Raw genomic sequence first — 230,686 nt, 5'->3', positions numbered from 1 at the left:
TCGGTCATCAACTTCAAATCGCCGTTGAGGTCGTATGAAAAAATGCTTGAGTTGGAAGAAGCATCGGTCTGCGACTGAAGCTGTCCGAGCTTATTGTAGACGCGCGTCAGAGTTTTCTTAATAATTCCCGATGAATCTATTACAACTTCTTTGATCCGATTTCCCGCCGAATCCAGAGTATAATGCAGGTTACTACCGGCACTGTCGGTTATGTCAGTAAGTCGGTGAGCTGTGTCATAACCATACTTGACCAGGTCACCGTCAGGACTGGTTACCTTGGTAATATTACCTGTTTCATCGTATTCGAATGCTGTCACACGATCCTGGGCAAAAGAACTGTTGCCCACTGCAGATCTGGTGACCTGCGACGTCACCCATCCGCGAGGTGAGTAACTAAAATCAGTCGCGACGCCGTTCAAATCGATAACTCGCGCTGGCCGACCATTGCTGTCATAAGACGCGTAAGTGGTGTTCTGTCCTAAGGCATTTGTGATTTGCAGCAGATCTCCAACTCGGTGGCACTCACCACCCACTGTGGCACATCCAGACTCATCATTTGAGATGTAATAGCGATATGATTTCATATCACTCACATCCGTCCGGGGACCATCAATAGACAAAACCAAACCCACTTGCGGGCAGCTAAAAGTGTCAACTTTCTCGCAATAGCTAGTGCGCCACTGTCTAACACCTGTAGGCGCATTTGTCGCGCTCCCACACACATAGGCGATAGCTGCAGTCACTGCAGTGTCGATCTCGCATCTGGCAGTCTGCAGACCGACATTATTGTAGGCCCACGTCGACTTCCCTTTAACCACATTGCTCGCATCAAGAACAGTACGTTCAAGCGGCTCACGGATCGAGGTATCCCAAACGATATTCGTAGTTCGTTGCTGAGGTGAGCCTACTCCATCAATTTGCTGTTGAAGCAAACCATTTATATCGAATGTGGTTTGGGTTTTGTTGCCCTGGAAATCCGTTACTGAAGCCACATAACCGTTCATATCATACGTGATCGCCTTATACGGCTGGTTACACTGCGTACCGCATGCTACGCCAGAACTGGCGAAACGTATCGCACCGGATGCCGCATCAACAAACTTCAGATAAGAACTCACACCTAAGGGGCCAGTCACAGTAGAATTTACTATGCCATTTGTCGAATAAGCATCGTAATTAATCTTAGTCGTGTCAACTGATCCCGCAAAAGAAGCTGAAGTTGCTTTTCTTAATGACTGATAAGTGATCGTTTCAAACCTAGAGCCCTTCTCGTCGATCACCCCAGTCAAAACCCCAGGAAGCTTATTTCCTCCAGTATAAGAACTCTCATTATAAAGATAACCTACCGTTTTTCCATCAGGGTAAGTGGCTGATGCGAGATATCCATCTGCGTCGTAGGCGTAAACTACCCTACCTTTATCAGGGAGTGTCATCCCAATCAATCTTGATGCACTATCGTAATCGAATGAAATTTTGCGGCCACTTTTGTCAGACACACTTGAAAGAATTCCGCCGCCTAGGCCCACCGCATCGGGAAGAGTGTAGACCAAGAGATAAATTCGCTGGCCTGACTTATCATAGATCTCCTGCAATAAACCCTTGGCATCATAAATCTCTAGCTGTTGTGTCGCTGAAATCGCTAAGGCGAAGCCTGCGCCATCTGGCCTTTCAACTAACGTCTCCGAGTAATCAGGGCTGGCCTTCCAAAGCCCATCACTCAGCTGGAAGGTTATAGAGCTTCCATCTGGCCGAAACGCATTGATAGACTGCGTGTCCGTAGTCGCGCTCGTAGAGCGCTGAACCTCAAGGCTCCGATCAAAGAAATGACGCCATTGCGGCCCCAAAGAAGTTGATGTTACAGCTTGAGAGCTATTGTAAAAACGACGGAAAACTAGCCCGCTTGCACCATCGTAGTCCGTGTCCTGACGATAGAAATTTCCAGTTGCGGTGTTGATCGGATCACCTTCGAAAACTGATCCAGGCTTGTTCGTAGCAGCCGCACTATCTCGGCTACCGCGCGGGCCGGTTCCATCTCGGCTAGCGCCGATGCCACCGCTACATGACATATTGCAGCTACCGAGATTCTTCTTCGGCGAGCCGACTGAATACTTTGTCGCCTCGACAAAATAACCTAGCCCTGTTGGATCATTTGGCCACATCACGAAAGCGCCTGTGGTGGTCGAGCTATATTTAATAACTGGCCAAGACGAGCAACCGGCTGGTTTCGAGATGCATCCCTTCGTCATCTGGCCAACGAGCCACTCTGCGCCTGCGCTAGCAGACCCAAATGATCGGCTGCCATAAATCGAGTTTACGTAATAGGGTGCGCCATAGTAAGAAGCCGCACTTACATTAAATGAGGCCACTAACAACAGCCCTATTGAGGAAAAAAGCCTCAGAAGCTCAATAACTTTGGAATTAGTCTTCCCCACATCACTCTCCCTGTGAAAAATTTTAAGATGGCTTGCGTTTTTTATATTTCTTGAGTCAGAAATTTGACACCGCGATTCGCGAAGACTAGCTGTAACGCAACTCCACGTCAACACTCAATTAGAAAATTCTTATCTATTTCACTTCATCTCCATAAACTTGGTTAGCACGTCAATGTTGCTGCTTTTTGTCATTGGATAGATCTTCTTGAAAGTACTTTCAGATGTAGAGGTACCAGCATTTAGAGCAGTTAACAGAACCGCTGCGCAACCGTTCGGCGTGCGCAGGCGCCGCTCGGAATCCTCATGTACCGCACGCCCCGCAGACCTCGCTGGGCTGGTTCGACGGCCGCGCCGTGCTGGACCGCCGCTCGCACACCCTGCCGCTGATCGACCTGCGCCGCTGGCTGGGCGTGCCTGCCGAACAGCCGCCGCTACTGACGGTGGTGTTGCTGCAGGCCGGCGAAACCCGCTTCGGCCTGGTGGTGGACCAGGTGCGCGGCCGCGAGGAAGTGGTGATCAAGCCCCTGCCCCGCGCCCTGCGCGGCCTGCCCGGCTACGCCGGCGCCACCTTGATCGGCGACGGCCGCATGGCGCTGATCCTGGATGTGGATGGGCTGCGCTCCAGCGATCATTGATTCTCGGGAATCGAGAATCGTCAAGACGATCCTGGATGCCTGATCTAACGACAACGGCCGCGTACTGCGGCCGTTGTCGTTTCACTACCAGCCTCGCTGCCGATCTACGCCGCTACGCGCGCAGGCATGGGCGCGATGGTCTGGCTGCCGTAGAACTGAACCTGGAACCGTTATTTATGAAGCGTCCGTTGTGCGCTGGTGTGGCTGGGGCGCTAGTGGCATCCGGCACCGAGGTCAATCGCAAGGCGTCTGGCAGACGCAGCATCATCGCCGCACGCTGCGCGCCTTGGCCGGCACCTCCACCGGCGGTAACACCTCCATCAGCAGCTGCCCTTCGCTGGCGGTGATGCGCAGCTTGGTGCCGATGACAAAGCCCAGTTGTTCCAGCCATAGGCCGCTGAGGCGGACGTGGGGCACGTGCTGGTCGCCGGCGTGGTCGTGGGCGCCGGGGTAGTGGGTGTAGCTGACGGTGCATTGGCGCGGGCGGCGGGCTCGGCGGGGTGCGCGCAGCGTGCCGGGGCCTTGCGGGGAGGCGTCCGGGTCGGGTGGGAGCACCGGTGGCAGCTTGGTGCGGTCGGGTTCCACAACGACCCACTGCACCCGCTTGGGCGGCGTGGGGCGCGCACGCGTGCGGGTGGGCCGCGTGCTGGCAGATGTGGTGGGTGGGCGGTGGCGTGTCATGGCGCCTCCGATTGGCGGCGGGTAGCGCTGGGTGCAGCGACGCACTGCTGCAACGCCACGTCGATGCGTGCAGAAAGGCTATGCAAGGCCTGCGACAACACGCCGGGCTGGTTGAGCAACTGCTGCGCAAGATCGTCGCTGGCCTGCTCAACGGCCGCGCGTGCGGCCAGCCGGCGCAGCACTTCGCCTACCTCGCTCAGCAAGCTGTGGGCGGAAGCTGGCAACAGATAACCCGGCACCGAAGCCGGCATGGATGGTGCGGTAGACATGGCAACGCCCTCCTGGAACAACCCAAGAACCGCCGCCAACGGCGACGGGATGTCGGGAGGTTCGAAACCGCTAGTAGCCGGCGGGCGTATTCCCCTTGCGGGTGTTGTATTAGCCGCCCTCCCGACGCAGGCATTGCGTCGGCTTGTACCTGCAGGATGCAGGCACAAAAAACCCACCGGTTTGACGGAGGTGGGTACCGCTACTAGAGGAGTTTCGACGCTCCTTGGGATTAGATTGCAAGTGCACGGTCTGGTGTGTCAATACACGCTGGCTGGTCTCGCGCGGCTGTGTGCGCCGCTGGCGCAGTTCCATAAGGGCCACGCAAGCCGAGCGCCGTCGCCTGATAAGTGCACCTGACCCTCAGGTATCGCATTGCTCGAACCGGGACGAGTGATCTACCGGGATGCATACGAGCAATTGAGATCACTTAACATAATGGTCTCGATGATGTCTTTGGTATCCAAGCAAGGAACCCAGTAGATTCACTCAGGTGACATGAAGCTGCGCGTTTTTAATCGATCCAGCGAAAGAGTGGTTTGATCGAACCTTAGAAATTAGACTCATAGGACCCTTGACTTCCCCGGTACTAAAATTCCATGTCCAAAAGAAATCTGATCACCGAGATTCAGCAAAAGAATGCAAGGGCTTCCGGCCGCTATCTCCACGGGAATCTGGAACTCTACGAGCTGGAATCGAGCTTTCGCCGACTCGTAGAATCTGATTCAGCGTTGATAGCCCTACATGTGATGGGCATCGCCTCTTGCATTGAAGTTGGTGTCCGGGAAGCGATTAAGCGCTTGGTGGATTCGGGCAGTCCTTTTCTTGACCGCTCGGAGATTTTCAAGGATCACATACGTTTCGATTTCGCGCTGACGAGGGCACTAAGTGCTACTCAAATCACCTTCGGAGATCTAGTTTCTCATTCGCTGCCCGTTAGCAATCTGAATCATATCGCGTCGCACTTTGCCACATTGTTTTCCAATGGTAACGATAGGATTGAGTTCAGCAGGATTCTTTCGGAGGTTCGCGAGTACGTCGAGCCTAGCGAGGAAGAAGTTTTTGGGGATGGCGAGGTGGGGATGGCGCAAAGATTCGCACCGTTCCTATTGAAAGACACGGAACGGCTGCTGAGTGATATCTCATCCATATTCGAGACTCGCCACTTAGTCGCCCATGAGGCGAATTTCCAGGCTGTTTCACATACTGATCTGCAAAAGTACATGACAAGTGCTCGAAGCTTCCTAAACGCACTTTATGAACTCGTGGAGCAGACCTTGAATCTTGGCATGTCGAGAAGCGGAATGGCCGGGTCAGTTCAGCAATTGGCGAAAGCTGGAAGAGTTGTGCAAGAAGCGGAGACGATACAACAGCATGTTTTTGAGAAGATTGCTTCATTAAAATCAGATGGGAATTATCTTCCGGAGTTGTTCAATGAAGCGATTAAAGCGTTTCAGGCACATCACGAGGCCGAGTCCAATCTGCGGCTTGCGCTGCACGCGCCGTTTACTGGCAATGCAATGCGCAATATAGAAGCTGACGTCACCTTGCAACTCTGGAAACACCGAGCGGCCTATTTGGTTAATCTTGAGGATCAAGTCAAATTCTATGTTGACGTTCAGTCTGATTGAAGAAAATTAAGGTCTTTTAGATGGAACAAATAACAGTTCCAGGTTCACTTCTTTACCATCGCGCCCATACCGCCACGCGGCAGGCATGGGCGCGACACGCTGGGACCTAGAACTTGTAGGTCAGCCCCAGGTACGCCAGCCGGCCGGCGTATCCGCCGGTGTAGAAGCGGGCGCGGGTGTCGTCGCCCAGGTGCGAGCGGGACTCCTGCTTGGTCAGGTTCAGCACCGAGGCGGTGAGGCTGAGCGCCGGGGTGATGTTGTACGCCGCGTTCAGATCGATCTGGTAGTACGGCTCCTCAAAGACGTTCAACCCGTTGACCAGGCCTTGCACCAGCTCGCCGCGACGGTTGTACGAGGCGCGCAGCAGCAGGCTGTCGGTCTCGTAGAACACGGTGAGGTTGGTCTGGTTTCTGGCGCTGCCCGGCATGGAGGTCTTGCCGACCTCGGTGCCGTCCTCCAGCCGCACCGCCGCCTTGCTGGCATCGTTGTAGGTGTAATTGAACTGCACACCGAGACCGAATGGCAGCGTGTGCTGCGCGTAGAGCTCCACACCCTGCGAGACCGCATCCTGGCCGCCGGCCTGGGTGCTGTAGTTCTGCACGGTGACCGGTTGCCCGTCGACCATCATGTTGACGTCGCTGATGACGTCGACCGCGAAGTTCTCCACGTTCTTGCGGAACAGCCCCACACCCGCCACCGAACCCGGGTGGAAATACCATTCCAGCCCCAGGTCGAACTGGTTGGCCTTGTACGGCTCCAGGTTCTTGTTGCTGCCCGAGCCGTACCAGCCCTGCTCGCTGGCACCGCCGGTCAGGCGCCGGTCGGCCACGTACTCGGGACTGTAAAACTCCAGGCTGCCGGGCGCAGCGATGTCGTTGTAGCTGGGACGTGCGATCACCTTCGCGGCTGCCGCGCGCAGCAGCAGGTTCTCGGTCAGGTCGTAGGCCAGGTTGAAACTCGGCAGCACGTCGGTGTAGTTGCGGTCCAGCCCGCTGACCACGAACGACTCGGTGCGTTGCACGCTGTCGGACAAACGCCAGTAGCCTTCGGTCCCGCAATAGGTGTCGGCCGGGGCGCCGCTGGGCATGGCGGCGCCCTGCTGGCAGGCCAGCGGATTGCCGTCGGCGCCATCGAAGAAGTAGTCGTTGTAGGCGGTCACCTTGTCGGTGGAATCGGCACGCTGGCCGGTGCGCGCCACCCGCACGCCGACGTTGCCACGCAGCCGCTCGGTGTGGAAGTTGAGTTGCAGGTAGGTGGAATAGATTTCCTCGTCGACGTTGTAGACGAAGTTGTCTTCGCTGCGGGTCTGCATCGCGCCGTAGGTTTGATTCAAGTAGCCGATGTAGCCCGGGAAGTTGATCGCCGGGAACGCGCTGGCGTTGACGCCACCGGCCAGGTTGTCCTGCGCGAACAGCAGGCCCGGCGAGAACTGGGTGGCGATGGCATTGCAGCGCCCGTTCCAGTAGCGGTTGTCGTAGTCGCTTGGATCGGTGCCCGGGCACACCCAGTAGTTGTTGCCGGTACTGCGGTGGATGCCGCCGTCGCGCCGCTTGAGGCCGAACTGCAGCGAGTCGACGACCTCGCCATCGAAATGCCAGGTGGTATCGATCTGCGCGTACTGCTGCTGATTGGTGTTGCGGGTCCAGGACGAACCGGTCGAGCCCAGGTCGACCTGCAGGATGCCGTCGCGCAGGTTCTGCATCAGCTGCGGCGAGAACGTCATGCTCGGCGTGCCGGTCAGGTCCCAGGCGCTGGCAAAGTTGGCGTTGGTCCAGCTGCCGTCGGCGTTCTGCAGGCGCGGCTTGATCGGCAGCGAGAACTGCAGCTCCGGCCCGCCCTTGGCCCAGGTGCGGCCGACCTTGAACGCCACGTCCACCTGCTCGCCACGCCATTCGCCGCCCAGGTCCACCGTCTGCGACTGCGATTTCTCGATGTTGTAGCTGCCGGTGATCTGCGGCGTCGGCACGGTGCAATCGTCCGAGCCCCAGCCGCCCGGCGGCAGGCCGGCCGCGGCGGCCTGCGCCTCGCTGCAATAATAGGTCTTGCCCGGACGCAGGCTGTAGGCGGCGCCAGTGACGATGGTGCCGCTGGGATCGAACTGCAGCCCATCGAGCAGACGGCCGCCGCGCCAGTTGCCGTCGCCGTTATAGCGGGCAATGTTCCACTCGGGAATCTTGATGGTATTGGTCTGCGAGTCCTGCGACAGGTCGAAGCGGAAGTAGTTCGCGGTCAGCGTCAGGTCGTCTGTCGGCTTGAACTGCAAGGTCAGTTGCGCGCCCTTGCGCTCGCGCTCCTCGCGTTTGGCGCCCAGGCTGACCGCGGTCGGCATCATGAAACCGGTGGAGTAATTGCCGTCCTGGTTCCAGAAACCGGTACCTCCCCACCAGTTGGCATTGAAGTCCGAGGGATTTCCGTTCACGTCGACCGCCGGGCCCACTTCGTCGCGCCCATACCACTGCCAGCTCTCGGTACTGGCATCGAGCGTGCGTGCGGTGCGCTTCTGCTGCGTGTAGCCAACAAAGACACCGAAGCGGTTGTCCTTGTCGTGCCACGAGTACGAACCGGAGAACTGGCCGTCGGTCTTCTTGCTGGTATCCGACCAGGTGCCCTCGGCGGAGACGAAGCCGGAGTTTGGCTCCAGTTCCAGCGGGCGCCGCGTCTGCAGGATCACCGTGCCGCCGATGCCGCCTTCGTCGATGCGCGCCTCCGGGGTCTTGTACAACTCCGCGCTGCCCAGCAGGTTCGACGGCAGCAGCGTGTAGTTGAACGAGCGCGTCGGGTCGCCGTTGGACTCGGCGGTGGCGATGTAGTTGCCGTTCAATTCGGTCAGCACCAACTCCGAGGACAGGCCGCGCACACTGACGTTCTTGCCCTCGCCACCGTCGCGGCTGATGACAACGCCGGGCACGCGCTGCAGCGCATCGGCCACGTTCTTGTCGGGGAACTTGCCCACGTCCTCGGCGGTGATCACATCGACCACGGCGTTGGCGTTGCGCTTCTGCTCCAGGCTTTTTTCGATCGCGTAGCGGTAGCCGGTCACCGTCACCGCGTCCAGGTCCGTGGCCTGCAGCGCGGCCTGGCCCGTGGGCGCCGGCGTGCCGTCGGCCTGCTGGGCGGAGACGCTGGTGGAGGCAGCGCTCGCGAACAAGGCGATGGCGATACCGGCGTACAGCGTGCTGTGGTTGCGTGCGAATGGCATGCAGTTCATTTCGATCGTGCTCTCCCAAAGGTGATTGGCTTCGGCGGATGTCTGTCGATCCAACGATCGGCCAGGAACGCTGCGCGAAGTGGCACAAAAAATATCCGGCGTCGTTGCGGCAACCCGCCCCCTCCTCTTGCGTCCGCTTCCGCATGCAGATGCAATTAGATCGTTCTAATGGCGTGGAAAGCTAAGTAGCACAGCCCATGCGGCAGCGCATTCTGCCGCGCAACAGACCAGCGGCGTTGCAAGCCGTCCACGATGGGCGGCCGGCCGGCCACGCTTGCACACGGCACGGTAGGGCCTGCTGCGTCGCCGGCTGCAGCAGCGTGATCGCTGCAAGCAACACACCCTCGCCCGCAACCGGACGCAAGCGGTTAACCGAAGCGCCAGCACACACCTCATTTGAAACCGGGCTCAGCAAGAGACTGGATCGACGTGAGGGCATCGCCCACCACACGCCGCTTGGCGGCCATCGCCAACGCGATCGCCACACCGAACATGCGCGCGCTTGTTGCCTGCGTGCACGCGCAAGGGCGGCGGGGCCTGCTGCGGGCTTGATGACACGCCCTGGTCGGAAGCGCATGCGCCGATGACCTGGAAACCCTGCATCGATGCCGAGTGGAAGCGGCCCATGCCGCAAAACGAAAACTTTCTGGCGCTCTCAACCATCTGGCTCTATCAAGTCCGCCGCGCCTGGGCCGATACCGCTTGCATAGACAGATTGAGCATCATCGGACTGGTGCTGGCGATCGTGGCGATCGAAGGCGACTACGTCAGCATCGAAATTCAGGACGACGGCGCCGGCATCGACCCCGAGCGCCTGCGCGAAATCGCCCGCAACAAGGGCCTGATCGACGCCGAAGCTGCTGCCCGCCTGAGCACCGACGAGTGCCTGCATCTGATCTTCATGCCGGGCTTCTCCACCAAGGCCGAGGTCACCGACATCTCCGGCCGTGGGGTGGGCATGGACGTGGTGCAATCGCGCATCCGCGAACTCAGCGGGCAGATCCAGATCCAGTCCGAACTCGGCCGCGGCAGCCGCTTCATGATCCGCGTGCCGCTGACCCTGGCGATCCTGCCGACCCTGCTGGTGCAGGCCGGCGAAGCGGTCTATGCCTTGCCGCTGGCCCGCGTGGTAGAAGTGCTGCATGCACCACAGACCTCGCTGGGCTGGTTCGACGGCCGCGCCGTGCTGGACCGCCGCTCGCACACCTTGCCGCTGATCGACCTGCGTCGCTGGCTGGGCGTCCCGGCCGAACAACCGCCGCTGTTGACCGTGGTGCTGCTGCAGGCCGGCGAAACCCGCTTCGGCCTAGTGGTGGACCAGGTCCGCGGCCGCGAGGAAGTGGTGATCAAACCGCTACCGCGCGCCCTGCGCGGCCTGCCCGGCTACGCCGGCGCCACCCTGATCGGCGATGGCCGCATGGCGCTGATCCTGGATGTGGATGGATTGCGCTCCAGTGATCATTGAGTTTGGGGATTCGGGATTCGGGATTGGGAAAGTCGGGAATCGGGAATCGGGAATCGGGAATCGGCATTACGATCCTGGTCGCATGATGTTGATGACAACGGCTGCGTATTGCGGCCTTTGTCGTTTCCACGCGTCGCCTCACCGAGAACCTAGGCCGCCACACGCGGCTGCACGTTGCGCTCGATCTCGCTGCGGTTGGGCAAGGTCTTGAGTTCATACGTGGCCTGCAGCGCGAGCCAGGACGCCGCATCGCCACCGAAGTGGCGTGCAAGCCGCGCTGCGGTATCGGCGCTGATGGCACGCTCGCCATGCACGATGCTGTGGATGCGCGTTGCCGGTACATCCAGCGCCCGCGCCAGGCCGTTGATGGTCAGCCCCAGCGGCAGCATGAAATCTTCCCGCAGGATTTCGCCAGGATGGATGGCGCGCAGTTTGTTGGTGAGTCGCATGGCAACACCTCAGTGGTAATCAACAATCTCAACGTGCTCGGGGCCGGCGTCAGTCCAGACAAAGCACACACGCCATTGGTCATTGATGCTGATGCTGATGCTGTGCTGACCTGCACGCGTACCCGCCAACAGCTCAAGCCGATTGCCCGGCGGGCTGCGCAAGAACTCCAGCGTCTGCGCCGAATCCAGCAATTGCAGCTTCCGTTCGGCCGCTGCCTGCATGGACCGGAATTGCCGCGGGCTAGCGCCTTCGAACAAGGCGCGTGTGTGCTTGCATCGAAACGACTGGATCATCCTGATCACCCTCATTACGTCAGACGGAACATATTACGCATCGCGTAATAGCGCAAGGGTGATTCATACCCTCACCCCAATCCTCGCGCCCCGGCCCGCGCTTACGGCGCGGTCGCTTCGAGGCACGCGCGCCAATGGAGCGCAAATCGTGCCTTCTCGCCCCGACGGGAGATGGGCTTCAAGCAACTTCTTCATCACCGCATTCATGCCTTCTCGAAGTCACAGCAACAAAGTACCGAGGCGGTAGCGTGGCCGGGGATTGGCGGAGAGCGGCACACGGATGTGCCGCGCGGCGAGTCAGACAGGATGTCCGACCGAGCCGAGAAGCCAGTCCCCGGCCGCGCTACCGCCGCTTACCGAAGCCGGCGACTGACAGGTGGCGCTCAGCACCGGATGAGGTACGGCTGCAGCAATAACATTGGTCAACCGTACCCTCACCCCAACCCCCGCTCCGCGCCCCGGCCCGCGCTTGCGGCGCGGGCGCTCCAAGGCACGCGCGCCCATGCCGCGCAAGCTGTGCCTTCTCGCCCCGGCGGGAGAGGGGCTTTAAGCCAGCAGGAAATGGACCTTCAGCCCCAAACGACAACTTTCTGGCGCATCAACCGAGCACGTCTATCAAGTCCGCCGCGCTCGCGCCGATACCGCATGCATGGACAGACTTAGCATTATCGGACTGCTGCTCGCGATCGTGGCGATCGTGGGCGGTAGCGTGTTGAAAGGCGCCGGTATTTCGTCGCTGTGGTCGCCGGCTGCCTTCCTGATCGTGATCGTCGGTACCGTGGCGGCGATTTTGCTGCACACCTCCCCGGCAGTTTTCCGGCGCGCCTTCAAGATCCTGCGCTGGGTGATCCAGCCGCCGGCCAGCGACCGCCCGCAGCTGCTGGCGCGCATCGTCGAATGGAGCAACATCGCGCGCCGCCAGGGCCTGCTGGGCCTGGAAGACCAACTCCCGCGCCAGGACGACGCGTTCCTGCGCAAGGGCCTGCAGATGCTGGTCGATGGCGTGGAGCCCGAATCCATGCGGCATATGCTCGAGATCGAAGTGGACAACCAGGAGCGTCAGGATCTTGCCGCCGCCAAGGTGTTCGAAGGCATGGGCATCTACGCGCCCACGCTGGGCATCATCGGCGCGGTGCTGGGCCTGATGGCGGTGATGAAGAATCTGGCCGACCCGGCCATGCTCGGGCACGGCATCGCGGCTGCGTTCACCGCCACCATCTATGGCATCGCCTCGGCCAACCTGCTGTTTCTCCCGGTCGCCGCCAAGCTCAAGAGCGTCATCCATTGCAGCACCAACGAGCGCGAAATGGCGATCGAAGGCTTGATTGCGATCGCCCAGGGCGAGAACCCGCGCAACATCGAATCGAAATTGGCCGGATACTTGCATTAAGCTCGTCATGGCCCGCCGTCGCAAACATCACGAAGAACATGGCAACCACGAAGCGTGGGCGATTCCGTATGCCGATCTGATGACGCTGCTGCTGGCGTTCTTCGTGGTGATGTACGCCATCTCCTCGCTCAACGAGGGCAAGTACAAGGTCATGGCGCAGGCGTTGACCACCGCGTTCGGTGGCTCGTCCAATGCGGCCAGCCCGGTGCAGATCGGCAAGACCCAGACCTTGGGGGCGGACTACGACCGCCCGTCCGTGATCAAGGCCGGCGCACCGATGGCCGCCTCCAACGGCCCCACCGACCCTACCCTGCTGCCATCGATGGCAGCGCAGATGCGCATGCCGGTGTCGCTGCGCAACCAGGCGCAGCTGGCGCGTGCGCAGCGGCAGATGGATGCGGTGGCCGCGCAGCTGAGCAAGACGCTGGCGCCGCTGATCGACAAGAAACTCATCACCATCCGCCGCAACGATCTGTGGATCGAAGTGGAGATCAACAGCGACATTCTGTTCGGCACCGGCTCGGCGGCATTGGCCGGCACCGCCCGCGACACCCTGTCCACCCTCGCCTCGGTGCTGCGCGATGCGCCCAACGGCGTGCGCGTGGAGGGCTATACCGATAACCAGCCGATCGCCACCGCACAGTTCCCCTCCAACTGGGAACTGTCGGCCGCGCGTGCCGCCAGCGTGGTGCACCTGTTCGCCGACGACGGTGTCGCCCCGCAGCGATTGGCGATGGTGGGCTATGGAGAATTCCGCGCACGTGCCGATAACAGCACTGAGGCGGGACGGAATGCGAACCGGCGCGTGGTGTTGATCATCCTCGCTGATTCGGCTGGCTCACTCGCACCCGATCCGCCATCGCAGATGCATGCGACCGCCGCCGGGGCGCCGAAGCTTCCCAAGTCTGACGGCGGCCAAACGGCCGTCACCACCGAAAGCGGCACAAGTTCCGTCCCCGCCGTAATTCAAGGAGTGCAGTGAGATGCGTATCTGGGCAATCGCCAACCAAAAGGGCGGCGTGGGCAAGACCACCACGACGCTGGCACTGGGTCGCGGCCTGGCCGCGCTCGGCCACCGGGTGCTGTTGGTCGACCTCGATCCGCACTCCTCGCTGACCCGCGCGTTCGGCGTGGCGGTGGACCCGCCGCCGCGCGGGGTACTGGACCTGTTCGGCACCCCGCCAAGCGATCTGGCCAGCCTGTTGCACGAAAGCAGCATCCCCGGCCTGTCCTATGTGTGCGCGCAAGCGGCACTGGCCACACTGGAACGTCGCAGCGCCAATCAGCCCGGTCTGGGCCTGGCCCTGCAGAACGCGATGACCCGCCACGCCGGCCAGCACGACTACATCCTGCTGGACTGCCCGCCGACCCTTGGCCTGCTGATGATCAATGCCCTGGCCGCCTGCGACCGCGTGGTGGTGCCGACCCAGGCCGAACCGCTCGCATTGCATGGCCTGGCCAGCATGGTGCGCACTGCCGACATGGTGCAGCGCTCGCGTCGCCGCCCGTTGCCGGTGTCGATCTTGCCGACGTTGTTCGACCGCCGCACCCGCGCCGGCACCGACACCCTCAAGGAAATGCAGGCCACCTATGGCGCAGTGGTCTGGGAAGACGCGGTGCCGGTGGATACCCGTATCTGTAACGCCGCTGCGCTGACCGTTCCCGCCACCGGCGGCGACTATCAGGGCCGTGGCCTGTCTGCTTATCGCCGCGCGCTGGAATGGGTGCTGGCCGATGACGCGATGCCCATGGAGCAAGCCGCATGAGCAACCACACCGCCAACGGTGAGCTCGACGATTATCTGGAAGGCCTGCTGCACGATGCCGGCGTGGAGATCCCCGCTGCCGTGACTGCCGCTGCTGTCACCGCTGCGGTGGCGACTGCCGACATCGCCGCGGCACCGGCGCTTGCCGACACCGACGCAGACGTCGCGCTGGCAGAGCCACCCGTGCAGGCCGTCGCTGTGCCGGAAGCGATCACCCCCGTGCTCAGCGCCGAAGCGATCGCTGCCGATTTCCTCGCCGAAATGGATGCCGACCCCGCCTTCGGCCCACCGGTCGTTGCCGCGCCGAGCGCTGCAGACATCGCTGCCGATTTCCTGGCTGAAATGGATGCCGACCCGGCCTTCGGCCCGCCAGTCGTCGCCGCGCCGAGTGCCGCAGACATCGCCGCCGATTTCCTCGCCGAGATGGATGCCGACCCGGCCTTCGGACCGCCGGTCATTGCCGCGCCGAGCGCTGCAGACATCGCCGCCGATTTCCTGGCTGAAATGGATGCCGATCCCGCCTTCGCCAGCGCCGCGCCCAGCCCGTTCATGAGCACGGCCGACCTGATGGCCGAAATGGACGCAGACCCTGCCTTCGGCACCGCCGCATCCAGTGCCGATCTGCTGGCTGCAGATCTGTTGTCGGAGATGGATGCGGACCCGGCCTTCGGTCTTGCCGCACCGGCTGCGCCGGCACCTGCGCGCCCGGCGCAGGCGCCGATCGCACCGCACCGCGCGCCACCGCCATCGATCTATCCGCAAGGCCTTGAAGCGCTGCTGGCGCCCGGCCAGGCCGAACGCATCCATGCCGAACGCCGCGCGGCCGAACGCAGTACGCGTTGGCTGCGCCTGCGCTGCGGCGAACAGACGTATGCACTCGAATTGCTCAAGGTGCAGGAAGTGGTCTTGCCGGTGCCGCTGCTGCCATTGCGCGGCACCCCCAGCGCGATGCTCGGCATCATGAATCTGCGTGGCCAGGTGGTGCCGGTGATGGATCTGGGTATCCATCTCGGTGCATCGGCAGTGGACATGGATCTGCACACCCGCGTGGTGGTGCTGGAAGAAAACGGCGAGACCATGGGTCTGCGCGTGTCGGCGGTGGAAGACGTCACCAGCCTCACCGATCAGCAGATCGAGCCGCCGGACAACGCACGCCTGTGCCGCATCTCGAACAACCTGTTCCGCGGCGTCGCGCGCCTGGGTCATCAGCCGATGATCCTGCTTGATGCCAGCCATCTGCTGCATTGATGCGCCGCATAGCTGACGCGCGCATGCACGCGCAGCGATTCAACGTTAAAGCTTTCCCGCCCCCCGCCGTTAGTACGCATAGAACCGTCCGTTCGGAGCAACGATGAGCACAGTGACATTGGGTGAGGATCTCGGCATCGAGACCAGCACCGACCTCAAGCAAAAGCTAGCCGCAGTCCTCGCGGAGGATGGCGATCTGGTGCTTGACGCCGGTGAAGTCCGCCGCATCCACACCGCCAGCGTGCAGTTGCTCTGCGCCTTCGTGCAGGCCCGCCGCCAGGCCGGGTTGAACACCGAGTTCGATGGCTGCAACGACACTTTTAGAGATGCGGCCCGTCTGCTCGGCGTCACCGACGCGCTCGGACTTTCCGCATCCAATGACAACCTGAAATCTGTGGAGAACGCCGCATGAGCGCACGTATCTTGGTGGTGGACGATTCGGCGTCAATGCGCCAGATGGTCTCTTTCGCCCTCACCTCTGCCGGCTTTGCCGTCGAAGAAGCCGAAGACGGCGCCGTTGCGCTGGGCCGCGCGAAGGGCCAGCGCTTCAATGCGGTGGTGACCGACGTGAACATGCCCAACATGGACGGCATTTCGCTGATTCGCGAACTGCGCCAGCTACCGGATTACAAGTTCACCCCGATGCTGATGCTCACCACCGAATCGGCGGCCGACAAGAAATCCGAAGGCAAAGCTGCCGGTGCCACCGGCTGGCTGGTCAAGCCGTTCAATCCAGAACAGCTGATCGCCACCGTCCAGAAAGTTCTGGGTTAATTCTCTCTCGCTTCACCATCGGATTTCGCACCCATGAGCATGGACCTGCAACGTTTCCACGCCACCTTTTTCGAGGAAAGCCGTGAAGGGCTCGATGCGATGGAGGCCGGGCTGCTGTCCCTTGAAGAGGGCAACCGCGACCCGGAAATCATCAACTCGGTGTTCCGCGCTGCGCACTCGATCAAGGGTGGCGCTGCCACTTTCGGTTTCGAGGCCGTCGCCGGCCTGACCCACGTGCTGGAGACGCTGCTGGACGAACTGCGCTCCAACAAGCGCCAGCTCGCACCCAACGCGGTCGATGCCATGCTCGGCTCGGTCGACGTGCTGCGCGCCCTGCTGCGCGAAGCCGAACACGGCACCCCGGCCGACCCGGCTGCGGTCAAGGCCGTGCACACCCGCTTGAACGCGGTGCTGGCTGGCGAAGCACCTGTAGCTGCAGTCGTTGCCAAGCCGAAGGAAGAAGAACCCGAAGCCTGGCACATCGGCTTTACCCCGGCGCCGTCGCTGTTCATGAGCGGCAACGACCCGCTGCGCATCATCCGCGAGCTCGAGCACCTGGGCCCGCTGCAGATTGCCGCCCGTCTGGAGCGCATGCCGGGCTTTGAAAACATCGACCCGCTGGAAGCCTACCTGGCCTGGGATCTGGGCCTGATCGGCAAGATTCCGCGCAGTAAGATCGAAGACACCTTTGCCTGGGTGGTGGACGATTGCGAGCTGGATATCCGTCCGATGGCCGTGCCCGGCCCGCCGCCGAGCCTGGCGGTCGACGCGGCTGACACTGCCGCCGTCGCGGTTGCAGCAACCGCCGCTGCAGAACCTGCGGCCGCCGTTGCCACGCCTGCCAAGGCCGCCGCTGCCGAAGCCGAAAGCTCCATCCGCGTCAGCGTCGACAAGGTCGATGCCCTGATCAACCTGGTCGGCGAACTGGTCATTACACAGGCCATGCTCAAGCAGGTCTCCACCGGCCTGGACCCGGCGCATGCCGAACAGTTGTTTGCCGGCCTGGATCTGCTCGAACGCAACACCCGCGATCTGCAGGAAGCGGTCATCGGCGTGCGCATGCTGCCCGTCGATGCGGTATTCCGCCGCTTCCCGCGTCTGGTGCGCGACCTCTCCAGCCGCCTCGGCAAGCAGGTGCGTCTGCGCACGATTGGCGAAAGCACGGAACTGGACAAGGGCTTGATCGAAAAGATTGCCGATCCGTTGGTGCATCTGGTGCGCAACTCGATCGACCATGGTCTGGAAATGCCCGATGCGCGCCGCGCCTCCGGCAAGGACGAGACCGGCACCATCACCCTGGCGGCATCGCACCAGGGCGGTCACATCGTGATCGAAGTCAGCGACGACGGCCGTGGCCTCAATCGCGCCAAGATCCTGGAAAAAGCGGCCGAACGCGGCATTGCCGTGCCGGACAACCCGACCGATGCGCAGGTGTGGGATCTGATCTTCGCACCGGGCTTCTCCACCGCCGATGCAGTGACCGATCTCTCCGGTCGTGGCGTGGGCATGGACGTGGTCCGCCGCAACATCCAGGGCCTGGGTGGCGAAGTGCAGCTGGAAAGCAGCGCCGGCAGCGGTACCCGCGTGCTGATCCGTCTGCCGCTGACCCTGGCCATCCTGGACGGCATGACCGTGTCGGTTGCCGGCGAAACCCTGATCCTGCCGCTGTCCTACGTGCTCGAAGCGCTGCAGCCGGCGCCGGAAGATGTCCGCTCGATGGCCGGCGACGGCCGGGTGCTGCGGGTGCGTGGCGAATATCTGCCGATCCTGTCGCTCACCAATTACTACGGTTTCGGCGGGCAACAGTCCTCCAAGGAATCGCTGGTGGTGGTGGTCGAAGGCGACGGCCAGAAGATCGCGCTGGAAGTGGACGAATTGCTTGGCCAGCAGCAGGTCGTGGTCAAGAACATCGAAAACAACTATCGCCGTATCCCGGGCGTCTCCGGCGCCACCATCCTCGGCGATGGACGGGTCTCGCTGATCGTGGACATCGGTGGCCTGGTGCGTTCGTTGAAAGTGCCGCAGGCGGCGTAAGACGCAAAGCCGCAGAAGAAGGCACTAAGAGCGGCTAACAAAACCTAGCGAGCGCCTGTCAGTGACTGCATTGGTTTTGTCGGCCGTCTCTTGGTGGATGCAGTCAGACGTCCAGATCAAACACTGAGTGGGTCGAATGCGCGGTGCCCTCACCGCACCAGAGAGTCTGCTGGTTGCTTTGTTTAAAACCATGCATACCGACCATCTCGACTGGTCCTTGCCTGCCCCCCGTCGCGGGACCTTACGCGGCATGGATGCCGCGTAAGAGCCTTATCTGTTCGGAATCTGGCAGTTTAGGTGTCGAGAGCCGGCGTGGGCCACCGTGAGAGCCTGGATCTCAGCGATCGCCGTGTAGCTTGGTACCCACGCCGGATTCTCCCTTGATTCGCCCGAACAGTTGCCCGAGGTGACACTCGAAACGATAAGACTGGGCAGGCGAGGGAGCTCTCGACATTTCTAGCCTAGCGGAGATTTCCCATGAGCGGAATCGGGATCGATGTGTGCAAACACTCTCTTGACGTTGCGGTTTTTCGAGGCCAGACCCGTCAGTTCACCAACACCGCAGGCGGTCATCGGAAGCTTGTCGATTGGCTGAATACGCTGTCGGTGCGGCAGGTGGTGCTGGAGGCGACCGGGGGCTACGAGCTGGCAGCGCTGGATGCCTTGCATCACGCCGCATTGCCGGTGGCGCGCGTCAATGCGCAACGGGCACGCAACTTGGCCAACGGTTTGGGACTGGCCAAGACCGACCGGCTGGACGCCGCCATGTTGGCCTGCATGGCCGAGAAGATGGAGCTCCATCAGTATGTTCCACTGGAACCATGGCAGCGCGATCTGGGCGAGCATGTGCGTGCCCGTCGGCAACTGGTGGATCTGTTGAAAACAGCAAGGCAGCAGCTGCTGCAGGTTGCGGAAAAAGCGCTGCGCAAGCTGCTGCAGGGCAACGTGAACCAGCTTGTGCGCAGTGTGGCGCGGTTAGACAAACTGATCGCCGGGCAGCTGAAGACGCTACTCACCGAGCAACCGCACCTGGCTGCGTTGAAGACGCTCAAAGGGGTCGGTCCGGTGCTGCTGGCCGTGCTGGCGTGCCGGTTACCAGAGCTTGGGACGCTCAGCGGAAAGCAGATATCCCGATTGGTTGGCGTTGCCCCGCTCTCGCGCGACAGCGGCGCGATGCGAGGTAAACGGGGGATTGGCGGAGGCCGAGCCGACATCCGACAGGCGCTGTATATGGCGGCCATGTCCTCAGCTCGGCACGAGCCACGTCTGCGCGATTTTTACAGAGCGCTGCGGGCACGCGGCAAGGAGGGCAAGGTCGCCCTTGTGGCGGTGATGCGCAAGATGCTGGTCATCCTCAATGCGCGCGTGCGCGATGAAAGAGCCGCCATGCAGCCCGCCTGAGCGCATTTGACGGCCATGCGCAAACGCAAAAAAGCGTGCCGGCCAGCGGCCGGCACCTACCGATGAACGCGCCTGAAGGAAACCGCTCAAAGGTCGCGGGTTGAGGTCCTGATCAACACAGTTGCTACACGGACGTACTTGCGGCGTGTCCTGCGATGGGGGGCGGGCAAGGGCCCTGCAGCCAGACATCAGATCAACCGGCCTGCAGTAGGCTGACGTGACGTAGTTTTGTTAGCCGCTCTAAACCGCGAAGGCCGCCGATGTTGTGCGGTAACGACAAAGCCCTGGCAGCGATGCCGGGGCTTTGTCGTTACCACGCACCCACTCGCCACACGCTGGCAATGCCGCCGTTGCCGCCCGTGCCTGTCCCCATTGCACGACGCAACGCAACGCTTCATACGCAGCGCACACGCCGCAGCGACGATGAACGCAGACGCATCGACGAACGCGCATCAGCTCAAGAAAACCCGCCAGCGAACGCTACCGCTGTACCTCTTTTCCTCCCTCCTCCCCGAGAACACCATGAAATTTCTGCATTCGCTCAATGTCGGGCGACGCCTGGCGTTGGCCTTCACCTTGTTGATCGTTTTATTGGCCGGCTCCACCAGCCTGGCGTTATACGAATTCAAGACGGTCAAGAACCAGGTCTCCATCATTATCGAGATCAATAACCGCAAGGCGCAGCTGCTCAACCAGATGCGCGAGAGCAATATGCTGGGCGAGCGTTATATCCGCGACTTCATGCTGGCCACGCCGCAGCAACAGCCCACGATCGATGCGCAGCTCAAGGCCAATCGCGCGCACTACGCCCAGTTGTGGACTGCGCTGAAACGCCTGCCGACCACTGCAGATGGCATGCGTGCACGCCAGACCATCGAAGACAGCCTCACCGCCGCCCGTGCCACCAACAACCGCCTGCTCGGCATGATCCGCGACGGCAATCTGGACGGCGCCAAGCAGCTGTTGAGCGGTGAAGCACAGCCGCTGCTGGAGCGACGCTCCAACGCGATTGCCGCCGCAGTGGAATTGCAAAACCAGCAGAACGCCGCCGGTGCAGCCGCCATCCTGGGCAGTGTTGCACTGGCCAACCGTGCCTTGATCGCCTTCGGCCTGCTGTCGGCGTTTCTGGCCGCTGCACTGGCGTGGCTGATTTCGCGCAGCCTGGTGCGTCCATTGACCCAAGCCACGCAAGTGGCCGAAGCGATCGCGCATGGCAAGCTGGACAACCCGATCGGCCCGCAGCCCGGCGACGAACCCGGCCAGTTGTTGACCAGCATGCGTGGCATGCAGGAACAGCTCAAAGCCGTCTCCGCGGCGCAGCAGGACATGGCCCGCCGCCACGACAGCGGGCAGATCAGCTTCCGCATGGACGAAGCGGCGTTTCCCGGCGAATACGGCAGCATGGTGCGCGACACCAATGCACTGGTCGAATCGCATATTGCGGTGAAGATGAAGCTTGCACGGATTATGTCGCGCTATGCGATCGGCGATATGAGCCAGGACATGGACCGCCTGCCTGGCGAGAAGGCCGTGCTCAGCGACACCATGGACGCGGTCAAGCGCAATCTCTTGGCAATGAACAGCGAAATCAAATTGCTGGCGCAGGCCGCCGCCAATGGCGACTTCAGCGTGCGCGGCGATACGCAGCGCTTCCAGTACGATTTCCTTGCGATGGTGGAGAGCCTCAACCAGCTGATGGCCACTGCCGACGGCAATCTGGGCGCACTGTCCAAAGTGCTGCAGGCGATTGCCGCCGGCGATCTGACCGAGCGGATGCACGGCCAGTTCCACGGTGTGTTCGCACAGATGCGCGACGATGCCAACGCCACCACCGAGCAGTTGTCCGGCATCGTCGGGCGCATCCAGCACGCCACCACGTCGATCAATGCCGCTGCCAGCGACATTGCCGCCGGCAACAACGACCTGTCGCAACGCACCGAGCAACAAGCGGCCAACCTGGAAGAAACCGCCGCGTCGATGGAAGAACTCACCTCCACCGTCAGGCAGAACGCCGAAGGCGCCCGCCAGGCCAACCAGTTGGCGATCGGCGCGGCCAGCGTCGCCTCGCAAGGGGGCGAAGTGGTGGGCAAGGTGGTCGCCACGATGGCCGACATCGAGGCATCGTCGAAGAAGATTGCCGACATCATCAGCGTGATCGACGGCATCGCCTTCCAGACCAACATCCTGGCCTTGAACGCCGCCGTGGAAGCGGCGCGTGCGGGCGATCAGGGCCGCGGTTTTGCAGTGGTTGCCTCAGAAGTGCGAACACTGGCCCAGCGCTCGGCTGGTGCGGCCAAGGAGATCAAGCAGCTGATCGACGATTCGGTCGGCAAGGTCGCCGAAGGCTCGCTATTGGTGAATCAGGCCGGTACCACCATGACCGAAGTCGTTGCCAGCGTGCAGCGCGTGACCGACATCATGGGCGAGATCTCCGCCGCCTCGCAGGAGCAATCCGCCGGTATCGAACAGGTCAACCTCACCGTGACGCAGATGGACGAAGCCACCCAGCAGAACGCCGCATTGGTGGAAGAAGCCAGCGCCGCCGCGCGTGCGATGGAAGAACAGGCCGGTGAGCTGTCCGATGCGGTGGCGATCTTCAAGATCCAGCCGAACGCTGCGCTGCCTTCGGTAAGTAGCGCCCCTGCACCTCGGCGTCTGGTGGTGGTTTAAGCGTCTGACGGTGCTTTGGCATCTGACGTGGGTCTAGGCATATGACGTTGGTTTAGGCATCAGACAGTGCTTTAAGCGCACGAGGCTTTAAGCACACTAGGCTTCGCCCGTACCCTCATCCGGCGCTGCGCGCCACCTTCTCCCGCAGGGAGAAGGGTTCATAGCCCCTCTCCCGCCGGGAGAGGGGGTGGGGTGAGGGTACGGCGCCGCGGCCAATCGCCAACCGCCAATCACGCGCAATGCTGTCACAGCACTCCACCTTCGCTCACGTTGTCATTGCCCCTCAAAACGCCCCGCTCCTGTCGGGGCGTTTTGCTATCTGGCAAAAAACCGGCAGACATACCCCACGTCGTAACACCCCGGCCACATCGCAACACCCCTGAGATTCCCCCAACACTGCCGTTGGTCGAAAGGTGATCAAGCGCAAGCTTCCGCGGCCGATACACAGAGCAATGAGGGCAGTCTTGCCCGCGCTACGTCGAAGGAACTCCGCATGCACACCGCCAATTCCACACGCTCTGCCCGCCACATGCTGGGCTCCATGCTCGTTGTCGCGCTGCTGGCTGCCGGTGTGTCGTTGCCCCCCTCTTTCGCCGCGCCGGCAGCGCCGGTCTCGGTGCTTCTGGACAACGTCCCGGTGAGCGCGCTGCAGTCGCTTGCCATCGATCTGGTGCAATTGCGCGACGACCAGCGTGCGCAGCTTGCCGCCTCGCATGACCTCGCACGCATCGATGCCTACGACGAGCGTCTGGGCAATCTGCGTCAACGTATCGCGCGGCATGCCGGTTACTTCCAGGCCACTGCACCGCAAGGCGAACAGGCACGGCAGTTTGCGCTGGTGCAGCAGCAGTTGGGCCAGTATCTGGCGCAACACCGTCAGGCCAATCGCGCCCTGCACGATGGCGATCTGCAAACCGCACAAGCCTTGTCGCTCGGCCACGACGGCGATACCCGCCACCAGTTGTGGAGCGAATTGCAGAACCTGCAGCAGTCCGTGGCAAGCGTCAGCAGCACGCAGCGCAACTAAGAGCGGCTAACAAAACTACTGCGCATCCGCCGAACGCCTACCCCGCCACTCCTCGGTCGTGGCGGCACCGCAAGCCCATTCCAGCCAGCCCCCACGCTGCGCCGATCCACGCGACCTGACGTCCAGGTCGGCGTGCGGCGTGCGCTGCGCGGCCTGACGGTGCGCGTAACCCGCCGCAGACTTGCCAGGTCCTGCGCCGGCGCGGGACCAGGAAAGTCTTCAAAAAAGCACTGCAAATCACCCACACACCAGCCGTCGGGCAACGCTCAACATTTCTGCAATCGGGTCGCTATCCGACATATCCCGGTCACACATCCTTTCACTGGATACCTGCCATGACGTTTAAGACCACGATCGCAAACACGCTGGCCAACGTGCCGCTCAAGCGCAAGTTCCTGTTCCAGACTGCGTTGGTGGCGCTGGGCATCATCGCGCTGGCGGTCATCGCCGCGCGCATGCAGTACGTGGATCTCACCGATACGCGCCGCGATGGGCTCAAGAGCCAGATCGAAATGGCGATCGCGGTGGTCAATGGTTACGCCGAGCGAGCCGAAAAGGGCGAGATGGATGTGGCGACCGCAAAGAGCAGAGCGCTGGCCACCTTGTCGACGATGCGCGCACGCGGCGGTGTGGATTACATCTACGTCACCGACCAGGCACCGGTGATGCTGATGCACCCCACCCGCCCGGATCTCAACGGCAAACCGCTCAACGATGTGCTGAGCCCGGACGGCAAGCGCATCTTTCCGGCATTCGTCACTGCCGCGCAGGCTGGCGGCGGCTACGTCGATTACGCCTGGGCCAAGCCCGGCGAAAAAGAGCCGGTGCAGAAGACCTCCTACGCGGCGCTGTACAAGCCGTGGGGCTGGGTGATCGGCACCGGCGTGTATCTGGACGACACCCAGGCGCAGGCGCTGGCCTTCACCGGCATTGTCGCCGTGGCCGGCGGCGTGCTGGTACTGATCAATCTGCTGGTGGGCTGGCTGATCGGCAACTCGATTCTGGAGCCGGTGTCGCGTGCGCTTGCCGCCATCAAGGGTGTGGCGCGTGGCGATCTGAGCGTGCGCACCGCCCAGCACGGCAGCGATGAAATCGGCCAGATGCTCAAGGCCACCGACGAGATGGTGCACACGCTGGAGCGCTTCTCCGCGCAGACCAAGGTGATGATGCACATGCACGCCGGCGAAGACGTCAGCCACCGCATGCCGACCGATTTCCCCGGTGTCTACGGCGAGCTGGCGGGCGGCATCAACACCATGATCTTCGAACACCTGGACGCCATCATCGATGCGATCGGGGTACTCAACGAATACGCGCAGGGCGACCTGTCGCGCGACGCCGCACGCCTGCCCGGCACGCGTGCCGTGCTGCACGAAGCGATGGATGCGGCCAAAGCCAGCCTGCTGGCGATCAACACCGAGATCAAGCGCCTGGCCCAGGCTGCGGCCAATGGCGACTTCAGCCAGCGCGGCGATGCCACACGCTTCAAGCACGATTCGGCACGCATGATCAACGACCTCAACGCGATGATGGAGGTCAGCGACCGCAACCTGGGCAAGCTGTCCGAGCTGCTAGCCGCGCTGGCCGAGGGCGACCTCACTGCGCGCATGGACGGCCAGTTCCACGGCGTGTTTGCACGCATGCGTGATGACGCCAACACCACTGCCACGCAGTTGGCCGGGATCGTCGGACGCATCCAGCAAGCGGCCAGTTCCATCACCGGATCGGCCAGCGAAATCGCCGCCGGCAACAACGACCTGTCGCAGCGCACCGAACAACAAGCGGCCAATCTGGAAGAAACCGCCGCCTCGATGGAGGAACTCACCTCCACCGTCAAGCAAAACGCCGAGAGCGCACGTCAGGCCAATCAACTGGCGATCGGTGCGGCATCGGTGGCATCACAAGGCGGGCACGTGGTCAGCCAGGTGGTGGACACCATGTCCGGTATCCAGACCTCGTCCAAGAAGATCGCCGAAATCATCAGCGTCATCGACGGCATCGCGTTCCAGACCAATATCCTCGCCTTGAACGCGGCAGTGGAAGCGGCGCGTGCCGGCGAACAGGGCCGCGGGTTTGCGGTGGTCGCCAGCGAAGTACGCACGCTGGCGCAACGTTCCGCCGGCGCGGCGAAAGAGATCAAGCATCTGATCGACGACTCGGTCGGCAAGGTGGCACAGGGCTCGGCGCTGGTGGATCAGGCCGGCAAGACCATGGCCGAGATCGTCTCCTCGGTGCAGCGCGTGACCGACATCATGAGCGAGATCTCCGCTGCCTCCCAGGAACAATCGGCCGGTATCGAGCAGGTCAATCTCACCGTCACCCAGATGGACGAGAGCACCCAGCAGAACGCCGCGCTGGTGGAAGAAGCCACCGCCGCCGCCAACGCCATGCAGCAGCAGGCGCAGCAGCTCGACGAAGCGGTGTCCAGCTTCCGGGTGAGCGCAGCGGTTCCGGCACAGCGCAGCCACAGCCGCGTTGGCGCACGCGCAGGAGCCCTGCTCGCCACCGGCTGAGCAAACATCCACACCGTCGCCTTCAGCAGTCAACCCCTTCTTTCGCAGCGACTCCCATGACCGTGTCTTCCACGCAATCTCGCTCCGGCGGCAGTCTGGCGTACCGCCTGATGCTGGGCACCGCGGTGGCTGCCTTGCTGTGTTTCGGTCTGACTGCGGCGATCAGCTACTGGCAAAGCAGTCGCGCGCTGATCGCCTCGGCACAGACCACGATGCAGAACGCGGCACGCTATCAAGCCGAGCAGATCGGCAACGAGCTGGGGCAAGCGTTCACCACCGGCCAGTCGGTCGCCAGCGCCTTGCTGGCGCAGCGTGCCCATGGTGGGGTGAGCCGCGATGCGGCGGCGGCGATCGTGCACGACCAGTTGCAGAACCATCCCGAATGGGTGGGCATGGGGACGTTGTGGGAACCGCAGGCCTTCGATGGCAAGGACGGCGACTATGTCGATGCCAAGGGCCACGACAACACTGGTCGTTTCATGACCTACTGGGCCTATAACGGGCAGTCGCTGATCCGCGAACCGTTGGTCGGTTACGAAAAACCCGGCGACGGCGACTGGAACCTCAAACCCCGTCAGCTGGGCCGGCAGATCGTGGCTGGTCCCTACGATTACCAGATCGGCGGCAAGCCGGTGCTGATGACCACCTTGTCCACGCCCATCATGGATCAGGGCAAGTATGTGGGCGTGGTCTCGGTGGATTTCGCCCTGGCCGCTCTGCAGAAACGCCTGAGTGCGCTACGTCCGATGGACGACGGCTATGTCGAGCTGATCTCGCCTGCCGGGGTGATTCTGGCCTCGCGTGACGCTGCGCGGATCGGCAAGCCGGCCGACGGCGCCGACTATCGCGCGATGCTGGAGGCGACCAGGGCCGGCAAGGACTATCTGGATTTCACGCCGGATGCAGCCGGCACGGTCAGCGCCTATGTGCCGTTGCAGATCGGCCAGGCGCAAGAGCGCTTTGCGTTGGGTGTGGTGGTGCCGTATGCGGCGATCATGCAGCAGGCGCATCGCCTGTTGTGGACCATTCTGGCGGTCGGCCTGGGCTCGGCGCTGGTGCTCAGCATTGCGCTGTTTGCACTGTTGCGCCGTCAGGTAGTGGGGCCGCTGGATGCTGCCGCAAAGGTGGCAGGTGCCATTGCCGCCGGCAAGCTGGACAACCAGATTGCCGCGCAGCGCCAGGATGAGGTGGGCCGCCTGATGGGCGCCATGCAGCGCATGCAGACCGACCTGCGCCAGCGCATCGAGCGCGAAGCGCAGATCGCCAACGAAAACCTGCGCATCCGCACCGCGCTGGAACATTCGGAGATGGAAGTGCTGCTCGCCGACGAACAGCACAACGCGGTGTTCATCACCGAAGCGCTGCATACCTCGTTGAAATGCGGCGAAGCGGCGTTTCATGCCAAGGGCCAGCAGGGCTTCAGCGCCGATGCGGTGGTCGGCAAACCGCTGGACTATGTGTTCGGCACCGACGCCGACGGCAAGGCGCGTTTGCAGCGCCTGCAGCAGTTGCAGTCCACCACGCTGGAGCGCTACACCTTCGGTCCGGTGACGCTGGACCTGACCATGACCCCGCTGTATGCCGCCGACGGCCATCGCAGCGGCAGCATGTTGCTGTGGCGCAATGTCAGCGCCGAGGTCAGCACGCAACAAGAAGTCGCTGCAGTGGTGCAGTCCGCCTTGATGGGCGACTTCGGGCAGCGCCTGGCACTGGACGACAAGCACGGCTTCTATCTGGAGTTCGGCCGCCAGCTCAACGGTTTGCTGGACACCCGACGTCCCCCCGCCCTGAGTAGCGGCTTGGTTTAGAGTCCGGGGGTAATGATATCGGTGTTTGCCAGATGTTGGGCATAAGCAGCCGGGGTCATGCCGCCGATTGCATTCTTGGGTCGCTCTTCGTTGTACGCGCGTCGCCAGCGTTCGATTTCGGTGCGCGCGTGCAGCAGTGTCGGGAACCAGTGCTCGTTGAGGCATTCGTCGCGTAGTCGGCCGTTGAACGATTCGACGTAGGCGTTCTGGTTCGGTTTGCCGGGTTGGATCAGCCGCAACTGCACACCACGGGCATGTGCCCAGGCGACCATCGCCCTGCCGCAAAACTCCTTGCCGTTGTCAGTGCGGATCACCTTCGGCAAACCGCGACTGTGTGCCAACCGATCCAGCACGCGCGCAACGCCATGTCCCGAGATCGCGCGCTCCACGTCGATGGCGACCGCTTCGTGGGTTGCATCGTCCACGATCACCAGACACTTGACCACCCGACCGTCGGCAGTGCGGTCGAACACGAAGTCCATCGACCACACCTGATTGGCCTGCGCTGGCCGCAGCAGCGGCTGACGCTCGCTTATTGGCACCTTTTTGCGTTTGCGCCGTCGGACCTGTAGCTGCTGCTCGCGGTACAACCGCTCCACCCGTTTGTAGTTCACGATGCGCCCTTCCTGTCGCAGTTTGAGATAGATCATTCCCACGCCATAGCGGCGATGGCGATGCGCCAACGCAACGATGCGCTCGCGCAGTTCGCCATTGCGGTCTTCGCGTGGGCAATAGCGCAGCGCACTGGCGCTCATGCCGATCGCTGCCAAGGCGCGACGCTCGCTGGCGCCACGCCCGATCCACTCGCGCACCAGCGTACGACGCGCCGGTGCGCTTACCACTTTTTTCGCAGCGCATCCTTGATCAGGTCGTTCTCGAACAATTGCTCGGCCAGCAACTTCTTCAGCCGCGCGTTCTCGGACTCGAGGTCCTTGAGCCGCTTGGCATCAGGCACGCTCATCCCGCCGAATTTGCTGCGCCACAGGTAGTACGAGGCCTCGCTGAAGCCATGGCGCCGGCACAGGTCCTTGATCGCCACGCCGCTTTCGGCTTCGCGCAGAAAGCCGATGACCTGCTCGTCAGTAAAACGTTTCTTCACGTCCAATCTCCTCGGGGTAGGGAATTGGACTCCAAACTGAGGCGCTACTCAAAATCGGGGGGACGTCGCACCACCTCGCATGGACTGGAGCGTATTTCTACGCTGCTCAGCGCGCTGGCCGAAGGCGACCTCACGGTGCGCATGGATGGCGACTTCCAGGGCGTGTTTGCGCGCATGCGCGACGACGCCAATGCCACCGTGGCGCAGTTGACCGAGATAGTGTCCGGCATCCAGACCTCGGCCACGCAGATCAATGCGGCGGCCAGCGAAATTGCCGCCGGCAACAACGATCTGTCGCAACGCACCGAACAACAAGCGGCCAATCTGGAAGAAACCGCCGCCTCGATGGAAGAACTCACCTCCACCGTCAAACAGAATGCCGAGAGCGCACGCCAGGCCAATCAGCTGGCGATCGGCGCTGCCGATGTCGCCTCGCATGGCGGCGCAGTGGTGGCGCAGGTGGTCACCACCATGTCCGGTATCCAGACCTCGTCCAAGAAGATCGCCGAGATCATCAGCGTCATCGACGGCATCGCCTTCCAGACCAATATCCTGGCCTTGAACGCGGCAGTGGAAGCGGCGCGCGCTGGCGAACAGGGCCGTGGTTTTGCGGTGGTCGCCTCCGAGGTACGCACGCTTGCACAGCGTTCGGCCGGCGCTGCAAAAGAAATCAAGCAGCTGATCGACGACTCGGTGAGCAAGGTTGCGCAGGGCGCGTCGCTGGTGCACCAGGCCGGCACCACCATGAGTGAAATCGTGGCCAGCGTGCAGCGCGTCACCGACATCATGGGCGAGATTTCGGCCGCTTCGCAGGAGCAATCCAGCGGGATCGAACAGGTCAACCTCACCGTCACCCAGATGGACGAAGCCACCCAACAGAACGCAGCGCTGGTGGAAGAAGCCACCGCTGCGGCACGTGCAATGGAAGAACAGGCCGGCCAGCTGACCGACGCGGTGGCGGTGTTCAAGCTCACGCAGGCAGCCGGGCCCAAGCCTGCTGCATCCACCGCCAAATCGGTCGGCACGTCGAGCGCCAAATCGAGCGTCAAACCGGCCGTCAGCACCGCGCCAGCGCCCAAACGTGCGCCAACAACCCGCAAGCACATGGCAGCGCCGCAGCCTCACGCGGCAGGCAAGACGTCCAGCAACGCGGGCAACGACAGTCAGTGGCACGAGTTCTGAGACAGGCGTTCGGTGCATGCGCACACGCGTGTGCGTAGCGGCATCCGGTTGCACTCGTCAACCGGATGCATGCCGCAGCATTGCTTGATCCAGGCAGCGCGCACGCTACACGGCCGGCACGTGGCAGACGCCCTCCCCGACTACAGCTCCGTCCATCGGCCACGCATCAAGATTCATCCGCCGTTGCCGCTAGCGAGGAGGACATCGACTGCCTGCGCCCCACCGCAACAGCCGCTCTAGCACCGCATGCGCGCTGTTGTCAGACAGTGCAAGCAGACGCATGCGTTCCGGATGTTCGCGCGTTTCAGGGGTCGCCATGAAGCCACGTATTCTTGCCAGCTGCCTCATCCTGTTCGGCGTCGTCGGCCATGCCCGCGCCGAAGATCCGATCGCCACCGACCGCCCCGATTTCGTCGAGTCCAGCCTGACCGTCGGCGACCGCCGGCTGCAGGTGGAAACCAGCGTCGCGTGGGAACGCGATGACGCGGTCGATGGCTACGCCACGCCCACCTTGTTCCGCTACGGCCTGGGTCAGACCTGGGAATTGCGGCTGGAAACCGATGGCTGGCAGCGCATCGACGCACCCGGCGAAGACACGCTCAGCGGCATGTCCGATGTCGCGCTCGGCATCAAACACCACCTGGCCAGTTCCGACAGCGGCAAGACCTCGCTGGCCTGGCTGCTGCATGTGGATCTGCCCAGCGGCGCACGTGCGCTACGCGGGCATGGCGCGCGGCCATCGTTCCGGCTGGTGGCCGAGTGGGATCTCAGCGACAGCATCTCGGCCGGCATGATGCCCGGCGTGATCCGGGACGACGACGGGCAAGGCCATGGCTATACCGCCGGCATCTTCGGCGCGGTGCTCGGCAAGGCCTGGAATGACCGCGTGCGCTCCTTCGTCGAAGTGGCATTGCCGCAAATCGCCAGCAGCGAGAACGGCGGCACCGTGGCACTGCTCGACGTCGGCTCGGCCTGGCTGCTGAGCAACGATGTGCAATTGGACGCGGTGTACAGCCGCGGGCTCAACCAGCGCTCACCGGATCACGCACTCGGCGTGGGTCTGTCTTTCCGCTTCTGAAACAGGCCGCACAATGAAAATCATGCACATGTTGGGCATTCTGGTACTGGTGGCTGCGCTGGCGCTGCTCGCCCTGGGTGGCGTCGGCTACAACGGCCAACGCGGCTTGCTTGCGGCAATCGCCGCGCAGGTGATCTCTTCCGATGCACTGCGCAACCACATGCAGGCGGACATGATGCATGACGCCTTGCGCGGCGATGTCACTGCCGCCCTGCTTGCCGCATCCAGGCAGGACGATGCCGCCATTGCCGCCGCACGCACCTCGCTGGGCGAACACGCCACAGAATTTCGCCAGTCGCTGGAGGCCAACCGCACGTTGCCGCTCGATCCGGCATTGCGCAGCGAGCTGGAAGCGGTGACACCGACCTTGCAGGCCTACATCGCCGCGGCCGACCAGGTGATGACACTGGCCGAAACGCATGCCGACAGCGGCACGGCCTACGCCGATTTCAACGACAAATTCGGCCAGCTCGAAACCCGCATGGGCGCGATCAGCGAGCGCATCCTGGCCTTGAACGCGGCCAACCGCAGCCAGGCCGAGCACTACAGCCAGCGGGTGATGTGGCAACAAGGCGGCGCGGTGGTGCTCGCGTTCGTGTGTCTGGCGCTGGCGGCTGGCTGGATTCTGCGCTCGGTGTTCGGCCTGCTCGGCGGCGAACCGCAGCTGGCCATGGCTGCCGCACAACATATCGCCGAGGGCCGCCTGGATCAGCCGATTCCGGTCGCCGCCAAACACGCACGCAGTCTGATGGCGGCATTGGCACGCATGCAGCGCGATCTGCGCGAACGATTGGAGCGCGAGCGCAGCATCGCCGCCGAAAACCTGCGCATCCGCACCGCGCTCGACAACGCCTCCACCGGCATGTACATCGCCGATCCGGATCTGACCATCATCTACACCAACAACGCGCTGAAGACCTTGCTGCACACCTACGCCGACGATATCCACGCCTGCGCGCCCGCCTTCGACCGCGCTGCACCATTGATCGGCCAACCGGTGTCGCAGCTGGAAGTGGGCAACGCGCAGGACGCGGAAATCTATCAACGCCTGGATCGCCAGGGCTCGGCGCAGCGCGAAGTGCAGTATCGCGCCGCCTGCATCGTGCAGGATGTCTCGGCGATCCGCGACGCGGCCAGCGCACACCTGGGGTTTGTCTGCGAATGGCGCGACCGCAGCGCCGAAGCGCAGGTCGAAATCGCCGTGGCCGACGTGGTACGCAGCGCGGCCGCAGGCGACTTGTCCAAGCGCATCGACAGCGTCGGCAAGCAGGGCTTCTTCCTGCAGTTGGCGCAGCAACTCAATGCCTTGCTCGATGCCAATGCAGGCAGCATCGCCGAGGTCTCGCGCCTGCTCAGCGCGCTGGCCGAGGGCGATTTGAGTGCACGCATGCACGGCGATTTTCAGGGCGTGTTCGCCAGCATGCGCGACGATGCCAACAGCACCGCCGAGCAACTGGCGCAGGTGATCGGACACATCCAGCAGGCCGCCGGCAGCATCCATACCGCATCCAGCGAAATTGCCGCCGGCAACAACGATCTGTCGCAGCGCACCGAGCAGCAAGCGGCCAACCTGGAAGAAACTGCCGCCTCGATGGAAGAGCTCACCTCCACCGTCAAGCAGAATGCCGAAAGCGCACGCCAGGCCAATCAGCTGGCCATTGGCGCAGCCGGTGTCGCCTCGCAAGGTGGTGCGGTGGTGGCTAACGTGGTGACCACCATGTCCGCAATCGCGGTGTCATCCAAGAAGATCGCCGAGATCATCAGCGTCATCGACGGTATCGCCTTCCAGACCAATATCCTGGCCTTGAATGCCGCCGTGGAAGCGGCGCGCGCCGGCGAACAGGGCCGCGGATTCGCGGTCGTCGCCAGCGAAGTGCGCACGCTCGCGCAGCGTTCGGCCGGCGCGGCAAAAGAGATCAAACACCTCATCGACGACTCGGTCGGCAAGGTGACCGAAGGCTCGCTGCTGGTGCACCAGGCCGGCACCACCATGTCCGATATCGTGGCCAGCGTGCAGCGCGTGACCGACATCATGGGCGAGATTGCAGCGGCTTCGCAGGAACAGTCGTCCGGCATCGAACAGGTCAACCGCACCATCACCCAGATGGACGAAGCCACCCAGCAGAATGCCGCGCTTGTGGAAGAAGCCACCGCCGCCGCACGCACGATGGAAGAACAGGCCGGGCAACTGGCACTGACAGTGGCGCGCTTCACCCTGGAGACGACGCCCGGCATTGCCGTTGTCGCGCCCACGAAAAAATCGGCCAGCGCCGCAGCCAAGCGTGCAACCGCTACCGCGACGCGTGCACCGGCCTCACCACGTCGATCGAGCAGTACGCCTGCGGCAACTGCCGGCAACGACAGCCAGTGGCAGGACTTCTGAATCCTGTATCGGTCGCGTGCGCAGCGCTGCGCGCGCGACCGTAACGCATGCCCTTCCCTATCGAAACGGCGTATTGCAACAGCCTGGACTATGGAAAAAACGCGTGCCGCATGACCGATTCTTCTTCATGAATAAAGAATCTTCCGGTCGTGCCGCTAGCGTGCTGGACAACGTCTCTGCGTAACTCCGAGGTAAATAATGAACAAGTTCAACGACTGGCCGATCCGCCGCAAACTGATGTTTGCCTTCTGCCTGAGCGCCGTGCTGACTGCCCTGCTGGGTGGACTCGGCTTTTCACGCATGAAGCAGATGCAGCAGGAAACCGACCTGATCAATCAGGACGTGGTGCCGGTGCTGAGCCGCCTGTCCGAGTTGCGTGGTTTCGCTGGCGAATTCCGCGTCTATGAAGTGGGCCAGTTCGTCAATCTCGACGATCCGGAACGCTATGCGATGTTCTTCAAGCGCATGGACGAGATCCAGGCCAAATACATCGAAACGCAAAAGGTCCTGGATACCAAGATCGGCGCCGCCTCGCCGTTGAAGGCCGAGTACGCCAGGCTGACCGATGCCAGCACGCGCTACTTCGCGGCCAACCAGCAACTGCGCAAGCTCTATACAGACCCAGACCGCGCCGCGGCGATGGAATTTTCGCGCAAGCAGTCCGGCGAGATCCGCAAGGAACTATTCGCCTCGGTCGACAAGCTCTATGCGCAGCAGTCCAAAGCACTGAGCGATATGGTGACCGCCAGCGCTGCCTCGTTCAAACTCACCAGCGCAGTGCTGCTGCTCGGCACGCTGCTGATGGCGGCGTTGTCGGTCACCTTCGGCTGGTTGATCGCACGCAGCATCACCACTCCACTATCCAAGGCACTGGGCGCGATCAAGGCGGTCTCGCGTGGCGATCTGAGCGTGCAGGTCAGCAAGACCAGCAACGATGAAATCGGCCAGATGCTGGAGGCCACCGGTGGCATGACGCAGATGCTGCGCCGCTTCAGCGACGAAACCGCGCGCATGTCGCACCTGCATGCGGCCGAAGACATCACCCACCGCATGCCGGAAGATTTCCCAGGCGTGTATGGCAACCTGGCCGGCGGCATCAACACGATGATCTTCGAGCATCTGGATGCCATCACCGATTCGGTGCGCATCCTCAATCAATACGCGCAAGGCGACCTGACCCAGGACGCACGCCGTCTGCCGGCCAGCCGCGCGATCCTGCATGAAGCGATGGATGCGGCCAAGGCCAGCCTGTTGTCGATCAACACCGAGATCAAGCAGCTGGCACAGGCCGCCGCCGCCGGCGATTTCAGCGCACGTGGCGACGCAGCACGCTTCAAGTACGACTTCGCGGTGATGGTGTCGGATCTGAACTCGATGATGGAAGTCAGCGACCGCAATCTGGGCAAGCTGTCGCAGTTGCTCGGCGCCGTTGCCGAGGGTGATCTCACCGCGCGCATGGATGGCGAGTTCCACGGCGTGTTCGCGCGCCTGCGCGACGATGCCAATGCCACCACCCAGCGCCTGACCGACATCGTCGGCCGCATCAAGCACTCCACCTTGGCCATCAACACAGCCGCAGGCGAAATCGCCGCCGGCAACCAGGACCTGTCGCAGCGCACCGAGCAGCAGGCGGCCAATCTGGAAGAAACCGCCGCCTCGATGGAAGAGCTCACCTCCACCGTCAAGCAGAACGCCGAACACGCGCGCCAGGCGAATCAATTGGCGATCGGCGCAGCCGGTGTTGCCTCGCATGGCGGCAGCGTGGTCGGCCAGGTGGTCACCACCATGTCCGGCATCGAGACCTCATCCAAGAAGATCGCCGAGATCATCAGCGTCATCGATGGCATCGCCTTCCAGACCAATATCCTGGCCTTGAACGCGGCAGTGGAAGCGGCACGTGCCGGTGAGCAGGGCCGTGGATTTGCGGTAGTCGCCTCCGAGGTGCGCACGCTGGCACAGCGTTCGGCCGGCGCAGCCAAGGAGATCAAGAGCCTGATCGACGACTCGGTGAGCAAGGTGGCCGAAGGCTCGGCGCTGGTGAATCAGGCCGGCAGCACCATGAGCGAGATCGTCTCTTCGGTGCAGCGCGTGACCGACATCATGAGCGAGATCTCCGCCGCCTCCCAGGAGCAGTCGGTCGGCATCGAGCAGGTCAACCAGACCGTCACCCACATGGATGAGGCCACCCAGCAGAACGCCGCGCTGGTGGAAGAGGCCACCGCCGCCGCACGCTCGATGGAAGAGCAGGCGCAGCAGCTCACCGAAGCGGTCGCGCTTTTCCGGCTGTCGGCCGAGCTGGAAGCAGTGACACGTGCCACCCCGGTGGTGCGTCGGCAAGCCGCAGCGGCACGCCCTGCCGCCGTGGCCGCCGCCGTTGCCAAGCCGAGCAAGCCGGTGGTGCGTGCCGCGCCCAAGGCGGCGGTCGCCTCGAACGAGTCGGATTGGGCGGAGTTCTAAGCAGCTCCGCAACGACCTCGAACGGCTGAAAAGATCGCGCCGCGTTTCCTAGAGAAACGCGGCTTTTCTTTTGCCTGATGGAGGCGTGGATCTTGCAAGGGACGCGATGAAGCGGCTTGTCCACTCAAGCGGGCGCTGTCTTTTCTCAGAGTCATCGCCGACCGGGCTCATCGCGCCCAGGCATGCTGTGATGCAAGACGACTGTAATCTTCTACATCGTGTGCGTCGCCGAGCATCATTGCACGGCGATGCGCCGCTACACATGGCAGTCGCAAATTTCTGCGCACGCACTCGCCCGAAGCGAACCCATCCATCCGAGACCATCGGCGCATCGTATTGCGCGATTTTCCGCGCATCGCGGTGCAGGCGACGGCACGCCGCAACACCTGACGACTGCAGCCGTCCTTGACGTCGCACTGCCTAGATCGTTATCTAGAACCCCTTCACTTTTGGCCGAAGCCGACCATGGCGCGCTTTCGTATTCATTGCATCGCCTGGTTGTTGCTGTTCGGCATTCCCGCATGGGCACAGACATCCGCCCCCTCGCCCGCAGCGGCCCCGGCGTCGGCGGGTGTGGCCACGCGCGCCATCGAGACCGAGATCCTGATCGCGCGCGCAGATACCGATGAACGTCTCGCGATGTCGGCCATCGCGCGCGCTGGCGCGCCCGACCCGACCCTGCCCTTAGCAGCATCACTGGAATTGATCGCACGCTCGGTGGACGCACGCCTACATCAGTTCTCGCCCACGCAGTTGCGCCTGCTTCCGATCATGCGGCTGGAAAGTCTGGACCGTCATTGGCATTTCGACGCGCGGCGCTACGCGCGTTGGCGCGAAGCGATGACTCTGGCTACCGCGCCCTACGCGGCCGACGTGGCCGAGCTGGCGCGCCGGCGGACAGCCTGGCAACTCACGCGTAGCCAATCCCCCGGGTTGCCTGACGTGCTGTTGTCACGCATCGATACCCTGATCGCCCTGCTGACACGTGCCGAACAAGCGTTGGCGGTGCCGCTGGAGACTCAGGTGGTACTGGGTACGCGGGCCAATGCACTGGAAAGCCGCCTGCGGAGTGGGCAAGCAGCCGTTGGCGACGCCATTGCCTATATCGACCGGCGCCTGCTGGTGGTCGAGGCGCCACCGCTCTGGCAGCTGTCCCCCGGGCTGGCTGCCACGCCGGCTGCCAGTGGCAACGCTATCTCTACCGGCCTGCGTATCGAAACGGACTTTGCTGCGGCCTACAACCATGCGCACTTCAGCAATCAGGTCGCCACGCGTGCATTGCAGTACATGAGCCTCCCCCTGCTGCTTTTGCTGTGGTATCGCTCGCGCAAGGCGGCACCCGGCATGCTCGATGCCGGCGCTGCACGCGTGCTCGGCCGGCCCTGGTCGACGTGGCTGCTGCTGTGCATGTTGGTGAGCCTGGCCTTCGAGCCTGACGCTCCAGTGCTCACCCGCCAATTTGCGATGTTGATCGCCTTGGTGCCGGTGCTGCGCCTGTTGCCACCGCAGAGCAGGCGACTGCTCGATATCTGGCCCTATGCCGCCACAGCGCTGTTTGTGCTGTCCGGCATTGGAGTGATTTTCTTGGGCAACAGCCTGGCTTACCGCCTCTATATGCTGGTGCTCGGCACGGTGGCACTGGCGACCACCGCATGGATGCTCTGGCGTGCGCAGACGCGTGGCCATCGCGCCCGGACCGGCCGCCTGGGCCGTGTTCTACGTGGCGCAGCGTGGCTGGCTGCGTTGTTGTTTGCTACCGCGGTGGTGAGCAATGCCATAGGCAATGTCTCGCTCGGCGAAATGCTCACCGACGCCGTGATCGACAGCGCCTACCTGGGACTGCTGTTGTTCGTTGGCATCAGCGTGGTACTCACGCTGTTGCATCAGGCACTCGGTCGCCCCGGCGTGCAGCGCTTCACCCTGGCGCATACCCAATCACCGTCCATCTTGCACCTGCTCACACGCTTGGCGATCGGCGCAGCCGGGATCGGCTGGGTGCTCTATGCCATGGACAGCTTTCGCGTCCTGCGGCCGATCTACCGGGTGCTGCACACCGTGCTCTCGCATGAGTTCGGCATTGGCGATTTCAGCTTGTCGCTGGGGCATGTGTTGGTATTCGTGGTAGCGATCGTGGTTGCCAGCTGGGCCTCGCGCATCACCCGTTTGATCTTGCAGCACATATTGGAATCACGTGCGCTGTTTGCTCGCGGCATTGGTAACAGCATCGCTTCGCTGGCGTCGTATGCAGTCCTGCTACTGGGCATTGTGGTGGCCCTTTCCGCAGCCGGACTCAAGGGTTCGCAATTGGCCTTGCTGTTCGGGGCGCTGGGTGTGGGTATTGGCTTCGGCCTGCAGAACGTGGTCAACAACTTCGTGTCTGGCCTGATCCTGATGTTCGAACGCCCCATCCAGCCCGGCGATGTGGTGGAGATCGGCACCACCCAAGGCAGCGTGCGCGACATCGGCATGCGTGCCACGCGCATCCGCACCTTCGATGGTGCCGACGTGGTGGTACCCAACGGCACACTCCTCTCCGAACGCCTGACCAACTGGACGCTGCTGGACCGCAGCCGGCGCATCGAGATCAAAGTCGGTGTTGCCTATGGCAGCGATCCGAAGCAACTGATCGCCCTGCTCACCCGCTGCGCAGAGCAGACCACCGGTATTGTCGACACACCGCCGCCGGCCGCTTTCTTCGAGGGCTTCGGCAGCAGTACGCTGGATTTCAGCGTACGTGCCTGGACCCAGGACTACGACCATTGGCTGGTCATTCGCAGCACCCTGGCCACCTACATCCACGACGCGTTGAACGCAGCGCACATCGTCATCCCGTTCCCACAGCAGGACGTGCATGTGCGCAGCTGGCCGGACGCCGACGAGGATGCAATAGCGTTGCGCACGCAGCGGCATCAAGGCGACGTTTAGACCGAGCTTCAGTTGTCTTCGAGAGGATGACATCGTGCTGCGCGCTGCTTGAAGTGGCTGGGATGCAGCCGTTGAACAGCGGACATTTGCATGCAGCTGTAGGCCGCGCCTCATGCAGCACGCGACACGCGTCAACTCCATATATCGCATCGCGGCTGCGACGATCTACTCGCCCAATGGTCTCGCTCGGTTGGTAACGGTTACTGATGCATTACGGTTCTTTTGAGTCGTTGTTCGTTTCAGTTGGGCAGACAGTCACCCAGATGGACGAAGCCACCCAGCAAGACGCCGCATTGGTGGAGAAGCCACCGCCGCTGCGGCACTCCGGTGGTGCGCCACATCGCCGCCAAGCGCCCGGCAGGCCCTGCCGCCGTGGCACTGGCACGTCTAATGAGTCCGATTGGGCCGAGTTCTAACTGCGGCGACAACACGACTGCGCTCACCGCCAGGCGGGCGCGGCCGCGGCCCGGCGCGACACACGTACGCCGCAGGTCCTCCGCGTCGTCCACGCCCAGCTGCCGACAGTTGGTTACATTTTTTGCAGTCGCTTTGAACAACCTGCACGGCCCTGAAGTGACCGCTGTCGTCGAAGCCGCGCTCTCCGGAGCGCGGCTTTTTTATTGCATTGCCAAACTAAATAAACCCATCAGTACATTTAAAATGGATTATCTGGATACAGTTTAGACCTGAATTAGATAACCAATTGCAGAGCCCGCATTATCCAGCAAAAAAACAAAAGAATCTAAATCCAATGAAATACCACTTTATTTCACAAGCCTGACTTGATTTATATATTTTTTGATATCGAGGTATTCAGCAAATCCATGCAGGCGCCGCTATTGGGCATAGCGAGACGTCTTGCCATAACCGGCCGGCGTTACCTCATCGCCCCCCTTCACCGCGCAACGCCTGCCAGGAATCGACCATGAATGCACTACTGCAACGCTACAACGTTGGCCGGCGACTCGCCGCTGCCTTTGCTGTCTTGATCTTGCTGTCAGCAGCCATCGCCTTGATCGGTTATCGGGGCCTGAGCTCCGCGCGGACACTGGTGGATGCGATCGTCCATCAAAACATGGTCAAGATCCGTCTTTCCAACGATATGATCAATGCCAACTATTCCATTGCCGTACTGATCCGCAACATCGTACTGCCCACCACCAACGAGGAGAACCAGCAGTTTGCGGCAGGGTTCAAGCAGGCACGCGCCGACTACACCAAGGCGCGCGATGCCTTGTATGCAATGCCCACCACCCCACAGGGCCAGGCCATCCGCGACGAGATCGATGGCCTCCGCGCCGAGGTCAAGGGGTTCAACGACAAGGTGGTCGAACTCGGAATGGCTAACAAGCAGGACGAAGCCCTCGCCCTATTACAAACCAAAGCGGCACCGGCGTTGCAGCGTTGGCAGGACAAGATCACTGAGAACATCGTTTTGCAGGACAAGGCGGCCGCCGATGCCTCCGCAGTTGCGTTGGAGTCGATGGACGATTCGCGCAAGCTGCTGATCGCCGGCACGTTACTGGTGCTGTTGCTGAGCGCAGCGCTGGGCGTGCTGATCACCCGTAGCCTGACCCAGCCGCTGAGCCGCGCCACCCGTGCGGCAGAGTCGATTGCCGGTGGCAAGCTCGATAACGATGTCGACACCCAGGCCAACGACGAGACCGGCCGTCTGCTCAAGGCGATGAGCAAGATGCAGCTACAGCTGCGCAACCTGATCGCCGCGCAGGCCGACATGGCCAAGCGCCACGACGATGGCCAAATCAGCTTCCGCATCGACGCGGCCACCTTCCCGGGCGACTACGGCCGCATGGCCAACGACACTAACCTGCTGGTGGCCTCGCATGTGGCCGTGCAGACCGATCTGGCACGCATCATGGGTCGTTACGCGATCGGGGATCTCAGCGACGACATGGACAAGCTGCCCGGCGAAAAAGCCGTGTTCACCGACGCCATGGAGCAGGTCAAACGCAACCTCGGTGCGATGAACGGCGAGATCAAGCAGCTGGCGCAGTCAGCCGCCGACGGCGACTTCAGCGCCCGCGGCGATGCCGAGCGCTTCCAGTACGACTTCCGTGTGATGGTGGAAAGCCTCAATAACCTGATGTCCACCGCCGACGGCAACCTGCAGGCGTTGTCCGGCCTGTTGCAGTCGATCGCTGCCGGCGACCTCACCGCACGCATGAGCGGCGATTTCCGCGGCGTGTTCGCGCAGATGCGTGACGATGCCAATGCCACGGCCACGCAGCTGGCCGAGATCGTCAGCGGCATCAAGGCCTCGGCGATTTCGATCAAGGGCGCCGCCAGCGAGATCGCCGCCGGCAACCAGGATCTGTCGCAGCGCACCGAACAACAGGCCGCCAACCTGGAAGAAACCGCCGCCTCGATGGAAGAGCTCACCTCCACCGTCAAGCAGAATGCCGAAGGCGCGCGCCAGGCCAACCAGCTCGCCATCGGCGCGGCCAGCGTGGCCTCGCAAGGCGGCGACGTGGTCGGCAAGGTGGTGCAGACCATGAGTGGCATCGAAGCCTCGTCCAAGAAGATCGCCGACATCATCTCCGTCATCGACGGCATCGCCTTCCAGACCAATATCCTGGCGTTGAACGCGGCGGTGGAAGCGGCACGTGCCGGCGAACAGGGCCGCGGGTTTGCGGTGGTGGCCTCGGAAGTCCGCACGCTGGCCCAGCGTTCGTCTGCTGCGGCCAAGGAGATCAAGGGCCTGATCGACGATTCGGTCGAACGTGTCGCCGAAGGCTCGGCACTGGTGCACACCGCCGGCAAGACCATGGGCGAAGTGGTGGCCAGCGTGCAGCGCGTCACCGACATCATGGGCGAGATTTCCGCCGCCTCGCAGGAACAGTCGGCCGGGATCGAACAGGTCAACCAGACCATCACCCAGATGGACGAAACCACCCAGCAGAACGCCGCGTTGGTGGAAGAAGCCACTGCCGCCGCACGTGCGCTGGAAGACCAGGCCACCCAGCTCACCGACGCAGTGGCGGTGTTCAAGACCGATACCGCCTATGCCCAGGCGCCGGTACGCGCTGCGGTGCTGCGCCCGGCAGTGACCACGGCCGTCAAGGCAAAGGTCGCCGCAGCCGGTCGCAGCGCCGCGTCCAAGCCGCGTGCCGTGGTCACCGCACCCAGCAACGACAGCAGCTGGCAGGAGTTTTGACTGAATGGAGCCGGCCGGCCATCGTGCCGGCCGGCTCAAGGCATAGCAGCTATTGGCCGATAGGTTGCGTACGCCTACGAGAAGCATCAATGACCACTTCGCCCGCGCTGTCGACTCAAACTGCCCACCCCTCCCCGCGCCGCTGGAGCAGCCGCTGGGACGATCTGGCAATCGCAAGAAAGCTCGGCGCGATCGGTGTGCTCGCCTTGGCAGGCATGGTCATCCCGGTGCTGCTCTATCGCGGCAAGCTCAATGAAAGTGTGGCCATCAGCAGCAACGAACTGCGCAGCTATGCCCCGCTCGGGCAGATGCTGGGTTTGATCACCGACCTGCACGCCGCACATGTGGGCAGCGGCAGCGCCGCCAGTAGAGCCGCGCAACGCGCCAATCGCGATCTGCAACAGCTGCTCGCCACCACCGCGCGCATGCCCGGTTTCGAACGCAGCCAGAAAGAATTGCTTGCCTTGCAAAAACGCCATGTCGCTGGCGTTGCCGCGGACGGCTATGCCGCAGTGAGCGAGCAGGCGTTTGCCGCACTCGACGCGCTGCGCGACGACAGCCAACTGGTCTACACCCCGTATATCGAGAGCTACCACCTGGTGGTCTCCACGCTGATCTACAGCCCCGATGCCACCGAGTCGCTGACCCGGCTGGACGCCGCCAACGACCCCTCGCAGGCAGCCGACAGCCGCGCCATGCTGCGCGAACAACTGAGCCAGCTCGCACGCAACCACCTGCGCTTTCGCCATGAGCTAGACAAGGCGATGGGCTTGCTGGAACACCCCGACCCCGCCCTGGCGACTGCCGCCAAGACCGAAGCGGCGCGTGCAGACGCAGCATTGGCTGCACTGCGCAGCGCGCTGGAAGGCAGCGATGCACAGGCCGATACGCGCTGGAATGCCGCGCTCGACGATCTCGGCCAGGCCATGCAGGACTTGAGCGGCGTGTCGTTGCAGGCCTTGCAGCGCCAGTCCGAGCGGCACCTGGTCGAAGCCCGCACTGCGATGTGGCAAGCGATCGCCGGCCTGTCGGTGCTGGCCGTGCTGATTGCAGCGCTGGGCTGGTACACCTTGTCCAAGCTCACCCGCAATGTGCGCCGCGCCGCCGCGGTAGCCGCCAACATCGCGCAAGGCCGGCTGGACGAGCGCATCGTCGCGCCCAGCCGGGACGAAACCGGCCAGTTGCTCGACAACATGCGCCAGATGCAGGAACAGCTGCAGGCCGTGCTGGCCGCGCAGAGCGAGATGGCGCAGCGCCACGACGCCGGCCAGATCGGCTATCGCATGCAGTCCGAAACCTTCCCCGGTGCCTACGCCACCATGGTGCGCGAGACCAACACGTTGGTCGGCTCGCACATCGCGGTGATGATGCAGTTGGCGCAGATCATGTCGCGCTACGCCATCGGCGATCTGAGCCAGGACATGGATCGCCTGCCCGGCGAAAAGGCCGTGCTCAGCGACACCATGGACACGGTCAAGGGCAATCTGGCGGCGATGAACAGCGAGATCAAATTGCTTGCGCAGGCCGCCGCCAACGGCGATTTCAGCGTGCGTGGCGATGCGCAGCGTTTTCAATACGACTTCCGCGCGATGGTGGACAGCCTCAATCAACTGATGGCCACCGCCGACGCTAATCTGACCTCGCTCTCCAGCGTGCTGCAGGCGATCGCCGCCGGCGATCTCACCACCCGCATGCATGGCGACTTCCACGGCGTGTTCGCACGCATGCGCGACGATGCCAATGCCACCGTCATGCAGTTGGCCGATATCATCGGGCGCATCCAGCATTCAACCGACGCGATCAACGATGCCGCCAGCGAAATCGCCTCCGGCAACCAGGATCTGTCGCAGCGCACCGAGCAACAAGCGGCCAATCTGGAAGAAACCGCCGCCTCGATGGAAGAACTCACCTCCACCGTGCGCAACAACGCCGAGCATGCACGCCGCGCCAATCAGCTGGTGGTTGGCGCAGCAACGGTGGCCTCGCAAGGTGGCGAGGTAGTCGGGCAAGTGGTCGGCACCATGGCCGGCATCCAGGCCGCCTCCAAGAAGATCGCCGACATCATCGGCGTCATCGACGGTATCGCGTTCCAGACCAACATCCTGGCCTTGAATGCGGCGGTAGAAGCGGCGCGTGCCGGCGAACAGGGGCGCGGTTTTGCGGTGGTCGCCTCCGAGGTGCGCACGCTGGCACAACGTTCGGCCGGTGCTGCAAAAGAGATCAAGCAGCTGATCGACGATTCGGTGAGCAGGGTCGAACACGGCAACCAGCTGGTCGGCCAGGCCGGCCGCACCATGCAGGACATCGTCAACTCGGTGCGCAGCGTCACCGAGATCATGCACGAGATCAGCGAGGCCTCGCAGCAGCAGTCGCAAGGCATCGAGCAGGTGAGCCAGACCATCGCACAGATGGACCAGGCCACCCAGCAGAATGCCGCGCTGGTGGAAGAAGCCACCGCCGCCGCGCGTTCGATGGAAGAACAAGCGCAGCAGTTGCGCGATGCTGTCTCGGTGTTTCAGTTACAGGCAGCCGCCACACCCGCCCGGCTTGGTCGCGCCGCGTGACGGCGTGACGGCGTGAGTCCATTGCACGCGGCCTTGCATCCATCGGTCTGATGCCGCACGCCAGTACGCCGAAACAGCTAGCGTGCATCCACGCTCAATCGGTGCTTTTACCCAGCGTTTTGCAATGCGGCACCTTCGCAGTGCTTTTCGAAGCGTGATCACGAAGTGAATCCGCTGCCATCGGCGCGTGTCTGGGTATCGCGCCCCACTGGGCTTTCCGGGCAGGTTGTGCACATCCACGTCACTTCAATGACGGCCACCCATACGTGATGGGACTTGCGAATCAAGCGGCAAGCAAGCCGGCCGTTACAGATCCCAAGCATGCATACCTACCCTGCACTCGGTCGCGTCGTGACGACGTATCACATGCACCGATGATCGGCTCGCTCCATGCCCAGCCTCGCGTTACCTCACCTATTGCCCAACGCGTCCGCGCCGACGCGTCTTGTCCTTCTTGCCACTGCCTCGAGACCCCACAATGATCGCTCTTCTTCAACGGTATAACGTCGGCAAGCGCCTGACTTTCGCTTTCGGCACGCTGATCCTGTTGTCATGCGGGCTGGTCGCCGCAGGCCTCTACACGCTGGCGCAGGCGCGCGACCGCATGGACACCGTGGTCAATCGCAACATCACGATCATGCAGCACGCGCAGGACATGACCAATGCCACCTCGGTCATCGCCGTGCAGTTGCGCAATATCGTGTTGCCGACCACGCAGGAAGACAATCTGCGCTTCTACGCCATCATCAAGAAGCAGCTCGAGAGCTATCAGCACACGCACGACAAACTGTACGAATTTTCCGCCTCGCCGCAGGCCACCGAGATCCGCAACCGGATCGACCTGGCTAGCGCAGAAGCCGCCAAGGCCAACGAGCAGGTCGCGCAGCTGGGTCTGACCGGCAAGCCCGATGAAGCACTGACGCTGCTGCTGGCAAAGGCCGCACCGGCCACAGAGCAGTGGCAGAACGCGTTGGCAGACTATTCGGCGCTGCAGCGTCAACGCACCCTGGAGGCCTACGTCGCAACCACTGCCGAGATGGCGCGCGGCCGTGCCCTGCTGATCGGTGGCGGCCTGGCGGTGGTGCTGTTCAGCGTGTTGCTGGGCTTTTTGATCACCCGCAGCCTGGTGCGCCCGCTCACCCAGGCCACCCGCGCCGCTGAAGCGATTGCCAACGGCAACCTCGATAACGATGTGCGTACGCAATCCAACGACGAAACCGGGCGCCTGTTGCAGGCCATGGATCGCATGCAGGGCCAGGTACGCAATCTGATCAGCGCACAGCTGGACATGGCCAAGCGCCACGACGAAGGCCAGATCAGCTTCCGTATGGATGCCGGCGCGTTCCCCGGCGACTACGGCCGCATGGCCACCGACACCAACGAATTGGTCGCCGCGCACATCAAGGTCAAGATGCAGACCATCCACCTGGTGGAGCGTTACGCGATCGGTGATCTGAGCGAAGACATGCCGCAGTTGCCTGGCGAAAAGGCGGCGATTACCACGGCGATGAATCAGGTCAAGTTGAACCTGTCGACGATGAATGCGGAGATCAAGCAGCTGGCGCAGGCCGCCGCCAATGGCGACTTCAGCGCACGCGGCAACGCCGAGCAGTTCCAGTTCGATTTCCGCATCATGGTGGAAAGCCTCAACCACCTGATGGCCACCGCCGACGGCAATCTGCAGTCGCTCTCTGGCCTGTTGCAGTCGATCGCTGCCGGCGATCTCACCGCCCGCATGACCGGCCAGTATCAGGGCGTGTTCGCACAGATGCGCGACGACGCCAACGCCACCGCCGAACAACTGGCCGGCATCGTGGGCCGCATCCAGCTGGCCGCCAATGCGATTGGGTCGGCCTCGGGCGAAATCGCCTCCGGTAACCAGGATCTGTCGCAGCGTACCGAGCAACAGGCCGCCAATCTGGAAGAAACCGCCGCCTCGATGGAAGAACTCACTTCCACCGTCAAGCAGAACGCCGAACACGCAAGTCAAGCTAATCAGCTCGCCATCGGCGCCGCTGCCGTGGCCTCGCAAGGCGGCGATGTGGTGGCCAAGGTGGTCACCACCATGGCCGACATCCAGGGCTCGTCGAAGAAGATTGCCGAGATCATCAGCGTTATCGACGGCATCGCCTTCCAGACCAACATCCTGGCCTTGAATGCCGCAGTGGAAGCGGCGCGCGCCGGCGAACAGGGCCGCGGGTTTGCGGTGGTGGCTTCCGAAGTGCGCACCCTGGCCCAGCGTTCGGCCGGTGCGGCGAAGGAGATCAAGCACCTGATCGACGACTCGGTCAGCAAGGTCACCCAAGGCGCCACCCTGGTCGACCAGGCCGGCACCACCATGGCCGAAATCGTCGCCAGCGTGCAGCGCGTGACCAACATCATGAGCGAGATCTCATCGGCATCGCAGGAGCAGTACGCCGGCATCGAACAGGTCAACCAGACCGTGACCCAGATGGACGAAACCACCCAGCAGAACGCCGCACTGGTGGAAGAAGCCACTGCCGCCGCACGGGCGATGGAAGAACAGGCCCAGCAGCTCACCGAAGCGGTTGCAGTGTTCAAGGTTGCCGAGCACACCGCGGTGGCGCGTCAGCTCTCTGCCATTGCCAAGGCACCGGCCAATGCCCGCTTCGCTGCGCGTCCGGCCGCACGTGCCGGCAGCATCGCTCCGCCGCGTCGCAGCGTGACTGGCGCCTCGGCAGCAGCGGCCGACCCTAGCGATTGGCAGGAGTTCTGAGCCACGCCCCACCGCTGTCGGCAATGTGGTTTTAAGCGCGCCTCAGTGCCTCCACATCGCGCTTGAGATGGTTGCGCCTTGCGCAACTTCTCAAGTACGCGATCACGCAAATCTGCATCTGCATCTGCATCTGCAAGATGTTCACCACGGCACCGCTCTTGCGGTGCCGTTTTGCGTTGTGCGCGACATCGCTGCCTGCACGCAACCCGCAGGCACTGCGGCAAGCGTGAAATCGCACTTCACATCGTGCACGTGACCCCGCGCCAAGCTGGGGTCAAAACCGCCATTTATGGCTGCTTTTTCAGGATATTCCCGACACCTCCCCACCAATTCCCTACCCGTTCTACACATGGCGATCACGTGGCTGAGACCGGGCTTTACCAGCCAGTTCTGCTTGCCTCAATGCAGCGCGCCTAACGCCGTTATCTGACCGATGCATCACACAAGGCATGACGCCTGACGCAATGCTCCAGCGCTGCGTTGTACGTCATGCCACCCCAACGGCACATCCGCTCAGGTCCCTCAATGAACTCCTTCCTGCACCGCTTCAACGTCGGCAAGCGCCTCTCGCTGGCCTTTGGCGTTTTGATCCTTCTCTCGTGCGCGCTGGTGGCCGCCGGCCTGTATACGCTCAGCCAGGCGCGCGAGCGCCTGGACACCATCGTCAACCGCAACATGGCGATGATCCAGTACGCCACCGACATGCTGGACGCCAATGCCACCATCTCGTTGAATCTGCGCAACATCGTGCTGCCCACCACCGACGAGCAAAACCGGCAGTTCGCCGAAGTGATCGATGCCCAGCGCATCCGCTACAAGGAACTGCGCGAAAAGCTCTACGCGTTTCCTGCCGATGCGCACGACCAGCAACTGCGCAACGCGCTGGATCTGACGCGCGAGCAGGCGCTGTCGCACAACCAGCAGGTCCGCGAGCTGGGGATGGCCGGCAAGGTCGACCAGGCCATGCCGATCCTGCTCGAACGTGCAGCGCCCGCCACCCAGCGTTGGCAGGATGCGATCCGCACCTACTCCAACGCGCAGCGCAAGAGCAGCCAGTTGGCCTATGACCAGGCCAGCGCCTCGATGGCGCGTGGCCGCAGCATGCTGATCGGCGGCGGCGTTGCCGTGGTGCTGCTGAGCGCCCTGCTGGCCTGGATGATCACCCGCAGCCTCACCGGCCCCTTGAACCGCGCCACCCGCGCTGCCGAGGCGATTGCCGAGGGCAAGCTCGACAACGCAGTGCACAGCGAGGCCAGCGACGAAACCGGCCGCCTGCTGCAGGCGATGGACAAGATGCAATCGCAGGTACGCAACCTGATCACCGGCCAGCTGGACATGGCCAAGCGCCACGACAGCGGCCAGATCAGCTTCCGCATGGATGCCGGCGCATTCCCGGGCGACTACGGCCGTATGGCCGGCGACACCAACGCGCTGGTCGACAGCCACATCCAGCTCACACAGCGCCTGGCGCAGATCATGGGCCGCTATGCGATCGGCGACCTCAGCCAGGACATGGACGCGCTTCCCGGCGAAAAAGCCATGCTGACCGACACCATGGCGCAGGTGAAAACCAACCTGGCGTCGATGAATCAGCAGATCAAGCAGCTGGCGCAGTCCGCCGCCAACGGCGATTTCAGCGCACGCGGCGATGCGGCGCAGTTCCAGTTCGATTTCCGCGTGATGGTCGAGAGCCTCAATCAGTTGATGGCCACCGCCGATGGCAGCCTGCAGTCGCTGTCGGGCATCTTGCGGTCCATCGCCGCAGGCGATCTGACCGCGCGCATGGACGGCGATTTCAAGGGCGTGTTCGCACAGATGCGTGACGACGCCAACGCCACCTCCACCCAGCTGGCCGGCATCGTCGGGCACATCCAGCACTCGGCGACCTCGATCAATGCCGCCGCCAGCGAGATCGCGGCCGGCAACCAGGATCTGTCGCAGCGTACCGAACAGCAGGCCGCCAACCTGGAAGAAACCGCCGCCTCGATGGAAGAGCTCACCTCCACCGTCAAGCAGAACGCCGAAAGCGCACGCCAGGCCAATCAGCTCGCCATCGGCGCCGCAAGCGTCGCCTCACAGGGCGGCGCCGTGGTCAGCAAGGTGGTCGACACCATGAGCGGCATCGAAGCCTCGTCCAAGCGCATCGCCGACATCATCAGCGTCATCGACGGTATCTCGTTCCAGACCAATATCCTGGCCTTGAACGCGGCGGTGGAAGCGGCGCGTGCCGGCGACCAGGGCCGTGGCTTTGCGGTGGTCGCCTCCGAGGTGCGTACGCTGGCACAGCGTTCGTCCGCCGCGGCCAAGGAGATCAAGAGCTTGATCGACGACTCGGTGCAGCGTGTGGCCGACGGCTCGCAGCTGGTGGACCAGGCCGGCAAGACCATGGCCGAGATCGTCGCCAGCGTGCAGCGCGTCACCAACATCATGGGCGAGATTTCCGCCGCCTCGCAGGAGCAGTCGGCCGGTATCGAGCAGGTCAACCAGACCGTTACCCATATGGACGAAGCCACCCAGCAGAACGCCGCATTGGTGGAAGAAGCCACCGCCGCCGCCCGCGCGATGGAAGAACAGGCCCAGCAGCTCACTGAAGCGGTGGCCGTGTTCAAGATCGTCGAGCAAGGCCCGGTGGCACGTCAGCCATCGTCGATGGTGGCTGCGCCGGTCAATGCACGCTTCGCTGCGCGCCCGGCCGTCGGTGCCGCCAGCATCGCCCCGCCACGTCGCAGCGTCATCGGCACGGCGACCGCGGCGGCCGGGCCGAACGACTGGCAGGAGTTCTAAGACACACACCGCAACCCGCAACACACGCCGCATCCAAGAACACCATTCGAGAGTAGTTTGATTCGTGGTCAACGAATCTTGAGGGTCGCTTCCTTGCGAGGGAGGCGGCCCTTTTTTTGTGCCGAGATGTTTCTTCACATCAGCGCCTGACCATGCTGGATGCGGACGCTGCCTTGCCGTAAAAACTCACCCTTCCTTAACAAATGGCAATCTTGCGCCCCTGCTCTGGAACCAAGCGAACGCGACAATTTGTGCCTAATTCAACATAAAACATCAATTTTGAGCATAGACGGCCGCTATCGACTTCACGCATCCGTAACGCCCTCCCCCGGGCAAGGTCGATTCCTCATGCATTCCTTCAACCGGCTTTCCGTTGGCACCCGGCTCTCCGCGCTGCTGACCCTGGTCATCGCCATTTCGCTGGGCCTGCTGGCCCTGACCATCTACCGCCAGTCCGCTGGCGATATCGAATCCCAGGTCAAGGCCGAACTGCGCTCCAGCACCCGGCTGATGCAGCAGTCGGTGGCGATGTACGACGTCACCCTGACCGAAAGCACCCAGCGCCTGGGCAGCGTGTTCGACGACATGCTCCCCAGCGGCGCACGCACGCTCGATACCGCCAGCACCGTCACCATCGGCGAGCAGGCCACCCCATCCCTGCGCGCAGGCAAGCAGGCGCTCAACCTCAATGTCAACGCGGTGGACCGCTTTGCGCAAGCCACCGGCGGTGTCGCCACGATCTTCGCGCGCACCGGCGAGGACTTCGTGCGTATCACCACCTCGCTGCGTAACAAGCAGAACGAGCGTGTGATCGGCACCCTGCTCGACCGCAAGGGCAAGGCCTACGCCGCGTTGTCGCAAGGCAAGCCTTTCACCGGCCAGGCACAGCTGTTCGGCGAGCAATACATGACCCACTACCAGCCGCTGCGCGATGCCGCCGGCGAGGTAATCGGCGCGCTTTTCGTCGGTCGCAACTACACCCAGGGCCTGGCCGCGCTCAAGGCGCAGGTCGGCACCACCAAGCTCGGCCAGGACGGCTACTTCGTCATCGTCGACATGGCACCGGGCGAGCATCAGGGCCAGGTCATCGCCGCCCCGCCGGGCACCCCGGCCACCCTGGCGGCACTGGTACCGGCCGAGCAGCAGGCGCTGTTGCAATCGGTACTGGATGGCAAGCAGCCCAGCGCCAACCTGCAGTTGCGCGATGCCAAGGGCACTGCACAGGCATTCGAAGTCACCGCCCAGCGCTATGCGCCGTGGCAGTGGGCGGTGATCGGCACCCAGCCGCGCAGCGCCATCGACGGCCCGCTGGACGAGCTGATGGGCAGCATGCTGCTGTTCTCGCTGGTGGTGCTGGCGCTGTGCATCGCGGTGGTCTTTGTGGCGGCACGCAAGATGGTCACCCGCCCGTTGCTGGCGGTGGAGCGCGTGCTCGGCGATGTCGCGGCCGGCCGCCTGGACAACCCGATCGAGATCGACCGGCACGACGAACTCGGCCGCCTGCTGCTCAGCGCCCGCACCATGCGCGACGACCTGCGCGCACGTCTGGAACGCGACCACCTGATTGCCAGCGAAGCGCTACGCGTGCGCACCGCACTGGACGACGTCAGCACCAACGTGATGATCGCCGACGCCGATCGCCGCATCATCTACGTCAATCGCCCGCTGCAGCGCATGCTCAAGAGCGTGCAGGACGAACTGCGCCGCGACCTGCCCCACTTCGATGCCGATGCGTTGATCAATGCCAGCATCGACCAGTTCCATCGCAAGCCCGAGCATCAGGCACGCATGCTCGATCAACTCACCGGCACCCACACCGCGCAGATCCATGTCGGCGGCCGCACCATGCGGCTGGTGGTCAACCCGGTGCTGGGCGCGGCCGGCGAGCGCATGGGCTTTGTAGTCGAGTGGGCCGACCGCACCCAGGAAGTGCAGGTCGAAGAAGAGGTCGCGCGTATCGTGCGGGCCGCCGCCGCTGGCGACCTGAGCGAGCGCGTCGGCACCGAGGGCAAGCAGGGCTTCCTGCTGCTGCTTGCAGAACAACTCAACGTGCTGCTGGACAACAATGCAGATGGCCTGTCGCGCGTGTCCGCTCTGCTGTCGTCGCTGTCGCAAGGCGATCTGACCGCACGCATGGATGGCGACCTGCAAGGCGTGTTCGCCACCATCCGCGACGATGCCAATGCCACCGCCGACCAGTTGGCCGGCATCGTGCGCCGGATCAAGGACTCCTCGCTGGCGATCAACTCGGCCGCCAGCGAAATCGCCACCGGCAATAGCGACCTGTCGCGTCGCACCGAGCAACAAGCCGCTGCGCTGGAAGAAACCGCCGCCTCGATGGAAGAGCTCACCGCCACCGTCAAGCAGAACGCCGACAACGCCGATCAGGCCAATCGCCTGGTGCTGGACGCAGCCGGCGTGGCGGCCAAGGGCGGCGATGTGGTCGGCCGCGTTGTCACCACCATGGCCGACATCGACACCTCGTCCAAGAAGATCGCCGAGATCATCTCCGTCATCGACGGCATCGCCTTCCAGACCAACATCCTGGCCTTGAACGCCGCAGTGGAAGCCGCACGTGCCGGCGAACAAGGCCGCGGCTTCGCCGTGGTCGCCTCCGAGGTGCGCAGCCTCGCCCAGCGCTCGGCCGGCGCCGCCAAGGAGATCAAGCACCTGATCGAAGACTCGGTCACCCGCATCGGTAGCGGCGCCGCGCTCGCCTCCGAGGCAGGCAACACCATGCAGCAGGTGGTGGGCTCGGTGCAGCGCGTCACCGACATCATGGGCGAGATCACCAGCGCCTCGCGCGAGCAGGCCGCCGGCATCACCCAGGTCAACCAGACCGTCACCCAGATGGACGAAACCACCCAGCAGAACGCCGCATTGGTGGAAGAAGCCACTGCCGCAGCGCGCTCGATGGAAGACCAGGCCGCGCAGTTGGTGGACGCAGTGGCGGTGTTCCGTCTGGAACAACAAGACCAACTGAGCACCCTGCTGGCCAACGCACGCCACGCCTACCACTGATGTAAGTCAAACGCTCGATGAGTCGAGGGCGCGGTGCCCTCGCCGATCAGCACGACCTGTCTGCACAGTCCAATCACTTAGCGAGACAACCAAAATTTCGAGTTATGGCGGCGTTTAAATGCACCAAAGCCTAGTCAGTCGAGGGCGCGGTGCCCTCGCCGCTCGCGGGACACGCCGCAAGTACGTCCATGTAGGCTCGGTGGCGGCATCCATGCCGCCACACGGTCCCGCAATCGGCGAGGACACCGCACCAGTAAAATTAGTCGGTGGTCGCGCAAAAAACTGTTTGTCGCGCTATGTGCATCGGACGTTGAGCCGACGCTACATCATCGAACAACGCGGATCACGCACTGCTCTTAATCATGGGCACCGACCATCTCGACTGGCCCTTGCCCGCCCACCGTCGCGGGACCTTACGCGGCATGGATGCCGCGTAAGAGCCTACACGGACGTACTTGCGGCGTGTCCCGCGATGGTGGGCGGGCAAGGGCCCTGCAGCAAACCCCCAGCGTTGAGAGCGCGGTCCCCTCATCGCACAGGACAGTTTGCTGGCAGTTTTATTCAAAGCCATGCACACCGACCATTTCGACTGGTCCTTGCCCGCCCACCGTCGCGGGACCTTATGCGGCATGGATGCCACAGAAGAGCTTACAGGGACGTACTTGCAGCGTGTCCCGCGACGGTGGGCGGGCAAGGGCCCTGCAGCCAAGCCTAAGTCGTTTTATGAGCCGCTCTTAAAGATTTGGTTTTGCCGCCGATATCAAGGCGACGCCGGGACAACCGTCCGGGCGCATTCCCGCATCCACTGTGCTGGTGCTCATGTCCCAAGGCGATACCTCAGAGCTGAACCACGACGCCGATCACCTTGCCGAAGGCGACGAGCGCTATCTGCTGCGCAACAAACGGCAGATCCGTGGCTTGTTGCGCCAGCTGCTCGACCAACGCGCCGTGGTGACCATGCATGTGGCCGGCCGCGACATGGCCGTGCCCACCGCCGTGCTCGAAGTGGACGAAGACGACGACTGCGTGATTCTGGACGGCAGCCATAATGAAGCTTCCAACCGCGCCATCGAAGATGCCAAGTATCTGCTGTGCTACGCGCAACTGGAACGGGTCAATATTCGTTTCCGGCTGGAGACGCCCGACCGGCTGGAACGCGACATCCACGTCGCCTTCCGCGCTGCATTGCCCGACACCATGTATCACATGCAGCGCCGCGAATCGTACCGGCTGGAAACGCCGATCACCGATTCGCCCATCTGCACCATTCGTCAGGACGACGCACAGGGCGGCACTCTCAACTTGCAGCTGCGCGTGATCGACATCAGCAGCGGCGGCCTGGCGGTAGCGATCACGGACGGCATGCCGCTGCTCGAACCGCAACGCACCTACCGCAATTGCACGCTGCAATTGCCCGACACCGCGCCGATCACGCTACCGCTTACCGTCTGCAGCCAATATAAGCAGTCACTGCCCAACGGCAGCGAGGGCTTCCGTGTCGGCATGCAGTTCAGCGATCTGCCGCGTGGCGCCGACGAAACCATTCAACGCTATATTTTTCGCGTCGACCGCCAGCGCAACGCGCGCAAGAGCGGCGTGTTCTGAACCCGCCCGTACCGTGCACAGCGCACCGCTAAAGTTGCCGTGCGCTGCGCCGATGTTGCTAGGGCAACCTCTTCCACACTCTTTTTCGCACGCTTCTGCCGCATTTCTTCAGCAATCTGACACTCAGCCGCAACGCCCGGAGTTTCCATGAACGACAAAAGCACTGCCACCGGCACCGGTGGTGAATTCCTCAGCTTCGCCTTGGGCGAAGAACACTACGGCGTGGACATCCTGAAAGTGCAGGAAATCCGCGGCTACGATTCGGTCACCCGTCTGCCCGACGCTCCCGATTACATCAAGGGTGTGATCAACCTGCGCGGCACCATCGTGCCGGTGATCGACCTACGCCTGAAGCTGCGGCTGAAAGAAGCGCGCTACGACGCCTTCACCGTGATGATCGTGCTCAACGTCGAAGACCGCGTGGTCGGCATCGTGGTGGACAGCGTCTCCGACGTGATCCCGCTCAACGACGACCAGATCCGCCCGACGCCGGAATTTGGCGCCGCCGTCGACACCCGTTTCATCTCGGGCATCGGTACCCAGGACGATCGCATGCTGATCCTGCTGGATATCGAAACCTTGCTGGACAGCGCCGAACTCGGTCAGCAGCAATTGGCCGAAGAAGCCGCCTGACCTATAGCCACTCGGGCACGTCCCAAGCGGTCGTTATGCAGGTATAGGCAGTGCACAAAAGCCGCCGTGTAGAGCAATGCACGACGACTTCAGGCACCGAGAGAATCTGCATGACGGCCGCATGGGTGCCGGCAGTCCCTGTTACGACCATCTGGTGTCGGGAGCATCCCGACACGAGACGTGCGCCTAGAGTGAAGTGAGATAGGAATCACATTTTTTAGATTCAAGTTGAACGGCAGCTAGCCGATAGCTGAATAGAAGCCCGCGCACTTAAACGGGTCACCGTTCGACTTTTGATTCTGGAGAATCCCAATGAAGTTCCTGCTCTCGCTCCTCCCCGTCGCTGCTCTCGTCATCGTTGCTCCCACGCTTTCGGCTCAGTCGCAGGAAATGATTCCGCCGGAAATGGCCACCCGCTTCGTCGGCAAGGACGGCATGGTGTGCGGCAAGGTCGAAAAGGCCAAGTACGCGCAGAGCTCGGAAGGCGAACCCACCTTCCTCTACATGGGTGGCATGTTCCCGCGCCACACCTTCTCGGCCCGCATCGACGGCGCCAACCGCGGCAAGTTCAGCTTTGCTCCCGAATCCCTGGAAGGCAAGGACGTCTGTGTGCTCGGCAAGATCCAGCGCGACAGCTCGCGTGCCGAAATCGAAGTCAGCTCGCCGGCCAGCCTGAAGCTCGCCACCATCAAGTAATCGCCTCGCACATCGCCACGCCCTCGCGCGTGGCGATCTGCTGTTTGCGCTTATGCGGACTGACTTCTACGGGGAATCGTGTCAATGCAATGGATCAACAATCTGAAATTGATGCCCAAGCTGATGCTGGCATTCGGCATCGTGCTGCTGATCTTGCTGGTGCAGGGGATCATCGCTTATTCGGGTCTGGCCTCGCTCAACAACGTCACCAGTGACCTGGCCGGCAACACCATGTCCAGCGTGCGCGAAGCAGGCGACCTGCGCGGCATGCTCGGCGAATACCGTAATGCTTCTTATCAAAGTTTGGTGCGCGCAAGCGACGCGGTGAAGCAGGAAGCCAAGCTCCGCGCCAAGCGGCTCGATGGCGAAATCGAAGCGACGATCAAGGGCTATCCCCGCCTGATCGAAAGCCCGGAGCAGAAGAAGCTGTTTGCGAGCTTCGTGGCAGACTGGAAGAAGGCCTCGGCTTCCTACGCCAGCGTCAACGAAATGCTCGAACTCAATCTGCCCGACGATGCCGTCGACACCTTCGTCGGCGAAACCCGCACCCTGCACAACAAGGCCAAGGATTCGCTGGCCGCGTTGATCGTCGAAGACAACCGCCTGGCACAGGCGGCCAAGAGCAAGGCCGAGAAGGTCCACGCCACCTCGGTCACCTTGAGCATGGTGGTGTTGCTGCTCGGCATCGCCGGCGGCCTGGGCCTTGCGTTTCTGTTCGCCCGTTCCATCGTCAAGAGCATGCGCGGCGCCGTCTCGACCGCCACCGAAATCGCCGGCGGCAAACTCGATGGCCAGATCAACGTGCAGGGCCAGGACGAAGTGGGCGAACTGATGCGCTCCATGCAGCGCATGCAGCGCGATCTGAAGGAACGCATCGAACGCGATCAGAAGATTGCCGACGAAAACCTGCGCATTCGCACCGCGCTGGACAAGTCCTCCACCGCCACCTTCATCACCGATACCGATCGCATCATCATCTACGCCAACGAAGCGTTCATGAAGCTCGTCGCGCATTACGAAGGCAGCATCCGTCTGGCATCGTCGGATTTTGAAGCCAGCAAGATTATCGGTCAGCACATCAGTTATCTCGGCCTGCCCGAGACGACCGTGCGCAAGGCCATCGCCGCACTGGAACGCGACGGCATCACCAGCTTCGAAGAACGCTACGGCGAGTTCGTGATGATGCAGACCGTCACCGTGATCAAGAACGAGCAGGACGAAAGCACCGGCGATGTCTGCGAATGGCGCGACCGCACCATCGAAGTCCAGGTCGAAGAAGAAGTCGCCCGTATCGTGCGCGCCGCTGCCAGCGGCGACATGAGCGGCCGGGTGGAAACCGAGGGCAAGCAGGGTTTCTTCCTGCAGCTGGCGCAGCAGCTCAACGGCTTGCTGGATGCCAACGCTGCCAGCCTGGAGCAGATTTCCTCGCTGCTGTCGGCGCTGTCGCGTGGCGATCTGACCGTGCGCATGCACGGCGAATTCAGCGGCGTGTTCGCGCAGATGCGTGACGATGCCAATGCCACCGCCGAGCAGCTGGCCGACATTGTCGGGCGCATCAAGGTCTCCTCCACCGCCATCAACTCGGCGGCCGGCGAAATCGCCTCGGGCAACAGCGACCTGTCGCATCGCACCGAGCAGCAGGCAGCCAACCTGGAAGAAACTGCGGCGTCGATGGAAGAGCTCACCTCCACCGTCAAGCAGAACGCCGAAAGCGCCCGTCAGGCCAACCAGCTTGCCATCGGCGCCACCGGTGTGGCCTCGCAAGGCGGTGAAGTGGTCTCGCAGGTGGTCGCCACCATGTCCGGCATCGAAGCCTCGTCCAAGAAGATCGCCGACATCATCTCCGTCATCGACGGCATCGCCTTCCAGACCAATATCCTCGCGTTGAACGCGGCGGTAGAAGCGGCACGTGCCGGCGAACAGGGCCGCGGCTTTGCGGTGGTGGCCTCGGAAGTGCGCACGCTGGCGCAGCGTTCGGCCGGTGCAGCCAAGGAGATCAAGGGACTGATCGACGACTCCGTGCACAAGGTCGCCGAAGGCTCGGCACTGGTGCGCAAGGCCGGTGCGACCATGGCCGATATCGTGGCCAGCGTGCAGCGCGTCACCGACATCATGGGCGAGATCTCTGCCGCTTCGCAGGAACAGTCGGCCGGGATCGAACAGGTCAACCAGACCATCACCCAGATGGACGAAACCACCCAGCAGAACGCCGCGCTGGTGGAAGAAGCCACTGCCGCCGCACGCTCGATGGAAGAGCAGGCCGGTCACCTGGCCGAAGCAGTCTCGGTGTTCAAGCTGGACGAGCCTGCCGCGCCGGTCGCACGCGCGCGCCCGGTGGCCGTGGCCTCACGTCCGCTCGCAGCCAAGACCGCTGCCAAACCGGCTGCGCGTGCAACGGCCGCGCCTTCGCGCCAGGCCAAGCCGCAGGCCGCACTGGCCGACGGTAACTGGCAAGAGTTCTGATTCACCGCCGTCACCCACACCGCCCCGGCCAAGCCGGGGCGGTGTGTTTCTACGGTGTATTTCTGCCTCTGTTGCGACACGCATCTGCGCCGCCATCCCCTGCTGCCGGCGCCATGCCGTAGCGCCATGCTCGACAAATCCTCGGCAACCGGCCCCAACCGCCCGCGACGGCGCAGATTGGTGCTTCAGTTGCATGACCATATGGCCGATATCCAGTACTAGCTAACGACGCGTACGGATATGACGACCACCTCGACTTCCGCTTCAGACACACGCGAATTTGATTTTGGCGACCGCGATTTCAAACGCGTTTGCGATCTGATCTATCAGCGTGTCGGCATCGCCCTGGCTCCGGCCAAGCGCGACATGGTGTATGGCCGGCTGTCGCGTCGTCTGCGCGTGCTCGGTCTGCGCTCTTTCCGCGACTACATCGACCAACTCGAAGCAGGCAACGACGAGGAAGAATGGCAGGCGTTCACCAACGCGCTGACCACCAACCTGACCTCGTTCTTCCGCGAGCCGCATCACTTCGACAAGCTGCGCGAAGAACTGCAAAAGCGTGCCTCGCAGGCACCGCTGAAGATCTGGTCGTGTGCGGCCTCCACCGGTGAGGAACCCTACTCCATCGCCATCACCGCCTGCGAAGCCTTCGGCTCGCTGACGCCACCGGTGAGCATCATCGCCACCGACGTCGATACCCAGGTGCTGGAAACCGCCTCGCGCGGCGTCTACGCCATCGACCGCGTCGCCTCGCTGGATGCATCGATCAAGCGCAAGTATTTCCAGCGCGGCAGCGGCCCCAACGAAGGCAAGTGCCGGGTCATTCCCGCGCTGCGCCAACTCATCGAATACAAGCAGTTGAATCTGCTGTCGCCGCGCTACGACGTCGGCGGCCCGTATGCGGCGCTGTTCTGCCGCAACGTGATGATCTATTTCGACAAGCCCACCCAGCGCGGCATCCTGTCGCGTCTGGTCAGCCACATGGGCGATGACGGCCTGCTCTATACCGGGCACTCGGAGAACTACCTGCACGCGGCCGACCTGATCCAGCCGTGCGGGCGCACGCTGTATCGGCGCGCTCCGCGCGCGGGAGCCGCTACATGAGTACCGCTGTGCAGGTCGACGATGTCATGCGCTACCGCGATTCGCGGTTCCAGACCATCACCGCCAAGCTGCTGCCCACCCAATACCTGGTGGTGGACGACGACACCGCGTTGACGACCACCTTGGGATCGTGCGTTGCGGCCTGTCTTCGCGACCCGGTGTTGAAGATCGGCGGCATGAACCATTTCCTGCTGCCGGAAGGCCAGGTTGGCGATGGCGCACCCGCGCGCTACGGCAGTTATGCGATGGAGTTGCTGATCAACGACATGCTCAAGCGCGGCGCGCATCGCAAGCGGATCGAAGCCAAGGTCTTCGGTGGCGCCAACGTGCTCAAGGGCTTCACCAGCAACCCGGTGGGCACCCGCAACGCCGAGTTCGTGCGCCAGTATCTGCTGGCCGAGCACATCCCCATCATTGCCGAAGATCTGTGCGGCATCCATCCGCGCAAGGTCTGGTTCTTCCCGACGACCGGACGCGTTGTCGTGCAGCGGTTGCCGCACGCACACGAAGCCGAAGTCGCCGCTACCGAATCTGCCGTGCGCGCCCGTCTGTCCAAAGCACCGGTCACCGGTGGAGTGGAGTTGTTCGAATGACGCTGGAAACCCCTGTTCGCGTATTGATCGTCGACGACTCGGCGGTGGTGCGTCAGATGCTGACCGAGATCCTGTCGCGCGATGCCGGCATCGAAGTGATCGGCTCGGCCGCCGACCCGATCCTGGCGCGCGAAAAGATCAAACGCCTCAATCCGGACGTGATCACGCTGGATGTGGAAATGCCGCGCATGGACGGCCTGGTGTTCCTGGAAAACCTCATGCGCCTGCGCCCCACCCCGGTGGTGATGATTTCATCGCTGACCGAGCGTGGCGCCGACACCACCTTGCAGGCCTTGTCGCTGGGCGCGGTGGATTTCATCTCCAAGCCCAAGATCGATGTCGCACGCGGGCTGGAAGGCTACGCCGAAGAAATCGTCAGCAAAGTCAAGATGGCCTCCAAGGCCAAGGTCAGCGCGCTCAATCGCCCCAGCGCGCCCAAGGTCACCCTGGACATGCAGGCCGCGCCGGTGGCTGGCAGCGCCCTGCGCTTCCGTACCACCGACCGCCTGATCGCCATCGGCGCCTCGGCCGGCGGCACTGAAGCCCTGCGCGTGGTGCTCGAACACATGCCCGCCGATGCACCGGCGGTGGTCATGACCCAGCACTTGCCGGCCAGCTTCAGCACCGCCTTTGCCGAGCGCCTCAATCGTCATTCGGCCATGTCGGTGCGCGAAGCCAGCGATGGCGAAGCGATCCTGCCCGGCCACGCCTATCTGCCGCCCGGCGGCCAGCATCTGCGCATCATCCGCGACGGTGCCCGCTGGCGCTGCCGCATCGACGACGGCCCGCCGGTCAATCGCCACAAGCCGGCGGTGGACGTGCTGTTCCGCTCGGTCGCCGCCAACGCCGGCCCGAACGCGGTCGGCGCCATCCTCACCGGCATGGGCGACGACGGCGCACGCGGCCTGCTGGAAATGCTGCAGGCCGGCGCGCCCACGCTGGTGCAGGACGAAGCCAGCAGCGTGGTATGGGGCATGCCCGGTGCCGCCTACAAGCTCGGCGCCGCGCAGGAAGTGGTGCCGCTGGACCGCGTTGCCGAGCGCTTGATCGCGCTGTCGGCGCAGGCACGTTGATCCGGCATGAGCGCCCTGCCCCCGTCTCCGACCGACCAGGCGGAGGTTCCCGGCGCACCGGGAACCACGTCGGTCGCTGCTGCGGATTCAACGGTAGATAGCGCGACAGCACTTGGCGCACTCGACACACCGTCGATCAAGGCCGGCCCGGTCACTGCCGGCATGGTCAAACCCGACGAACGCCCCGATGCCACGCGCTCGCGCCTGTTGGCCGAAGCGCTGGATGGCAGCAGCAGTGCGATCCTGATCTGCGATCTGCAATCGCACCTGCTCTATGCCAACGACGGCTTCCAGCGCATGTTCGGCTATACCGAGGCCGAACTGGTCGGCAAGCGTCCCTCGGACGTGCTCACCCGCGCGCAAAGCGATCAGAGCGAGGTGGCGCGCATCCGCGATCGCGCCGACGCCTTGCAGCAGACCCAAGCCGACCTGCTGGTCTATCGCAAGGACGGCACGCCGCTGTGGATCTCGCTCAACTTCAATCCGATCTACGACGCCAGGCACAACCCATCGCATTACGTGGCGGTGCTGACCGACATCACCGACACCAAGATGCACGAGGTATTGCAGCACCGCGTGCTTGAGGCGCTGGTGCAGGAGCGTCCGCTGATCGACGTGATGACCTTGATCTGCACCGAGGTCGAACGCATCGCACCGGACGTGCTGGCCACGGTGATGAGCGCGGACAACCAGGGCTGCCTGCATTCGCTGGCCGCTCCCAGCCTGCCGCCCGAATACGCCGATGCGGTCAACGGGTTGAAGATCGCGCCCGGTGCAGGCGCCTGCGGCACCGCGGCCTGGCGTGGGCGCGCGGTCATGGTGGAAGACATCGCCACCGACCCGCTGTTCGCACCGTACCGCGACCTGCTGCTGCCGATGGGCTTGCGCGCCTGCTGGAGCACGCCGATCCGCTCCAACAGCTCGCGCGTGCTCGGCACCTTCGCGCTGTATTACCGCAAGGCGCAACGTGCCGATGCCTGGCATGTGCGGCTCACCGATCTGTGCCAACAGTTGTGCACGCTGGCGCTGGAACGCGAACAGATCCGCCAACGCGTGCATCAGCTCGCGTTCTACGATGCGCTGACCGGCCTGCCCAACCGCATCATGTTCAGCGCACGCGCCGAGCAGGCGTTGACGCAGGCCGAATACGCCAGCGAACCGGCCGCGTTGATGTTCATCAACATCGACCGCTTCAAGCTGATCAATGACAGCCAGGGCCATGCCGCAGGCGATGGCCTGTTGCGCGACATCGCATTACGCATCGGCGAACAACTCACCGCCACCGCCATGCTGGCGCGCCTGGCCGGCGACGAATTCGCGCTCGCCCTGCCGCAATGCAGTGCCGAACAGGCCAGCGCCGCCGCGGAGCGTCTGCTCTGCACCATCGCCGTGCCATTGCCGGTCGGCCACATGACCGTGCATCCGTCTGCCAGCGTGGGCGTGGCGATGTTTCCCGAGGACGGTCGCGACATCAACATCCTGTTGCGGCATGCCGATCTGGCGATGAATCGCGCCAAGCAGGAAGGCGGCGGACGCTTCCGCTTCTTCAGCGCCGACATGAATCGCATGGCGCAGGAGCGCGTTGCGCTGGAAGCGGAGCTGCGCCAGGCCATCGGCCGCAATCAGTTGCAACTGCACTATCAACCGCAGCTGCACAGCGCCGCACCGCACGCGCTATATGGCGTGGAAGCACTGCTGCGCTGGAACCACCCGCAACTCGGCGCGGTGTCGCCGGCACGGTTTCTGCCCGTGGCCGAAGAACAAGGCATGATGCCGCAGCTAAACGATTGGGTATTGCGCCGCGCCTGCCAGCAGGTTGCCGACTGGCGCCAACGCGGCGTGCCGGTGGCCCGTGTATCGGTGAATCTGTCGGCCAGCAGTTTCGAAAGTCCGCGCATGCTCAGCGACCTGCTCAGACTCATCGCCGACATGGGCGTGCTGCCCTCCGATCTCACATTGGAAATGACCGAAAGCGTGATGCTCTCGGGGCAACCCGGGGTGCTGGAAAACCTGCATGCCATCCGCGAAGCAGGCATCTCGTTGTCGCTGGACGACTTCGGCACCGGCTATTCCAGCCTGAGCCATCTGCACCGCCTGCCGATCGACGAACTCAAGCTGGACATGAGCTTCGTGCGCGACATCGAACACAGCGAAGACGCTCGCGCGCTCACCACCTCTGTGCTGCGCATCGGCGAGCATATGCGCAAGCATGTGGTTGCAGAAGGCGTGGAAAACGAGGCGCAGCGCTTGTTCCTCGCCGACCTGGGCTGCGAAGTGCTGCAGGGCTATCTGTTCTCGCGACCGCTGCCGGCTGCGGCATTGGAAGCCTGGTTGGGCGCGCAGCCTTAGCGCGGCTGACACTGTACTTCGTGGCCATCGGACGGGCGCCGCTGTCGCTCGATGCGGCGTGTACCACGCTTACATGCCAGTTCTGAGTGCGCCGTCCACGCCAACGTGCTCCGTGCTCACGACGTTTTGTCAGCCACTGCAAGGCTGTGAGATCTCGATTATCTTCGGAAGCTTGGATGCTATGCATGCGTAGGCTGCAGAGCGGTTGATCTGTGGCTTGGCCGCAGGGCTCTTACCCGCAGGCTCGTTGGCTGCAGGGCCCTTGCCCGCCCACCATCGCGGGACACGCCGCAAGTACGTCCGTGTAGGCTCTTACGCGGCATCCATGCCGCGTAAGGTCCCGCGATGGTGGGCGGGCAAGGACCAATCGAGATGGTCGGTGTGCGTGGTGCAAGCGATGCATGACGTGCGGTGTTCGGATAACGCCGCGGCCGATCAGCTTCGCAACGCAAAACACAACGCGACTACAGGCAGGCTTTCATCCAACCACCGACCAACTTTCTGGTGCGGTGTCCTCGCCGATTGCGGGACCGTGTGGCGGCATGGATGCCGCCACCGAGCCTACATGGACGTACTTGCGGCGTGTCCCGCGAGCGGTGAGGACACCGCGCGCCCGACCTACGTCGCTTGGGACCATCCTTCCGAGCGCGGCCTTCAAGCGTACATCGCGGCATTCATGCCAACACCTTGCCCCACTGTCCGCTTCAACCAACCCAACAACTGCGCAGTGACGAACGCAGGATTCTCCAGCGACGCGATATGTCCGGCATCGGGCACCAACTCGTAATCGCAGCCGATCACTTCGGCCATCAGCCATAGCTCTTCCGGCGGGCGCGGAATATCGTATTCGCCACCCAGCAAGAACGTGTTTGCGGGGTTCAGCACCGACAACACCTCCAACCGATCGGCACGCCCGAAGATCAACCGGCCCAACGGCACCACCGATGCACGTAGCTGCTCGGCCGACATCGCCGCCAATCGTTGCGCAAACGCAGCCGGCAGCGCGGAACTCAGATCGATACCAGGACGGAAAAAGATCGGCACGATTGCCTCGATCAATGCAGGCGTCACCTGCCCCGCCGCTTCGATCGCATCCAGCAGGCCGAAGTAGCGCGTCTGCGTCGCCTGCGGCTCTGCACCCAGAAACGTATCCATCAGCACAAGGCTGCGCACGCGCTCCGGCGCAAGCAACGCGAGCTCCGCGCCCCACATGCCACCGACCGACAAACCGACCACCGCGCATTGCGGCAGTTCCAGCGCATCCAGCAATAGCAGCATCTGCTCGGCAAGATCGCCAACCGTCTGCGTGCCGGCCGGCAGCGCAGCCGATTGCCCATGTCCCCACAGCTCGGGAACGATGACCTGATAGTGCTGCGAGAGCGCCTGGATCTGCGGCTCCCACATGGCCGCATCCCAGAGGTAGCTGTGGCCAAGCAGAACCGGAAACCCTTGACCGTATTGTGCGTAGTGCAGCGTTTGACCAGCGATCGTGCAAATAGGCATTGGAAATCATGAGAGCCATGGGAGCGGCGCCACTCTAGTCCCCTGCACTTCAGATTTTTGTTGCAACGCGACAGGCGAGTTAACTGCTATTGGCTTTAACTTCCGGCATCGTGCAGGCAAAGCGAAGTGACCGCCCGAATAACGAAAAACGCCCGGCATTGCCGGGCGTTTTCGAACACAAGATCAAGCAGCTGGATCAGGCAGCGACAGTATCCGCCACATCCTGATATTCCTGGATCTGATCGAAGTTCATGTAGCGGTAGATCTGATCGCCACTGGTCTTGATCACGCCCACATCGGCCATGTACTCGTCCTTGGTCGGGATGCGACCCAGACGCGAGCAGATCGCGGCCAACTCTGCCGAACCCAGATACACGTTGGTGTTGCGACCAAGGCGATTCGGAAAGTTACGCGTGGAGGTAGAGAACACCGTGGCGCCCTCGCGTGCCTGCGCCTGGTTGCCCATGCACAACGAGCAGCCGGGCATTTCCATGCGCGCGCCGGCTGCGCCGAAGGTGCCGTAATGGCCTTCCTTGGTCAGCTCGGAGGCGTCCATCTTGGTCGGCGGCGCAACCCACAAGCGGGTCGGGATATCGCGCTTGCCTTCGAGCAACTTGGCAGCGGCACGGAAGTGACCGATGTTGGTCATGCACGAACCAATGAACACCTCGTCGATCGCCGCACCGGCAACCTCGGACAGCGTCTTGACGTCGTCCGGGTCGTTCGGGCAGGCCACGATCGGCTCGTGGATGTCGGCCAGGTCGATCTCGATGACGGCGGCGTATTCGGCATCGGCATCGGGCTGCAGGAGTTGCGGATCGGCCAGCCACTCCTCCATCTTTTTGATGCGGCGGCCCAGCGTGCGCGCATCGGCATAGCCTTCGGCAATCATCCAGCGCAGCAAGGTGATGTTGCTGGTCAGGTATTCAATGATCGGCGCCTTGTCCAGGTGCACAGTGCAACCTGCGGCCGAACGTTCGGCCGAAGCATCGGACAGCTCGAACGCCTGCTCCACTTTCAGATTCGGCAAGCCTTCGATTTCCAGGATGCGGCCGGAGAAGATGTTCTTCTTGCCCTGCTTGGCCACGGTCAGCAGACCGTCCTTGATCGCATACAGCGGGATCGCGTTGACCAGGTCACGCAGGGTCACGCCCGGCTGCATCTCACCCTTGAAGCGCACCAGCACGCTCTCGGGCATGTCCAGCGGCATCACACCGGTGGCGGCGGCAAAGGCCACCAGACCGGAGCCGGCCGGGAACGAAATACCGATCGGGAAACGGGTGTGCGAATCGCCACCGGTGCCGACGGTGTCTGGCAGCAGCATGCGGTTGAGCCAGCTGTGAATCACGCCGTCGCCCGGACGCAGCGAGACGCCGCCACGGGTGGAGATGAACTCCGGCAAGGTGTGGTGGGTCTTGACGTCCACCGGCTTCGGATAAGCGGCGGTGTGGCAGAACGACTGCATCACCAGGTCGGCCGAGAAGCCCAGGCAGGCCAGGTCCTTGAGCTCGTCGCGGGTCATCGGGCCGGTGGTGTCCTGCGAGCCCACCGAGGTCATCTTCGGTTCGCAATAGGTGCCCGGGCGCATGCCCTCGCCTTCCGGCAAGCCACAGGCGCGGCCAACCATCTTCTGCGCCAGCGAGAAGCCCTTGCCGGTATCCGGCGGCACCATCGGCAGACGGAACAGGTCCGACGCCGGCAGGCCCAGGAATTCGCGCGCCTTGGCAGTGAGGCCGCGGCCCACGATCAGCGGAATGCGGCCACCGGCGCGCACTTCATCGAACAGCACGTCCGACTTCATCGCGAACTCAGCGATCACCTGGCCATTCTTCAGCGCCTTGCCGTCGTAAGGACGCAGCTCGACCACATCGCCGTGCTCCATCTGCGACACGTCCAGCTCGATCGGCAATGCACCCGCATCTTCCATCGTGTTGTAGAAGATCGGCGCGATCTTCGCGCCCAGGCACACGCCGCCGAAGCGCTTGTTCGGAATGAACGGAATGTCCTCGCCGGTCCACCACAACACCGAGTTGGTCGCCGACTTACGCGAGGAACCGGTACCGACCACATCGCCCACATAGGCGACCAGATGGCCCTTGTCCTTGAGATCGGCAATGGCCTGGATCGGGCCGCGCTTGCCGTCTTCTTCCGGCACAAAGGCCGCGCCGTCGCGGGCGTTCTTCAGCATCGCCAGCGCATGCAGCGGGATGTCCGGGCGCGTGGTCGCATCCGGGGCCGGCGACAGGTCGTCGGTATTGGTTTCGCCCGGCACCTTGAACACGGTGACAGTCAGGCTCTGCGGCACTTCCGGCTTGCTGGTGAACCACTCGCCCTCAGCCCAGCTCTGCAGCACGGCCTTGGCGTGCGCATTACCGGCCTCGGCCTTTTCCTGCACGTCGTGGAAGGCATCGAACACCAGCAAGGTGTGCTTGAGCGCTTCGGCGGCGGTGGCGCCCAGCTCGGCGTTGTCGAGCAGATCGATCAGCGGCTGGATGTTGTAGCCGCCCAGCATGGTGCCGAGCAGCTCGGTCGCACGCGTGGGGTTGATCAGCGCGGTGGTCTCGGTGCCGAACGCCAGCGCGGCCAGGTACGAGGCCTTGACCTTGGCAGCGTCGTCGACGCCGGCCGGCACGCGCTGGCTGAGCAGCTCGACCAGGAACTCCGCTTCACCCGCAGGCGGAGCCTTGAGCAGCTCGATGACCTCGGCGGTCTGCTGCGCGGTGAGCGGCAGCGGCGGGATACCGAGCGCGGCGCGCTCTGCAACGTGGTGGCGATAGGCTTCCAACATGCGGATTCTCCGAAAAGACAACGTGTGAATGTGTAAAACGTGAATGTGTAAATGCGAAACGTGGATGCGTGCGGATCAGCTTGCGGGTTTGGGAACAACGATCTTCAAACCCTTGAAGTAGTCGCGAAAAAAGCCCTCGTCGCGGGTGATCAGCCCGTCGCACTGGAGCATCGCGTGAGCGCCGATCAGAAAATCGGCCACCACCCGCTCGCGCTTGCCGCCGCGCGCGCGGAAGCGCTTGTTCATATGCCCGGCGCGTACCGCCGCCGCTTCCTGGGTGGCTTCGTAGCGCACGCCGATCGAGGCCAGCGTTTCCATCAGGTCGACCTGGGTATCGAGCATGGCCAGCACCTCGGCCACCACCGCATCGCAGACCACCACCTCGTCGCGCGCCAGCGCATCGCCGATGCAGATCTCCGACACCTCGCCGTAGACCGCATCGCCGATCAGGATGTCCAGCAGCACCGAAGAATCCAGGGCGATCATGGGTCGAACGGATCCCCGGGCGCGCGGCCACGGATGGCGCGCATGGCTTCGTCGGTGTTGGTCAGGCCGTCGACCAGCTTGAACTTGCCGCGCACCTTGCGCAGCGCCTCGCTGACGTCCTTGCGCAAGATGATGCGGCCGCCGTCGAGCTCGATCTTGAGCGTGGTGCCCTTGGTCAGGCCCAGGGCATCGCGTACGGCTTTGGGCAGCGTGATCTGCCCGCGTTCGGCAACTGTGGCTTCCATGAAGGTGGCCCCGGCATAAAGTATGCAGCGATTCTACATACTTGACTTGTCGTACTCAAGGCCACATACCCAGTCCTGCAACCGAACGTACACACTGAATTAGTCACACTGTTCAGAAGAAACCTACAGCCTGCTGCCATAGGAGTGATGCATGAGCGATTCCTTTTCCACCCGCACCTCGCTTGAGGTCCACGGCAAGCGCTACGCGTACTACAGCCTGCCAAAGCTGGGCGAGCGCTTCGATATCGGCCACCTGCCCTATTCCATGAAGATCCTGCTGGAGAACCTGCTCCGGCATGAAGACGGCGGTGTCACCGTCGGCAAGGATCACGTCGAGGCGGTCGCCAAATGGGACCCCAAGGCCGAGCCCGATATCGAGATCGCCTTCATGCCGGCCCGCGTGGTGCTGCAGGACTTCACCGGCGTGCCGTGCGTGGTCGACCTGGCCGCGATGCGCGATGCCGTGGTCAAGCTCGGCGGCAACGCCGACCAGATCAATCCGCAAATTCCTTCCGAACTGGTCATTGACCACTCGGTGCAGGTAGATGTGTTCGGCTCGGCCGATGCGCTCGACCTCAACGGCAAGATCGAATTCCAGCGCAATCAGGAACGTTACGGCTTCCTGCGTTGGGGCCAGAAGGCGTTCGAAAACTTCAAAGTGGTGCCGCCCAACACCGGCATCGTCCACCAGGTGAACCTGGAAAACCTGGCGCGCGTAGTGATGAGCGCGGACAAGGACGGCACCCAGATTGCGTATCCGGACACCGTGTTCGGCACCGACAGCCACACCACCATGATCAACGGCATCGGCGTGTTGGGCTGGGGCGTGGGCGGCATCGAGGCCGAGGCGGCGATGCTGGGGCAGCCGTCCTCCATGCTGATTCCGCAGGTGGTCGGCTTCAAGCTCAGCGGCAAGATGCCTGAAGGCGCCACCGCCACCGACCTGGTACTCACCGTCACCCAGATGCTGCGCAAGGCCGGCGTGGTCGGCAAGTTCGTCGAGTTCTATGGCGAAGGCTTGCAGCATCTGCCGCTGGCCGACCGCGCCACCATCGGCAACATGGCACCGGAATACGGCGCCACCTGCGGCATCTTCCCGGTCGACGAAGAATCGCTGACCTATCTGCGCCTGTCCGGCCGCAGCGAGGAACAGATTGCGCTGGTCGAGGCCTACGCAAAGGCGCAGGGTTTGTGGCACGACGTGAACACCCCGCAGGCGCAGTACAGCGCCACGCTGGAGCTGGACATGGGCGAGGTCAAGCCGTCGTTGGCCGGCCCCAAACGGCCGCAGGATCGGGTGCTGCTGGAAGACATGCAGACCAACTTCCGTGAGAGCCTCAAGCCGTTCGTCGATGCGCGCAGCAAGCGCCTGACCGACATCAAGCAGGAAGACCGCCTGAAGAACGAAGGCGGCGGCGGCACGGCAGTCGGCGCCAAGGCCTCGCAAGCCGAAGCCTCCAACGACAGCGGCGCCGGCTGGCAGCTGCGCGATGGCTCGGTGGTGATCGCGGCGATTACCTCGTGCACCAACACCTCCAACCCGGCGGTGATGCTCGGTGCCGGCCTGCTGGCGCGTAACGCGGCAGCCAAGGGCCTGAAGGCACAGCCGTGGGTGAAGACCTCGCTCGGGCCGGGCTCGCGCGTGGTCACCGATTATCTGAGCAAGGCCGGCGTGCTGGCCGATCTGGAAACGCTGGGCTTCTACGTGGTCGGCTATGGCTGCACCACCTGCATCGGCAACTCCGGCCCGCTGCCGGACGACGTGTCGGCGGCGATCGCCAAGGACGATCTGGTGGTGTCCTCGGTGTTGTCGGGCAACCGCAACTTCGAAGGCCGCGTGCATCCCGAAGTGAAGATGAACTACCTCGCCTCGCCGCCGCTGGTGGTGGCGTATGCGATCGCCGGCACCACCGACATCAACCTCACTACCGACCCGCTGGGTACCGGTAGCGACGGGCAGCCGGTCTATCTGCGCGACATCTGGCCGAGCAACAAGGAAATCGGCGACACCATTGCCGCCACCGTCGGCCCGGAGATGTTCAAGCAGAACTACGCTGACGTGTTCAAGGGCGACAGCCGCTGGAACACCATTGCCTCGCCGGATGGCGCGCTGTACGAATGGGACGCGGCTTCGACCTACATCAAGAACCCGCCCTACTTCGACGGCATGACCATGCAGGTCGGCCACGTCGAGGACGTGCACGGTGCGCGCATCATGGGCCTGTTCGGCGATTCGATCACCACCGACCACATCTCGCCGGCCGGCAACATCAAGAAGGATTCGCCGGCGGGTCGCTTCCTGCAGGAGCGCGGCGTGCAGCCGGCCGACTTCAACAGCTACGGCAGCCGCCGGGGCAACGATGACGTGATGGTGCGCGGCACCTTCGCCAACATCCGCATCAAGAACCTGATGTTCGGCGGCGAAGAAGGCGGCAACACGCTTTATTACCCGGCCGACGGTGGCCAGCCGGAAAAACTGGCGATCTACGATGCGGCAGTGAAGTACAAGGCCGATGGCGTGCCGTTGGTGGTGCTGGCCGGCAAGGAATACGGCACCGGCTCGTCGCGCGACTGGGCCGCCAAGGGCACCAACCTGCTCGGCGTCAAGGCGGTGATCGCCGAGAGCTTCGAGCGCATCCATCGCTCCAACCTGGTCGGCATGGGCGTGCTGCCGCTGCAGTTCCTCGAAAACGAAAATGCGCAGACCCTGGGCCTGGACGGCTCGGAAGTGCTGGACATTACCGGCCTGCAAGATGGCGCCAGCCGTCGCGCTACCGTCGATGCCAAGAAGTCCGACGGCAGCGTCAAGCAGTTCCAGGTCAAGGTACTGCTGCTCACGCCCAAGGAAGTGGAGTACTTCAAGCACGGTGGTTTGTTGCAGTACGTGCTACGCCAATTGGCTGCACGCAAAGCGGCCTGATCGCACAGCGCATTGCGCTTTACACGTTCAACGACACTCCCGCCGCTTGGCGGGAGTGTCGTTTCAGGCGAGCGCTCAACGCCCGGTCGGCTCCCACTGCGCGTGATACAGCTGCCAGTCGCCGCCCTGCAATCGCCAGCCGGTGGTGACCTGATACGTCTGCGCCTGCTCGGGTAGCCAGCGCCCGCTGCCACCGGTCAGCAATGCAGTGAAACGCACGCTTGCGGTGTCACCGCGCAGTTGCACATCCACCGGCCCCAGGGTCACGCCGATCTTTTGATTGCCCAGCATCTGCAGCTGCATCAATCGCCGCAGACCGGCTACGTCCAATCCTTGTTCGCCGATAAAATCCTCGGCCACCGGCGCCACCGCATCACCGATATCGCGTGCTTCGATCGCCTGATGCAGTTGCTCCAGCGTCGAACGCAAACGTTGTTCCGGCGCAGGCCGCGCGCAACCGATCAGCGCAAGCATGCACAGTACGGCGAGCCAATATCGCCATCGCAGTTGAATAATGCCCTGCATCACACTTCGCCTTTTACATGCATGACGGTATGCTGCCACTTGCAGTCGTGCCGTGGAACACACCGCGTCACGCACCGAACACCCTGGAGGGGGGCAGATGAATCAGGCACGTCCTTGGTTACAGAGTTATCCGGCCGGCGTCGCCGCCGAGATCGATCTTGATCAGTTCCGCACCGTTGCGGAAGTGTTCGCCACGTCGGTCGCGCGCTTCGCCGATCGCCCCGCGTATCACAGCTTCGGCAAGACCATCACTTACCGCGAAGCCGATCAGCTGGTCGAGCAATTTGCCGCCTATCTGCTTGGCGAATTGCAGTTGAAAAAAGGCGATCGCGTCGCTTTGATGATGCCCAACTGCCTGCAGTACCCGGTCGCCACGTTCGGCATCCTGCGTGCCGGCCTGACCGTGGTCAATGTCAATCCGCTGTACACCCCGCGCGAGCTGAAGCATCAGCTGATCGACTCCGGTGCCAGCGTGCTGGTGGTCATCGATAACTTCGGCACCACCGTGCAGCAGGTCATCGCCGATACCCCGGTCAAGCAGGTGATCACCACCGGCCTGGGCGACATGCTCGGCTTCCCGAAAGCGGCGGTGGTCAACTTCGTCGTCAAGTACGTCAAGAAGCTGGTGCCGGAGTATCGCCTCAAGGGCGCGATCCGTTTCCGCGACGCGCTCGCGCTGGGCCGCAAACACAAAGTTCCGACGCTGCAGATCGAGTCCGACGACATCGCCTTCCTGCAATACACCGGCGGCACCACCGGCGTGGCCAAGGGCGCGATGCTCACCCACCGCAACCTGGTCGCCAATATGCAGCAGGCCCACCAGTGGCTTGCCAGTACCGGAAAGCTGGAAGAAGGCCACGAGGTGGTGATCACCGCACTGCCGCTGTATCACATCTTCGCACTGACGGCGAACGGGCTGGTCTTCATGAAGATCGGCGGCTGCAACCACCTGATCAGCAACCCGCGCGACATGCCCGGCTTCGTCAAGGAATTGAAGAAGACCCGCTTCACTGCCTTCACCGGCGTCAACACGCTGTTCAACGGCCTGCTCAATACGCCCGGTTTCGATCAGGTCGATTTCTCCTCGCTCAAGATGTCCCTCGGCGGCGGCATGGCGGTGCAACGCTCGGTCGCCGAACGCTGGAAGAAGGTCACCGGCCTGACCCTGGTCGAGGCCTACGGCCTGACCGAGACCTCGCCGGCCGCCTGCATCAACCCCATGGATCTGAAGGACTACAACGGCTCGATCGGCCTGCCGATACCGTCCACCGATGCCTGCATCAAGGACGACGCCGGCGCGGTGCTGCCGCAGGGCGAGATCGGCGAGCTGTGCATCAAGGGCCCGCAGGTGATGAAGGGCTATTGGAAGAAACCCGAAGAAACCGCCAAGGTCATGGACGCCGAGGGCTGGCTGCACACCGGCGACATCGCCCGCATGGACGAACAAGGCTTCGTCTACATCGTCGATCGCAAGAAAGACATGATTCTGGTCTCCGGTTTCAACGTGTATCCGAACGAGATCGAAGACGTGATCGCCGAGATGCCAGGCGTACTGGAAGTGGCCGCCGTGGGCGTGCCGGACGAGAAGTCCGGCGAGATCGTCAAGGCCGTCATCGTCAAGAAGGACCCTGCCCTGACTGCCGACGCCGTGAAGGCGCATTGCCGCGCCAACCTGACCGGCTACAAGCAGCCGCGCGTGATCGAATTCCGCAAGGAATTGCCGAAAACCAACGTCGGCAAGATCCTGCGCCGCGAATTGCGGGATGCGCCCAAGCAGTAATCCACCTGCGCCAGCGCAGATCGACGGCCATCCGGCCGTCACTCGACGCCCGCAATGCCGCAAGGCCTTGCGGGCGTCTACGTTTGGCGTCCGGCATTAGGGAACCTCTGAACAACGCACCACAGATACGCGACACTACCCGCCTGATGTTGAGGAGTGATCCATGCAACTGACGTTCGGTGACGCTGAGGGCCTGGGCAAGCGCAAGCAGACCCGGCGCGAGATCTTTCTGGCCGAGATGGAGCAGGTGGTTCCGTGGCAGCAACTGCTCGGTCTGATCGCGCCGCACTATCCGGTATCGGGCCGGCCAGGTCGGCAGCCGTACGCACTGGCGACGATGTTGCGGATTCATCTGCTGCAGCAGTGGTATGCGCTGAGCGATCCGGCGATGGAAGAAGCACTGCACGAGATCCCGACCTTGCGGCGGTTTGCCCAGCTCGGTGGCTTGGACAACGTTCCGGACGAGACCACGATTCTCAACTTTCGGCGCCTGCTGGAGACCCATGGCCTTGCCGCGCGGATGCTGGAAGCGGTCAACGCGCATCTGGCGCGCAAGGGCCAGAGCCTGCGGTCGGGCACGATCGTCGATGCGACGCTGATCGCGGCGCCCAGTTCGACCAAGAATGCCGACAACGCGCGCGACCCTGAGATGCATCAGACCAAGAAGGGCAATCAGTGGTATTTCGGGATGAAGGCGCACATCGGCGTGGATGAATTTTCCGGGTTGGTGCACCACGTCCATTGCACAGCCGCCAACGTCGCCGATGTCACGGTGATGCACACGTTGCTGCATGGCAAAGAAGACAGCGTGTTCGGCGATAGCGGCTACACCGGTGCGGACAAACGCGAAGAACTGCAGGCCTGCAAGGCTGCATTCTTCATCGCCGCCAGGCCCTCGACGATGCAAGCCCTCGGCAACAAACGCGAGCGTGCTCGGGAAAGACGTTGGGAACACTTCAAGGCCAGCGTGCGCGCGAAGGTGGAGCATCCATTCCGGGTGATCAAGCGCCAGTTCGGCTACACCAAGGTCCGCTATCGCGGCCTGGCCAAGAACACCGCGCAGGTGCTGACCTTGTTTGCGCTATCGAACCTGTGGATGAAGCGAAAGCAGTTACTGCCGACGATGGGGAACGTGCGCCTGTAACCCGGGCAACACCCTGCAAACGCGCCGGAAACGGCAAAAAAATCGAGGATCTGAGCGCCGTCAGCCTGGTCGATGTGGTTAGGCTCATCCTCCGATGCCGTTGATCAGACCATCCTTAGACAAAGTCGAATACGTCCTCTGCCTCCTTTGCTTCACTCAATGGCTCATGCTAAATAACCGCAGAAGGACGCGAGACATCACGCCCTATGACCGGAGCGGAAAAATCCTGATGACAGTTCAAAACACGCCGAAGAAGAGCAACTTCTATTTTCTGATGCCTGACCTTGAGTCTGGTCCTCAGCCCGGGGTCGTGTTCGAAAATGTAAAACAGCTGCTCACGCCTCCAAGGCTGATCTTGAGGCCAAATGACGGAGGATTTCCGCCTCTGACGGAAGTTCCGCGCTTGGTTTTTGATCCAAAAAAGGGCGTCATGCCCAGGGATCTGGAGGCAGGATTTAGTGGTTATTGGCTGATATCCGAGCGGCTGCACCAAGTGTTCTCCACGGTTGATCCAGAGGGCTTTGCCTTTGTTGAGTGCGATTTCCGGATGGAGGATGGCAGCAAGGGACCTCGCTATTTTCTGTGCGATGTCGTGCGAGTTCTGGATGCACTTGACGAAGAGCGATCAGAAGTTGAAATCGAGGTTAGCGACGAGTTCGTAGAAGGAAAATTTTATGACTTCACTGGCGGCGCAAGATTGGCGTTCAGAAATGATGCCGTGAAGGAAGCACATGTATTCAGTCTTAAATATTCGGGTGACTGCGTATTTCTTGACGAAACCATGAAGGATGCCGTGAGGAAAGCAGGAATAGGAATGAATGGAAATTCCGACGGACTTTGGCTTAGAGATTCTTCGAATTGGAAAGATGCTTGACTGCGTAGAGACCTCTCGCCATGCCTGCACGCACAATTTTTCAAGAACACCATATTGCTGAAAGGCAAACGCTACGAAACAGCAGACTACTTGGCGTTCTTCAGGAGGCTGATGCCTTCAATATCGATGCGCAACGCAACCTGATTTATATGCCAAGTGATCCAGCGCTTGCACAAGCGCTTGGGATATCCCCTCATAGCGGTGGACCGATAAGAGATTACCAAGACGGTTCCATAGCTCGATTGAGACGTCTATCGCAGACCGTAGACGGCCAATTAGCTGTAGCAGGCGATCCGGATGCCATCACGAGAATTACCCCGAAGGTTGATCGCCTGATCGATACGATGAGGGTTGGCTTAGTTAATGCGGACCTCTACACCAATGCGCCAATCGGCCAGGTTGCAGACGACATGCGGCCTGGCATCAATGCGTTTTTCAAGGGCGTGCTGAGCTATGACGAGAGGCTTGCATCTCAGATCGATGCAGTTCCAACGTTGCAAAGACCCGAGCTTGGCTGGTCATCAATCGTCCACTCCGAGCAGCGCGTCATCTCTACGCTTCAATACGTAGGGCAATCGAGCAACAACCTCACTAAAGGTGGTGACCCAGAGATTGGAAGAAATTCGCTTTCTCAAGCTATCGCCCAAGCCCATGCAAACGGTCGCCTAACGCTCTCCGACCAAAGCATCCTGCAGGTCGAAAACGTACTCGGAGAAGAAGCAGTACGACCACTCCGCATTCCCTTCGGCCAACGCGGCTTCGCCACTGCGGAGTTGCTGGCAGGCGACCTATCGGCTGGCCAGACACTGCGCGGCGCAGGCTTGCTCTCCACGGCAGTCGATACGGCCATCACAGGTCAACGCGCCACGCAGTTCCTCGGCCAGGACAATCCGCTCGCCGCGCAGTCGGAGCTGGTGCATTTCGCAGGCCGCAATGTCGGTGGCTGGGCCGGCGGTACCACCGCTGCCTACGCGCTGGGAAGTTCAGGCGCCGGGCCGATGGTGCTGATCGCGGCCGATGCGTATTTCATGAGCAAGGCCGGTGAGAAGGCCGCCGAGTTACTCGACAACCGGGCCATTTATCAGCAGACCGATCGCACCGGCGTGCAGTGGTCGTTCAACGGCACGGCCTGGACGCGCGACGGGATGGCCGACACCACGCGCGACGGCGTGAATAACCCCACCGCCACGCCAATCGTCGCCAGCTACGACAAAGCCCGCGAGTTGAACTACCAGGCCACCAATGCCGCTGCCGCGCTGGCACTCAAAGATGCGCACTCGCCTGCTGATCCCTATCGCCAGCCAGCCAACGCCACAGATCGCCCTAGCCTGAGCAGCGCCGACTGGACACGCGATGCGGCAAACGGCCAATGGCATCGCCAGGTCAAGACCGACATCACTGGGGCCAACGATCGCGGCAGCTACGTGCAAGAAACTGCCTTGCCGCCACGCGCGGCGGAACTGGATGCGCAGGCGCACGCCGTCATCGCCCGCAACATCGCCAACAGCCCAGGCGCGATCGCTGCGCGTTATGAGCTGGCCTATCACCGCAGCGGCTGGGCGGCCGATGGGCTGCCGATGTCGCCAGCGGTGCAGCAGATGTTGCCCGATCCGGATGCGTTGACTGCCTCCAACGGCCAGCGCTACTACCGCAATATCGATGGTCAGTGGACCACCAACGGCGCCCCGCCCGATGGCAACCGCGTGCTGGAACTGGAGACGACGCGCGCGATGCTGCAGCCCGCGCTTGCGGAGCAAGCCCAGGCGATTGCCGCCATTCAGCAATCGCCTCCGTCGCCGCAGGAGTTGCAGCGCGAGCAGACGCTCTACCGCTATCGCATCGTCGGCACGGAGTTGCAACCGCAGTGGCGCGAAGCGATCGAGCTCGCGACGCAGCGCACGCGTGAGTCAGAGGGACTCGTTGGCGATGGCGCAATGCAGCTGCAGCGCGGGCCGGGCGGCCAGTTCGGCGCCGATAGCCCCATTGCGCATCTGCAGCGCGGTCACGATGGTGTGGAGCGTGTTGCAGCACTCACCAGCACAGAGGAAATCCGCCAGGCGCTGCAGGAGGTGCAAGCACGGCAGCAACCAGCCGCATCCGCAAAACAGCTAGCCTCTACGTCGCGCCCATCCGATGGATCGGCAGATAGCGGCACATCTGGCTCCAACGCATCGTCCAGCCCGCAACTGGTTATGGATATGCAGGTGCGAATGCAGGCAGCCAGTGCAGTACAGGCGCGTCAGGAGCGTGACCAGCAGGAACGCCAGACGCAAGACCAGCAACTTGCGCAGACGCGCGCGCATGCGCTGCAGGAGCAGACCTCACACGAGGATCGAGCGCGAGCCACCCAGGCGCTGCAGGCGCATGCAGTGCAGGAACTTCAGCAGCAAGAATCGCAGCAGTTAGAACAGCGAGAGCATCAGACACAGGAGGTACAGCAACGCGAGCAAATCCAGCGTCAGGCACACGACAACCAACGGCACGAACAAGCACAGCAGCACACTCAGGAAACGCAGCAGCGGGAACAGGAGACAAGCCTGGCCCAGGATGCCCAGCAAAACCAAGAGGAGCACCACCAAGCGCAGGATGCTCAACATCCCGAGCAACAGCCGCTACACGCCCAAGCGGCTCTACAACTCGAACAGGAACGCAAGGAGGGCACATTATCGCGCGATCCTTACTCGCTCCATGCTCAGGACACGCAGCAGCGTGAAATGGAACAGCGTTCTAATCAGAACGACGGCGCGCAACTCTCTCAGGAGCAGCAGGCAGAACGTGGGCAGGCGCATGTAACAGACTTAGCGCAGCAGCAGGCGCAAGGCCAACACCCGCAAGAAGAGCGCTCGCACGAAGCCCATCAACAGACAGCGCAGCGCGCTGCGATCGCGCGCACATCGCCGACAGATCTGCAGCAGGTTGCGGACCCGCGCAGCGGCCCACAGCCGCCCAATGTGCAAGCCTCGGACGCTCATCACGATGCATCTGCACAACAGCGTGAGGAGCCAATGCAAGCGGACTTGGCCCAACTGGCCAACCCACACTCCGAGCCATCGCTCGCCACAACAGTCCCCTCAGAACGCACCGACGATCAACTAGGGCCTGTTAACACTAATGGCCCGAGCGATTAAACTATTGAGCATGGAGATCACGCCAGCACAATTTTCTCTGATCGAACACTGCCTGCCGGCGCAGCGCGGCAATGTCAGCATGACCAACCTGCAAGTGGTCAACGCCATCCTTTACGTTGCCGAGCATGGCTGCAAATGGCGCGGCCTACCCAAGCGCTTTGGCAACTGGCATACGGTCTACACACGCATGAACCGTTGGGCCAAGGCGGGTGTGCTGGACCGGATGTTCGCCCAATTGCAGAAGTCCCAGATCGTGCGCATCAAAATCGAAGCAGTCTCGCTGGACTCCACCAGCGTCAAGGTCCATCCCGATGGCACGGGTGCATTAAAAAAAACGGCCCGCAGGCCGTCGGCAAGTCCCGCGGTGGATGGAACACCAAGATTCATATGGTTGCCGCAGATGCTCGAACAGCCATCACCTTTGGATTGACGCCTGGCAACGTGCATGACGCACCTGCAGGCCGCGCGTTGCTTGAACACCTCGGGCCAGTGGAGCGGCCGATTCATTTGTTGATGGACCGTGCTTATGAAGGCAACGAAACCCGCCAGTTGGCGCTCGATCTTGGCTTCGTTCCGGTGGTTCCACCGAAATCCAATCGGGTCGAGCCTTGGGAATACAACCGGGAGATGTACAAGCGGCGCAACGAAGTAGAGAGACTGTTCCGTCGCTTGAAAGGCTACCGCCGGATTTTCTCGCGCTTCGAGAAGCTAGATGTCATGTTCCTTGGATTCCTCAGCTTCGTCCTAGTCGTTGATGGGCTTCGGATGTGTTAACAGGCCCTAACTCGGACACCACAGGCCCCAGCACTGGAAGCACCGGATACCCCCACAGCGTTGCTGTTGTCCGCACACCCTGTGCAAGCGACAGGGCTATCGCTAGAAATGCCTACCGCTGGCGGCTCCGTCGACATCCGCGAAGACGCAGCGGATGAGCGCCAGCCACCTTCTGTGTCCCAGGCAAATGAGCAGGATCCTCCTGCCACTGCTGTGCCCGCAGATCCGGACTCCTGGGCGGAAATAACGCGCTCCATGCGTGAGCTGCGCATCCAACTCGAACAGGATCTGGAAACAGAAACTCGCGTCGCAGAAGCGCGGCAAGTACGTGTGGAGCGTGGTGAGCAGCCGTTTACCGAGTTGGAACTTCGCGACGGGTATGATCCGGATGGCCCCTCTGCGTTGAGACAACCGGCGCTCGCACCGACACGCGTTGCGCCGCAAGGTAATGCCGGTACCGCTGTTGGGCAAGCGGCTGGCGAGCAGGACGATCGGCCACCGACTACGCGCAAGAACATCACCGGCGACCCCGATGTGGATGATCTGCTGTACGCCCTCGATTCCAAGAACGATCTTGCGATCGAACAGGCATTGAGCCGGGTTGCCAACAGCGCGCATAGCAATGCCCTCGCACAGCAGGGCCGCGAGCATCTGGAAGCCAAGGCGCAGCAAGAAGCGCAGGAAGAGGTGACCACACGCCAAGCGCTGGGCATGGACGTTTCGACAGAGGTACAGACCAGCCGTGGCCCGGTGATGGTGATGACGCTGCCGCAGTTTGCCAACAATCCCGCGATGCAAAGCGGGCCACAGGGTGACGGCGGTGGTGGCGGAGACGGCGGTGGCGGTGGCGGTGGAGGTGGAGGCGGTGGTGGATAGCCGGAACACGTGCAGCGACTTGAATCATCAAGAGAACACTATGGACATGCAGAACACCTCAGAGCTGCCCGATGCCAACGGCTCGGAACGCGCAATGAAAGAATCGATCCAGGCGATGGCAGCGGTGATCGGGGCGCTGCAGCGGCGAGAGCACGCACTGGAAGATCTAGTCCGGGAGCAGCTGCAGCTGCTTCAGATCGCGGTCAAAAACGCCGATCAGCGCGTCAATCGGGTGGTGGAGAATGCGCTTCCCCGGCTGACGCAATTGAGCAATCAGGCGCTGACGCAGACGCTGGAGCCGGTGGCCGAGCGATTCAACAAGAAGATGGCAAATGCGGAGCAGACGCTTCAGCAGGCCACCCAGCGCTATGCGCAGGCGCAGCAATCCCTGGAAACAACAGCCGCGCGACGCATGTGGATCGGCTTCATTACGGTGATCGTTGGAACCGTCATGTGCGTGGGTGCTGTGGGCTATACGGTCAAAGGCGCCCTGCCGGTTTTTGCCGAAGCCAAACAGCGTCGTGCGGAGATCGCCTATTTGGATCGCGTTGTACGCGCCGATCTGATTGCGTGCGGCAAAGACCGGCTCTGCGCCACTTTCGAGAAAAAAGCCACCCGCTACGGTGATAGTGGCCAGTATCGGGTGATTTCACTGCGCAAGCCAAACCCACAGTAACGGCTTACCAGGACAGGTCGATCTGCGGATGATTGCGCGCAAGGTGACAGTCCCTGTTCTGTCCGGACCAACCAGACGAAAAACCCTGGGAGATCGTAAGGTAGTCATCGTGAAGAAAGGCACGGCAGACCGCTGCCGACTTCAAGACGCATGCATGCGCTACCTGAGCGGCTATAAGCAGCCGCGAGCGATCGAATTCCGCTAGAAACTGCCGAAAGCCAACGTTGGCAAGATCCTGCGTCGCGGATTGCGGGATGCGCCCAAGCAGTAATCACAGACATGACTTGGCGCAGAAGCCAAGAACCTGCTGAAGATTCATACCGGAAGGCTCTCCCAACAATGGGAAAGCCCTTTGCGTTCAGACAGATAGCGCCGGTGTAGGATCCGTTTGTGGAGCCCGCACCGCCCGCTGCGCCACATAATCCGCCGGCGACCTCCTCGAGAAAAGCTCATGAGCATGATCGAAAAACTACAGCTTCAAACCGATCACTCCACGATTCGCACGCAGTCCAGTCACGCGGATAAAGGCCATTGGCTATTTATGCATGCCGATGCATCAACCGGTGTAAGGCCATGCTTCCGTCCGCAGTTGATGACGGAAATGCACGCCTACCTGGACGCGCTTTCTCATCCGTCAAAGCGTGAGCCTGGCTGCTTGCAAAGCCTCGTCCTCGCCTCTGACGCAAATGCATTCAACCTCGGTGGAGACCTGGATTTATTCGGCCACATGATTCGCGCACGTGACCGACAGGGTCTAATGCGATATGCGCAGAGTTGCGTACGTGGTGTCTTCCAGTTTCATCAGGGCTTGGCAGGCGACTTCAGAACTATTGCGCTTCTGCAGGGAGATGCACTGGGCGGTGGTCTGGAGATGGCATTGTCTTGCCACATGATTGTTGCAGAGGAAGGCATAGGCATGGGATTGCCCGAAATATTGTTCGGATTGTTTCCGGGCATGGGCGCGTACTCGTTCCTATCTAGACGCGTATCGCCCCAATTGGCAGAACGGATCATTCTCGACGGACGCGTCTACAGCAGCGAAGAAATGCACGCCATGGGCGTCGTGGATATGCTAGTCCCGCGCGGACAAGGTATCCAGGCAACCCATGAATTACTTACAAGGCAGCAGCGCGCGCCTCAGTCGTATTTGGCAATGAATCGCGCAAGGCGGCTATGCAATCCGGTCACGCATGAAGAGCTGTTGGCAGTGACGCAGGTATGGGTGGAGGCCGCACTGGAATTGGGAGAAAAATCCCTCAAGACGATGGATCGACTGGTGAAAGCGCAGACGCGCCGAGCTGCAAAGGGAATTGCCTGATTAGCATGACAGCATGCCGCAAGGGGAATCAGGCCCGGCTTACTGCCGGGCTTCTGGTCAGGACGCGTCTTCGTCCGAGTCCTTCTCGAACCGCTCTTTTGCGCGTGACTCAAGTGCAGCACGGCCCAACTGCAAATTGTGCTGTAGCTGATTGACGTGCATCTGCCATTCCGACTTGATCTGCGCATCGGACATACCCATCAGCTCACCACCCTGCTCTGCCAACACCACCAGTCCAAGATTGCTGGCGACCCCTTTCGTCGCATGGGCATGCTCACGCAGTCGCTCCCAGTCCGAGGCTTGGGCATCACCTGACATTGCGACGATGCACGATTCTGCATCAATCAAGCACTGACGGATGAACTCCTTCTCGAAGTTCTTGCCCATTCCAAGAGAGGCCAACTCATCGAGCACAGTGCCATCAAGAACACCATCCGGCGCCGATCCGATGCGTAGAGGTGCAAAGCTGACCCGCGTAAATTTGTCTTGTGTTGCAATTTCGGCGAGCGTGTCCAACAACTTCACCGCGACAATTGGCTTGGCAAGGAATGCATAGGCACCTGCCTGCTCACAACTGCGAATCGCTTCAGGCGTCACATCCGCACTCAATACGACAACCGGCGTTCTGGGTTGGTTTCCTGCCTGCATCACACGCAAGTGTTTTAACAAATCCAGACCACTGACACCCGGCATATGCAAGTCGACGATGGCTGCGTCGAAATCGGCCTCGGCAAGCGTATCCAGGACATGCTCGCCTCCATTGACGCATGTCACCTTATGGCCAGCCTTCTGTAGAAGGCGTTGCAAGACCATGCGGTTGGCAGCGTGATCGTCTGCCACCAGAATCTGCATCGAGCGCACGCGTGCCCGGTGACGCAGAAACGGGTCAGCGAAGGCAATAACGTTTCCGGCATCGCCATTCTCGAGCGTCGTACTACCTTGCTTCTTTGCGAGCGCATTGGATTCAACCACATATTCGAAAGGCAATTCAAACCAGAAATGGCTGCCGCCGCTTGGGTTCTCTTCAAAGCCGATCTCGCCACCCATCGATTCGACCAGGCCTTTGGCAATAGTAGTACCAAGGCCACTGCCCTCGAAACGTCGCGCTAGCCCATTGTCTGCTTGCTCGAATGCCTCGAACAAACGCGGCTGCATATCGACCGGCACGCCGATTCCACTATCGATCAGGTCAACACGCAGGCGCACCTTATTTGCAGCAGGACGCGCGACTACCCCGATGTTCACATCGACATGGCCTCGGTCAGTGAATTTGACCGCATTGCCCGCCAAATTAAGCAATATCTGTCGAAGATGTCCTGCATCGCCCTTGAGCAAATCAGGCACATCCGGTGCAATGACCACGGCGTATTCGATCCCTTTGGCCTTAGCTTGTGGCTGCAGGATCAGATCGATAGTGCCGAACAAACCCCGGAGCGCGAATTCGCGATGTTCGACCCGAACTTTACCTGCTTCAATTGCAGAGATATCAAGGACTTCCTCAACCAACGAAAGCAAGCTACGAGCGGATGCTTGAATGGTACTCAGGCACTCCCGCTGTTCTGCATCCAAACGGGTAGTTGCCAAGACTTCCGTCATGCCGGAAAGGCCGTTGAGCGGAGTACGGAATTCATGACTCATGTTGGCCAGGAAGCGACTTTTGGCTTCACTGGCGCGACGCGCTTCCGCCATAGCTCGGGTGAGCTTGTTGAGCAGGCCGGATAGATACAACGGAATCGCCGCAAGACCGAGCCAAAGACCGACCCCCAGACCAAAATTGCGTCCCCAGTAGTCATTGGTCAATAACGTGATGCCGAAACTCACCATCGCCATGGCAACAGCTAGATACAGATACTTGCTACCGAAGCGCAGGCCGTTACCGATAGTCACCCACATCACGACGACGTAGATGCAAGCCATCGGTTCGCCGATCGCACTCATTGCCATCGACATCAGACCGTAGTCAGCCAACATGCCGATGACCCGACGCGGATGTGAGCGCTGTGGCTTCCAGATAATCCAACTAAAGATCATCAATGCCAGCGCCTGGCTGAGGAGCGTCAGGCCGACTACGTAGAACAGCTGCGTTGCCGGCAATGCCCAGCGACCGGCGAAGAGCACCTCGTAGACAAGAATCAAAGCAACCATGGCAATACGGATCATTGCCTGACCATGTTCGCTGTCAGGACGATTCGTCAGCCGCTGCCGGATCCTTCCGAACGGATTCATCACCTATACCCCGGGTCGTGCCGATGCGGTCGAGAACTCCCCGCAGATCTGATCCAGCTGCGCGCGGCCGCGTAGCAGCGCATCCACGCAACGCGGGTCGAACAGGCGGCCGCGTTGGGCGTACAGATACGCAAGCGCAGCGTCCATGGTCCAGGCCTCCTTGTACGGGCGCGGCGACAGCAGGGCGTCGAAGACGTCGGCCACCGCCACGATGCGCGCTTCCAGCGGAATCGCCTCGCCCACCAGTCCGTCCGGGTAGCCGGTGCCGTCGTAGCGTTCGTGGTGACGTAGCGCGATCAGGGCGCCGACCTGGATGAAGCGGTTCTGGCTGCCGCTGAGCAGCTCGTAGCCGATGCGCGGATGCCGCTTCATGATGCTCATCTCGTCGTCGGTGAGCTTGCCCGGCTTGAGCAGCACCGAATCGGGAATGGCGATCTTGCCCATGTCGTGCAGCGGTGCGGCCATCTCGATGATGCGCACCTCTTCTTCCGACAGGCCGAGTTGCTCGGCGATCAGGCCGGCCACATGCGACATGCGCTCCAGGAACGCGCTGGTCCCCGAATCGCGGTACTCGATGGCGCGCGCCAGCCGCGACAAGGTTTCGCGTTCGCGCTCTTCGACCTCGTTCATGCTGGCCAGCAGGCGCTGTTCCAGCGACAGCGCGCGTTGCTTGACGCTTTCGCTCTGCTGACGCAGCTGCAGCAAATTGGCGCAGCGCGCGCGCAGTTCGCGCGGGCGGATCGGCTTGACCAGGAAGTCGATCACGCCGGCTTCCAGTGCGGCCTGACGAATCGGTTCGTCACCGACGATGGTGATCAGGATGATCGGAATATCGCGATGGCTTGGCAGCCGCCGTAGCCGGCGTGCGAACTCCAGGCCGTCCATGCCCGGCATGCGATAGTCGAGCAGCAGCAGATCCACGCGTCCGGCTTCGCACCAGGCGAGCGCGTCGAGCGGGTCACCGAAGTCATAGACCTTCAACTCCGGTGCGATGTCTTCGATGACGTGACGCAGCATCGTCCGCGCAGACATCTGGTCATCGACAATAACGATGTTCAATCCCAGATCCGCCTTTTCCGACCAGCTTCCCCATGTATCCGTCGACGATACACCGACCGGATTCCCTAAAACATCCTGCATAGCCGTTGCTCCTCTGTCTCGAGAACGGGAAAGCGATAACGCCGACGGTACTGCCGACTCCCCCGACGATACGCCATTCGGGGCTCCGCTCAAGCATATGCAGTATCTGTGCCGTCGGCGACCCGACGGCGCAGCGCATCAGGCTTCCGGACGCATATACGGGAACAGCAGCACATCGCGGATCGAGGTGCTGCCGGTCAGCAGCATCACCAGCCGGTCGATGCCGATGCCCAGACCTCCGGTCGGCGCCATGCCGTACTCCAACGCACGGATGTAATCGGCGTCGTAATGCATCGCTTCGTCGTCGCCACCATCCTTGGCCTGCACCTGCGCCTGGAAGCGCGCGGCCTGGTCTTCGGGGTCATTGAGCTCGGAGAAGCCGTTGGCCAGTTCCTTGCCGTTGATGAAAAGCTCGAAGCGATCGGTGTACCCCGGCTCGGTGTCGCTGGAACGCGCCAGCGGCGATACTTCGACCGGATGGTCGGTAATGAAGGTCGGCTGCACCAAGGTGTGCTCCACGGTGGCTTCGAAGATTTCCAGCAGCAGCTTGCCCCAGCCGTACGACGGCTTGACCTTGATCTTCAGGCGCTCGCAATGGCGCAGCAGCGCATCGCGATCGGTGCAATCGGCCGCGCTGATGTCCGGATTGTGATGGCGAACGGCCTCATCCATGCGCCAGCGCCGGAAAGCCGGCGCCAGGTCGATGTCGGCGCCATCCCAGTTCACCTGGGTGGTGCCCAGTACCGACTGCGCGGTATCGCGGATCACCTGCTCGGTCAGGTCCATGATCTCGTGGTACGTGGCATAGGCCTCGTAGAGTTCGAGCATGGTGAACTCGGGGTTGTGCCGGGTCGACACGCCTTCGTTGCGGAAATTGCGGTTAATCTCGTAGACGCGCTCCAGCCCACCGACCACCAGCCGCTTGAGATACAGCTCCGGCGCCACGCGCAGGTACAGATCCAGATCCAGCGCGTTGTGGTGGGTGGTGAACGGCTTGGCGGTGGCGCCACCGGGGATGTAATGCATCATCGGCGTTTCCACTTCCAGGAAACGCCGCGCGTCCAGCCAGGCGCGCATGGCGCGGATGATCTTGGAGCGCTTGATGAAGACCTCGCGCGCTTCCGGGGTCACGATCAGATCGACATAGCGCTGCCGGTAGCGCTGCTCCACGTCCGACAGGCCGTGCCACTTGTCCGGCAGCGGGCGCAGCGACTTGGTCAGCAGGCGCAACGCAGTGGCCTTGACCGACAGCTCGCCGGTCTTGGTGCGGGTCAACCCGCCCTCCACCGCCACGATGTCGCCAACGTCCCAGCCCTTGAACGCGGTGTAGGCATCGCCGAGCACATTGCCCTGCAGAAACAGCTGCACGCGCCCGGATTCGTCCTGGATCTGCGCAAAACTCGCCTTGCCCATCACCCGCTTGGCCATCAGGCGGCCGGCCATCTTGACCGTGCGGCCGCTCGCTTCAAGCGCCTCGGGGGTCCAGGTCTCGGCATCGGCGAATTCGGCCTGCAGGTCGCCGGCGAACTGTTCGCGCACGAAATCGTTGGGATAGGCGATGCCCTGGCTGCGCAACGCGCCCAGTTTCGCGCGACGCTCGGCGATGAGGCTGTTCTCGTCGGCGGGGATCTGCGGCGCGGGGGTCTGCTCGGTCATGGCGGGAATCGATCTGCTATGGGTCGGGCGCGTGCCCGGTGGGGAGTGAGGAACCGGACTTGCTGGTTCCTGCTTTGTTTTACGGTGGGACTGTGACGACTGCGCGGTGCAGCAGTGTCGACTGTTGGGCAATCTGCAGCCGCTGCACGATCAGGACGCATTGCGGCCGCAGGTAGCGCGAGGTCGATATGCGCGCAGGCACATCGACCTCGCACAGCGATCAGGCATCCAGGCGTTTGGAGCCTGCCGCCAGACCGGCCTTCAGGCTGGCCTCGACGAATTCGTCCAGGTCGCCGTCGAGCACCTTCTGCGTATCGCTGCGTTCGATGCCGGTGCGCAGATCCTTGATGCGGCTCTGGTCGAGCACGTAATTGCGGATCTGGCTGCCCCATCCGATGTCGGACTTGGTGGCTTCCAGCGCGTCGCGTTCGACGTTGCGCTTCTGCACTTCCAGCTCGTACAACTTGGCGGCCAGCATCTTCATCGCGTTGTCGCGGTTCTGGTGCTGGCTGCGACCGGTCTGGCAGGCCACCACGGTGTTGGTCGGAATATGCGTGATACGCACCGCCGATTCGGTCTTGTTGACGTGCTGACCACCGGCGCCGGAGGAGCGATACACGTCGGTGCGCAGATCGGCCGGGTTGATGTCGATCTCGATGTTGTCGTCCACTTCCGGCGACACGAATACCGAGGTGAAACTGGTATGTCGGCGATTGTCCGAATCGAACGGCGACTTGCGCACCAGCCGGTGCACGCCGATTTCGGTCTTCAACCAGCCATAGACGAACTCGCCTTCGATGCGGATGGTGGCCGATTTGATGCCCGCGACTTCGCCGCCGGACACTTCCATCAGCTCGGTCTTCCAGCCGCGCGACTCGGCCCAGCGCAGATACATGCGCAACAGGATTTCGGCCCAGTCCTGCGCCTCGGTGCCACCGGCGCCGGCCTGGATGTCGACGAACGCGTTGGCGCCGTCCATCTGGCCGGAGAACATGCGCTGGAATTCCAGCTTCTCGACGTGCACCTGATACTTGTCCAGGTCGGCAAGCACCGCCACAGCGGTGTCTTCGTCCTGCTCGCTTTCGGCAAGCTCCAGCAGGTCGGCGGCGTCGGCCAGCCCGGCCAGCACGTCGGCAATGCCGATGACGGTCTTTTCCAGCATCGAACGCTCCCGGCCCAGCGCCTGCGCGCGCTCGGAGTCGTTCCACACATCGGGGTTTTCAAGCTCCCGGGTGACTTCCTCTAAACGCTCTTTCTTGACGTCGTAGTCAAAGATACCCCCTGAGCGAGAGCACGCGATCGTTGAGATCGGTGATGCGCTGGCGGATCGGATTGGTTTCGATCATGACGGACTTCCGGCAAACAAGCCCGGTAGTTTAGCAAGCGGGCGGCGGCGGCGGAACGCGGCGGTGGCCATGCCGGGTCGCAGCGTTCTGCGGGCACAGCAAGCATCGATAAGCGCCGGCCGCTGCAGTCGGCAGCCGGGCCGGCGCACAGGTCAGGTGCCGGGGCGCTGACTGACCCAGGCCGGACAAAGGCGGCATTGCATACGATCGGCGCCGCTCCACTCAGCCAGCCGGTGCAGCCTCGACACGTTGCGCGACGGGCGCCTGCCCGGCCACTGTCCGCAACGCAGCCAGATAGCGGCGGCTGCATGGCAGTACCGTTGCATCGGTCAGGTGCACGCGGGCATCGCCGGATTCCAGCGGTTCGATCGCCTGCACACGTGCCAGCTTCACCAGGTAGCTGCGGTGGATGCGCACGAACACCGCCGGATCGAGTTTGGCCTCGATCGCGGCCATGGTGCTGCGTAACGGGTAGTCGTGGCTGCGCACGTGCAGATTGACGTAGTTGCCCGAGGCCTGGACCCATTCGATGTCGGCGGTGGCGACCAGGAAGTCGCGTCCCAGCTTGCGCACCAGAAAGCGTTGCGGGCGATCCAGCGGCTCCACCGGCGCGCCTTCGTCCGGCGCGGCCAGCAGATGCGCCTCGCCCTGCCGACGCCGCCCATACCAGGCCAGCGTGTGTTGCAGCGCCACCAGCAAGGCGAAGGTGCGCAGATCCTTGGAGAGTTCGTACACCCACTGCAAGCGCCAGCCACCGAAGTCGTAGTGCGCCCCCACCGCGAGATAGACCAGCTTGCGCAGCAGCACCATGCCGCTGACGTGCAGCAACCACCAGACCAGCCCGGCCGCCATATAAAGCGGAATGCGCCGCTGCCAGACATCGGCATGCAACGGCCAGCGCCGGCATAGCCAGAGCAACAGCGGCAGGAGCAGTAACGAGGCGGTTGCGCTACTCAGCTCCCAGGTCAGCACCTGCCATAGCAGCAACGGCTGACCATCGCGACGCGCCGCCAGCCATGCGGTCGCGGTGTTGCCGAGCGCACTGCCATAGAAAACCAGCAGCCAGATCAACGCCACCCAGCGCTTGCCCGCGCTGGCGTTGCTGCCGGTATCAGGTGGAATGGCCCCGGATGCTGGTGAATTCATCCGCGCATTCTAGGCAAACCGTCTGCCTGCCGTCCTCGGTTCGTCCCTGCAGTACCGCAACTGGTCACTCAGGGACAGCGTTGCCACCCTTGGTGCATCTGCATGGGCCGGATGTGCCGAGGATGCAGGCATGCCTTCTATCGACACGACCATGACCGAGCGCCGCCACGATATCGATGCCTTGCGCGTCTTCGCCTTTGCACTGCTGATCCTCTATCACGTGGGCATGGCCTATGTGGCCGACTGGGATTTCCACCTCAAGAGCGTGCACACGGCGCAGTGGTTGCAGTGGCCGATGATCGTGCTCAATCGGTGGCGGATGCCGTTGCTGTTCATGATCTCCGGCATCGCGATCGGGCTGGCGCGGCCGCAGGCGAAGCCATGGCGCTTCGCCTTGCAGCGCTGCGGGCGGTTGCTGCCGCCATTGCTGTTCGGCATGTTCGTGGTGGTTGCGGTGCAGGCGTATTGCCAGGGCGTGAGCAACGGCAAGGTCAGCCCGGGCTTGGGCAGCTTCCTGCTGCGCTACTGGCAGGTGCGGCCATGGCCAGCCGGCAGTTTCGATGGCTGGCAGCACGGCATCACCTGGAATCATCTGTGGTATCTGGCCTATCTGCTGCCCTACACCGTCGCGTTGATGGCGTTGGTGTCGCTGACAACGCGGCTGCGGTTGGCCGCGTTGCCTCGCTTGCCCGCTGCGCTGGCGGTACCGGCACTGCTGCTGTTGCCGATCCTGTGGGAAGCGTTCTGCGTCCTGTGGGTGATGCCGCGCCACCCGCCGACCCACGCGCTGGTCGGCGACTGGTTCGTGCATGCCGAATCGTTCCCGTTGTTCGTGCTGGGGTATCTGCTGGCACGTCGCGAGCGCTTCTGGGCATGGGCGGTGCAGCTGCGCTGGATCACCCTGGGCGCTGCGGTGTTGGCGATCGGCACCGAACTGGGCATTCGCTATGTCGGTATCCATGGGCAACCTACGCACCTGGGTGCAACGCTGACTGCGTTGCCGTGGGAGACGATCGAACACAGCGCACGTGCCGCCTACACCTGGCTGGCGCTGCTGACGATCCTTGGCTGGGCCAGGCACCGTTTGAACCGTCCGTTCCGCTGGCTGCCTTACTGCACCGAAGCCGTGTTTCCCTGGTACATCCTGCATCAGAGCCTGATCATCGTGGTGCTCTACTGGCTGATGCCGTTGCACTTGAATGCCTGGCTGGAACCGGCGCTGGTGATTGCCGCCACCGTGATCGGCTGTCTGGCACTGCATGAATGTGCGATTCGCCGCGTGCGCTGGCTGCGTCCGTTGTTCGGATTACGTGGACGCACGCAGCGTTCGACGAGGCAGCTCGACGTCATGCAAATGCCGTCATGAACACATTGCGCACCGATGGCGCTGTTTGGCGCGCGATGGACTGGACGGCCTATCCGCAGCAACGCAAGATGCGCGCCGGACACGCTCTTTCGAAGAACACCATGCGCCCCACCCTGCTTGCCGCCGCCTTGTTGCTCACGCCCGTCGCCGCCCTTGCCGAGGCCCCGGTCGGCATCGCCTTCGACCATGAAGACTGGACCATCGCCTGCGACAACACCCGCACCTGCCGCGCTGCCGGTTACCAGCCGGACGAAGGCGACAGCACGCCGGTGTCGGTGCTGTTGACGCGCAAGGCAGGCGCGGGGCAAGCGGTGACCGCTGAGCTGATGCTGGGCCAGTACGACGAGGTCAAGATGCCGGCGTCGCTCACATTGCGCATCGACCAGCGCGATCTGGGCAAGCTGGCGCTCAATCGCGACAGCGGCACCGCGCCGCTGACCAACGCACAGGTCACCGCACTGCTGGCCGCGCTGACCCGCAGCAGCACGATCGTGGCGGTGGGCAACGATGGTCGCCGCTGGCAGCTGTCCGATCGCGGCGCGGCGGCGGTGCTGCTGAAGATGGACGAATTCCAGGGCCGGCTGGGCACGCGCGGCGCACTGGTGCGCAAGGGCGATCGCGACGAAACCGCCGTGCTGCCGGCCGTGCCGGTACCGCAGATACATGAAGCCAAACTCGCCGCCCCGCAAGCGGCCGATGCGCGCCTGGGCAAACTGCCGGCGCTCTATCAGGCGCTGCGTGCCAGCTTGCCGGCCAACGACGAATGCAAGGGGCTGGACGCAAGCACTGCGCCGGAACCGCTGACGATCACCCGGCTCAGCAGCGACAAATTATTGGTGTCGACCGACTGCTGGATGGGCGCCTACAACGTCGGCACAGGCTACTGGGTCATCAATGCGCGCGCGCCGTTCGCGCCCACCTTGATCACCACCCAGGCCAGCGATCTGGATGAGGCGACCATCCTCGCATCGCACAAGGGGCGCGGTCTGGGCGATTGTTATAGCCAGGCCAGCTGGACCTGGGACGGCCGCCGGTTTGTGCCGACCTCCAAATCCACCTCCGGCCTGTGCCGGCTGGTGGCCGCGGGCGGCGCGTGGGAATTGCCGACGCTGGTGACCGAGGTCAAAAAGTCACCTTGATCGAGGCGAGGACAGTGCGAGTGAGTGCTAGCGCCAGTGCGCGCTTGCACTGTCTTGCAAGACGCTTTGAGCGGCGAATGAAGCTACTTTGCGGCCATCAGGCGTGCGGCCGCTAGGGCATGTACCACCGCGCAAATGCCGCTTGTGAGTGCGCCGTCAAGTGCAGAGCGGCTGATCCGCGACTTGGCTGCAGGGCCCTTGCCCGCCCACCATCGCGGGACACGCCGCAAGTACGTCCATGTAGGCTCTTACGCGGCATCCATGCCGCGTAAGGTCCCGCGACGGTGGGCGGGCAAGGACCATCGAAGATGGTCGATGTGCGTGGTTGCAAGCAGAGCATGACGTGTGTTTCTCGGATCACGGCGCCTCCGATCAGCTTCCCAGTACATGCCGAACAACACAGGCCTTAGAGAAAGCACCTACAGACTTGTCATCGCGAATCGCGTGGGTCACTGGAAAACAAGATGACCAATCGGCTTGCCTTGACCAGGTCATGGAGACGACAAGCCGAGGCGGCAGCGTGGCCGAGGATTGGCGGAGAGCGGCACTCAGGATGTGCCGCGGCGAAGAGTCAGACAGGATGTCTGACCGAGCCGAGGAGCCGATCCCCGGCCGCGCTGCCGCCCCTACCGAAGCCAGCGACTGACAGCCGCGCGCTTAGAACCGTACCCTCAGCGCCCTACACGGACGGATTCACGGCGTGTCCCGCGAGCGGTGCGGTGAGGACACCGCGCCCTCGACCAACGCGGCTTGGAAACATCCAGATGAGGCCAGGTGCAGCCAACAAAACGTAGAACGAACGCTGGGCCCGCAGATCAGCCAGTGACGGTTGCCGGCTCGCAATGCTCGACGATCAATTGCACGGCCGTGCCGCCGCGATAATCGTCGCTGACCAGGCGATAGGCCAGCCGCACCATGCGGCCCGGCTCACTGCCGCGCCAGCCGTTGAAGTGGATCGCATTGAGCGGCTCGGCGCGCCCGGGGCAACGCAGCGTCAACTTGAGATGGCGCTCCTTGAGCACGCGGCACTGCAGCACCTCGAACCGACCATCGAACAGCGGTTCGGGAAAGCCCTGCCCCCACGGCCCGGCCACGCGCAGCGCTTCGGCGTGCAGGTGATCGAGTTCGTGCGCGGCCAGTTCGCCATCGCTTTGGAGTTCGGCGTGCAGTAGCGAGGCATCCACCATCGATTGCACTTGCGACCGGAATGCCTGTTCAAACGTGGCCAGCGCGGCGTGATCCATGCTCAACCCGGCCGCCATCGCATGCCCGCCGAACTTCTGGATCAGGCCAGGGTGGCGCGCATCCACCGCCGCCAGCACATCGCGGATATGCAGGCCGGGAATCGACCGTGCCGAGCCGCGCAACAGGCTGCTGCCCGGCTCGGCCGGCGCCAGCGCGATCACCGGGCGATGCAGGCGGTCCTTGAGTTTGGAAGCGACCAATCCAATGACGCCGGGATGCCACTCGGCATCGAACAGGCAGGCCGCGATCGGCAACGCGCCATCGGCATCCAGCACCACCTTGGTGACGGCTTGCTCGGCGTCGTCGGTCATCAACTGCTGCACCGCGCGGCGCTCTGCGTTGATCTCCTCCAGGGTGCCGGCGATCTCGCGTGCGCGGCTCCAGTCTTCGCTGAGCAATAGCTCGATGCCCAAGGCCATGTCTTCGAGCCGGCCCGCGGCATTGAGGCGTGGGGCGAGCGCGAATCCGATGTCGCTGGCGCTCAGGCGCGCCACATCGCGACCGCTGGCATCGATCAGGGCGCGCAGTCCGATACAGCCCCTGCCCTCGCGCAAGCGGCGCAAGCCGGCCGAGACCAGCGCACGGTTGTTGGTATCCAGCGGCACCAGATCGGCGACGGTGCCGACCGCGACCAGATCCAGCAACACCGACAGATCCGGTTCCGTACGGTCGGCAAATGCGCCGCGCGCGCGCAGCACACTGCGCAGCGCAAGCAGCACATAGAAGATCACCCCGACGCCGGCCAACGACTTGCTCGGGAAGGCGTCGTTGGCCAAATTCGGATCCACGATCGCATCGGCAGGCGGCAACACCTCGCCGGGCAAATGGTGGTCGGTGACCAGCACGGTCCAACCGCGCGCCTTGGCTGCGGCCACACCGGCGTGACAGGCGATGCCGTGATCGACGGTGACCAGCAGATCCGGCTGCAACGCGGCCAGTTCGTCCACCAGCGCAGGCGACAGGCCATAGCCGTGCACCATGCGATTGGGCACTGCATGATGCACATCCAGCGCGCCGAGCATGCGCAAGCCGCGCACGCCAACCGCGCACGCGGTGGCGCCATCGCAATCGAAATCGCCCACCACCAGGATGCGGCGCTGGTGTGCGATCGCATCGGCCAGCAGCTCGGCGGCAGCGTCGCTGTTGTGCAGCAACTCCGGCGAAAGCAGTTGCCCCAACCGCGGATGCGCACCGTGCGTATCGGTGACGCCACGCGCGCCATAGATGCGGCGCAACAGCGGCAACATGGAATCGGGCCAACTGCCGGCCTGCCCGGGCGGGCGCCGGACGATCTGCGGAGTGGACGTCATTGCGCCAGCTGTAAGCGCGGCTTGCGCCAGAAACGCCAGCGTTGCGCGTGCGTCAGCGAGACGGTTTGCCCGTCCTGAAAATCCAGTACCAGCCGATCCAGCTCGCCACGTGCCATGGCCGCCAACAACGGCGCCACCGCATCGTCGCTGAATTGCTGCAGCGAGCGCAGATGACGCAGATCCACCAAGGCATCCACACGCTGCTCGCCCTGCGCATCCGCGCCGGCCGCCAGGGCCAACGCACGCAGCAGCGACTCGCGGCTGCGCACTTGCCGATGCGGCGAGCTCACCGCATGCGGCAGCACGCCGCCGCCCCAGAACCACAGCGAATTGATCGCCGGTTTGCCACTGGCCACGCGGCCTTCGTTCCAGGGATGTTGATGCAGCAGCACCTGCGCTTCGGTCAACAACGCGCGCCAGCGTCGGCCGACATCGCCAGCGGGAAGATGCTCGAACAAGTCGTCGCCGATCGCCAGATCAGGCGGCGCGAATTCCGGCAGTTTGGCATCCGGCGACAAGCGCAGATACCAGCGCGAGGGGGTTGGCGCATCCAGCAGAAACCCGGCATCGCCGAACATCGGCTTGAGGATCGGCAACAACACCTCCAGATCTTCTGCCGTGGGACCAAGCGCCTCGCCATACCCCATCAATCGCGCGCCCTGCATGTCCGGCACCACATAGGCCGGATCGGCACGTACCCAGGTCGCACCGGCGGCGTCGCCGGCATCGAGCTGACGGGTCAGCGCGGCCACCGGCCACTGCGCAGGCGTCAAGCTGAAGTGGCGTTGCAACTGCGCCACTTCGCCGGGCGCGGTGCTTTGCTGATCGGCACGCGCAAGCGCACGCGCCACCGGCGTGTCGCCCAACTCGCCGGGTAGACGGCGTGTTTCCGGCAGCAGCAGCGTTGCGGTCGTCATCGGTCGGTGGCGTCGATCAATGGCAGTCGATCAGTCCAGGCAATCAATCTAGATAGGCAACGCTGACGACTTCGTACTCGCGCTGGCCGGCCGGCGCGTCGATGGTGACCGAATCGCCTTCCAGCTTGCCGATCAACGCACGTGCCAATGGCGAGGAGATCGCGATCATGCCCAGCTTGATGTCCGCTTCCAGATCACCAACAATCTGGTAGCGCTTCTCTTCGTCGGTCTCGGTGTCGGCCAGCGTCACGGTGGCGCCGAACACGATCTTGTTGCCGGCCGACAACTTGGTGATGTCGATGATCTCGGCATGCGAGAGCTCGCCTTCCAGCTGCTTGATGCGGCCTTCGATAAAGCTCTGCTGCTCGCGCGCGGCGTGGTATTCGGCATTTTCTTTCAGATCGCCGTGCGCACGCGCTTCGGCGATCGCACTGATCACCGCCGGGCGCTTGAGCGACTTCAGCTGATCGAGTTCTTCGCGCAGACGCTGGGCGCCCTTCGCGGTCATGGGTGCTCTCATGCTTGCAGCTCCTTGTGCAGTTCCTGCAGCGACCACACAGGGCCAGTGCCGCGGAATTCCAGCGAATGCACCAGCGCCTTGGCGCCGGCGACAGTGGTCGAATAGGTCACGCGATGCTGCAGCGCTTCACGCCGGATCGAGAACGAATCGGAGATGGCGGCGCGCCCTTCGGTGGTGTTGACGATGTACACGATCTCGCCGTTCTTGATCGAATCGACGATATGCGGGCGCCCTTCGGCGACCTTGTTGACGATTTCGCAGCTCAACCCGTTTTCCTGCAGCCAGGCGCCGGTGCCACGTGTGGCGACCAACGTATAGCCACGCTCCACCAGCGCCTGCGCCACCGGCAGCACGCGCTTCTTGTCCGGGTCGCGCACCGACACGAACGCCTTGCCTACCGGCGGCGCCTTGATGCCGCCGGCTTCCTGCGCGCGCGCGAACGCGGCGCTGAAGCTGCGGCCCACGCCCATCACCTCACCGGTGGAGCGCATCTCCGGCCCGAGGATCGGGTCCACACCCTGGAACTTGGCGAACGGGAAGATCGCCTCCTTCACCGAGTAATAATCCGGCACGATTTCTTTGGTGGCGCCCTGCTCGGCCAGCGTCTTGCCGGCCATGCAGCGCGCGGCGATCTTGGCCAGCGGCATGCCGGTGGCCTTGGACACGAACGGCACCGTGCGCGAGGCACGCGGGTTCACTTCCAGCAGGAACACCACATCGTCGCCGGCCTCATCGACCTGCACCGCGAACTGCGTGTTCATCAGCCCGACCACGTTCAAGCCTTCGGCCAGCATGACGACCTGACGGCGCAGCTCGGCCTGGGTCTTGGGCGAGAGCGAATACGGCGGCAGCGAGCACGACGAATCGCCCGAGTGCACGCCGGCTTCTTCGATGTGTTCCATCAGCCCGCCGATCAGCACGTTGCCGTCCTTGTCGGCAATGATGTCCACGTCCACTTCCACTGCGTTATCCAGGAAGCGGTCCAGCAGCACCGGCGAATCGTTGGAGACCTTGACCGCATCGCGCACGTAGCGCGCCAGGTCGGACTCGCCGTAAACAATCTCCATCGCGCGACCGCCCAGCACATAGCTCGGGCGCACCACCAGCGGGTAGCCGATCTCGCGTGCCAGCACCAAGGCTTCTTCTGAATTGCGCGCGATGCGGTTCGGCGGCTGCTTCAGGCCCAGCTTGTCGACCAATTGCTGGAAACGCTCGCGGTCTTCGGCCAGATCGATCGAATCCGGCGAGGTGCCGATCACCGGCACGCCATTGGCTTCCAGCGCACGCGCCAGCTTCAGCGGAGTCTGGCCGCCGTACTGCACGATCACGCCCTTGGGTTTTTCCAGCTCGACGATTTCCAGCACGTCTTCCAGCGTCAACGGCTCGAAATACAGACGGTCGGAGGTGTCGTAATCGGTGGACACGGTTTCCGGGTTGCAGTTGACCATGATGGTCTCGTAACCGTCATCGCGCAGCGCCAGCGCCGCATGCACGCAGCAGTAGTCGAACTCGATGCCCTGGCCGATGCGGTTGGGGCCACCGCCCAGGATCATGATCTTGTCGCGATCGGTCGGCAGCGCTTCGCATTCGTCCTCGTAGGTCGAATACAGATACGCGGTGCTGGTGGCGAATTCGGCCGCGCACGAATCCACGCGCTTGTAGACCGGGCGAACTTTCAGCGCGCGACGCAGCGTGCGCACCGATTCTTCGTTGGTGCCGGTCAACTCGGCCAACCGCGCATCGGAGAAACCGGCGCGCTTGAGCGTGCGCAGGCGCGCGGCATCCAGCGAGGCCATACCGTCGTCGGCGAGCTGCTGTTCGTGGCTGATCAGTTCTTCGATCTGATCCAGGAACCATGGGTCGATGAACGACAGCGCGTAGATATCGGCCACACTCATACCGGCGCGGAACGCATCGGCGACGTAGAACAGGCGCTCCGGGCCCGGCGCCTTGAGCTCGCGCTTGAGCGCGGCGATATCGTCTTCGCTGCTCAGATCCAGGCCGGTCGGGTCCAGCCCGATCTTGCCGGTTTCCAGGCCACGCAGCGCTTTCTGCAGCGATTCCTGGAAGGTGCGGCCCATCGCCATCACCTCACCCACCGACTTCATCTGCGTGGTCAAACGCGCATCAGCCTGCGGGAATTTCTCGAAGGCAAAGCGCGGAATCTTGGTGACCACGTAGTCGATCGACGGCTCGAACGAGGCCGGGGTCAAACCGCCGGTGATCTCGTTCTTCAACTCGTCCAATGTGTAGCCCACCGCCAGCTTGGCGGCGACCTTGGCGATCGGGAAGCCGGTGGCCTTGGAGGCCAGCGCCGACGAACGCGACACGCGCGGATTCATTTCGATCACCACCACCCGGCCGTTGGTCGGGCTGATGCCGAACTGCACGTTGGAGCCGCCGGTATCCACACCGATCTTGCGCAGCACCGCGATCGAGGCATCGCGCAGGCGCTGATATTCCTTGTCGGTGAGCGTTTGCGCCGGCGCCACGGTGATCGAGTCGCCGGTGTGCACGCCCATCGGATCGAGGTTTTCGATCGCGCAGACGATGATGCAGTTGTCCGCGGTGTCGCGCACAACTTCCATCTCGAATTCCTTCCAGCCCAGCACCGATTCTTCCACCAGCACTTCGGTGGTCGGCGACAGCTCCAGGCCACGGCCGACGATCTCGATCAGCTCTTCGCGGTTGTAGGCGATGCCGCCACCGCTGCCGCCCAGGGTGAAGCTGGGGCGGATGATGGTCGGGTAGCCGACGCGGGTCTGGATATCCAGCGCTTCTTCCAGCGTGTGCGCCACCTCGGCCCTGGGGCAATCCAGGCCGATCTCGCCCATCGCCACGCGGAACAGCTCGCGATCCTCGGCCATGCGGATCGCTTCGCGCTTGGCGCCGATCAGCTCGACGTTGTACTTCTCCAGCACGCCGTGGTCAGCCAGATCCAGCGCGCAATTCAGCGCGGTCTGCCCGCCCATGGTCGGCAGCAGGGCGTCGGGCTTTTCCTTGGCGATGATCTTCTCGACCGTCTGCCAGTTGATCGGCTCGATGTAGACCGCATCGGCCATGTCCGGGTCGGTCATGATCGTGGCCGGATTGCTGTTGACCAGCACCACGCGATAGCCCTCGTCGCGCAGCGCCTTGCACGCCTGCGCGCCGGAGTAATCAAACTCGCAGGCCTGGCCGATGACGATCGGGCCGGCGCCGATGATCAGGATGGTTTTTAGGTCGGTGCGCTTTGGCATTTCTTTACTCGATTAAGGACTTGCGGCGAGCCGCAAGTGCGGAAGAGTGGCCGCGGCGATCGAATCGCGACGCAGCGTGATAGTGCATCGACTCAGCAGAGCCGAAAGCCGGTTCATCCGGCAGATCCATAGCCGAGGCCGTGCAGGGTGTGCTGAAGCCATTGATACAGCCCGAAGGACGCGGCAAGGCTGCCCAGGATCAGCAGCCAGCCGATCGCGGAGGTCTTGCCCCAACGGCGCACCTTGTCCGGGTCGGTGTTCTGCATGCGATGGTGAAAGGATTCCCCGCCAGTCACATAGCCGACACCGAAAACGAAGCACATCGGCACCATCAAGGCCAGCTTCATGCCGCCGTGCAGCGTGATCGACTCGGCGCCAGCGCGTGCCTGCTCCAGCGGCATCCACACGCCCCAGTAAGTCAAGGCAATGCCCACCAGCACGATCAGCACACCCATCAACCGAGCGCTCATGCGCGCTTGGCATCCTTGGCCATCAATGCCACAAACCGATCGAACAACGGCCCCACATCGCGCGGGCCGGGCGAGGCTTCCGGGTGGCCCTGGAACGAGAACGCCGGGGCGTCGGTCAGTGCGATGCCCTGGTTGGTGCCATCGAACAGCGACCGATGGGTCACCCGCACATTGGCCGGCAACGTGCTTTCGTCAACCGCGAAACCATGGTTCTGCGAGGTGATCATCACTCGCCCGCCATCCAGATCCTGCACCGGGTGATTGGCGCCATGGTGGCCGGTGGCCATCTTGACCGTGCTGGCACCGGCGGCCAGCGCCAGCAGCTGATGGCCCAGGCAGATGCCGAAGGTTGGCACCTTCTTGGCAATCAATTCCTGGATCGCGCTGATGGCGTAATCGCACGGCTCCGGATCGCCCGGGCCGTTGGACAGGAACACGCCGTCCGGATTCATCGCCAGCACCTCGGCCACCGGCGTGCGTGCCGGCACCACGGTGACGTCGCAACCACGATCGGCCAGCATGCGCAGGATGTTGAGCTTGACGCCGTAGTCGTACGCGACAACCTTGTGCCTCAGCTCGGCCCGCACGAAGGTGTCGGAGTTCAGATCCAGCGAGCCTTCCTGCCAGTTGTAGCGGGACTCGGTGGAAACCACCTTGGCCAGGTCCATGCCCTTCAGACCGGGGAAGCTGCGCGCCGCTTCCAGCGCCTTTTCCACGTCGATCTCGCCGGCCATCAGCGCGCCGTTCTGGGCGCCCTTCTGCCGCAGCAAGCGGGTCAGCTTGCGGGTGTCGATGCCGGAAATGGCCACCACACCACGGGCCTGCAGCCATTCCGGCAAAGCCACTTCGCTACGCCAGCTGCTGGGACGACGCGGCACATCGCGCACAATCAGGCCGGCGGCCCAGATCTTTGTGGCCTCGTCGTCCTGATCGGTGAAACCGGTATTGCCGATATGCGGATAGGTCAGCGTGACCATCTGGCGGGCATAGGACGGATCGGTCAGGACTTCCTGATAACCGGTCATGGCGGTATTGAACACCACTTCGCCGACGGAAAGCCCGTTGGCGCCTACGGATTCGCCCTCGAACACGGTGCCGTCTTCGAGGACAAGGATTGCGGGTTGGGTCACGTGGGGTCTCGCTCTGGCTGCCTGGGACTCCGATGCGCTTCCGGCCAAATTCCGGTTGCAGCAAAGCGCGGACGCGGTGCTGAGGACCGGTCCGACGCTGGTTCGGGCAAGCGAGAATTGTAAAGGCAAGTGCCACGGCATGCCAGCCTGAAGAGCGCCCGATGCCGCAGTGACATCGCAACAGCGAGGTGAATGCGCTGCTGGAGCAGCTCGCCATTCATGCGCGGTTGCGCGCCGGGTTACAGCACCAGGTCACGCACCCGATAGCTGCCGGCCGGCTTGCCGATCAGACGTTTGGCCGCATGCAGCGCACCACGCGCGAAGATGTCGCGGTTGCTGGCGCGGTGAATCAGTTCCACCCGTTCGCCCAGCCCGGTGAACTGCACCGTGTGCTCGCCGACGATATCGCCGGCACGCAGGCTGGCAAAGCGCGGCTGCGCGCCACTACCGGTGGCGGCTTCACCCAGCGTCAGTGCGGTGCCGGATGGCGCGTCCTGCTTGTGCACGTGATGCGCCTCGACGATGTCGCAATCCCAACCCGGCAGGCTGCCGGCGGCACGCTCCACCAGCTCGGTGAGCACCGCGACACCGAGACTGAAGTTGGACGCCCACACCAACGGGATCTTGCTTGCGGCGTCGAGCAACGCAGCGCGCTGCACATCGTCCAGCCCGGTGGTGCCGGACACCAGCGGTTTGCCGCGTTGCGCACACAAGGCCAGGATCGGCGCGAAGCCTTGCGGCAGGCTGAAGTCGATCGCCACATCGAAGGCCGGCGCACCGCCGAGTTCGCTGGCTGCGAAATACGGCACGCCGTCCACCACGCGTTGCGACGGCGAACGCCCCACCACCGCGCCGACGACGTGCAAGCCCTCGTCTTCAGCGGCCAGTCGCAGCAATGCCTTGCCCATCCGCCCGGAGGCGCCGTGGATCAGAACTTTCACAGGAGACGTTGTCATGGCGGCAGGCTAGCTAGGCGATGTGGGTTGTACAAGATAGCCGGGATTGGGGAGTCGGGATTGGGGAGTCGGAAAACGCAAAAGCGCCGAGCAGTGCGAGCGTTGTCGCGATCGGTGCGCTTTGCAGCGGCGTGCTGGCCGAGGTTATGCGCCTTGCCCTGGTAACTCGGCCAGCGCTTCGCGCAGCACCTCGCCCAGGATCCGGATGCCGGCATCGATCTTCTCGCCAGGCACAGTGACGAACGACAGCCGCAAGGTATTGGTCTGCGGCAACGTGGCGTAGAACGGCGCACCAGGCACGAAAGCGACATTGCGCGCGATCGCACGCGCCAGCAGTGCGGTGCCATCCAGTCCGGGAGGCAAAGTCACCCACAGGAACATGCCGCCTTCTGGGCGATTCCACTGCACCTGTGACGGGAAATGGCGATCCAGCGCTTCCAGCATCAGGCTGCACTGGCGCGCGTACAGTGCGCGAATTTGCGGGATATGCGTCTCGAGAAAATCGTCCTGCAGCGTCTGGTAGACCACACGCTGGGTGAAAGAAGGTGTATGCAGATCGGCCGCCTGCTTGGCCTGGATCAGCTTGCCCAGCACCGCCTCCGGTGCGACCACATAGCCCAGTCGCAGCCCGGGCGCGAGCACCTTGGAGAACGAGCCCATATAGATCACGCCCTCCGGGTTGAGCGACAGCAGGCTCGGCAACGGCTGGCCGCTGTAGTACAGCTCGCCGTACGGATCGTCTTCAACGATCGGCACGCCCGCTTCAGCTGCGCGTGCGACCAAGGCCTGCCGCCGCGCCAAAGGCAAGCGGCGCCCGGTAGGATTCTGGAAATTCGGCAGGCAATACAGAAAGCGCGCATCGGCCAGCATCGCCGGATCCAGCGCATCCACCACCACGCCGTCCTCGTCCGACGGCATGCCGACGAACGCCGGCTGGAACAACGAGAACGCCTGCAACGCACCCAGATAGCTCGGGGTTTCCACCAGCACCTTGCTGCCTTCGTCGATAAAGACCTTGCCGAGCAAATCCAGGCCCTGTTGCGAGCCGGTGGTGATCAGCACCTGGCTGGGCCGGATGCTGGCGCCGTCGCGACTCAGGCGTGCGGCAACCCATTCGCGCAGCGGCGCATACCCTTCGGTGGGGCCGTATTGCAGCGCGGCCTGCGGTGCCTCGCGCAGCACCTGGTCGCTGGCCGCACGCATGCGCTCCACCGGAAAGGTGGCCGGCGACGGCAGCCCACCGGCGAAGGAAATGACCTCCGGCCGCTCGGTGATCTTGAGGATTTCGCGAATCGCCGAACTGGTCAGCGCCTGCGCACGTCGGGAGATCTGGAAGGAGGTCGTCATCGGCCAAGGATAGCGAAGGCCTGTGGCCGAGGCGCTGTGCAGTGCAGCGTGTTCAGTGACTACGTGGCGGCGTGGGCCCGCAGCTGTCGCAACCACCGCAGGCCGCCGCGCTCTGCGTCGCCGGTGGTGCCACGCGACGGCCCAGCGATTGCATCCATGCAGGTCGCCCATCGCGCAGCAGACCGATCGCCAGCGCGCCACGCATGCGCCGCAAGACGCCGGGGAACTGCTTCTTCAGCACCACCCACAGGCTCAGCAGCACTGCGCATGCGATGACCGCGTATTGCAGGGTGAGCGAGAGATCCATCTCAGCCGGCTCCGAGCAGCACGGCCACTTGGTAGGTCACCAGCGAGGCCAGATAGGCCAGCGCGAACAGGTACACCGCGCTGATGGTCATCTGCTTCCACGAGTTGGTTTCGCGCTTGATGGTCGCCAGCGTGGAGATGCACATCGGAGCGTAGATGTACCAGACCAGCAGCGACAGTGCGGTGGCCAGCGACCAGCCATCGCTGATCAGCGGCGACAAGGCTTGCGCAGCAGCATCGTCATCGGCAGCCGACAGCGCATACACCGTCGCCAGCGAGGCCACCGCCACTTCGCGCGCGGCCAGGCCGGGAATCAAGGCGATACAGATCTGCCAGTTGAAGCCCAGCGGCGCGAAGAAGATCGACATTGCATGCCCGATACGGCCGGCAAAGCTGTAGTCGATTGCTGGCAAAGTCGCATTGGCCGGTGCTGCCGGAAACGACAGCAGAAACCACAGCAGCACGGTCAGCGCCAGGATGATGCCGCCGACGCGCTTGAGAAAGATCACCGCACGTTCCCACAAGCCCAGCGCCAGATCGCGCAGCTGCGGAACGCGGTAGGACGGCAACTCCAGCATCAACGGATGCTCGCTCTTATCGCGCCGCCACTTCTTCATCGTCCACGACACCAGCAAGGCACTGACAATGGCCGCGGCGTACAGCGCGAACAGGATCAGGCCCTGCTGATTGAAAATGCCCCACACGGTTTTTTGCGGGATGAAGGCGCCGATCAACAACGCGTAGACCGGCAAGCGCGCCGAACAGGTCATCAATGGTGCGACCATGATGGTGGCGAGCCGGTCGCGCGGGTCCTGGATACTGCGCGTGGACATGATGCCCGGCACCGCACACGCAAAACTCGACAGCAAGGGAATGAACGAGCGCCCGGACAATCCGGCCGCCGCCATCATGCGATCCAGCAAAAACGCCGCGCGCGGCAGATAGCCGGATTCTTCCAGCGCCAGGATGAAAGCGAAGAGGATCAGGATCTGCGGCAGGAACTTGATCACCCCTCCCAGGCCGGTGACGATGCCGTCCTTGAGCAGGCTGTTGAGCGGACCCTCCGGCAGGGTGGTGCCCACCCACTCGCCCAGCATCGCGGTGCCGACATCGATCAGGTCCATCACTGGGGTGGCCCAGGCGTACACCGCCTGGAAGATCAGGAACATCACCACCGCCAGCGTCACCAACCCCCAGATCGGATGCAGCAGCCAGCGGTCCAGTGCGTCGTCCACGCGCGAGGTGCGGGTGGGCATGGTCACCGACGCGCTCAGGATCTGCCGCACCTGCGCGTGATAGTTACCGCCGGCCGGCGGCGTCGCGGTCGGTGCGGCCAGGTGCGCGGCCTGCGCATCGATGCGCTCCACCAGCGCCTTGGCACCGCCGCGGCGTACCGCCACCGTTTCCACCACCGGCACGCCGAGCGCCTGCTCCAAGGCCGGCAGATCGATGACGATGCCGCGGCGTTGCGCGGCGTCGACCATGTTCAAGGCCACGATCATCGGCCGCCCCAACTCGCGCAGCTCCAGCGCAAAACGCAGATGCAGGCGCAGGTTGGTGGCGTCCATCACGCACACCAACACGTCTGGCGCCGGCTCGCCCGGATAGAAACCGCGGCACAGGTCGCGGGTGATCGCTTCGTCCAGGCTGGCCGGTTGCAGGCTGTAGGCGCCGGGCAGATCCAGCACCGCGAAGTCGCGCCCGGACGGCGCACGGAAATGCCCCTCCTTACGCTCGACGGTGACGCCGGTGTAATTGGCCACCTTCTGCCGGCTGCCGGTCAGCTGGTTGAACAGCGCGGTCTTGCCACTGTTGGGGTTGCCGACCAAAGCCAGGCGCAGCGGAACACTTGCCGCATTCATGCCAGTGCTCCTTCGACGCGCACCTGCACGCGCGCGGCCTCGCTGCGACGCAATGCAAAACGCGTGTAACCGACCTGCACCAGCAACGGTTCGCGTCCAACCGGCCCGGTCGCCAGCACCGTCACTTCTTCGCCAGCGACAAAGCCCAGTTCGCGCAGGCGCCGGGCGATCGTGTCGTTGGGCTGACGATCCTCTACCGAATCCACGATGGCGGCGCGATGCAAGGGCATGTCGGACAGCGTCACAAAGACGGCCTGATTGTTAGGAATGGTTCTCAATTCTAGCATCGACGCACCGCGTCATGGCTGGGGCCAGCCGTGCCGCTATCATGGTTCGCATCCCATTCATGGACGTTGACGCAATGCAGGACACCGGCTTGATCGTGGAGGACCAGGGAGCGGTCCGCACTTTGCGACTGAACCGCCCGGCGGTGCACAACGCCTTCGACGCAACCTTGATCAACGCGCTCACCGAGGCCTTGCAGCAGGCCGGCCAGGCGGCGCAGATCCGGGTAGTCGTGATCACCGGTGTAGGCGGCGCCTTCTCCGCCGGCGCGGACCTGAACTGGATGCGCGGCATGGCCAGCGCCAGCGAGGCCGAGAATGCTGCCGATGCACTGGCGCTCGCACGTTTGATGCGCACGCTCGACGAATTGCCCAAGCCGACCATCGCACGCGTCAATGGCGCCGCGTTCGGCGGCGGCGTAGGCCTGGTGGCGTGCTGCGATATCGCCATCGGCTGCACCGAGGCGCGCTTCGGTCTGACCGAAAGCAAGCTCGGCCTGCTTCCAGCGGTCATTTCGCCGTATGTGATTACAGCGATCGGCGCGCGCCAGGCGCGGCGCTGGTTCGCCACTGCCGAAATTTTCGACGCCAGCACCGCGCAGTTGCTGGGCCTGTTGCATCAACTGGTTGCCGCCGATCAATTGGACATCGCGGTGGAGCGACAGGTCCGCTTGCTGCTGGCGGCCGCACCACTGGCGGCGGCCAGCGCCAAATCCCTGGTGCGTTCGGTGTTGCCGCCTTCCGACCGCGATGCCATCGATGCGGCCAATGCCGCGTGGATCGCGCGCCTGCGCGTCTCGCCCGAGGGCCAGGAAGGCTTGAGCGCCTTTCTCGACAAGCGTGCGCCGGCCTGGGTGCCGGAGGACATGGCATGAGCGCGTTCGTGCGCATTGTCGAAGTAGGCCCGCGCGATGGCTTGCAGAACGAAGCGCAGCCGATCGCGACCGCCGACAAGATCGCCTTGATCAATCAGCTTTCGGCCACCGGCCTGCGCAGCATCGAAGCGACCAGCTTCGTCAGCCCGCGCTGGGTGCCGCAACTGGCCGATGCGGCCGAGGTGTTTGCCGGCATCACCCAGGCGCCGGGGATTGCCTATCCGGTGCTGGTGCCGAACCTGCAGGGCTATGTGCGGGCACGCGCGGCCGGCGTGCAGGAAGTGGCGGTGTTCACTGCGGCGTCCGAAGCCTTCAATCGCACCAACACCAATGCCTGCATCGACGAATCGATCGAGCGCTTTCGCCCGATCCTGGAACAGGCCGCGCTCGACGGCGTGCGCGTGCGCGGTTACGTCTCCACCGTGTTGGGGTGCCCGTATCAAGGCGCCGTGCCGGTGGCCGACGTGGTGGATGTCGCGCAGCGGCTGTACGCGTTGGGCTGCTACGAGATTTCGCTGGGCGACACCATCGGCGTCGGCACGCCGGTCAAGGCGCGCCAGATGTTGGCCGCCGTGGCGCAAGCCGTGCCGATGCAGGCATTAGCGGTGCATTTTCACGACACCTACGGCCAGGCGCTGGCCAATATCACCGCCTGCCTGGAGCAAGGCGTGCGCGTGGTCGATGCGGCGGTGTCCGGCGCCGGCGGCTGCCCGTATGCCAAGGGCGCCAGCGGCAATGTGGCCAGCGAAGATGTGGTCTATCTGCTGCACGGATTAGGCATGCAAACCGGCATCGATCTGGCTGCCCTCGCCCGCACCGGCCGCTGGCTGGCGCAACTGCTCGGCCGCGAGACCGGCAGCAAGGTCGGCAAGGCGTTGGCGGCGGCTGGCTGAGGCGTTGACGCAACAGCTCGCCCACGGCCTACTCACGCCCCCTGCCGCCAGGGCGATCGCCTGGACGCTTCGGCTAGAATTGCCGACCGCTTCGCCCACCGATCGCCGCCAGCCTCCATCGGCATCCAACGTTTACCGGGGAACCACCGCATGCAGCCATCTTCTGTTCTTGCCATTGTCACCGGCGGCGTGTCCGGCCTGGGCCTGGCCGTGGCGCAGCGCATCGTTGCCAACGGCGGCAAGGTCGCCTTGTTCGACGTCAATGCCGACAAGGCCGAGACGGCTCTGGCGCTGCTCGGTGCCGGCAACGCGCATTACTTCGCCACCGATGTCACCGACGAGGCGCAGGTTGCCGCCAACGTGGCGCAGGCCGCGCAGGCGCTTGGCGGGCTCAACCTTGCGGTGAACTGCGCCGGCATCCTGGGCTCGGGCCGCGTGTTGGGCAAGGAAGCACCGATGCCGCTGGCGACCTTCCGCACCACTGTGCTGGTCAACCTGGTCGGCAGCTTCAATGTGGCCAAGGCAGCGGCCGATGTGATGCAGCACAACGCCGCCGGCGACGACGGCGAGCGCGGAGTGATCATCAACACCGCATCAGTGGCCGCCTATGAAGGCCAGATCGGTCAGGCTGCCTACGCTGCCAGCAAGGGTGGCGTGGTCGGCATGACCTTGCCGATGGCACGCGAACTGGCGCGCTTCGGCATCCGTGTGATGACGATCGCGCCGGGTGTGTTCTGGACCCCGATGGTGGACGGCATGCCCGAGGCCGTGCAGCAATCGCTGGCCGCGTCGATCCCGTTCCCCTCGCGCCTGGGCCAACCCGACGAATACGCCGACACCGTCGCCTTCATCCTGCGCAATCGCTACCTCAACGGCGAAACGATTCGCCTGGACGGTGGCGTGCGGTTGGCGCCCAAGTAGCCGGGAATGGGGAATCGAGAATGGGGAATCGTAACGGCGCCTCACTCTCAGCACCCCGCACTCGGCTTTTCCGATTCCCCATTCCCAACTCCCGATTCCCATGAAAGCTAACGACATCAAGAAAGGCAACGTCGTCGAATACAACGGCGGCATTTACCAGATCCGCGACATCGAACGCAGCTCGCCGCAGGGCCGCGGCGGCAATGTGCGCTTCCGCTTCATCATGTACAGCGTGCCGGGCGGAGTGAAAACCGACGCCAGCTTCGATGCCGACGACAACCTGCCGGAAGTGGAGCTGCTGCGTCGTCTGTCCACGTTTTCGTACAAGGATGGCGAGGCCTTCGTGTTCATGGACGACGAGGACTTCACCCCGTACACGCTGGATGCGGATGTGATCGGCACCGATGCCGGCTACATCACCGACGGGCTGACCGGCATCTACGTGCAGGTGATCGACGACCAGCCGGTGGCCGTGCAGTTGCCGCAAACGGTGACGCTGGAAGTAATCGAAACCCCGCCGGAGCTCAAGGGCGGCACCGCCACCAAGCGCCCCAAGCCGGCCAAGCTCGACACCGGCCTGGAAATCATGGTTCCCGAGTACATCACCAACGGCGAGCGCGTGCTGGTCAACACCACCACCGGCGAATTCGCAGGCCGCGCCGACTGATGCGCACGCTGGTGGTTGCCTTGACGCTGGGGTTGTTGACCGCCTGCACGGAGCAACCCGCCCCGGCGCCGACATCCGCATCCAAGCCCGCGCCAGTGGCCTGCACCGACGCCAAGGTGGACGACGAATGGCTGCAACATCCCCCGGGCCTGTGCGGCATGCCGGAGGATGTGCGCACGCTGGTGGAGGACTACGACACCTGCGAGCACTTCGCTGGGGAAGAGCCGTACGACGCCGATCGTCGACACGAGATAGAAGTGGCGATTGCGCAGTTCTGCACACCGGCACCGGCGCGGCTAGCCCGGCTACTAAAGCAGTACCGCAGCGATGCGCATGTCATCGAATGGCTGCGCAAGTATTCGGTACAAGCGGATCTGAAACCAGCCGGCTGAGGTATGCGCAGCACATCCCTTCTCCCAACGGGAGAAGGTGCCCCGCAGGGGCGGATGAGGGTGCGGGAGCCTCGTGCAGCTGGACCCACACGAGAGCTTCGCCCCGTACCCTCACCCCAACCCCTCTCCCGATGGGAGAGGGGCTTGTACTGCTCAGCTAACCCGGGAGTCCGGGGCGCTATTGCGCTTCCAGCGGCATGCCCATATCCGACTGCACCTTGTCGGCGGCCGCGTCGCCGCGCGCAAGCACACGCAGCCGCGCGCGCAAGCGCTCAACATTCGCCTCGCCCTGCTCCAAGCCAATGCGCACGTCGGCCGGTAATTGCTGCCGGCCCAGCGCTTGCAGCTGCTTCCAACCATCGATCAACACGCCACTTTCTTGCGCCACGCGTGAGGTCAGTTGTTGCTGCTCGTCTGCCTGAGGCACTCCGTAACCGGACGTTCCCAGCAGCGTGGCCGGGTGACTGAGTTGCGCCTGCCGTGCGAACAACGCCTGTAGCTGGCCTTGCACAGCATCACGCCCTGCAGCACCCGGTTGCAGCAGGCGCTTGAGCGCATCGCGCGCCAGCAATTCCTGTCGCCGCAATGCAGCTTGTTCGAGCAGCAAGGCCGCTGCGGTTTCACGCAAACCGCCTTGGTCGACCCATTGCGCACGTGCGTCCGGTCGCGCATCCAGCCATTGCTCCACGCTCGTCTGCGGCACCGGCATGCCGCGGCGGATTACCTCGAACATGGTCTGGTAATGCGCGGCCGCCGATTCGAAGTAATAGCCTTGGCGAATCGCTTGCGCACGGTCGTCCAGCACCTGCATGTCGGCGATGCCGGCGCGTTGCAGGCGATGCCGCACACCGCGCGGCGTGATCGACGACAACCTGGCTGCGGCCAGGCGTGGCACGCCGTCGTGCAGCAGCTTGAAGGTCTCCACCGCACAGTTGTTGCCGATGAAGTAATAGCGCCCGTCGTAGCTCCAATGCACCTGTGCCACGCGTGCGAGCAGAGCGGCGATATCGTCGGGTGTCAACTTCAACGGGACCGACGACAAAGCGCGCAGTTCGACCTTGGTGTATTCGTCGACGACCTGATTCAACGGCAGCACGAACAGCCGCGACGGATACGAACCGGTCAGCCCGCGCCAGCTGGAAATCTGCACATCGCCGACAAACGCGCGAAACGACAGCACGCGGTGATACTGCAGATCCATGCGGCAATCCGGGCCAGGTATACGGCCAGGCGCACAGATCACCAGACGCAACATGCTGTGGCCCCAGCGACTCATCGGCTGCTCGTTGCCTTCAGCAAGCAGATAATCCACCGCATACACGCGCGACGGATCCAGTTTCAGCAGCGACATCGCACCGGCATCGCTATCAGCCTGCAGGTACGGCAGCGTCGTGTCGCAGGCGACCACCTCGCGTGGCGCGCCAAGCTGCTCGCCGAACCAGGCAGACAGCGCCGGGCGCCGGCAGTGATAGTCGGCATCCAGCACGTAATGTTCGAGATTCACCGCAACAAACTCGGCGGGGCTACGCCGTTCGTAGTCGTCGGGGCTGCGATCGCTAAATTGATTTTCGCCACGCCCGAGCCGCCATGGACGCACCTGCCAGCCAGCCAGATCGCGCAGACGCGGATCGCGCGACAACCCGCCTTGCGGGCCACGATCGAGCACATGTGCCAGCTCGTGCACCACGGCCGCCATTGCCGCGCGCGTGGCCGGTGCGTCGATATCCGCCTGCGCCGTCGCCGATTGCGCGCTCCACGCCTGCAGCAACGCGCGATCGATCAGAACGCGCTTGCCGATCGCACGACCATGCACGTGCGCCGGTAGATCCATGCGCCATTGCAGCTGGATCGGTGCGGTGATGCGCTGCGTCCACCCTGACGGCAGACGCTGCGCCACCTGTTCAACTAAGACATGCGTTGCTGCGATCTGCGCAGGACTGAGGTCCAACGGAACAACTTCAACATGCAACTCGGCCTGCGCCGCCGGTGCGATCACGGCGGCCAACCACAGCCACCCGCACCAGCGGCGCAAACTCACTGGGCCAGGATGGACTGAGCCAGTTGCAGGTCGCTGGACAGCCGCGCCGCATCGTTGCGGCTACGCAGCTGCAGCAGCGCCGCTTCCAGACGCGCGCCACGGATGGCGCCGTCGCTGGCGACGAAGCCGGCCGCGTCTTCGCGTGCATCGGCAACCACTTTGTCGTCGCCCGAGCTGCTGCTGTCGGACGAACCGGCCGACGATGCACCCGCCGAGGTCCCAGCCAGGCTGGTTGCGAAAGCTGCCAGCGGCAGCAGCGTCAAAGCGCAAAACACGAGAGAGCGCATCATCGGCGTATCGATTCCATGTGAAGGTGGTGAGAGACTAACCGGCGCGCGTGGTGCCGGGCAGCTCGTCCATCTCGAACAGCTTGCCGGGATTCAGCAAAAGATGAGGATCGAGCACATGTTTGATGCCGCGCATCAAGGCGATTTCCGCCGCAGAGCGCGTGCTCCACAGGTACGCCTTCTTGACCAACCCAATCCCGTGTTCGGCAGAAATGCTGCCGCCAAAACGCTGCAAGGCCTGCGCCAGCAGCTTGGTGACGTGGTCGCAGGCAGCAACGAAATCGGCCTGCGTCATGTCATCCGGCTTGAGCACATTGATGTGCAGATTGCCGTCGCCGATATGGCCGAACCACACCACATCGAAATGCGGATACGCGTCATGCAACAACGCCTGCGTTTCGGCCATAAACGCCGGCATTGCCGAGATGCGCACCGACACGTCGTTCTTGTACGGCGTGTAGCGCGCTAGCGCTTCGGTAATGCCTTCGCGCAGGCGCCACAGTTGCGCGGCCTGCGCATCGCTCTGGCTGATCACACCATCGCTGACCCAGCCCTGCTCCATGCAGGTTTCGAACGCGGCCATCGCGGCGGCTTCCTGCACCTCGTCGCCGGCAGCGAATTCGGTGACCACGTAATAGGGGTGGACTTCCGCAAATGGCGCCTGTGCGCCATGCGCCAGCACATGTTCCAGCGCGCGGTCGGTGAAGAATTCGAACGCTTCCAGACGCAGCTGCGCACGGAATGCGGCAAACACCTGCATCAATACATCGAAGGACGGCAGCGCCAGCAGCATCACGTTGCTCGGCGGCGGCGGGTCGGTCAGCCGCAGCGTCGCTTCGACCACGATGCCGAGCGTGCCTTCGGAGCCGATCATCAGATGGCGGAAGTCGTAGCCGCTGGAATTTTTCACCAGCGCATTATTGAGCTCGAGCACTTCGCCCGCGCCGGTGACCACCTTCAAGCCTGCCACCCATTCGCGCGTATTGCCGTAGCGGATCACCCGGATGCCGCCGGCATTGGTGGCGATATTGCCGCCGATCGAACACGACCCGCGCGCAGCGAAATCCACCGGATAGATCAAGCCATGTTCGCTTGCGGCGTTGTGCACTGCTTCCAGCGGCATGCCGGCCTGCACGGTGAGCGTGCGGTCCACTGCGTTGAACTCCAGCGGCTTGTTCAGACGCTCCAGGCTGAGTACCAGCTCGCCATTGGCCGCCACCGCGCCGCCGGACAACCCGGTGCGCCCGCCCGACGGCACCACTGCCACACCTTGCGCATTTGCCCAGCGCACCACGGCCTGCACTTCGTCCACCGAGCCGGGCAAGGCGATCGCGAGCGGGTTGGGCGTCCAGCGCCGCGTCCAGTCGCGGCCGTAATGCTCCAGGTCGGCCGGCTCAGTCTTCAAACGCAACGCGGGCACGGCCTGTTGCAACGAAAGGATGCGGGGATCGGTCATGGCACGCGGCGCTGCGGTAGGAACCGCACAGCCTGCCAGTGTGCGCCAGCCTCGTCCAGCGGCCGCACGTACTAACGCTGCAGTGTTGGATTCAGCTGAAACCGTTGCACCGCAAGGACTTTGCCTGCGCAAACACTGCGTTGCGGCCGCCAAATCCGGCACCCCATCTGGCATAGTTGCCGACCCGATTGCTGCAGTACGCCCCCTCATGTCGCCGAAGAGAACCTCGTTTCCCAAGCAGGACATCCGCGTCCTGTTGCTGGAAGGCATCAGCCAGACCGCCGTGGATGTGCTGCGCGCCGCCGGTTATTCGCAGATCGAACTGCACGCCAAGTCGTTGCCGGAAGACGAACTCAAGGCGCGCATCGCCGAGGCCCACATCGTCGGCATCCGCTCGCGCTCGCAATTGAGTGCCGAGGTGCTGGCGCATGCCAAGCGCTTGATCGCCATTGGCTGCTTCTGCATCGGCACCAACCAGGTCGACCTGGACGCGGCCGAGCTGGCCGGCATCCCGGTCTTCAACGCGCCCTACTCCAATACCCGCAGCGTGGCCGAACTGGTCATCGCCGAGGCAATCCTGCTGTTGCGCGGCATTCCGCAGAAAAACGCCGAATGCCATCGCGGCGGCTGGTCCAAGTCGGCCGCCGGCAGCCACGAAACGCGCGGCAAGGTGCTGGGCATCGTCGGTTACGGGCATATCGGCACCCAGGTCGGCGTGCTGGCCGAATCCTTGGGCATGCAGGTGATCTTCCACGACATCGAAACCAAGCTGTCGCTGGGCAACGCACGTGCGGCGATCGATCTGAACGACCTGCTGGCGCGCTCGGACGTGGTGACCTTGCACGTGCCCGAAACGCCATCCACCAAGGACATGATCGGCGCCGCAGAAATTGCCCGCATGAAGCATGGCGCGCATCTGATCAACGCCTCACGCGGCACCGTCATCGACATCGGCGCGCTGGATGCGGCGTTGACCTCCGGCCAGATCGGTGGAGCGGCAGTGGACGTGTTCCCGATCGAGCCCAAGGGCAACGGCGATGCGTTCGAGTCCCCGTTGATTGCGCACGACAACGTGATCCTGACCCCGCACGTGGGCGGCAGCACGCTGGAAGCGCAGGACAATATCGGTGTCGAAGTGGCCGCCAAACTGGTGCGCTACAGCGACAACGGCAGCACCTTGTCGGCGGTGAATTTCCCCGAAGTTACGCTACCCGAGCACCCCGACAGCCTGCGCTTGCTGCATATCCACCGCAACGTGCCGGGCGTGCTGTCCAAGATCAACGAACTGTTCTCGCGCCATAACGTCAACATCGACGGCCAGTTCCTACGCACCGACGCCAAGGTGGGTTACGTGGTGATCGATGTCAGCGCCAGCGAGGCGCAGGCCACCGCGCTGAAGGAAGGATTGGCGTTGATCGAAGGGACGTTGCGGACGCGCATTTTGTATTGAGTTGATCCCTTTTCCCATCGGGAGAAGGGCGTGCAGCGCCGGATGAGGGGCGCCGCGAGCGCCTTCAGAGGTCGGCCATGGCGAACGCGTCGCTACGCGCCAGCAAGGGGTGAATCATCGACCTGACAGGCAACGGCTTCGCCGTACCCTCACCCCAACCCCTCTCCCGCAGGAGAGGGGCTTAAAGCAAGGCGTCAATGAGTTTCTTCGAGACCTCTTTAGGTCATTGAAATGATCTGCCGAGGCAGCAGCGTGGCTGGGGATTGGCGGAAAGCGGCACATGGATGTGCCGCGGCGGCGAGTCAGACAGGATGTCTGACCGAGCCGAGGAGCCGATCCCCGGCCGCGCTGCTGCCGCCCACCGAAGCCAGTAAGCGACAGGCCGGCTAGACCGCGCCTGAGTCCGCACACTCCCCCAACGCCGCTCCGCGCTGCGGCGCGGGCGCCCCAATGCGCGCACCCGTGACGCATGGGCAGCGCCTCATCGTCCCGGCGGGAGAGGCTTTAACAATCCGCTTAACGCGCACGCGCAACCCACTTCTCCGCCATGCGCCGCATCGAAGGATCCAGCTCCGGCTCTGCAAGCAGCTCGGCGATCGGCCGCCACGCCAACGCCAGCGACTCTTCGCTGACCTCGAACGCCTCGTCCGCTCCCGCCACCACCACATAGCGCGCGTCGTAATGCCAATGCCCGGCTACCTCGCCCCTTGCTGGAATCCAGTGCCGGTCTAGGTCAAAGATTGCCGTCTCGGCCAGGCGCAGCCCGCTCAATCCAGACTCCTCCTGCGCCTCGCGCAAGGCCACCTGCGCCAGATCGCGGTCGCCGTCGGCGTGTCCGCCCAGTTGCAGCCAACGCTGCAGCTTGCGGTGATGGGTCAGCAGCGTGCGCGTGCCATCGGCGCTGACCACCCATGCAGAACCGGTGAAATGACCTTCGACACGCTCGCGCACGAATGGATTACTGGCATCGTCCAGCAGTTGCGCGAATTGCTCGGCCAGCTCGGCTTCGTCCGGCCAGCGTGCGCGGTAGGCAGCCAATTGCTGTTGCAGCGTCGCATCCACCATCTGTCGCTCTCGGTCGCCCGTTGCGGGCCAGGCGACCATTATCGTCGTTCATGCTGCGTACGTGCTTGTCGTGAGCGTGTAGCTTTGGCAAGGTAGGCCGCTTGCCTGTCCCACCGGGATGCGGCGCACCACCTTCGTCCGGGCGCCTGCGCCTTAGCTTTGCCACTTAGGGATGTACCGAATGCTGAAGTCTTTGTTGAGGGTCAAACCGATCGAACCCGCCGGACGTGTCGATGCGGGTGAACCGGTCGAAGGCAGCCTAGAAGGCGAGGCCACGCTGCAACGCACCCTCACCGCCAAGCACCTGATCATGCTCGGCATCGGCGCGGTGATCGGCGCCGGCATCTTCGTGCTGACCGGCCAGGCCGCCGCCAACCACGCAGGACCGGCGGTGATGCTGTCGTTCGTGTTTGCCGGCATCGCCTGCGCGTTCGCCGGCCTGTGCTACGCAGAGTTTGCCGCGATGATGCCGGTGTCCGGCAGCGCCTATTCGTATTCATACGCCACGCTCGGCGAGGGCATCGCCTGGTTCATCGGCTGGTGCCTGGTGCTGGAATACCTGTTCGCCGGCTCCAGCGTCGCCGTCGGTTGGTCCGCCTACCTGATCAGCTTTTTGACCGGCACGCTCGGATTGCCGTTCCCGGCGGAACTGGCCGGTGCGCCATTGGCCTGGGACGGCCATAACTTCGTCAGCTCCGGCAACCTCATCAATCTGCCGGCCGTGCTGATCGTGGCTGCGGTAAGCATGCTCTGCTACGTCGGCGTCACCCAGTCGGCGTTCGCCAATGCAATCGTGGTGGCGATCAAGGTGGTGGTGATCTGCCTATTCGTCGGCTTCGGCATTTCCTATATCGACCCGGCCAACTGGCACCCCTTCATCCCGGAAAACACCGGGCCGGGCAAGTTCGGCTGGGACGGGGTATTCCGTGCGGCGTCCATCGTGTTCTTCTCCTATATCGGTTTCGACGCAGTCTCTACCTCCGCCGGCGAGACCAAGGATCCGCAGAAGAACATGCCGATCGGCATCCTGGTGTCGCTGGCGGTCTGCACCGTCATCTACATCATCGTCTGCGCGGTGCTGACCGGCTTGCTGCCCTACACCCAGCTTGGCACCGCCAAGCCGGTGGCCACCGCACTGGAAGCGCACCCGCAACTGACCTGGCTCAAGACCGCAGTGGAGATCGGTGCGATCGCCGGCCTGTCCTCGGTGGTGCTGGTGATGCTGATGGCGCAGCCGCGCATCTTCTACACCATGGCCAAGGATGGGTTGATGCCCAAACTGTTCGGCAAGGTGCATCCGAAGTTCCACACGCCCTATGTCGGTACGATCTTCGTCGGCGTGGTCGCGGCGCTGCTGGCCGGGTTGATCCCGCTCAGCGTGTTGGGCGAACTGGTGTCGATGGGCACCCTGCTCGCCTTCGCCACCGTCTGCGCCGGCGTGATGGTCTTGCGCTTCACCAAGCCCGAGCTGGAGCGCCCGTTCCGGGTGCCGCTGGCGATGCTGATCTGCCCGCTGGGCGCGCTGGCCTGCCTGTTCCTGTTCTTCCAGGCATTCCAGGAGCACTGGAAAGTGTTCGTGGGCTGGACCGTGATCGGTCTGTTTATCTATTTCGGTTACGGCATCCGCCATAGCCGTCTGGCCCGTAAGGTGTAATTGCGAGTCACTACTGCGAGTCCCTCGCAAGAGCCCGCACATCCGTGTGCGGGGATTCAATCACGCGAGTCCCTCGCAAGAGCCCGCATATCTCGCACACGCCCGCACCGCCATGTGCAGGGATTCAACAGGAACCGCTGCATGTTCAAGCAACTCTGGGCCACCAAACACCCGCACGCCAGCCATGAGGCGGCCGACGGGCTGGGCCTGCAACGCGCGCTCGGGCCGTGGGGATTGACTGCACTGGGCATTGGCGCAGTGATCGGCGGCGGCATCTTCGTCATCACCGGCCAGGCAGCCGCCGACCATGCCGGCCCGGCGATCATGCTGTCGTTCGTGCTGGCGGCGGTGTGCTGCGCGTTCTGCGCGATGGCCTACGCCGAATTCGCCGCGATGGTGCCGGTCTCCGGCAGCGCCTACACCTATACCTACGCCACCTTCGGCGAGCTGGCGGCCTGGTTCATCGGCTGGATGCTGGTGCTGGAATACGGCGTGTCCGCCTCGGCAGTGGCGGTCAGCTGGACCGGCTATTTCCTCAGCCTGCTGGAACATTTCGACATCCATCTGCCCGCCGCCTTCGTCAGCGCACCGCTGGACGGCAAGCTGCAGCGCACCGGTGCGATCGCCAACCTGCCCGCGGCCGGTATCGTGCTGTTGCTGACCTGGCTCTGTTATGTGGGCATCCGTAAGTCGTCGGCGATGAACATGGCCATGGTGATCCTCAAGACCGGGCTGATCCTGCTGGTGATTGGGGTGGGCTGGAAATACGTGGACACCGCCAACTGGCACCCGTTCATTCCGGCCAACGAAGGCCCGGGCAAGTACGGCATGGAAGGTGTGCTGCGCGGTGCGGCGATGGTGTTCTTCGCCTACATTGGCTTCGAGGCGGTGTCGGTGGCGGCGCAGGAATCGCACCGCCCGCAACGCGATCTGCCGATCGGCATGATCCTGTCGCTGGTCATCTGCACCGTGCTCTACATCGCGATGGCCGCGGTGATGACCGGGCTGGTGCCCTACACCTTGCTGGGTACCGACGAGCCGGTGGTGACCGCGGTAGCGGCGCATCCGCAGCTGGCCTGGTTGCGGGTGATCGTGGAAGTGGGTGCGTTGATCGGGCTGTCGTCGGTGGTGCTGGTGATGATCATCGGGCAGCCGCGCATCTTCATGATCATTGCGCGCGATGGGCTGCTGCCATCGATCTTCACCCGCATCCATCCCAAGTACCGCACTCCGCATATCAATACCGTCATCACCGGTGTCGGCATTGCCTTGCTGGCAGCGGTGTTCCCGCTGGATGTGCTGGGCGAGCTGACCTCGATGGGCACGCTGATCGCGTTTGCGGCGGTGTGCGCCGGCGTGTTGATCCTGCGCCGCACCCACCCGGAACTGCCGCGCCCGTTCCGCATGCCGGTGGCTTGGCTGATCTGCAGCGCCGGCGTATTGAGCTGCCTGGCCCTGCTGTCGGCGATGACGCTGCACAACTGGATGCTGATGGGGGTGTGGACGCTGGTCGGGCTGGTGGTCTATTTCGGCTACGGCTATCGCCATAGCCGTCTGCGCGACGGTCGCTGATTAGGCGCGTTGGCTGATAGCGGTTGGCAAAACGACTGCGCGCCGGTGTAGGGCAGAGCGGATGATTTTCGGCTTGTCTGTAGGGCCGATGATCTGGGGCTTGGCTGCGGGGTCCTTGCCCGCCCACCTTGGCTGCAGGGCCCTTGCCCGCCCACCATCGCGGGACACGCCGCAAGTACGTCCATGTAGGCTCTTACGCGGCATCCATGCCGCGTAAGGTCCCGCGACGGTGGGCGGGCAAGGGCCGGTCAGGATGGTCGGTGTGCATGGTTGCAAGCAGTGCAAAGTGCAATACGCGCGTTTTTTGGATGACGGCGCGTCCGATCAGCGTCGCAACTCGAACGATTAATAGGCAGGCTTTTAAAGAAGCGACCTACGAACGTTCTGGTGCGGTGTCCTCACCGATTGCGGGACCGTGTGGCGGCATGGATGCCGCCACCGAGCCTACAGGGACGTACTTGCGGCGTGTCCCGCGAGCGGTGAGGGCACCGCGCCCTCGACCGACTCGGCGACTCAGCGTTTGACCTGAGCTTCTGACTGCATCCAACAAGAGACAGTCAACAAAACCACTGCGCTCACTGCCAGGCGAGCGCTCGCTACGTTTGCCACCCGCCTCGAGTCAGGGCGTGGCAGGAACACACCCTGCTGCGCTGCACCTGGCCGTAATCGAGTGGCGCAGTAGAATAGGTCCATGAATGCGACCACTGCCCCCCTGCCCTATAGCGCCGCGCGTCTGCACGAGCTGGCGCAGTTGTTGATCGGCAACATCCGCGAGCTGGCCCAGGCCGGCTGGACGCCCGCCACCAGCAGCAATTTCTCCCACCGCCTGGACGAACAGCACGCCGCGATCACCGTGTCCGGCCGCGACAAGGGCCGCCTGGTCGAAGAAGACATCATGGTGGTGGACTTCGATGGCCTGGCCGTCGGCCGGCCGTTGCGCCCCTCCGCCGAAACGCTGCTGCACACCCAGCTGTACCGCCGGTTTCCGGAGATCGGCTGCGTGCTGCACACGCATTCGCCGGTGCAGACCATTGCCTCGCGGCTGTACGCCGGTAGCGGCGTGATCCGGCTGGAGGGCTATGAGCTGTTGAAAGCCTTCGAAGGCAACACCACCCACGAAACTGCGGTGGACGTGCCAGTGTTCGCCAATACCCAGGACATGCAGGTGCTGGCCGCGCAGGTCGAAGCACTGCTAGACAAACAGAACCTGTGGGGGTATCTCATCGAAGGACACGGCCTGTATGCCTGGGGCCGCAACATGGCCGAGGCGCGCCGTCATCTGGAGGCGTTCGAGTTCCTGCTGCATTGCGAACTCGAGCTGCTGAAACTGCGCGGCACGCGCTGAGTCCTCGCCACCTCCCCTATCCCCTTGTGAGCCAGATCGCCATGAGCCGACTTCGCATCTTCAACGATTCCGACCCCAACCTGGCGCAGTTCGATAGCCGCGACGGCGAGCAGATCGCCGCCGAGCTGAGCAAGATCGGCGTGACCTTCGAGCGCTGGCAGGCCACGCAGCCGATCGAGCCGGGCGCCACACCCGAACAGGTCATGGCCGCCTATCGCGAGGATATCGAACGGCTGAGCGCCGAGCGCGGCTTGAAGACCGTGGATGTGGTCAGCATCGCGCCGGACAATCCCAAGCGCGAAGAAATGCGCGCCAAATTTCTGGATGAGCACTTCCACAAGGAAGACGAGGTGCGCTTCTTCGTCGCCGGCTCGGGCCAGTTCACGCTGCACGTGGACGACAAGGTCTACGAGATCGAATGCGTCAAGGACGACCTGATCGCCGTGCCCGACAGCACTCTGCACTGGTTCGATATGGGGCCGGAGCCGCACTTCGTGGCGATCCGCTTCTTCACCGAGCCCGATGGCTGGGTCGGCCACTTCACCGGTACCGAAATCGCCCAACAATTCCCCCGCTACGCCCCCGAGAAACCTCACAAGGCCAGCTGACGATGACACGACCGCAAGCGATCCTCACCGATATCGAAGGCACCACCAGCAGCATCTCGTTCGTCAAGGACGTGTTGTTTCCGTATGCGCGCCGCGCCATGCCGGCCTATGTGCAAGAGCACGGCAGTCACCCGCAGGTGCGCCACTGGCTCAACCAGGTGGCCGATGAAATCGGCGAGGACGTGCCCGACGAGGTCCTGGTCAGCACGCTGCAGACCTGGATCGACGAAGACCGCAAGCACACCGCGCTCAAGGCCTTGCAGGGGCTGATCTGGGGCGATGGCTACAAGACCGCCGACTTCACTGCGCATATCTATGCCGACGCGGCGATCCAGCTGCAGGCCTGGCATGCGGCCGGCATTCCGCTGTACGTGTATTCGTCCGGCTCGGTGCCAGCGCAGAAGCTGTTCTTCGCGCATAGCGATGCAGGCGACCTGAGCGGGCTGGTCAGCGACTGGTTCGATACCGAAGTGGGCCCCAAGCGCGAGACCGCCAGCTATCGGCGTATTGCCGAACGCATCGGGGTGCCGCCTGGCGAGATCCTGTTTTTGTCGGACGTGATCGAAGAGCTCGATGCCGCCAAACGTGCGGGCATGCGCACCGCGCTGCTGGACCGTCTGGAGGACTACCCCACCCCGCGCTCGGCCGAGGATGTCGGTAGCCACCAGCGCGTGGAGAGCTTTACCCAGCTGGTGCTGTAAGCGCGATCGACAAACCGGCTGGACGCATTGGCATGTGAGTGCAGTCGGTGTTCGGTGCGGCATGTATCGCGCGCATCTAGCACGCGGAGGCTGCGGCCTTGGGCGCGCCGTCCAAATCCATAGGACGACCGCCGGCTTGGTTTTGTTAGCCGGTTATGGCGGCGGATGATGCCCATGAACTATCGGCGACGCATGCACTTGGAGTGGCTAACAAAACTGTCAGGTGGGCGCGGAGGAACCGGAGTGTACAAGTGGTACATGCCGGTTCCGAGCACTGATCGCGCCCGCCTGGCGGCTGCGCAGTAGTTTGCTAGCCACTCTTAAAGGCCCGCTCTACAAAACGTGTTCCGCAAGACCTGTTCTTCAAGACGTGCATGAAATGGATCGGTGGACGTCATGCGACGTCACGGTCTGCGTTGCGATCACTGCGCCCAGGCGCCCCACCCGTTTCTCTCAGACCTCGGCGTTTTTCATGTCGCTGCATTTCACCACCGGATCGAACGCCTTGCTGCGGCGCCTGTCGCTGTTGATCGTCATCATGACCTTGATGGCCGGCTGCCATCCCGATGCCGGTGCCGCACTGCCGAGCCAATCTGCGACGAGCCAGGCTGCGGCAACTCAGGACGAGGCCGATGCGGTCGACCAGGCCGCGCTTGCGCAGGCGTTGAAAGCGTTGCAGCCGCAGCGCCCCGGCGTCACTGATCTGTATGTGGTCGGCTTCGCCGGCGATGCCAGCGACGACGTGTTCCGCAACGAGACGCTGTACCTCAAACAGCTGTTCGAGCAGCGCTTCGATGCGCGCGGACGCGTGGTCACGCTGGTCAATAACCCGGACAATCTGGGCGAGCAGCCATACGCACCGCTGGCAACCTACGACAACCTCTACGACACGCTCGCCGCAGTCGGCAAGCGCATGGATCGCAAGGAAGACGCGCTGCTGCTGTTCGTCACCACCCATGGCACCGAAGACCACGCGCTATACGTGCAGGTGGACGAGAACGAAGAGGATTTCATCAGCCCGCAAGACCTGCGCAAGGCGCTGGACGATGCCGGTATCGGCAATCGCATCATCGTGTTGTCGGCGTGCTATTCGGGTGGGTTCATCCCGGCACTGCGCTCGCCCGACACGCTGATCCTCACCGCTGCGCGTGCCGATCGCCCATCGTTCGGCTGCGGCAATACCTCCAACGCGACCTACTTCGGCCAGGCCTGGCTGATCGATGCGATGAACCAGCGCGATGACCCACTGGCTGCGTTCGATATGGCCAAGGCCGCCATCACTGCGCGCGAGAAACAGGACGGCGAACTGCCCTCGTTGCCGCAGCAATCGCTCGGCAGACGCATCGCGCCGGTGCTGGCACGCTGGCGTGCGGGGCTGCGCGCAGGGCCGGCCGTTGCCTATCCATATCCGCCGCTGGAGGTTGCGCCGGAAACCGAGCAGGACGTCGATCCGAATGCCGACTCCGAGGCTGAGTCAGCGGACAGCCCGACGAAAACCAAGCTGCCGACGGTCTCCACCACTGCGCGCAAACCGTCGCCTGTACCTGCACCGTCGACACCCTGACAGCTGCAACGCGCTGAGACTAATTCTCATTTCGTCAGCGCTTGCGCGGCCTCGCTACACTCGCGCAGCCAGCCAGCACACGCCAGCCAGCCTCGATCCCCGCCAGCGCGCCATCGCCTGCCAGCCAGCCAGCCAGGATCCCAAAACGCCTCCCTTGTGGAGGCGTTTGTGTTTCTGGCGATAGGGTTGATGCGTCGCATCCAACGCAAACGTTTCGACCAATAAATGCAGTAGGAGCGCATTTATGCGCGATGGGCTCCACACCAAGAACCCACGCACGGCGCACGCCTCTCCATCAAGGATCCGCACGCTGCAAGCGATACACCGTGTTTGCGCTGTACTCACCAGTCGGCAACGCAGCGCGCACTTCAACGGTGTGCTCGCCAACCTCCAGCGTGGTCGGCAACGCGCCACGCCATAGATGCGTGGACGGTGTGGCCTCTGGCGAGCGGTCGTAACCGCGCAATTGCTCGGCCGCATCGTCGCGCACGTTCTCGGCCAGCAAGCGTGGGTCGGCACGCTCCACCCGCTTCATCGGCTGCCATGCGCCATTGTCGATACGCATCTGAACAACGGTATCGTCCTGCCCCATGAACACATTGGCGTAGATGCCCCACGCCGCATACGCGCCCTGGCGCAGCACTTTGGGCGCATGCAACAGCAGTTGCGCGTCATCGACCAAGCGCGCGGCGTGATACGCCAGTGTGTAGTCGCCGCTGGGCGCCACCTGCAGCACCGCATAGCCGTTCGGCGTGCCGTCGCTCATCGTGGCGGTGGGAATGCCGTCGCCGTCCTTGGCGCCCGACCAGAACGCACCGCAGGCCGCGCCGACGTTGTATTCGTGCAGCGGCTTGGCGCCCTGCCACCCTTCGTCGGCGCCGTGATCGACTTGCCGCTGGGTATGGCTGTGCCCGCTGAGCACCAGTACATGCGGAAACTCCTTCAACAGCGCAAACAGGCGACTGCGATCGGCATGCCGGAAGGTTTCCTGTCCTGGCGCTGCATCGAACAATGGAATATGCATGCCCAGCACCAGCAGGCGCTCGCGCGGCAACTGCGCAAGATACGCCTGCAGAAACACGAATTGATCCTCGCGCAGTCCGCCGACATACGCCGGCTTAGCGCCGGGCGTATAGATCACATCGTCCAGAAACACGAAGCTGGCGTTGGCCTCTTCCACCGCATAGGTGTCCGGGCCGTACACCGCACGCCAGCTATCCAGCGAATGCGCATCGTCGCCGGCATCAAAGTTGAGATCGTGATTGCCCGGCACATGGAACCATGGCACGCCCAACTGCGTGGTGACTTTGTTCAAGGCCGGATACAGGCTCAGATCGTCGCTGACGATATCGCCCAGCGTGGTGCCCAGCTTTGCCGAGGTTTTGCCCACGATCGGCGCGACGATGTCGCGCTGGTAGTAACCCACGTCAACGAGGCTGGCGGTCTGGCTGTCGGCAAACACCAACATCTGAAAGCCATCGGCGGCAGCACTTGCGCGCGGGGTCAGTGCGAAATCCCAGTTACGCGTATTGCGCCCGGTGGCGGCAATGCCTGGGTACTTGCGCTTGGCCGAACCGTTGGGCGCGTAGTGACGCCAGAAACCCGGTAGTCCGTCGGCGGTTGGCACAAAGCTGCGGTCGCCCGGCTTGATCACGAACACCGTCTGCCCGTCGCGCACCGGCAAGCGGTAGCGGCCTTGCGCATCGGTGCGCACCAGCTGCTCGCCGTTGGAAACCGTCACACCGGCGATGCCCGGGTCATCCGCGCTGCGTCCGGCCCGCCCGTCGCGCTCTTCGTAGACGATGCCGTCGACAGCCGCATCGCGCGCGTATGCGCTTCCCGCGAAAAATCCCAGGGCCAACAGAGCGATACGAAGCTGCATGCGTTTTCCCGCGCGAAGATCAGCGGAAATTGTACCTGTGGTGGCCAGGCGCACGGCGCGGGTTTGAACGCCGAAACCCCTACGACACATCCTCGTAGGAGCGCCCTTGGGCGCGATGGGCGTTATCGATGAAGCCTCATCGCGCCCGAGGGCGCTCCTACACAAGCGCGTTACTTGTGCCGCGACTCCAGCAGCGCCACCGCATCGCCCAGGCCCAGGCCGCGCGCGCGCAGCAGCACGATCAGGTGATACAGCAGATCGGCCGATTCGCCCAGCAACTCGGCATCGCCCTGCACCACGCCGGCCAGTGCGGTTTCAACGCCCTCTTCGCCCACCTTCTGCGCGATGCGTCGGATGCCCTGCTCGAACAGTTTGGTGGTGTAGCTGCCGTGCGGGCGCTCGTGTTCGCGCGCGGCGATCAAGGCATCCAGACTGCCGAGGAACTGGCCTGGCGCATTCGGGAAACAGCTGGTGCGGCCGAGATGGCAGGTTGGCCCATGCGGCCGCGCCTGCACCAGCAGCGTATCGGCATCGCAATCGGTCTCGATCGACACCACGCGCAAGACATTGCCCGAGCTCTCGCCCTTGGTCCACAAACGCTGCTTGCTGCGGCTGAAGAAGGTGACTTCGCCACGTTGCTGGGTGACCGCCAGCGCTTCGGCATTCATGTAGCCCAGCATCAGCACGCGCAGGTTGTCGGCGTCCTGCACGACCACCGGCAGCAAGCCGTCGCCCTTGCTCCAGTCCAGCGTGGCGAGCGCGTCGCCCGCTGCCGTCTCGTTGTCGTTACTGCCCATCACGTACCTCGATCTGTTGCGCGCGCAGGAATTGCTTGAGTTCCGGAATCGGAATCGCGCCGCTATGAAACACGCTCGCCGCCAGGGCGCCATCGACATCGGCCTGGTCGAATACATCGGCAAAATGCTGCATCTCACCGGCACCGCCTGAGGCGATCAACGGCACGTGGCACAGCGCACGCACCTGACGCAATTGCGCGATGTCATAGCCACGCCGCACGCCATCGTTGTCCATGCAGTTGAGCACGATCTCGCCGGCACCCAGACGCTGCGCTTCGGCCACCCAATCCAGGGTGCGCATCGGCAAGGCCTGCGTCTTGCTCGGGTCGCCGGTATAGCGGCGCACGCGCCACTGCCCATCGTCCTCGCGGATCGAGTCGACACCGACAACCACGCATTGCACGCCGAAGGCGTCGGCCAGCTCGGAGATCAACTGCGGCCTGCCGAGCGCTGGCGAATTGATCGAAATCTTGTCGGCACCGGCATGCAGCACCGCGCGCGCAGTGTCCACATCACGGATGCCGCCGGCCACGCAGAACGGAATATCGATCAACCGCGCGACCCGCTCGACCCAGGTGTAATCTACCGAGCGCCCTTCCGGGCTGGCGCCGATGTCGTAGAACACCAGTTCGTCGGCACCTTGCGCGCGATAACGCAGCGCCAGCTCGACGATATCGCCCATGTCGATGTGGTCGCGGAACTTGACGCCCTTGACTACGCGCCCGTCGCGCACGTCCAGGCAGGGAATGATGCGGCGACTCAGCATGCCAGTGCCTCCTTCAACGCCAGATGCCCTTCCAGCAAGGCCTTGCCGAGCACGATGCCGGCGCAGCCTGCGGCCTTGGCGGCAGCCACATCGGCCAGATTGCGCGCACCGCCGGAGACCTGCACCTGCAGTTGCGGCGCCAGCGTGCGCAGGTGTGCGTACAGGTCCATGTTCGGGCCGGACAGCATGCCGTCGCGGGCGATATCGGTACACAACAGATGCTGCAGACCGGCTTGCGCGTAACGCACGGCCAGTTGGTCCAGCGTGGCCTCGGCCGCTTCGGTCCAGCCATGCACTGGCAATTGCCAGACGCCGTGGGCGTCCTGCCGCGTGTCCAGCGCGATGGTCAGCCGGTCGGCACCGAATTCCTGCAGCCAGTCGATGACGGTCTCGCTCTCGCGCACGGCCAACGAACCGACCACCACGCGTGCGGCGCCAGCATCAAGGATGCGCGCTACATCCTCGCGTGAGCGCACACCGCCGCCGGTCTGCACCTGCAGGCCAGTCTGGCGCACGATCTCGCCGAGTGTCGCGGCCAAGGTGTAGCCGCCCGCCTTTGCCGCATCCAGATCGACCAGATGCATCCACCGCGCGCCGGTATCGGCAAACGCCTGCGCGCGCGGCAGTACATCGTCGCCGTACTGGGTTTCGCGCGTGTAATCGCCTTGCAGCAAACGCACCACGCGGCCGTTGCGGATATCCAGCGCCGGGTAAACGGTGAAACTCATGGGAAGCTCATCTCAAGAAAATTGCGCAGGATGCGTGCACCGGTTTCGGCCGAACGCTCGGGATGGAACTGCGCGCCGCAGCGCAGGCCTTGCTGCACCACTGCGGTAAACAAGCCGCCGTGATCGCAGGCGGCCACGGTATCGGCCGTCACCGGCGCAGCGTAACCGTGCACGAAATAGGCACTGGCACGTTCCGGCAGACCGGCCAACAGCGCGGATTCGCGCATCGGCACCAGCTGATTCCAGCCCATATGCGGCACCCGAATGCCCAGCGCAGGCGTCATGTGGCGCACGATACCCGGCAACAGCCCGAGGCAATCGACATCGCCTTCTTCGGAATGTTCAAACAGCAATTGCATCCCCAAGCAGATGCCGATCAGCGGCACCTGCAGTTGTCGCAAAGGTTCGATCAAGCCCTGCGCGCGCAAGCGCGACATCGCTTCAGGTGCGGCGCCGACGCCGGGCAGGATGACGCGCTGCGCGCCCTGCAACCCTTCGGCATCGCGTACCACGCGCGCTTCCACGCCCAGCCGCTCCAACGCATAGCGCACCGAGCCCAGATTGGCGCCGCCGGCATCGATCAGCGCAAGGTCGGTCATAGCGCACCCTTGGTCGATGGCAATGCGGTACCCTCGCGGCGGATCGCCTGACGCAGCGCACGCGCCAGCGCCTTGAAGCAGGCTTCGACCTTGTGGTGATCGTTCTCGCCGCGCACGCTCAGGTGCAGATTCAAACCGGACGCATCGCAGATCGAACGGAAAAAATGCGGCACCAGTTCGGTGGGCATATCGCCCACGCGCTCGCGCTTGAAATCGCCTTCGAACACGAAATACGGCCGGCCGCTGAAATCCAGCGCAGCACTGGCGATGGTTTCGTCCATCGGCAACGTGAAGCCATGTTGCGCGGTGTCGCCGGCAACACGCCACGGGCTGTCTTCAGGATCGAAGCCATAACGGCCGATGCCGCGCTTATCGCCCAGCGCTTCGCGCAAGGCCTGGCCCAGCGCAAGACCGGTGTCCTCGATGGTGTGGTGCTCATCGATATGCAGATCGCCTTCGGCGCGGATGTCCAGCGCAAAACCGCCATGTTTGCCGATCTGCTCCAGCATATGATCGAAGAACGGCAGGCCGGTGGCAGTGTGCGGTTCGGCCACGCGATCCAGATCCAGCTCGACGCGGATCTTGGTTTCCTTGGTGTTGCGCTGGACTACCGCGCGCCTGGGCGCATCGGCGAGCTCGTGCGCAATGCCGGGCCAATCCCACTCGCCGCCAAACTCGTCGGTACGCAGCTGGAAGCCACGGATATTGAGGTTCTGCGCAAACTGGATGTCGGTGATGCGGTCGCCTACCATCGCCGAGCGTGCCCAATCGATATTGCGATCCTGCAGATACGGCACCATCAGGCCGACGCCGGGTTTGCGCGTGGGCGCGTTGTCGGCGGGCCAGCTGCAGTCGATCAACACTTCGCGGAACACGATGCCCTGGCTGGCGAAGATCTGCAGCATCAGGTTGTTGGGGCCATCGAAGGATGCGCGCGGATAGCTTTCGCTGCCCAGGCCGTCCTGATTGCTGACGATGACGAACTGGTAGCCGGCATCGCGCAACTTGAGCATCGCCGGAATCACGTTGTCGACGAAGCGCAGTTTTTCGTAGGCGTCGATTTGATAATCCGCCGGCTCGGTGATCAGCGTGCCATCGCGGTCGACGAAAAGAATCGGGGTCATGCGGCGGCCTCCTGCTTGCGTTGCAGCGCGCTCAATACGCGCTCGTTTTGCTCGTGCGTGCCCAGGGTGATGCGCAGTGCATCGAACAGCTGCGGCACCGCGCGTTGGTCGCGCACCACCACACCGGCCTCCAGCAGCGCCTGAAATGCCGCTTCGGCGTCGTCGAAGCGCACCAGCAGGAAGTTGCCTTGCGAGGGATACACCTGACGCACACCGGCCAGTTGTTCAAACGCATTGTGCACGCGTGTACGCTCGCTGCGCACCTCGGCAATGCGCCGACGGGTGACTTCCAGCGCCGGCACGGACAAGGCCTGCTCGGCCATCGCCGCGCACGGGGTCGGCACCGGGTACGGCGCCTGGCAGCGCCGCAGCAAGGCGATCAATTCGGCGTTGGCGATCAGGCTGCCGATGCGTGCCGCCGCCAGCGCATGCGCCTTGGACAGCGTGCGCAACACGGCCAGATTGTCGTAGCGCGCAAGCAGACTCACTGCCGATGGCACATCGGAGAATTCGCCATAGGCTTCATCGACAACCACCAGCGCTTTGCCCTGCAATGCCTGCAAAGCGGTTTCGATCTCGTCCAACGGAATCGCCGAGCCGGCCGGGTTGGACGGCGAGCACAGGAATACCAACTTGGCACGCGAGGCCAACGCTGCTTGGACAATCACCGGGATGTCCGCGTGAAAACCCTCAGGCCCGTCCACCAGCGGCACTTCGACCAACGGCGCGTTCTGCAAGCGCGCACACACCGCGTACATGCCGAACACCGGCGGGGTCACCACCACCGCATCGCGCTCGGGCACGCACAGTCCGCGCACCAGCAGATCGATCGCCTCGTCGCTGCCGCGGCCGATCAATAGTTGCTCGGGCGCGCAGCCGTACAGCGTCGCCAACGCGCTGCGCAGACCCTTGGGTTGCGGGTCCGGATAGCGCCGCGTGCTGGCGCCCGGGTCGGCTGGATTTCCCCACGCCGACTCGTTGGCGTTGAGCCACACATCGCCCTGCAAGGCGCTGGTGCGTGCCGACGAGTAGCCGGCAAAGGCGCGCAGGTCCTCACGCACAAGATCCAGAATCGATGTGGTACTCATGCCGCCACTCCCATCCGCAATGCCACCGCATTGGCGTGCGCATCCAGGCCTTCGGCACGCGCGAGAATCAATGCGCATTCGCCGATGCCGTCGATGCCGGCCTTGCTGGCGGCCTGCACGCTGACCATGTTCTGGAAGCTGGCCACGCTCACGCCGCTATAGGCGCGTGCCGCGCCGCTGGTCGGCAATACGTGGTTGGTGCCGCTGCAGTAATCGCCGAGCGCTTCGGGCGTGTAATCGCCAAGAAACACTGAACCGGCCGCTTCGACCTGGCTCAGCCACGCACGCGGTTCGCGCAGTGCAAGAATCAGGTGTTCCGGCGCATAGCGATTACTGATCGTAAACGCCTCGTCCAGCGTGGTCACCTTGATCAGGCGCGATTGCGCCAGAGCCTGGCGCGCGATCTCTGCGCGCGAAAGTTGCGCCAGCTGAACGTCCAACTGCGCCTCTACGGCTGCAATCAACGCATCGCTGTCGGACAACAGCAACACTTGCGAATCCGGGCCGTGTTCGGCCTGCGAGAGTAGATCGGCGGCGACAAAGGCAGGCTGCGCACCGGCATCGGCGATCACCAGCACTTCCGACGGGCCAGCCGGCATGTCGATCGCCGCCGCGCCGGACTGCGCCACCTGCTGCTTGGCTTCGGTAACGAAGCTGTTGCCCGGGCCGAACAACTTGTCGCAACTCGGCACCGATTCGGTGCCATAGGCCATTGCCGCAATTGCCTGCGCACCACCGAGCTTGAACACGCGGCGCACGCCGGTGAGCTGCGCGGCCACCAGCACCGCCGGATCCACGCTGCCGTCCTTGCGCGGCGGCGTGCACAGCACGACTTCGCGGCAACCGGCCAGGCGCGCCGGCACCCCGAGCATCAACGCGGTCGACGGCAACGGCGCGCTGCCGGCCGGCACATACAGGCCGACCCGGCCGATCGGCCGCACGATCTTTTCGCACACCACGCCCGGCGCGGTTTCCACCGCATAGCCTGCGCTCATGCCGGCGCGGTGGAAGGTGTCGATCCGCGCGACCGCATCCTGCATGGCCTGACGCAGTTCCGGGGCCACCGTCGCTTCGGCGGCGGCGAATTCGGCCTCGCTCACGGCGAAGCTCTCCAGCGACACGCCATCGAAGCGCGCAGTGATGTCGCGCAATGCGACATCGCCGCGGGCGCGCACATCGCCAATCAACGCAGCGACCGCATCGCGTGTCTGCGTGGCCACGGTCTGCACCGGGCGGGTCAATGCCTGGCTGCGTGCAGCGGCATCGAGTTGGGACCAATCGAGAATGTTCATGCCAGCGAGCGCTCCACCGTCAACACCATCAGACCTTGCGCACCGGCGCGTTCGAGTTCTTCCAAGCGTTGCCAGGTCACCGCGCCATGGCACATGGTCTGCAACCGCAGGACACCGTTTCCATCGTCTGGCAACTGCACCAGTGGGTCGGCGTCGGGCAGCAGGCGGCGTAGTGCATCCACGTTGTCCTGTTCGGCGCGAAACATCAGCAGCTTGCTGTCGCGCAGCTTGAGCACGCCATCCATACGCCGCAGCAGCATCGCCAGCAAGGCGGCACGTGCATCGGCCGGTTCGCGCACGGCGCCGGCCAGTACGGCCTCGCTTTCCATCACCAGTTCGACCGGCTTGAGCTGGTTGGCGGCCAGGGTAGCGCCGCTGGAGACCAGATCGCAGATCAGATCGGCGGTGCCCAGGCGCGGTGCGATTTCCACCGAGCCGGACAATTCCACCACCGCCGCGTCGATGCCCTGGCGCTCCAGCCAGTCGGCCAGGATCGCCGGGTAGCTGGTGGCGATGCGCTTGCCGGCCAGTTGCTCCACACCCTGCCAGTCCCACTCTTCCGGCACCGCGAGCATCAGGCGGCACTGGCCGAAGCCGACCCCGCGCACCGCGTGATACGCAGCAGGCAAGCCGTTGCGGCGGCGCTCGGCGGCCTGCTCTTCCAGCTCGTTCTGGCCCACGATGCCCAGGTCGCAGACGCCATCGGCGATCAGGCCGGGGATGTCGTCGTCGCGCACCAGCAGCAGATCCACTGGCAGCGATTCGCCGTAGCAGAACAATTTGTCGCGGCTCTGCCGCCAGCTCAGCCCGCAGGCGGCCAATAAGCTGCGCGCCGGTTCAGCCAGGCGGCCGCTCTTCTGGATGGCGATACGCAACCGGTCACGTGCCGGTGCTGCCGTGGAAGCACTCATCTTGTTCTCTCAGTGGGATTCGTCAGGGCGCGCCGATTGCTCGCGCAGGGCCGTGGCATAGCCGCCGGCACCGTGGTCCAGGGTGCGTGCAACGCGCCCGATGGTGGTCACGCTGACCTGGGTCAGCTCGTGGATCTCGCGATACGGCACGCCCTTGATCAACAACGGCACCACGCGCCAGCGGTCGGACATGGCCTCCAGCTCGGCAGGCGTGCACAGATCGCGCAGAAAGGCCTCGACCGCGCCAGGCTCCTTCAGGCACGCCAGTGCATCGGCCAGCATCTTGAGGGAGGCGGCGACATCGGCACTTTCGCGGGGAGCGGGTCGTTGTTTCATTGCGTTAATGTAATAGCGTGTTAGTACGTTAACGCAACCAGGGTTCGTAGGACAAGCGCTGCCGTCCGAAGCGTTCAGCGAAGTAGCGGACCCTGCTGCGGATCAGAAACGAAAAACCCACCGACAGCGAGGTGTCAGTGGGTTTGTTTCCGCATCGGTACCGGGCGCCGCCTACGCTGTACCAACCTGGCTGCATTCCCTATCTAGCCAGCCAGCGACTCAATCGGCCTTGACGCCACCAGCCACCAGCATCGCCTTGGCCTGCTCCAGCTCCACCAGCAACGTGCTGGCCAGCTCGTCGCGGGCAACGTCGAACTGCTGCTCGCGCACCAGGTCCTTGACCGCCACCACCCCGCGCGCCAGTTCGTCGTCGCCGGCGAGCACTACGAAGCGGATGCCCGCGCGTGCGGCGTACTGGAACTGCTTGCCGATCTTCTTCGGCTCCATCTGCACTTCGGTATTGATGCCACCGATGCGTAGCCGGCGCGCGATATCCAGCGCATCGCCCAGGCGCGACTCGTCCATCAACGCCACCATCGCGTGCACGCTGCTTTCGGCGATGCCCTGGATCAGGCCGGCCTCGCGCAGCTGCCAGAACAGCCGGGTCAGACCAATGGAGATGCCCACGCCGGGCAATTTGGACTTGGTGTAGTGGCTGGCCAGGCTCTCGTAACGGCCGCCCGAGCAGATCGAGCCGATCTGCGGGTGGTCGGTCAGCGTGGTCTCGTAGACGGTGCCGGTGTAGTAATCCAGCCCGCGTGCGATCGAGAAGTTCAGGCAGTACGCGCTCTCGGGTACGCCCAGCGCCTTGACCAATTCAAGGACCTCGCGCAGTTCGGCGATGCCCTCGCCCAACGTCGCGCTGGCGCCGACCGAGGCGTTCAGCGCCTGCAACTGCGCCAGCGCATCGGCATGTCCGTTCGAGCGCACCGCCACGAAGGCCAGGATCTTGTCAACCTGCTCGGCGGCGATGCCGAAGCCCTCGCCCACCAGCGTATCGCGCACGTAATCGGCACCTCGCTTGTCGATCTTGTCGACCTCGCGCAACACCGCCAGCTGCAGCTCGCCTTCGGCCACGCCCAGGCTTTCGAAGAAGCCGCGCAGCAGCTTGCGGTTGTTCAACTGCACCTTGAACTCGCCGATGCCCAGCTCGGCGAACACCGCGTGGATCACCGCCAGCACTTCGGCGTCGTAGCGGATGCTCAACGCATCCTTGCCGATCACGTCGATATCGCACTGATAGAACTCGCGGAAGCGCCCGCGCTGGGCACGCTCGCCGCGGTACACGCGCTGCATCTGATAGCGGCGGAACGGGAAGCTCAAGTCGTGCTCGTGCTCGGCCACATAGCGCGCCAGCGGCACGGTCAGGTCGAAGCGCAGCGCCAGCTCCGGCAGGCCGCCACTCTCGGCGCCCTCGTCGACGGCGGCCGCCGCATTGGCCAGCGCGCCGGTGGACTGCACGAAGTACACCTGGCGCTCGGTCTCGCCGCCGGATTTGGTCAACAGCACATCGGACAGTTCGAACACCGGGGTTTCGACCGGCAGGAACCCGAACCGCTCGTAATTGCGGCGGATGACGTCCAGCATGCGCTGGAACGCGATCTGCTCGCGCGGCAGCAATTCCATGATGCCGGGCGGCGTACGGGGCTTGATCACGAGCGAAACTCCTGCAGGGCAATGTGGCGAACGCGCAATTCTACCGGCTGGCGGCCGCGCTGACCGCATGGCGTATCATTGCAGCGCCTCTTGGCAATGCGTGGCCCATGTACCGGCAGCTTTCAGATCCCAGCACGAACTGTGCGGTGCCAAGCGCCGTATCGGGCAGCGACGCGCGCCATTCCGAATGCGCGCAGTGCGCGGTGCGCGGCCGGGCCATCTGCGCGGCGCTGTCGCCACAGGAAATGGAAGCACTGGATCAGGCCACCCACGCCCAGACCTATGCGCCCGGCAGCACCCTGGTGCGCGCGGGCGAGAGCCGCCATCACGTCTACACCGTCACCTCCGGCGCGTTGCGGCTGGTACGCACGCTGGCCGACGGGCGCCGCCAGATCACCGGATTCGTGTTGCCCGGCGACTACGTGGGGCTGACCGAAACGCCACAGCACCGCCACGATATCGAAGCCATCATCGACAGCCGGGTCTGCCGCACGCCGATCACACAGATGCGCCAGTTGCGCGATCGCTACCCGCAGCTGGAACGCAAGCTGCTGCAGCGCGCCAGCATGGAACTGGCCGCCGCGCAGGACACCGGCATGCTACTGGCGCGCCTGCAACCCAGCGAGCGGCTGGCGCATTTCCTGCTGCGGCTGGCGGCGCGCTCCACCCAGCCCGGCGCCAGCGGCGACACCGTGGCGCTGCCGATGAGCCGCAGCGATATCGCCGACCATCTCGGACTGACCGTGGAGACGGTGAGCCGCACCTTTACCAAGCTCAGGCAACAGCAGCTGATCGCGCTGCCGCAACTGCATCTGGTGCAGATCCTGGATTACGCGGCGCTGCGCAGCCTGGCGGGCGATACGGTTTGAGGTGTGGCGGTTCTGGTTAGACCGGTTCGTTTAGCTAATGCGCGCGCACCCAACAGGCGCGGCCGGCAGCACCAAACACATAACTTCTGCACGCCTGCCCGCACCGGATCACTGAGGACCGCTGCCGACGCGTTGCAGGTTGCTCTGGTAACCCCATCGCCGAGTGACCGACGCGCCAGTTCGAAAGCACTGTCAGCGTTGCAGGCCGATCGCGCTGGTGACAGCCCCGCGACGCAGACGCTAAGGAATCAACGCCCGCCCACGTTCGCACTCGCCACCGATGCGCCACATCCGCCACTCAGCAACCGCGATTGGCGTAGCCAGGCACGGTCCGGGTAGTAGGCGAACACGAAGGCGCCTTCACGCAAGGTATCGATCAATTGCCTGGCCACCGCCGGACGCACCGCCGGGCAGCCCAGGCTGCGCCCGAGCCGGCCCTGGGAGCGGATCACCGCCTCGCTGACGTAGGGCGCGCCGTGGATCACGATCGCCCGGTCGCGCGCATGGTCGTTGAACCCGGGCTCCAGGCCTTTCAGCCGTAACGAATAGCCGTTGTGGCCGGTATACGACTCCTGCGCGGTGAACGCGCCGAGGCTGGACTGGAAACTGCCGTCATCGTTGGAAAACTTCGCCGCCAGGTTGTTGCCGGTGTTGCGCCCGTGCGCCACCCATTCCTGGAACAGCAGCCGCTGCCGCTCAAGATCGAACACCCACAGCCGGCGCTCGGTCGATGGCCGGCTGTAGTCGATGACGCTGAGCACGCGCTCGGCACCCACCTGCTGGCGCTGCCGGGCGCATTGCAGCGCCTCGGCAGCCAAGGCCAGCACCTGGCGGTCCAGCGACGGCGCCTGGCGTGCCAGGGCATCCACCAACCCCATGCTGGGTGTCCCCAACGATGCCAATGGGGCGGCAGAAATGGCATCGGCCGCACTGGCCGTTCCAGCCGCTGCCCAACCGCATAAGGCGATGGCAGCGGCGATCACTCGATAAGACATGCAACAACCCACAGCGGACGCGGCGCCACGCCGGGGCCGCACCCGATAGAGATAGCCTCATGTGCGGAACTTTCCAACCCCTGGCGCCTGAACGCGTTGGGTCAGGCCGCATCCGCAAGCAGACGCTGCCGGAAGGCGGCGTAGTCCGGCGCAAGTGCTTCGGCGTGTGCGGGACGCTGCAACAGCGCGGCCAGCGCCGGTGGAACCTCGACAGCACGGCCGATCAGCGGCTCCACCACGCCCTCGAACTTGGCCGGATGCGCGGTGGCCGCCACCGCCCAGTCGCCGGTTCCGCCCTCGGCTCCTTCTGCGCGTAGTTGTTCGAGCACGTGCACGGCGGTGGCGGTGTGCGGGCAGTGCACTTCGCCGTAGCGCGCAAAGCGCTGCTGCACGGTGTGGCGGATCGCCGCATCGTCCACCGACAACGCACGGAATGCCTCGCGCAACGCGGCATCGTCGCCCTGGTAGAGCCAACGCAGGCGTTCGAAATTGCTCGGCGCGCCCACGTCCATCGCATTGGCCAGCGTCGCCACGCTGGGCTGCGGCGCGTAATCGTCGCCGGCAAAATAATCCGGCAACACGTGATTGGCGTTGGACGCCAGCGCGATACGGCCCAACGGCACACCGAGCGCGCGCGCCAGGATCGCCGCCAATCCATTGCCCAGATTGCCGGTAGGCACCACCAGATTCAGCGCCGCGCCCGCGCCGGCATGGTGTTGCAGAGCGGCATGCGCGTAGTAGCTCATCTGCGGCAGCAAGCGCCCAAGGCTGATGCTGTTGGCCGAACTCAGCGGCACCTGCGCCTGCAACGTAGCATCGCTCAGGGCCTGCTTGACCATCGCCTGGCAATCGTCGAACGAGCCGGCCACGCGCAAGGCCTGGATGTTGTCGCCGAAGCAGCCCAACTGATGCGCCTGGCGCGGCGACACGCGGCCATCCGGATACAGCACCACCACACGCAAGCCCGGCTGGCGATGGAACGCCGCGGCCACGGCAGCGCCGGTATCGCCGGAGGTGGCGACCAGGATGGTGAGCGGGCGGTCTTCGGCGCGACGCAGCCGGGTCAGGCAGGCGGCAAGAAAGCGCGCGCCGAAATCCTTGAATGCGGCGGTCGGCCCATGGAACAGCTCCAGCGCGTAATCGCCGGGCGTAGCCAGCGGCACCAACGGCGCGGGGAAGTCGAACGCTTCGGCGCAGATGGCCGGCAGCTCTGTTGCCAGCGCATCGCCTTCGAAGAAAGGCTGCAGCAACGTAGCGGCGGTATCGGCCAGAGTGGCGCCGGCAGCGAGCGTGCGTGCCGGCGGCAGGATCTGCGGCACGTACAGGCCGCCATCGGGTGCCAGGCCGGCGGCGATCGCCTGACTCAGGCTTGCGGCAGGCGCGCCGCCACGGGTGGAGATGAAGTTCATGGTGACTCCAGACAAAGCGAGAACGAAGTGGGCAACTCGGCATTGCCCGAGAACGCGGAGACCAGGATTGGCGGTTGGGCCGATGTCGGTGCCCTGGCCGCACCCGGCCCGATGGTCATCCACTGCCGGCGCCACGGCGCTATGCTGCGGGCACCTTTCCGCGGAGCAGGCAGATGATCAAGGTCAGCGTGATGTACCCGTACCGCGACGGCGCCCGCTTCGACCACGCTTACTACCGCGACACCCACATGCCGCTGGTGAGCGCACGGATGGGCGCGGCTTGCCTCAGTTACACGGTGGATAAAGGCATCAGTGGCGGCGAGCCGGGCAGCACCCCGCCCTACATCGGCATGTGCCACATTTTTTGCGACTCGGTGGAGGCCTTCGGCGCCAGTTTCGGGCCGCATGCCGAGGAAATCCTGGGCGACATCCCCAACTACACCGATCTTGCGCCGGTGATGCAGATCAGCGAGGTTGTGGTCGGTTGAATACTGCGTCGCAGGTTGCACGGCATGCGTGCACTGCAAGCGTGATCGGTCGAGTACCGCATGCGCGCGCCGACTCATGCGAGCAACCGCGCGGCCGGGCTGGTGATCGGAGACACCCAATGCTGGCTATCCAGGCCAACGCCTGCGAATGCAGCCTTCACTGACGCGGCCGCAGCGTCGGCGGCCGCGCGCGATTCGAACCAGGCGAACACACTGGGGCCGGCGCCGGAGATACTGGCACCCAGTGCATCGTGATCCAGCGCAGCTTGCTTGGCAGCCGCGAACCCGGCGATCAACGGCGCGCGGCGTGGCTCGATCAACACATCGCGCAAGCCCGCACGGACCAGGCCCGCATCGCCGGCATGGCAGCCAGCCAGCACCAACGCCAGGTTGGTGCTCTGCGCGACGAACTCACGCAAGTGATAGTCGCCAGCCAAGGCTTCGCGCGCGCGGCGGGTTTCCAACACCGCGTCCGGATGCACCAGCAGGCTATGCCACGCGGCCGGCACGCTGATCGGCACCAGCCGCTCCAACGTGCACAACACCAGGCCGCCTAAAAACAGCGGCCCCAGGTTGTCGCCATGGCGACTGCCGCTGGCCACCGCCTCGCCATCGAGTGCGTGCTGGTAGAGCTGCTCGTTGCGCAGCGGCGCATCCAGCAGCGCGTTGGCGGCAACCAACGCCGCCACGCACGATGCCGCCGAGCCGCCCATGCCCGAACTCAAGGCGATGCCTTTGTCGATCTCTATCTCGAAACCGAACGGCAGCGCCAATGCCGCACGCAACGAGATCAACGCCGCGCCCGCCGTGTTGCGCTCGGCATCCAGCGGCAAGGCCACGGTAGTGCCGCGGATGGCGGCGATGCGCACCAATGGAGCATCGATGCGTCGCACCGTCACCGTATCGCCGACGCCATCGATCGGATAACCGAGCAGATCGAATCCCACTGCCACATTCGCCACCGAAGCCGGTGCGAATGCGCGTGCTTCGTGCAGGCCCTGCGTCGCGGTCGCCACGTGATTCGCTTCGGTTGTCTGATTTAGCGCCGTTTGATTTACAGCCGCCTGGTTTGCAACCGCCTGATTCACAACCGCGCCCCCTCGCCTGCCGCCACCCGCAGCAGATCGGCAAACACACCTGCCGCAGTGACTTCCGGCCCCGCGCCTGGCCCCTGCACCACCAGCGGGTTCTCGCAATAACGGCGCGTGGTGAATTGCACCACGTTGTCGGTCAAACGCAGATTGGCGAACGCGTGATCGGCCGGCAGCTCGACCAGACCCACGCTGGGCGCACGATCCGGCGGCAGCTGCGCGACGTAACGCAACACATGGCCGCGTGCACGCGCATCGGCCAGGCGCTGCGCGAACATCGCATCCACTTCATGCAGGCGCGCCATGAAATCGTCCACGCTGGCCTGGCGCAAAGCTTCGGGCACCAGGCTCTCGACCTGCACATCTTCCAGGCTGATCTCGCGCCCGGCTTCGCGCGCCAGGATCACCAGCTTGCGCGCCACATCCACGCCGGACAGATCGTCGCGCGGATCCGGTTCGGTATAGCCCATTCCGCGCGCCTGCGTCACCAATTCGGCGAACGGCACGCTGCCATCGTATTTGTTGAACAACCAGGCCAGCGTGCCCGAAAAGATGCCTTCGATCGAGGTCACCGCATCGCCGGTATCGACCAGATCGCGCAGCGTGGTGATCACCGGCAGCCCCGCACCCACGGTGGCCTCGTAACGGAAGCGCGCACCGCTGGCATCGGCCGCCGCGCGGATCGCCTGGTAGCGCGCCAGCGGGCCGGAGCCTGCCTGCTTGTTCGGCGTCACCACGTGGATGCCGGCGGCCAGCCACTGAGCGTAGCGATCGGCCACTTCGGCGCTGCCGCTGCAATCGATGATCACCGTATGCGGCAGATGTGCAGACAGCAGATGCGTGGTGAACTGTTCCAGATCGGTGGCAGTGGCTGCGGAGGCAAACGCATCACGCCAATTGCCGACCAGGCCGCGCTCGTCCAGCAACATGCGGCCGCGCGAAACCACTGCGCGCAGGCGAAGATCGATGTTGGCCTTGCCCAGCAATTGCGGCTGCGCAATGCGCAGTTGATCCAGCAACGCCGCGCCCACGTTGCCCGGCCCGATCACGCCCACCGAAAAGGTCTGCGGCGACAACCAGAAGCCCGCATGCGCCGCACGCAAGGCCTTGGTCGCATGCGCCGCATCGATCGCCACCGAGATATTGCGCTCCGACGAGCCTTGCGCGATCGCCAGGATATTGACCTGCGCACGCCCCAACGACTCGAACAAGCGCGCCGCCACACCGGGCTGCCCAGCCATGCCATCGCCTACCGCGGCCAGCACACTGATGCCGGTAGTCAGCTGCACGCGCTGCACCTGCCCAACCGTGAGTTCGTGCGCAAACGCTTGCAACAAAGCATTGCGCGCGCGTTCGGACTCGTGCTGTTTGACCACGCAACAGATCGAATGCTCCGACGAGCCCTGCGAGATCATCACCACCGACACCTGCGCCACGCGCAGCGCCGCAAACACCCGCTCGGCCGTGCCCGGCACACCGATCAGGCCGGTGCCTTCCAGGTTGAGCACCGCCAGATCCGGGCTCAAGGTGAGCCCCTTGATCGGCCCGCTGACCTTGCTGCTGGCGGTGATGCGCGTGCCAGGATGTTCGGGCTGAAAGGTATTGCGGATGATGATCGGCAGCCCGCGCTCGATCGCCGGCGACATCGTCTGCGGATGCACCACCTTGGCGCCGAAATACGCCAGCTCGCAGGCCTCGTCGTAGCTCAAGGTTTCCAGCTGCACCGCTTCTGGCACCACGCGCGGATCGGCCGAGAGCACGCCATCCACATCGGTCCAGATATGCAGCTCATCGGCATCGAACAAGGCCGCGAAGATCGCGCCGGAAAAATCGCTGCCGTTGCGCCCCAACGTGGTGATGCGATCGGCGCGATCGCGCGCCACAAACCCGGTGACCACCACGCGCGTCTGCGGATGCGCCTGGCGCCAGGTTGCAAGCCGCTGCGCGCTGATGTCCCAGTCCACGTCCACGCCGAGTTCGCCGCGATTGACCACCAGCACATCGCGCGCATCCAGCACCGCGCAATCCTCACCAAGCGCGCGGAAATGATCGCCGAGCAATTGTGCCGAATACACCTCGCCCAGGCCTTGCACGCGGTCGAGCACCTCGCGCGGCAGCTCGCCGATCACCGCCAGCGCGCCGAGGATTTGCGATAGATGCTCGAAGCGCTCGTCCAGCCACTCTACCGTCGGCCCGGAATGTTCACCCAGCAACGCCACTGCGGCACCGCGATGGCGCGCCCGCGTCTCATGCCAGCGATCGCGCCACTCGGGGCGGTCTTGCGACGCCAGCTCGGCCAACTCGATCAAGGCGTCAGTCACGCCCTTCATCGCCGACACCACGGTGACCTGCACCGACTCGTCGCGTGCAAGCAACAGCTGCGCCACATGCCGGTAGCGCTCGGCATCGGCCACCGAGGTGCCACCAAATTTGTGCACAACGGTGCGCGCAGAGGACGCGGGAACTGCAGCGGGTTCGAGCGAAACAGCAAGCGATGACATCGACAGACCTCGTTGGGGAGGCCCCGTCCGCTTCAGGTAAGAGAGGGAGACCCCCGCATCCTGATCCGGGTGCGGGGCCGTTGTTTTCGGAAATTACGCGAAGACGACGGACCGCACCGGGCGAATGGTGGCGGTGGTAATGGTGGTGGTAATGCGGGCCACGCCCGCACCCGGCCGCAGCTGCGGCTGACAGGTAAGCGAGGCGGTGGCGAAGGCGTTAAGCATGTGTGCAAAAGACATCACCGGGCCGAAGGCTGTCAAGCACCGCGTATTACGTCAGCCCTGCGCGACCGCGCACCTATACAGAAAGCCTTGCAGGACAAAGATTTAAGCGACGCAGCCCCAAACGATTGATTGCTATGGAAACTTTTAATGCGCTGGGCCAAGCGTTGCTTGCGCAGCATCCTGCAGCGGAGACCTAGTGCAAGACGAGGTCAGATTCGACGAATTCCGCCTAGCGGCCGCGCGCCCATCTTGCGCCGAACGCAAAGTGCATCAGCCACTTTTGATCCATACAGCCCTTAGCCAAGCACCTGCGGATTGAGCTGCCACACCGAATAGTTCAACGCCGCCGCAAAACTCACCCACAGCAGATACGGAACCAACAACCACGCAGCAACCCGTTGCCACTTGGCGAACGCTACGATCGTCAGCACCAACGCCACCCACAGTGCCACGATATCGACAAACGCCCAGGCGCCCATGTGCCAGGCAAAGAACAACCAGCTCCACAACCCGTTCAACCCTAACTGCAGCACGAACAGACTCAGCGCCCCACGCGCACTGCTCCACCCACCGCGCCGCCAGACCAGCCACACCGACACCGCCATCATTCCGTACAACGCGGTCCACACCGGCCCGAACAGCCACTCCGGCGGCGCCCAGGCCGGCTGCTGCAACTCGGCGTAGAAGCTCGCCGCTTTGATCGATGCCGCCGCTCCCAGGGCGGCTACTACGTAGCAAAGTAACAGCCAGCACATCAAACCAAGTCGCTGCATTTTTTTGATCATTTTACTCACTCGATTGGGCGCCAATTCGCGGTCAATTCACGCTCAGAATGACGAAATTTTCTAGAGAAATTTCCAATAAACGATAAAAATGGCATTCGAAATAACGCTCCTTGCCTAAGCGAAGTCGGCGCTTGGCTGTTAGATAGCTACACGTGATCTCTCAAACCAAACCAGGCTTTTTGTGACAAAAATCACAAAATCTAGCGAACACAACCGATGAAGATCTCGTTAGCTCCGTGACGACATAGGCTTTACATGGGCATACGCAGTATCGCCAGTCGTCATACGCCTGGAACGCTAATGAACACCCTTTCCCTCCTGCCTACGCAACCACGTGCGTCGCGGCTGTCCTGACCGCAAAGGCGCACTCACTCCCCTGCTCAGCCTCGCTTTGATTGCCGCATATGTGCCTCAGGCGCACAGCGGTGAAGTGCGGCCGACAGAAGTGACTGGCGCCTCCGTTGCCCACACTCCCATGCAGCAGGCTGAGCAGTTACGCGGCCAGCACCGCTATGCAGATGCGCTCGCCATTTACGAGCGTGTACTACGCCAAGACCCACGCGACCGCGGTGCCTACACCATGCGCGCAATCACGCTGACCGACCTCGGCAGCGCGCAGCTTGCGGCGGAGGCCATGTGGCGGCATCCGGACTGGTTCTCGCAGCAAGAGCGCGAGCGCATCGAAAACGATCGCGTCGCCCGCATGATCGGCTGGGCCAGCGCCGAGCCGATCGATGCAGCGCACCGCTATGCAGAAACCGATCAGGCCCTGGTCAATGTCGCCCGCATCGAGCGCGAAGCACCGCCGAAGGTGACATGGGAAGCCACGCGGCTGCGCGTCGATACCTTGGTTGCACTCAACCAGCGCCAGCGCCATCGCGATGTGGTGGCCAACTATCAGGCATTAAAAGCCGAAGGCATCGACGTTCCCGCGTATGTGTTGCCAACGGTCGGCGATTCGCTGATGGGCCTGCGTCGCCCGGCCGAAGCCGAAGCCGTGCTTCGGCAAGCCTTGCAGCACACGCCGAACGACTTCAACAGCCAGCTCCTGCTCGGCTACGCATTGCTGGAGCAGGAACGCTTCGATCTGGCAATGCCACTGTTCGAAAAACTCTCGACCACACAAGCGCCGTGGCCGCGTCGCAATGGTGCGGCCAGCGGTTACGAAAACTGGGATCGCTTCAGTGCAGATATCGCACTGGCCACTGCACGCTCGGCAGGGAACAATAACCGCGACGCAGACGCCTTGCTGCGCGAGCGCGTTGCAATTGGTCCCGACAATGCAGAGCTACAGGCCGCACTGGCCTCTATCGAGTTTCGCCGAGGGCAACCCACCAAAGCGTTGCAACGTAATGCGGTTGCGCTGACGCTGGATCCGCATCAAAAACAGGCCCGCAGTGGTGTGGTGGAAGCGCAGCGCGATCTGGACCGTCTGGATCTGGCCGATGCCACGTTTGCGTCGCTTCGCAACGAATACCCCGACGATGCCGGCCTGCAACGGCTCGGCGCTTCGCTGGAACGTCAACGCGGCTGGCAGGTACATCTCAGCCATGCGCGCGGACGCAGCGACAACGACACCTTGACCAACAGCACCTCGCCGCTCGGCAACGACTTCGGCAGTACGTTGCTGGAAGCCGAATCGCCGTTTCTCGGCGAGGGCTGGCGTGTGGGCTTGCGCGCACGCGACGATTGGGCCGATTTCCAGAACACGCGCGTGCGCTATCGCAGCTTCTGGCTGGGCACGCACTACCACTACAACCGGCTGGATCTCAGCGCTTACGGCGGACGTGCGCTCGATGAATTCGATCGCGACGGCACCGCCTGGGCGCTGGATGCCGGCTGGCGTTTTTCCGATGCCTGGTATGGCAGCGTCGCCTGGCGCACGCGTGATCCAGAAGCTTCATTGCAGGCACGCCGCTTCGGCATCACCGGCGACAGCATCGGCGCCGCCGTGCGCTGGACACCCAACGACGAAAGCCGCTGGGACTTACAGGCACGCCAGTTGCGCTATAGCGACGGCAATCGACGCGACCAGCTCGATCTCTCCGGCAGCCAACGCCTGTGGGCCAGCCCGCACGTGCTGCTCGACGGCCTGTTCGCCGCCTCGGCAGGACGCGCCGAAGACGACCGCGCAGTCAATTACTTCAATCCACGCCGCAGCTCTGCGGTGGCCGCCGGCGTGCGCATCGATCAGATCGGCTGGCGTCGCTACGACTACGCCTTTCGGCAGCGGCTGGAAGTCACTGCCGGGCCGACTTATCAATCAGGCTTCGGCAGCCAGTGGGTGCCCAGCGCGATCTATCGCCACCTGTGGTCGCTGGGCGATGGCAGCGCGCTGAGTTATGGCGTGAGCTGGTCGCGCCCGGTCTACGACGGCCAGCGCGAACAACAACTTGGATTTGACCTGGATTTCCGATGGGGAGGTACGCCTTGATCCGCCTGCCGCTGTTGCTGGTCGCCTTGCTGCTGATGACGTTTGCGTCATCGGCGCAGGCGGGCTTGCTGGTGCTCAGCTACCACGATATTCGCGACGATGTCGCCGCCAAGGGCGATCCCGATCGTTATGCGGTATCCACCAGCAACTTCGCCGCGCATCTGGATTGGTTGCGCTCGCATGCCTACCACCCGGTGAGCGTGCAGCAGGTGCTGGACGCACGTGCCGGCAAGCGCGCCCTGCCCTCCAGGCCGGTGCTACTCACCTTCGACGACGGCTTGCGCAGCGTCTACACGCGTGTCTTCCCGTTATTGCAGGCCTACGGTTATCCCGCTCTGGTCGCACCCGTCACCAGCTGGGTCGAATTGCCGGTTGGTCAAGTGGTGCCCTACGGCCATCGCGATTTCACTCACGATGATTTCGTCACCTGGGCGCAACTGCGCGAGATGCAGGACAGCGGCCTGATCGAAATCGGCTCGCATAGCGATGACTTGCACAAAGGCATCGCCGGCAATCCGTTCGGCAATCAGACGCCTGCCGCTGTCACCCGTCATTGGGATGCGGGCAAAGGCTATGAAAGCGAAGCGGATTACCGTCAGCGCATCCAGACCGATCTGCGCCACAGTCGCGACGCGATCGTCGCCCATCTCGGCAAGCCGCCGCGCGCCATGGTGTGGCCGTATGCCGCGTACAACCGTGCAAGCAACGCCATTGCCGCGCAACTGGGCATGACGCTCAGCTTCGATCTGGAAGGCCGCTCGCACGAAGCCGATATCGGCCAACAAGGCCGCGATCGCGTGGATGGGCAATCGCTGGCCAGCCTTGGCCGCCTGTTGCTGTTCAACAATCCGGATGTGCGCGATCTGGCCGGCGAACTGCGACGCGATCTGTCGCGCGATGGCCTGCGTGCGATCCAGATCGATCTGGATTACGTCTACGACCCGGATCCGGCGCAGCTGGCACGTAACCTCGACATCCTGGTCCAGCGCGTCAAGGACATCGGCCCCAGCCACGTGTTTTTGCAGGCCTTCGCCGACCCGGATGGCGACGGCGCCGCCGATGCGCTGTACTTCCCCAACCGGCATCTGCCGATGCGCGCGGATCTGTTCGGGCGTGTCGCCTGGCAGCTGCGCACCCGTGCGGGCGTGCGCGTGTTCGCCTGGCTGCCGGTGCTGGGCTTTCATCTACCTGATGCCCAACAGCAGGCCGCACTGCAGATTCGCGGCAAGGATCCGAAGGATGTGCCGCGCCTGGATCCGGGCAATCCGCGCACGCAGCAGCTGGTTGCGGATATCTACGAAGACCTTGCCGCAAACACGTATTTCGAAGGCCTGCTGTTCCATGACGATGCTTACCTGCGCGACGACGAAGTGCCTGCTTACGGCAATGGCGATCCGGCCAAACGCACGCAGCAGTTGATCGGCTTCACACAGGAACTCAAAGCGGCCGCCGAACGCTGGCGCCCCAAGCTGGTGACCGTGCGCAACCTGTTCGCGCAGCCAGTGCTGGAGCCGCAGAGCGAAGCCTGGTTTGCGCAGCGCCTGGACGCGTTTGCTTCGGCCTACGACTACACCGCGCTGATGGCGATGCCGTACATGGAGCAGGCCAACGACCCGCAGCATTGGCTGCAGCAGCTGGCGCAGCGTGTCGGCCAGCAGCCGCGTGGCTTCGAGAACACCATCTTCGAACTGCAGACCGTGGATTGGCGCACCGGCAAGCCGCTGCCCGACGGTGTGCTGCTCGAACACACCAAGTTGCTTCTGGCTGCGGGCGTGCGCCATCTGGCGTACTACCCCGACGACTTCATCGGCGGCCACCCGTCTCTTCCCGAAGCGCGCGAGGCCGTGTCGGCTCGGCAATTCCCTTATATCGAGCGGTAACCGATGACGACCAGCCTCCTGTTGGGCGCCCTGTTCAACTTCGCGTTTTTCTATCCCATCATCATGGCCTTCTTCTGGATGATCGGAGGCACGTACTACTACCTGCGACGCGAACGCGGCACGCCGGGTCCTTCATCGCCGCCACCGTTGTCCAGCGAGCCGTTTGTGTCGTTGCTGGTGCCTTGCTACAACGAGGCCAAGCACGTGGGCGAAACCATCGCCGCGATGAGCGCGCAGAACTATCCGGATTTCGAGATCATCGCCATCAACGATGGCAGCAGCGACAACACGGCCGAAGCGCTCGACGATCTCACCCACCAGCATCCGCGCCTGCGCGTGGTGCATCTGGAGCAGAACCACGGCAAGGCCAACGCGCTGCGTGTGGGCACGCTGGCATCGCGCTCGGACTATCTGGTGTGCGTGGATGCCGACGCCATCCTGGACCCGAATGCCACGCGCTGGATGGTGGGCCACCTGATCTCCGGCCCGCGCGTCGGCGGCGTCACCGGCAATCCGCGCGTGCGCAATCGCACAACGCTGATGGGCCGCATGCAGGTGGGCGAATTTTCCGCCATCGTGGGGCTGATCAAGCGTGCGCAGCGGGTCTACGGACGGTTGTTCACCGTGTCGGGTGTGATCTGCGCGTTTCGCCGTTCGGCGCTGCATCACGTTGGCTTCTGGTCCGACAACATGGTCACCGAAGACATCGATATCTCCTGGCGTCTGCAGCTCGACGACTGGGATATCCGCTATGAACCTAACGCGCTGTGCTGGATCCTGATGCCGGAAACCTTTCGCGGCCTGTGGATGCAGCGCCTGCGCTGGGCACGCGGTGGCGTGGAAGTGTTGCTGAGCCATGGCCGCCGCGTGCTCTCCTGGCGCAGCCGACGCATGTGGGGCGTGCTGCTGGAATACGCGCTGAGCCTGGCATGGGCCTACACGATGCTCTTCATCATCGTGCTGTGGCTGCTCGGCAAGTTCATCGCCATGCCGCCTGCGTTGTACATCGACACCATCCTGCCGCGCTGGCATGGCCTGGTGCTGGCGGTGGTGTGCCTGATGCAGTTCGCCACCAGCCTGGTGATCGAACGCCGCTACGAAAAAGGCCTGGCGCGCCAGTTTTTCTGGGTGATCTGGTATCCGGTCGCCTTCTGGATGATCGGCATGCTCACTGCCGTCATCGCCTTCCCACGTGCCCTGCTCGCGCGTCGCAGCAAACGCGCCCGCTGGAAAAGCCCCGACCGAGGAATCCAATGACACCGCCCATCATCAACCTGCCGCAACGCCTCGGCCGCTCGCGCCGCCTCGCCTACGGCGCCGCCACCGCCGGCGCCTGGATGATCTACTTCTATCTGTGGGCACCTCTGGCAACGCTGATCGCCTGGTTCTTCGGCCTGCGCAGCGCCTACATGGAGCTGTACCTCAAGCACAACGCGCTGGACCCGTTCGCACTGGGCGCCCTGCCGGTGATCGCACTGATGAGCGCCATCACCACCGTCGGCTGGGCCGAGTACAACCGCCTGCGCTTTGCCAAAGCCGACCGGCGCAAACGCCGCCGCACCGTGCTCGAACCGGAAGTCGATCAGCGCCTGGGCGTTCCCGAACAGCTTGGTAGCCTGCTGCGTCATAGCCGTATCTCATCGGTGGCGATGGATAAGCTTGCAAGGCCGGTGGGGGTGCGGGTGGTTAGGCATCGGTAGGCTGGATGCCGGTAGCGCAGCGTTTGCTTCAAAGCCTTTTATGTCTGCTGCAAACAGCAACCGCTCTACTCCTCTACAACCACTAGAAATTTGGTGAATTCGTCGCTTTGCCCACCCCCGCTGGCGGTTAATCCTATACCAATATTTTTGCATCGCCAGTTACCTGAAACAATGCTTTGATAACTTGTTACCTCAGAAATAGATGAATGGCCGCACCATCCTTTTACGATGATCGCTTCGATAAAAACCAGCATCAGCTCTAATTGAAAAAAACCAATGTCACAACTATAAATATCTCAATCTCGAACAGACACCAGAATTAACCAAGCCAATTCTCACCCCATTACTTAAAAATTTGAATTTACTTAAAACCATATCAAACTGCAAAAGCTAGGATGACCATAAAATCATGAGTAAAATTTGATCACCACATCATCTTAATTAACATTTCCCGATAACCTAACAGCCCCCCCCCTAATCAGCGCTCTCCAAAAAATCTAGAGATTGACTTGCCTCATCAATTAATTTTTTAGCAGATTCATTAGGGCGAATTGCATATGAATGCCTTGCTGCTTTAAGCGATTCCAATAACGTTGCACGCCTTTCTTTACGATCATTACTCCTCTTAGCTTCCGTAGATAGCCTTGCTGAATAATAATACAACTCATCCGGATCCCCAAGCAACCTTGCCTTAGCTCGCCACTTTTCACTGGCCTCTTCATTTCCCGAAGTAGCATCATAATGAGCTATAAGAAATTTTACTGCTGCCAAATCACCAGAATCAGCCTGCCTAGTCAGACGTTCTAATTTCGAATCTGAAACAATAAAGGCATCACTCGGACTTTTAGCACCACAGGCGGCTAACAAGATCATCAGAAATAAATAAATATTGTTTTTCATCATTTCCCAACTTAAGGCATCGGCCGAAATGGAGTGTACTGCCCAGGGTTTGAATAATCAGCTTTCCCACTCCACCTATCCGTGGCATCGGACCAATAACACCTTGCTTATTAAACCAAACTTGAGCGTTTGGCGCAAAACAGTCACGCCAAGCCGATTAGCTAATTGCTGAGCAAATCCGTTGGGATCTTTACCCGTGTTGCAAGATTTCAACCAAACAACATCCTTATGGTTCCAAGAACTATCCTCGATAATATCTGCAACCTGATCAGCACTGAATGCAAGGCCATACTTACTAAAGAAGGATGGACCGTTCACTGCATTCGGACCTCCATGCGCATAAATTGTCAAGATGCCAGGCCTGTCTTCATCAGCTCTAGCTCACGAATAAATGACCGGATCTCGAATAGGGGAAATCCAAACCAACTTTTCGAAGCTAAGTGGATCCTTAGAAAAGAGGGGATCGCCTTCGACGTAGGAATATGTAGAAAATCCGCCATTTAACCCAATCGGATCGCTCTGAACATATCGCCCGGCGGCAACATCAAAGTCTCTAAAATAGTTCTGACTTAGCTCATTCATTGCATCGTAGCACTGCCCTGGAAACCGCATATCCAAAACGAAACCTGCACCATCTTGATCAGGATCTTGATTCGGCGCCGTATTCCCAAACGCCTCACCCTTTAAGTTCAAGTCCAAACAGCCACGTTTCTCACCGGATCAACCACCACGCGAGGGCTACCTAAGTGGTCAGGCTCAATATAGGCCAACTTGGCATCGGCACTAATCACACCTATAGGCATGTCATCTAGCCAGATTGCTTGTTGCAGCGACTTACGCGAGTTGTCGTAGTCACCCATCCAGCGGCCAGACTCGTCATGAAGTGTGTACGTGTTGGCGGTACCGAGGAAGTGGCTAGCCCAGTGTGACAAATTTTTCGCGCTTCAAACTCCAGCATGGGCACGGGTTGGTAACCAACTATCTACAACTAGCCATGAATTTTGACCGCACCTGGGACTCGACGCCATCTATTTTATTTATTTCCTTGAGGAAATCACATTTCGGCCTCAACCCATTAACAGGATATGTATAAACCCCCTCCTTTTCATCCAATTTATTTAAAGCCCACCATACACGCTTATCGCGATCTCGGAAGCGCACAGCCTTTACCCCATCAAGTTCAGATACAATAAGCGCGGCTCTATCGCCCCTAAACCTTGCATCCAACGCTTGAAGCTGACCATATACTTCCTTATCCCTAAGGGAACAACCCAGTAGGTTTTGTAATACCATAAAAATCAATGAAAAATTTACAATTTTAAATATATCCTTCATTCTATCTTCCAGGATTCAAGAATTTCAGGCCAGATGGAACAACGCCACCCTTAGGAATATGATAATAACCAACTTTCAAGTCACTTCCGAGGAAATTCATAAATGCACCTCCAGGCAGAATCGAGCCATTATTCTCAATCCCAGCAGCTGCCAGGCCTACACCGACAGTGGTGGCGCAATTACTTGAAAGAACATGATAAGGATTTTTTGAATCAGCCCTTATCGCCTCAATGATCGCCCGCTCTTGCTTAACATCAGTCTTGAGAACGATCACCTCCACAAAACGATCACTAAGTTGATCATTTAAGTATTCATCAAAACTTGATCCAAAATCATGTTTAGTGCCGCGACTATAAACACCCTGCCCTTCTATTGCCGTCGCCAAGTGGCCGAACGGATTATCAGCTGTTCCTCCTGACAATATCAACGCAGTATCGAGACCCAGCAAATCACTAGCAAATAAAGGATTACCTCTTACGTAAGAATAGGTATTTACCCCACCCCCTAATCCCACAGGATCACTCTTCGAGTAACGACCAGTTGCAGCGTCGTAGTCCCGGAAATAGTTCTGATTGAATCCGCTAGCTGTATCGAACCGCTGACCCGGAAAACGCATATCCAATACAAACGCTTTACCGTCACCATCGGGATCCTGATTCGGCGCCGTACTCCCAAACGCCTCACCCTGTAAGTTCCAAGTCCAAACAGCCACATTACGCCCTGGATCAACCACCACGCGCGGGCTACCCAAGTGGTCAGGCTCGATGTAGGCCAACTTGGCATCCGCACCGGTGACGCCCACCGGCATGTCGTCTAGCCAGATCGCTTGCTGCAGCGACTTGCCCGCGTTGTCGTAGTCACCCATCCAGCGGCCGGACTCATCATAGAGCGTGTAAGTATTTGCAGTACCGAGGAAGCGACGGATCTGCTCGCCCTTGCCGTTGTAACGGTACTCGCGTACCACTACGCCATTGCGCTTGACTTGGCTCATACGGCCGGTCACGTCGTAAACGAATTCGCGCTCGGTTCCGTTGATCGAGGTGGTATCGCCTACGGCGTTGTAGACACGTGGTGCCCCACCTACCTTGATTAGGCGATGGCTGTTTGCCTCGTAGGTGTAAGCGACTTCGCCGGCTGCCGATTTACTGCTCTGACGGTTACCTGTCTTATCGTAGGTGTAGCCATCCAGCACCGTGCCGGTCACGCCGTCCTTGAACTCCGTCAACCGGCCAAGCGGGTCATAGCCCAGCGTGACATCCGCAACAGTGCCGCCGGCCGGGGTCAGCTTGGACAGATTTCCGACCGGGTCGAAACCAAAACCGACATTCAGACCTCCGGCGCTCGTGTCCTGAATTGCTTTCGGGCGATAGTCCTGATCATAGGCACGCGTCAGTACACGACCATTACCGTACATCCAGCCTGCGATTGGACCAAGCGGAAGATAGCTGGCGTTTTTCAAGAGAATTTGGCGAGCGCCCGTTGCGGGGGTATAGCCCACTTCGGTGGCTTGACCCAGCCCGTTGCGGACGTAATCCACCTTGGCGCCATCCGGGTAGATAACGCTCGCCAGACGACCCGACGCGGTGTAGCCATAGCGCAGCGTGAAAGCCTTGCCGTTGGTGGTCTGCAGCTTGCGTACCAGATCGCCGAAACTATTGTAGCAATACTCGGTCGCTCCGCTACTGTCCTTGATGGACGCCAAGCGACCCTGCGCAAAAGTCTCTCCCGCCTGGCAGCTGACCGGCGCGACGTCGTAACTGTAGGCTACGTTGAGCGCGCTGGTGGGGTAGCTCAGCTTGGTCAGGCGTCCTAACACGTCATAGCTCGAACTGATCTTGACCCCGCGGGCAGTCGCTTCGAGTGTGCGGTTGCCAGCGGCATCGTAACTATACGTGGTGGCACCGGTATCGGGGCTAGTTAGCTTGCCGAGGTCGCCAAGGCTGCTGTAGTCGTAACGCGTGGTCAGACCCTTAGGATCGATGACCGCGGTGACGCGGTCCAGCGCATCCAGTTGTTGCGTTATCTCCACCGCCAGCCCGCCCACATCTTGAAGCGTACGTACCACACGACGCAGAGGGTCGGGATCCAGCTGTGTCTTGCGCCCAAGCGCATCGGTCACCAATTTCAGATCACCATTGAGGTCATAAGCAAACTCAGTGGGATTAGCAGACGCATCGGCCTGCGTCTGCAGCTGACCAAGTTTGTTATAGACCCGCGTCAGAGTCCGCTTGACGTTTCCGGACGCATCTTTGATTTCTTCCTTAAAACAATTCCCAGCTACGTCGAGAGAATAATGCAGGTTACTGCCGGCACTGTCAGTGATATCCGTGAGGCGGTGGGCTGCATCGTAGTCGTACTTTACGAAATCGCCATCGGGCTGCGTTACCTGCTTGACATTGCCTGTTTCGTCGTACGCAACCGTCATCACCCGATCCTGGCTGGAAGCAGCGGCACTCGCTGCGAACCGAGTAATTTGGGAAGTGAGCCATCCACGAGGTGCATAGCTGAAATCAGTCGCTATCGCGTTCGAATCGATAACGCGCGTCGGCCGCCCATTGCTGTCATACGAAGCGTAGGTGGTGGTCTGACCTGCTGCATTCGTGCTTTGGAAAAGATCACCAACCCGGTGGCATTGGCCGCTCGCAGTACCGCATCCGGATTCATCGCTGCTAGCGTAGTAGCGGTACGACGTGATGTCGCTTACGTCCGTGCGCGGCCCGTCTACCGAGAGAACCAAACCGACTTGGGGACAGTTGGCTGCATCCACCTTTTCACAATAGCTTATGCGCCACTGACGAACACCTGCGGGCGCATCTGCTGCACTCCCACACGCATAAGAAAGGGCAGCAGCCACCGCTGTGTTGATCTCGCAACTGGCAGTCTGCAATCCACTGGCGTTATAAGCCCATTTCGACTTGGCTCTGACGACGTTACCAGCATCGAGAATGGTTCGTTCTAGGGGCTCACGGATCGCCCCATTCCACACAGTGCTGATGGTACGCTGCTGTGCAGAACCCACCCCATCGATCTGCTGCTTCAAAAGCCCATCGCTGTCGAAGCTGGTCTGGCTTTTGTTACCTTGGAAGTCGGTCGTAGAAGCAACATAGCCATTTGCATCGTACGTAATCGCCTTGTAGGACTGATTGCACTGCGTACCGCAGGGTGTACCTGCACCTGCAAGTCGTATTGCACCCGTCGCAGCATCAACAAACGTTAACCCGCTCCGCGTCCCAAGCGGCCCGATGACTGCAGAGTCGACTATGCCGTTTGTGGAGTAGGCATTGTAGTCAATCTTAGTGGTATCGACACCATCAGCAAATGAAGCCGATGTCGCTTTTCTCGACGATTGATAGGTAATCGTTTCGTATCGCACACCTTTTTCGTCGATCACCCCAGTCATCACACCAGGAAGATTATTCCCCCCGGTATAGTTACTCTCATTGTAAATATAGCCAATCGATTTCTCGTCAGAATATTTCGCAGACGCGAGGTATCCAGCGGCGTCATATGAATAGACAATTTTTCCTTTGTCCGGAAGGGTGACTCCGGCCAACCTTGCAGCACTATCGTAATCAAAAATCAATTGCCGGCCACTCCTGTCGGCCACGCTCTGGAGAATCCCGCCGCCCGCTCCCGTTGCATCAGGGAGGCTATAGGTCAACAGATAGATCCTTTGGCCGGCCTTGTCGTACACCTCCTGCAGAAGACCTTTCGCATCATAAATCTCTGTCTGCTGGGTAGCAGAGATCGCCAAGGCAAAACCTGCACCATCCGGCCGCTCTACAAGTGTTTCGGAGTAGTCTGAGCTGGTCTTCCAAACGCCACCTATCAGCTGAAAGATCAACGAACCTCCATCTGGCCGATGGGCATTGATCGACTGCGTATCGGTAGCCGCACTTGTCGAACGCTGAATTTCCAATTTTCGATCAAACAAGTGACGCCACTGCTTGCCCATTGTGGAGGAGGTAACTGATGCCGAGCTGTTGTAAAAGCGGCGAAACATAAGACCGCTTGGATTCTCGTAGTCCGTTTCTTGACGGTAGAAGTTGCCTGTGGCGGTATTGATCGGATCCCCTTCAAAAACGGATCCCGCTCGGTTTGCGCTGGCTGCGCTATCACGGCTTCCGCGCGGCCCGGTTCCGTCCTTGCCGGCGCCAAGCCCTCCGCTGCAGGACATGCTGCAGCTGCCAAGATTTTTTCTCGGCGAACCGACAGAATAGGTAGTCGCGATTACAAAAAAACCAGATGAATCCTTCGGCCACATGACAATCGCCCCTGTCGTGGTCGAGTTGTACTTGACCACAGGCCACGACGAACATCCTTTAGGGGAAGAGCTGCATCCTTTGGTCATCTGACCTATGAGCCAATCAGCAGCAGCGCCTGCCGAGTCAAACCTACCGTTCCCGTAGATAGAATTAACCGTGTAGGGCGGTCCGTAGTAAGAAGCTGCAAACGCATCAACCGACACTGCAAAGAGCAAGCCCATCGCGGCGCAAAAATAAAAGCTTCGTGTCAATATGCACTTCTTGGTGCTCATACCACTCTCCATGTGTTTAAGTTTTTTTCTTTAGGGATGGTCTGATCAACGGCATCGGAGGATGAGCCTAACCACATCGACCAGGCTGACGGCGCTCAGATCCTCGATTTTTTTGCCGTTTCCGGCGCGTTTGCAGGGTGTTGCCCGGGTTACAGGCGCACGTTCCCCATCGTCGGCAGTAACTGCTTTCGCTTCATCCACAGGTTCGATAGCGCAAACAAGGTCAGCACCTGCGCGGTGTTCTTGGCCAGGCCGCGATAGCGGACCTTGGTGTAGCCGAACTGGCGCTTGATCACCCGGAATGGATGCTCCACCTTCGCGCGCACGCTGGCCTTGAAGTGTTCCCAACGTCTTTCCCGAGCACGCTCGCGTTTGTTGCCGAGGGCTTGCATCGTCGAGGGCCTGGCGGCGATGAAGAATGCAGCCTTGCAGGCCTGCAGTTCTTCGCGTTTGTCCGCACCGGTGTAGCCGCTATCGCCGAACACGCTGTCTTCTTTGCCATGCAGCAACGTGTGCATCACCGTGACATCGGCGACGTTGGCGGCTGTGCAATGGACGTGGTGCACCAACCCGGAAAATTCATCCACGCCGATGTGCGCCTTCATCCCGAAATACCACTGATTGCCCTTCTTGGTCTGATGCATCTCAGGGTCGCGCGCGTTGTCGGCATTCTTGGTCGAACTGGGCGCCGCGATCAGCGTCGCATCGACGATCGTGCCCGACCGCAGGCTCTGGCCCTTGCGCGCCAGATGCGCGTTGACCGCTTCCAGCATCCGCGCGGCAAGGCCATGGGTCTCCAGCAGGCGCCGAAAGTTGAGAATCGTGGTCTCGTCCGGAACGTTGTCCAAGCCACCGAGCTGGGCAAACCGCCGCAAGGTCGGGATCTCGTGCAGTGCTTCTTCCATCGCCGGATCGCTCAGCGCATACCACTGCTGCAGCAGATGAATCCGCGACATCGTCGCCAGTGCGTACGGCTGCCGACCTGGCCGGCCCGATACCGGATAGTGCGGCGCGATCAGACCGAGCAGTTGCTGCCACGGAACCACCTGCTCCATCTCGGCCAGAAAGATCTCGCGCCGGGTCTGCTTGCGCTTGCCCAGGCCCTCAGCGTCACCGAACGTCAGTTGCATGGATCACTCCTCAACATCAGGCGGGTAGTGTCGCGTATCTGTGGTGCGTTGTTCAGAGGTTCCTTAGCAGTCCACTGACGTTATCAAAACAACAAGTCAGAAAATTGACGGCGTCACAAGCCAAAGACTAGTTCTGTTCCGTTGCCACGTCAAGATTAAATCAATACTGAAATCAAAAAATATCTGAACATTTCACTGCCGTTAGAAACGGCTAGCAATACTAATTTACCGGAATTTGTCAGCGCTTGACACACATCGGCAAAGATCAAACTTCCAGGCTGCACCTTTGCCTCCTGATTTATTGAAGAAAATCTCAATTTAAGGCATTCAGCGATCTTGATCTGAGAGCCTAGAATTGCACGAAGCGACAGTCGCTTGGAGACGAAAATCTTTATTGAGAATTTAGCTCCATGTGGAATATGACCAAAATTTTTACCGAACGGTTGAACTCAGTCATTATCTAAGGCGCTTCAAACACCAAGCACCTGCTGCGACTGTGCAGCCGGGAGATGTCGGAGGTTTAGGGCAACAAGTGAACTATTGCTGGCACGGCAACCTATAGTCGGCATGTGAGCATGCTTGGCCCACACGTTGCTGCCTTATTGACTATCTGATCGATCCTGGTGACCCCGGCCCGATTCGAACGGGCGACCTTCCCCTTAGGAGGGGGACGCTCTATCCAGCTGAGCTACGGGGCCAAGGGCGGCATTGTCGCACGATCGTTGCGATTGCCAAGCCGGTGGGTGGTCGGCGGAGCCTGCTAAAATCGGCGGCTACCCGTGTCGCGGGCGGCCATGGCCGCTGCGCGACCGTCCCGACCTTTGGAGATCCCATGTCCGCTGACCTGCTCAAGGCGCTCGACCTCGCCGCGTCCAATTCCGGTACCTATCTTGGCGAGGCGACCTGGTCGCAGGCCACCGGCGCCGGGGTGCTGCAGCCGCTCAATCCGACCACCAATGAAGTCATCGCCGATGTGCAGGCGACCACGCCGGAAGACTACGAGCTGATCGTGCAGCGTGCGCAGGCCGCCTTCAAGGTGTGGCGGACCACACCGGCGCCGCGTCGTGGCGAAGCCGTTCGCCTGTGTGGCGAGGCGCTGCGGGCGCACAAGGATGCGCTGGGGTCGTTGGTGGCGCTGGAAATGGGCAAGAGCAAGCCCGAGGGCGATGGCGAAGTGCAGGAGATGATCGACATCGCCGACTTCGCGGTGGGCCAGAGCCGCATGCTCTACGGCTACACCATGCACTCGGAGCGGCCGGGCCACCGCATGTACGAGCAGTACCAGCCGCTGGGCCTGGTCGGCATCATCAGTGCGTTCAATTTCCCGGTGGCGGTGTGGGCGTGGAATGCGTTCCTGGCGGCGATCTGCGGCGATATCTGCATCTGGAAGCCGTCCAACAAGACTCCGCTGACCGCGATCGCGACGATGAAGATCTGCAATGCGGCATTGAAGGACGCAGGCTTCCCGGACATCTTCTTCCTGATCAACGATGCCGGCACATCGCTGTCGGAGAAGCTGGTCGAGGACGGCCGCGTGCCGCTGATCAGCTTCACCGGTTCGACCCAGATCGGCCGCGTGGTCGCCGAGAAGGTCGCGCATCGCCTGGGCCGTTGCCTGCTGGAATTGGGCGGCAACAACGCCATCATCCTGGACGAAACCGCCGACCTGAAGCTGGCCATCCCGGGCATCGTGTTCGGTGCGGTGGGCACCGCCGGGCAGCGCTGCACCACCACGCGCCGCCTGATCGTGCATGAGTCCATCCACGACAACGTGCTGGCCACGCTGGTCAAGGCGTACAAGCAGCTCGACAGCAAGATCGGCGACCCCACCGACCCGGCAAACCTGATGGGCCCGCTCAACAGCCAGGGTGCGGTGGAGCAGTTCCTGGCCTCGATCGCCAAGGCCAAGGCCGCCGGCGGTACGGTCGAAGTAGGCGGCACCGCGATCAATCGCTCGGGCAACTTCGTGCTGCCGGCCATCGTCACCGGGCTGCAGAACAGCGACGCGGTGGTACAGCACGAGACCTTCGCACCGATCCTGTACGTGATGAAGTACAGCACGCTGGACGAAGCGATCGACCTGCAGAACGGCGTGCCGCAGGGCCTGTCGTCGTCGATCTTCACCCAGAACCTGAAGGCGGCCGAGAAGTTCCTGTCCGCTGCGGGCAGCGATTGCGGCATCGCCAACGTCAATATCGGCACCTCGGGTGCGGAAATCGGTGGCGCGTTCGGTGGCGAGAAGGAAACCGGCGGCGGTCGCGAATCCGGCTCGGATGCGTGGAAGGTCTATATGCGTCGCCAGACCAATACGATCAACTACTCCGACTCGCTGCCGCTTGCCCAGGGCATCAAGTTCGATCTCGATTGAAGGCCGCACGGCGCGCCGGAGAATGCCCGGCGCGCTGCCGTATCTGCGGGTGGGCAACGCCGCTGCACTGCAATCGGCAGCTTGCTGGCAGGACAGCCTGACAGTGACGGCATTGGTCGCCGATATACCGCGACCGCTAGCCGATAACCGCCTGCACCAGGGCCACCGGACCAGCAATCTGCGGAGCGTCCGGCACCCTTGTTGCCATGAGTAGCGGCGCCCAACGCCGCACACTCAGCCGATTCGAGCGCTCAAACGCGCCAAACGCGCCCACGCGATCGCCGTTTGGCCGCAAACGGCACGCCTTTCGGGCGGCCGCTCTGGGATAATCGCGGTACGTCAGCCGTCGGCTGCCGGCCCTTCTACAGGAGTTGCTGATGAACGTCGTCGTTCGACAGACCAGTGCCATGGCCATCGTCAGCCTGGTTGCAGGCATTCTTGGCTGGACGCTGATCCCGTTCCTGGGCAGCCTCTGCGCCATCATCACCGGCCATCTGGCGCGGGCGGAAATCCGCCGCAACCCGCAAGGCCTGGACGGCGACGGGCTGGCCATCGGCGGGCTGATTCTTGGCTGGCTGGCGGTAGCGCTCTGGGTGGCAGGACTCGCGATCTTCATCCTGTTTTTCGGCGGTATGGCCTGGCTTGCGGCCGCAAACAGTTGAGCATGGCCGCGCCCTCCTCTGCCCAGCGCTTCAACGACCGCGTCGCGGCCTATGTGCGCTACCGGCCCGGTTATCCGCCGCAGTTGCTGCGCTGGTTGCACGAAGAATTGGGTGTGACCCCGGCAACCGCAGTGGCCGATATTGGCGCCGGCACCGGCATCTCCAGCCGCCTGTTTCTGGAGGCCGGTTATCCGGTCACGGCAGTGGAACCCAACCCGGCCATGCGTGAAGCTGCGCAGCAGTGGCTGGCGGGGTTCCCCAAGTTTCAGGCGATCGATGGCACCGCCGAGGCCACCGGGCTGGCCGATGCCAGCGTTGGCCTGGTGTCTGCCGCGCAGGCGTTCCACTGGTTCGACACGCAGGCCATTCGCGCCGAATGGGCGCGCATCCTGCAACCCGACGGGCTGGCGATGATCTACTGGAACACCCGCGAGCTGGACACCACCGACTTCTTGCGCGGCTATGAGCAAATCCTGCTGGACTACGGCACCGACTATTCGGCCGTGGCCGAGCGTTACCAGGACGATGCCACGATGCAGGCCTGGTTTGGCACAGGCTTCCGCGCGATGGCGCGCTTTCCCAATGCGCAACAGCTGGATTTCGACGCCTTGCGCGGCCGGCTATTGTCGTCTTCGTATGCGCCGCTCGCGCACGACCCGCGCCATGCACCGATGCTCGCCGCGCTACGCACGCTGTTCGATGCGCATGCGCATGACGGACACATCGACTTCCAATACCAGACCCGCGTTTTCGCCGGGAGATTGAACTGACCCGCATGTATTCGCTTGCCCGCCCCTTTCTGTTTTCCCTCGACGCCGAGCGCGCCCACGCGCTGGCCCTGCGCTCCATCGACACCGCCTACCGCACCGGCACCACGCCGCTGCTGGCCAAGCGCCCGGTGCCACTGCCGACGCCCGCATTTGGTTTGATGTTTCCCAATCCGGTCGGGCTCGGTGCCGGGCTGGACAAGAACGGTGAACATATCGATGCGCTGCTGGCGCTGGGTTTTGGCTTCGTCGAAATCGGCACGGTGACGCCGCGTGCGCAGGAAGGCAATCCCAAGCCGCGCATGTTCCGGCTGCCGGAATATCAGGCGGTGATCAACCGCATGGGCTTCAACAATCTGGGCGTGGATGCGCTGGTGGCCAACGTGCAGCGCGCGCGCCGTCGCGGCGGCTTGCTTGGCATCAACATCGGCAAGAACAAGGACACGCCCAACGAGGAAGCCACCAGCGACTACCGCTATTGCATGGAGCGCGTGTACCCGCTGGCCGACTACATCACCGTCAATATTTCCTCCCCAAATACCGCCGGCCTGCGCGAGTTGCAGGAAGAACAGGCGCTGCGTCGTTTGATTTCCGAGTTGCGCGAAACCCAGGAAGCACTGGCCGCTCAACACGGCAAACGCGTGCCGATGCTGGTGAAGGTGGCGCCGGATCTCAACGACCGCGACATCGATGCTGCGGCGCGCGTACTGGCCGACCTGGCGGTGGATGGCGTGATCGCCACCAACACCACGGTGACGCGTACGTTGATCGCCAACCATCCATTGGCTGGCGAGGCCGGCGGACTGTCCGGCGCACCGCTGCTGGGGCAATCCACCCTGGTGCTGCGCCGCTTGCGTGCGCGCCTGCCCGAATCGATTCCGTTGATCGGCGTGGGCGGTATCAACTCCGGTGCCGATGCGCTGGCGAAGATGGCGGCCGGCGCAACCCTGGTGCAGTGCTATAGCGGCCTGGTGTATCGCGGGCCGCAGTTGATCGGCGAATGCGTGGATGCAATTCGTCGTCGCCGCGAAGCGCCGAGCGGCGGTGCGGTGTCGCCGTTATGAGCGATGCCGTGCAGCCGGGCTGGCAGTTGCGCGAGTACGCGCCGCTGCGTGCGCTCAACACCTTTCATGTGGAGGCCACGGCGCGCTGGTTGCTCAGCATCCATGCGCCCGACGCATTGCCCGAGGCACTGGCCGCTCCCGAGATCGCCGGGCAACCGCTATTGGTCCTGGGCAGCGGCAGCAACGTGTTGCTGGCTGGCGACCCGCCAGGCTGCGTGTTGTGTTTCGAAAACCGCGATCTGAGCATCATCGCGCATCATGCCGACCACGCCATCGTGCGCGCCGGTGCCGGCGTCAACTGGCATGCGCTGGTGCTGTATTCGCTGCAGCAAGGCCTGTCGGGGCTGGAAAATCTGGCATTGATTCCCGGCACGGTAGGCGCTTGTCCGATTCAGAACATCGGCGCCTACGGCGCGCAAGTGGGCGACTTCATCCATGTGGTGGAAGCCTTCGATCGGCACACGCAGCAGTTCGTGCGGCTGGCTGCAGCCGAGTGCGCATTTGGTTATCGCGACAGCATGTTCAAGCAACTGCCGGAGCGCTATCTGATCGTCGCAGTGGAATTCAATCTGCCGCTGCTGCATGAGTTGCGGCTGGACTATGCCGGCATCCGCGAGGAACTCGCCAGCATGGGCGCCGAGCTAGCTGGTGCGGCCGATGTGGCACAGGCGGTGATCAACATCCGCCAGCGCAAATTGCCGGACCCGGATGTGCTGGGCAATGCAGGCAGTTTCTTCAAGAATCCGTTGTTGCCGAGCGAACAAATCGCCGCGCTGCAAGCCACGTTTGCGGACATGCCGGTGTATCCCGGCGAACAGCCCGGCCAGGGCAAATTGTCGGCGGCCTGGTTGATCGAGCAATGCGGCTGGAAGGGCCGGCGCGAAGGCGATGCCGGTGTGTCGCCGGAGCATGCCCTGGTACTGGTCAACTACGGCACGGCCAGCGGCGCGCAATTGCTGGAATTTGCACGGCGCATCGCCGAGTCGGTACGCGAGCGTTACTCGGTGATTCTTGAACCGGAACCGCGCGTCATCGGAGCGCATTGGTGACAGCGCAACAGGCATCACGACGTGCTGCGCTGTGGATGCTCACCAGTACCTTCGCCTTCGGCCTGATGGCCATCGCCATCCGGCTGGCATCAAGCAATATCTCCACCACCGAGATTGCGTTTTTTCGTAACGCGTTCGGATTATTGGCGTTGTTGCCGCTGATCGTGCGGCCGGGCAAACCGCTGCCGCGTACGCGGCAATTGCCGCAGTATCTGGCGCGCACCTCGATCGGTCTGGCCTCGATGCTGTGCGGGTTCTGGGCGATCGGCCATCTGCCGCTGTCGCAGGCGATTTCGTTATCGTATTCCACGCCGTTGTTCGTCACCGTCTTGGCGGTGGTATGGCTGCACGAACAAGTGCGCATGCGCCGCTGGCTGGCAGTGGCGGCAGGATTCATCGGCGTGTTGGTGATCCTGCGGCCAGGTTCGTCCACCTTTACGCCCGGCCTGTTGGTTGCGCTGTTGGCTGCGGTCATCAGCGCCATCGTCGCGATCCAGATCAAACAGCTGTCGCGCAACGACGACTCCGACACTGTGGTGTTCTACACCTATGTGTTCTGGGTGCCGATGTCATTGATTCCGGCAATGTTTCAATGGACCTGGCCGCAGGGCATCGACTGGCTGTGGCTGGTGGCGACCGGCATCTTCGGCACCGCCGGGCAGTTGTTCTGGACGCGCGCGCTCAAGCTGGGCGAAGTCTCGGCGCTGCAGCCGATCAGCTTCATGCAGCTGCCGCTGGTAGCATTGCTGGGCTGGTGGTTGTTCGGCGAGGCGATCGAACGCCATACCTTGATCGGTGCGGCCATCATCATCGGTGCCAACGTCTATATCGCCCATCGCGAAAGCGTGCTGGCACGGCGCGCTGCCACGCACGCGCCGATAGAGGGCGTAAAACCAGGCGAGTGATCAACCGTCTGTGCGGCGCCTTGCAGGCCCGCGCGGTGGCGTGGCAACGATGCCAACGTACACTGCGCTGTCGGCGCGACACGGACATTGACGGGACCACGTCGGCAGGCGCACTTTCATTGAATGCTCCGCGATGAGGTCGGCATGCCGGTTCCAAGCAAAACCATTGGCCTGATCGGGGGCATGCGTCGGCCAGCAAGGTGCGCAGGCGATCATCCTGGGCTGCACCGAGATTTCGCTGCTGGTGGGTGCCGCCGATGCGCCGCTGCCGCTATTCGACACCACCGCACTGCACGCTGAGGCGGCGGCGCTGGCAAGCGTGCACGATTGATCGGTATCGAAGGCGCAGCCACCGCGCCTTTACCGAAGTGCATCTGCGTCGTGCTTGCGTACAAACGTGCAAGCTGTACCTTGCTGGCGCGGCAGCGCAGCTGCGTCAAACGCCACTGTTCCAGCACGCGCATGCGCGCCATCACCTGCCACAGGAGGTCACGCCTTGAAGACCGACCCATTACCAGGCACTGCACCAGCAACCCAGCTCACACGCGGCGATTACAAGACGCTGGCCCTGTCTGCGCTGGGCGGCGCGCTGGAACTCTACGACTTCATCATCTTCATTTTCTTCGCGACGGTGCTGGGAGAACTGTTCTTTCCGCCAGGCATCCCGGACTGGATGCGCCAGTTGCAGACCTTCGGCATCTTTGCGGCCGGCTACCTGATCCGCCCGCTGGGCGGGATCGTGATGGCGCACTTCGGCGATCTGCTTGGTCGCAAGCGCATGTTCGCGCTGAGCATCGGGCTGATGGCATTGCCCACGCTGGCCATCGGCGTGCTGCCAACCTATGCGCAGATCGGCCTGGCCGCCCCGCTCCTGCTGCTGACGATGCGGTTGCTGCAGGGCGCGGCCATCGGCGGCGAAGTCCCCAGTGCATGGGTCTTCGTCGCAGAACACGTGCCGGCGCAGCGCAGAGGACTCGCCTGCGGAACATTGACCGCCGGCCTGGCTGCCGGCGTCCTGCTCGGTTCGCTGAGCGCCGGGGCGATCAACCGCGCCTTCACCCCGCAGGAGATCGCCGACTACGCCTGGCGCCTGCCGTTCCTGGCAGGCGGCGTCTTCGGGCTGCTTTCGGTCTATCTGCGGCGCTGGCTGCACGAAACCCCGGTGTTCGCCGAACTGATGGCCATGCGTGCGATCGCGCGCGAAACGCCACTCAAGGTGGTGCTGCGCGATCATCCACGCAGTGTGGCGCTGTCGTTGTGGCTGACCTGGATGGTGGCGGCCGGGGTGCTGGTGGTATCGCTGATGACGCCCACGCTGCTGCAGAGCGTGTATCGCTACCCGGCAGCGGTTGCGTTGCAGGCCAATCTGCTCGCGGTTCTGCTGCAGGCCATCGGCTCGATCGTGGCCGGCGCCTTGTCCGACCGCTGGGGCAACGGACGCGTGCTGCTTGCCGGCAGTGTGTTTCTGGGCATTAGCGCATGGCTGTTCTATCGGCTGGCGGGCGACCCGCAGCTGTTGTTTCCGCTGTATGCCCTGCTGGGCGCTGCGCTCGGCGTCCTGGGCGCGATCCCGCGCATCATGGTCGAAGCATTTCCGCCGGTGGTGCGACTGTCTGGCGTGTCGTTCGCCTACAACCTGGGCTATGCCGTCTTTGGTGGTCTGACACCGTTGGTGGTGGTGATGTTACTCAAGCAGCACCCGATGGGACCGGCGTACTACATGAGTCTGCTGGCAGTGATTGGCAGCGTGATCGGGCTGCAGTTATGGCGCCGGGAGCGAGCAAGTCGTTGCTGAGTCAAAGGCCGTACCTGTCTGCACCATGCTCGGTGCCTGCGCTTGCGGCAACCACGTTCGCGATCGGAACGGCCGTGCACTCAGGTTGAAATGCGATGGCGACGCCAATGTGGACGCCGCGCGCCGCGAAACATCACCAGATATAGCCCGACCACCCACACCAGTGCGGCCGACCAGCCGCCCAGGATGTCGGAGGGGTAATGCACGCCCAGGTAAATCCGCGACACGCCGACCAGCGCTGCGAACAGACTGGCGGCAATGGTCACCGGCCAGCGCCAGCGCGTGTTCCATGCCAGCGCAACGACCACCGCAGCCAGCGTCATCGAGCCCATCGCGTGACCACTCGGGAAGCTGAAAGTGCTTTCCGGGGCGATCGATTCCCACAAGCTCGGGCGATTGCGCTGAAAGAACTGTTTGGCGCCCATGTTCAACAACGCCGATCCACCGAACCCCAGCGCGGCGAAGGTGCTTTCGCGCCAGCGCCGCAACGCCAGCAATACCAGCACGATCGCGATATCGATCGGAATCACGCCGTACTGGTAGCCGACTCTGGAGATCAGGCCGAAAAACGCATCCAGCCCCGGCGTGGCGATGCTGCGCATGCTCCACAGCAAGGGCTCGTCGAAGTAGAAATTTTCCAGCTCGTGGACTTCATCGGCCAGGTCAACAAACAGCCCCAGCGGAAACAACACGCCGGCGAACAACAACGCCATGCGCCACGCATTGTTGCGCAGCCAATATCTGAAACCGGCCGGCGATTCAGCCGGCGCGGCGGACATAGGTGCGTTCGACATACTGGTCGATCAGATCGATGAACTCGTAGGCGATGTTCTCGCCACGCAGGGTGACGCTTTTTTCGCCATCGATGAATACCGGCGCCGACGGCGCCTCGCCGGTGCCCGGCAACGAGATACCGATATTGGCGTGGCGCGATTCGCCCGGCCCGTTAACCACGCAGCCCATCACCGCCAGGGTCATGTTTTCCGCGCCGGGATTGCTGATCTTCCACTCCGGCATCTTGGCGCGCACATGGTTCTGCACCACGCCAGCCAGTTCCTGGAAAAACTCCGAAGTGGTGCGGCCGCAGCCCGGGCACGCAGTGACCATCGGGGTGAAGGCGCGTTGGCCGGTGGTCTGCAGCAGTTCCTGCGCAACGATCACTTCCTGGGTGCGCGACTGGCCCGGCTCCGGCGTCAGCGAGATACGGATGGTGTCGCCGATGCCTTCCTGCAGCAGTACGCTCAGCGCGGCAGCCGAGGCCACGATGCCCTTGCTGCCGATGCCGGCTTCAGTCAGGCCCAGGTGCAGCGCAAAGTCGCAGCGGCTCGCCATGTCGCGATACACCGCGATCAGCTCCTGCACGCCGGACACCTTGGCCGACAGAATGATGCGCTCGCGCGCCAGGCCCAGCTCCACCGCACGCTCGGCCGAATCCACTGCCGAGCGAATCAATGCCTCGCGCAGCACACGGCCGGCATCCCACGGTGTATCGCGCTGCGAATTCTCGTCCATCAGCTGCGCCGCCAGCGACTGATCCAGCGAGCCCCAGTTGGCACCGATGCGCACCGGCTTGTCGTACTTGATGGCGAATTCGATCAGCTGCGCGAACTGCAGATCCTTCTTCTTGCCGAAACCGACATTGCCGGGGTTGATGCGGTACTTGGCCAGCGCTTCGGCGCAGGCCGGCTCGGCGGCGAGCAACTGGTGACCGTTGTAATGGAAGTCGCCGATCAACGGGACCTCGATCCCCATCATCCGCAACTTGTCGACGATGCGCGGAATGGCCGCGGCGGACTCGGCGTTGTTGACGGTTAGGCGCACCATTTCCGAGCCGGCGCGCCAGAGCTCGGACACCTGCTTGACGCTGCCGGCGATGTCGGCGGTGTCGGTATTGGTCATCGACTGGACGACCACCGGGTGGCCGCCGCCCACGATCACGCTACCGATCTTGACGCTGCGGGTGATGCGACGCGGCCAGGCGGTGGCGTCGGCGGGAGGGGTTGGGCGGGTCACGGCGTCGTACATCGCGGTATTTTAGCCTGTCATCGGTCCGCTCACAGCTGAAGCGCCGCGCGGGCCGTCTTCCACACCGATGCGACGGTTTGTCGCATACCGCCACCTCCCCGAGCGCATAGCATTGCCGTGATGAACAGCTCCGACGCTTCTTTCCTGCGAACCCTGTGCAGCCTGCGTTGGCTGGCCACTGCCGGCCAGGCCGCCACCATCCTGGTCGCCACCGGGGTGATGGGCCTGAACCTGCCGCAGCAACCGCTGTGGGCCGGCGTGGCCGCGCTGGCAGTGTTCAACCTGTATGCGCAGCTGCGTGTGGCCCACCGCGGCGCGGTCAGCCAGGCCACCGAGTTTGGCCACATCCTGGTCGATGTGACCGTGCTGACCTGGATGGTGGGCTGGAGCGGCGGCATCGCCAATCCGTTCGGCTCGCTGTTCCTGGTGTTGATCGCGCTGGCCGCACTGGCCCTGCCGCTGGGCTGGGCGATGGCGGTAGCGGCCTCCTGTGTGGCCGGTTACGTGATCAGCGCCGCCTTCGGCCTGCCGTTGCCTTACGGCAGCTTCGACCCGCTGAGCCTGCACATGTGGGGCATGGCAGCCAACTTCTTGCTCTCCACGGTGGTGGTGCTGGCGTTCGCCACGCGGCTGGCCTTGTCGATGCGCGAGCGCGAGCGCGAGATCTCCATGCTGCGCGAGCGCTTTGCGCGCAACGAGGGCATCGTGGCGCTGGCCACGCATGCGGCCTCGGTCGCGCATGAGTTGAACACCCCGCTGGCGACGATGACCCTGCTGGTCGACGACATCGCCGACCAGTGCGACCAGAACGAGCTGCGCGAAGATCTGGACACCTTGCGCGAGCTGCTGGTGCAGTGCCATGAGCGCGTGCTGGCGCTGGCAGCGCCGGCCGACAATGGGCACCTGAGCCGCGAAGTGGCGGTCACGGACGTGCTGGAACAGTGGCGGCTGGTGCGCCCGACCATCGAGCTGCGCCGCAACGACGACGCACCGATGCGACTGCTGCTGCAGCCCGGCGTCAGCCATCTGCTGATGGTGCTGCTCAACAATGCCGCTGACGCCGGCGAACGTGCCGGGCGCCCGCAAATCGATCTGACCCTGCGCATAGAGCAAGACCACCTCAGCGGCGAAGTGCGCGACTACGGGCCGGGCTTCGACACCTCGCAGGCCATGCTGCCAGGCACCCTGTTCAACAGCGGCAAGCACGACGGCATGGGTGTGGGTCTTGCCTTGTCGCATGCCACCGTCGAGCGGCTGCAGGGCGAATTGTGGATGCTGCCCGCCGAAGGCAGCGGCGCCCGCGTCGGTTTCCGCCTGCCGCTCTCCGAACACGAGGCACTCGCATGACAAGCACTCCCCTGCGTACCGGCCTGCTGGTCGACGACGACACCTTGTACCTGCGCACCCTGCAACGCAGCCTCGCCCGTCGCGGCGTCGAAACGCTGACCGCCACCGACGCGGCCAGTGCATTGTCGATCGCGCGCAGCGCGTTGCCGGATTTCGCGCTGATCGATCTCAAGCTCGGCAACGATTCGGGTTTGAACCTGATCCAGCCGCTACGCGAGATTCGCACCGACATGCGCATCCTGCTGGTCACCGGTTACGCGAGCATCGCCACCGCCGTGGAGGCGATCAAACTCGGCGCGGACGACTATCTACCCAAGCCGGCCAATATCCCCACCATCATGCGCGCGCTGGGCGAGGAAGACGACGAGCTGCCCGAGCCGGACGAAGAAGAAACCGCGCAGGAAATGATGACTCCGCTCAGCCGTCTGCAGTGGGAGCACATCCAGCAGGCGCTGCACGAAACCGGCGGCAATGTCTCCGCCGCCGCACGCCTGCTCGGCATGCATCGCCGCTCACTGCAGCGCAAGTTGACCAAGCGTCCAAGCCCGGGCCCGTTACGCGAGCCCGGGCGTTGAGAGCTGGCTAGGTTGTCGTGAGGGCGAGCTGGCCGGGGGCGCGGTGCCCTCGCCGCTCAGCACGACCCGTCTGCACCGTCCAATCACTTAGCAGGACACCCAAGATTTCGAATCGTGGTGTCTAAATGCACCCAAGTCTGGTCAGTCGAGTGCGCGGCGCCCTCACCGCTCGCGGGACACGCCGTAAATCCGTCCGTGGAGGCTCGGTGGCGGCATCCATGCCGCCACACGGTCCCGCAATCGGCAAGGACACCACACCAGGAAGTTCGTAGGTCGCTTCGTTGAAAGCCTGCCTGTTGTTCGTTCGCGTTGCGACGCTGATCGGACGCGCCGTCATTCTCGCCGTCATCCAAAAACGCGCGTCATGCACTGCTTGCAAGCATGCACACCGACCACCTCCACTGGCCCTTGCCCGCCCACCGTCGCGGGACCTTACGCGGCATGGATGCCGCGTAAGAGCCTACATGGACGTACTTGCGGCGTGTCCCGCGACGGTGGGCGGGCAAGGGCCCTGCAACCAAACCAAGGACCAGCCGCTCTACACCTACCTAAGACGCAATACCGATTCAAAAGACCGCCGACGCGCGCCGATGGATCTGACCTCTCAACGCGGGCCGAACACGCTAGCCCTGCGCGAAGTCGCCGCAATACCATCGGCGCCCAGGAGCAATCTGGTTCCCCAGGTGCTGAGGCGTGCGGCATTCCAGCCAACTGCAATGTCCAGCGATTTGGTGCTGCTGTCGTTGCCCGACCACGACCAGCCCATGTAGCCGACGCTGTACTCGCGTGCGCGCCGCATGATCGCCGCTTCGTCCACGTGCGCGCCGCGATGGTCTCCACCGAACTCGCCGATCACCAGCGTCAGCTTTTTATCGCGGAAGGCACGCAGATAATTGTTGACCGTCGCATCGCTGCCGAACACCTCGTACATGTGCACGCTGAAGATCACATTGCGCTTGCTGTCGCGCGCCAGCAGTGCAGCAGCGTTGTCGCGCATGTAGAACTGCCAGTCCTGCCCCCAGTTCGGCGCATCCACCATCAGCGCGTGGGTCAGACCGCTTTTGCGTAACGCAACGATCGCGGTGGCATGGCCGTTGACCCATTCACTCGCGCTCAAGCGATTGCCGAACGGCTCGTTGCCGATATTGATGATCACGTGGTCTTCGTTACCGATCAGCGCCTTGCGGATGCTGGTCCAGTAAGCGGTGGCATGGGCCAGACCGGCCGCCGCGCCGTCTTCGCCATAACCGGTGGTGTCGTGCACTTCCAGCACCGCGATCAGGCCCAGGCTCTTGCAACGCGCAATGATGCGCGCCACCTCGGCTTCCGGTGTGCGGTTCCAGCGGTAGCCGGAGCTGAGCACCACCCGCACGCTGTTGGCGCCGGTCGCAGCGATGGCCACCAAGGCTGCATCGGTACGGCTTGCGTACCAGGCATGCGGCAGATTGACCCCGCGCAACACCAGCGCGTTGCCGTTGGACTCACGCAACTGCGTGCCCGAGACCGACAATCCCGCATGCGCAGCAGACGAGAGCGCCAGACCGGCGGTGATCAGGAGCATGCGTTGAGCGAAAGACTGCAATAATTTCACGATCGGTTTCCAGGCAGGGACGTCGTAACCGCGACGGCGGAATCCACAGATCGCATGAACACTGTGTCAACTCCCGACAGCGGTGAAGGCAACCCAGATCACAGAAGCAACCACGCGCTGAAATAAATCGGGCTTGTCGCTGGCTCTACGAATCTGCGTACAGCCAGTGATCGGCCGTAAGCCGGCAATGTTTAGCGGTCTGGAGGCATTCCGTCGCCGCTTGTGCGACAGGCTTTGCAGATCAGGAATGTCGTCCGAGTCAGACCAATCAGCGACGCTGCGAGTCGCGGTAAACACCGCGCGATTGCATCGATCCGGGCAGCGACAGCGCATGGCACGCCGCCTGCCGGCAGTACAGCCCGCAATCAACTGAACAAAGCCAGTCGCCCCTGATCAAGGGATCACGCTTCAGGCCGATACGAACACATGCAATCCATGCTCAGCTCTGCCGAATCCCTGCTTTCGCCGATGGCCGATGAGTCGACCCGGCTGGCCGTCCTGCGTGGCTTGTGCCTGCTGGACTCGCCACCGGACCCGATGTTCGAGACCATCGCCGCGATGGCGGCACGCACTCTGGGCGCGGAAATCGCGCTGGTCTCGCTGGTGGACGAGCACCGCCAGTGGTTCAAGGCACGTATTGGCCTGGAGGCGCAGGAAACCCCGCGCGACCAGGCGTTTTGCGCCCATGCGATCCGCTCGGACGAGGTGATGGTGGTACCCGACGCGCAGCTGGATCCGCGCTTCTGCGACAACCCGCTGGTGCTGGGCCCGCCGTTCATCCGCTTCTACGCAGGCGCACCGCTGAAACTGCTCGACGGCCACAGCATCGGCACCTTGTGCGTGATCGGCACCAGCCCGCGCCCAGGTCTGGACGCAGCGACCATCGCCCAGTTGGAAGGCCTGCGCGACCTGGCCGTACTGCGGGTGGAAAACCTGCGCAGTACCACCTATCGCGATGGCCCGACCGGTCTGCCCAATCGATCGCGCTTTGGCGAGGACCTGGATGCCTGGCTCTCGCAACGCGATACCGCGCCGACCACCACTGCGGTGGCGGTGGACATCTGCGGCAGCGATTACTTCCGCGACATGGTCAAGGCGCTGGGCTGGGATTACGCGGACGGCTATGTGGCCATGGCGCAACGTCGTCTGGCGACCTATCTGCCGGCCGGCACCGCGCTGTATCGCCTGGACCCGACCACCTTCGGCTTTCTGGCGCAGGCCGAAACGCAACGCTTGTCCACACTGTGCACCAAGGTCTCCAAGGCCTTCGCCGAACCGCTGGAACATCAGGGTATTCCGCATACGGCCGTGGCCTCGATCGGCGCGGTTGCGCTGCAGACCAGCTATGGCGCGGCCGATACCATCCGCTCGCTCACCACTGCGGTGGATGTCTCACGCGAGCGCGCCTTGCCGTGGAGCATGTACGAGCGCAAGCACGATGTGGCCCAGCGCAATACCTTCCGCTTGCTCGCGGCCTTACCCGCAGCGCTCGACAGCGCCAGCCAGTTGCGTCTGCATTATCAACCGCGCGTGGATCTGCACGATCACCGCTGCGTGGCGGTGGAAGCGCTGCTGCGCTGGCAGCACCCGATGATCGGCCCAGTGATGCCGTCCGACTTCGTACCGATGGCCGAGAAGACTGCGCTGATCAATCGCATCACCGCCTGGGTCATCGACAACGGCATCGCCCAGGCCGCGCGCTGGCAGCAACAAGGCCTGGACTTCAATCTGGCCTTGAACGTGTCGGCCGCCGATCTGGACCGGCCCGGTTTTGCCGGCCTGCTCAAGCGTGGATTGGAGCGCCACAAACTGGATCCGCGCCGGCTGGAAATCGAATTCACCGAAAGCGCGATGATCCGCCACCCGGAGCATCTTGCCGAGCAATTGGCAGCCATCGCGGCGCTGGGCGTGCATATCGCCATCGACGACTTCGGCACCGGCTACAGCAATTTCAGCTATCTCAAGCAGCTGCCGGCCAGTTCGTTGAAGATCGATCAATCCTTCGTCCGCTCGCTGCCGGACAGCCGCACCGACCGCACCCTGGTGCCGGCGATGATCCAGCTCGGCCACAGCCTGGGCCAGCGCGTGGTCGCCGAAGGCATCGAGTCGGCCGAGGCGTATGCGCAGTTGCGCGCCTGGGGCTGTGACGAAGGCCAGGGTTACTGGATCGCCAAGCCAATGCCGGCCGCCGCGTTGGAAACCTGGCTGCAGACGCCGTGGCATGCGCAATTTGAAGCCCCGGTCAATCTGCTCGCCGCGAGCCTGGCGGCTGCGCGGGTGTAAATCGTTGCGTCGCGTATAAACCACAACGTCCAAACGCACTGCGGCGCGACACCTGCGTGCCGCGCCGCGTGCAACAACCGATGTCAGCCGGTTGCGTTGGCGATTACCAGAACACCGCGTACAGCGCGATCAGAATCACCACCACGCCGATCGCACCGATCTTGAAGCCCAGCGTGGTGCCGTAGGCCACATCGTCGGTGCGGATCAGATCGCGCGCCTGGGTGGGCGCGGTCATCAACGACACCAGCACCGCCAGCACCAGCGCCGCCACGAACACCACGCCGATGCGGTCCATGAACGGCAGTTCCGGCCAGGCGAACTTGAGCGCGAACGACAACACCACCGAGCCGATCGCCGCGGTCAATGCGCCAGCTTCGTTGGCGCGCTTCCAGAACAGGCCGAGCATGAAGATCACCACCACGCCCGGGGTAAAGAAGCCGGTGAATTCCTGGATGAACTGGAAGCCCTGATCGAAGTTGCCCAACAACGGCCGCGCGGTGAGGATGCCGATCACCACCGCCACGATGGCCACGATACGGCCCACGCGCACCAACTGCTTCTGCTCGGTCTGCGGGCGGAACTTGGCGTAGAAATCCAGGGTGAAGATCGTCGCCACCGAATTGATCTTCGAGGCCAGCGAGGCCACGATCGCCGCGACCAGAGCTGCAAACACCAACCCCAGAATGCCGGTCGGCAACAGCTGCATCATGGTCGGATAGGCCTGGTCGGGCTTGGCCAGATCCGGTGCCAGCACCACCGCAGCGATACCCGGCACCACGATCACCAACGGCATCAGCAATTTCAGGAACGCGGCAAACACCATGCCCTTCTGCGCCTCACCGATGTTCTTGGCCGCCAGCGCGCGCTGGATGATGTACTGGTTGAAACCCCAGTAACTGATGTTCATCACCCACAGACCGCCGAGCAGCACGCTCAGGCCGGGCAAATCTTTGTAGAACGGGTTGTCCTTGCTCAGGATCATGTGGAAATGCTCGGGGTGCGCACTCCACAGCTGCTTGAAGCCGGCCAGCACGCCGGCGCCGTCGCCGATCCGCGCCAGGGTCAGCCCGGCCACCAGCAGGCCGCCCAGCACCAGCAGGGTGACCTGCACAATGTCGGTCAACGCCACTGCTTTGAGACCGCCGTACAACTGGTAGACCAGCGCGAACACTCCGATCAGCGTCAGCGCCAGGGTCTGGTCCATACCGGTGACCTGGCTGACCGCGATCGACCCCAGCCACAGGATCGAGGTGAGATTGACGAACACGTACAGCAGCAGCCAGAACACCGCCATCAGCGTGCGGATCCACTTGCCGTAACGCTGTTCCAGGAACTGCGGCATGGTGTAGATGCCGTTGCGCAAGAAGATCGGCAGGAAGAACTTGCCGACGATCAACAACGTCAGCGCCGCCATCCATTCGTAGGAGGCGATCGCCAGACCGATCGCATAGCCGGAACCGGCCATGCCGATGATCTGCTCGGCCGAAATGTTCGCGGCAATCAGCGAGGCGCCGATCGCCCACCACGGCAACGACTTGCTCGCCAGGAAGTAATCCTCGGCGCTCTTGGTGTGGCCTGCCTTCTCGCGCGAGACCCACTGCGCGAGCACGAAGATGCCGGTCAGATAGACCAGCACAATCACGATATCCAACGTCGCCAAACCCACTGCACTCTCCTGTCTGGCTCTGGGGTGTGCGTCGTGGACCGGACAGGTCTGCAGACTGCCGCCGCCCGCACCGTGTGCATGACGGCAGCGCGGCGAACCGCAGCTGCAGGCCGTCCCGGCCGATCGACGCGCGCGTCCCGCGGCGGCTGATGACACCACCGCTGAGGGTGGCCGCTGTAACACGTCGCCGGGGCCGGCGACGCGTGTGTTGCTTGATTACCTGCACACTCCCGCAAGCGCGCCTGCGGGAGTACTGCTTACTTGACCGGGCAGTCGAGCGTGACTTCGGCTTCGTTGAGCGCGCCCAGCGCGATCTTGGAGATCGACAGATCCAGCGCTGCGCCGCTTTCGATGCTGGCGACCTGGCTCAGCTTGGTCACATCGGCACCGGCCACTGCGAAGCACTTCAACGGCACGCCGACCACCTTCCACTGGCCTTGCGGCAGCGCGGCCAGGGTCTTCTGTGCATCGACACGGCCGCTGCACTTGTCGCCGCAGCCCACGCCCAGCCACACCGGCGCAGTCACTGCACTGTCGCGGCGCACGGTCAGCTGCAGCTGCACATCGCCGTTGCTCTCACGCGAGACATCGACCGGCTTGCCGGACACCAGCAACACGCTGGAGGCCTTGGCACCGGACCACACCAGACGCCGCGCGTCTTCCTGTGCCTTGTGGTCGACTGCGGTCATCTTCAGGCTGCCATCGGACAGACCCACCGGCAGCGTGGTCGCCGGCATGTTGGCCTGGCCGGCATTGGACAGCTGCATCGCAATGCCCAGCGCCGGCTTGCCGCGCACGAAATACACCCCACCCACCGACTGCTCACCGGACACGCCCGATTCCTCCGGCAGTGCGGCCAGGTCGCCCTTGTCGGCATAGGTCAGGCCGAAGCCGAACTTGAACTGCGGGTCGTAATCCTTCTGGCCGACGTTGTTGGCGAACTGCACCGCTGTCTTGGGCCAGGAGAAGCTCAGCTTGCCCTTGAAGTCGTTCTGTACCGTGCCATCGGCCTTGCGCAGCAGTACGTCGGCAATGCCCTCGCCTTCCGAACCCGGCAACCAGGCGGCAACGAACGCATCGGCCGCGTTGATGTACTGGTTCATCCACAACGGACGCCCGCTCAGGAACACCGCCACCACCGGGATGCCCTCGGCCTTGAGCTTCTTGATCAGTGCCAGTTCGCTCTCATCGCCCGGCTTGTACAGCAAGGTGGCGATGTCGCCCTGGAACTCGGCGTACGGGTTCTCGCCGAACACCACCACCGCCACGTCGGGCTTGGTCTTGTAAGCGCCGTCGACTGCCAGCTCGGCCTTGCCGCCGGCCGCCTTGATCTGCTTGTCCAGGCCTTCCCAGATGGTGTTGCCATTGGGGTAATCGCTGCGCTTGGTGCCGGTGCCCTGCCAGTTCAGCGTCCAACCGCCGGACTGCTTGCCCATGTCGTTGGCGCCATCGCCCAGCACCAGCACGCGCTTTTTAGGGTCCAGCGGCAGGATGCCGGCCTGGTTCTTCAACAGCACCAGCGACTCGCGCACTGCCTGACGGGCGATCGCGCGGTGTTCCGGCGCGCCCAGCAATTCGTACTTGCCGCCGAGCGGGCGCTTGGACGGCTTGCCGGCTTCGAACAGGCCCAGACGCAACTTGACGCGCAGGATACGGCGCACCGCATCGTCCAGGCGCTCAGCCGAGATCTGGCCCGACTTCACTGCCGCCAGTTCGGTGTCGTAGATGCCCTTCCAGCTGTCGGAGGCCATCGCCATGTCGACGCCGGCAATGAACGAGGCCGGGCAGTTTTCGTTGGTGCAGCCCTTGACCTGGCCGTGGCCGTTCCAGTCGCCGACCACGAAGCCGCCGAAGTTCATCCGGCCCTTGAGCACGTCGGTCAGCATGACCTTGTTGCCGTGCATCTTTTCGCCGTTGAAGCTGTTGAACGAGGCCATCACCGTCTGCGCACCGGCCGCGATCGCCGGCGGATAACCGGCCGCGTGGATATCGCGCATGGTGGCTTCGGACACCTTGGTGTCGCCCTGGTCCTTGCCGTCGGTGGTGCCGCCGTCGCCGACGAAATGCTTCACCGAGGAAATCACGTGGCTGCCGTCGAGGAACTGCGGGGTGCCCGGCACGCCCTGCACGCCTTCGACCATCTTGCCGGCGAAGCTGGCCACCACGTCCGGCGACTCGGAATAGCCTTCGTAGCTGCGGCCCCAGCGGTCGTCCTGCGGCACCGCCACGGTGGGCGCGAAGGTCCACTCCATGCCGGTGACGCGGGTTTCGGCAGCGGTGACTTCGCCGATCTGCTTGATCAGCTCCGGGTTGCGCGTGGCGCCCAGGCCGATGTTGTGCGGGAACAGCGTGGCGCCGACGATATTGCTCTGGCCGTGCACCGCATCGATGCCGAAGATGATCGGGATCGCGTTGCCGCCCTTGGAGGTGTCCATCGACGCTTCATAGAACGCGTCGGCCAGCTTCAGCCACTCGGCCGGGCTGGCGTTGTACTTGCCGCCCGGATCGGAATTGCCGCCGGCCAGCACCGAGCCAATGCGGTACTTGCGCACATCGTCCGGGGTCATGCTGGCGATGTCGCCCTGGATGGTCTGCGCGACCTTCTCTTCGACGCTCATCTTGGCCATCACATCGGTGATGCGCTGCTCCAGGGCCTGGTCCTGCGCGAACGGCCACTTCGGCGACGGCCACTGGTCGGGATGGATCGTAGTGGACGCCTCGGCGGGTGCGGCGGCCGGCGCGGTCTTGCTCGCCTCGGCAGCGGTGTCCTTGCCTTGGCAGGCGGCCAGCATCAGCACTGCAGCGGCGGTGGCCAGAGAAAGGGCGCGACGCGCGACGGGCGCGGCGGTACGACGAAGCAGCTTGTCCAAGATCCAGGTCTCCAGGTGGTTCTCCCCACGGCGATGCGTGACGCCGCAGGCCATTAGGCGGCGTACGCTTGCGTGATTCCCCTACCCTGTCAACCGCGCCAGCCCATATGCCAAATGGCCGGCAACTTATTGGCCGCGGCTATAGCCTTGGAATACCGGCAGCACCTGTCAAACCACGGAAAACCGCCGAATCCGGCGCGCTGCTTGGCATTCGACAAACGTGAACTTTGTTGCATCGCACCACTCGGTGCTGTCAGGGATGCGCAGCCGGCCCGTGTCGATACAGCGTGGTCGGGTCCGCTGCGATGCGCACATCCAAACCCCAGCCAACGGGTGAGCCCGTCGTCAAACAACTGTCATACGGCCGGCCTAGCGTGACCGGCTTGCCGATGCGCCGCAGGCCATCGTTGATCGTTGTCTTTGCCTGGAGTTTCGATGTCTGCCTCCCCCGATCCCGCCCGCCGCCGCCTCATGCAACTACTGGCGTCCGTCCCGATGCTGCCGCTTGGCAGCGCCAGCGCCGCCGCCCTGCAGCAACTCGGTGGCGCCGCCTTGGCTGCACGCCCGTTACGGCCCTCGGAAAATCCGACCCAGTTGGTGTCGGCCACGTTCCATGGCATGCCCGCGCCCAGTCTGGCCAACCCGGCTGCCATGGCCACCACCACGGTCGGCTCGGCACTGACCATCGCCCGTAGCGACGGCAGCACCCAACGCTACGATTTGGCCTATCACCCGTTCTTCGTCACCGGCGACCAGGTGCCCGACGGCAAGGGCGGCACTGTGCTGGCTGGCGGCTATTACGACATCCAGCACCGGCCGATCATCGACCGCTCCAAACCCGGTGCCGAACGCCCGTTCTTTTCCGATTGCCCGGACGGCTCTTCGCTGCTGACCCTGCCCAATGCCAAGGTGACCGGAGTCAAAGGCAACCACGTGTTCGCGGTGGTGCAGTTCGAATACACCACCCGCGACCAGGCCGGCAACGACACCAACCGCCATTTGCCCGCACCGATCGCGGTACTGACGCTGGACCAGGACCCGGCCACCGGCAAGCTGTCGCTGGTGAAGTACCACAACGTCGACACCGCGCCGGTGCACGGGCTGTGGACCACCTGCGGCGCCAGCCTGTCGCCGTGGAATACCCATCTGTCTAGCGAAGAGTACGAGCCCGACGCCACCGCGCTGGCCGGTAACACCCAGTTCCGCAGCTACAGCACGCATCTGTACGGCGACCCGGAGAAAGCCAATCCGTATCACTACGGCCACCTGCCGGAAATCACCGTGCATCCGGACGGCACCGGCAGCGTACGCAAGCACTATTGCCTGGGCCGCATCTCGCACGAGCTGGTGCAGGTGATGCCCGACCAACGCACCGTGCTGATGGGCGACGACGCCACCAACGGCGGGCTTTTCATGTTCATCGCCGATCGCAAGGCGGATCTATCGGCCGGCACGCTGTACGTCGGCAAGTGGCACCAGACCTCCGGCGTCGGCCCGGGCGCCGCCACGCTGAGCTGGATCAAGCTCGGCCACGCCACTAGCGCCGAGATCCAGGCCCTGGCTGACCGCCTCACCGCCGCCGACATCCTCGACGTGCATCTGAGCGACCCGGGCGATTCATCCTTCACCAAGATCCCGTTCAACGGCACCTTCAACTGGATCCGCATCAAACCCGGCATGGAGAAAGCCGCAACGTATCTGGAAACCCATCGCTACGCGGCATTGGCCGGCGGCAGCCTGGGCTTCACCAAACTCGAAGGCACCACCGTCAATGCCCGCGACAAGGTCGCCTACATGGCGATGTCCTACATCGTCACCAGCATGCGCGACGGCTCGGGCGATGTGAAGGTACAAGGTCCGGACTCCGGTGCGGTATATGCGCTCAACCTGCGTGGCGGCCGCCACGACAGCAGCGGCGCGCCGATTCACAGCGAGTGGGTACCGATCGACATGGCCGCTCCGGCCGCGCTCACCGGCCACGACCTGGCCAAGGCCGATGCGCTGGGCAACCTGGCCGACCCGGAACGCCTGGCCAACCCGGACAACCTCAAGTTCTCCGAAACCCTGCGCACCTTGTTCATTGGCGAAGACAGCAGCCTGCACGTCAACAATTTCCTGTGGGCCTACAACGTGGACAGCGGCACGCTGACGCGTGTGCTGTCGGTGCCCGCCGGTGCCGAATCCACCGGTCTGCATGCAGTCGACGAGATCCACGGCTGGACCTACGTGATGAGTAATTTCCAGCACCCCGGCGACTGGGAAAGCCCGCTGCACGACACCGTCAAGGCCACGCTGGATCCGCTGATCCGCGCCAACTACAAGAACCGCTTCGGCGCGGCGGTGGGCTATCTCACCGGTGACCCGGTGGCGGTGAAGTTGGGCAAGGCCTAAGCGCATGGTCTCGTCGCTCGCAGTGCTGGCAAAGCGCTGCGAGCGGCATGGTCTTTCGTCCGTTATATCAACTGCGCGACGGGCGCTCGTGTGAGGGCGCGTGAGTCGGTCGAGCGTGCGATGCCCTTACCGCGCGCGGGACACGCAGTGAACCCGTCCATGGGGGCTCGGTGGCGGCATCCATGCCGCCACACGGTCCCGCAATCGGTGAGGACACCGCACCAGACAGAGTACTGGTTGCTTTGTTGAAAGCTACGCACACCGACCAACTCGACTGGCCCTTGCCCGCCCACCGTCGCGGGACCTTACGCGGCATGGATGCCGCGTAAGAGCTTACAGGGACGTACTTGCAGCGTGTCCCGCGATGGCGGGCGGGCAAGGGCCCTGCAGCAAACGCGAAGAAGTCGAGTGCGTCGAGGGCACGGTGCCCTCACCGCTCGCGGGACACGCCGTGAACCCATCCCTGGGGGCTCGGTGGCGGCATCCATGCCGCCACACGGTCCCGCAATCGGTGAGGACACCGCACCAGAGAGTTAGTCGGCTGCTTTGTTGAAAACATGCACACCGACCATCTCGACTGGTCCTTGCCCGCCCACCGTCGCGGGACCTTACGCGGCATGGATGCCGCGTAAGAGCCTACACGGACGTACTTGCGGCGTGTCCCGCGATGGTGGGCGGGCAAGGGCCCTGCAGCAAACGCGAAGAAGTCGAGTGCGTCGAGGGCAAGGTGCCCTCACCGCTCGCGGGACACGCCGTGAACCCGTCCCTGGGGGCTCGGTGGCGGCATCCATGCCGCCACACGGTCCCGCAATCGGCGAGGACACCGCACCAGAGAGTCAGCCGATTGCTTTGTTGAAATCATGCACACCGACCATCTTGATTGGTCCTTGCCCGCTCACCGTCGCGGGACCTTACGCGGCATGGATGCCGCGTAAGAGCTTACAAGGACGTACTTGCAGCGTGTCCCGCGATGGTGGGCGGGCAAGGGCCCTGCAGCAAACCCGCAGATCAGCCGGCCTGCAGTAGACCGGTGTGAAGTAGGTTTACTAGCCACTCCTAATATTCAATCAGGCAGGCGACTCGCGCATGTCCGCCCGGATACTCTGCTCAAAACGCGCGGCGCGTCTCCAATGCCGCCATCACGATGGGCTTTGCCTAGTCGGGCACCTGCGCCAATTCCTCCAACGTTGTCGGGTAATGCAAGCCGGCACGATCCAGTTCCAGCACCAGCAGCGGCTCGGCCTGCCCCGCCGCATCGGCCGGCGCGCTGTTGTCGTAGACGTGCAGCACCGCCAGATGCGGCAACAGCGCGATCAGATTCTCACGCGAAGCATCGAAGCGTTCGCGGATCTTGTGCTCGGCAATGGCATGCCCGCCAGCGGCAACGCGTGCGGCCACACGTTCGATATGCAACTCGACCATCGACAAACCGCAGAACCAGACCGCCACCGTGTGCTGCGCGCAGGCCTCGCGCAGCAGGCGCGGGATGGTCGTTGCGCCAAGCGTGGTTTCGAACGCGTAATCGCGGCCATCGGCCATCGCCTGGCGTAGCCGCCGTACCCCTTCCTGCCAGGCTTGTGCGTTGGCCTCTTCGAGCGCCCAACCCTGCTCCACCAGTTGCCTGGTGAACGCGTCCGGGTTGAACCAGGTGGCGCCGTCTTCCCGCAACAAGCTGCCCAGCAGCGAACTCTTGCCGGCGCCGTTGACGCCGGCCAGCACCAGAATATTGCCCACGACTTAGAGCGACGGACCCAGGGTGATCTTTCTGCCCCTGCGCGCCGGCTTGCTGATCACCTTGGCCAGGCCTGCGCCTTCGGTCACTGCCGCCAGATGCGCATCGAACTTCAGCTGCAATGCCTTCAGCGATTGCGCCCGCGTCGATGCATCGGCGGCCGCGCTTGCCTGACTCACCAGGCGGCGGTATTCCTCCGCATCCACCACCACCGCCTCGGGGTGATTGTGATTGGTGATGACCACTGCGCCATGCGTGCGCACCTTGCGCATCAGGCTGGGCCAGCCCTTCACCTTGATGTCGGCAGCAGGAGATTTTTCCAGGCCGGGCAGATCCTGCGGGTGTGGCATCGGACGGTCCTGCAAGGAGTGACGGGTATCAGCCTACTCCCAAATTTACCATTTTTGGTAATTTGGCCATTTTAGCCAGACCAGCCTATGCCGGCGTAGAGAGCGCCTGCAGGCTGCGGGTCGTATACACCCACGCACCGTACCGCTTACCCCAAACGACAACGAGGCCCGAAGGCCTCGTTGTCCAGCACGCTATCGCTGCGCGACTGCTCAGCCGCGCAACTTGGACAGCAGCTCGCGCGTCACCGGGTCTGCCACGTCGGCCGACTCGCCCTTCAGCGCCGGCAGCAACTGGCTGGCCAGTTGCTTGCCCAGCTCCACACCGAACTGGTCGAACGCATTGATGCCCCACATCACCGACTGCACGTACACGCTGTGCTCGTACATCGAGATCAGCGCGCCCAGCGATTGCGGGGTGAGCGCATCGAGCAGGATCACCGTGCTCGGGCGGCCGCCCGGATAGCTGCGGTGCGGATCGCTGCTGTCCTGGCCGTTGGCCAGCGCCTCGGTCTGCGCCAGCACGTTGGCCATCAACGCGACATGGTTTTCCGCGTATGGATCGTCGTTATGCACGGTGCCGATGAAATCGGCTGGCACCACGCTGGTGCCCTGGTGCAGCGCCTGGAAAAAGCTGTGCTGCACATCGGTGCCCGCACCGCCCCACCACACCGACACGGTGTCGCTATCCACCGCAGACCCATCGAGCTTGACCCGCTTGCCCAGGCTTTCCATCACCAGCTGCTGCAAATAAGCCGGCAGCAAAGCCAGACGCTGGTCGTAGGTCATCACCGCATGCGTCGCGCTGCCAAGCAGGTTGCGATTCCACACGGCAGTGAGCCCGTGCAGCACCGCGATGTTCTCTTCCAGCGGCGTGTTGAGCGCATGCACATCGAACTGCGCTGCGCCTTCGAGCAACTGCTCGAAACGTTCGAAACCAATGGCCAATGCAATCGGAAAACCCACCGCCGACCACAGCGAATAACGCCCGCCAACCCAGTCCCACATCGGCAGCACGCGGCTTTGCGCGATGTCGAACGCTTTGGCGGCGCGCTCCGGGTTCGCACTGACCGCATACAGCCGCTCGCTGCCGCCCAACCAGGCATGCAGGATGCTGCCGTTGAGCAAGGTTTCCTGGGTGCCGAAGGTCTTGGAAATCAGGATGCCGGCGGTGCGCGCCGGGTCCAGCGTTGCCAGCGTGCGCTGCATCGCCGCGCCATCGACATTGGAGACGAAATGCACGCGAAAACGCGCACCCGACGGAGCACGCAAGGCATCGGCCACCAGCCGCGGACCCAGGTCGGAGCCACCGATGCCGACACTGACGATATCGGTGACGTCGGTGGCTTCCAGTTGCTGAATCAATGCGCCCATGCGTTGGCGTACTTCGGCAGCCGTTGCATACGCTTCGGAGGCCACCGACGCGTCGGTCAGATCGCCACGCAACGCGGTGTGCAAGGCAGCGCGTTGTTCGGTGACATTGACCTGCTCGCCGCGGAACAGACGCTGGAACGCGCCGGCCAGATCACGCTCGCGCGCAATCGCGAACAAGGCATCGAGCGCGGCGCGGTCGTACTTCTGCCGCGCGAAGTTGAAATACAACGGACCGACTTGCCTGGCGTACTGCGTCGGCCGTTGCGGCTCGGCGGCAAGCAATGCGGGGATGGCAGCGCCGCGCAGGCGCTGGGCGTGGGCGTGAAGCGCGTCGAATCCGTTGGTGTGTGTCATGCGGCCTGCGTGGGGATGCTGTGGTTGGTGTGGGAGATCGCGTTGTGCGCGTTCACATATACCAGATTGGGCTTGAAGGTCTTGGCTTCGTCTTCGCTCATGCTGGCAAAGGCGGCAACGATGATCAGATCGCCGACCTGCACGTGACGCGCGGCGCCGCCGTTGAGCGACATGATGCCGCTGCCGTCTTCGGCACGAATGGCATAGGTGCTGAAACGCGCACCGTTGGTGACGTCCCAGATATGCACCTGTTCGAACTCGCGGATGCCGGTGGCTTCCAGCAGCAGGCCGTCGATGGCGATCGAGCCTTCGTAATTGAGCTCGGAGTGGGTGACGGTGGCGCGGTGGATCTTGGCTTTCAGCAGGGACAGGTGCATGACGGGCAACGGCTAAAGGAAAGCAGGCATTTTAGCGGAAAGCGCCCGCGCCGACCGGCCTGCAGCGCGGTCGGTGGTGAGGGCTTCAGCCCGGCCGCAGCGGCGGCCCTCAGAATTCCAGGTTGTCGATCAACCGGGTGTTGCCCAGGCGTGCAGCGATCAAGGCAACCCGCGCGCCAGTGTTGCTGTCGCCCGGCTCGCTGAGGTCGGGCAGACGCACCACTGCGTAGTCGACGCGGAAACCGGCCTGTTCCAGCGCCTGGGTGGCGGTGTCTTCGACCTGAGCACGCGGCGTGCCGGCGGCATAGCGCTCGCGCATCTGCAACAACACCTTGCGGATCTGCGCCGAGCGCGGGCGCTCGTCGGCCGTCAGGTACTGGTTGCGCGAGCTCATCGCCAGGCCGTCAGCCTCGCGCACGATGCTGCCGCCCAGGATCTCGATCGGAAACGCCAGGTCGGCCACCATCTGCCGGATCACCGCCAGCTGCTGATAGTCCTTCTTGCCGAATGCGGCCACGTCCGGCTGCACCTGATTGAACAACCGCGCCACCACGGTGCACACGCCATCGAAGTGCCCCGGCCGGCACACGCCTTCCAGCACATCGCTGACGCCCGGCGCATGGATCGGCGTGGCCAATGCGGTGCCGAGCGGATACATGGTGTCCACGTCCGGCAGCCACAGCGCATCGCAGCCGGCGTCTTCCAGCCCGCGCAGGTCGGACTCGGGCGTGCGCGGGTACCGCGCGAAGTCTTCGTTCGGGCCGAACTGGGTCGGGTTGACGAACACGCTCGACACCACACGGTCGGCGTACTGGCGCGCCAGCATCACCAGTGAATAATGGCCGGCGTGCAGGTTGCCCATGGTCGGCACCAGCGCCACGCGCAAGCCCTCACGCTTCCAGCCGGTGACCAGTGCGCGCAGGGTGGAAAGATCGGTAATGGTCTGAATCATGCGGCGTACGCGTGCTCTGCATCGGGAAAGCTGCCGTCGCGCACGGCTTGCGCATACGCGCGTACCGCGCCCGCAACCGAGCCGCCTTCGGCGAGGAAATCCTTCACGAACTTGGGGCGGCGATGGCCGCTGTCCAGGCCCAGCATGTCATGCATCACCAGCACCTGGCCGTCGCAGCCGGGGCCGGCACCGATGCCGATGGTGGGCACACTGAGTTCGGCGCTGATCTGCGCGGCGATCGGGGTCGGCACGCATTCCAATACGACCAGGCTGGCACCGGCATCGACCACCGCCTGCGCATCGCGACGCAACTGCTCGCCGGCTTCGCCGCGTCCCTGCACCTTGTAGCCGCCGAAGCGCAGCACCGATTGCGGGGTGAGCCCCAGGTGCGAACAGACCGGGATCTCGCGCTCGACCAGATAGCGGATGACCTCAAGCTTGTGCCCGGCGCCTTCGAGCTTGACCATCTCCGCGCCGGCCTGCAGCAGCTGGGTGGCCGCGTCCAGCGCACGCTCGGGCGTGGCATCGGCCTGGAACGACAGATCGGCCACCAGCAACGCACGCTCCAGCGCACGCGCGACCGAGGCGGTGTGATAGACCATATCGGCGGTGGTCACCGGCAGCGTGGAGGCATGCCCCTGCACCACCATGCCCAGCGAATCGCCGACCAGAATCAGGTCCACGCCATTGGCATCGAAGGTGCGCGCAAAGCCGGCGTCGTACGCGGTCAACATGACCAGTTTTCGACCGTCGCGCTTGGCCTGCGCCAAGGCGGGCACGGTCCAGGGCTTGCTGTCGGTATGGCTGCTCATGAAGTCATTACGTGGGGTGATAAGCCGGCCATTATCTACCCAATCGGCTCCAGCCCGCTGACCTGGATCGATTGCAAGGCGTGCCGCACTGTTCCATGCCCAGGAATGATCGCCTCCGGAGCCAGCTCGGACAGCGGCAACAGCGCAAAGGCGCGCACCTGCAGATGCGGATGCGGCACCTGCAGGCGCGGCAGGTCGATCACCTGATCGGCATACAGCAGCAGATCCAGGTCCAGCGTGCGCGGGCCCCAGCGCTCACCGGCCTGGCGCTGCCGACCGAAGGCCTGCTCAATGCCGAGTAAAGCGTCCAGCAACTGCAGCGGCGCCAGCGTGGTGTGCAACTGCGCCGCGGCGTTGATGAAATCAGGCTGGTCCTCGCGGCCCCAGGCCGGCGTGCGATACAGGCGCGAGGCCGCAATCAACGTGGACTGCGGCAACGCGCCGAGCGCGGCGATGGCGGCGCGGACGCTGGCCTCGGCCGGGCCCAGGTTGGCACCCAGGCCGACAAAGGCAGTGTGCATGCCCTACTCGCCTGCAGGGGCGCCGGTGCGACGACGGCGGCGGCGACGCTTGCGCGGCGCGCCTTCGTCGCCTTCCTGATCGACCTGCGCGGTTTCGATCGCATCGACCAGCTCCTGGCCGGAGGACTTCTGCGCCTCGCGCCAGAACTCCACGTCGGCGGCGTGATCCGGCGAAGCAAACTGGCGCAGCACCAGAAAATCGAACGCGGCGCGAAAACGCGGATGCGACAAGGTGCGGAACACGCGCTTGCGCTGACGCGAGGAAAAGCGCGTCTGCAGCAGCCAGATTTCCTGCATCGGCAGCGAGAAACGGCGCGGCAAGGCCACGCGCTCGAGCTGATGCAAGGTGACCCGGTCGGCGGCGCGTCGCTGCGCGTCTTCCGGCTGCACGCCTTGTGCCTGCAAGCCCATCAAGGTGCGGCAGAATGCCGGCCACAGCAGCAAGGCGAACAGGAATGCGGGCGACACCGGCTCGTCGTTGGCAACGCGTGCATCGGTATTACGCAGGCCTTCCAGCACCATGGCGCGCAATGCGCCGCTGCGGTTGGATTTCAGGGCTGCGGCACTTTCGGGGAAAAGTGCGCCGAGCAGGCCATAACGCTCCAGGCCTTCGAAACTGGCCACGCCGTGCCCGGACAGGAACAGCTTGAGGATTTCTTCGAACAAGCGCGCTGGCGCGGCTTCGGACAACAGCCCGGCCAGGCGCGGAATGGGTTCTGCAGTACCGGCTTCGATATCGAAGTTCAACTTGGCCGCCAGGCGTACCGCGCGCAGCATGCGCACCGGATCTTCCTGGTAACGCAGCTCCGGGTCGCCGATCAACTTCATCAGCCGTGCCTGCACGTCTTCGAAGCCGCCGCAGTAATCGCGCACCGAGAAATCCTCGATCGCGTAGTACAAGGCATTGCAGGTGAAGTCGCGGCGGATCGCGTCGTCTTCGATGCTGCCGTAGACGTTGTCGCGCACCAGCCGGCCGTTATCCAGTTCGCGATCGCCGCTGCCGTCATCGACATTGGCGCGGAACGTGGCCACTTCGATGATCTCGCGGCCGAACACCACATGCGCCAGGCGGAAGCGCCGGCCGATCAGACGACAGTTGCGGAACAGCGCTTTGACTTCTTCCGGCGTGGCGCTGGTGGCGACGTCGAAATCCTTGGGATGCCCGCCAACCAAAAGGTCACGGACCGCGCCGCCGACCAGGTAGGCGCCAAAGCCCGATTCGCGCAGGCGGTACAGCACGCGCAGCGCGTTTGGGCTGATGTCCTTGCGCGAGATGGTGTGCTGGTCGCGTGGAATGACGCGCAGCGTGAACGGAGATGTAACTGAGGGTTCGATGATGGCGTTTCCGTTTTGTGTTGCAGGATTGCCCAACGGCTGTTGCCACACTATACTAGCCCGCTGCACAGGACGCGACAAAACGCTCCCTTCGTCTAATGGTTAGGACGTGGCCCTCTCAAGGCTAAAACAGGGGTTCGAGCCCCCTAGGGAGCACCACTCCCGTCTCGCTGCAGAAAAACGCCAGGGCCCCGCATTGCGGGGCTTTTGCGTTGTGGCGCAGGCGTCATCGCGCAGTGGGTCTGCACTGCATTGCGCAGTCGCTGCAGCTCGAAGCCAAGACGCGAGAGGCGCCTGAGCCACCGCGTCAGAGAGTGCGAGCCTGCCGTGCTGAGACGTTCACCGGTCGAGGTCGTTTGCAGGCGCTGCGTGGCTTGCTGCGAACATGCCGAAGACGTTCCTCAACATCGCTGCCGATCAGCAGCGGCGCATCCTCGTATTCGTACCGACCGCGTTGGCGCGCATGACCATGTACGGACCGACCAAGACGCACGCTTGCGCGGTGACTTGCCTACTACGCATCGTCGGAAGATCGACACCACACTTGCGTGGAAGTGGCGCACAACGCAGCGAATTCTTGCACGGCATGGCAATCCCTCAATCGGCAAATGGATGAAAGCCCTCGGCAGCGCTGTCGGTCTCGGCAACCGCGTCGTGGGCATGCAGACTTTCGAAATGGCGAACCGCCACATGGAAGTTGGCATAGCGCTCGGCCAGTATCTTGCGCAGACGCCGCGCAGCGTCTTCGACATACATCAGGTTGGCGCCGTTCAAGCGCGCAAACGCCTGCTCGTCGATGCGCCGTACTGCGGCCTGCACCGGCGTGGCCAGCGCTTGTTCGCACAGACCGACCAACTCGCGGATATCGAACCGCTGCGTACAGGCGATCAGATCCACGCGTACCTGCGCCACGCTGCGCTGGCTATGCGGCGTGGCGTACGAGCCGTGATGTTGCAGCCAGTGCGCAACGTCTTCCGGCGGCAGTGCCTCACGCCCGGCGTGTTGCTGCAAGAACGCCTCGCTCAGCAACTGGCGCGATAAGGCCGCAGAGCATGGGCATGTAGAGGCGTAGAGCACATCGATCTGCAGACGCACATGGCTGCGCCCTGCCCTGCATTGCGCGTCGATCCGCACCGGATACGCGCGCCAACCGGCCAACCCTTCGCTCAGCAATGCCGGCATGCGCAGCATCAACTCGAAAGCCAGCGACACGCGCGCCGCGCGGCTTCCGCAATCGGCGTGGCTGTCGATCATGGCCTGCAGCAAATGCGACAGCATCGCCGGCGACAACGGTTGCTCCAGGTGCTGATCGAGCAATCGATACAACCGCGACATATGGATGCCCTTGCGCTCGGGCTGTGGCAGGTCCACCTGCACAGTGGCGCGTGCAGCCACAGTTCCGCTTGGCTCGGCTTCGTCCAGGCGCACCGGCATGGCGATGTCCTGCATGCCCACCCAACGCAGCGGCGCGCTCAAGGTGGAAAGTTCGGTAACGGCAACATCGGGAAGCGTGGCGGACATCGAAAGCTCGTTGAATGAGGAGGGAGTGATCGCGCCTCAGGCGCGACCGGGAAATGCCTGAAAGTAATCGTCGATGCCGGCGTGCAAGGTCTGCGCAAGTTCGTCCTGATGCGCATCTCCACACAGCCGCCGGCAATCGTCGCGATTGCTCATGAAGCCGGTTTCCACCAGTAGCGAGGGAATATCCGGCGACTTCAACACCGCAAAGCCGGCCTGCCCGACCTGGTTCTGATGCAGCCGTGTCACCTGCTGCAGACGGCCGAGCATCAAACTGCCGAACTGCAGGCTGCTGGCGATGGTGCCGCTCAGCGACAGATCGGCCAGCACCTGCGACAACACCGGATTGCTCGGCACCCGCAAACGGCGCGCGCTATCGCCCATGTCGTCGGCAGCGTTCTCGCTATCGGCGATCCAGCGCGCCAATGCGGAGCTGGCGCCGTTCTGCGACAGCGCGAATACCGAGGCACCGCGTGCTTCGCTGTTGGGTGCAGCATCGGCGTGGATGGAGACGAACAGATCGGCGTTGTGGCGATGGGCGATCAACACCCGCTCATGCAGCGGCACAAAGCGATCGTCGCTGCGGATCATCGTCGGCCGGTAACGCGGATCGGCCGCCAGACGCTGGTGCAGACGCCCCGCGACCGCCATGGCCACATGCTTCTCGTAGCGCGCATCTGCACTGACCGCGCCAGGATCCTTGCCGCCGTGGCCGGCGTCGATAGCGACCACGTAGGGGTGCAGGCGCGAACGTGTGGGCACCGCCGCTGCGACGGCCGGATCGCTTCGATCGGCGGCGGACAACGACGCAGCGCCGGAAGCCGCAGCAAGATCCAGCACCAGCGCATTGCCCTCCCACCGCGCAGTCGCTGCCAGCGGCTGCGCCAGATCGAGCACCACGCGCAATCCGTCCATCTGCGGACCGCTGCGAATCGCGACGACGGCAAGGCCGCCAGGCAACGGATCGATCCGCGGTGGCTGGGTCGAGACGCCGGACAGGTCGATGACCAAGCGCTCGGGATCGGACAGACCGAAACTGCGGTACGCGACCTGGCCGCTCAAGTCGAGTCGAAGCCGCAGGCCGTCATCGTGCTGCTGTACGCCGCAGCTGCGCAGTGCGGGAACCCCTTGCGCATAGCCCAGGCCCGGCGACAGCACCAGCCCCGCGCCGGCGGTCTGCAGCAGCTGTCGCCGCTTCATTGCGCCCGTCTCGGACTATCGGTGAAGCGGCTTCGCCATCTCCGATCTGGTGACCGACTCGGCTTGGAGCACACGCACAACGGCATTGAACACGACACGGGAGGCCAGGCTGAGCGAAGAAGATGAAGTGTTATAAAGTAACATTTGCGACGCAAAAGCAAGCCCGTGCGTGTTCGCCTGCGTCTTCACGTTCATTTCCTCGTCTACCGGAGCCCGCCCAATGTCCGCCGCCCTCCCCGCCAGCTACACCGCGTGGCGCCACTGCATCGAAGTCGATTGCGCCCAACCACTGACCGCCCCTTTCATCGCCGAGCGCCTGACAAACCTGCGCGACTCAAGCGACCACCACACCCAGCAGTTCGTGCGTCGTTGGGGCCAGGCGCATCACCAGCAAGTGATTGAGTGGTTTGAGCACGCACGTACGGATTTGGGGCTGGGGCGTTAATTCAATAATCCCACGACCTTCAAAACGTCTTTGCACAGGTGGCACTTCTACCGAACTGAGCAATATCTCGTATGAGAGAGTCAGAATGTGACGAGCCGCTACCGTGTGATAAAACGCAACGTGGCCCAGGCGCCTGAACCTGCTATCCATGCTGCATGATCCGTCAAATAACTGACTTTGCGTATTCCAGCGAGCACTCCGGTCACTCAGCAACTTACAGCCCTTTAGAAATCTGAAAGGCTTGACCGAATGCCGCGAACGCGCACTGAGACAGCGTCGCTTTAGCCCAATAATTTTTGCAAAAAACACCAACACCAACGCACCGTATGGACGTACCGTAGGCGAGCCTGGATCGCAGGCAGCATCGCCCCTAGCAGGGGAAGGCGAAAATCATGAATAAGAAAACAGCAAATTGGCTCAGGGTCATTGGCGTGATTGCCGGCGTTCTGTTGTCGAGCAATGTCATGGCACAGTGTTGTTCCAATGGCGGCGTCGGCGTGCAAGCCACAATGGGACTTGGGGACAGCGCTCCCAAAGTAAAGAATCTTGCCATAGACCCCTCGTTGGCGATCTATGAGCTCAACCGCGATGGAGTGACATATCTACAAATCAACGACACCACAGGCGTAGTTCGCGCGGTCGTCGCAAGAGTTGACGACGCGCTCTGGGTTTTACCGATGGGTAAAGATCCAGACCGCGTAGAGTTACCAGCAGTCAACCGAATTGCGTCAAACACTTACTCGACCGCCTCGCCACCAGCTGATGCCAATCGCGCCAACGCTCGCCTTGTTTACCAAACAAAAAACTTCACAGTGCATGTCCGGCAGGAAGCCACCGGGGAGCACTGGATGGTATCTCCTTAGTTGTAACGAGACGAGCCTCAGCAACTAGAAAAGTCAAAACCAGTGCATGGCGGCGGCGAAGCATTCCGCCATGCGCCTTTAATCTTGCCTTCAGCTCTGTTTCCGCATCAGGGCAGTCGCGCCGCACTGAGCCCACAAGGGACGTATCGGCGATGATTCTAAGAACGACTCCTTTTGAATGCATTCCGGTCCATGCACGTGCTTGAATAAAATGCTTGTTGGCTGCTGGTAGCAATTCAATACTGTTAAGTACACATCTATAAGCTGCCAACTGAAGCCCAAGTGAGAGATTCTTGCAGTCGCCACGTAAGACGCAGTGTAGCTGAGACCCACAAAATCGCTCAATCGCCGGCGAGCGCAACGCTTGGTACAGTCCATGCGTCTCAATCTCCAAGGGATAGAGCGCGGCAACGTACTGCTGGAGCAATTGCGACTCGATGACACCAACCCTGGTCATTTCCATCGCTGCTGCATGCTGACCTCTAGCCCTCAAATCGGCTACCACATCTTTGCGCATTCGATTGATCTGTACATTGATGTCGGAGTATTCGATCACACGATTACGTAACATGCGCTCAGCGCCCAGATAGCTGGCTTGGGCGAGATGTAGTGACTCTTCTCGAGCGCGATTGGCAGCGTTTAGAAAAGATGGCGCGCGCAAGCGCGCAGCCAGGAGAAAAAGCACAGTAGTCATCACTGCATGAAGCAACTGCATGTTGAAAACGGCGCGATCAAAGAGCCCTATCTGAAAAATCCTGGGAAGCGAGAGCTCAAGTGACAAGCTTGCCAACAACGATCCTAGGGCAGCCCCCTTCCAACCATGTCGAAAAGTCAGCACCACCATTGGCACAAGCATTCCCAGCATTACCGCGTTTCGCAAGACAGGGTTAGCCACAAAGCCAAGCATTAAGAACAGACTTAAAATTACAACCACTGAGGACGCGAGATCTCGAATGAGTTCAGACCGGACCGGCGCCTCTTTCCAGTTTGTCCATAGCATCGCAGGAAGCAAAAAAATCAAAAGCCCAAGGTAACTACCTAACCAATACCGCAACATCAGATCAAACATGGGATTGGTAGGCGGCCCGCCAAGCACCCCATTAAATCCAAGGCTGCACACTGCGTTCCACAGCGCTAGCGCAGCCGCGGCCGGAACAAGCCATTGATTGCTCTTGGTGATTTGAGGGGCACGATATCGCAGCAGGCCAACGGCGCAGGCAATCAAAGGTGCGTGGAGAAAGGGGCTTAAGTAAGACCATAAAGGGTCGTATCCCTGTATTTCCCCCAAAGGAATGCGCAGCCACAACATCGCAACTGCATCCCCCGCCAGGAGAAAGGGCCAGTCGCGGTAAGGCCGAAACAGCAATGTGACGACACGCAAACCGACAGGTAAGAACCACTGATCGATCGAGCAGTACCAAAGCATCACAAATGCCAGACCATAGCAAACGCTGATCAGCGTGCCCCTGAGAGCTTCTTTAACTACCGCCATACCACCACTCCTTGGTTCATCATGCGTCCTAGTCTGGGGGGAACTGCCTGACGGAGTATAGCGGTGGCGCACAATTTGCAATGAAGATGTGCTCTTCGCCGATAGCCTATTGCGTTTGAAGACGCGCGTTGCACTTTGCTGGTGCATTGGCTTGTGCAGCATTCCAGACACATCAGCGCGTAGCGGTGAGCTGCGGGTTGGATCCTGCCGATCGCTTGCAGCAGTCAGTGCACGCGCATGATTGATTCAAGCGATCACCACCGCCTGATAGAACAGCTTATGCAACTGCGCCCCAATGCTCGACATAAGCGAGACCATCAACGAAGAAGGCCGCGCACTACGCGGCCTTCTTCGTTTTTCATACCGATATCGGCATAACAGACAGAATCAGCCTTCCATCTGCTCCAATTCCTTGCCCTTGGTCTCGTAGACGTACTTGAGCACGAAGAACACCGAGATGAAGGCGGCGACGGTGTAGATGCCGTAGGCGCCGGCAAGACCAATGCTGCCGAGCAGGATCGGGAAGCTGACGGTGATGGCAAAGTTGGAAGTCCACTGCGCCGCACCAGCAATCGCCAGGCCCGAGCCGCGGATCTGGTTGGGGAACATCTCGCCCAGCATCACCCACATCACCGGGCCCCAGGAGGCATTGAAGAACACCACGTAGACGTTGGCAGCGACCAGCGCCAGCATGCCCATGGCATCGGACATGGCGAGCTTGCCGGTGGCATCCAGCGAGGCTGTGGCGAAGGCATAGGTGACCAGGGCCAGCGACACCGCCATACCGACCGAGCCGATCCACAGCAACGGCTTGCGGCCGATCTTGTCGACCAGCATCACCGTGACCAGGCAGGCGCCGATGCTGAGGCCGCCGGACAGCACGTTGATCAGCAGTGCGTCCTGTTCGGAGAAGCCCACCGCCTGCCACAACACCGCACCGTAGTAGAACACCACGTTGATGCCGACCAGCTGCTGGAACACCGCTAGGCCGACGCCGATCCAGACAATGGAGCGCACCTTGCCGGTGGCCTTGTTGATCAGGTCGGAGAACTTGGGCTTGTGCTGGTCGGCCGACATGGATGCAGAGATTTCGGTCAGCTTGGTTTGCGCGGCGGCGTTGCCGTACAAACGCTTCAACACCACCAGCGCCTGCTCGCGACGGCCCTTCACCACCAGGTAGCGCGGGCTCTCCGGGATGACCAGCAGCAACAACAGGAACGCCAGCGAGGGAATCGCCTGCATCCAGAACATCCAGCGCCACGCGGCCTGCCCGCCCCATAACGGCTCGGTAGAGGCACCGGCGGCGTTGGCCAGCAGATAGTTGCTCAGGAACGCACAGAACAGCCCGCTGATGATGGCGATCTGCTGCATGGTGGCGAGCCGGCCGCGATAGCGTGCGGAAGCGACCTCGGCGATGTAGGCCGGCGAGATGACGCTGGCCGCGCCCACCGCAAAGCCGCCCATGACGCGCGCGAAGATGAAAAAGCCAGAGCTGTGCGAGGCACCGGCGCCAATGGCCGAGAGCAGGAACAGCGCTGCAGAAATGATCAGGACCGCGCGGCGGCCCCAGCGGTCGGCCAGACGGCCGGCAAAGAAAGCGCCGATGGCGCAACCCAGCAGCATCGAGGCGACTTCAAACCCGGTCTCGGCGGCACTTGAATTAAAGGTCTGCTTCAGGCCATCGACAGTGCCGTTGATCACACCGCTATCGAAACCGAACAAAAATCCGCCGATCGTGGCTACACAACTGATCAGGACGATAAAACGGGTGTTCTCACCGGCATCGGGGGCGCCGTTTACGGAGACACTGGACATGGATTCACCTGGAAGCATGCAAAGGAGCGGCCATGGGGGTGGCCGGCATCGGCTGGCGACGCGCAATGCGCCGCCGGCCACGGGACATCAACGCGTCAGATACTGATTGATCAGGTTCTCGTAGGCTTCCTGGCGGCCGCTGATCTGCTTTGGCGCATTGCCAGCCGCATGTTGGGCCACGTCCACCAACGTGCTGGTGCCATCGGCAAATGCCGCACCGGCGCCGCTGTCGAAGCTGGCGTAACGCTCGGCGCGCCACTGCTCCAACGGCGAAGACGTCAGCAACGCATTGGCCACTTCCAGCCCGCGTGCGAACGCGTCCATGCCGCCGATGTGTGCCAGGAACAGATCCTGCGGGTCTGACGATTCGCGACGCACCTTGGCATCGAAATTCAAGCCGCCCGGTGCCAGCCCGCCCTGCCGCAGCACCACCAGCATCGCGCCGACGGTGTCGTAGAGATCAGTCGGGAACTGGTCGGTGTCCCAGCCGTTCTGCGGATTGCCACGGTTGGCGTCGATGCTGCCGAGCAGGCCGGCATCGGAGGCGACCTGCAGATCGTGCTCGAAGCTGTGGCCCGAGAGCGTGGCGTGGTTGGCTTCGATATTGAGCTTGAAATCCTGGTCCAGGCCGTGCTGACGCAGGAAGCCGATCACCGTGGCGCTGTCGAAGTCGTACTGGTGCTTCATCGGCTCCATCGGCTTAGGCTCGATCAGGAAATTGCCGGTGAAGCCGATCGCACGCCCGTAGTCGCGCGCGAGGGTGAGGAAGCGCGCCATGTTGTCCTGCTCGCGCTTCATCTGCGTGTTGTGCAGGCAGGCATAGCCTTCGCGGCCGCCCCAGAACACGTAGTTTTCCCCGCCCAACTCGACGGTGGCATCGATCGCCGCCTTGACCTGCACCGCCGCACGCGCAACGACGTTGAAGTCGGGGTTGGTGGACGCACCATTCATGTAACGCGGGTGCGAGAACAGGTTGGCGGTACCCCACAGCAGCTTGACGCCGGTGTCGGCCTGGCGCTGCTTGGCAATGCCGACCATGTGCTTGAGATTGCTTTCGTACTCACCGATGTCGTCGGCATCCGGCGACAGATCGATATCGTGGAAGCAGTAGTACGGCACGCCGAGCTTGGTGAAGAATTCGAACGCGGCATCGGCCTTGGCTTCGGCGCGGTTCAATGCGGTAGCGCCCACATCCCACGGATACGCACGCGTGCCCGGGCCGAACGGATCGGCGCCGTTGCCGCAGAAGCTGTGCCAGTAGGCCACCGCAAAGCGCAGATGCTCGGCCATGGTCTTGTCGCCGATCTGCTTGTTGGCGTCGTAAACCTTGAAGGCGAGCGGGTTGTCAGAGTCGCGGCCTTCGAAGCCGATCTTGCCGATGCCGGGGAAATATTCTTTCGCGCCGATGTAGACGGTATTGCTCATGGGGTGAGATGTCCTTGCTGCTGGGGGAGTTGTAAAGGGGGTTGTCGATCAGCCGGCGTAGAGCGGGCTGACGACCTGCAGGTGCTTGAGGAAGTTCTGGTAATGCTGTTGATACTGGGCCACGCGCTGCGGATCCGGGCGTGCCGATAGCGCCTCGTCGGTCTGCAAATGCTCCAGCACCACATCCGACAATGCGTCTGCGCCGCCGTCGTCGCGATCGCACGCCCACAACGCCTGCAGCGCGGCACCGAAGGCGGCGCCTTCGGGCTGGGTTGGCACCACGACCTGCAGATTGAAAATGTCGGCCACCATCTGCCGCCACTGCGCGCTCTTGCTGCCGCCGCCGGTGAGCAGGATGGTGTCGAACTGCAGGCCCGCGGCAACGAAGGCATCGAAGCCGTTGCGCAAGCTGTAGGTCGCCCCTTCCATCGCGGCGCGATAGAAGTGCGCCGGCGTGGTGTTGTGCAACTCCATGCCGAACAGGCAACCGCGTGCGGACGGCAGATTCGGGGTGCGCTCGCCGTTGAAGAACGGCAGCAACACCAGGCCATCGGCGCCCGGTGTGGTGCTGGCAATCAGCGCCTCGGTCTGCTCGCGGGTGATGGAGAACATCTGCATCACCGCCTCGGTGGCGACGGTGCAGTTCATCGTGCAGATCAGCGGCAACCAACCGCCACTGGACGAGCAGAACGCGGCCCAGCGTGCGTCGTCGTCCACCACCGGGTGATCGGCATATGCGAACAAGGTGCCGGAAGTGCCCAGGCTCATGGTCAGGCGACCCGGCACCACGTTGCCGGTGCCGATCGCGGCCATCATGTTGTCGCCACCACCGGTGGTGACACGCACGCCGGCCGGCAGATTCAGCGCTTCTGCAGCTGCGTCGGACAACGCATACACCGCTCCGGTTTCCACCAGCGGCGGCAATGCAGCGCGCAAGTCGCGCTGTGCATCCATCGCGCCGAGCATGCGCTCGGACCACTGGCGGGTGCGCACATCCAGCCAGCCGGTGCCGGAGGCATCGCCGACTTCGGTGAAGCGCTCGCCGGTGAGCCAGAAGTTCACGTAATCGTGCGGCAGCATCACCGTGGTCATCGCGGCGTACGCCTCGGGGCGATGCTTGCGCGTCCACGGCAACTTGGAGGCGGTATAGCCGGCCATGATCGGGTTGCCTGCAGTGGCCACAGTGCCGGCCACGCCGCCCACCGCGTCCATGATCTCGTCGCACTCCCGCGCGGTGCTGGTGTCGCACCACAGCTTCACCGGTGCGGTGACGCTGCCATCGGCGGCCACCGGCACAAAGCCGTGCTGCTGGCCAGAGACCGAGATGCCGCGCACCTGCGCACGCAGCTCTCCATCGAGCTGTGCGAAGCAATGCACGATGCCGTCGATCCACCACTGCGCCTGTTGCTCGCGGGTGCCGTCGTCGCGGCTGATCAGCTCCATGGGCGCGGCGATGGTGGCCACCACGGCGCGCTCTTGCGGATCGTAGGCCACCAGCTTGACGCTCTGCGTGCCCACATCCAGTCCTATGTACAAGCTCATTGCGTCACCAATCGGTTGTTGTTGAGGCCGACCTGCTGGGTGCGACCGGCGCCCAGTTCCAGGTCCAGGATCTGCCCTGCGTAAGACAGTTGATAGCGCCCGCCACGGTCGCTGTGCACGCGTGCCTGCTGCAGGCGACCGCCGTCCCATTCCAGGTCCACGCTGGCACCGCCGCGGATGCGCAACCCGCGCACACTGCCGCGCGGCCAGGCACTGGGCAATGCGGGCAGCAAGAACACGCTGCCACCCCAACTTTGTAACAGCATCTCGGTGATGCCGGCGGTGCCGCCGAAGTTGCCATCGATCTGGAACGGCGGATGCGCGTCGAACAGATTCGGGTAGGTGCGCTCGGGCGAAATCAGCAGCTGCAGGATGCGATACGCATGCTCGCCATCGGCCAGACGTGCCCATAGATTCAGGCGCCAGCCGATGCCCCAGCCGGTGGTGTTGTCGCCACGTGTTTCCAGCGTGCGCTTGGCTGCAGCGGCAAGCTCGGGCGTATCGCGCAGATTGATCTGGCTGGAGGGATGCAGGGCGTACAGATGCGAAACGTGACGGTGATGGATCTCCGGCGCCTGCATATCCCAGTCCTGCTGCCATTCCTGCAACTGCCCCGCCTTGCCGATACGGTTGGGCGGCAGTTGCTCGCGCAGCGTGCTCAGGTGTTGCGCAAAGGCGTCGTCGACCTTGAGCAGCTTGCTCATCGCGATGCATTGCGCGAACAGATCGCGCAGCAGTTGCGCGTCCATGGTGGGGCCGGCACACAGCGCAGCATTGAACGGATGCTGGTTTTCCGGCGAGATCGAGGGATTGGTCACCATCGCGCCGGTCTGCGGATCCTTGACCAACGTGGCGACGAAGAACTCCGCCGCGCCCTTGAACAAGGGATAGATCTTGCCCAGGTAGGCACGGTCGCGGCCGTAATCCCAGCGGTCCCACAGCTGTTGCAGCAGCCACACGCCGCCCATCGGCCACAGGCTCCACTTGGCGCCATCGATCGGCCCGGCCTGGCGCCACAGGTCGGTGTTGTTGTGCACCACCCAACCGGGCGCGTCGTACATCGCGCGTGCGGTGTGCGCCCCGGTTTTGGCCAGATCGAACACCATGGATTCCAGCGGTTCGACGCACTCGTGCAGCGCGTTGGCCTCGCTGGGCCAGTAGTTCATCTCGGTGTTGATGTTGATGGTGTACTTGCTTTCCCACGGCGGCTGCATCAGGTCGTTCCAGATGCCCTGCAGATTGGCCGGCTGGGAACCTGGACGCGAGCTGCAGATCAGCAGGTACCGGCCGAATTGGTGATACATCGCCGCCAGTGCCGGGTCATTGCCCTTGGCAAACGCCTGCACGCGTTCGTCGGTGGGCAGCTTCGCCGCTTCGCTGGTGCCGAGGTCGATCGCCACGCGCCGGAACAGCCGCTGATGATCGGCCAGATGCGCACGCAGCAATGCGGCGTAGTCCAGCTTGCCTGCTTTTTTCAAACTTGCTGCAGTCAGCGCGAGCGGATCGCCATCGACGGCGTCGTAGCGTTGGTAGCTGGTGGCGGCAGTGAGCAGCAACACCACTTCATCGGCGCCTTCGATGCGCAAGCGGTCGCGCAGATCGCTGACTGTGCCGCCCTTGATCTGCGGCAACACGCGCAACGCAAAACGCAGCTTGCCGTCGATGCCGGCGAAGCTGCCGTTGCGACCGCTGAACAGCAGGCCGCCCTGCTCCACCGTGACCTCGCCTGTCTGCGGGCTGTCGATGCCCACGCGCAAGGAAACCGCACGGGGGCGATCACACGACAGGCGCACCACGATGCACTGCGATTGCGCAGATACGAACACCTCGCGCCGATGCACTGCGCCGCCGGAACGAAACGTGGTGGTGGCAACGCCGGTATCCAGATCGAGCTGACGGCGATACTCGCTGATGCCGTCGGCACGGTCGAAATCCAGCAGCAGATCGCCCAGCGGTTGATATGGCATCTGCTTGAGCGGACGCGAGAGCAACTTGGCGTCGGCCAGTGCTTCGGCTTCGGCATAGCGCCCGGCAAAAATCAGTGCGCGCACCTGTGGCAAGGCCGCCAGCGCGTCGGGGCTGGTGGCGTCGTACGGGCCGCCGGCGTACAACGTGTCTTCGTTGAGTTGCAGGCGCTCGTGGGCAATGCCGCCCCACACCATCGCGCCCAGCCGGCCGTTGCCGACCGGCAAGGCCTGTACCCATTCGTTGGCCGGTTCGCGATACCACAGCTGCAAGGCATCGCCGGCCGCGACGGCAGGCAGCGATTGCTTGCCAGCTGCCTTGGCGACTGCCGGCGCAGCAACCGCGGACGCGGCCGGCGCAGCCCCCAGCACCGCGAGTGCGGCACCGGTTGCCTTGCAGACTTCCCTGCGGGTCAGCACGTGCACCACCGTGCTGCATGACCGGACCTGCACGCCCGAGCCTCGCGGCGATCCGGCATCTGCGCACTCACTGACTGACAACGACCCGCGATCATCGACGACGCGCTTTGCCGGACGCAATCTTGCGCTGCAACACGCTGACCGGCTTGCCGTCGTACTGGATGCTGGCGTCGGTCTTGGGCTCGAGCGCACCGGCGTCGTCGCGCGGGCCGTCGACGAAGCGCACGTTGACGGTGCGCTTGGCCTGCATGCCGGTCCAGCTGCCTTCGCGCTTGCCGATGCTCAGCTCGCCCTTGGCCTGGTTCCAGCTCAGCGGAATGCGGCTGAACTCGCCCTTCTCGTAGCCGTAGCCCTTGCCGTCGTCCTCATACAGCGAGAACTGGCCGTCGGCGCCGGTGTAGACCACCACAGTGAGCGGTGCATCCGGCGTCTGGTCCACGTATTCCTGCACCGGGCCGGTGGGCACGATGGAACCGGCGCGCACGAACAACGGCATGCGCTCGATCGGCGCGGCCGCTTCGATGCTCTGGCCACCTTCGTAGCGCTTGCCGGTGGCGAAATCCAGCCAGCTGCTGCCGGCCGGCAGATACACCTGACGTGAGGTCGCGCCGAAGCGGGTCACTGGTGCGACCAGGAACGCCGGCCCGAACAGATACTGGTCGTTGATGTCGCGAACCTTGGGGTCGTTCGGGAAGTCCATCATCATGCCGCGCATGATCACGCCGTCGCGCTGATAGGTGTCGCCGGCCAGGCTGTAGATGTACGGCAGCAACGCGTAACGCAGACGGTTGTAGTAGGCCATGCTGTCGTAGAACGGTGTGCCTTCCGGGGCGATGTTCCAGATTTCGCGGTACGGGAACTGGCCGTGCGAGCGGAAGATCGGCACGAAGGCGCCGAACTGGAACCAGCGCGTATTGAGCTCGCGCCATTCCGGCAGATGCGCCGGGTCCTGGTTTTCGTAGCGCTTCTCCACCGCGAAACCGCCGATGTCGAAGGTCCAGTTGGGCAGGCCCGACAGCGCCATGTTCACGCCCGCGGAGATCTGGTCGTGCATGTCATCCCAGCGCGAGACGATGTCACCGCTCCACACCGCTACCGCATTGCGCTGAGTGCCGGCATAGCCCTTGCGCGACAGGATGAACACGCGCTTGTCGTCGGCCGCACGGTCACCTACGTACACGCCGTGGGTGTGCGGCAACGGATACGAATTGAAGAACTCGGTGGACGGGCCCAACGCAGTCGGCGTGGTGCGTGCCTTGCGCTCGCCGATGTCCAGGTTGGAATGCACGTCCGGCTCGTCGGCGTCCATCCACCATGCATCGAAACCCTTGCTGTTGAGCTTCTCGTTGACCTGGCGCCAGTAGATGGCTTGCGCCTTTTCCGAATACGGATCGTAGAACGAGTTCTTGTAGCCCTTGGCGATCCAGTCCAGCTCACCCACTTCGACATTGCGCTTGTACATGAAACCGGCGGCATCCAGCTCCTTGTAGTTGGCGGTGGTGGGATAGAACTTGGGCCAGATCGAAATCATGATCTGCGCGTGCATGTCGTGCACGGACTTGACCATGCCATCCGGATCCGGGAAGTGCTGCGGGTCGAAATCGTGCGAGCCCCAGGCGTTTTCCGGCCAGTACGACCAATCCAGCACGATGTTGTCCAGCGACAGCTTGCGCTTGCGGTATTCGGCCAGCACGCCCACCAGCTCATCCTGGCTCTTGTAACGCTCGCGGCTCTGCCAGAAGCCATAGGCCCACTTGGGCAGCATCACCGACTTGCCGGTGAGTTCGCGATAGCCGGCAACCGCCTGGTCGTAGGAATCGGCCGAGACGAAGTAGTAGTCGATCATCTGCCCGGCTTCGGACCACAGCGACAAATCCTTGGCTTCGGTCGCCGGCAGCGGGTCGCGATGCAGCAGCGCGATATAGCTGGGGTCGATCAGGTCCCACTCGACCTTGACGGTGTGGCGCTTGCCCGGCTCCAACTCGAGCTTGAACTCGTGATTCCACGGGTTCCAGTTCTGGCGCCAGCGATCGATGATCAGCTTGCCGTCCACGTACAACTTGGCGTATTCGCTCGAATACAGCGAGAAGGTGTGCTCGCCACCGGTGAGCGCTTCGATCTCGCCCTCCCAGGTGACCTGCATGCGGCTGTCCTTGTCCTTGGTCGTTGCCTTCTTCGGATACTTGGTCAGGTCGCTGAGGTACTGGTAGTTCACCTCGCTCTCGCGACGCTCGACGATCTGCTTGCCGTTGATCGCGTAGCGCGCGGTCAATGCGCCGGCCTTGCCCTTGGCGTCGTACAACTTGAGCGTCTTGGGCAGCGGCTGCAGGCCGCGCGGGTCGCCCAGGCGGCTGATCGAGTTGTTGTCCCACAGCAGGCCGTAGTTGCGGCTGGAGACCAGATACGGCACCGCCATATCGATATTGTTCTGCTGCAACTCGACGTTGCGGCCCTTCTGATTCATCCAGCCCTGCTGATGCTGGCCGAAGCCGTACAGCGCTTCGTCGTCGGGCGACTGGAAGCGCTGACGCACGCTCAGGTACTGCTTGCCTTCGACCTTGAGCGGTGCAAAGCTGCGCCCGCCAGCCAATTCCGACAGCACCGGCTTGCCATTGGCATCGGCGAAGCTGACATGGCCATCGACGGTGGACACCGTGGCGGTGACCTTGCCGGTCTTCAGCTGCACGCTGTCGCCCTGCTCGGCCAGCTGGAACTTGCCATCGCCCTGCACTGGCACGCGCATCAGGCTGGGCGTGCGCGCGAAGTCGCCATCCGGATCGGCACTGACGCGGATGATGCCGGCATCCACCACCTGCAGGCGCACCGGTGCGGCGCCCTTGGCGCTCGGCACCACGGTGACGCCATCGGCGGCCTTGCGCACTTCCTGCGCATGCGCGGCATTGGCCAGCAGGGCCAGCGACAACGCCAGGCAATGCGCGAGCGGTGTACGTCGGGTGGCAGGCGCATGGCCGGCGGAACGATTGGTGATTTGCATGTTCACTCCCTTGGAATTACGAAGCGGTGCCGCGGGGGCGGCAGCGCATGGGTTCGATGGATTCGACGTGGCTGACAGCGTGCTGCACAGAGAGCCGATTGCGCAGCGACGCTGGTCGCCGCACTTATTTGTAGGTGGCCAGCTTGATCTTCAGCAGCTGCGGCGCACTGGAAAAATTGACGCCGTAATCGGTCTGGTCGCCGTTCCAGTTGCGCTCGAACTTCCAGTCGCTGCCTTCGTACACGCCTTCCTCGACGCGGTCGTACAGCATGTTGGCGGTCGCCTCGCTGGCCGGATGCAGGGTCACGCGCACGTGGTAACCGGTGACCAGAAATTCGTCCGGGCCGAGCTCGGCGATCAAGGCCGCGCCGATCGGTTCGGGGTTGCCCGGCGGCTCTCCCTTGAACCAGAACTGCGGCACGCCATAGGTGATGGTGGCGCTCCAGCGCTCGTTGAGCTTGAGCTCCTGCACCGCCTGGCCGGGTTCTTCGGCGGTGCCGTGGAGTTTGCCTTCGGACGCGGCCTTGGCGAACGGACGCATGCCGCGCTTGACCAGGTCGAAACCGAGCGCGAATGGCGCCAAGGTTTCTTCGTTGACGTGCTTGGCGCCCAACGGATAGTTGGAATAACGCGTGTAGTCCATGCCGAACGCCGACCAGCCGATGCCGTCGTGGCCCAGCGTGGGGAACAGATAACGCGCGTACTCGGGGCGGTTGCCGGTTTCGGCAACGAACAGCGCGTTATCAGCACGTGCGTAACGCTCCAGCACCGTGGTGTACATGCGGTACTCGGGCATGTAGATGTCCGGCGCCAGCAGATCGATATGCGGGCCGGCGGCCTTCCACACATCCAGCACGTTGTCGGTGGGACCACCGCTGGCGTATTGACCGGGCTGGCCGGGATTGAACGGGCCACGCAGTGCGGCGTTGACGTACATCGGCAATGGGTACTCGGCCTTGCCGGCTTCGGCCACTTGATCGATGTAGCGACCGATCGACCAGGCATGGAAGATCTCGTCGGCATCGGCACCGAACACCTGCGCCCAGCTGCCCGGCGGCTTGTTCAAGCGCTTGAGCAGTTCGTCCGGCACCGGGCCGTCGAACAGCTTCTGCGCCATCGGCGAGAAGTCGCGCACGCTGCCGTAGGTGCCCGGCTCGTTCTCCGGCTGGATCATGATCACGGTGTGCTGTGGATCGACTTGCTTCAGATGCTGCATGAAGGCGACGAAGGCTTTGCGGTCTGCATCCAATGTGGCCTGCGCATGCGGCGACAGCGACCCGATCGCCTTGCCCTCGCGCGTCACCACGCGCGGGAAGCGCTGGTTGTCGGTCTTGACCCAATGCGGCGCATACGCCGGGCCGTTGTTCTTCCAGGTCGCAAACCACAGCAGCACCAGCCGCACCTTGTGCTCGCGCGCTTGTGTCAGCAACGTATCGACGAAGGAGAAATCGAACTTGCCTTCTTCCGGCTCAACCTGCTCCCAGGCGATCGGCACCTGCACGGTGTTGGGGCCCAGCACCTGCATCGCCGGCCACACCTTGTCCATCACCCCGGGATAGTTGCTGGAGTTGTTGACCTGCGCGCCCAGGATCAGGAACGGCGCGCCATCGACCATCAACGCATGCTTGCCGTCCTTGCTGACGAACTGCGGCATCGGTGTCTGCGCAGCCGGCGCAGCCGCAGTGGCAGGGGTGGTCGCTGCGGTGCCGGCAGCTGGTGCAACGGCGGCCGGTTTGGCCTTGTCCTGCTCGCCAGATTGGCACGCAGCCAAGGCCAGCGTCAGCGCGGACAGCAACAGCGGACGCAGGCAACGGCGTGCAGTGGAAGGAGCGATCACACGTGCAACGGGGGAATGCATGGACATAAGACTCCGTGTCACCAGGTATCGGTGCGGAAGGGGGAAACAGGAAGGTGTTCGCGATTGACCAGGTTGGCGTCGTCCGGGTTCTCGCTCCAGCCGTAGCGCACAGCGACCGGTGCGCGCACCGCATCGCTGCGCACGATCACGCGATCACCATCGAGTTGCGCGGTGGCCGGCTGGAACTGTTTGTCGGCACCGGCGACACGGAAGCCTTGCACTTGGCCACCGCCACGCACCTGCAAGGCACTGCCTTGCAGATCGAAACTCAGCACTGCCTGGCCATCGGCGAAGCTTGCGCGCTTGAACACCGGCGCGCTGTACACCAGCGTTTCGCCATAAGCCACATGCCGCGCCGCAAGCGCCAGACGATGGCCGACATCGCGCTTGTTGGTGGGATGGATATCGGTGGGGTTGCCGATATCGATGATCACCGCCTGCCCGGTCGCCGGCAGCGCCAGCGTCTTGGATTGCGACTCGCGCAATAGCGCCCACGGGCTCATATCGCCCTTGTCGCCGCCGGCCTTGAAGTTGGTCAGCTGCACCCACAGAAACGGCAGCGTCTTCGCACCGCGTTCGGCGCGCCATTGCTGGATCATCGCCGCGAACTGCTCGCGATATTTCACCGCGCCGGTGTCGCTGGCATTGGTTTCGCCCTGGTACCAGATCACGCCCTTGACCGGGAACGGCTGCAGCGGATGGATCATCTGGTTGTACAGCAGCGTGGGCAGCTGATTCTTGTTGTCGGCCAGCGACACGCGCACGGCCGCGGGGCGGAACTTCCAACCGCTCAAGGCGCGCTTGGCACCGGCGGTGGTCTGCACAAAGCGCTGCTCGTCCGGACCATGCATGCCGCCGCCACCGCTGAGATCTTCCACCCGCACCGCAATGTGGTTGACGCCTGCATGCAGTGCAGAAGGCGGCACGGTGTAGACGCGCGGCAGGTTCCACTGCTTGGTGGTCTGGCCAACCTGGGTGCCGTTGACATAGGTGATATCGGAGTCATCGATCTGGCCCACGCCCAGCGCAATACCGGCCTTGGCCTCGGCAGCGCTCAAGGTGACCGTGGTGCGGTACCAGGCGATACCATCCATGCCGTCATAGCCGCTGAGTTCCCATTGCTGGGTCGTCGGGATGCTGTCCCAGTCGCTATCGTCGAACGTCGCTTCGCGCCACTGCGGCATGTCGCCGTCCACCTTGGGCCAGCGCGCGATGCGCTTGCCGGTGGCGGCCTGCGCGGCGGCATCGCGTTGCTTGATCGCTTCGATCGCGCCCTGGTTCTGGTCGGCGTTCAACCCCAGCGAAGCCGCATCCATCCACGCTTCGATCGCACTGCCGCCCCAGGTGCTGTTGACGATGCCGATCGGCACGCCGGTGCTGGCACGTAGCTCCTTGGCGAAGAAATATCCCACTGCAGTGAACTCGCCGGCATTCTCCGGCGTCGCCGCTTTCCAGTCGCCGCCGGTCAGGCGCGCTTCCGGCTGCACCGACCACGACTTGGGCACCTTGAAGTGACGCAGCTGCGGGTCGTTGGCGTCAGCCACTGCCTGCGGACCATCGCTGGCCTGCGCCAAGGGCCACTCCATGTTCGATTGGCCGCTGGCCAGCCACACATCGCCGACCAGCACGTCGCGCACCTGCAGCTCGCCGCCGTCGCCCTGCACGCTCAACACATAAGGGCCACCGGCCTTGTGCGCGGGCAGACTCACCTTCCACTGCCCTTTCGCATCGGCCTTGGCGGTGGCTCGCTTGCCGTCAAAGCTGACCGTGATGGCGGCATTCGGCGATGCCCAGCCCCACACCGGCATCGGCTGGTCGCGCTGCAACACTGCGCCATCGGCAAACAACAATGGCAGGGTCGGTTGCGCCAACGCGGCGGGGCTGATCAGCGCCAGGCCCAACAGGCAGCCACGACGGATGAAAGAAGCGGTCATGCAGTGATCTCCAGAGTCGGCGCAGCCACTCGGCGCGCAACAAAGCGACAGCACGCGCCGCCGCATACAGTAAGACAGCGCGATGACGCGCGCAGGCACGCAGCGCTCATCGTGGATCGCCGTAGAAAATGCCACGCCCACCGGTAGCGAAGTACACGCGCCCGGGGATGCGCGGATCGCCGGTCACGCTGTACGGCTTGCCGAAACGGTGCGCGTCGTCGTTGATGCGCAACCAGTGCGCGCCGTCGTCGTCGGAGCGGAATACACCGTCCACACCACGCACGCGGCCGGCCAGATACAGCGCCGGCGGTGCACCCTCGCGCAGTGCCTTGCCGATGCCCAACGAACGCGCCTGGTCCGGCGTGGACAAGGTTTGCAAACGACCGTCCTGCCAGCGCATCACGCCAAGCGTGGGGCTGGCCAGATACACCACACCCGCACGCCACGGATCGGGGCGCAGTTGCGGACGCGCACGCTCATCGCGCGCCGGGCTGCCGACCTGCGCACCGGTGTCGCGAAAGTTCGCTGCGCCATCGCTGCTTTCGAACAAGCGCCCGCTTGCGGTGTCAACCGCATACCAGCGCCGCGCATCGACGCGATCGGCCACCGCCACCGCAGTGTCGGGCAGACCCTGCACACGTTGCCACTGCTTGCCGAAATCGGCTGTGCGCCACACACCGCCTTTCTCGGGCGCCCATACAACGTGGGATGCGTCGGCGGAAATGGCGATGTTGCCGGCGCCCTGCCCTGCCGGCGGCTCACTGGCAAACGCCGTCCACTGCGCGCCGCCATCGCGCGAGTAGAGCGCGCGGATTTCATTGTTGCGGCGATTACGCACGGTGCCGCTGCGCACCACCCACTGCGCGGCCTGCCCGGCGGCATCGATACTTTCGCCATTGGTCAGGCGCGGGCCGGCGTACTGCAATTGCGCACTGTCCAGATCGTCATGCCGAAAGCCATCGATATCGCCCAGCGCGCTGAGCAGATGCGCGCCCTGCATCGGGCTGAGCAGATCCAGCGGCACGGTTTCTTCCAGCCCACGGTCCTGAAACCACCACTGCAACGGACGCTGCTGCTTGGCGAAATCCTGCAGATTGCGCGAGGCCCAGATGCCGTAGCCGGTAACGAACATCGCGTGATTGCTGTCGAACGGATCGATCGCCAATGCGCCCATCCAGTGCGGCGTTGCCTGCGCGGTCCACGGCGCGGCGCTGTGATCGAACTGCGAGGCGGCCAACAATGGCGTCCAGCTGCGACCACCATCGACGCTGCGGAACACTTCATCGCGCGGTGAGCGGCGGAACGTGCTGGCCAATAGCACCTGCGGCTGTTGCGGATCCACCGCCACCGCGCCCCAACCGAAACCATCGCCAGTGGCCGGCTGCGCGATCGGGCTGATCTCGCTCCAGCGCGCCTGCGACCCCGCCTGCGCCGGGGTGTATTTCCAAAGCGCGCCACCGGCCATCAGATCCGGGCCGGGCTGGTCGCCGTAGCTCAGATACCACTGCCCATCGCTACCACCGGCCATATGACTGGGACGCAGACCCTTGGGTTGCCCGGCCACTGCCGACCAGCTGCGACCCGCGTCTTCGGACACATACAGACTGGTCTGCGCAGTGGACACACCGACATAGATCCGCGGCGTGGGCGCACCAGCGCGGCCGCTGGCGGCATCGAACACGACAAACGCGATGCCCACCGCCTGCTCGCGCCCGACATGATTACGCGCAGTGGAACCCGCCAGTGCCTCGGCAGGAAACCCCTCCACACGCGCCCAGTGCGCGCCGCGATCGGTGCTGCGCCACAGACCCGCATCGCGCGAACCGAGCAACAGCACGCGGCCATCGTGCGGGTCCACTGCCAAGCGTTCGCCATTGGAACGCCCCAGCTGGTTGCCGCCCAGTTTGAACGGCAACTCGGCACGCTCGAAGCTGTGCCCGCGATCGAACGAGCGCAGCACCGCGGCATTGCCGGCGCGCTCGTGCATATAGGTGCCCGCGGCCAGATACAGCGCCTTCGGGTCGGCAGGATCGACCGCAAATGCGTCGATCCCCATCAGATTCCAGTCGTCGGCACCCAACCAATCGGTCAGTGCGATCCACTGCTGCGCACGCGCATCCCAACGGTAGGCGCCACCGACATCGGTGCGCGCATACGCAAGATCGCGCTCTGCGGGATGAAACAGCACACCGGTGACGAATCCGCCACCGCCAATGGCAACGCTGCGCCATTGGTAAGGCCCCTGCGCACCGGAATCGGCGGCATGCAGCCGAAAGACAGACGCCAACAGCAGCAACGCCCAAAGACCGGCCTGCCACGCTTGCGTACGAAGACGACGGCGCTCAGTAGGCGGATCGATCATGACGATCATTCCTCCGGCTCCCTTTGCGGTCGATGATGGCCACCGACTGGAAAACACCGGTCCAACGAGCTGCCTGCACAGCTCGCCGGACCGGAGACGCCCTTCCTACGGCACGTTCTACAGGCTGGCCCGCAAGGTCAGGCCATACCGACGATCGTTGATCACGAAGTCGCGGTAGCGCGACTCGGAACCCAGATAGCTTTCGCGACGGGTATCGAGCAGATTCACGCCATCGAGCGAGATCGACCACACATTATTGATGTTGAAACGCAGCGAGGCATCCAGCTGGCCGAAGCCCTTGTTGTAGACCGGCAGATTTTCAGTGCCGTTGCCTGCGGTGGTCACCAGCCAGTCGCTGCGCCAGTTGTAGGCCACACGGCCCTGGAAGCGCGCCGTTTCGTAGCTGAGGATCGCGTTGTAGCTGTTCTTGGACAACCCTTCCAGCGGCACGGTGAGTGCCTGGCCGTTGGTGTCGGTGGCAGTGGGGCTCGGCGCCTCGCTGTCGACATAGGTGTAGTTAGTCTGCAGGCCGAAGCCGCTCAGCCAGCCCGGCAGGAAGTCGAAGAACTGCGTATAGCCCAGTTCCGCACCGCGGATCTTGCCGGCATCGCCGTTGACCGGGCGGGTGATCTGCCACACGCGACCATCGTAGACCTCGTTGAACACGCTGTCGGCGATGAAGCCTTCGATCTTCTTGTAGAACAGGGTGCCGTACATCATCGAGCCCTGGCCGAAGTACCACTCCAGCGCGGTGTCGAACTGATCGGCCTTGACCGGCTCCAGATCGGGATTGCCCGCCCTGCCGGTAAAGGTCGAGGCACCGTTGGAGCTGCCGGTGCTCAGGCTCAGGTTCGGATTGAGGCGGTCGAAAGTAGGACGCGAAATGCCGCGCGAGGCCGCAAACCGCCACTGCAGCGTGTCGCTGAGCATCCAGCGCAGATTCAAGCTCGGCAGCACGTCGGTATAGGTCTGCTGTGCATCCACCGGAATCAGACCGCCACCCTCGCCATCGGTGCCGGTACGCACACCGGTGGAACCGACCTCGGTACGCACGACGCGCACGCCGATATTGCCGTCGAACGGGATCGAATCGCTGTCCACGCCGAAGCGCAATACACCGTAGGCCGCGTAGGTCTTCTCGGTCTGCGCATTGATGTTGTTCGGGGAAAACTCCAGCGGGCTGGCACCGAAGGTGGCGAGCGTCTGCTGGTAGTTGGCCACCGCCGCATCGGATGCGGTCAGGGTCGGCCCAAATGCATGACTTTCACCGCGGAAGAAATCGGTGATCGGATTGGTCACCACGCCCACGCTCGGGAATTGCGAGAACGGTGCGCCTGCGCAGTTGTTGATGCACATGAAGCGATAGATGTTGCCCTTGGTCTCTGCATCGCGGTCGGTGTAGCGCACACCGGCCTTGAAGCTGCGCACGAAGTCGCTGTCGAAGGCCAGGTCCATATCGGCGCGCCAGGCGAACTCAGTGCCCTTGTTGTCGTCCTTGTTATCCAGGTGATAGCGCCAACCGTCGTAATTGTTGACGTCGGCCAGATAGCCTTCCGCACCGCTGGAATCGGTCACCGACAAACGCGGCAGGTCGCCACGGAAATCGACGTTGAACTGCGGGCTGGTGGACTGACCGGTGGACAGGATGTAGCGCGTGCCGGTGGTGGTGGCATCGACATACTGGAAGTCGGTGCTCAGGGTCAGCTTCTCGTTGACTGTCCACTTGCCGCCCAGCGAGTAATCGGTGGTCACCGAGTGACGTTCGGTCAGGCTGGTGTTGGATTCGGTCGGCACATTCTGGAACGAGCCGTCGACGAATTCGTTGCGGTCGTTGACCTGGATGCCGGGCAAGCCCTGCATGTTGTTCGTGCCGGTCAGCGCGAAGAACGAATAGTCATGCCAGCTGAAGTCGTATTCCGAACGCAGCACCTGCGTATAGACCTCGACCGAATCGTTCGGGCGCCACTGCATCGCAAATGCGCCGGTCTTGCGCTCGCGCTCACCGACGGTGGTGTTGATGCCGGCGCCGTGCGGCACCGACACTTCCTGGCCTTCATAGCCCGGCAGATCGGTCTGCGTGTACCACGGCTCGATCGAAATGGTGTCCTGACGGAACGGGCTCTTCTGCTGCGAATAATTCACCAGCAGGCCGATCTCGCCGATACCGGTCTGCCAGCGATCGCTGAACAGGCCCGAGAACGCCGGCTTGCCGTCGTCGGCCAGGTCGTAATGGTTGTACTGGACGCTGCCGGCGATCTTGCGGCCGTCATAGTCGAACGGCAGGCGCGTGCGCAGATCCACAGTGCCGCCCAGGCCACCTTCGATCATGTCGGCCGAGGGATTCTTGTAGACGTTGACGCCGCCAAGCAACTCGGCAGAGACGTCTTCGAAGCTCAGGCCACGGCCGTCGTTGGCGGTGAAGATGTCGCGGCCATTGAGCTCGGTCCGCACCTGGGTCAGGCCGCGAATGGCGATCGAGCTGCCTTCGCCGTAATTGCGGGTGATCTGGATGCCGGAGATGCGCTGCAGCGCCTCGGCAACGTTGTTGTCGGGCAGCTTGCCGATGTCTTCGGCAACGATCGAATCGACGATCTGCTCGGCGTTCTGCTTGACCAGCTGCGCCTTGGTGACGCTGCTGCGGGTGCCGGTGACCTGCACGGTGTCGAGCTGCTGGGTGGTCGGGTCCTGCGCTGGAGCAGCAGTGGTGGTCGCGTCCTGCGCATAGGCCTGCGCGCTCAGCAGCGTGGCCACACTGATGGCCATCACGGAGCGGCGGAAATCACGGATCGAACGCTGACCCACAGTCCGGCCTGCCGGAATGTGGCGATGTTGCACTGACATGGTGCTCCCTCCCAGGACGCATGTACTGCTAATTTTTAGCGGGTGGGTGCGCGAACGCCCTGCCCGTCGTTGTTGCTGGCCCGCATCCGCACACGGCAAAGGCTGCGACTGGTTGGATGCGTGGTAATCCCGATAAGGCTTACCTAGCGGCTGCGGCCGGAGCATAGGGCGCGGCTGTCATGCCACACCAATGAAATATTCCTGGCGAGCTATTCCTGAAACCTATAGCAACATAGAGAAACCCGGCAGGTCTGGCGTTGCGGGCCAGGCTGCCGGATTCACCGAAACGGGCTCAACTCTGCGAACCAACGCAGCCGGAACCGTGATCGAGCACGCTTACCAGTTCATGCGCAGCACCAGCGAATAGCGCCGGTCGTTGACGAACGAAGAACGCGTGTACAAGCGCGGGTCCACTTCGCCCCCTTCGTACGAGGTCGGCCCCATCAACACCTTGGTGACGGTATTGGTCAGGTTATTGGCCTGCACGCCCAATTGCAGATGGTCGTTGAAGCGATAGAAGAACGAGCCGTCAAGCTGGCCGTAGTCGTCGGCCCAGGTCGGCAGGCGCGTGGCCGCGTCGCTGGTGGTCAGCAGATAGCGCGAGCGCCAGTTGTAGGCCAGTCGCAACGACAACGGGCCCTTCTCGTAGATGCCGGCCAGGTTGTAGCTGCGCCGCGACAAGCCTTCCAGCGGCAACTCGACGCCGGTGACGGTGGTGTTGGTGTACGGGTCGGTCGCGGTGTTGGCGCCGCCCTCGCTGTCGACAAAGGTGAAGTTGGCATTGACGCCGAACCCGCTCAGCCAGCCCGGCAGCTGATCGAAAAACTGGGTATAGCCCAGCTCCGCGCCGCGGATGGTGCCCTCGTCCATGTTGTACGGGCGCGTCACCAGCCACGGGCGGTTGTCGTAGATCTCGTTGCGGGTCTGGGTGGAGAAGTAATCCTTGACCTTCTTGTAGAACAGCGTGGCGTACAGCATGTCGCTGGTGTCGAAGTACCACTCCAGCGCGGTATCGAACTGGTTGGCCACCATCGGCTTGAGGTTCGGGTTGCCGGCGGTGCCGACGAAGTCGGTGGCCTGGCCGGCGTCGTTGGTCTCCACGTTGAGCAACACATACGGCTGCAGCTGGGTGTAATCCGGGCGCGCCATCGCCTTGGAGGCGGCAAAGCGCCACTGCAAGGTGTCGGTGAAGCGCAAGCGCAGGTTCAAGCTGGGCAATACATTGGTGTAGCTGCCTTCGGAATTGTTCTCGAAATACTGCCCGGTGTAGCGCGCCTGCAGTTCGGGCGAAACATTGAGCCCGGCCAGATTCTGAAACTGCCCGAAGCCTTCGGCCTGGGTCTTGGTCTGCACCACACGGATGCCGACGTTGCCGTCCACCGGAATGCCCCAGGCCTCGTCGTTGCCGAAATACAGCGCCGCATACGCCGCCTGGGTGCGCTCAAACTGCCGGTTGGTGTCCTGCGGCTGATAGGTGTCCGGTGCCCAGCCATAGCCGCGCAGCGCCACGATCTGCTGGATCATCTGCGAGGCCGAGCCATAGTTGTTGACCAGGCTGCTGTTGGGCACCACCAGGGTGGTCGGCACGTTCACGCCGCCACGGAAGAAGTTGGAGAAGGTGAACAGCGACGATTGGTCGGTCATGAACTCCGACATATTCGCCAGGCCGTTGCTGGTGCCTGGAATCGCTGCCCAGTTGTCGGAGATCACGCCCCAGTTGTAGCCGGAATTCTTGTTGATCTGGTTGCGGTCGGTGGCGCGCATGCCGAAGCGCGCAAAGCGCAACCCGCTGCTGTCATCGAAGGTGTATTCCAGATCCACGCGCGTGGACAGCTGCCGCCCGCGATTCTTGCCCAGGTGGTCCATCGCCGCCGCCCAGAAATAATTGGACGGATCCTGGGTGAAGGCCGGGTTGGCGATCTGCACGCTGGGATACTTGCCCGACACGTCATAAGACAGCCCGGGCAGATAGGTCGCGCTGAACAAGGTGAAATCCAGCTGCTCGTTCTCCGATTGCACCAACTGCATATCGCCCTTGATCTGCAGGTTGTCGTTGAAGAAGTGGCTGAAACCCACCGACAGGTCGGTGGTAGTGGTGCGCTGCTCGGAATAGCGGTTGTCGGTATTGAAGCGCACGCCGTCGCCGGTAAGCACCCCGCGCCACGAGCTGGACACCGGCGAGCCCCGCAGAAACCCGCCACGATCGTCGTAGTCGAAGGTGGTGCCCGGCGCCGGGGTGATGCTGTTGTTGCTGTCGTTGAAGAACGCCGCGCGCTCCTGCCAGTTCATCTCGTAGCGCGAACGCAGGAACTGCGCATAGATCTCGGTGGCATCGGTCGGCTTCCACTGGAAGGCGGCCGCAATGCCGTCGCGCTTGCGCTCGAAATCCAGCTGACGCCAGTTCACCCCGCCCGGCACGAACACCTCGCTGCGCCCGCTGCCGGCCAGCACGGCCTCATCGGTACGCCGCACGTACGGTTCGACCTGGATGCCATCCGAGCGCGTTGCCAGCTCCGAATGCGCAACGTCGATCATGAAGCCCATTTCGCCGATGCCGGTGTCCCAGCGATCGCTGAACAGGAACGAGGCCGACGGCTTGTACTGCTTGCTCATGTCGCCGTAGTTGTAATCGACATTGCCACCGACGATCCGGCCCGGATTGTCGAACGGCATGCGCGTGCGCAGGTTGACCGTGCCGCCCAGGCCGCCTTCGATGATTTCGGCCGAGGGATTCTTGTAGACGTCCACACCGGCCATCAGCTCGGCCGGCACGTCCTCGAAGCTCAGGCCACGGCCGCTGGCGGCGCTGAAGATGTCGCGCCCATTGAGTTCGCCGCGCACCTGGGTCAGGCCGCGGATCATCACCCCGCTGCCTTCGGCCGAGAAGTGATCGGGGTCGCTGCGCGCGGCAAAGTGATCGATGGTCACGCCGCTGACGCGCTGCAGGGTTTCGGTGACGCTGCGATCGGGCAAGGCGCCGATGTCTTCGGCGCTGACCGAATCCACGATCTGGCTGGCGTCGCGCTTGATTACCTGCGACTTGATCAGGCTGGCGCGCACACCGCGCACTTCCACCGCATCCAGATCCACGGCGTTGCCGCCGGCATTGGTGAGCGGAGCGTTCTGGGACGTCTGCGCCTGCTGAGCATAAACCGGCGCTGCGAGCAGCAGCGCAATGCTGACGGCCATGGCGGAATGAGGCAAACGCAAGGTACGGCGAGCGCGCACGCCCGTACCTGCCGGTGCATGGCTTGAAAAGGTGTACATCCGAATCCCTCCCAGGACGCAAGACGACTGAAGACTGGTTGTCGCGGCACCGCAAGCGGGCCGCACGATCGTGTGGGATCCGCACGCGAGCGTGCGGGTCCACCCTCCCACTGCATGGCGGCTTGGCCGCCGATCACCTGCCCGACTTCACGTGCGCTTCAGCGTGCGATCTGGCTCACAGATATAGGCGCGTGATCTAGCGTCAACCAATGAAAAAATCACGAACCACTATTCCCTGGCGGAATAGAAATGGCAGAGCCCGCTTAGCCAAGGGATTCCGGACCGCGCAAAGCCGGATACAAACGGCGCGCGGTGGTGCGTAGCGCCTGCAAAATGCGCTCGGCACCCGGCGGCAGGATGTAATCGCGCCGGCGGATGATGCCGAACGACTCCATCCGTACCCCCAGTTCGATCGGCAGCACGGTCAGCAGCTTGGCCTGGATCAGCGCCGCCACCGATTCCACCGGCAAGGCGGTCAACATGTCGGTGCCGCGCAGCAGGGTCGAGGTGACCGGCAAGGACGAGGTCTCGATCGCATTGGTCGGCGTCTGCACGCCGTGCTCCATGAACATCGAATCCAGCCGCGCGCGCAGCACGCTGTCGGCCGGCGGCAGGATCCAGCCATAGCGCACCAGATCGGCATGCTGCAGACCGGCGCGACTGGCCAGCGGGTGGCCGGCACGTGCGATCACCGAATGCGGCTCGTCGGCCAGCGGCTCGAACTCCAGCTCGCCCACGCCCTCCGGCCCCAGGATGCGGCCGATTACGATGTCCAGCTGGCCATCCAGCAACTTGGCCACCAGCGGGCGGCTGTAGTCCATTTCCACCCGCACCAGGATGTCCGGGAACTCGCGTTTGACCTCGGCAATCGCCTGCGGCACCAGATTGGTCCCCGGATTGACCACGGTGCCGATCGAGGCCTGGCCCATGCGCCCGGCACGCAGTGCAGCGATCTCTTCCTGCGCCCGCCCGATCTCCGACATCGCCGCGCGCGCGCGCCGGATCAGCACATGGCCGTACCAAGTCGGCTCGACCCCGCGCGCATGCCGCTCGAACAACTTCACCCCCAGCATGTCCTCCATTTCCGCCAGTAGCTTGGAGGCTGCCGGCTGGGTCATGCTGGCAGCCTCGGCCGCACGTAGCACCGAGCGTTGTTCGTGCAAATGCAGCAGCAACAAGAGCTGACGCGTCTTCAGCCGGGCTGCGTTGAACCAGGGAGTACCGGAATTTGCCATGGAGGTCGCCGCGAAGGTGTATTCGTAGGAGGAATAGAATATGCCGAAAATTTCATTTGCAGCACATATCTCCCCGCGCGAGGCTATCGAACGCCGCAGCAGGAGCCCCGACCTCCCGGGCGCGGCCAGAACAGACGTGACCCATCTTCCACAAGGTGGCAACACGCATGCCATGACTGCGGAGGTGGACGACGATGACGGCATCTTGCCAGCCCATTGCAGGCTGTTGGAGTGCGCACGCAATTGCTGCAATCGGCCCGTCATTGCGTCGCGGCGCCCTGCCCGCCCCCATGTTCCTGATCTTTCACCGTGCGCCTGCAGACCACGTTGCAGCACGCAGTTGCGCAAGCTCCCCCGACGTTGCCGGCCATCTGGTCGCCGACGGCCGCTTTCCGCTCTATCGCGAGTAACCCGATGACCTCAGACACCACTGCCAGCCTGTTCGCCCTGCCGCTGATCGCCATCCTGCGTGGCATCACGCCGGAAGAAACGCTCGACCATGTCGGCGCGCTGATCGATGCCGGTTTCGACGCGATCGAAATCCCGCTCAATTCGCCGCGCTGGGCCGAGAGCATCGCGCTGGCCCAGCAGACCTACGGCGAGCGCGCCTGGATCGGTGCCGGCACCGTACTGCGCAACGAAGACGTCGACACCCTGGCCGAGATCGGTTCGCGCTTCATCGTCACCCCGAATACGCGTCCGTCGCTGATCCGCCATGCGGTCTCGCGCGGCCTCACCGTGGTGGCAGGCTTCGCCACCGCCAGCGAGGCGTTCGACGCCATCGACGCCGGCGCCACCATCCTCAAGCTATTCCCGGCCGCGACGTATGGCGCCGCACACGTACGCGCGCTGCGCTCGGTGCTGCCCAAGCACATTCCGGTCTACGTGGTCGGCGGCGTCAGCCCGCAGACCCTGGCCGGCTTCCTCGCGCAGGGCGCTGCCGGTGCCGGCATCGGTGGCGAACTGTACAAACCCGCGCAATCGCTCGAAACGACCCAGACGCATGCACGCGCCTTCGTGCAGGCCTACCAGGAACTGCAAGGATGAAGATCACCCGCCTTACCACCTACCACGCCGCCCCGCGCTGGCTGTTCCTCAAGGTCGAGACCGACGAGGGCATCACCGGCTGGGGCGAGCCGGTCATCGAAGGCCGCGCACGCTCGGTGGAAGCGGCCGTGCACGAACTGGCCGGCTACGTCGTCGGCAAGGATCCGGCGCGCATCAACGACCTGTGGCAGACCATGTACCGCGCCGGTTTCTATCGCGGCGGCGCCATCCTGATGAGCGCCATCGCCGGTATCGACCAGGCCTTGTGGGACATCAAGGGCAAGGCGCTGGGCGTGCCGGTGTACGAGCTGCTGGGCGGGCTGGTGCGCGACCGCATGAAGACTTATCGCTGGGTCGGCGGCGACCGCCCCGGCGCCATCATCCAGCAGATCACCGACTACCGCGCGCTGGGCTTTGACACCTTCAAGTTCAACGGCACCGAAGAAATGAAGCTGATCGACAGCGCGCGCGCCGTCGATGCCGCCGTGGTCAAGGTCGCCGAAATCCGCGAAGCCTTCGGCAACACCATCGACTTCGGCATCGACTTCCACGGCCGCGTCGGCGCGCCGATGGCCAAGGCGCTGCTGCGCGAGCTCGAACCGTTCAAGCCGTTGTTCGTGGAAGAACCGGTACTGGCCGAACAGGCCGAGTATTACCCGCGCCTGGCCGCAAGCACCTCGATTCCGCTGGCTGCCGGCGAGCGCATGTTCTCGCGCTTCGAATTCAAGAACGTGCTGTGCGCCGGTGGTATCGGCATGGTGCAGCCGGATCTCTCGCATGCCGGCGGCATCACCGAATGCGTCAAGATCGCCGCGATGGCCGAAGCCTACGACGTCGGCTTCGCCCCGCACTGCCCGCTCGGCCCGATCGCGCTCGCCGCCTGCCTGCACGTGGACTTCGTTTCGCACAACGCGGTGCTGCAGGAACAGAGCATCGGCATCCATTACAACGAAGGCGCCGACCTGCTCGATTACGTCATCAATAAAGACGATTTTCAGTGTGTGGATGGCAGTATCGCCGCCCTGCCCAAGCCCGGGCTCGGTGTGGAGATCAACGAAGAGATGCTCAAGCGCGCAAACGAAAATCCGCCCGATTGGCGCAACCCGGTGTGGCGTCACAGCGATGGCAGCATCGCCGAATGGTGAGCACGATCGAACACACTGCCGTGTTGGCGGTCGACAGCCGCTGCACGCATGGCGAAGGCGTGCTTTGGTGCGAGCAGCGCCAGGCGCTGTGCTGGGTCGACATCAGCGAAAAACGCCTGTGGCGCCATCACCCGCAAAGCGCGCATACGCGCTACTGGACGCTGCCCGATCGGCCGGGCTGCATCGGCTTGATGGACGACGGCCGCGTGCTGATCGCGCTGGCCAAAGCGATCTGCATCGCCGACCCGGACAACGCCGACGGAGAGGGCGATGCGCTGCCGCTGGAAAAGCTCGCCGATGTCGAAGCCGACAATCCGCTCACGCGCAGCAACGATGGCCGCGCCGATCGCAACGGCAACTTCGTGTTCGGCACCATGGACGAGCACGACGACAAGGCCGCGCGCGGCGCGATATATCAGTTCTCGCTGCGTCACGGTCTGCGCGCCTTGCCGCTGCCGGGCGTGTCGATCCCCAACTCGATCTGCTTCAGCCCCGATGGCCGCACCCTGTATTACTGCGACTCGGTACGCCCGCAGATCCTGTGCTGCGACTACGACGCCGACAGCGCGCAGACCAGCAATACGCGCGTGTTCGCCACACTGGATCGCGACGATGCCGAGCCGGATGGCTCCATCATCGACAGCGAGGGTCATCTCTGGAATGCGCAGTGGCGCGCCTGGCGCGTGGTGCGCTACCGCCCCGACGGCAGCGTCGAGCGCATCGTGCAGCTACCGGTCAAGCACCCCACCTGCAGCGCCTTCGGCGGCGCCGCGCTGGATCGTCTGCATGTGATCAGCTCACGCCTGGACCACAGCGCCGAAGAACTTGCCCGCACGCCGGAAGCCGGCGGCCTGTACCTCTGCGACCTGCCGATCAACGGCCTGCCCGAGAGCCGGGTGGCCAGCGCATGATCGCCATCGACTGGGGCACCAGCAGCCTGCGCGGGTATCTGCTCGATGCCAACGGCAGCGTGCTGGAGCAACGCCGCGGCAGCGACGGCATCCTGGCCTGCCAGGGCCGCTTTGCCGAAGTGTTGAGCGCGCTGATCGACGGCTGGGCCGGCCCGGTTCTGCTCTCGGGCATGATCGGCAGCCGCAACGGCTGGGTTGAACAGGCCTATCTACCCTGCCCTGCCGACACCGCCGCGCTTGCGCAGGCAATGCGCGGCTACGACGACCTGCTGCCCGGACGCACACTGTGGTTCGTGCCAGGCGTGAGTACCGGCGAACAGCACGGCGTGCCTGAGGCGAGCACTGGCGAACGGCGCAGCACGCCGGATCTGAGCGCCAGCGCACGGCATAGCGTGCCCGACGTCATGCGCGGCGAAGAAACCCAACTGGTCGGCCTGATCGCCGCACTCGGCGACGGCGAACACGTCGCCTGCCTGCCCGGCACACACAGTAAATGGGCGCAGATCGCCAATGGCCAGCTGACCGGTTTCGCCACCGTCATGACCGGCGAGCTGTACGCCGTACTGCGCCAGCACAGCATCCTCGGCAAGTTGATGCAGGACGATCACGCCGAACTCGACAGCGACGCGTTCCTGCAAGGTGTCGATCGCAGTGGCGAACCCGGCGGCCTCAGCCATCATCTGTTCGGCGCCCGCACGTTGGGGTTGTTCGACCGCCTCACCGCCACCGCACTGCCGTCCTACCTCTCGGGCCTGCTGATCGGCCACGAACTGCGCGACCACCGCGGTGACCACGGCACCGTCCACTTGGTCGGCAGCCCCGCCCTTGCGCAGCGCTATGCACTGGCGCTGGCGCATTTGGGTGTCAAAACCCAGCTGCATCCGGAAGATCTGGCTGCTACGGGGTTGTTCGCGCTGGCCAGGCAGCGCGGGTTGGCTTGATACGCAGCGTGAGTTGATCTGATCAAGCGGCCGGCCGTTGATTTACTTCGGCTGGCGCGTGGCGACGCGTTCGTCATGCCGAACCCTCGAGTAGGGAAATAAAGCCCCTCTCCTGCGGGAGAGGGGTTGGGGTGAGGGTACGGGGGCGAAGCCGCTACGAATGGTGGGTAACCCGAGGCTTCGCCCGTACCCTCATCCGCCCCTGCGGGGCACCTTCTCCCGATGGGATAAGGAATCAACCCCAACGCAGAAAACCAAAATCCCCAGCACCCCCACACCCAGCACCCGACTGCTTTAGAATTGGCAGGCTAAACGCCGGATTCCACCATGCCTTTTGTTGTCACCGAAAACTGCATCAAGTGCAAATACACCGACTGCGTCGAGGTCTGCCCGGTGGATTGCTTCCATGTCGGCCCGAACTTTCTGGTCATCGACCCGGACGAGTGCATCGACTGCACCCTGTGCGAGCCCGAATGCCCGGCCAACGCGATCTACCCGGAAGACGACGTGCCAGCAGGCCAGGAAGGCTTCGTCGCGCTTAACGCCGAGCTCGCCAAGGCGTGGCCCGTCCTGACCGTGCGCCAGGAGCCGTTGCCCGATGCCGCCGAATGGGACGGCAAGCCGAACAAGTTGCCGCTGCTGCAGCGCTGACACAGCGTTTCGCTATCCAGTCGGGAATGTGCGAAACCGCATCACCGCAGCAAAACACGGTACTGAAACGCAAAACGGGCGCCCAAAGCGCCCGTTTCGCTATCTGACACTGGCAACTACCAGACTCAGCCGCCCAACTTGCCCTTCAACGCAGCAATCAGCGACACCGGTGCCGCCAACGTTGCCGGCATGCCACGCGGGTCCACGGCCGACACGTAGCTGCCGGCGTCGGTCTTGACCACGCGCACCAGGAAGCTGGCGCCTTCGTAGGTCACGTCGTAGGAACCGAGCATCTGCGCCTTGCTGGCGATGGTCAGGCCCGGGATATCGGCCAGTGCCGCGCCCACCTTGGCAAACACCTCATCGCGCTCGCCAGGCACGGTGAAGCCGCTGTTGGCGCTTGCCGAAGGGGCCGAGGTGGTCTGCTGGGTGGTCGATGCCAGCGTCGGCACCTTCATCGCACCCGAGGTGTCGGGCAGGTTCAGGTCCGGCGGCACTTCCAGCGGACGGGCCTCCGGCGCCAGCGCGTAGTCGCCGCGCGCGCCCTTGTGGAACCAGCTGCAACCGCTCGTGGCGGCGACGGTGGCGGTCGCCAGCAACGCGAGCGAGAGCACGCGGACGGGGGAAACGGAATGACGCATCGATAGATCTCCTGGGTCAGGCCGCGAGCATTTCGCGGCTGGAAAGCGCTTCCAACGCAACAGCGTCGGCGGCAAGGCGGTCGGCAGCAGGCTGGTGCGCCGCAGAAAGGGGAAGTAACGGCAAACGCAGGCCGTGCCCGATCCCGGCCCGCTGCAGCAGCGCCTTGACCGGGATGGGATTGGATTCGATACCGCAGAAGCTGTGGTACTCGCTCAGGCGCGCGTCCCAGGCGAGTGCGGCGTCATGCTGACCGTCGCGGGCCAGATCGCACAACCGCCGATATGCCGACGGCAACGCGTTGGACGCCACCGAAATCAGCCCATCGGCGCCCGACAGCATCGCATGCGCGGCACTGCCATCGTCGCCACTGAGCACCACAAAGGTATCGCTGCGCAACGCAAGCAGCGCGGCAATGCGCTCGGGTTCGCTACGCGCTTCCTTGATGCCGATGATATTCGGATGCCCGACCAGCTCGGCAACCGTCTCCGGCAACAGATCGCAACCGGTGCGGCCCGGCACGTTGTACAGCACCACCGGCAGCCCGCCGTTGTCGGCGACCGCCAGAAAGTGCGCTTGCAAGCCGGACTGGGTCGGACGCACGTACGGCGGCGTCACCACCAGCGCGTACTGCGCGCCCAAGGCAGCGGCGCGACGTGTCTGCGCAATGGTCTTGGCGGTGCCCGACAGCCCGGTACCGGCCAGCACAGGCACCCGGCCGGCGACCTGCGCAACGGCAGCACGCAACAGCGTGTCGTACTCCTCGTCGCTCAATGCAGCGGCTTCGCCGGTGGAGCCGGCAACCACGATTCCCTGCACGCCGCCATGCAGCTGCTGCTCCAGCAGCCGCCGCCAGGCATCCAGGTCGAGTGCGCCATCCGGACCGAAAGGGGTCGCCAGCGCGGTGATGATGCCGGAAAGGGACAAGATTCAGCTGCTCTTACGTGACAGGAAAAGGCCCGCGCGCACGCGGGTTGTGGCCGCCTGCATGTTACTTGCGGCGCGAAACCACGGGCAAGTATGCTGGTCATCGCCAGGGCGCCTGCCCGGGCGGCCATTCAGCCTGATGCAATGCCGGAACCCCCTTTGACCGACACCACACCCCGGCCCTCGCCGACCGAAAATCACCTCCTGATCAACGCCTACACGACGCATCCGGAGTCCCCCCTGTTGCCCGTCACCCGCCGCATCGCCGACAGCGGCTGCAATCTCGTGGACGCCCGCCTGGCCACGGTGGGGCGCGATGTCTCGGTCACCGCACTGGCCACCGGCTCCTGGGATTCGGTCGCCAAGCTCGAGGCGATGCTGACCCGGCTCGAACGCGAGGAAGGCCTCAAGCTGGTCTGGTACCGCACCGGCCCCAAGCAGACCCAGTCCAACCTGCTGCCCTACATCGTCGAAGTCATCGCTGCCGACAAGCCGGGCATCCTGTTCCAGCTGGCCGATTTCTTCGACCGCCAGGGCATCACCATCGAGAACCTGCAGAGCACGCGCTATCGCGCCATGCAGACCGGCGCGGAGATGTTTTCTGCGCAGGTGACGATCGGGGTGCCGGCCAACATGCACATCGCCGCATTGCGCGATGATTTTCTGGAATTCTGTGATCACCTCAATCTCGACGCGATCATGGACCCGATGAAGTTTTAAGGCAGACGTTCCGATGGCCATCGCCCTATCCGCGCTGAAACAGATGTTCGATCACATCCGCTCCGAGACCGACTGGAATCTCGACGGTCCGTTGCGCTGGGAATATTTCTTCGCCGACCCGGCGCAGCAACCGCTGCAAAAACTCGCCGAGCAACTGACCACGGACGGCTATCGCGTCATCGACATCTTCCTCGGCGAACGCGACGAAGACGATGGCGACGACGAAGAATCGTATTTCCTGCATGTGGACAAGCTGGAACAGCACACCATCGAGTCGCTGAATCAGCGCAATGCGGAGTTCGACGCGCTTGCCAAACGTTTCCATGTGGCTGCTTATGATGGGATGGACGTCGGCCCGGCATGACCGAGCCGCACGCCCCTCCACTTTGGGCTGAGCAACGATGACCGACGCTGTCTTTGATTTACCCGCTGCAACCTTCGACCTGCCGCTGGCGCTGTCCGGCGGCATCCACACCAGCTTGCGCGGCTACGCCGGCAAATGGGTGGTGCTGTACTTCTATCCGAAAGACAGCACGCCCGGCTGCACCACCGAAGGCCTGGATTTCAACGCGCTGCTGCCGCAGTTCACACAGGCTGGCGCAGTGATCCTGGGCGTCTCGCGCGACTCGGTGAAGTCGCACGACAATTTCTGCGCCAAGCAGGGATTCACCTTTCCGCTGATCAGCGATGGCGACGAGGCCTTGTGCCGCGCCTTCGACGTGATCAAGGAAAAAAACATGTACGGCAAGCAGGTGCTCGGCATCGAGCGCAGCACCTTTCTGCTGTCGCCCGAGGGGCATGTGGTGCAGGCCTGGCGCAAGGTCAAGGTCGCCGGCCATGCCGACGCCGTGCTGGCTGCGTTGAAGGCGCACGCCAAACAGTGACACCCCTCGTTTCCCGTGTCCTCCATCACCCTGCGCCTGCAGGCGTGATGGCTCGCCCCTGCTCCATCACTTGGAAGACCCAATGACCCGAGGCAAGCGCATCTACGTGCTGGACACCAACGTGCTGATGCACGATCCCACCGCGCTGTTCAAATTCGAGGAACACGATGTGTTCCTGCCGATGCAGGTGATCGAGGAACTCGACAACGCCAAGAAGGGCACTTCCGAAGTCAGCCGCAATGCGCGCCAGGTCAGTCGCTTCCTGGACGAACTGCTGGAGAACACCAACGCCGAGCAGATCAAGACTGGCATCCTGCTCAGCCACCCGCAGGGTATCCAGCTCAAGGGCCAGGCCGCGATCGGCCGGCTGTATTTCCAGATCCACCCGATCGATCCGGGCCGCACCTTCGGCGAGATGATTCCGGACAACAAGATCCTGGCATCGGTGCTGGCGCTGTGCGAAGAAAACCCGGACGTGCCGGTCATTCTGGTGTCCAAGGACATCAACCTGCGCATCAAGGCCTACATCAGCGGCCTGAATGCAGAGGACTATCAGAACGATCGCGCGCTGGACGATTTCAGCCTGCTGTTCACCGGCGCTGTCGAGCTGCCGGAAGACTTTTGGCAGAAGCACAATGAAGATCTGCGCAGCTGGAACGAGCGTGGCCGCACCCATTACGAAATCGTGCTGGCCGACGACGAAGACTGGCATCACAACCAGTACCTGTATCTGCCGGGCGAGGACGAAGTGGAACTGCGCGTGGCCAGGATCGGCGGCGGCAAGGCCACGTTGTGCCTGGTGGACGATTTCCGCACCAGCCCGCACGCGGTGTGGGGCATCGTGGCGCGCAACCGCGAGCAGAATTTCGCGCTCAACGCGTTGATGGATCCGGAGATCGATTTCGTCACCCTGCTCGGCACCGCCGGCACCGGCAAGACCCTGCTGGCGCTGGCTGCCGGCCTGGCGCAGACGATGGATCAGCAGCGTTATCGCGAAATCATCATGACCCGCGCCACTGTGAGCGTGGGCGAAGACATCGGTTTTTTGCCCGGCACCGAAGAGGAAAAGATGACCCCATGGATGGGCGCACTGACCGACAACCTGGAAGTGCTCACGCACAATCAGGAAGGCGGTGCCTGGGGGCGTGCGGCAACCAACGATCTGCTCGCCAGCCGCATCAAGATCCGCTCGATGAACTTCATGCGCGGGCGCACCTTCCTGTCGCGCTATCTGATTCTGGACGAGGCACAGAACCTCACTCCCAAGCAGATGAAGACGCTGATCACCCGCGCCGGCCCCGGCACCAAGATCGTGTGTCTGGGCAACGTCGAACAGATCGACACGCCCTACCTCACCGAGACCACCTCGGGCCTGACCTACGCGGTGGATCGCTTCAAGGCCTGGCCGCATAGCGCGCATATCACGCTGCGTCGCGGCGAGCGCTCGCGCCTGGCCGACTTCGCCTCGGAGGTGCTGTGATGCATCCGCTGCGCGGCGCTGCGGCGTTCGCACTGATTGCACTGGCCGGCTGCGCAACCACGCCGCCGCCGGCCAGCGTGCCCACCAACATCAAGAGCGGGCAGTCGTGGGTCATCACGCGCCAGGGCATTGCCGAGCAGGTGCTGGACACCTGCTCGCGCGACAGCCCGGCGCGTCATCCGGGCCAGATCACCGGCTATTGGACGCCGAGCCAGCAACAGATCGAACAGCTCGAATCCAGGCAGGATGCATTGACGCCGACCATCCCCGAGCCCCGCGATTTCGACCGTCAATATGTGGGCGTGGTGATCCAGGGTCAGCAGCTGATCTACATCAATGCCTTCAAGCTGCCGAACGATCCGCCAGTGAAACCGGCCAAAGAGGCGATCCGGGTGTGCGACGGCGGCAGTGCCTTCTGGGGCGCGCTGTACGACCCGCAAACCGGCGCGTTTTCGCAGATCGCCGTCAACGGTACCCCCTGACCCGACATGGGAATCCTGCTGCCGCGCTGGGTCTGGATTGGCGCGGTGGCATTGTCGGGTGTGGCGGGCATGGTCAACGTGGTCGGCTACCTGGGCTCCGAACATCAGGTGGTCAGCCACCTCACCGGCACCACCAGCCTGCTCGGCGTTGCCCTGATACAAAGCACCGGGCCGGAGATCGGCTTTCTTTGGGGCATTCTGATCGCCTTCTGCGCAGGCGCCATGCTCAGCGGCCTGATCATCCAGGACGATGTCCTGCGGCTTGGACAGCGCTACGGCGCGGCACTGCTGCTCGAAGCGCTGCTGTTGCTGGCCGCGATTCCGCTGTTCAAGCTGCATCACATCGGCGGCGTACTGGTCGCCGCAGGCGCCTGCGGCCTGCAGAACGCCATGGCCACCACCCTCAGCGGCGCAGCGGTCCGGACCACGCATCTGAGCGGCATGTTCACCGACCTGGGCATCGGTCTGGGGCACCTGCTGCGCGGACGCCCGCTGCAACTGCGCCGGCTCACGCTGAGCGGGCTGATCATCAGCGGTTTTCTCGGCGGCAGCATCCTCGGCACCTGGCTGTTCCAGCGCTGGCACTACGACGCGCTCTATCTGCCAGCCGGCCTCACCGGATTGACCGGTGCCGGCTACGTTGCCTACCTGCAATGGCGTCGCTGGCGCGCGCGATGACCCGCACATCCAACCGACAGCAGTGCAGAATCCACGCATGACCACGCCCAGCACGCTGTCCGCATTGACCATCGCCGGCTCCGATTCCGGCGGCGGTGCCGGCATCCAGGCCGATCTCAAGACCTTCGCCGCACACCGCGTGCATGGGTTGTCGGCCATCGCTGCGTTGACCGCGCAAAACACCCGTTCGGTCACCGCCGTGCACATCCCGCCGATCGCATTTCTGCAGGCGCAGATCGACGCCTGTTTCGCCGATTTCGACATTCAGGCGGTCAAGCTCGGCATGCTCGCCAATGCCGAGGTCATCCATTGCGTGGCCGATCTGCTCGAAAAATATCGCCCACCGTTCGTGGTACTCGACCCGGTGATGGTCTCCACCAGCGGCGCGCGCCTGCTCGAAGACGCCGCATTGGACGCGCTACGTACGCGGCTGCTGCCCCTGGCCACGCTGATCACCCCCAACACGCCCGAAGCCGAGCTGCTAACCGGTCGCCGCATCGACGATGCCGACGCCGCCGAGCACGCCACCGCCGCCCTGCTCGACCTCGGCGCCAACGCCGTGCTGCTCAAGGGCGGACATCTGCTCGAAGGCGCACGCGTGATCGACCGCTTCGATGACGGCGTCACCCAGGACGTGTTCATGCATCCACGCCTGCAGGTCGACGCGCACGGTACCGGCTGCAGCCTGTCGGCCGCGATTGCCGCGCAGCTGTGCCAGGGCCTGTCCCTGCTCAACGCCTGCGAAGCGGCGATCGACTACGTTGCGCGCGCGATCCGCCTCGGCCACACCCCAGGTCACAGCGAGGTGCTGGTGCTCGACCACTTCGGCGCCGCGCCCAGCATATGAGCGCGTGTACTGGCACATCTGACCTGCCGAAATCGGACCACGCACAGCTAGGCGCCTGCAGCGATCACTGCGCATGGATGAAAGCACCTGCAGTCGCGCTGGCAGCGCCACGGCGCGGACGCATCGGCAACGCGGCCGACAATCGCGTGTCACAAAAGGATTGACGAGTACGCCGGGCATCCGCATAATTCCGCTCCTGACGACGCGCCCGTAGCTCAGTTGGATAGAGTACCTGGCTACGAACCAGGCGGTCGGGAGTTCGAATCTCTCCGGGCGCACCATCATCAGAACAACAAAAAGACAGCATTGCATCGCTGTCTTTTTAGTTAAACCTCCGATCGCACTGCGACGGATGTGCAAGTCAAAACAAGATAATGCGCCCGTAGCTCAGTTGGATAGAGTACCTGGCTACGAACCAGGCGGTCGGGAGTTCGAATCTCTCCGGGCGCACCAATCTTGAAGAAAACGACCAGCTTGCTGGTCTTTTTTTTGTCCGAATGAAAGCAACCGCAATCAGGCCATCGCCCCAACGGCATCTGGCCCACCAACCACCGCCACCGGCAGCAGCGAGGTCACCGGATGCCCGGCATCGCGCCATGCATCCAGCCCGCCCAGCAGCGGACGCACATCGCGATAACCGCGCTCGCGCATTCGCCCCGCCAGCCACGCCGCCGACACCTCATCCGGACACGCGCAATAGATCACCACACTGCGATCGCGCGGCACGGTGGCCAGAATCTGTGCGAGCTGTCGCTCGTCGGCAAACACCGCGCCGGGAATCGTGTACGGCTGCAGATCGCGATATCCCGGTGCGCGGATATCCAGCACGGCAGGCCGCAAGCTCTCTTCGCCATCGAGCAAGGGCACCAGTTCGTCGACCGCGATGCGCGCATGCACCAGCGAACGCAGCAGGCTATGCCGTCGCCACCAGCGCCAACCGATGTAGCAGGCCAACAACACCGCCACCACGACAACCGCGCCCGACCCAAGCTCGGACAGAAACGCGAGTACGTCCTGTACCTGGTGGGCGAACAACGCCCCCAGGCCCAGACCGACCAACGCCCACAACGCTGCACCGAAGGCGTCGTAGCGCAGAAATGCCGCCGGGCGCACCCGCATTGCGCCGGCCATCGGCACCGAGACCATCGACAACCCCGGTACGAACTTGGCCACCGCCAATATCCGCACGCCCCAGCGCGAGAAGAACCGCTCGGTCTTTTTCATGCAGGTATCGCGCGACAGCGACAGCCGGCACAGCGACTGCAAGGTGCGATTACCGAAGCGGCGGCCGGCCAGATACCAGGCCAGATCGCCGAGCAGGCTCGCCAACACCGAAACGCCCAACGCCGCCAACCCGGCCAGCCATGCATCGCTGCCGCCGCGCAGCGCGTAGCCGGCACCGACCAACACCAGCGTCGGCAACGCCGGCACCGGCAGCCCCAGCGACAACGCCAGCACGTTGGCGAACACCAGGGCCAATCCGTACTGTTCGATCAAGCCCTGCATGCGACGATCCTGCGCGACGACGAACGCGCATTATCCGCCCTTCCTCACGCACGCGACTGCCCGGCAGCGGCAGAACGATACGTCTCGGCAAGCGACTGCAACCAGCCATCGAACAGGCCCTCGCTGCGCAGGGCGCGCCGCCACCAGCCCAACGCCTCGCCCTCCTCGCCCGGCCGCCATGCCAGGGAGAACGTCTCGTCGGGCTTGTGGGTTTCTACCTGCACCTCGCACAGCCGGCCGTCCTGCAGCGCGCCGCGCGCATACGCCTCAGGCAGAAAGCCGTAACCGG

163 protein-coding genes, 4 tRNA genes and 12 pseudogenes (2 of these 179 running past the window's edge) are annotated in these 230,686 nt (G+C 63.3%); 93 read left to right on the top strand and 86 right to left on the bottom strand.

Features of this window, described 5'->3' with window-relative positions:
• A protein-coding gene (locus tag NMB96_RS16390) for a DUF6531 domain-containing protein (RefSeq protein WP_255085284.1) crosses the window boundary here: on the bottom strand, positions 1 to 2,432 show its 5' portion. The gene continues 1,513 nt to the left of window position 1, outside the view; the window shows 2,432 of its 3,945 coding nt (coding positions 1-2,432); the start codon lies at positions 2,430 to 2,432; its stop codon lies off the left edge, out of view.
• A 290-nt stretch (positions 2,433 to 2,722) separates the two neighbouring features.
• Between NMB96_RS16390 and NMB96_RS16385 the strand changes: the two are divergent.
• Positions 2,723 to 3,067, top strand: a pseudogene (locus tag NMB96_RS16385) (chemotaxis protein CheW); the annotation flags it as partial.
• A 264-nt stretch (positions 3,068 to 3,331) separates the two neighbouring features.
• Here NMB96_RS16385 and NMB96_RS16380 read toward each other — a convergent pair.
• Positions 3,332 to 3,748: a SymE family type I addiction module toxin gene (locus NMB96_RS16380; protein WP_255085283.1), complete on the bottom strand. Its 417-nt coding sequence runs from the start codon at positions 3,746 to 3,748 to the stop codon at positions 3,332 to 3,334.
• Positions 3,745 to 4,017 carry an XAC0095 family protein gene (locus tag NMB96_RS16375; RefSeq protein WP_180316312.1) on the bottom strand — a complete coding sequence of 91 codons (273 nt, stop codon included), beginning with the start codon at positions 4,015 to 4,017 and terminating at the stop codon, positions 3,745 to 3,747. Before NMB96_RS16375 ends, NMB96_RS16380 begins: the two co-directional genes overlap by 4 nt.
• 597 nt (positions 4,018 to 4,614) lie before the next feature.
• Here NMB96_RS16375 and NMB96_RS16370 point away from each other — a divergent pair.
• Positions 4,615 to 5,646 (top strand): HEPN domain-containing protein, encoded by a 1,032-nt coding sequence (locus NMB96_RS16370; RefSeq protein WP_043889201.1) that lies wholly within the window; start codon positions 4,615 to 4,617, stop codon positions 5,644 to 5,646.
• A gap of 106 nt (positions 5,647 to 5,752) precedes the next feature.
• On the opposite strand, the gene NMB96_RS16365 is transcribed toward NMB96_RS16370, so the two are convergent.
• Positions 5,753 to 8,908, bottom strand: a complete 3,156-nt coding sequence (locus tag NMB96_RS16365) for a TonB-dependent receptor (RefSeq protein ID WP_255085282.1) — start codon at positions 8,906 to 8,908, stop codon at positions 5,753 to 5,755.
• Positions 8,909 to 9,608: 700 nt separating this feature from the next.
• On the opposite strand from NMB96_RS16365, the pseudogene NMB96_RS16360 reads away from it, so the two are divergent.
• Positions 9,609 to 10,319 (top strand): annotated as a pseudogene (locus NMB96_RS16360) (chemotaxis protein CheA); the annotation flags it as partial.
• Between the two features lie 149 nt (positions 10,320 to 10,468).
• Here NMB96_RS16360 and NMB96_RS16355 read toward each other — a convergent pair.
• Together NMB96_RS16355 and NMB96_RS16350 are read right to left on the bottom strand one after the other, a co-directional pair.
• Positions 10,469 to 10,768, bottom strand: a complete 300-nt coding sequence (locus tag NMB96_RS16355; RefSeq protein ID WP_023903908.1) for a HigA family addiction module antitoxin — start codon at positions 10,766 to 10,768, stop codon at positions 10,469 to 10,471.
• A gap of 9 nt (positions 10,769 to 10,777) precedes the next feature.
• Complete coding sequence (locus tag NMB96_RS16350; RefSeq protein WP_425520892.1) at positions 10,778 to 10,990, bottom strand: type II toxin-antitoxin system RelE/ParE family toxin; 213 nt, start codon at positions 10,988 to 10,990, stop codon at positions 10,778 to 10,780.
• Positions 10,991 to 11,711: 721 nt separating this feature from the next.
• Here NMB96_RS16350 and NMB96_RS16345 point away from each other — a divergent pair.
• The 12 genes and pseudogenes from NMB96_RS16345 to NMB96_RS16285 form a co-directional block, all read left to right on the top strand.
• Complete coding sequence (locus NMB96_RS16345; protein ID WP_006452732.1) at positions 11,712 to 12,452, top strand: flagellar motor protein; 741 nt, start codon at positions 11,712 to 11,714, stop codon at positions 12,450 to 12,452.
• Between the two features lie 7 nt (positions 12,453 to 12,459).
• The gene (gene motD, locus NMB96_RS16340) at positions 12,460 to 13,434 is read left to right on the top strand and encodes a flagellar motor protein MotD (protein ID WP_023903906.1); all 975 of its coding nucleotides are present in this window, start codon (positions 12,460 to 12,462) and stop codon (positions 13,432 to 13,434) included.
• Between the two features lies 1 nt (position 13,435).
• Positions 13,436 to 14,218, top strand: a complete 783-nt coding sequence (locus tag NMB96_RS16335) for a ParA family protein (RefSeq protein ID WP_006452730.1) — start codon at positions 13,436 to 13,438, stop codon at positions 14,216 to 14,218.
• On the top strand, positions 14,215 to 15,465 hold the full coding sequence (locus NMB96_RS16330) for a chemotaxis protein CheW (RefSeq protein ID WP_023903905.1): 1,251 nt from the start codon (positions 14,215 to 14,217) through the stop codon (positions 15,463 to 15,465). The genes NMB96_RS16335 and NMB96_RS16330 overlap by 4 nt, the downstream gene beginning before the upstream one ends.
• Before the next feature lie 103 nt (positions 15,466 to 15,568).
• On the top strand, positions 15,569 to 15,877 hold the full coding sequence (locus tag NMB96_RS16325; protein WP_023903904.1) for an STAS domain-containing protein: 309 nt from the start codon (positions 15,569 to 15,571) through the stop codon (positions 15,875 to 15,877).
• Positions 15,874 to 16,239: a response regulator gene (locus tag NMB96_RS16320; RefSeq protein WP_002806565.1), complete on the top strand. Its 366-nt coding sequence runs from the start codon at positions 15,874 to 15,876 to the stop codon at positions 16,237 to 16,239. Before NMB96_RS16325 ends, NMB96_RS16320 begins: the two co-directional genes overlap by 4 nt.
• A gap of 33 nt (positions 16,240 to 16,272) precedes the next feature.
• Positions 16,273 to 18,273, top strand: coding sequence for a chemotaxis protein CheA (locus tag NMB96_RS16315; protein WP_006448511.1), 2,001 nt, complete (start codon positions 16,273 to 16,275; stop codon positions 18,271 to 18,273).
• Positions 18,274 to 18,750: 477 nt separating this feature from the next.
• Positions 18,751 to 19,674 carry an IS110 family RNA-guided transposase gene (locus NMB96_RS16310; RefSeq protein ID WP_183086592.1) on the top strand — a complete coding sequence of 308 codons (924 nt, stop codon included), beginning with the start codon at positions 18,751 to 18,753 and terminating at the stop codon, positions 19,672 to 19,674.
• A gap of 522 nt (positions 19,675 to 20,196) precedes the next feature.
• Positions 20,197 to 22,332 (top strand): annotated as a pseudogene (locus NMB96_RS16300) (methyl-accepting chemotaxis protein); the annotation flags it as partial.
• A 505-nt stretch (positions 22,333 to 22,837) separates the two neighbouring features.
• Positions 22,838 to 23,371 carry a hypothetical protein gene (locus tag NMB96_RS16295; protein ID WP_255085281.1) on the top strand — a complete coding sequence of 178 codons (534 nt, stop codon included), beginning with the start codon at positions 22,838 to 22,840 and terminating at the stop codon, positions 23,369 to 23,371.
• A 335-nt stretch (positions 23,372 to 23,706) separates the two neighbouring features.
• Positions 23,707 to 25,884 carry a methyl-accepting chemotaxis protein gene (locus NMB96_RS16290; RefSeq protein WP_255085280.1) on the top strand — a complete coding sequence of 726 codons (2,178 nt, stop codon included), beginning with the start codon at positions 23,707 to 23,709 and terminating at the stop codon, positions 25,882 to 25,884.
• Positions 25,885 to 25,940: 56 nt separating this feature from the next.
• Positions 25,941 to 27,656: pseudogene (locus NMB96_RS16285) on the top strand (cache domain-containing protein); the annotation flags it as partial.
• Between the two features lie 32 nt (positions 27,657 to 27,688).
• Here NMB96_RS16285 and NMB96_RS16280 read toward each other — a convergent pair.
• Positions 27,689 to 28,791 (bottom strand): IS3 family transposase gene (locus NMB96_RS16280; protein ID WP_183086658.1). Its coding sequence is split into 2 segments (ribosomal slippage): positions 27,689 to 28,533 and positions 28,533 to 28,791, totalling 1,104 coding nucleotides; the frame shifts between segments, so codons are not numbered across the junction.
• Positions 28,792 to 28,845: 54 nt separating this feature from the next.
• Between NMB96_RS16280 and NMB96_RS16275 the strand changes: the two are divergent.
• The 19 genes and pseudogenes from NMB96_RS16275 to NMB96_RS16190 form a co-directional block, all read left to right on the top strand.
• Positions 28,846 to 29,973: pseudogene (locus NMB96_RS16275) on the top strand (methyl-accepting chemotaxis protein); the annotation flags it as partial.
• 316 nt (positions 29,974 to 30,289) lie between these two features.
• On the top strand, positions 30,290 to 31,051 hold the full coding sequence (locus NMB96_RS16270) for a transporter (RefSeq protein WP_023903899.1): 762 nt from the start codon (positions 30,290 to 30,292) through the stop codon (positions 31,049 to 31,051).
• Positions 30,963 to 31,943: pseudogene (locus NMB96_RS23565) on the top strand (MCP four helix bundle domain-containing protein); the annotation flags it as partial. The gene NMB96_RS16270 and the pseudogene NMB96_RS23565, both read left to right, overlap by 89 nt.
• A 297-nt stretch (positions 31,944 to 32,240) precedes the next feature.
• Positions 32,241 to 33,434, top strand: a pseudogene (locus NMB96_RS23560) (methyl-accepting chemotaxis protein); the annotation flags it as partial.
• Positions 33,435 to 33,632: 198 nt separating this feature from the next.
• Positions 33,633 to 35,891, top strand: coding sequence for a methyl-accepting chemotaxis protein (locus NMB96_RS16260; protein ID WP_255085278.1), 2,259 nt, complete (start codon positions 33,633 to 33,635; stop codon positions 35,889 to 35,891).
• A 465-nt stretch (positions 35,892 to 36,356) separates the two neighbouring features.
• Positions 36,357 to 38,816 (top strand): mechanosensitive ion channel domain-containing protein, encoded by a 2,460-nt coding sequence (locus NMB96_RS16255; RefSeq protein WP_043889194.1) that lies wholly within the window; start codon positions 36,357 to 36,359, stop codon positions 38,814 to 38,816.
• A gap of 925 nt (positions 38,817 to 39,741) precedes the next feature.
• On the top strand, positions 39,742 to 41,991 hold the full coding sequence (locus NMB96_RS16250; protein WP_255085277.1) for a methyl-accepting chemotaxis protein: 2,250 nt from the start codon (positions 39,742 to 39,744) through the stop codon (positions 41,989 to 41,991).
• An 89-nt stretch (positions 41,992 to 42,080) separates the two neighbouring features.
• Entirely contained in the window at positions 42,081 to 44,555 is a 2,475-nt protein-coding gene (locus NMB96_RS16245; protein WP_255085276.1) for a methyl-accepting chemotaxis protein, read from the top strand.
• A gap of 478 nt (positions 44,556 to 45,033) precedes the next feature.
• Complete coding sequence (locus tag NMB96_RS16240; RefSeq protein ID WP_255085275.1) at positions 45,034 to 47,292, top strand: methyl-accepting chemotaxis protein; 2,259 nt, start codon at positions 45,034 to 45,036, stop codon at positions 47,290 to 47,292.
• 525 nt (positions 47,293 to 47,817) lie between these two features.
• Positions 47,818 to 50,076 carry a methyl-accepting chemotaxis protein gene (locus NMB96_RS16235; protein WP_255085274.1) on the top strand — a complete coding sequence of 753 codons (2,259 nt, stop codon included), beginning with the start codon at positions 47,818 to 47,820 and terminating at the stop codon, positions 50,074 to 50,076.
• 348 nt (positions 50,077 to 50,424) lie between these two features.
• On the top strand, positions 50,425 to 53,097 hold the full coding sequence (locus tag NMB96_RS16230) for a methyl-accepting chemotaxis protein (RefSeq protein ID WP_255085273.1): 2,673 nt from the start codon (positions 50,425 to 50,427) through the stop codon (positions 53,095 to 53,097).
• 819 nt (positions 53,098 to 53,916) lie between these two features.
• Complete coding sequence (locus NMB96_RS16225) at positions 53,917 to 54,702, top strand: flagellar brake protein (RefSeq protein WP_255085272.1); 786 nt, start codon at positions 53,917 to 53,919, stop codon at positions 54,700 to 54,702.
• Between the two features lie 147 nt (positions 54,703 to 54,849).
• The gene (locus NMB96_RS16220) at positions 54,850 to 55,335 is read left to right on the top strand and encodes a chemotaxis protein CheW (protein ID WP_006451575.1); all 486 of its coding nucleotides are present in this window, start codon (positions 54,850 to 54,852) and stop codon (positions 55,333 to 55,335) included.
• A gap of 312 nt (positions 55,336 to 55,647) precedes the next feature.
• Positions 55,648 to 56,031, top strand: a complete 384-nt coding sequence (locus NMB96_RS16215) for a hypothetical protein (protein ID WP_005993867.1) — start codon at positions 55,648 to 55,650, stop codon at positions 56,029 to 56,031.
• An 84-nt stretch (positions 56,032 to 56,115) separates the two neighbouring features.
• Positions 56,116 to 58,494, top strand: coding sequence for a methyl-accepting chemotaxis protein (locus tag NMB96_RS16210; RefSeq protein ID WP_255085271.1), 2,379 nt, complete (start codon positions 56,116 to 56,118; stop codon positions 58,492 to 58,494).
• A 240-nt stretch (positions 58,495 to 58,734) separates the two neighbouring features.
• On the top strand, positions 58,735 to 59,598 hold the full coding sequence (locus NMB96_RS16205) for a CheR family methyltransferase (protein WP_023903866.1): 864 nt from the start codon (positions 58,735 to 58,737) through the stop codon (positions 59,596 to 59,598).
• Positions 59,595 to 60,191, top strand: a complete 597-nt coding sequence (gene cheD, locus NMB96_RS16200) for a chemoreceptor glutamine deamidase CheD (protein WP_006448345.1) — start codon at positions 59,595 to 59,597, stop codon at positions 60,189 to 60,191. Before NMB96_RS16205 ends, cheD begins: the two co-directional genes overlap by 4 nt.
• Positions 60,188 to 61,264: a protein-glutamate methylesterase/protein-glutamine glutaminase gene (locus NMB96_RS16195; RefSeq protein ID WP_006448344.1), complete on the top strand. Its 1,077-nt coding sequence runs from the start codon at positions 60,188 to 60,190 to the stop codon at positions 61,262 to 61,264. Before cheD ends, NMB96_RS16195 begins: the two co-directional genes overlap by 4 nt.
• A 6-nt stretch (positions 61,265 to 61,270) precedes the next feature.
• Entirely contained in the window at positions 61,271 to 63,613 is a 2,343-nt protein-coding gene (locus NMB96_RS16190) for an EAL domain-containing protein (protein WP_255085270.1), read from the top strand.
• A gap of 654 nt (positions 63,614 to 64,267) precedes the next feature.
• Here NMB96_RS16190 and NMB96_RS16185 read toward each other — a convergent pair.
• The 4 genes from NMB96_RS16185 to NMB96_RS16170 all read right to left on the bottom strand — a co-directional run bounded on the left by NMB96_RS16185 (position 64,268) and on the right by NMB96_RS16170 (position 68,635).
• A complete protein-coding gene (locus tag NMB96_RS16185; protein WP_023903863.1) occupies positions 64,268 to 65,116 on the bottom strand; it encodes an alpha/beta fold hydrolase in 849 nt (282 codons plus the stop codon).
• A 196-nt stretch (positions 65,117 to 65,312) separates the two neighbouring features.
• Entirely contained in the window at positions 65,313 to 67,904 is a 2,592-nt protein-coding gene (gene acnB / locus NMB96_RS16180) for a bifunctional aconitate hydratase 2/2-methylisocitrate dehydratase (protein WP_023903862.1), read from the bottom strand.
• A 75-nt stretch (positions 67,905 to 67,979) separates the two neighbouring features.
• A complete protein-coding gene (locus NMB96_RS16175; RefSeq protein ID WP_006451233.1) occupies positions 67,980 to 68,390 on the bottom strand; it encodes a type II toxin-antitoxin system VapC family toxin in 411 nt (136 codons plus the stop codon).
• On the bottom strand, positions 68,387 to 68,635 hold the full coding sequence (locus NMB96_RS16170) for an AbrB/MazE/SpoVT family DNA-binding domain-containing protein (RefSeq protein ID WP_002806474.1): 249 nt from the start codon (positions 68,633 to 68,635) through the stop codon (positions 68,387 to 68,389). Before NMB96_RS16170 ends, NMB96_RS16175 begins: the two co-directional genes overlap by 4 nt.
• Before the next feature lie 151 nt (positions 68,636 to 68,786).
• Here NMB96_RS16170 and acnA point away from each other — a divergent pair, with 151 nt between their 5' ends.
• Positions 68,787 to 71,555: an aconitate hydratase AcnA gene (gene acnA / locus NMB96_RS16165; RefSeq protein WP_023903861.1), complete on the top strand. Its 2,769-nt coding sequence runs from the start codon at positions 68,787 to 68,789 to the stop codon at positions 71,553 to 71,555.
• Between the two features lie 75 nt (positions 71,556 to 71,630).
• Here acnA and NMB96_RS16160 read toward each other — a convergent pair whose 3' ends face one another.
• Positions 71,631 to 72,080, bottom strand: coding sequence for a nuclear transport factor 2 family protein (locus tag NMB96_RS16160; protein WP_255085268.1), 450 nt, complete (start codon positions 72,078 to 72,080; stop codon positions 71,631 to 71,633).
• Positions 72,081 to 72,177: 97 nt separating this feature from the next.
• Here NMB96_RS16160 and rpfB point away from each other — a divergent pair, with 97 nt between their 5' ends.
• The 9 genes and pseudogenes from rpfB to NMB96_RS16120 all read left to right on the top strand — a co-directional run bounded on the left by rpfB (position 72,178) and on the right by NMB96_RS16120 (position 82,650).
• On the top strand, positions 72,178 to 73,860 hold the full coding sequence (rpfB, locus tag NMB96_RS16155; RefSeq protein ID WP_255085267.1) for a fatty acyl-CoA ligase RpfB: 1,683 nt from the start codon (positions 72,178 to 72,180) through the stop codon (positions 73,858 to 73,860).
• A gap of 163 nt (positions 73,861 to 74,023) precedes the next feature.
• A complete protein-coding gene (locus NMB96_RS16150; RefSeq protein WP_183086593.1) occupies positions 74,024 to 75,004 on the top strand; it encodes an IS5 family transposase in 981 nt (326 codons plus the stop codon).
• A 229-nt stretch (positions 75,005 to 75,233) separates the two neighbouring features.
• Positions 75,234 to 75,878, top strand: coding sequence for a DUF1629 domain-containing protein (locus tag NMB96_RS16145; protein WP_023903858.1), 645 nt, complete (start codon positions 75,234 to 75,236; stop codon positions 75,876 to 75,878).
• Positions 75,879 to 76,180: 302 nt separating this feature from the next.
• A pseudogene (locus NMB96_RS16140) lies at positions 76,181 to 78,970 on the top strand (hypothetical protein); the annotation flags it as partial.
• Positions 78,971 to 79,016: 46 nt separating this feature from the next.
• Positions 79,017 to 79,780 (top strand): IS5 family transposase gene (locus tag NMB96_RS16135; protein ID WP_095574585.1). Its coding sequence is split into 2 segments (ribosomal slippage): positions 79,017 to 79,332 and positions 79,332 to 79,780, totalling 765 coding nucleotides; the frame shifts between segments, so codons are not numbered across the junction.
• Positions 79,781 to 79,792: 12 nt separating this feature from the next.
• Positions 79,793 to 80,656, top strand: a pseudogene (locus tag NMB96_RS16130) (hypothetical protein); the annotation flags it as partial.
• The gene (locus NMB96_RS16125; RefSeq protein WP_255085266.1) at positions 80,592 to 81,332 is read left to right on the top strand and encodes a hypothetical protein; all 741 of its coding nucleotides are present in this window, start codon (positions 80,592 to 80,594) and stop codon (positions 81,330 to 81,332) included. The pseudogene NMB96_RS16130 and the gene NMB96_RS16125, both read left to right, overlap by 65 nt.
• A gap of 71 nt (positions 81,333 to 81,403) precedes the next feature.
• A pseudogene (locus NMB96_RS23555) lies at positions 81,404 to 81,603 on the top strand (long-chain-fatty-acid--CoA ligase); the annotation flags it as partial.
• A gap of 180 nt (positions 81,604 to 81,783) precedes the next feature.
• The gene (locus NMB96_RS16120) at positions 81,784 to 82,650 is read left to right on the top strand and encodes a crotonase/enoyl-CoA hydratase family protein (protein ID WP_023903855.1); all 867 of its coding nucleotides are present in this window, start codon (positions 81,784 to 81,786) and stop codon (positions 82,648 to 82,650) included.
• A 57-nt stretch (positions 82,651 to 82,707) separates the two neighbouring features.
• Here NMB96_RS16120 and NMB96_RS16115 read toward each other — a convergent pair whose 3' ends face one another.
• The 5 genes from NMB96_RS16115 to NMB96_RS16095 form a co-directional block, all read right to left on the bottom strand.
• Positions 82,708 to 84,876: an ATP-binding protein gene (locus NMB96_RS16115; RefSeq protein WP_023903854.1), complete on the bottom strand. Its 2,169-nt coding sequence runs from the start codon at positions 84,874 to 84,876 to the stop codon at positions 82,708 to 82,710.
• A 3-nt stretch (positions 84,877 to 84,879) separates the two neighbouring features.
• A complete protein-coding gene (gene rpfG, locus NMB96_RS16110; RefSeq protein ID WP_006451240.1) occupies positions 84,880 to 86,016 on the bottom strand; it encodes a cyclic di-GMP phosphodiesterase response regulator RpfG in 1,137 nt (378 codons plus the stop codon).
• Positions 86,017 to 86,154: 138 nt separating this feature from the next.
• Complete coding sequence (lysS, locus tag NMB96_RS16105; RefSeq protein WP_023903853.1) at positions 86,155 to 87,672, bottom strand: lysine--tRNA ligase; 1,518 nt, start codon at positions 87,670 to 87,672, stop codon at positions 86,155 to 86,157.
• Between the two features lie 220 nt (positions 87,673 to 87,892).
• Positions 87,893 to 89,018, bottom strand: a protein-coding gene (gene prfB / locus NMB96_RS16100) for a peptide chain release factor 2 (RefSeq protein ID WP_104591659.1) whose coding sequence is annotated in 2 segments (ribosomal slippage) — positions 87,893 to 88,942 and positions 88,944 to 89,018 — 1,125 coding nt in all. Because the reading frame shifts where the segments join, the coding sequence is not laid out codon by codon here.
• 222 nt (positions 89,019 to 89,240) lie between these two features.
• Positions 89,241 to 90,164 (bottom strand): LytTR family DNA-binding domain-containing protein, encoded by a 924-nt coding sequence (locus NMB96_RS16095; protein ID WP_255085265.1) that lies wholly within the window; start codon positions 90,162 to 90,164, stop codon positions 89,241 to 89,243.
• A gap of 151 nt (positions 90,165 to 90,315) precedes the next feature.
• On the opposite strand from NMB96_RS16095, the gene NMB96_RS16090 reads away from it, so the two are divergent.
• Positions 90,316 to 91,530: an acyltransferase family protein gene (locus NMB96_RS16090; protein WP_023903849.1), complete on the top strand. Its 1,215-nt coding sequence runs from the start codon at positions 90,316 to 90,318 to the stop codon at positions 91,528 to 91,530.
• A 101-nt stretch (positions 91,531 to 91,631) separates the two neighbouring features.
• Complete coding sequence (locus NMB96_RS16085; protein WP_043889768.1) at positions 91,632 to 92,669, top strand: DUF1176 domain-containing protein; 1,038 nt, start codon at positions 91,632 to 91,634, stop codon at positions 92,667 to 92,669.
• An 815-nt stretch (positions 92,670 to 93,484) separates the two neighbouring features.
• On the opposite strand, the gene recJ is transcribed toward NMB96_RS16085, so the two are convergent.
• From recJ to NMB96_RS16030, 11 genes are all read right to left on the bottom strand, one after another.
• On the bottom strand, positions 93,485 to 95,224 hold the full coding sequence (recJ, locus tag NMB96_RS16080; RefSeq protein ID WP_255085264.1) for a single-stranded-DNA-specific exonuclease RecJ: 1,740 nt from the start codon (positions 95,222 to 95,224) through the stop codon (positions 93,485 to 93,487).
• The gene (locus NMB96_RS16075) at positions 95,221 to 96,141 is read right to left on the bottom strand and encodes a hypothetical protein (RefSeq protein WP_023903846.1); all 921 of its coding nucleotides are present in this window, start codon (positions 96,139 to 96,141) and stop codon (positions 95,221 to 95,223) included. The genes recJ and NMB96_RS16075 overlap by 4 nt, the downstream gene beginning before the upstream one ends.
• Before the next feature lie 43 nt (positions 96,142 to 96,184).
• Positions 96,185 to 96,649: a transcription elongation factor GreA gene (gene greA / locus NMB96_RS16070; protein WP_255086979.1), complete on the bottom strand. Its 465-nt coding sequence runs from the start codon at positions 96,647 to 96,649 to the stop codon at positions 96,185 to 96,187.
• 8 nt (positions 96,650 to 96,657) lie between these two features.
• The gene (carB, locus tag NMB96_RS16065) at positions 96,658 to 99,900 is read right to left on the bottom strand and encodes a carbamoyl-phosphate synthase large subunit (protein ID WP_023903844.1); all 3,243 of its coding nucleotides are present in this window, start codon (positions 99,898 to 99,900) and stop codon (positions 96,658 to 96,660) included.
• A gap of 113 nt (positions 99,901 to 100,013) precedes the next feature.
• Positions 100,014 to 100,370: a hypothetical protein gene (locus NMB96_RS16060; protein WP_023903843.1), complete on the bottom strand. Its 357-nt coding sequence runs from the start codon at positions 100,368 to 100,370 to the stop codon at positions 100,014 to 100,016.
• A complete protein-coding gene (carA, locus tag NMB96_RS16055; RefSeq protein WP_043889188.1) occupies positions 100,367 to 101,500 on the bottom strand; it encodes a glutamine-hydrolyzing carbamoyl-phosphate synthase small subunit in 1,134 nt (377 codons plus the stop codon). Before carA ends, NMB96_RS16060 begins: the two co-directional genes overlap by 4 nt.
• Before the next feature lie 239 nt (positions 101,501 to 101,739).
• Positions 101,740 to 102,456: a 4-hydroxy-tetrahydrodipicolinate reductase gene (gene dapB / locus NMB96_RS16050; protein WP_255085263.1), complete on the bottom strand. Its 717-nt coding sequence runs from the start codon at positions 102,454 to 102,456 to the stop codon at positions 101,740 to 101,742.
• Between the two features lie 144 nt (positions 102,457 to 102,600).
• Entirely contained in the window at positions 102,601 to 103,803 is a 1,203-nt protein-coding gene (locus NMB96_RS16045) for an aminotransferase-like domain-containing protein (RefSeq protein ID WP_255085262.1), read from the bottom strand.
• 52 nt (positions 103,804 to 103,855) lie between these two features.
• Positions 103,856 to 104,110 (bottom strand): DUF6587 family protein, encoded by a 255-nt coding sequence (locus NMB96_RS16040; RefSeq protein WP_255085261.1) that lies wholly within the window; start codon positions 104,108 to 104,110, stop codon positions 103,856 to 103,858.
• Position 104,111: 1 nt separating this feature from the next.
• Positions 104,112 to 105,971 carry a ferrous iron transporter B gene (gene feoB / locus NMB96_RS16035; RefSeq protein WP_255085260.1) on the bottom strand — a complete coding sequence of 620 codons (1,860 nt, stop codon included), beginning with the start codon at positions 105,969 to 105,971 and terminating at the stop codon, positions 104,112 to 104,114.
• Positions 105,968 to 106,216 carry a FeoA family protein gene (locus NMB96_RS16030; protein ID WP_043889187.1) on the bottom strand — a complete coding sequence of 83 codons (249 nt, stop codon included), beginning with the start codon at positions 106,214 to 106,216 and terminating at the stop codon, positions 105,968 to 105,970. Before NMB96_RS16030 ends, feoB begins: the two co-directional genes overlap by 4 nt.
• Positions 106,217 to 106,332: 116 nt before the next feature.
• Here NMB96_RS16030 and NMB96_RS16025 point away from each other — a divergent pair, with 116 nt between their 5' ends.
• From NMB96_RS16025 to NMB96_RS16005, 5 genes are all read left to right on the top strand, one after another.
• Positions 106,333 to 107,130, top strand: a complete 798-nt coding sequence (locus NMB96_RS16025; protein WP_255086978.1) for an enoyl-CoA hydratase-related protein — start codon at positions 106,333 to 106,335, stop codon at positions 107,128 to 107,130.
• Positions 107,127 to 108,023 carry a hydroxymethylglutaryl-CoA lyase gene (locus NMB96_RS16020; protein ID WP_255085259.1) on the top strand — a complete coding sequence of 299 codons (897 nt, stop codon included), beginning with the start codon at positions 107,127 to 107,129 and terminating at the stop codon, positions 108,021 to 108,023. The genes NMB96_RS16025 and NMB96_RS16020 overlap by 4 nt, the downstream gene beginning before the upstream one ends.
• Before the next feature lie 150 nt (positions 108,024 to 108,173).
• On the top strand, positions 108,174 to 108,944 hold the full coding sequence (locus NMB96_RS16015; protein ID WP_023903833.1) for an SDR family oxidoreductase: 771 nt from the start codon (positions 108,174 to 108,176) through the stop codon (positions 108,942 to 108,944).
• Positions 108,945 to 109,044: 100 nt separating this feature from the next.
• Complete coding sequence (gene yeiP, locus NMB96_RS16010) at positions 109,045 to 109,611, top strand: elongation factor P-like protein YeiP (protein WP_055823478.1); 567 nt, start codon at positions 109,045 to 109,047, stop codon at positions 109,609 to 109,611.
• Positions 109,611 to 110,003 (top strand): hypothetical protein, encoded by a 393-nt coding sequence (locus NMB96_RS16005; RefSeq protein WP_023903831.1) that lies wholly within the window; start codon positions 109,611 to 109,613, stop codon positions 110,001 to 110,003. The genes yeiP and NMB96_RS16005 overlap by 1 nt, the downstream gene beginning before the upstream one ends.
• Positions 110,004 to 110,181: 178 nt before the next feature.
• Here NMB96_RS16005 and NMB96_RS16000 read toward each other — a convergent pair whose 3' ends face one another.
• Genes NMB96_RS16000 through NMB96_RS15990 form a run of 3 tightly spaced genes read right to left on the bottom strand, consistent with a single transcriptional unit; the run spans position 110,182 to position 113,784 of the window.
• Positions 110,182 to 112,041 carry a DUF7844 domain-containing protein gene (locus NMB96_RS16000; protein WP_023903830.1) on the bottom strand — a complete coding sequence of 620 codons (1,860 nt, stop codon included), beginning with the start codon at positions 112,039 to 112,041 and terminating at the stop codon, positions 110,182 to 110,184.
• On the bottom strand, positions 112,038 to 112,331 hold the full coding sequence (locus NMB96_RS15995) for a DUF2388 domain-containing protein (protein WP_006451514.1): 294 nt from the start codon (positions 112,329 to 112,331) through the stop codon (positions 112,038 to 112,040). The genes NMB96_RS16000 and NMB96_RS15995 overlap by 4 nt, the downstream gene beginning before the upstream one ends.
• A gap of 34 nt (positions 112,332 to 112,365) precedes the next feature.
• Positions 112,366 to 113,784, bottom strand: a complete 1,419-nt coding sequence (locus tag NMB96_RS15990; RefSeq protein WP_043889185.1) for an FAD-binding oxidoreductase — start codon at positions 113,782 to 113,784, stop codon at positions 112,366 to 112,368.
• Positions 113,785 to 113,992: 208 nt separating this feature from the next.
• On the opposite strand from NMB96_RS15990, the gene serA reads away from it, so the two are divergent.
• A complete protein-coding gene (gene serA, locus NMB96_RS15985) occupies positions 113,993 to 115,234 on the top strand; it encodes a phosphoglycerate dehydrogenase (protein WP_043889184.1) in 1,242 nt (413 codons plus the stop codon).
• Between the two features lie 516 nt (positions 115,235 to 115,750).
• Here serA and NMB96_RS15980 read toward each other — a convergent pair.
• Positions 115,751 to 116,338, bottom strand: a complete 588-nt coding sequence (locus NMB96_RS15980; protein ID WP_023903826.1) for an NUDIX hydrolase — start codon at positions 116,336 to 116,338, stop codon at positions 115,751 to 115,753.
• A 142-nt stretch (positions 116,339 to 116,480) separates the two neighbouring features.
• Here NMB96_RS15980 and NMB96_RS15975 point away from each other — a divergent pair, with 142 nt between their 5' ends.
• From NMB96_RS15975 to NMB96_RS15950, 6 genes are all read left to right on the top strand, one after another.
• Positions 116,481 to 117,953 carry an amino acid permease gene (locus NMB96_RS15975; RefSeq protein ID WP_043889182.1) on the top strand — a complete coding sequence of 491 codons (1,473 nt, stop codon included), beginning with the start codon at positions 116,481 to 116,483 and terminating at the stop codon, positions 117,951 to 117,953.
• Between the two features lie 141 nt (positions 117,954 to 118,094).
• A complete protein-coding gene (locus NMB96_RS15970) occupies positions 118,095 to 119,525 on the top strand; it encodes an amino acid permease (protein ID WP_023903824.1) in 1,431 nt (476 codons plus the stop codon).
• A gap of 691 nt (positions 119,526 to 120,216) precedes the next feature.
• On the top strand, positions 120,217 to 120,870 hold the full coding sequence (locus NMB96_RS15965) for a methylthioribulose 1-phosphate dehydratase (protein WP_023903823.1): 654 nt from the start codon (positions 120,217 to 120,219) through the stop codon (positions 120,868 to 120,870).
• A gap of 41 nt (positions 120,871 to 120,911) precedes the next feature.
• Positions 120,912 to 121,478, top strand: a complete 567-nt coding sequence (locus NMB96_RS15960; protein ID WP_043889181.1) for a 1,2-dihydroxy-3-keto-5-methylthiopentene dioxygenase — start codon at positions 120,912 to 120,914, stop codon at positions 121,476 to 121,478.
• 2 nt (positions 121,479 to 121,480) lie between these two features.
• Positions 121,481 to 122,179, top strand: a complete 699-nt coding sequence (gene mtnC / locus NMB96_RS15955) for an acireductone synthase (RefSeq protein WP_023903822.1) — start codon at positions 121,481 to 121,483, stop codon at positions 122,177 to 122,179.
• 472 nt (positions 122,180 to 122,651) lie between these two features.
• Positions 122,652 to 123,743, top strand: a complete 1,092-nt coding sequence (locus NMB96_RS15950) for a C13 family peptidase (RefSeq protein WP_255085257.1) — start codon at positions 122,652 to 122,654, stop codon at positions 123,741 to 123,743.
• A 295-nt stretch (positions 123,744 to 124,038) separates the two neighbouring features.
• Here NMB96_RS15950 and NMB96_RS15945 read toward each other — a convergent pair whose 3' ends face one another.
• The 11 genes from NMB96_RS15945 to hisS form a co-directional block, all read right to left on the bottom strand.
• Positions 124,039 to 125,625 (bottom strand): calcineurin-like phosphoesterase C-terminal domain-containing protein, encoded by a 1,587-nt coding sequence (locus tag NMB96_RS15945; protein WP_023903820.1) that lies wholly within the window; start codon positions 125,623 to 125,625, stop codon positions 124,039 to 124,041.
• Positions 125,626 to 125,795: 170 nt separating this feature from the next.
• Entirely contained in the window at positions 125,796 to 126,422 is a 627-nt protein-coding gene (hisIE, locus tag NMB96_RS15940) for a bifunctional phosphoribosyl-AMP cyclohydrolase/phosphoribosyl-ATP diphosphatase HisIE (RefSeq protein ID WP_023903819.1), read from the bottom strand.
• Positions 126,412 to 127,188, bottom strand: a complete 777-nt coding sequence (hisF, locus tag NMB96_RS15935; protein ID WP_023903818.1) for an imidazole glycerol phosphate synthase subunit HisF — start codon at positions 127,186 to 127,188, stop codon at positions 126,412 to 126,414. Before hisF ends, hisIE begins: the two co-directional genes overlap by 11 nt.
• Positions 127,182 to 127,916, bottom strand: a complete 735-nt coding sequence (gene hisA, locus NMB96_RS15930) for a 1-(5-phosphoribosyl)-5-[(5-phosphoribosylamino)methylideneamino]imidazole-4-carboxamide isomerase (RefSeq protein ID WP_023903817.1) — start codon at positions 127,914 to 127,916, stop codon at positions 127,182 to 127,184. The genes hisF and hisA overlap by 7 nt, the downstream gene beginning before the upstream one ends.
• Positions 127,913 to 128,515 (bottom strand): imidazole glycerol phosphate synthase subunit HisH, encoded by a 603-nt coding sequence (hisH, locus tag NMB96_RS15925; protein ID WP_023903816.1) that lies wholly within the window; start codon positions 128,513 to 128,515, stop codon positions 127,913 to 127,915. The genes hisA and hisH overlap by 4 nt, the downstream gene beginning before the upstream one ends.
• Entirely contained in the window at positions 128,512 to 129,639 is a 1,128-nt protein-coding gene (gene hisB, locus NMB96_RS15920; protein ID WP_023903815.1) for a bifunctional histidinol-phosphatase/imidazoleglycerol-phosphate dehydratase HisB, read from the bottom strand. Before hisB ends, hisH begins: the two co-directional genes overlap by 4 nt.
• Positions 129,636 to 130,727, bottom strand: a complete 1,092-nt coding sequence (hisC, locus tag NMB96_RS15915; protein WP_255085256.1) for a histidinol-phosphate transaminase — start codon at positions 130,725 to 130,727, stop codon at positions 129,636 to 129,638. Before hisC ends, hisB begins: the two co-directional genes overlap by 4 nt.
• The gene (gene hisD, locus NMB96_RS15910) at positions 130,724 to 132,019 is read right to left on the bottom strand and encodes a histidinol dehydrogenase (RefSeq protein ID WP_255085255.1); all 1,296 of its coding nucleotides are present in this window, start codon (positions 132,017 to 132,019) and stop codon (positions 130,724 to 130,726) included. The genes hisC and hisD overlap by 4 nt, the downstream gene beginning before the upstream one ends.
• On the bottom strand, positions 132,016 to 132,930 hold the full coding sequence (gene hisG / locus NMB96_RS15905) for an ATP phosphoribosyltransferase (protein WP_168959724.1): 915 nt from the start codon (positions 132,928 to 132,930) through the stop codon (positions 132,016 to 132,018). Before hisG ends, hisD begins: the two co-directional genes overlap by 4 nt.
• 9 nt (positions 132,931 to 132,939) lie before the next feature.
• Positions 132,940 to 133,266 (bottom strand): YerC/YecD family TrpR-related protein, encoded by a 327-nt coding sequence (locus NMB96_RS15900; protein ID WP_255085254.1) that lies wholly within the window; start codon positions 133,264 to 133,266, stop codon positions 132,940 to 132,942.
• Between the two features lie 219 nt (positions 133,267 to 133,485).
• Entirely contained in the window at positions 133,486 to 134,922 is a 1,437-nt protein-coding gene (gene hisS, locus NMB96_RS15895; RefSeq protein ID WP_255085253.1) for a histidine--tRNA ligase, read from the bottom strand.
• A gap of 203 nt (positions 134,923 to 135,125) precedes the next feature.
• On the opposite strand from hisS, the gene NMB96_RS15890 reads away from it, so the two are divergent.
• Complete coding sequence (locus NMB96_RS15890; protein ID WP_255086977.1) at positions 135,126 to 135,791, top strand: Crp/Fnr family transcriptional regulator; 666 nt, start codon at positions 135,126 to 135,128, stop codon at positions 135,789 to 135,791.
• Positions 135,792 to 136,039: 248 nt separating this feature from the next.
• On the opposite strand, the gene NMB96_RS15885 is transcribed toward NMB96_RS15890, so the two are convergent.
• Together NMB96_RS15885 and thrC are read right to left on the bottom strand one after the other, a co-directional pair.
• Entirely contained in the window at positions 136,040 to 136,786 is a 747-nt protein-coding gene (locus tag NMB96_RS15885) for a murein L,D-transpeptidase catalytic domain family protein (RefSeq protein WP_023903808.1), read from the bottom strand.
• Positions 136,787 to 136,887: 101 nt separating this feature from the next.
• Positions 136,888 to 138,195, bottom strand: a complete 1,308-nt coding sequence (gene thrC / locus NMB96_RS15880) for a threonine synthase (RefSeq protein ID WP_023903807.1) — start codon at positions 138,193 to 138,195, stop codon at positions 136,888 to 136,890.
• Positions 138,196 to 138,368: 173 nt separating this feature from the next.
• Between thrC and NMB96_RS15875 the strand changes: the two genes are divergently transcribed.
• Positions 138,369 to 138,683, top strand: a complete 315-nt coding sequence (locus NMB96_RS15875; RefSeq protein WP_023903805.1) for an EthD family reductase — start codon at positions 138,369 to 138,371, stop codon at positions 138,681 to 138,683.
• A 74-nt stretch (positions 138,684 to 138,757) separates the two neighbouring features.
• Here NMB96_RS15875 and NMB96_RS15870 read toward each other — a convergent pair whose 3' ends face one another.
• The 3 genes from NMB96_RS15870 to NMB96_RS15860 form a co-directional block, all read right to left on the bottom strand.
• Positions 138,758 to 139,699: a homoserine kinase gene (locus NMB96_RS15870; RefSeq protein ID WP_023903804.1), complete on the bottom strand. Its 942-nt coding sequence runs from the start codon at positions 139,697 to 139,699 to the stop codon at positions 138,758 to 138,760.
• Positions 139,700 to 139,767: 68 nt separating this feature from the next.
• A complete protein-coding gene (gene thrA / locus NMB96_RS15865; protein ID WP_023903803.1) occupies positions 139,768 to 142,275 on the bottom strand; it encodes a bifunctional aspartate kinase/homoserine dehydrogenase I in 2,508 nt (835 codons plus the stop codon).
• 521 nt (positions 142,276 to 142,796) lie between these two features.
• Positions 142,797 to 143,285, bottom strand: a complete 489-nt coding sequence (locus tag NMB96_RS15860; RefSeq protein WP_023903801.1) for a TspO/MBR family protein — start codon at positions 143,283 to 143,285, stop codon at positions 142,797 to 142,799.
• A gap of 475 nt (positions 143,286 to 143,760) precedes the next feature.
• Here NMB96_RS15860 and NMB96_RS15855 point away from each other — a divergent pair, with 475 nt between their 5' ends.
• From NMB96_RS15855 to pgaD, 4 genes are read left to right on the top strand one after another with little or no spacing between them, the layout of a single operon-like run.
• Entirely contained in the window at positions 143,761 to 145,719 is a 1,959-nt protein-coding gene (locus tag NMB96_RS15855) for a tetratricopeptide repeat protein (protein WP_255085252.1), read from the top strand.
• Complete coding sequence (gene pgaB, locus NMB96_RS15850) at positions 145,701 to 147,599, top strand: poly-beta-1,6-N-acetyl-D-glucosamine N-deacetylase PgaB (protein WP_023903799.1); 1,899 nt, start codon at positions 145,701 to 145,703, stop codon at positions 147,597 to 147,599. The genes NMB96_RS15855 and pgaB overlap by 19 nt, the downstream gene beginning before the upstream one ends.
• 3 nt (positions 147,600 to 147,602) lie before the next feature.
• On the top strand, positions 147,603 to 148,856 hold the full coding sequence (gene pgaC / locus NMB96_RS15845; protein ID WP_023903798.1) for a poly-beta-1,6-N-acetyl-D-glucosamine synthase: 1,254 nt from the start codon (positions 147,603 to 147,605) through the stop codon (positions 148,854 to 148,856).
• On the top strand, positions 148,853 to 149,299 hold the full coding sequence (pgaD, locus tag NMB96_RS15840) for a poly-beta-1,6-N-acetyl-D-glucosamine biosynthesis protein PgaD (RefSeq protein WP_043889177.1): 447 nt from the start codon (positions 148,853 to 148,855) through the stop codon (positions 149,297 to 149,299). The genes pgaC and pgaD overlap by 4 nt, the downstream gene beginning before the upstream one ends.
• A gap of 65 nt (positions 149,300 to 149,364) precedes the next feature.
• Here pgaD and NMB96_RS15835 read toward each other — a convergent pair whose 3' ends face one another.
• From NMB96_RS15835 to NMB96_RS15800, 7 genes and pseudogenes are all read right to left on the bottom strand, one after another.
• Positions 149,365 to 149,553 (bottom strand): hypothetical protein, encoded by a 189-nt coding sequence (locus NMB96_RS15835; protein WP_152025536.1) that lies wholly within the window; start codon positions 149,551 to 149,553, stop codon positions 149,365 to 149,367.
• Between the two features lie 220 nt (positions 149,554 to 149,773).
• The gene (locus NMB96_RS15830) at positions 149,774 to 150,199 is read right to left on the bottom strand and encodes a hypothetical protein (protein WP_183086818.1); all 426 of its coding nucleotides are present in this window, start codon (positions 150,197 to 150,199) and stop codon (positions 149,774 to 149,776) included.
• A gap of 441 nt (positions 150,200 to 150,640) precedes the next feature.
• Positions 150,641 to 151,110, bottom strand: a pseudogene (locus NMB96_RS15825) (RHS repeat-associated core domain-containing protein); the annotation flags it as partial.
• 67 nt (positions 151,111 to 151,177) lie between these two features.
• Positions 151,178 to 151,534 carry a hypothetical protein gene (locus tag NMB96_RS15820; RefSeq protein WP_152025534.1) on the bottom strand — a complete coding sequence of 119 codons (357 nt, stop codon included), beginning with the start codon at positions 151,532 to 151,534 and terminating at the stop codon, positions 151,178 to 151,180.
• A 1-nt stretch (position 151,535) separates the two neighbouring features.
• A complete protein-coding gene (locus NMB96_RS23550; RefSeq protein ID WP_023903796.1) occupies positions 151,536 to 156,071 on the bottom strand; it encodes an RHS repeat-associated core domain-containing protein in 4,536 nt (1,511 codons plus the stop codon).
• A 149-nt stretch (positions 156,072 to 156,220) separates the two neighbouring features.
• Positions 156,221 to 157,201 (bottom strand): IS5 family transposase, encoded by a 981-nt coding sequence (locus NMB96_RS15805; RefSeq protein ID WP_255085250.1) that lies wholly within the window; start codon positions 157,199 to 157,201, stop codon positions 156,221 to 156,223.
• A gap of 621 nt (positions 157,202 to 157,822) precedes the next feature.
• Positions 157,823 to 157,899: transfer RNA gene (locus NMB96_RS15800), tRNA-Arg, on the bottom strand.
• Between the two features lie 134 nt (positions 157,900 to 158,033).
• Here NMB96_RS15800 and amaB point away from each other — a divergent pair.
• The 8 genes and pseudogenes from amaB to NMB96_RS15760 all read left to right on the top strand — a co-directional run bounded on the left by amaB (position 158,034) and on the right by NMB96_RS15760 (position 165,811).
• Positions 158,034 to 159,569 (top strand): L-piperidine-6-carboxylate dehydrogenase, encoded by a 1,536-nt coding sequence (gene amaB / locus NMB96_RS15795; RefSeq protein WP_255085249.1) that lies wholly within the window; start codon positions 158,034 to 158,036, stop codon positions 159,567 to 159,569.
• Between the two features lie 377 nt (positions 159,570 to 159,946).
• Entirely contained in the window at positions 159,947 to 160,231 is a 285-nt protein-coding gene (locus NMB96_RS15790; protein WP_006449325.1) for a DUF4190 domain-containing protein, read from the top strand.
• A 2-nt stretch (positions 160,232 to 160,233) separates the two neighbouring features.
• A complete protein-coding gene (locus NMB96_RS15785) occupies positions 160,234 to 161,001 on the top strand; it encodes a class I SAM-dependent methyltransferase (protein ID WP_255085248.1) in 768 nt (255 codons plus the stop codon).
• Positions 161,002 to 161,006: 5 nt separating this feature from the next.
• Complete coding sequence (locus tag NMB96_RS15780) at positions 161,007 to 162,062, top strand: quinone-dependent dihydroorotate dehydrogenase (protein ID WP_006449323.1); 1,056 nt, start codon at positions 161,007 to 161,009, stop codon at positions 162,060 to 162,062.
• Positions 162,059 to 163,111, top strand: a complete 1,053-nt coding sequence (gene murB, locus NMB96_RS15775; RefSeq protein ID WP_023903790.1) for a UDP-N-acetylmuramate dehydrogenase — start codon at positions 162,059 to 162,061, stop codon at positions 163,109 to 163,111. The genes NMB96_RS15780 and murB overlap by 4 nt, the downstream gene beginning before the upstream one ends.
• Complete coding sequence (locus tag NMB96_RS15770) at positions 163,105 to 164,016, top strand: DMT family transporter (protein WP_043889176.1); 912 nt, start codon at positions 163,105 to 163,107, stop codon at positions 164,014 to 164,016. The genes murB and NMB96_RS15770 overlap by 7 nt, the downstream gene beginning before the upstream one ends.
• Positions 164,017 to 164,203: 187 nt before the next feature.
• Positions 164,204 to 164,347: pseudogene (locus NMB96_RS23545) on the top strand (aspartate/glutamate racemase family protein); the annotation flags it as partial.
• Between the two features lie 165 nt (positions 164,348 to 164,512).
• On the top strand, positions 164,513 to 165,811 hold the full coding sequence (locus NMB96_RS15760) for an MFS transporter (protein ID WP_023903788.1): 1,299 nt from the start codon (positions 164,513 to 164,515) through the stop codon (positions 165,809 to 165,811).
• An 80-nt stretch (positions 165,812 to 165,891) separates the two neighbouring features.
• On the opposite strand, the gene NMB96_RS15755 is transcribed toward NMB96_RS15760, so the two are convergent.
• Together NMB96_RS15755 and ispG are read right to left on the bottom strand one after the other, a co-directional pair.
• On the bottom strand, positions 165,892 to 166,590 hold the full coding sequence (locus NMB96_RS15755; protein ID WP_023903787.1) for a phosphatase PAP2 family protein: 699 nt from the start codon (positions 166,588 to 166,590) through the stop codon (positions 165,892 to 165,894).
• Complete coding sequence (gene ispG / locus NMB96_RS15750) at positions 166,571 to 167,836, bottom strand: flavodoxin-dependent (E)-4-hydroxy-3-methylbut-2-enyl-diphosphate synthase (protein WP_255085247.1); 1,266 nt, start codon at positions 167,834 to 167,836, stop codon at positions 166,571 to 166,573. Before ispG ends, NMB96_RS15755 begins: the two co-directional genes overlap by 20 nt.
• Positions 167,837 to 167,956: 120 nt before the next feature.
• Here ispG and NMB96_RS15745 point away from each other — a divergent pair, with 120 nt between their 5' ends.
• Together NMB96_RS15745 and NMB96_RS15740 are read left to right on the top strand one after the other, a co-directional pair.
• Entirely contained in the window at positions 167,957 to 169,183 is a 1,227-nt protein-coding gene (locus NMB96_RS15745) for an ATP-binding protein (protein ID WP_255085246.1), read from the top strand.
• Positions 169,180 to 169,758: a response regulator transcription factor gene (locus tag NMB96_RS15740; RefSeq protein ID WP_006449316.1), complete on the top strand. Its 579-nt coding sequence runs from the start codon at positions 169,180 to 169,182 to the stop codon at positions 169,756 to 169,758. Before NMB96_RS15745 ends, NMB96_RS15740 begins: the two co-directional genes overlap by 4 nt.
• Positions 169,759 to 170,362: 604 nt before the next feature.
• On the opposite strand, the gene NMB96_RS15735 is transcribed toward NMB96_RS15740, so the two are convergent.
• The gene (locus NMB96_RS15735) at positions 170,363 to 171,349 is read right to left on the bottom strand and encodes a glycoside hydrolase family 5 protein (RefSeq protein WP_023904698.1); all 987 of its coding nucleotides are present in this window, start codon (positions 171,347 to 171,349) and stop codon (positions 170,363 to 170,365) included.
• Between the two features lie 435 nt (positions 171,350 to 171,784).
• Here NMB96_RS15735 and NMB96_RS15730 point away from each other — a divergent pair, with 435 nt between their 5' ends.
• Positions 171,785 to 173,632 carry a putative bifunctional diguanylate cyclase/phosphodiesterase gene (locus tag NMB96_RS15730; RefSeq protein WP_255086976.1) on the top strand — a complete coding sequence of 616 codons (1,848 nt, stop codon included), beginning with the start codon at positions 171,785 to 171,787 and terminating at the stop codon, positions 173,630 to 173,632.
• A 103-nt stretch (positions 173,633 to 173,735) separates the two neighbouring features.
• Here the strand turns inward: NMB96_RS15730 and NMB96_RS15725 are convergent, their stop codons facing one another.
• Positions 173,736 to 175,298 carry a sodium/sugar symporter gene (locus tag NMB96_RS15725; protein ID WP_023904700.1) on the bottom strand — a complete coding sequence of 521 codons (1,563 nt, stop codon included), beginning with the start codon at positions 175,296 to 175,298 and terminating at the stop codon, positions 173,736 to 173,738.
• Between the two features lie 257 nt (positions 175,299 to 175,555).
• A complete protein-coding gene (locus tag NMB96_RS15720) occupies positions 175,556 to 178,168 on the bottom strand; it encodes a glycoside hydrolase family 3 protein (protein ID WP_043889848.1) in 2,613 nt (870 codons plus the stop codon).
• A gap of 435 nt (positions 178,169 to 178,603) precedes the next feature.
• Between NMB96_RS15720 and NMB96_RS15715 the strand changes: the two genes are divergently transcribed.
• Positions 178,604 to 180,559, top strand: coding sequence for a PhoX family protein (locus tag NMB96_RS15715; RefSeq protein WP_043889350.1), 1,956 nt, complete (start codon positions 178,604 to 178,606; stop codon positions 180,557 to 180,559).
• A 1,155-nt stretch (positions 180,560 to 181,714) separates the two neighbouring features.
• On the opposite strand, the gene NMB96_RS15710 is transcribed toward NMB96_RS15715, so the two are convergent.
• The 8 genes from NMB96_RS15710 to pcnB all read right to left on the bottom strand — a co-directional run bounded on the left by NMB96_RS15710 (position 181,715) and on the right by pcnB (position 188,399).
• The gene (locus NMB96_RS15710) at positions 181,715 to 182,293 is read right to left on the bottom strand and encodes an ATPase (RefSeq protein WP_255085245.1); all 579 of its coding nucleotides are present in this window, start codon (positions 182,291 to 182,293) and stop codon (positions 181,715 to 181,717) included.
• Between the two features lie 3 nt (positions 182,294 to 182,296).
• Positions 182,297 to 182,641, bottom strand: a complete 345-nt coding sequence (locus tag NMB96_RS15705; RefSeq protein ID WP_255085243.1) for a type II toxin-antitoxin system Phd/YefM family antitoxin — start codon at positions 182,639 to 182,641, stop codon at positions 182,297 to 182,299.
• 210 nt (positions 182,642 to 182,851) lie between these two features.
• Positions 182,852 to 184,366, bottom strand: coding sequence for a glucose-6-phosphate isomerase (gene pgi / locus NMB96_RS15700; RefSeq protein ID WP_255085241.1), 1,515 nt, complete (start codon positions 184,364 to 184,366; stop codon positions 182,852 to 182,854).
• On the bottom strand, positions 184,363 to 184,743 hold the full coding sequence (panD, locus tag NMB96_RS15695; protein WP_003481969.1) for an aspartate 1-decarboxylase: 381 nt from the start codon (positions 184,741 to 184,743) through the stop codon (positions 184,363 to 184,365). The genes pgi and panD overlap by 4 nt, the downstream gene beginning before the upstream one ends.
• Positions 184,744 to 184,852: 109 nt before the next feature.
• Positions 184,853 to 185,695 carry a pantoate--beta-alanine ligase gene (gene panC / locus NMB96_RS15690; protein ID WP_255085240.1) on the bottom strand — a complete coding sequence of 281 codons (843 nt, stop codon included), beginning with the start codon at positions 185,693 to 185,695 and terminating at the stop codon, positions 184,853 to 184,855.
• A complete protein-coding gene (gene panB / locus NMB96_RS15685) occupies positions 185,692 to 186,507 on the bottom strand; it encodes a 3-methyl-2-oxobutanoate hydroxymethyltransferase (protein WP_023903876.1) in 816 nt (271 codons plus the stop codon). Before panB ends, panC begins: the two co-directional genes overlap by 4 nt.
• A gap of 35 nt (positions 186,508 to 186,542) precedes the next feature.
• Positions 186,543 to 187,028: a 2-amino-4-hydroxy-6-hydroxymethyldihydropteridine diphosphokinase gene (gene folK, locus NMB96_RS15680; protein WP_255085239.1), complete on the bottom strand. Its 486-nt coding sequence runs from the start codon at positions 187,026 to 187,028 to the stop codon at positions 186,543 to 186,545.
• 3 nt (positions 187,029 to 187,031) lie between these two features.
• Positions 187,032 to 188,399 carry a polynucleotide adenylyltransferase PcnB gene (gene pcnB, locus NMB96_RS15675; protein ID WP_176341789.1) on the bottom strand — a complete coding sequence of 456 codons (1,368 nt, stop codon included), beginning with the start codon at positions 188,397 to 188,399 and terminating at the stop codon, positions 187,032 to 187,034.
• A gap of 48 nt (positions 188,400 to 188,447) precedes the next feature.
• Here pcnB and NMB96_RS15670 point away from each other — a divergent pair.
• Positions 188,448 to 188,522 (top strand) — tRNA-Glu (locus NMB96_RS15670).
• A 438-nt stretch (positions 188,523 to 188,960) separates the two neighbouring features.
• On the opposite strand, the gene folE2 is transcribed toward NMB96_RS15670, so the two are convergent.
• Positions 188,961 to 189,884: a GTP cyclohydrolase FolE2 gene (gene folE2 / locus NMB96_RS15665; protein ID WP_255085237.1), complete on the bottom strand. Its 924-nt coding sequence runs from the start codon at positions 189,882 to 189,884 to the stop codon at positions 188,961 to 188,963.
• Positions 189,885 to 189,920: 36 nt separating this feature from the next.
• Entirely contained in the window at positions 189,921 to 191,081 is a 1,161-nt protein-coding gene (locus NMB96_RS15660; protein WP_255085236.1) for an N-acetylmuramoyl-L-alanine amidase, read from the bottom strand.
• A 220-nt stretch (positions 191,082 to 191,301) separates the two neighbouring features.
• On the opposite strand from NMB96_RS15660, the gene NMB96_RS15655 reads away from it, so the two are divergent.
• The gene (locus NMB96_RS15655) at positions 191,302 to 191,526 is read left to right on the top strand and encodes a hypothetical protein (RefSeq protein WP_255085235.1); all 225 of its coding nucleotides are present in this window, start codon (positions 191,302 to 191,304) and stop codon (positions 191,524 to 191,526) included.
• Positions 191,527 to 191,918: 392 nt separating this feature from the next.
• Positions 191,919 to 192,389 (top strand): hypothetical protein, encoded by a 471-nt coding sequence (locus tag NMB96_RS15650; RefSeq protein ID WP_255085234.1) that lies wholly within the window; start codon positions 191,919 to 191,921, stop codon positions 192,387 to 192,389.
• Here the strand turns inward: NMB96_RS15650 and NMB96_RS15645 are convergent.
• From NMB96_RS15645 to NMB96_RS15590, 12 genes are all read right to left on the bottom strand, one after another.
• Positions 192,334 to 193,881, bottom strand: a complete 1,548-nt coding sequence (locus NMB96_RS15645) for an MASE1 domain-containing protein (RefSeq protein WP_255085233.1) — start codon at positions 193,879 to 193,881, stop codon at positions 192,334 to 192,336. The two genes, NMB96_RS15650 and NMB96_RS15645, sit on opposite strands and share 56 nt — an antisense overlap.
• Positions 193,882 to 194,268: 387 nt before the next feature.
• A complete protein-coding gene (locus NMB96_RS15640; RefSeq protein ID WP_162498271.1) occupies positions 194,269 to 195,696 on the bottom strand; it encodes a sugar porter family MFS transporter in 1,428 nt (475 codons plus the stop codon).
• 87 nt (positions 195,697 to 195,783) lie between these two features.
• Positions 195,784 to 197,121 carry a xylose isomerase gene (gene xylA / locus NMB96_RS15635; RefSeq protein WP_255085232.1) on the bottom strand — a complete coding sequence of 446 codons (1,338 nt, stop codon included), beginning with the start codon at positions 197,119 to 197,121 and terminating at the stop codon, positions 195,784 to 195,786.
• Between the two features lie 48 nt (positions 197,122 to 197,169).
• Entirely contained in the window at positions 197,170 to 198,663 is a 1,494-nt protein-coding gene (xylB, locus tag NMB96_RS15630) for a xylulokinase (RefSeq protein WP_104551024.1), read from the bottom strand.
• Positions 198,660 to 201,047, bottom strand: a complete 2,388-nt coding sequence (locus tag NMB96_RS15625) for a glycoside hydrolase family 95 protein (protein WP_255085231.1) — start codon at positions 201,045 to 201,047, stop codon at positions 198,660 to 198,662. The genes xylB and NMB96_RS15625 overlap by 4 nt, the downstream gene beginning before the upstream one ends.
• A gap of 91 nt (positions 201,048 to 201,138) precedes the next feature.
• On the bottom strand, positions 201,139 to 204,042 hold the full coding sequence (locus tag NMB96_RS15620) for a TIM-barrel domain-containing protein (RefSeq protein WP_255085229.1): 2,904 nt from the start codon (positions 204,040 to 204,042) through the stop codon (positions 201,139 to 201,141).
• 124 nt (positions 204,043 to 204,166) lie between these two features.
• Entirely contained in the window at positions 204,167 to 205,906 is a 1,740-nt protein-coding gene (gene galD / locus NMB96_RS15615; protein ID WP_255085228.1) for a GH35 family beta-galactosidase GalD, read from the bottom strand.
• An 11-nt stretch (positions 205,907 to 205,917) separates the two neighbouring features.
• A complete protein-coding gene (locus NMB96_RS15610; RefSeq protein ID WP_255085222.1) occupies positions 205,918 to 207,834 on the bottom strand; it encodes a sialate O-acetylesterase in 1,917 nt (638 codons plus the stop codon).
• A 106-nt stretch (positions 207,835 to 207,940) separates the two neighbouring features.
• Positions 207,941 to 210,205 carry a WD40/YVTN/BNR-like repeat-containing protein gene (locus tag NMB96_RS15605; protein WP_255085220.1) on the bottom strand — a complete coding sequence of 755 codons (2,265 nt, stop codon included), beginning with the start codon at positions 210,203 to 210,205 and terminating at the stop codon, positions 207,941 to 207,943.
• Positions 210,206 to 210,313: 108 nt separating this feature from the next.
• Entirely contained in the window at positions 210,314 to 213,037 is a 2,724-nt protein-coding gene (locus NMB96_RS15600) for a TonB-dependent receptor (RefSeq protein ID WP_255085219.1), read from the bottom strand.
• Between the two features lie 336 nt (positions 213,038 to 213,373).
• Positions 213,374 to 216,304 (bottom strand): TonB-dependent receptor, encoded by a 2,931-nt coding sequence (locus NMB96_RS15595; protein WP_255085217.1) that lies wholly within the window; start codon positions 216,302 to 216,304, stop codon positions 213,374 to 213,376.
• A 263-nt stretch (positions 216,305 to 216,567) separates the two neighbouring features.
• Positions 216,568 to 217,539: a LysR family transcriptional regulator gene (locus NMB96_RS15590; RefSeq protein ID WP_043889174.1), complete on the bottom strand. Its 972-nt coding sequence runs from the start codon at positions 217,537 to 217,539 to the stop codon at positions 216,568 to 216,570.
• Between the two features lie 414 nt (positions 217,540 to 217,953).
• Between NMB96_RS15590 and NMB96_RS15585 the strand changes: the two genes are divergently transcribed.
• The 5 genes from NMB96_RS15585 (at position 217,954) to fdxA (ending at position 222,234) form a co-directional block, all read left to right on the top strand.
• Positions 217,954 to 218,586: a 2-dehydro-3-deoxy-6-phosphogalactonate aldolase gene (locus tag NMB96_RS15585; protein ID WP_043889173.1), complete on the top strand. Its 633-nt coding sequence runs from the start codon at positions 217,954 to 217,956 to the stop codon at positions 218,584 to 218,586.
• Entirely contained in the window at positions 218,583 to 219,731 is a 1,149-nt protein-coding gene (dgoD, locus tag NMB96_RS15580) for a galactonate dehydratase (protein WP_023903771.1), read from the top strand. Before NMB96_RS15585 ends, dgoD begins: the two co-directional genes overlap by 4 nt.
• Positions 219,725 to 220,642 (top strand): SMP-30/gluconolactonase/LRE family protein, encoded by a 918-nt coding sequence (locus NMB96_RS15575; protein ID WP_023903770.1) that lies wholly within the window; start codon positions 219,725 to 219,727, stop codon positions 220,640 to 220,642. The genes dgoD and NMB96_RS15575 overlap by 7 nt, the downstream gene beginning before the upstream one ends.
• Complete coding sequence (locus NMB96_RS15570) at positions 220,639 to 221,583, top strand: 2-dehydro-3-deoxygalactonokinase (protein ID WP_023903769.1); 945 nt, start codon at positions 220,639 to 220,641, stop codon at positions 221,581 to 221,583. The genes NMB96_RS15575 and NMB96_RS15570 overlap by 4 nt, the downstream gene beginning before the upstream one ends.
• A gap of 327 nt (positions 221,584 to 221,910) precedes the next feature.
• Complete coding sequence (fdxA, locus tag NMB96_RS15565; protein ID WP_006453280.1) at positions 221,911 to 222,234, top strand: ferredoxin FdxA; 324 nt, start codon at positions 221,911 to 221,913, stop codon at positions 222,232 to 222,234.
• Positions 222,235 to 222,359: 125 nt separating this feature from the next.
• Here fdxA and NMB96_RS15560 read toward each other — a convergent pair whose 3' ends face one another.
• Together NMB96_RS15560 and dapA are read right to left on the bottom strand one after the other, a co-directional pair.
• A complete protein-coding gene (locus NMB96_RS15560; protein ID WP_023903768.1) occupies positions 222,360 to 222,875 on the bottom strand; it encodes a hypothetical protein in 516 nt (171 codons plus the stop codon).
• A gap of 16 nt (positions 222,876 to 222,891) precedes the next feature.
• Positions 222,892 to 223,800, bottom strand: coding sequence for a 4-hydroxy-tetrahydrodipicolinate synthase (gene dapA / locus NMB96_RS15555; RefSeq protein WP_255085213.1), 909 nt, complete (start codon positions 223,798 to 223,800; stop codon positions 222,892 to 222,894).
• A 93-nt stretch (positions 223,801 to 223,893) separates the two neighbouring features.
• Here dapA and NMB96_RS15550 point away from each other — a divergent pair, with 93 nt between their 5' ends.
• The 9 genes from NMB96_RS15550 to NMB96_RS15510 all read left to right on the top strand — a co-directional run bounded on the left by NMB96_RS15550 (position 223,894) and on the right by NMB96_RS15510 (position 229,344).
• Entirely contained in the window at positions 223,894 to 224,520 is a 627-nt protein-coding gene (locus NMB96_RS15550; protein ID WP_023903766.1) for a glycine cleavage system transcriptional repressor, read from the top strand.
• Positions 224,521 to 224,533: 13 nt separating this feature from the next.
• Positions 224,534 to 224,884 carry a ribonuclease E inhibitor RraB gene (locus NMB96_RS15545; protein ID WP_023903765.1) on the top strand — a complete coding sequence of 117 codons (351 nt, stop codon included), beginning with the start codon at positions 224,534 to 224,536 and terminating at the stop codon, positions 224,882 to 224,884.
• Positions 224,885 to 224,921: 37 nt separating this feature from the next.
• Complete coding sequence (locus NMB96_RS15540) at positions 224,922 to 225,404, top strand: peroxiredoxin (RefSeq protein WP_229009506.1); 483 nt, start codon at positions 224,922 to 224,924, stop codon at positions 225,402 to 225,404.
• An 82-nt stretch (positions 225,405 to 225,486) separates the two neighbouring features.
• A complete protein-coding gene (locus NMB96_RS15535) occupies positions 225,487 to 226,884 on the top strand; it encodes a PhoH family protein (RefSeq protein ID WP_006453286.1) in 1,398 nt (465 codons plus the stop codon).
• Positions 226,884 to 227,366 carry a hypothetical protein gene (locus NMB96_RS15530; RefSeq protein ID WP_255085211.1) on the top strand — a complete coding sequence of 161 codons (483 nt, stop codon included), beginning with the start codon at positions 226,884 to 226,886 and terminating at the stop codon, positions 227,364 to 227,366. Before NMB96_RS15535 ends, NMB96_RS15530 begins: the two co-directional genes overlap by 1 nt.
• A gap of 6 nt (positions 227,367 to 227,372) precedes the next feature.
• Positions 227,373 to 228,044: a YoaK family protein gene (locus NMB96_RS15525; protein ID WP_255085210.1), complete on the top strand. Its 672-nt coding sequence runs from the start codon at positions 227,373 to 227,375 to the stop codon at positions 228,042 to 228,044.
• A gap of 37 nt (positions 228,045 to 228,081) precedes the next feature.
• Entirely contained in the window at positions 228,082 to 228,891 is an 810-nt protein-coding gene (gene thiD, locus NMB96_RS15520; protein WP_255085209.1) for a bifunctional hydroxymethylpyrimidine kinase/phosphomethylpyrimidine kinase, read from the top strand.
• Positions 228,892 to 229,095: 204 nt separating this feature from the next.
• A tRNA-Arg gene (locus NMB96_RS15515) sits at positions 229,096 to 229,172 on the top strand.
• Positions 229,173 to 229,267: 95 nt separating this feature from the next.
• A tRNA-Arg gene (locus NMB96_RS15510) sits at positions 229,268 to 229,344 on the top strand.
• A gap of 60 nt (positions 229,345 to 229,404) precedes the next feature.
• Here NMB96_RS15510 and NMB96_RS15505 read toward each other — a convergent pair.
• On the bottom strand, positions 229,405 to 230,397 hold the full coding sequence (locus NMB96_RS15505; RefSeq protein WP_255085207.1) for a DedA family protein/thiosulfate sulfurtransferase GlpE: 993 nt from the start codon (positions 230,395 to 230,397) through the stop codon (positions 229,405 to 229,407).
• Positions 230,398 to 230,441: 44 nt separating this feature from the next.
• Positions 230,442 to 230,686, bottom strand: the 3' end of a protein-coding gene (locus NMB96_RS15500) for a LysR substrate-binding domain-containing protein (RefSeq protein ID WP_023903758.1). The gene runs 700 nt beyond the window's last position; the window shows 245 of its 945 coding nt (coding positions 701-945); its start codon lies off the right edge, out of view; the stop codon is at positions 230,442 to 230,444.

It is taken from the genome of Xanthomonas hortorum (assembly GCF_024339125.1).
Lineage (GTDB): Bacteria > Pseudomonadota > Gammaproteobacteria > Xanthomonadales > Xanthomonadaceae > Xanthomonas > Xanthomonas hortorum.
This window is presented reverse-complemented; position numbering and strand designations above follow the sequence as displayed.

What these genes read in the sequence shown, in the direction of transcription:
- xylB (WP_104551024.1), bottom strand. Translation starts at nt 198,663, where the DNA reads ATGAGCTTGTACATAGGACTGGATGTGGGCACGCAGAGCGTCAAGCTG.
- NMB96_RS15590 (WP_043889174.1), bottom strand. Translation starts at nt 217,539, where the DNA reads ATGGCAAATTCCGGTACTCCCTGGTTCAACGCAGCCCGGCTGAAGACG.
- NMB96_RS16045 (WP_255085262.1), bottom strand. Translation starts at nt 103,803, where the DNA reads ATGACGACCTCCTTCCAGATCTCCCGACGTGCGCAGGCGCTGACCAGT.
- acnA (WP_023903861.1), top strand. Translation starts at nt 68,787, where the DNA reads ATGAGCGATTCCTTTTCCACCCGCACCTCGCTTGAGGTCCACGGCAAG.
- dapB (WP_255085263.1), bottom strand. Translation starts at nt 102,456, where the DNA reads ATGACAACGTCTCCTGTGAAAGTTCTGATCCACGGCGCCTCCGGGCGG.
- yeiP (WP_055823478.1), top strand. Translation starts at nt 109,045, where the DNA reads ATGAAAGCTAACGACATCAAGAAAGGCAACGTCGTCGAATACAACGGC.
- NMB96_RS15860 (WP_023903801.1), bottom strand. Translation starts at nt 143,285, where the DNA reads ATGATCAAAAAAATGCAGCGACTTGGTTTGATGTGCTGGCTGTTACTT.
- NMB96_RS16115 (WP_023903854.1), bottom strand. Translation starts at nt 84,876, where the DNA reads ATGAATCCGTTCGGAAGGATCCGGCAGCGGCTGACGAATCGTCCTGAC.
- NMB96_RS15705 (WP_255085243.1), bottom strand. Translation starts at nt 182,641, where the DNA reads ATGCCACACCCGCAGGATCTGCCCGGCCTGGAAAAATCTCCTGCTGCC.
- NMB96_RS15900 (WP_255085254.1), bottom strand. Translation starts at nt 133,266, where the DNA reads ATGAAACAACGACCCGCTCCCCGCGAAAGTGCCGATGTCGCCGCCTCC.
- NMB96_RS16185 (WP_023903863.1), bottom strand. Translation starts at nt 65,116, where the DNA reads ATGCCTATTTGCACGATCGCTGGTCAAACGCTGCACTACGCACAATAC.
- NMB96_RS15545 (WP_023903765.1), top strand. Translation starts at nt 224,534, where the DNA reads ATGGCCATCGCCCTATCCGCGCTGAAACAGATGTTCGATCACATCCGC.
- NMB96_RS16315 (WP_006448511.1), top strand. Translation starts at nt 16,273, where the DNA reads ATGAGCATGGACCTGCAACGTTTCCACGCCACCTTTTTCGAGGAAAGC.
- folE2 (WP_255085237.1), bottom strand. Translation starts at nt 189,884, where the DNA reads ATGTCCGCCACGCTTCCCGATGTTGCCGTTACCGAACTTTCCACCTTG.
- NMB96_RS15535 (WP_006453286.1), top strand. Translation starts at nt 225,487, where the DNA reads ATGACCCGAGGCAAGCGCATCTACGTGCTGGACACCAACGTGCTGATG.
- panB (WP_023903876.1), bottom strand. Translation starts at nt 186,507, where the DNA reads ATGAGCAGCCATACCGACAGCAAGCCCTGGACCGTGCCCGCCTTGGCG.
- NMB96_RS15885 (WP_023903808.1), bottom strand. Translation starts at nt 136,786, where the DNA reads ATGTCTTATCGAGTGATCGCCGCTGCCATCGCCTTATGCGGTTGGGCA.
- NMB96_RS16205 (WP_023903866.1), top strand. Translation starts at nt 58,735, where the DNA reads ATGACGACCACCTCGACTTCCGCTTCAGACACACGCGAATTTGATTTT.
- NMB96_RS15835 (WP_152025536.1), bottom strand. Translation starts at nt 149,553, where the DNA reads ATGCTGGTTTTTATCGAAGCGATCATCGTAAAAGGATGGTGCGGCCAT.
- NMB96_RS15875 (WP_023903805.1), top strand. Translation starts at nt 138,369, where the DNA reads ATGATCAAGGTCAGCGTGATGTACCCGTACCGCGACGGCGCCCGCTTC.
- NMB96_RS16150 (WP_183086593.1), top strand. Translation starts at nt 74,024, where the DNA reads ATGCAACTGACGTTCGGTGACGCTGAGGGCCTGGGCAAGCGCAAGCAG.
- NMB96_RS15570 (WP_023903769.1), top strand. Translation starts at nt 220,639, where the DNA reads ATGATCGCCATCGACTGGGGCACCAGCAGCCTGCGCGGGTATCTGCTC.
- NMB96_RS16170 (WP_002806474.1), bottom strand. Translation starts at nt 68,635, where the DNA reads ATGGAAGCCACAGTTGCCGAACGCGGGCAGATCACGCTGCCCAAAGCC.
- panD (WP_003481969.1), bottom strand. Translation starts at nt 184,743, where the DNA reads ATGCACCTGTCCCTGCTGAAAGCCAAGATCCACCGCGCCACCGTCACC.
- NMB96_RS16330 (WP_023903905.1), top strand. Translation starts at nt 14,215, where the DNA reads ATGAGCAACCACACCGCCAACGGTGAGCTCGACGATTATCTGGAAGGC.
- NMB96_RS15505 (WP_255085207.1), bottom strand. Translation starts at nt 230,397, where the DNA reads ATGCAGGGCTTGATCGAACAGTACGGATTGGCCCTGGTGTTCGCCAAC.
- NMB96_RS16145 (WP_023903858.1), top strand. Translation starts at nt 75,234, where the DNA reads ATGACAGTTCAAAACACGCCGAAGAAGAGCAACTTCTATTTTCTGATG.
- NMB96_RS15785 (WP_255085248.1), top strand. Translation starts at nt 160,234, where the DNA reads ATGGCCGCGCCCTCCTCTGCCCAGCGCTTCAACGACCGCGTCGCGGCC.
- hisC (WP_255085256.1), bottom strand. Translation starts at nt 130,727, where the DNA reads ATGAGTACCACATCGATTCTGGATCTTGTGCGTGAGGACCTGCGCGCC.
- NMB96_RS15655 (WP_255085235.1), top strand. Translation starts at nt 191,302, where the DNA reads ATGTCCGCCGCCCTCCCCGCCAGCTACACCGCGTGGCGCCACTGCATC.
- dgoD (WP_023903771.1), top strand. Translation starts at nt 218,583, where the DNA reads ATGAAGATCACCCGCCTTACCACCTACCACGCCGCCCCGCGCTGGCTG.
- NMB96_RS16225 (WP_255085272.1), top strand. Translation starts at nt 53,917, where the DNA reads ATGTCCCAAGGCGATACCTCAGAGCTGAACCACGACGCCGATCACCTT.
- NMB96_RS16025 (WP_255086978.1), top strand. Translation starts at nt 106,333, where the DNA reads ATGCAGGACACCGGCTTGATCGTGGAGGACCAGGGAGCGGTCCGCACT.
- greA (WP_255086979.1), bottom strand. Translation starts at nt 96,649, where the DNA reads ATGACCGCGAAGGGCGCCCAGCGTCTGCGCGAAGAACTCGATCAGCTG.
- NMB96_RS16015 (WP_023903833.1), top strand. Translation starts at nt 108,174, where the DNA reads ATGCAGCCATCTTCTGTTCTTGCCATTGTCACCGGCGGCGTGTCCGGC.
- NMB96_RS16290 (WP_255085280.1), top strand. Translation starts at nt 23,707, where the DNA reads ATGACGTTTAAGACCACGATCGCAAACACGCTGGCCAACGTGCCGCTC.
- NMB96_RS16040 (WP_255085261.1), bottom strand. Translation starts at nt 104,110, where the DNA reads ATGGATCTCTCGCTCACCCTGCAATACGCGGTCATCGCATGCGCAGTG.
- NMB96_RS23550 (WP_023903796.1), bottom strand. Translation starts at nt 156,071, where the DNA reads ATGAGCACCAAGAAGTGCATATTGACACGAAGCTTTTATTTTTGCGCC.
- NMB96_RS16355 (WP_023903908.1), bottom strand. Translation starts at nt 10,768, where the DNA reads ATGCGACTCACCAACAAACTGCGCGCCATCCATCCTGGCGAAATCCTG.
- NMB96_RS16345 (WP_006452732.1), top strand. Translation starts at nt 11,712, where the DNA reads ATGGACAGACTTAGCATTATCGGACTGCTGCTCGCGATCGTGGCGATC.
- NMB96_RS15650 (WP_255085234.1), top strand. Translation starts at nt 191,919, where the DNA reads ATGAATAAGAAAACAGCAAATTGGCTCAGGGTCATTGGCGTGATTGCC.
- ispG (WP_255085247.1), bottom strand. Translation starts at nt 167,836, where the DNA reads ATGTACGACGCCGTGACCCGCCCAACCCCTCCCGCCGACGCCACCGCC.
- recJ (WP_255085264.1), bottom strand. Translation starts at nt 95,224, where the DNA reads ATGACGTCCACTCCGCAGATCGTCCGGCGCCCGCCCGGGCAGGCCGGC.
- NMB96_RS15740 (WP_006449316.1), top strand. Translation starts at nt 169,180, where the DNA reads ATGACAAGCACTCCCCTGCGTACCGGCCTGCTGGTCGACGACGACACC.
- cheD (WP_006448345.1), top strand. Translation starts at nt 59,595, where the DNA reads ATGAGTACCGCTGTGCAGGTCGACGATGTCATGCGCTACCGCGATTCG.
- panC (WP_255085240.1), bottom strand. Translation starts at nt 185,695, where the DNA reads ATGATTCAGACCATTACCGATCTTTCCACCCTGCGCGCACTGGTCACC.
- NMB96_RS16255 (WP_043889194.1), top strand. Translation starts at nt 36,357, where the DNA reads ATGGCGCGCTTTCGTATTCATTGCATCGCCTGGTTGTTGCTGTTCGGC.
- NMB96_RS16350 (WP_425520892.1), bottom strand. Translation starts at nt 10,990, where the DNA reads ATGCAGGCAGCGGCCGAACGGAAGCTGCAATTGCTGGATTCGGCGCAG.
- NMB96_RS15605 (WP_255085220.1), bottom strand. Translation starts at nt 210,205, where the DNA reads ATGATCGTCATGATCGATCCGCCTACTGAGCGCCGTCGTCTTCGTACG.
- NMB96_RS15550 (WP_023903766.1), top strand. Translation starts at nt 223,894, where the DNA reads ATGCTGGTCATCGCCAGGGCGCCTGCCCGGGCGGCCATTCAGCCTGAT.
- NMB96_RS15780 (WP_006449323.1), top strand. Translation starts at nt 161,007, where the DNA reads ATGTATTCGCTTGCCCGCCCCTTTCTGTTTTCCCTCGACGCCGAGCGC.
- NMB96_RS16005 (WP_023903831.1), top strand. Translation starts at nt 109,611, where the DNA reads ATGCGCACGCTGGTGGTTGCCTTGACGCTGGGGTTGTTGACCGCCTGC.
- NMB96_RS15980 (WP_023903826.1), bottom strand. Translation starts at nt 116,338, where the DNA reads ATGGTCGCCTGGCCCGCAACGGGCGACCGAGAGCGACAGATGGTGGAT.
- hisIE (WP_023903819.1), bottom strand. Translation starts at nt 126,422, where the DNA reads ATGGGCAGTAACGACAACGAGACGGCAGCGGGCGACGCGCTCGCCACG.
- folK (WP_255085239.1), bottom strand. Translation starts at nt 187,028, where the DNA reads ATGCACACTGCCTTTGTCGGCCTGGGTGCCAACCTGGGCCCGGCCGAG.
- NMB96_RS16295 (WP_255085281.1), top strand. Translation starts at nt 22,838, where the DNA reads ATGCACACCGCCAATTCCACACGCTCTGCCCGCCACATGCTGGGCTCC.
- NMB96_RS16380 (WP_255085283.1), bottom strand. Translation starts at nt 3,748, where the DNA reads ATGACACGCCACCGCCCACCCACCACATCTGCCAGCACGCGGCCCACC.
- pgaB (WP_023903799.1), top strand. Translation starts at nt 145,701, where the DNA reads ATGGGGAGGTACGCCTTGATCCGCCTGCCGCTGTTGCTGGTCGCCTTG.
- NMB96_RS16335 (WP_006452730.1), top strand. Translation starts at nt 13,436, where the DNA reads ATGCGTATCTGGGCAATCGCCAACCAAAAGGGCGGCGTGGGCAAGACC.
- NMB96_RS15525 (WP_255085210.1), top strand. Translation starts at nt 227,373, where the DNA reads ATGGGAATCCTGCTGCCGCGCTGGGTCTGGATTGGCGCGGTGGCATTG.
- amaB (WP_255085249.1), top strand. Translation starts at nt 158,034, where the DNA reads ATGTCCGCTGACCTGCTCAAGGCGCTCGACCTCGCCGCGTCCAATTCC.
- NMB96_RS15975 (WP_043889182.1), top strand. Translation starts at nt 116,481, where the DNA reads ATGCTGAAGTCTTTGTTGAGGGTCAAACCGATCGAACCCGCCGGACGT.
- NMB96_RS16270 (WP_023903899.1), top strand. Translation starts at nt 30,290, where the DNA reads ATGAAGCCACGTATTCTTGCCAGCTGCCTCATCCTGTTCGGCGTCGTC.
- rpfG (WP_006451240.1), bottom strand. Translation starts at nt 86,016, where the DNA reads ATGCAGGATGTTTTAGGGAATCCGGTCGGTGTATCGTCGACGGATACA.
- NMB96_RS15645 (WP_255085233.1), bottom strand. Translation starts at nt 193,881, where the DNA reads ATGGCGGTAGTTAAAGAAGCTCTCAGGGGCACGCTGATCAGCGTTTGC.
- NMB96_RS15620 (WP_255085229.1), bottom strand. Translation starts at nt 204,042, where the DNA reads ATGCAAATCACCAATCGTTCCGCCGGCCATGCGCCTGCCACCCGACGT.
- serA (WP_043889184.1), top strand. Translation starts at nt 113,993, where the DNA reads ATGTCGCCGAAGAGAACCTCGTTTCCCAAGCAGGACATCCGCGTCCTG.
- NMB96_RS15755 (WP_023903787.1), bottom strand. Translation starts at nt 166,590, where the DNA reads ATGTCCGCCGCGCCGGCTGAATCGCCGGCCGGTTTCAGATATTGGCTG.
- NMB96_RS15540 (WP_229009506.1), top strand. Translation starts at nt 224,922, where the DNA reads ATGACCGACGCTGTCTTTGATTTACCCGCTGCAACCTTCGACCTGCCG.
- NMB96_RS16175 (WP_006451233.1), bottom strand. Translation starts at nt 68,390, where the DNA reads ATGATCGCCCTGGATTCTTCGGTGCTGCTGGACATCCTGATCGGCGAT.
- mtnC (WP_023903822.1), top strand. Translation starts at nt 121,481, where the DNA reads ATGACACGACCGCAAGCGATCCTCACCGATATCGAAGGCACCACCAGC.
- fdxA (WP_006453280.1), top strand. Translation starts at nt 221,911, where the DNA reads ATGCCTTTTGTTGTCACCGAAAACTGCATCAAGTGCAAATACACCGAC.
- NMB96_RS15960 (WP_043889181.1), top strand. Translation starts at nt 120,912, where the DNA reads ATGAGCCGACTTCGCATCTTCAACGATTCCGACCCCAACCTGGCGCAG.
- NMB96_RS16325 (WP_023903904.1), top strand. Translation starts at nt 15,569, where the DNA reads ATGAGCACAGTGACATTGGGTGAGGATCTCGGCATCGAGACCAGCACC.
- NMB96_RS15820 (WP_152025534.1), bottom strand. Translation starts at nt 151,534, where the DNA reads ATGAAGGATATATTTAAAATTGTAAATTTTTCATTGATTTTTATGGTA.
- NMB96_RS16090 (WP_023903849.1), top strand. Translation starts at nt 90,316, where the DNA reads ATGACCGAGCGCCGCCACGATATCGATGCCTTGCGCGTCTTCGCCTTT.
- NMB96_RS16370 (WP_043889201.1), top strand. Translation starts at nt 4,615, where the DNA reads ATGTCCAAAAGAAATCTGATCACCGAGATTCAGCAAAAGAATGCAAGG.
- NMB96_RS16060 (WP_023903843.1), bottom strand. Translation starts at nt 100,370, where the DNA reads ATGAGCGCTCGGTTGATGGGTGTGCTGATCGTGCTGGTGGGCATTGCC.
- motD (WP_023903906.1), top strand. Translation starts at nt 12,460, where the DNA reads ATGGCCCGCCGTCGCAAACATCACGAAGAACATGGCAACCACGAAGCG.
- hisB (WP_023903815.1), bottom strand. Translation starts at nt 129,639, where the DNA reads ATGACCCCGATTCTTTTCGTCGACCGCGATGGCACGCTGATCACCGAG.
- NMB96_RS16320 (WP_002806565.1), top strand. Translation starts at nt 15,874, where the DNA reads ATGAGCGCACGTATCTTGGTGGTGGACGATTCGGCGTCAATGCGCCAG.
- NMB96_RS15745 (WP_255085246.1), top strand. Translation starts at nt 167,957, where the DNA reads ATGAACAGCTCCGACGCTTCTTTCCTGCGAACCCTGTGCAGCCTGCGT.
- thrA (WP_023903803.1), bottom strand. Translation starts at nt 142,275, where the DNA reads ATGTCATCGCTTGCTGTTTCGCTCGAACCCGCTGCAGTTCCCGCGTCC.
- NMB96_RS15595 (WP_255085217.1), bottom strand. Translation starts at nt 216,304, where the DNA reads ATGTACACCTTTTCAAGCCATGCACCGGCAGGTACGGGCGTGCGCGCT.
- NMB96_RS16190 (WP_255085270.1), top strand. Translation starts at nt 61,271, where the DNA reads ATGAGCGCCCTGCCCCCGTCTCCGACCGACCAGGCGGAGGTTCCCGGC.
- carB (WP_023903844.1), bottom strand. Translation starts at nt 99,900, where the DNA reads ATGCCAAAGCGCACCGACCTAAAAACCATCCTGATCATCGGCGCCGGC.
- NMB96_RS16215 (WP_005993867.1), top strand. Translation starts at nt 55,648, where the DNA reads ATGAAGTTCCTGCTCTCGCTCCTCCCCGTCGCTGCTCTCGTCATCGTT.
- NMB96_RS15965 (WP_023903823.1), top strand. Translation starts at nt 120,217, where the DNA reads ATGAATGCGACCACTGCCCCCCTGCCCTATAGCGCCGCGCGTCTGCAC.
- NMB96_RS15995 (WP_006451514.1), bottom strand. Translation starts at nt 112,331, where the DNA reads ATGATGCGCTCTCTCGTGTTTTGCGCTTTGACGCTGCTGCCGCTGGCA.
- NMB96_RS15830 (WP_183086818.1), bottom strand. Translation starts at nt 150,199, where the DNA reads ATGAAAAACAATATTTATTTATTTCTGATGATCTTGTTAGCCGCCTGT.
- thiD (WP_255085209.1), top strand. Translation starts at nt 228,082, where the DNA reads ATGACCACGCCCAGCACGCTGTCCGCATTGACCATCGCCGGCTCCGAT.
- NMB96_RS16120 (WP_023903855.1), top strand. Translation starts at nt 81,784, where the DNA reads ATGAGCATGATCGAAAAACTACAGCTTCAAACCGATCACTCCACGATT.
- NMB96_RS16240 (WP_255085275.1), top strand. Translation starts at nt 45,034, where the DNA reads ATGATCGCTCTTCTTCAACGGTATAACGTCGGCAAGCGCCTGACTTTC.
- NMB96_RS15790 (WP_006449325.1), top strand. Translation starts at nt 159,947, where the DNA reads ATGAACGTCGTCGTTCGACAGACCAGTGCCATGGCCATCGTCAGCCTG.
- pgaD (WP_043889177.1), top strand. Translation starts at nt 148,853, where the DNA reads ATGACACCGCCCATCATCAACCTGCCGCAACGCCTCGGCCGCTCGCGC.
- lysS (WP_023903853.1), bottom strand. Translation starts at nt 87,672, where the DNA reads ATGACCGAGCAGACCCCCGCGCCGCAGATCCCCGCCGACGAGAACAGC.
- NMB96_RS15530 (WP_255085211.1), top strand. Translation starts at nt 226,884, where the DNA reads ATGCATCCGCTGCGCGGCGCTGCGGCGTTCGCACTGATTGCACTGGCC.
- rpfB (WP_255085267.1), top strand. Translation starts at nt 72,178, where the DNA reads ATGAATCAGGCACGTCCTTGGTTACAGAGTTATCCGGCCGGCGTCGCC.
- NMB96_RS15945 (WP_023903820.1), bottom strand. Translation starts at nt 125,625, where the DNA reads ATGCAGCTTCGTATCGCTCTGTTGGCCCTGGGATTTTTCGCGGGAAGC.
- NMB96_RS16220 (WP_006451575.1), top strand. Translation starts at nt 54,850, where the DNA reads ATGAACGACAAAAGCACTGCCACCGGCACCGGTGGTGAATTCCTCAGC.
- NMB96_RS15610 (WP_255085222.1), bottom strand. Translation starts at nt 207,834, where the DNA reads ATGACCGCTTCTTTCATCCGTCGTGGCTGCCTGTTGGGCCTGGCGCTG.
- NMB96_RS15715 (WP_043889350.1), top strand. Translation starts at nt 178,604, where the DNA reads ATGTCTGCCTCCCCCGATCCCGCCCGCCGCCGCCTCATGCAACTACTG.
- NMB96_RS16075 (WP_023903846.1), bottom strand. Translation starts at nt 96,141, where the DNA reads ATGACGACCGCAACGCTGCTGCTGCCGGAAACACGCCGTCTACCCGGC.
- NMB96_RS15660 (WP_255085236.1), bottom strand. Translation starts at nt 191,081, where the DNA reads ATGAAGCGGCGACAGCTGCTGCAGACCGCCGGCGCGGGGCTGGTGCTG.
- NMB96_RS16375 (WP_180316312.1), bottom strand. Translation starts at nt 4,017, where the DNA reads ATGTCTACCGCACCATCCATGCCGGCTTCGGTGCCGGGTTATCTGTTG.
- murB (WP_023903790.1), top strand. Translation starts at nt 162,059, where the DNA reads ATGAGCGATGCCGTGCAGCCGGGCTGGCAGTTGCGCGAGTACGCGCCG.
- NMB96_RS16020 (WP_255085259.1), top strand. Translation starts at nt 107,127, where the DNA reads ATGAGCGCGTTCGTGCGCATTGTCGAAGTAGGCCCGCGCGATGGCTTG.
- NMB96_RS16235 (WP_255085274.1), top strand. Translation starts at nt 47,818, where the DNA reads ATGAACTCCTTCCTGCACCGCTTCAACGTCGGCAAGCGCCTCTCGCTG.
- NMB96_RS15855 (WP_255085252.1), top strand. Translation starts at nt 143,761, where the DNA reads ATGCAGCAGGCTGAGCAGTTACGCGGCCAGCACCGCTATGCAGATGCG.
- NMB96_RS15950 (WP_255085257.1), top strand. Translation starts at nt 122,652, where the DNA reads ATGTCGCTGCATTTCACCACCGGATCGAACGCCTTGCTGCGGCGCCTG.
- hisG (WP_168959724.1), bottom strand. Translation starts at nt 132,930, where the DNA reads ATGAGTGCTTCCACGGCAGCACCGGCACGTGACCGGTTGCGTATCGCC.
- NMB96_RS15600 (WP_255085219.1), bottom strand. Translation starts at nt 213,037, where the DNA reads ATGTCAGTGCAACATCGCCACATTCCGGCAGGCCGGACTGTGGGTCAG.
- NMB96_RS16260 (WP_255085278.1), top strand. Translation starts at nt 33,633, where the DNA reads ATGAACAAGTTCAACGACTGGCCGATCCGCCGCAAACTGATGTTTGCC.
- hisA (WP_023903817.1), bottom strand. Translation starts at nt 127,916, where the DNA reads ATGAGTTTCACCGTTTACCCGGCGCTGGATATCCGCAACGGCCGCGTG.
- NMB96_RS16250 (WP_255085277.1), top strand. Translation starts at nt 39,742, where the DNA reads ATGAATGCACTACTGCAACGCTACAACGTTGGCCGGCGACTCGCCGCT.
- hisF (WP_023903818.1), bottom strand. Translation starts at nt 127,188, where the DNA reads ATGCTGAGTCGCCGCATCATTCCCTGCCTGGACGTGCGCGACGGGCGC.
- NMB96_RS15585 (WP_043889173.1), top strand. Translation starts at nt 217,954, where the DNA reads ATGACCTCAGACACCACTGCCAGCCTGTTCGCCCTGCCGCTGATCGCC.
- NMB96_RS16160 (WP_255085268.1), bottom strand. Translation starts at nt 72,080, where the DNA reads ATGCAGGGCATTATTCAACTGCGATGGCGATATTGGCTCGCCGTACTG.
- hisD (WP_255085255.1), bottom strand. Translation starts at nt 132,019, where the DNA reads ATGAACATTCTCGATTGGTCCCAACTCGATGCCGCTGCACGCAGCCAG.
- xylA (WP_255085232.1), bottom strand. Translation starts at nt 197,121, where the DNA reads ATGAGCAATACCGTCTACATCGGCGCGAAAGAATATTTCCCCGGCATC.
- hisH (WP_023903816.1), bottom strand. Translation starts at nt 128,515, where the DNA reads ATGACCGACCTTGCGCTGATCGATGCCGGCGGCGCCAATCTGGGCTCG.
- NMB96_RS15640 (WP_162498271.1), bottom strand. Translation starts at nt 195,696, where the DNA reads ATGTCCAGTGTCTCCGTAAACGGCGCCCCCGATGCCGGTGAGAACACC.
- NMB96_RS16085 (WP_043889768.1), top strand. Translation starts at nt 91,632, where the DNA reads ATGCGCCCCACCCTGCTTGCCGCCGCCTTGTTGCTCACGCCCGTCGCC.
- pgaC (WP_023903798.1), top strand. Translation starts at nt 147,603, where the DNA reads ATGACGACCAGCCTCCTGTTGGGCGCCCTGTTCAACTTCGCGTTTTTC.
- thrC (WP_023903807.1), bottom strand. Translation starts at nt 138,195, where the DNA reads ATGAACTTCATCTCCACCCGTGGCGGCGCGCCTGCCGCAAGCCTGAGT.
- acnB (WP_023903862.1), bottom strand. Translation starts at nt 67,904, where the DNA reads ATGTTGGAAGCCTATCGCCACCACGTTGCAGAGCGCGCCGCGCTCGGT.
- NMB96_RS15805 (WP_255085250.1), bottom strand. Translation starts at nt 157,201, where the DNA reads ATGCAACTGACGTTCGGTGACGCTGAGGGCCTGGGCAAGCGCAAGCAG.
- NMB96_RS15970 (WP_023903824.1), top strand. Translation starts at nt 118,095, where the DNA reads ATGTTCAAGCAACTCTGGGCCACCAAACACCCGCACGCCAGCCATGAG.
- NMB96_RS16195 (WP_006448344.1), top strand. Translation starts at nt 60,188, where the DNA reads ATGACGCTGGAAACCCCTGTTCGCGTATTGATCGTCGACGACTCGGCG.
- galD (WP_255085228.1), bottom strand. Translation starts at nt 205,906, where the DNA reads ATGTCCATGCATTCCCCCGTTGCACGTGTGATCGCTCCTTCCACTGCA.
- feoB (WP_255085260.1), bottom strand. Translation starts at nt 105,971, where the DNA reads ATGAATGCGGCAAGTGTTCCGCTGCGCCTGGCTTTGGTCGGCAACCCC.
- NMB96_RS16245 (WP_255085276.1), top strand. Translation starts at nt 42,081, where the DNA reads ATGACCACTTCGCCCGCGCTGTCGACTCAAACTGCCCACCCCTCCCCG.
- NMB96_RS15575 (WP_023903770.1), top strand. Translation starts at nt 219,725, where the DNA reads ATGGTGAGCACGATCGAACACACTGCCGTGTTGGCGGTCGACAGCCGC.
- NMB96_RS16210 (WP_255085271.1), top strand. Translation starts at nt 56,116, where the DNA reads ATGCAATGGATCAACAATCTGAAATTGATGCCCAAGCTGATGCTGGCA.
- NMB96_RS16095 (WP_255085265.1), bottom strand. Translation starts at nt 90,164, where the DNA reads ATGAATTCACCAGCATCCGGGGCCATTCCACCTGATACCGGCAGCAAC.
- NMB96_RS16230 (WP_255085273.1), top strand. Translation starts at nt 50,425, where the DNA reads ATGCATTCCTTCAACCGGCTTTCCGTTGGCACCCGGCTCTCCGCGCTG.
- NMB96_RS15730 (WP_255086976.1), top strand. Translation starts at nt 171,785, where the DNA reads ATGCTCAGCTCTGCCGAATCCCTGCTTTCGCCGATGGCCGATGAGTCG.
- NMB96_RS15990 (WP_043889185.1), bottom strand. Translation starts at nt 113,784, where the DNA reads ATGACCGATCCCCGCATCCTTTCGTTGCAACAGGCCGTGCCCGCGTTG.
- pgi (WP_255085241.1), bottom strand. Translation starts at nt 184,366, where the DNA reads ATGACACACACCAACGGATTCGACGCGCTTCACGCCCACGCCCAGCGC.
- NMB96_RS15560 (WP_023903768.1), bottom strand. Translation starts at nt 222,875, where the DNA reads ATGCGTCATTCCGTTTCCCCCGTCCGCGTGCTCTCGCTCGCGTTGCTG.
- NMB96_RS16310 (WP_183086592.1), top strand. Translation starts at nt 18,751, where the DNA reads ATGAGCGGAATCGGGATCGATGTGTGCAAACACTCTCTTGACGTTGCG.